At 71.3% G+C, this 230,686-nt stretch carries 166 protein-coding genes and 2 pseudogenes (2 of these 168 cut by a window edge); 75 read left to right on the top strand and 93 right to left on the bottom strand.

Annotation, left to right across the window (positions count from 1 at the left end):
- The 9 genes from WMF11_RS09230 to WMF11_RS09190 all read right to left on the bottom strand — a co-directional run.
- Positions 1 to 56, bottom strand: partial view of a GYF domain-containing protein gene (locus tag WMF11_RS09230; RefSeq protein ID WP_437977207.1) — the start only. It extends 2,101 nt beyond the left edge of the window; only the first 56 of its 2,157 coding nucleotides appear in the window; the start codon lies at positions 54 to 56; its stop codon lies off the left edge, out of view.
- Between the two features lie 70 nt (positions 57 to 126).
- A complete protein-coding gene (locus tag WMF11_RS09225) occupies positions 127 to 1,809 on the bottom strand; it encodes a response regulator (RefSeq protein ID WP_437977206.1) in 1,683 nt (560 codons plus the stop codon).
- Between the two features lie 325 nt (positions 1,810 to 2,134).
- A complete protein-coding gene (gene tgt / locus WMF11_RS09220; RefSeq protein WP_437977205.1) occupies positions 2,135 to 3,337 on the bottom strand; it encodes a tRNA guanosine(34) transglycosylase Tgt in 1,203 nt (400 codons plus the stop codon).
- The gene (queA, locus tag WMF11_RS09215; protein ID WP_437908080.1) at positions 3,334 to 4,458 is read right to left on the bottom strand and encodes a tRNA preQ1(34) S-adenosylmethionine ribosyltransferase-isomerase QueA; all 1,125 of its coding nucleotides are present in this window, start codon (positions 4,456 to 4,458) and stop codon (positions 3,334 to 3,336) included. Before queA ends, tgt begins: the two co-directional genes overlap by 4 nt.
- A 9-nt stretch (positions 4,459 to 4,467) precedes the next feature.
- Positions 4,468 to 4,875, bottom strand: coding sequence for a response regulator (locus tag WMF11_RS09210; protein WP_437908079.1), 408 nt, complete (start codon positions 4,873 to 4,875; stop codon positions 4,468 to 4,470).
- 396 nt (positions 4,876 to 5,271) lie between these two features.
- A complete protein-coding gene (locus WMF11_RS09205) occupies positions 5,272 to 6,627 on the bottom strand; it encodes a sigma-54-dependent transcriptional regulator (RefSeq protein WP_437551113.1) in 1,356 nt (451 codons plus the stop codon).
- 210 nt (positions 6,628 to 6,837) lie between these two features.
- On the bottom strand, positions 6,838 to 7,308 hold the full coding sequence (bfr, locus tag WMF11_RS09200; RefSeq protein ID WP_437908078.1) for a bacterioferritin: 471 nt from the start codon (positions 7,306 to 7,308) through the stop codon (positions 6,838 to 6,840).
- 198 nt (positions 7,309 to 7,506) lie between these two features.
- Positions 7,507 to 7,719, bottom strand: coding sequence for a (2Fe-2S)-binding protein (locus WMF11_RS09195; RefSeq protein WP_437328430.1), 213 nt, complete (start codon positions 7,717 to 7,719; stop codon positions 7,507 to 7,509).
- 352 nt (positions 7,720 to 8,071) lie between these two features.
- Positions 8,072 to 8,836, bottom strand: coding sequence for an SDR family oxidoreductase (locus WMF11_RS09190; RefSeq protein ID WP_437908077.1), 765 nt, complete (start codon positions 8,834 to 8,836; stop codon positions 8,072 to 8,074).
- A 260-nt stretch (positions 8,837 to 9,096) separates the two neighbouring features.
- On the opposite strand from WMF11_RS09190, the gene WMF11_RS09185 reads away from it, so the two are divergent.
- Positions 9,097 to 9,516: a hypothetical protein gene (locus tag WMF11_RS09185; protein ID WP_437551110.1), complete on the top strand. Its 420-nt coding sequence runs from the start codon at positions 9,097 to 9,099 to the stop codon at positions 9,514 to 9,516.
- A 36-nt stretch (positions 9,517 to 9,552) separates the two neighbouring features.
- Here the strand turns inward: WMF11_RS09185 and WMF11_RS09180 are convergent, their stop codons facing one another.
- From WMF11_RS09180 to WMF11_RS09170, 3 genes are all read right to left on the bottom strand, one after another.
- Positions 9,553 to 10,221 (bottom strand): sigma-70 family RNA polymerase sigma factor, encoded by a 669-nt coding sequence (locus WMF11_RS09180; protein WP_437908075.1) that lies wholly within the window; start codon positions 10,219 to 10,221, stop codon positions 9,553 to 9,555.
- Positions 10,222 to 10,223: 2 nt separating this feature from the next.
- Positions 10,224 to 10,466, bottom strand: coding sequence for a hypothetical protein (locus WMF11_RS09175; protein ID WP_272101334.1), 243 nt, complete (start codon positions 10,464 to 10,466; stop codon positions 10,224 to 10,226).
- Positions 10,467 to 10,531: 65 nt separating this feature from the next.
- Positions 10,532 to 11,032: a hypothetical protein gene (locus WMF11_RS09170; RefSeq protein ID WP_437551106.1), complete on the bottom strand. Its 501-nt coding sequence runs from the start codon at positions 11,030 to 11,032 to the stop codon at positions 10,532 to 10,534.
- A 226-nt stretch (positions 11,033 to 11,258) separates the two neighbouring features.
- Between WMF11_RS09170 and ftsH the strand changes: the two genes are divergently transcribed.
- The gene (gene ftsH / locus WMF11_RS09165) at positions 11,259 to 13,082 is read left to right on the top strand and encodes an ATP-dependent zinc metalloprotease FtsH (protein ID WP_437551104.1); all 1,824 of its coding nucleotides are present in this window, start codon (positions 11,259 to 11,261) and stop codon (positions 13,080 to 13,082) included.
- Between the two features lie 9 nt (positions 13,083 to 13,091).
- Here ftsH and lepB read toward each other — a convergent pair whose 3' ends face one another.
- Positions 13,092 to 13,826, bottom strand: coding sequence for a signal peptidase I (gene lepB / locus WMF11_RS09160; protein WP_437977204.1), 735 nt, complete (start codon positions 13,824 to 13,826; stop codon positions 13,092 to 13,094).
- Between the two features lie 149 nt (positions 13,827 to 13,975).
- On the opposite strand from lepB, the gene WMF11_RS09155 reads away from it, so the two are divergent.
- The 3 genes from WMF11_RS09155 to WMF11_RS09145 all read left to right on the top strand — a co-directional run bounded on the left by WMF11_RS09155 (position 13,976) and on the right by WMF11_RS09145 (position 18,228).
- Complete coding sequence (locus WMF11_RS09155) at positions 13,976 to 14,719, top strand: shikimate dehydrogenase (RefSeq protein ID WP_437977203.1); 744 nt, start codon at positions 13,976 to 13,978, stop codon at positions 14,717 to 14,719.
- A gap of 187 nt (positions 14,720 to 14,906) precedes the next feature.
- Positions 14,907 to 15,950, top strand: a complete 1,044-nt coding sequence (locus tag WMF11_RS09150; RefSeq protein WP_437551099.1) for an arginine N-succinyltransferase — start codon at positions 14,907 to 14,909, stop codon at positions 15,948 to 15,950.
- Between the two features lie 196 nt (positions 15,951 to 16,146).
- A complete protein-coding gene (locus WMF11_RS09145) occupies positions 16,147 to 18,228 on the top strand; it encodes an FAD-dependent oxidoreductase (RefSeq protein WP_437977202.1) in 2,082 nt (693 codons plus the stop codon).
- Here WMF11_RS09145 and WMF11_RS09140 read toward each other — a convergent pair.
- The 8 genes from WMF11_RS09140 to WMF11_RS09105 form a co-directional block, all read right to left on the bottom strand.
- On the bottom strand, positions 18,217 to 18,951 hold the full coding sequence (locus tag WMF11_RS09140) for an ABC transporter ATP-binding protein (protein WP_272101325.1): 735 nt from the start codon (positions 18,949 to 18,951) through the stop codon (positions 18,217 to 18,219). The genes WMF11_RS09145 and WMF11_RS09140 overlap by 12 nt on opposite strands.
- Positions 18,952 to 18,958: 7 nt before the next feature.
- Positions 18,959 to 21,121: an FtsX-like permease family protein gene (locus WMF11_RS09135; protein WP_437551095.1), complete on the bottom strand. Its 2,163-nt coding sequence runs from the start codon at positions 21,119 to 21,121 to the stop codon at positions 18,959 to 18,961.
- A complete protein-coding gene (gene lysS, locus WMF11_RS09130; RefSeq protein WP_437977201.1) occupies positions 21,118 to 22,839 on the bottom strand; it encodes a lysine--tRNA ligase in 1,722 nt (573 codons plus the stop codon). The genes WMF11_RS09135 and lysS overlap by 4 nt, the downstream gene beginning before the upstream one ends.
- Positions 22,836 to 23,979 (bottom strand): peptide chain release factor 2 gene (prfB, locus tag WMF11_RS09125; RefSeq protein ID WP_437555342.1). Its coding sequence is split into 2 segments (ribosomal slippage): positions 22,836 to 23,909 and positions 23,911 to 23,979, totalling 1,143 coding nucleotides; the frame shifts between segments, so codons are not numbered across the junction. The genes lysS and prfB overlap by 4 nt, the downstream gene beginning before the upstream one ends.
- A 261-nt stretch (positions 23,980 to 24,240) precedes the next feature.
- Complete coding sequence (locus WMF11_RS09120; RefSeq protein ID WP_437977200.1) at positions 24,241 to 24,714, bottom strand: hypothetical protein; 474 nt, start codon at positions 24,712 to 24,714, stop codon at positions 24,241 to 24,243.
- A gap of 260 nt (positions 24,715 to 24,974) precedes the next feature.
- Positions 24,975 to 25,502, bottom strand: a complete 528-nt coding sequence (locus tag WMF11_RS09115; RefSeq protein WP_437977199.1) for a hypothetical protein — start codon at positions 25,500 to 25,502, stop codon at positions 24,975 to 24,977.
- Between the two features lie 111 nt (positions 25,503 to 25,613).
- Entirely contained in the window at positions 25,614 to 27,326 is a 1,713-nt protein-coding gene (locus WMF11_RS09110; RefSeq protein WP_437977198.1) for a DUF885 domain-containing protein, read from the bottom strand.
- A 90-nt stretch (positions 27,327 to 27,416) separates the two neighbouring features.
- The gene (locus WMF11_RS09105) at positions 27,417 to 27,674 is read right to left on the bottom strand and encodes a hypothetical protein (RefSeq protein ID WP_437977197.1); all 258 of its coding nucleotides are present in this window, start codon (positions 27,672 to 27,674) and stop codon (positions 27,417 to 27,419) included.
- On the opposite strand from WMF11_RS09105, the gene WMF11_RS09100 reads away from it, so the two are divergent.
- The gene (locus WMF11_RS09100; RefSeq protein ID WP_437977196.1) at positions 27,673 to 28,596 is read left to right on the top strand and encodes a S1C family serine protease; all 924 of its coding nucleotides are present in this window, start codon (positions 27,673 to 27,675) and stop codon (positions 28,594 to 28,596) included. The genes WMF11_RS09105 and WMF11_RS09100 overlap by 2 nt on opposite strands.
- Positions 28,597 to 28,666: 70 nt before the next feature.
- Here WMF11_RS09100 and WMF11_RS09095 read toward each other — a convergent pair whose 3' ends face one another.
- The 13 genes from WMF11_RS09095 to WMF11_RS09035 form a co-directional block, all read right to left on the bottom strand.
- The gene (locus WMF11_RS09095; protein ID WP_437977195.1) at positions 28,667 to 31,894 is read right to left on the bottom strand and encodes an efflux RND transporter permease subunit; all 3,228 of its coding nucleotides are present in this window, start codon (positions 31,892 to 31,894) and stop codon (positions 28,667 to 28,669) included.
- 44 nt (positions 31,895 to 31,938) lie between these two features.
- Positions 31,939 to 33,120: an efflux RND transporter periplasmic adaptor subunit gene (locus WMF11_RS09090; RefSeq protein WP_437977194.1), complete on the bottom strand. Its 1,182-nt coding sequence runs from the start codon at positions 33,118 to 33,120 to the stop codon at positions 31,939 to 31,941.
- A gap of 552 nt (positions 33,121 to 33,672) precedes the next feature.
- Positions 33,673 to 35,271: a glycoside hydrolase family 57 protein gene (locus WMF11_RS09085; RefSeq protein WP_437977193.1), complete on the bottom strand. Its 1,599-nt coding sequence runs from the start codon at positions 35,269 to 35,271 to the stop codon at positions 33,673 to 33,675.
- 248 nt (positions 35,272 to 35,519) lie between these two features.
- Positions 35,520 to 36,425 (bottom strand): hydroxymethylbilane synthase, encoded by a 906-nt coding sequence (gene hemC / locus WMF11_RS09080; protein WP_437977192.1) that lies wholly within the window; start codon positions 36,423 to 36,425, stop codon positions 35,520 to 35,522.
- A complete protein-coding gene (gene hemA, locus WMF11_RS09075) occupies positions 36,422 to 38,011 on the bottom strand; it encodes a glutamyl-tRNA reductase (protein ID WP_437908061.1) in 1,590 nt (529 codons plus the stop codon). Before hemA ends, hemC begins: the two co-directional genes overlap by 4 nt.
- A 5-nt stretch (positions 38,012 to 38,016) precedes the next feature.
- Positions 38,017 to 38,928, bottom strand: coding sequence for a cytochrome C assembly family protein (locus tag WMF11_RS09070; protein ID WP_437908059.1), 912 nt, complete (start codon positions 38,926 to 38,928; stop codon positions 38,017 to 38,019).
- Positions 38,929 to 39,106: 178 nt separating this feature from the next.
- Complete coding sequence (locus WMF11_RS09065; protein ID WP_012234257.1) at positions 39,107 to 39,508, bottom strand: hypothetical protein; 402 nt, start codon at positions 39,506 to 39,508, stop codon at positions 39,107 to 39,109.
- 208 nt (positions 39,509 to 39,716) lie between these two features.
- Positions 39,717 to 40,535 carry a CDP-diacylglycerol--serine O-phosphatidyltransferase gene (gene pssA / locus WMF11_RS09060; RefSeq protein ID WP_437551069.1) on the bottom strand — a complete coding sequence of 273 codons (819 nt, stop codon included), beginning with the start codon at positions 40,533 to 40,535 and terminating at the stop codon, positions 39,717 to 39,719.
- A 166-nt stretch (positions 40,536 to 40,701) separates the two neighbouring features.
- Entirely contained in the window at positions 40,702 to 44,235 is a 3,534-nt protein-coding gene (locus WMF11_RS09055; protein WP_437977191.1) for a hypothetical protein, read from the bottom strand.
- Positions 44,232 to 45,404 carry a TolB family protein gene (locus WMF11_RS09050; protein ID WP_437977190.1) on the bottom strand — a complete coding sequence of 391 codons (1,173 nt, stop codon included), beginning with the start codon at positions 45,402 to 45,404 and terminating at the stop codon, positions 44,232 to 44,234. The genes WMF11_RS09055 and WMF11_RS09050 overlap by 4 nt, the downstream gene beginning before the upstream one ends.
- Positions 45,405 to 45,492: 88 nt before the next feature.
- Complete coding sequence (locus WMF11_RS09045; protein WP_437551064.1) at positions 45,493 to 46,041, bottom strand: hypothetical protein; 549 nt, start codon at positions 46,039 to 46,041, stop codon at positions 45,493 to 45,495.
- Positions 46,042 to 46,476: 435 nt separating this feature from the next.
- Positions 46,477 to 50,511, bottom strand: a complete 4,035-nt coding sequence (locus tag WMF11_RS09040; RefSeq protein ID WP_437977189.1) for a protein kinase domain-containing protein — start codon at positions 50,509 to 50,511, stop codon at positions 46,477 to 46,479.
- Between the two features lie 236 nt (positions 50,512 to 50,747).
- Positions 50,748 to 51,083, bottom strand: coding sequence for a PD-(D/E)XK nuclease domain-containing protein (locus WMF11_RS09035; protein ID WP_437910967.1), 336 nt, complete (start codon positions 51,081 to 51,083; stop codon positions 50,748 to 50,750).
- Positions 51,084 to 51,409: 326 nt separating this feature from the next.
- On the opposite strand from WMF11_RS09035, the gene WMF11_RS09030 reads away from it, so the two are divergent.
- From WMF11_RS09030 to WMF11_RS08955, 16 genes are all read left to right on the top strand, one after another.
- Positions 51,410 to 55,681: a HEAT repeat domain-containing protein gene (locus tag WMF11_RS09030; RefSeq protein ID WP_437977188.1), complete on the top strand. Its 4,272-nt coding sequence runs from the start codon at positions 51,410 to 51,412 to the stop codon at positions 55,679 to 55,681.
- Positions 55,678 to 56,268, top strand: a complete 591-nt coding sequence (locus WMF11_RS09025; RefSeq protein WP_437977187.1) for a hypothetical protein — start codon at positions 55,678 to 55,680, stop codon at positions 56,266 to 56,268. The genes WMF11_RS09030 and WMF11_RS09025 overlap by 4 nt, the downstream gene beginning before the upstream one ends.
- Positions 56,256 to 57,326, top strand: a complete 1,071-nt coding sequence (gene tsaD, locus WMF11_RS09020) for a tRNA (adenosine(37)-N6)-threonylcarbamoyltransferase complex transferase subunit TsaD (RefSeq protein ID WP_437977186.1) — start codon at positions 56,256 to 56,258, stop codon at positions 57,324 to 57,326. Before WMF11_RS09025 ends, tsaD begins: the two co-directional genes overlap by 13 nt.
- A 266-nt stretch (positions 57,327 to 57,592) precedes the next feature.
- Positions 57,593 to 58,612, top strand: a complete 1,020-nt coding sequence (locus WMF11_RS09015; RefSeq protein WP_437551052.1) for a hypothetical protein — start codon at positions 57,593 to 57,595, stop codon at positions 58,610 to 58,612.
- Positions 58,602 to 60,383: a hypothetical protein gene (locus WMF11_RS09010; RefSeq protein ID WP_437977185.1), complete on the top strand. Its 1,782-nt coding sequence runs from the start codon at positions 58,602 to 58,604 to the stop codon at positions 60,381 to 60,383. The genes WMF11_RS09015 and WMF11_RS09010 overlap by 11 nt, the downstream gene beginning before the upstream one ends.
- 44 nt (positions 60,384 to 60,427) lie before the next feature.
- A complete protein-coding gene (locus tag WMF11_RS09005) occupies positions 60,428 to 61,441 on the top strand; it encodes a PEGA domain-containing protein (protein ID WP_437977184.1) in 1,014 nt (337 codons plus the stop codon).
- Positions 61,438 to 63,066, top strand: a complete 1,629-nt coding sequence (locus WMF11_RS09000; protein ID WP_437977183.1) for a hypothetical protein — start codon at positions 61,438 to 61,440, stop codon at positions 63,064 to 63,066. Before WMF11_RS09005 ends, WMF11_RS09000 begins: the two co-directional genes overlap by 4 nt.
- Positions 63,067 to 63,154: 88 nt before the next feature.
- The gene (locus tag WMF11_RS08995; RefSeq protein ID WP_437977182.1) at positions 63,155 to 64,234 is read left to right on the top strand and encodes a tetratricopeptide repeat protein; all 1,080 of its coding nucleotides are present in this window, start codon (positions 63,155 to 63,157) and stop codon (positions 64,232 to 64,234) included.
- A gap of 33 nt (positions 64,235 to 64,267) precedes the next feature.
- Entirely contained in the window at positions 64,268 to 65,854 is a 1,587-nt protein-coding gene (locus tag WMF11_RS08990; protein WP_437977181.1) for a PGRS family protein, read from the top strand.
- Positions 65,855 to 66,116: 262 nt separating this feature from the next.
- Complete coding sequence (locus WMF11_RS08985) at positions 66,117 to 67,712, top strand: protein kinase domain-containing protein (protein ID WP_437977180.1); 1,596 nt, start codon at positions 66,117 to 66,119, stop codon at positions 67,710 to 67,712.
- 270 nt (positions 67,713 to 67,982) lie between these two features.
- Positions 67,983 to 69,014, top strand: coding sequence for a PEGA domain-containing protein (locus WMF11_RS08980; RefSeq protein WP_437977179.1), 1,032 nt, complete (start codon positions 67,983 to 67,985; stop codon positions 69,012 to 69,014).
- A gap of 305 nt (positions 69,015 to 69,319) precedes the next feature.
- Positions 69,320 to 70,732 carry a hypothetical protein gene (locus WMF11_RS08975; protein ID WP_437977178.1) on the top strand — a complete coding sequence of 471 codons (1,413 nt, stop codon included), beginning with the start codon at positions 69,320 to 69,322 and terminating at the stop codon, positions 70,730 to 70,732.
- A 702-nt stretch (positions 70,733 to 71,434) separates the two neighbouring features.
- Positions 71,435 to 73,402, top strand: coding sequence for a DUF2169 domain-containing protein (locus tag WMF11_RS08970; protein ID WP_437977177.1), 1,968 nt, complete (start codon positions 71,435 to 71,437; stop codon positions 73,400 to 73,402).
- Positions 73,403 to 73,420: 18 nt separating this feature from the next.
- The gene (locus WMF11_RS08965) at positions 73,421 to 77,371 is read left to right on the top strand and encodes a DUF6531 domain-containing protein (protein ID WP_437977176.1); all 3,951 of its coding nucleotides are present in this window, start codon (positions 73,421 to 73,423) and stop codon (positions 77,369 to 77,371) included.
- Positions 77,372 to 77,750: 379 nt separating this feature from the next.
- The gene (locus tag WMF11_RS08960; RefSeq protein ID WP_437977175.1) at positions 77,751 to 80,165 is read left to right on the top strand and encodes a type VI secretion system Vgr family protein; all 2,415 of its coding nucleotides are present in this window, start codon (positions 77,751 to 77,753) and stop codon (positions 80,163 to 80,165) included.
- 8 nt (positions 80,166 to 80,173) lie between these two features.
- The gene (locus WMF11_RS08955; protein WP_437977174.1) at positions 80,174 to 81,502 is read left to right on the top strand and encodes a hypothetical protein; all 1,329 of its coding nucleotides are present in this window, start codon (positions 80,174 to 80,176) and stop codon (positions 81,500 to 81,502) included.
- An 82-nt stretch (positions 81,503 to 81,584) separates the two neighbouring features.
- On the opposite strand, the gene WMF11_RS08950 is transcribed toward WMF11_RS08955, so the two are convergent.
- The 3 genes from WMF11_RS08950 to WMF11_RS08940 form a co-directional block, all read right to left on the bottom strand.
- Positions 81,585 to 83,504 carry a protein kinase domain-containing protein gene (locus WMF11_RS08950; protein ID WP_437977173.1) on the bottom strand — a complete coding sequence of 640 codons (1,920 nt, stop codon included), beginning with the start codon at positions 83,502 to 83,504 and terminating at the stop codon, positions 81,585 to 81,587.
- 5 nt (positions 83,505 to 83,509) lie between these two features.
- Complete coding sequence (locus tag WMF11_RS08945) at positions 83,510 to 85,108, bottom strand: protein kinase domain-containing protein (RefSeq protein WP_437977172.1); 1,599 nt, start codon at positions 85,106 to 85,108, stop codon at positions 83,510 to 83,512.
- A gap of 251 nt (positions 85,109 to 85,359) precedes the next feature.
- Positions 85,360 to 87,834 carry a protein kinase domain-containing protein gene (locus tag WMF11_RS08940; RefSeq protein ID WP_437977171.1) on the bottom strand — a complete coding sequence of 825 codons (2,475 nt, stop codon included), beginning with the start codon at positions 87,832 to 87,834 and terminating at the stop codon, positions 85,360 to 85,362.
- A 361-nt stretch (positions 87,835 to 88,195) separates the two neighbouring features.
- Between WMF11_RS08940 and WMF11_RS08935 the strand changes: the two genes are divergently transcribed.
- Positions 88,196 to 88,561 carry a cupin domain-containing protein gene (locus tag WMF11_RS08935; protein ID WP_437551027.1) on the top strand — a complete coding sequence of 122 codons (366 nt, stop codon included), beginning with the start codon at positions 88,196 to 88,198 and terminating at the stop codon, positions 88,559 to 88,561.
- A 50-nt stretch (positions 88,562 to 88,611) separates the two neighbouring features.
- On the opposite strand, the gene WMF11_RS08930 is transcribed toward WMF11_RS08935, so the two are convergent.
- The 8 genes from WMF11_RS08930 to WMF11_RS08895 all read right to left on the bottom strand — a co-directional run bounded on the left by WMF11_RS08930 (position 88,612) and on the right by WMF11_RS08895 (position 99,407).
- Complete coding sequence (locus WMF11_RS08930; RefSeq protein WP_437908034.1) at positions 88,612 to 90,996, bottom strand: transglycosylase SLT domain-containing protein; 2,385 nt, start codon at positions 90,994 to 90,996, stop codon at positions 88,612 to 88,614.
- 329 nt (positions 90,997 to 91,325) lie between these two features.
- Entirely contained in the window at positions 91,326 to 92,408 is a 1,083-nt protein-coding gene (cheB, locus tag WMF11_RS08925) for a chemotaxis-specific protein-glutamate methyltransferase CheB (protein WP_012234234.1), read from the bottom strand.
- 93 nt (positions 92,409 to 92,501) lie between these two features.
- Complete coding sequence (locus tag WMF11_RS08920) at positions 92,502 to 93,428, bottom strand: CheR family methyltransferase (protein ID WP_437977170.1); 927 nt, start codon at positions 93,426 to 93,428, stop codon at positions 92,502 to 92,504.
- A complete protein-coding gene (locus WMF11_RS08915; RefSeq protein WP_437977169.1) occupies positions 93,425 to 95,542 on the bottom strand; it encodes a HEAT repeat domain-containing protein in 2,118 nt (705 codons plus the stop codon). Before WMF11_RS08915 ends, WMF11_RS08920 begins: the two co-directional genes overlap by 4 nt.
- Complete coding sequence (locus tag WMF11_RS08910; protein ID WP_012234231.1) at positions 95,539 to 96,030, bottom strand: chemotaxis protein CheW; 492 nt, start codon at positions 96,028 to 96,030, stop codon at positions 95,539 to 95,541. The genes WMF11_RS08915 and WMF11_RS08910 overlap by 4 nt, the downstream gene beginning before the upstream one ends.
- A gap of 56 nt (positions 96,031 to 96,086) precedes the next feature.
- The gene (locus tag WMF11_RS08905; RefSeq protein ID WP_012234230.1) at positions 96,087 to 96,623 is read right to left on the bottom strand and encodes a chemotaxis protein CheW; all 537 of its coding nucleotides are present in this window, start codon (positions 96,621 to 96,623) and stop codon (positions 96,087 to 96,089) included.
- Entirely contained in the window at positions 96,616 to 98,880 is a 2,265-nt protein-coding gene (locus WMF11_RS08900; protein ID WP_437977168.1) for a chemotaxis protein CheA, read from the bottom strand. Before WMF11_RS08900 ends, WMF11_RS08905 begins: the two co-directional genes overlap by 8 nt.
- Positions 98,880 to 99,407, bottom strand: coding sequence for a response regulator (locus WMF11_RS08895; RefSeq protein ID WP_437977167.1), 528 nt, complete (start codon positions 99,405 to 99,407; stop codon positions 98,880 to 98,882). Before WMF11_RS08895 ends, WMF11_RS08900 begins: the two co-directional genes overlap by 1 nt.
- Before the next feature lie 356 nt (positions 99,408 to 99,763).
- Between WMF11_RS08895 and WMF11_RS08890 the strand changes: the two genes are divergently transcribed.
- Complete coding sequence (locus tag WMF11_RS08890; RefSeq protein WP_437977166.1) at positions 99,764 to 100,873, top strand: VWA domain-containing protein; 1,110 nt, start codon at positions 99,764 to 99,766, stop codon at positions 100,871 to 100,873.
- 150 nt (positions 100,874 to 101,023) lie between these two features.
- On the opposite strand, the gene WMF11_RS08885 is transcribed toward WMF11_RS08890, so the two are convergent.
- Positions 101,024 to 101,878: a DMT family transporter gene (locus tag WMF11_RS08885; protein WP_437977165.1), complete on the bottom strand. Its 855-nt coding sequence runs from the start codon at positions 101,876 to 101,878 to the stop codon at positions 101,024 to 101,026.
- A gap of 70 nt (positions 101,879 to 101,948) precedes the next feature.
- On the opposite strand from WMF11_RS08885, the gene WMF11_RS08880 reads away from it, so the two are divergent.
- From WMF11_RS08880 to WMF11_RS08870, 3 genes are all read left to right on the top strand, one after another.
- Positions 101,949 to 104,792, top strand: a complete 2,844-nt coding sequence (locus WMF11_RS08880) for a CHAT domain-containing protein (protein WP_437977164.1) — start codon at positions 101,949 to 101,951, stop codon at positions 104,790 to 104,792.
- Between the two features lie 45 nt (positions 104,793 to 104,837).
- Entirely contained in the window at positions 104,838 to 105,083 is a 246-nt protein-coding gene (locus WMF11_RS08875) for a hypothetical protein (protein ID WP_437977163.1), read from the top strand.
- A gap of 413 nt (positions 105,084 to 105,496) precedes the next feature.
- Complete coding sequence (locus tag WMF11_RS08870) at positions 105,497 to 105,937, top strand: hypothetical protein (protein ID WP_437977162.1); 441 nt, start codon at positions 105,497 to 105,499, stop codon at positions 105,935 to 105,937.
- A 156-nt stretch (positions 105,938 to 106,093) separates the two neighbouring features.
- Here WMF11_RS08870 and WMF11_RS08865 read toward each other — a convergent pair.
- The 9 genes and pseudogenes from WMF11_RS08865 to WMF11_RS08825 form a co-directional block, all read right to left on the bottom strand.
- Positions 106,094 to 106,285 (bottom strand): annotated as a pseudogene (locus tag WMF11_RS08865) (type II toxin-antitoxin system RelE/ParE family toxin); the annotation flags it as partial.
- Positions 106,286 to 106,400: 115 nt separating this feature from the next.
- Entirely contained in the window at positions 106,401 to 106,631 is a 231-nt protein-coding gene (locus tag WMF11_RS08860) for an addiction module protein (RefSeq protein WP_437977161.1), read from the bottom strand.
- Positions 106,624 to 107,265, bottom strand: coding sequence for a DNA alkylation repair protein (locus WMF11_RS08855; protein ID WP_437977160.1), 642 nt, complete (start codon positions 107,263 to 107,265; stop codon positions 106,624 to 106,626). Before WMF11_RS08855 ends, WMF11_RS08860 begins: the two co-directional genes overlap by 8 nt.
- Before the next feature lie 903 nt (positions 107,266 to 108,168).
- Positions 108,169 to 108,759 carry a Uma2 family endonuclease gene (locus WMF11_RS08850; protein ID WP_437977159.1) on the bottom strand — a complete coding sequence of 197 codons (591 nt, stop codon included), beginning with the start codon at positions 108,757 to 108,759 and terminating at the stop codon, positions 108,169 to 108,171.
- 57 nt (positions 108,760 to 108,816) lie between these two features.
- Entirely contained in the window at positions 108,817 to 109,440 is a 624-nt protein-coding gene (locus WMF11_RS08845; protein ID WP_437977158.1) for an RNA polymerase sigma factor, read from the bottom strand.
- On the bottom strand, positions 109,416 to 110,069 hold the full coding sequence (locus tag WMF11_RS08840; protein WP_437977157.1) for a hypothetical protein: 654 nt from the start codon (positions 110,067 to 110,069) through the stop codon (positions 109,416 to 109,418). Before WMF11_RS08840 ends, WMF11_RS08845 begins: the two co-directional genes overlap by 25 nt.
- Positions 110,070 to 111,226: 1,157 nt before the next feature.
- The gene (locus WMF11_RS08835; protein ID WP_437977156.1) at positions 111,227 to 112,276 is read right to left on the bottom strand and encodes an MBL fold metallo-hydrolase; all 1,050 of its coding nucleotides are present in this window, start codon (positions 112,274 to 112,276) and stop codon (positions 111,227 to 111,229) included.
- 239 nt (positions 112,277 to 112,515) lie between these two features.
- Entirely contained in the window at positions 112,516 to 116,172 is a 3,657-nt protein-coding gene (locus tag WMF11_RS08830) for a protein kinase domain-containing protein (protein ID WP_437977155.1), read from the bottom strand.
- Positions 116,173 to 116,260: 88 nt separating this feature from the next.
- A complete protein-coding gene (locus tag WMF11_RS08825) occupies positions 116,261 to 117,322 on the bottom strand; it encodes a hypothetical protein (RefSeq protein WP_437977154.1) in 1,062 nt (353 codons plus the stop codon).
- A gap of 263 nt (positions 117,323 to 117,585) precedes the next feature.
- On the opposite strand from WMF11_RS08825, the gene WMF11_RS08820 reads away from it, so the two are divergent.
- Positions 117,586 to 118,482 (top strand): hypothetical protein, encoded by an 897-nt coding sequence (locus WMF11_RS08820; RefSeq protein ID WP_437977153.1) that lies wholly within the window; start codon positions 117,586 to 117,588, stop codon positions 118,480 to 118,482.
- A gap of 19 nt (positions 118,483 to 118,501) precedes the next feature.
- Here the strand turns inward: WMF11_RS08820 and WMF11_RS08815 are convergent, their stop codons facing one another.
- On the bottom strand, positions 118,502 to 119,389 hold the full coding sequence (locus WMF11_RS08815) for a GNAT family N-acetyltransferase (RefSeq protein ID WP_437977152.1): 888 nt from the start codon (positions 119,387 to 119,389) through the stop codon (positions 118,502 to 118,504).
- Between the two features lie 332 nt (positions 119,390 to 119,721).
- Between WMF11_RS08815 and WMF11_RS08810 the strand changes: the two genes are divergently transcribed.
- Positions 119,722 to 119,982 carry a hypothetical protein gene (locus tag WMF11_RS08810; RefSeq protein WP_437977151.1) on the top strand — a complete coding sequence of 87 codons (261 nt, stop codon included), beginning with the start codon at positions 119,722 to 119,724 and terminating at the stop codon, positions 119,980 to 119,982.
- A 36-nt stretch (positions 119,983 to 120,018) separates the two neighbouring features.
- Here the strand turns inward: WMF11_RS08810 and WMF11_RS08805 are convergent, their stop codons facing one another.
- Entirely contained in the window at positions 120,019 to 123,492 is a 3,474-nt protein-coding gene (locus WMF11_RS08805) for a nitric oxide synthase oxygenase (protein WP_437977150.1), read from the bottom strand.
- Between the two features lie 704 nt (positions 123,493 to 124,196).
- Between WMF11_RS08805 and WMF11_RS08800 the strand changes: the two genes are divergently transcribed.
- Positions 124,197 to 124,982, top strand: coding sequence for a DUF5995 family protein (locus tag WMF11_RS08800; RefSeq protein WP_437977149.1), 786 nt, complete (start codon positions 124,197 to 124,199; stop codon positions 124,980 to 124,982).
- Here WMF11_RS08800 and rlmN read toward each other — a convergent pair.
- Positions 124,960 to 126,162, bottom strand: coding sequence for a 23S rRNA (adenine(2503)-C(2))-methyltransferase RlmN (gene rlmN / locus WMF11_RS08795; protein ID WP_437908005.1), 1,203 nt, complete (start codon positions 126,160 to 126,162; stop codon positions 124,960 to 124,962). The two genes, WMF11_RS08800 and rlmN, sit on opposite strands and share 23 nt — an antisense overlap.
- Positions 126,163 to 126,898: 736 nt before the next feature.
- Between rlmN and WMF11_RS08790 the strand changes: the two genes are divergently transcribed.
- Both WMF11_RS08790 and WMF11_RS08785 read left to right on the top strand, forming a co-directional pair.
- Positions 126,899 to 128,563 (top strand): hypothetical protein, encoded by a 1,665-nt coding sequence (locus WMF11_RS08790; RefSeq protein ID WP_437977148.1) that lies wholly within the window; start codon positions 126,899 to 126,901, stop codon positions 128,561 to 128,563.
- On the top strand, positions 128,564 to 129,550 hold the full coding sequence (locus WMF11_RS08785) for a hypothetical protein (protein ID WP_437977147.1): 987 nt from the start codon (positions 128,564 to 128,566) through the stop codon (positions 129,548 to 129,550).
- A gap of 50 nt (positions 129,551 to 129,600) precedes the next feature.
- Here the strand turns inward: WMF11_RS08785 and WMF11_RS08780 are convergent, their stop codons facing one another.
- Together WMF11_RS08780 and WMF11_RS08775 are read right to left on the bottom strand one after the other, a co-directional pair.
- Entirely contained in the window at positions 129,601 to 130,431 is an 831-nt protein-coding gene (locus WMF11_RS08780) for an alpha/beta hydrolase (protein ID WP_437977146.1), read from the bottom strand.
- 172 nt (positions 130,432 to 130,603) lie between these two features.
- Positions 130,604 to 131,662: a CAP domain-containing protein gene (locus tag WMF11_RS08775; protein ID WP_437977145.1), complete on the bottom strand. Its 1,059-nt coding sequence runs from the start codon at positions 131,660 to 131,662 to the stop codon at positions 130,604 to 130,606.
- 836 nt (positions 131,663 to 132,498) lie between these two features.
- Between WMF11_RS08775 and WMF11_RS08770 the strand changes: the two genes are divergently transcribed.
- The 13 genes from WMF11_RS08770 to WMF11_RS08710 all read left to right on the top strand — a co-directional run bounded on the left by WMF11_RS08770 (position 132,499) and on the right by WMF11_RS08710 (position 147,646).
- On the top strand, positions 132,499 to 133,338 hold the full coding sequence (locus WMF11_RS08770) for an SDR family oxidoreductase (RefSeq protein ID WP_437977144.1): 840 nt from the start codon (positions 132,499 to 132,501) through the stop codon (positions 133,336 to 133,338).
- A gap of 10 nt (positions 133,339 to 133,348) precedes the next feature.
- Entirely contained in the window at positions 133,349 to 133,681 is a 333-nt protein-coding gene (locus WMF11_RS08765) for a hypothetical protein (protein WP_437550964.1), read from the top strand.
- Positions 133,682 to 134,827, top strand: a complete 1,146-nt coding sequence (gene mtnA, locus WMF11_RS08760) for an S-methyl-5-thioribose-1-phosphate isomerase (RefSeq protein WP_437908000.1) — start codon at positions 133,682 to 133,684, stop codon at positions 134,825 to 134,827.
- A 105-nt stretch (positions 134,828 to 134,932) separates the two neighbouring features.
- Positions 134,933 to 136,060 carry a lipoyl synthase gene (gene lipA / locus WMF11_RS08755; RefSeq protein ID WP_437977143.1) on the top strand — a complete coding sequence of 376 codons (1,128 nt, stop codon included), beginning with the start codon at positions 134,933 to 134,935 and terminating at the stop codon, positions 136,058 to 136,060.
- Positions 136,061 to 136,326: 266 nt separating this feature from the next.
- Positions 136,327 to 136,896, top strand: a complete 570-nt coding sequence (locus WMF11_RS08750; RefSeq protein ID WP_437977142.1) for a tellurite resistance TerB family protein — start codon at positions 136,327 to 136,329, stop codon at positions 136,894 to 136,896.
- A gap of 201 nt (positions 136,897 to 137,097) precedes the next feature.
- Positions 137,098 to 138,288 carry a thiamine pyrophosphate-dependent dehydrogenase E1 component subunit alpha gene (locus WMF11_RS08745; protein WP_437977141.1) on the top strand — a complete coding sequence of 397 codons (1,191 nt, stop codon included), beginning with the start codon at positions 137,098 to 137,100 and terminating at the stop codon, positions 138,286 to 138,288.
- A 153-nt stretch (positions 138,289 to 138,441) separates the two neighbouring features.
- Positions 138,442 to 139,416: an alpha-ketoacid dehydrogenase subunit beta gene (locus WMF11_RS08740; protein ID WP_012234205.1), complete on the top strand. Its 975-nt coding sequence runs from the start codon at positions 138,442 to 138,444 to the stop codon at positions 139,414 to 139,416.
- Positions 139,417 to 139,419: 3 nt separating this feature from the next.
- Positions 139,420 to 140,895, top strand: a complete 1,476-nt coding sequence (locus WMF11_RS08735) for a dihydrolipoamide acetyltransferase family protein (protein WP_437977140.1) — start codon at positions 139,420 to 139,422, stop codon at positions 140,893 to 140,895.
- A gap of 88 nt (positions 140,896 to 140,983) precedes the next feature.
- Positions 140,984 to 142,693 carry an SIR2 family NAD-dependent protein deacylase gene (locus WMF11_RS08730; RefSeq protein ID WP_437977139.1) on the top strand — a complete coding sequence of 570 codons (1,710 nt, stop codon included), beginning with the start codon at positions 140,984 to 140,986 and terminating at the stop codon, positions 142,691 to 142,693.
- A gap of 60 nt (positions 142,694 to 142,753) precedes the next feature.
- Complete coding sequence (locus WMF11_RS08725) at positions 142,754 to 143,308, top strand: hypothetical protein (RefSeq protein WP_437977138.1); 555 nt, start codon at positions 142,754 to 142,756, stop codon at positions 143,306 to 143,308.
- A gap of 534 nt (positions 143,309 to 143,842) precedes the next feature.
- Entirely contained in the window at positions 143,843 to 145,231 is a 1,389-nt protein-coding gene (locus WMF11_RS08720; RefSeq protein ID WP_437977137.1) for an RNA polymerase sigma factor, read from the top strand.
- Positions 145,228 to 146,364 carry a hypothetical protein gene (locus WMF11_RS08715; protein ID WP_437977136.1) on the top strand — a complete coding sequence of 379 codons (1,137 nt, stop codon included), beginning with the start codon at positions 145,228 to 145,230 and terminating at the stop codon, positions 146,362 to 146,364. The genes WMF11_RS08720 and WMF11_RS08715 overlap by 4 nt, the downstream gene beginning before the upstream one ends.
- 139 nt (positions 146,365 to 146,503) lie before the next feature.
- Positions 146,504 to 147,646 carry a hypothetical protein gene (locus tag WMF11_RS08710; RefSeq protein WP_437977135.1) on the top strand — a complete coding sequence of 381 codons (1,143 nt, stop codon included), beginning with the start codon at positions 146,504 to 146,506 and terminating at the stop codon, positions 147,644 to 147,646.
- A 22-nt stretch (positions 147,647 to 147,668) separates the two neighbouring features.
- On the opposite strand, the gene WMF11_RS08705 is transcribed toward WMF11_RS08710, so the two are convergent.
- Complete coding sequence (locus WMF11_RS08705) at positions 147,669 to 147,944, bottom strand: hypothetical protein (RefSeq protein ID WP_437977134.1); 276 nt, start codon at positions 147,942 to 147,944, stop codon at positions 147,669 to 147,671.
- Positions 147,945 to 148,620: 676 nt separating this feature from the next.
- Here WMF11_RS08705 and WMF11_RS08700 point away from each other — a divergent pair.
- The 3 genes from WMF11_RS08700 to WMF11_RS08690 all read left to right on the top strand — a co-directional run bounded on the left by WMF11_RS08700 (position 148,621) and on the right by WMF11_RS08690 (position 151,847).
- The gene (locus tag WMF11_RS08700) at positions 148,621 to 149,262 is read left to right on the top strand and encodes a hypothetical protein (RefSeq protein ID WP_437977133.1); all 642 of its coding nucleotides are present in this window, start codon (positions 148,621 to 148,623) and stop codon (positions 149,260 to 149,262) included.
- Positions 149,259 to 150,053, top strand: coding sequence for a hypothetical protein (locus tag WMF11_RS08695; protein WP_437977132.1), 795 nt, complete (start codon positions 149,259 to 149,261; stop codon positions 150,051 to 150,053). The genes WMF11_RS08700 and WMF11_RS08695 overlap by 4 nt, the downstream gene beginning before the upstream one ends.
- Positions 150,054 to 150,434: 381 nt before the next feature.
- Positions 150,435 to 151,847, top strand: a complete 1,413-nt coding sequence (locus WMF11_RS08690; RefSeq protein ID WP_437977131.1) for a spondin domain-containing protein — start codon at positions 150,435 to 150,437, stop codon at positions 151,845 to 151,847.
- A gap of 115 nt (positions 151,848 to 151,962) precedes the next feature.
- Here WMF11_RS08690 and WMF11_RS08685 read toward each other — a convergent pair whose 3' ends face one another.
- From WMF11_RS08685 to WMF11_RS08670, 4 genes are all read right to left on the bottom strand, one after another.
- Positions 151,963 to 152,694 carry a tetratricopeptide repeat protein gene (locus WMF11_RS08685; protein ID WP_437977130.1) on the bottom strand — a complete coding sequence of 244 codons (732 nt, stop codon included), beginning with the start codon at positions 152,692 to 152,694 and terminating at the stop codon, positions 151,963 to 151,965.
- Entirely contained in the window at positions 152,691 to 154,949 is a 2,259-nt protein-coding gene (locus WMF11_RS08680) for a 5'-nucleotidase C-terminal domain-containing protein (protein ID WP_437977129.1), read from the bottom strand. Before WMF11_RS08680 ends, WMF11_RS08685 begins: the two co-directional genes overlap by 4 nt.
- A 323-nt stretch (positions 154,950 to 155,272) precedes the next feature.
- Positions 155,273 to 156,307 carry a DUF2278 family protein gene (locus WMF11_RS08675; protein WP_437977128.1) on the bottom strand — a complete coding sequence of 345 codons (1,035 nt, stop codon included), beginning with the start codon at positions 156,305 to 156,307 and terminating at the stop codon, positions 155,273 to 155,275.
- A gap of 606 nt (positions 156,308 to 156,913) precedes the next feature.
- Positions 156,914 to 157,852 carry a LysR substrate-binding domain-containing protein gene (locus WMF11_RS08670; RefSeq protein WP_437977127.1) on the bottom strand — a complete coding sequence of 313 codons (939 nt, stop codon included), beginning with the start codon at positions 157,850 to 157,852 and terminating at the stop codon, positions 156,914 to 156,916.
- Between the two features lie 173 nt (positions 157,853 to 158,025).
- Here WMF11_RS08670 and WMF11_RS08665 point away from each other — a divergent pair, with 173 nt between their 5' ends.
- Positions 158,026 to 158,886, top strand: a complete 861-nt coding sequence (locus WMF11_RS08665) for an NAD(P)H-binding protein (RefSeq protein WP_437977126.1) — start codon at positions 158,026 to 158,028, stop codon at positions 158,884 to 158,886.
- A 181-nt stretch (positions 158,887 to 159,067) separates the two neighbouring features.
- Here WMF11_RS08665 and WMF11_RS08660 read toward each other — a convergent pair whose 3' ends face one another.
- Both WMF11_RS08660 and WMF11_RS08655 read right to left on the bottom strand, forming a co-directional pair.
- Positions 159,068 to 159,439: a VOC family protein gene (locus WMF11_RS08660; protein ID WP_437977125.1), complete on the bottom strand. Its 372-nt coding sequence runs from the start codon at positions 159,437 to 159,439 to the stop codon at positions 159,068 to 159,070.
- Positions 159,440 to 159,719: 280 nt separating this feature from the next.
- Entirely contained in the window at positions 159,720 to 160,208 is a 489-nt protein-coding gene (locus WMF11_RS08655) for a hypothetical protein (protein ID WP_437977124.1), read from the bottom strand.
- Between the two features lie 525 nt (positions 160,209 to 160,733).
- Here WMF11_RS08655 and WMF11_RS08650 point away from each other — a divergent pair.
- Entirely contained in the window at positions 160,734 to 162,134 is a 1,401-nt protein-coding gene (locus tag WMF11_RS08650) for a hypothetical protein (RefSeq protein ID WP_437977123.1), read from the top strand.
- Complete coding sequence (locus WMF11_RS08645; protein ID WP_437977122.1) at positions 162,131 to 163,825, top strand: prolipoprotein diacylglyceryl transferase; 1,695 nt, start codon at positions 162,131 to 162,133, stop codon at positions 163,823 to 163,825. Before WMF11_RS08650 ends, WMF11_RS08645 begins: the two co-directional genes overlap by 4 nt.
- A 47-nt stretch (positions 163,826 to 163,872) precedes the next feature.
- On the opposite strand, the gene WMF11_RS08640 is transcribed toward WMF11_RS08645, so the two are convergent.
- The 6 genes from WMF11_RS08640 to WMF11_RS08615 all read right to left on the bottom strand — a co-directional run bounded on the left by WMF11_RS08640 (position 163,873) and on the right by WMF11_RS08615 (position 171,766).
- Positions 163,873 to 164,457 (bottom strand): O-methyltransferase, encoded by a 585-nt coding sequence (locus WMF11_RS08640; protein WP_437977121.1) that lies wholly within the window; start codon positions 164,455 to 164,457, stop codon positions 163,873 to 163,875.
- 285 nt (positions 164,458 to 164,742) lie between these two features.
- Positions 164,743 to 168,645, bottom strand: coding sequence for a protein kinase domain-containing protein (locus tag WMF11_RS08635; protein WP_437977120.1), 3,903 nt, complete (start codon positions 168,643 to 168,645; stop codon positions 164,743 to 164,745).
- 63 nt (positions 168,646 to 168,708) lie between these two features.
- On the bottom strand, positions 168,709 to 169,407 hold the full coding sequence (gene mtnC, locus WMF11_RS08630) for an acireductone synthase (protein ID WP_437977119.1): 699 nt from the start codon (positions 169,405 to 169,407) through the stop codon (positions 168,709 to 168,711).
- A gap of 2 nt (positions 169,408 to 169,409) precedes the next feature.
- Positions 169,410 to 169,952, bottom strand: a complete 543-nt coding sequence (locus WMF11_RS08625) for a 1,2-dihydroxy-3-keto-5-methylthiopentene dioxygenase (protein WP_437550902.1) — start codon at positions 169,950 to 169,952, stop codon at positions 169,410 to 169,412.
- Positions 169,949 to 170,587 (bottom strand): methylthioribulose 1-phosphate dehydratase, encoded by a 639-nt coding sequence (locus tag WMF11_RS08620; protein WP_437550900.1) that lies wholly within the window; start codon positions 170,585 to 170,587, stop codon positions 169,949 to 169,951. The genes WMF11_RS08625 and WMF11_RS08620 overlap by 4 nt, the downstream gene beginning before the upstream one ends.
- A gap of 102 nt (positions 170,588 to 170,689) precedes the next feature.
- A complete protein-coding gene (locus tag WMF11_RS08615) occupies positions 170,690 to 171,766 on the bottom strand; it encodes a glycosyltransferase family 2 protein (RefSeq protein ID WP_437977118.1) in 1,077 nt (358 codons plus the stop codon).
- A 404-nt stretch (positions 171,767 to 172,170) separates the two neighbouring features.
- Between WMF11_RS08615 and WMF11_RS08610 the strand changes: the two genes are divergently transcribed.
- Positions 172,171 to 173,799 (top strand): N-acyl-D-amino-acid deacylase family protein, encoded by a 1,629-nt coding sequence (locus WMF11_RS08610; RefSeq protein ID WP_437977117.1) that lies wholly within the window; start codon positions 172,171 to 172,173, stop codon positions 173,797 to 173,799.
- Between the two features lie 302 nt (positions 173,800 to 174,101).
- On the opposite strand, the gene WMF11_RS08605 is transcribed toward WMF11_RS08610, so the two are convergent.
- From WMF11_RS08605 to WMF11_RS08575, 7 genes are all read right to left on the bottom strand, one after another.
- Positions 174,102 to 175,955, bottom strand: a complete 1,854-nt coding sequence (locus WMF11_RS08605) for a CotH kinase family protein (protein WP_437977116.1) — start codon at positions 175,953 to 175,955, stop codon at positions 174,102 to 174,104.
- A 101-nt stretch (positions 175,956 to 176,056) separates the two neighbouring features.
- Positions 176,057 to 176,503, bottom strand: a complete 447-nt coding sequence (locus WMF11_RS08600; RefSeq protein ID WP_437977115.1) for a hypothetical protein — start codon at positions 176,501 to 176,503, stop codon at positions 176,057 to 176,059.
- An 857-nt stretch (positions 176,504 to 177,360) separates the two neighbouring features.
- Complete coding sequence (locus tag WMF11_RS08595) at positions 177,361 to 177,813, bottom strand: hypothetical protein (protein WP_437977114.1); 453 nt, start codon at positions 177,811 to 177,813, stop codon at positions 177,361 to 177,363.
- Between the two features lie 209 nt (positions 177,814 to 178,022).
- Positions 178,023 to 178,442 carry an outer membrane protein assembly factor BamB family protein gene (locus WMF11_RS08590; protein WP_437977113.1) on the bottom strand — a complete coding sequence of 140 codons (420 nt, stop codon included), beginning with the start codon at positions 178,440 to 178,442 and terminating at the stop codon, positions 178,023 to 178,025.
- A 271-nt stretch (positions 178,443 to 178,713) separates the two neighbouring features.
- Complete coding sequence (locus WMF11_RS08585; protein ID WP_437977112.1) at positions 178,714 to 179,490, bottom strand: hypothetical protein; 777 nt, start codon at positions 179,488 to 179,490, stop codon at positions 178,714 to 178,716.
- Positions 179,491 to 179,693: 203 nt separating this feature from the next.
- The gene (locus WMF11_RS08580) at positions 179,694 to 180,212 is read right to left on the bottom strand and encodes an RCC1 domain-containing protein (protein ID WP_437977111.1); all 519 of its coding nucleotides are present in this window, start codon (positions 180,210 to 180,212) and stop codon (positions 179,694 to 179,696) included.
- 85 nt (positions 180,213 to 180,297) lie between these two features.
- A complete protein-coding gene (locus WMF11_RS08575) occupies positions 180,298 to 181,428 on the bottom strand; it encodes a hypothetical protein (RefSeq protein WP_437977110.1) in 1,131 nt (376 codons plus the stop codon).
- Between the two features lie 360 nt (positions 181,429 to 181,788).
- Between WMF11_RS08575 and WMF11_RS08570 the strand changes: the two genes are divergently transcribed.
- From WMF11_RS08570 to WMF11_RS08545, 6 genes and pseudogenes are all read left to right on the top strand, one after another.
- Complete coding sequence (locus WMF11_RS08570; protein ID WP_437977109.1) at positions 181,789 to 182,022, top strand: hypothetical protein; 234 nt, start codon at positions 181,789 to 181,791, stop codon at positions 182,020 to 182,022.
- Positions 182,023 to 182,039: 17 nt separating this feature from the next.
- Complete coding sequence (locus tag WMF11_RS08565) at positions 182,040 to 182,477, top strand: cupin domain-containing protein (protein WP_437550859.1); 438 nt, start codon at positions 182,040 to 182,042, stop codon at positions 182,475 to 182,477.
- A gap of 255 nt (positions 182,478 to 182,732) precedes the next feature.
- Positions 182,733 to 183,872, top strand: a complete 1,140-nt coding sequence (locus WMF11_RS08560) for a glucose 1-dehydrogenase (protein ID WP_437977108.1) — start codon at positions 182,733 to 182,735, stop codon at positions 183,870 to 183,872.
- 16 nt (positions 183,873 to 183,888) lie between these two features.
- Positions 183,889 to 184,452: pseudogene (locus tag WMF11_RS08555) on the top strand (dihydroxy-acid dehydratase); the annotation flags it as partial.
- A gap of 26 nt (positions 184,453 to 184,478) precedes the next feature.
- Positions 184,479 to 185,474, top strand: a complete 996-nt coding sequence (locus WMF11_RS08550; protein WP_437977107.1) for a C-terminal binding protein — start codon at positions 184,479 to 184,481, stop codon at positions 185,472 to 185,474.
- Between the two features lie 191 nt (positions 185,475 to 185,665).
- The gene (locus WMF11_RS08545; protein WP_437977106.1) at positions 185,666 to 186,556 is read left to right on the top strand and encodes a hypothetical protein; all 891 of its coding nucleotides are present in this window, start codon (positions 185,666 to 185,668) and stop codon (positions 186,554 to 186,556) included.
- A gap of 37 nt (positions 186,557 to 186,593) precedes the next feature.
- Here WMF11_RS08545 and WMF11_RS08540 read toward each other — a convergent pair whose 3' ends face one another.
- The 5 genes from WMF11_RS08540 to WMF11_RS08520 form a co-directional block, all read right to left on the bottom strand.
- Positions 186,594 to 188,648: an amylo-alpha-1,6-glucosidase gene (locus WMF11_RS08540; RefSeq protein ID WP_437977105.1), complete on the bottom strand. Its 2,055-nt coding sequence runs from the start codon at positions 188,646 to 188,648 to the stop codon at positions 186,594 to 186,596.
- Between the two features lie 23 nt (positions 188,649 to 188,671).
- Positions 188,672 to 189,013, bottom strand: a complete 342-nt coding sequence (locus tag WMF11_RS08535) for an SCP2 sterol-binding domain-containing protein (protein WP_437550848.1) — start codon at positions 189,011 to 189,013, stop codon at positions 188,672 to 188,674.
- A 35-nt stretch (positions 189,014 to 189,048) separates the two neighbouring features.
- Positions 189,049 to 189,642 (bottom strand): HdeD family acid-resistance protein, encoded by a 594-nt coding sequence (locus tag WMF11_RS08530; RefSeq protein WP_437977104.1) that lies wholly within the window; start codon positions 189,640 to 189,642, stop codon positions 189,049 to 189,051.
- A 180-nt stretch (positions 189,643 to 189,822) separates the two neighbouring features.
- Positions 189,823 to 190,560 (bottom strand): hypothetical protein, encoded by a 738-nt coding sequence (locus WMF11_RS08525; RefSeq protein ID WP_437550844.1) that lies wholly within the window; start codon positions 190,558 to 190,560, stop codon positions 189,823 to 189,825.
- A 300-nt stretch (positions 190,561 to 190,860) separates the two neighbouring features.
- Positions 190,861 to 192,366 (bottom strand): trypsin-like peptidase domain-containing protein, encoded by a 1,506-nt coding sequence (locus WMF11_RS08520; RefSeq protein ID WP_437977103.1) that lies wholly within the window; start codon positions 192,364 to 192,366, stop codon positions 190,861 to 190,863.
- 368 nt (positions 192,367 to 192,734) lie between these two features.
- On the opposite strand from WMF11_RS08520, the gene WMF11_RS08515 reads away from it, so the two are divergent.
- From WMF11_RS08515 to WMF11_RS08500, 4 genes are all read left to right on the top strand, one after another.
- Positions 192,735 to 193,316, top strand: coding sequence for an NADPH-dependent FMN reductase (locus WMF11_RS08515; RefSeq protein WP_437977102.1), 582 nt, complete (start codon positions 192,735 to 192,737; stop codon positions 193,314 to 193,316).
- 258 nt (positions 193,317 to 193,574) lie between these two features.
- The gene (locus tag WMF11_RS08510; protein WP_437977101.1) at positions 193,575 to 194,159 is read left to right on the top strand and encodes a hypothetical protein; all 585 of its coding nucleotides are present in this window, start codon (positions 193,575 to 193,577) and stop codon (positions 194,157 to 194,159) included.
- 655 nt (positions 194,160 to 194,814) lie between these two features.
- The gene (locus WMF11_RS08505) at positions 194,815 to 195,033 is read left to right on the top strand and encodes a hypothetical protein (protein ID WP_437907956.1); all 219 of its coding nucleotides are present in this window, start codon (positions 194,815 to 194,817) and stop codon (positions 195,031 to 195,033) included.
- Positions 195,034 to 195,150: 117 nt separating this feature from the next.
- The gene (locus WMF11_RS08500) at positions 195,151 to 196,254 is read left to right on the top strand and encodes a poly(ethylene terephthalate) hydrolase family protein (protein ID WP_437977100.1); all 1,104 of its coding nucleotides are present in this window, start codon (positions 195,151 to 195,153) and stop codon (positions 196,252 to 196,254) included.
- 188 nt (positions 196,255 to 196,442) lie between these two features.
- Here WMF11_RS08500 and WMF11_RS08495 read toward each other — a convergent pair whose 3' ends face one another.
- The 3 genes from WMF11_RS08495 to WMF11_RS08485 form a co-directional block, all read right to left on the bottom strand.
- On the bottom strand, positions 196,443 to 197,984 hold the full coding sequence (locus tag WMF11_RS08495) for a spermidine synthase (protein ID WP_437977099.1): 1,542 nt from the start codon (positions 197,982 to 197,984) through the stop codon (positions 196,443 to 196,445).
- On the bottom strand, positions 197,981 to 198,577 hold the full coding sequence (locus WMF11_RS08490) for a hypothetical protein (RefSeq protein ID WP_437977098.1): 597 nt from the start codon (positions 198,575 to 198,577) through the stop codon (positions 197,981 to 197,983). Before WMF11_RS08490 ends, WMF11_RS08495 begins: the two co-directional genes overlap by 4 nt.
- 95 nt (positions 198,578 to 198,672) lie before the next feature.
- Entirely contained in the window at positions 198,673 to 198,885 is a 213-nt protein-coding gene (locus WMF11_RS08485) for a hypothetical protein (RefSeq protein ID WP_437979433.1), read from the bottom strand.
- Between WMF11_RS08485 and WMF11_RS08480 the strand changes: the two genes are divergently transcribed.
- Positions 198,787 to 199,332, top strand: coding sequence for a glutathione S-transferase N-terminal domain-containing protein (locus WMF11_RS08480; protein WP_437979293.1), 546 nt, complete (start codon positions 198,787 to 198,789; stop codon positions 199,330 to 199,332). The genes WMF11_RS08485 and WMF11_RS08480 overlap by 99 nt on opposite strands.
- A gap of 138 nt (positions 199,333 to 199,470) precedes the next feature.
- A complete protein-coding gene (locus WMF11_RS08475) occupies positions 199,471 to 200,121 on the top strand; it encodes a glutathione S-transferase family protein (RefSeq protein WP_437977097.1) in 651 nt (216 codons plus the stop codon).
- A 153-nt stretch (positions 200,122 to 200,274) separates the two neighbouring features.
- Here WMF11_RS08475 and WMF11_RS08470 read toward each other — a convergent pair whose 3' ends face one another.
- Both WMF11_RS08470 and WMF11_RS08465 read right to left on the bottom strand, forming a co-directional pair.
- Positions 200,275 to 201,786, bottom strand: coding sequence for a serine/threonine-protein kinase (locus WMF11_RS08470; protein WP_437977096.1), 1,512 nt, complete (start codon positions 201,784 to 201,786; stop codon positions 200,275 to 200,277).
- Positions 201,783 to 204,266, bottom strand: coding sequence for a FecR domain-containing protein (locus tag WMF11_RS08465; protein ID WP_437977095.1), 2,484 nt, complete (start codon positions 204,264 to 204,266; stop codon positions 201,783 to 201,785). Before WMF11_RS08465 ends, WMF11_RS08470 begins: the two co-directional genes overlap by 4 nt.
- Positions 204,267 to 204,334: 68 nt before the next feature.
- On the opposite strand from WMF11_RS08465, the gene WMF11_RS08460 reads away from it, so the two are divergent.
- From WMF11_RS08460 to WMF11_RS08440, 5 genes are all read left to right on the top strand, one after another.
- Positions 204,335 to 206,140, top strand: a complete 1,806-nt coding sequence (locus WMF11_RS08460) for an OmpA family protein (protein WP_437977094.1) — start codon at positions 204,335 to 204,337, stop codon at positions 206,138 to 206,140.
- A 24-nt stretch (positions 206,141 to 206,164) separates the two neighbouring features.
- Positions 206,165 to 207,952 carry an adenylate/guanylate cyclase domain-containing protein gene (locus tag WMF11_RS08455; RefSeq protein ID WP_437977093.1) on the top strand — a complete coding sequence of 596 codons (1,788 nt, stop codon included), beginning with the start codon at positions 206,165 to 206,167 and terminating at the stop codon, positions 207,950 to 207,952.
- A 757-nt stretch (positions 207,953 to 208,709) separates the two neighbouring features.
- Positions 208,710 to 210,440: a DUF1592 domain-containing protein gene (locus WMF11_RS08450; RefSeq protein ID WP_437977092.1), complete on the top strand. Its 1,731-nt coding sequence runs from the start codon at positions 208,710 to 208,712 to the stop codon at positions 210,438 to 210,440.
- A gap of 15 nt (positions 210,441 to 210,455) precedes the next feature.
- Positions 210,456 to 211,832 (top strand): DUF1552 domain-containing protein, encoded by a 1,377-nt coding sequence (locus tag WMF11_RS08445; protein WP_437977091.1) that lies wholly within the window; start codon positions 210,456 to 210,458, stop codon positions 211,830 to 211,832.
- 52 nt (positions 211,833 to 211,884) lie between these two features.
- Positions 211,885 to 213,696, top strand: coding sequence for a glycoside hydrolase family 44 protein (locus WMF11_RS08440; protein WP_437977090.1), 1,812 nt, complete (start codon positions 211,885 to 211,887; stop codon positions 213,694 to 213,696).
- A gap of 117 nt (positions 213,697 to 213,813) precedes the next feature.
- On the opposite strand, the gene WMF11_RS08435 is transcribed toward WMF11_RS08440, so the two are convergent.
- Positions 213,814 to 215,355, bottom strand: coding sequence for an amidase (locus WMF11_RS08435; RefSeq protein WP_437977089.1), 1,542 nt, complete (start codon positions 215,353 to 215,355; stop codon positions 213,814 to 213,816).
- Positions 215,356 to 215,961: 606 nt separating this feature from the next.
- On the opposite strand from WMF11_RS08435, the gene WMF11_RS08430 reads away from it, so the two are divergent.
- Entirely contained in the window at positions 215,962 to 217,263 is a 1,302-nt protein-coding gene (locus tag WMF11_RS08430; RefSeq protein ID WP_437977088.1) for a cation:proton antiporter, read from the top strand.
- Positions 217,264 to 217,331: 68 nt separating this feature from the next.
- Here the strand turns inward: WMF11_RS08430 and WMF11_RS08425 are convergent, their stop codons facing one another.
- Complete coding sequence (locus tag WMF11_RS08425; protein ID WP_437977087.1) at positions 217,332 to 218,609, bottom strand: serine hydrolase domain-containing protein; 1,278 nt, start codon at positions 218,607 to 218,609, stop codon at positions 217,332 to 217,334.
- 683 nt (positions 218,610 to 219,292) lie between these two features.
- On the opposite strand from WMF11_RS08425, the gene WMF11_RS08420 reads away from it, so the two are divergent.
- The 5 genes from WMF11_RS08420 to WMF11_RS08400 all read left to right on the top strand — a co-directional run bounded on the left by WMF11_RS08420 (position 219,293) and on the right by WMF11_RS08400 (position 229,956).
- Positions 219,293 to 225,223 (top strand): PAS domain-containing protein, encoded by a 5,931-nt coding sequence (locus WMF11_RS08420; RefSeq protein WP_437977086.1) that lies wholly within the window; start codon positions 219,293 to 219,295, stop codon positions 225,221 to 225,223.
- Positions 225,224 to 225,396: 173 nt separating this feature from the next.
- Positions 225,397 to 226,644, top strand: coding sequence for a hypothetical protein (locus WMF11_RS08415; RefSeq protein WP_437977085.1), 1,248 nt, complete (start codon positions 225,397 to 225,399; stop codon positions 226,642 to 226,644).
- A gap of 325 nt (positions 226,645 to 226,969) precedes the next feature.
- Positions 226,970 to 227,560: a GTP-binding protein gene (locus WMF11_RS08410; protein ID WP_437907916.1), complete on the top strand. Its 591-nt coding sequence runs from the start codon at positions 226,970 to 226,972 to the stop codon at positions 227,558 to 227,560.
- 70 nt (positions 227,561 to 227,630) lie between these two features.
- On the top strand, positions 227,631 to 227,855 hold the full coding sequence (locus WMF11_RS08405) for a DUF2188 domain-containing protein (protein ID WP_437716428.1): 225 nt from the start codon (positions 227,631 to 227,633) through the stop codon (positions 227,853 to 227,855).
- 298 nt (positions 227,856 to 228,153) lie between these two features.
- On the top strand, positions 228,154 to 229,956 hold the full coding sequence (locus tag WMF11_RS08400; protein WP_437977084.1) for a hypothetical protein: 1,803 nt from the start codon (positions 228,154 to 228,156) through the stop codon (positions 229,954 to 229,956).
- A 216-nt stretch (positions 229,957 to 230,172) separates the two neighbouring features.
- On the opposite strand, the gene WMF11_RS08395 is transcribed toward WMF11_RS08400, so the two are convergent.
- On the bottom strand, positions 230,173 to 230,686 hold the 3' portion of the coding sequence (locus WMF11_RS08395; RefSeq protein ID WP_437977083.1) for a rhamnogalacturonan acetylesterase. It continues 491 nt past the right edge of the window; 514 of the gene's 1,005 nt are visible here — the last part of the coding sequence; its start codon lies beyond the right edge, outside the window — the gene reads right to left on this strand; the stop codon is at positions 230,173 to 230,175.

Below are 230,686 nucleotides of genomic sequence, written 5' to 3'. Positions count from 1 at the left end.
ACCTTCTCGTCACCGATCTGGTACTTGGCCTTGCAGTTATCGCAGATGAATTTCATCCAAGGACGCGCCTGCCGGTGGAATGGCGCAGTCTACGACAGCTTGGCCCCAGACGACATGGGGTAGGCGTCAGAGCAGCCCGAGCAAGTGCTCCTTGATCGATTGCCGCGTCGGGTCATCGGGGGCGACGCCCAGCGCGCGCTCCCAGGTCTCGATGGCTTTGTTGCGGAACCCAGCCTTCTGATAGAGCACGGCCAGGTTCTTCAGCGCGGGGAAGTGCTTGCCGTTGATGTGCAGCGCCGTCTCCAGCTCCTGGATGGCGTCGTAGAGCTGCCCCTGCTTGCCGTAGAGCAGGCCGAGGTGGAAGTGCAGCCGGTACGCGAGCGGGTCGATCGCCGTGCCCTCGCGCAGGTGCCGCACGGCCTTGTCGAAATCGCCCGCGCGGTACGCCGCGATCCCCGCGGCGAGGAGGCGCTCCGCCTCCGCCGAGATCCGGTCCTGATCGCCGCGGATCGAGCGCGCCTGGAGCGCGTTCTCCACGGCGGCGACGACGTCGGCGACGCGGAAGGGCTTCTCGATGTAGGCCTCCACGCCGTAGCTCGACTTCAGGTCCTCCGCGAACCGCCACCCGCGGTAGACGGCCGAGATCATGATGATCGGGATGTGGCCGTAGCGCTGGGTGCCCTTCATGCGGCGGGCGATGTCGAAGCCGTGCACCTCCGGCAGCATGGCGTCGAGGATCATCACGTCGGGCGGATTCTCCTTGACCATGCGCAGCGCGAGGAGCCCGCGATCGGCCTCCTCCACGCGGTACCCGCGCTCCTCGAAGATGCGACGGAGCAGCTTCCGGATCTCCGGCTCGTCGTCGACGACCAGGATCGTCGTCTGATCGCCCTGCGGCGCCTTGCCTGCGCCCGGGAGCGACTCGACGACGGAGAGATCGCGGTCTGCGGTGCCGAAATCCGTGTCCGTGAGCTCGTCGGCCGCCGCCGCCCTCCGCATGGCGTCGTCGACGACGAGCGGCGGCCCCGCCGACGAGAGGCGGGCCGGCGACGCGGCAGCGGGCGGGCTCGGATCGTCGGTGAGATCGGCGAACGAGATCTCCGCGTCGTCGCGCGGGCGCTCCGGCGCGGGCCGCGGCGGCGGCGGGGCGGCGCTGGGAGCGGGCGCCGCAGGGGCCTGGGCCACCGGGGCCTGGGCCGCCGTCGCCGGGGGCACGGCGGACGCGGGCCGGCGCGGCGCGGGCTGCGCAGGGGCTGGCGGGGGCGCGGGCGGCGCATCGGAGGCGGACGACGCCGTGGAGCCGAGCCCGGCCCGCTTCAGCACCTCGGGCGGGCACTTGGCGCCCACGTAGAACGGCTCGCCCTGCTCCTTCATGTCGTAGGCGGCCGCGATGGTCCGCACGAGGGGACCCGCGAGCGCGATGTACGGGAAGACGCGCTTGCCGGTCACGAACTCGAGCTCGTCGATCACCTTCTTGTCGGCGGGCGCGGCCATGGCCACGAGGATGCGATCCTCGCGCACGAGCACGGGAAGGAGCTTGTGTTTGGCGGCGATCTCGCGGGGGAGGATGGAGAGGTCGCTCAGCTTGATGCAGACCTGGTTGAGATCGATGCCAGGAACGCCGCTCTGCTCGGAGAGGGCCTTCAGCGCAGCGACCTCGGAGACGGTGCCGCTCTCGATGAGGTTCGTGGCGAGGGGCACCCCCTTCGCGCGCGCCTCGAGGAGCGCCTGTTCGAGCTGGGGCTGGGTGACCGCCCGTTGCTGCAGGAGGATGCGTCCGAGCGGCTTCTTGTTGGCGTCTTGCGTCATTCCGCGGGCCGAGTTCGAAGGCTAATGGACCAGGAATGCGCGGGCAAGCACGCGACCCGCGCGCGAAGGCCGCCATCCGACCGACACGACCGGCTCGGGCTCGTGCGCCAGCGGCTCGGGCATACGGCCGGGTCGAGCGCGGCCAGGACGCCGCCCGAGGCGCGCGGATCCGAGCGCGCGTCCCGACGCCAGAGGCGAGAGCTCACCATCCGCCCATGTTACTCCGGAACCCTCCGGGCAGCGCAGGCGATGCGCCGGCGGCGCGACGGCGCCCGCTGCCCCCGCTCCGCGAACGCATCGAAGAGGCCATGGCGACGATGTAGGGTCACTCGGTCGACTCGGTCGCGCCCACCGTCTCGTTCGCGTCGTTCGCGTCGTTCGCGTCGTTCGCGTCGTTCGCGTCGTTGGCATTACCGGCGCCGCTCGCGCCGAGCCACGCACGAGCGAACGCCGCGTACCTCCCCTCGGCGATCGCCGCGCGCGCTTCTCGCATCAGGCGGCCATAGAGGTGGAGGTTGTGCTCCGTCAGCAGGCGCAGCACCAGGATCTCGCCGGCCATGAAGAGGTGCCTCAGGTACGCGCGGCTGTATCCGCCGGCGCAGGTCGGGCAAGCGCAGGTCGGATCGAGCGGCGAACGATCTTCTTTGTAGCGGGCCTGCTTGATGACGATCTTGCCGTGCTGCGTGAGCGCCTGCCCGTTCCGCGCGTTCCGGGTGGGGAGCACGCAGTCGAACATGTCGACCCCGGCGCCGATGGCGTGCACGAGGTCGATCGGCGTTCCCACGCCCATGAGGTAGCGGGGGCGCGTCGGGTCGAGGTGCGGCCCGATCTGGGCGACGACCTCGTGCATCATCGCGATCGGCTCGCCCACGGAGAAGCCGCCCAGGGCGAGCCCGTCGAACGGCAAGGCGCCGAGCTCATCGGCGTGCGCCATGCGCAGCGCGACCGAGGTGCCGCCCTGCACGATGCCGAAGAGCGCCTGGCTCGGGCGCTTCGCGGCGAGGCAGCGCTTCCCCCAGCGCGTCGTCAGGCGGCACGCCTCCTCGACCTCTGGGCGCGGCGCGCCGCCTGGCGGGCACACGTCGAGCTGCATCGCGATGTCGGCCCCGAGCAGCCCCTGCACCTCCATCGCGACCTCGGGCGTGAGCGCCTTGCGGGCGCCGTCGAGGTGCGATCGGAACACGAAGCCGTCCTCGACGAGGGTGCGCCGCTCGGCGAGCGAGAAGGCCTGGAAGCCCCCGGAGTCCGTGAGCATCGCGTGCGGCCAGCGGGTGAACGCGTGCAGGCCGCCGAGCTGCGCGACGAGCTCGGGGCCAGGGCGGAGCCACAGGTGGTAGGTGTTGCCGAGGACGATCCTCGCGCCGGTCGCGGCCACCTCGGCGGGGGTCAACGTCTTCACGCTGCCCTGGGTGCCGACCGGCATGAACGTCGGGGTCAGCACGTCGCCGTGCGGCGTGGAGAGCACGCCCGTCCGGGCATGCCCGTCCCTCGCGAGCTCGGAGAAGGAGAAGCCAGGCGTCCGGCTCATGGCGCGTCCACCCCACGGATCAACATGGCGTCACCATACGAGTAGAAGCGGTAGCCGGCGTCGATCGCCGCGCGGTACGCGAGGAGCGTGCGCTCGCGGCCGGCGAAGGCGAACACCAGCGCGAGCAGCGTCGAGCGCGGCAGGTGGAAGTTGGTCAGCAGGGCGTCGACGACGCGGAACCGATAGCCCGGCTGGATGAGGAGGCGCGTCTCCCCGGACTGCGCCCGCACGAGGCCTGCGCGGGCGGGATCGGCGGCCGACTCCAGCGCGCGAACCACGGTGGTGCCGATCGCGATCACCGGCGCGCCGCGCTCGCGCGCCCCCGCGATCGCGCCCGCGGTCGCGTCCGGGATCGAGTAGACCTCCGCGTGCATCGGGTGCAGGTCGAGATCGTCGACCGTGACCGGCTGGAAGGTGCCGAGGCCGACGTGCAGCGTGACGCTCGCGATCTCGACCCCGTTCGCGCGGAGCCGCTCGACGAGGCCAGGCGAGAGGTGGAGGCCCGCCGTCGGCGCGGCGACCGCTCCTGGGACCCGGGCGAAGATGGTCTGGTACCGCTCGCGATCGGACGCGTCGTCACCGCGACCGAGGTAGGGCGGGAGCGGTACGTGCCCGTACGCGTCGATCGCAGCGGCGACGGACAGCCCCGCGGGCGAGGAGAGCTGCACCGTGAGCACGCCGTCCTCGGCGCGCTCCAGCACCTCCGCGACCAGCGCGCCATCGCGCTCGATATCGAGCACCGATCCCGGGCGTATCGGCTTGGAGGCGCGCCCCATCGCCCGCCAGCGCTCGGACCGCGGCGCGCTCTCCTGGGGCCCACCGCCGAGGTCCTCCGCGCCGGCCGGCGCCCCGTCCAGCCGCTGCAGCAGGAAGAGCTCGATCTGCCCGCCTGTGCCGCGCTTCCTCCCGAACAGACGAGCGGGGACGACCTTCGTGTCGTTGACGATGACGAGCGCGCCGCGCTCGATGTACCGATCGAGATCGCGGATCGCCGCGTGCTCCACCTCGCCCGCCCTGCGGCCGCGATCGACCAGGAGGAGCCTCGCTCCGTCGCGCTCCTCGGGGGGCCGCGAAGCGATCAGCGCTTCAGGGAGTTCGTAGTCGAGCAGCTCGCAGCGCACGCCGCGCTACTAGCACGACGCGGGCGTGAGCACGTTCGTCTTGGCGCGGAGGAAGCGACAGATCTCGCCCACCTGGTAAGGCTTGGGGACGAAGGCCACCGCGCCGCAGTCGGCGCGCTCGACCTGGCGCGCGGAGAGGTGATACGCGCTGGAGAGCACGACCCGCACCCTCGGGAACGCATGCCGGATGTGCCGCGCGAGCTCGAGGCCGTTCAGGTCAGGCATCATCAGATCGATCATCGCCACATCGACCGGGGACGAGCCGAGGGTGAGCAGCGCATCCTGGAACGAGGCGGCGAACACGACCTCGAACCCCTCGACGCTTAGCCCTGCCGAAAGAGCGCGACGCTGGGAATTCTCACCGTCCACGATCAGCATGCGGGCCATTAAGCGTCCTCCTGCGGCGATCGCCGCCATCCAATACGCCTACCTGTCTAGCAATCACCGGGCCAAGTTCCCGAATCGACGCGTTGCAGTTGCCGACGCTAAAGTGAAACAGAAGAGCACAGTCTACATCAGGCGCCTCATTGCACTAAGGCAAATCCCGACGCTGCATCATTGCAAAGATGCAATCTCGCGTAGGCTAGCTCCCTCGATTTACGGCTGAGTCAGGTGGTTTGCTCGGATCGAGCGGCCGCATCCATACGACCCGAACGGAGGAATGCAGGCTGAGCTCGATGGGCAGCAGGTCGAGGTGCAGGGGGAGCATGGCCCGTCGAGCACGGTCCGCCTGAGGTCGCTGTGTGCCGTGGGAGCGAGCTGCTGAGCCCGGCCGGTGAGCGATGGCAAGGCGCTCGACAGACCGGCGCCGTTTCAGCCGGGGGGATACGTGATCGCCAGGCGGGTCATCTTGCGCCACAGCGTGGTCGCGCTGATCCCGAGCACCTCGGCGGCGCGCTCCCGGCTGCCGTCGCACTCCCGCAGCGCGGCCTCGATCGCCTGGCGCTCGGCGCAGTCGACGACGTCGGCGAGCAGCCTGCCGCCGGCCTCGGGCGCGCGCTTCGGCTGCACCGCGGCGGGCAGCACGTCATCGACGCTGATGAGGCCGCCGCCGGAGAGGGCCACCGCTTGCTCGACCATGTTCTCGAGCTCGCGGATGTTGCCGGGGAAGTCGTACTGCGTCAGCGCCTCGACGACGCCGTCGGCGGCGCGGGCGCGGCAGCTCATCTTGCGGTTGTACTTCTCCAGGAAGAACTCCCAGAGGATCGGGATGTCCTCGCGACGCGAGCGGAGCGGCGGGAGCACGAAGCGCGCGACGTTCAGCCGGTAGTAGAGGTCCTGGCGGAACCGCTTCTCCGACACCGCGGTCAGGAGCTCCTGGTTCGTCGCGGCGATGATGCGCACGTCGACGTTGATGGGTTTGTTCTCGCCTACCCTGCGGATCTCGTTCTCCTGGATCGCGCGGAGCAGCTTCGCCTGGAAGGTGAGCGGGGTCTCGGCGATCTCGTCGAAGAAGAACGTGCCCCCGTCGGCCTCCTCGAAGAGCCCTTTCCTCGCCGAGATCGCGCCCGTGAACGAGCCTCGCGCGTGGCCGAACAGCTCGCTCTCGAGGAGCGTCTCGCTGATGGCGGCGCAGTTCACCGGCACGAACGGGCGGTCGGCGCGCTTGCTGTTGGCGTGGATGGCCTTGGCGACGAGCTCCTTGCCGGTGCCGCTCTCGCCGGTGATGAGCACCGTCGCGTCGGTCGGCGCGACCTTGACGATCCGGCCGAGCACCTCGCGGACCGCCTGCGAGCGGCCGACGATGTTCTCGAACCGGTAGCGCTCCTTGAACTCGCTGGCGAGCAGCTGCACCTCGCCGGTGAGCTTCCGGTTCTGGATCGCGCGCTCGACCTTCACGAGGAGCTCCTGCTCCGAGAACGGCTTCTGGATGTAGTCGAACGCGCCGAGCCGCATCGCCTCCACCGCGCTCTCGATGGTGCCGTACGCGGTCATCACGATGACCTCCGTGTTCGCGTTCGACTCCTTCACCGCGCGCAGGACGCCGATCCCGTCGAAGCCGCCCATCCGGAGGTCGGTGAGCACGACGTCGTACGCCCCCTTGGCGCCCAGATCGGCGCCCTGGCTGCCGTCCGCGGCTTCATCGACCTCGTATCCGGCGCCACGCAGCATCATCGCGAGCGTGGTCCGCATGTTCCGCTGGTCATCGACGACAAGAATCTTCGACATGGATTTCCCCCGCCGCGCTCATCCTCCTCCGGGAAACGAGCGCGGCGCGACGATCACGACCGACGTGCCGCGCTGGCGCGTAAGCGCGCGAGCACGGTCGTCCGCGGCGCCTTGGACATGCGTCCAGAGCATCGTACGTCAAGCACGACCTCCGCCGCCAGAAGGTGCACGGGGGACGCTCCCTGCGCGAGGGACGGCCCTCACCCTACCCTACTCGCGGATCTGCTGGGCGAGGTAGGCGGTCTCGCCGAGCTTCTCGATCAGCCCGATTTGCGTCTCGAGCCAGTCGATGTGCTCCTCCTCGGACTCGAGGATCTTGGCCAGGAGATCCTCGCTGGTGCGATCCCCCTTGTCGCGGCAGAGGGCGATCGCCGTGTTGAGCCGCTTGACCGCGTGGTACTCGAGATCGAGGTCGCTCTTGAGCTGCTCCGGCACGCTCTGCCCGATGTGCAGGGTGTCCAGGCGCTGCAGGTTGGGGAGCCCATCGAGGAAGAGGATGCGATCGATGATCGCATCGGCGTGCTTCATCTCGTCGATCGACTCGGCGCGCCCGTGCGCAGCGAGCGTGACGAAGCCCCAGTGCGAACACATCTTCGCGTGCAGAAAATACTGGTTGATCGCAACGAGCTCTCCGGCAAGCACCTCGTTCAACGCATCAACGATGTCTTTTGCACCCTTCATCGGACCCCTCTCGCGCTCATGCCTGTCGTGCGGACCCCGCCCCTGTCAGGCGGGGGACGCTGGCTAGAGCGCCAGCGCCCCGCACAAATGCGCGAGGTCCGTGGAGGTGCGCAAGAAGTTTCTAAGGAAATAGGTGCCACCGCCGTCGCTTCCGACGGAAACCAGGGCATCGAGGCTGTTGCCGGTCAATCCGGAGGATCAAGCTGCGCTGGAGACCGGCGCCATCACCAGGCGACGCGGCGTCGAGGCGCCATCGCGCTCGCCGACAAGCTCGGCGATCGTCGACCGACAGGAGCCACAGCGCGTACCGGCGCCCGTGCACTCCATGACCTGCGAAACAGAGCAGGCGCCCTCGCTCATCGCTTCACGAATCTCTCGATCACAGACGCCCATGCAGAGGCAGACGTACATGCAGACCCCCCGGCTACGTAACGGGTTGGATTGATATTGAACATAGCTTTCAATATCGGAGCGTCAAGGGGAATGTCGCCTGGGCGGATCGCCGCCTTGGCTCGTGGTCCGAGATCCCCTTGGATCGAGCCAGCAGCGCTCGATCAAACAAACGCGCCGAGCAGCGCTCGATCGAACGCGCCGAGCAGCGCTCGGTCGGTCGAGCGCCACAGGAGCGTCGAAGGAAGAGGGATCGGGCAGGGATGCAGCCGGTCAGACCGGCGGAAGACGACGCCGCGCGAGCGCGGGCTAGCGGCGAGGCGGCGAGGCGCGAACGCACGCCCACCGCGGAGCGGTCGGCCGCGTGCCGGCGTCACATCGTGAGGCCGCCGTCGACGTCGATGCAGCGACCGTTGAAGTACTCGCACTCGATCACGAAGCGCACGGCCTGCCAGATGTCCTCGGGCACGCCGATGCGGCCCACAGGGATCATGGCGACCAAGGCGTCGCGCGCCTTCTGGTGCATGCCCTGCGTCATGGGCGTCTCGATCATGCCGGGCGCAACGGCGCCGACGCGGATGCCGAACGGCGCGAACTCGAGCGCCCAGGTCTTCGTGTTCGCCGCGAGCGCGCTCTTCGCAGCGGTGTAGCTCGACTGGCCGCGGTTGCCGTGGCGCGCGATGGAGCTGATGTTGACGATGACGCCCTTCTGCTCGGTCTCGATCATCTTCGCGACGACCTCGCGGACCATGAGCGTGGCCCCCGTCAGGTTGACGTCGATGACGGCCTGCCACTGCGCCGCGCTCAGCTTGACGACGGCGCCCGTCTGGCGGTCCTTCTTGACGAGCAGGCCGTCCCGCAGGATGCCCGCGTTGTTCACGAGGCCGTTCAGGCCGCCCATCGCCTCATGCGCGAAGCGGACGAACGCCTCCACCTCGGCCTCCACCGCCACGTTGACCGCCCGCGCGTGGACCTTGCCGGCGAGCCCCTTGCTCGCCTCGACGAGCGACGCGAGCCCCTCCTCGTTCATGTCGCCGGCGGCGACCTGGCCCCCGAGCTCCGCGAGCCGCAGCGTATAGTGGCGACCCAGCCCCTGGGCAGCACCTGTGACGACGAACTTCGTGTCCTCGAGTCGCATGATCGCACTCCTCCAGGGATCGCCCCCGCTCTCCGTGTCGAACGCGCCGTCTACCACGACACCACCGCGAGGCGGCGGACGACGTGGCAGCGCGCCGCCAACGCCCGCAACCCGCGCCCGGCCTGCAGGCCCCCGCGCAATCCGTGTAACCGCGCAACCCGCGTACCCCGCGTACCCCGCGTACCCCGCGTACCCCGCGTACCCCGCGTAACAGCGCGGTCGCCGCTTGCGCCGGGTGGCATCGATGTTATTCAGCGCCCATGAGGTCGATCGCGCTCGCCGCCGTGTGCGCCGGCATCCTGACGCTCGCGCCTGCATGTGACCGCGCCCCCCCGGTGCCCGAGACCTCCGATCCGACGGGCAAGGATCTGGTGATCGGCGCCGTGGTCGCAGCCGCCGAGCAGAGCGGAGGGATCCGCATCTACAAGATCGTCGAGGTGGAAGAGCTGCCCAAGCCGTTCGGGTCCGATCTGCACATGATCGCCTACGATCCGAAGGCGCAGAGCTTCGAGGAGGCCGCGGAGCTCCGTCGCAAGGGGAAGCTGACCGTCGCGAAGGACCACATGACGGTCCGGCTCGTGTACTTCCTGCCGCGCGACCACCGGGTGATCAGCAACGAGCCGGTCAGCGACGACGAGCGGGCCCCGTACCTCCGCTCGTTCCAGAGCCGGCAGCGCTGACCGGCATCCGCCGGCGGGCGGCGAGGCGCCCGCGCCTCAGCGCGCTGCGCGGAGCAGCTCGCCCAGCCGCTCGATCGCCTGGCTGTGCAGCCGGCTCGCCCAGCTCTTGCTGATCCCGAGATCCTGCGCGATCTGATCGAAGCGCTCGTCGTCGAAGTAGTGGCGCTCCACGAGGGCGCGCTCGCGCTCCGGGAGCTCGCGCACGGCGTGACGCACGGCCTGCGCGAGCTCGGCGCGAGAGGCGCGCTCCTCCGGGTCGTCCGCGGCGTCGGGGACGGCGGCGACGTCCCCGTGACCCGAGAGCAGGCCGAGCGCCATCGCGGCCGCGTGCCCGGCGAGCAGATCACCGAGCCGCGCGGCGTAGGCCTCCTGCGTGGCAGGCGCGTCGGCGTCGTCGTCCGCCCCGCGTCCCTCGGCGAAGCGCGCCGACGCAGCGAGCGCGCTGGCCCGCGCGGCCGCGGAACGCCAGCGCGTCTCCCTCCGGACGCCGTCGAAGATGGCCCACCGGAGCTTCCGCTTGGCGAAGGCCTCGAAGGTGGATCGGCTCGGATCGTGCGTCCGCACGATCTCGAGCAGCGCCGGGTGCCCCAGCGCGACGAGGTCCTCCACCGGGATGCGGCGGCCCAGACGGCGCGCGATGCGCTTCGCGACCAGCTGAAGCAGGTCGAGCCCCTCGGCGAGGAGCCGGTCTTCCGGAGTGCGCACCGCTATCCCGCCTTGGCGCGCCCCGCTGCGCCGAGCACCCCGAACGCCCGCTCGCCGCTCTCGTCGACCTCGCGCGGATGCGCGCGCCGCAGGAGGCGGCTCGCCTCCTCGTCGTGCAGCAAGACCTCCGCGAGCTGCTCGCGCATCCACGCGATCTCGTGCGCGGGCAGGCGCCCAACGTAAGGCGCCACGGCGGCGTCGACCTGAGCGGCGATCCAGGGGTCATCGAGGAGCGAAGCGTCCATGGGCGACGCCCATTATATCTCCACCGAGCGCGCCGTCATCCGCCGCCCGCCGCGTCGCCGATGCGTCATTTGGACGGCGGCGGCTCGTTGAGGCAGGCCTCGAACGCCCTGACGGTCCGCGCGTCGAACGCGCACTTGAGCGACCTCGGATCCACGCTCTTGCCGACGTTCTGCTCGCACGACTGCGCGTACTGCTCCCCCAGCGTGGCCGCGACGGCGTCGATCTTCTTCTCGGTCTCGCCCCGCTGCTCCGCCGTGAGCTTGGCGCTGAGCGCCGCGACCTGCTCCGAGCGCGTGAGCACTGTGAGCCGCTTGCCCAGATCCACGCAGTCGCCATGCATGAGCGCGTAGTCGTCGGGCACCGAGTCGTCGCGACGCGGCGGCGCCGGCGCCGCCGCGGCGGGCTCGGCGTCTGCCTCCCGCGCCTCGGCGCCCTGGGCGGCATCGCTCGTGGGCTCGGCCGGCAGCGACGGCTCCTCCGACCGCGCGGGCTCGGGCTGCTCGATCGGAGGCGGCGAGGCCCCTCCGCACCCGAGCAGCAACGTCGACAACGGACCCGTGACCATGATCAAGAAAAGAGCTCTCCCCATACAGCGAGGGTTGATCGGCTCGCGCCGGGCGTCCATGCCGCGCCGGGCGCGCTCGGCGCTGCGCGGCGGATCGAGCGACGCCTCGGCTCGCCGCACCTGCCGCGAGGGTGCGCGGGCCGCCTTGGCAGGCTCCGTGCAGGGCGCACCGTGACGACAGGTCGGCCTCGCCGGCCATGTCGCTCGTCCGTGCGGAGGCGGGAGCATGCGGTCGCTCTGGATTGTTCTCGTCCTGGTGCTCGGCTCGGCGTTGCTGCTTCAGGTGATGGCGGCGTCCGACGGGCGGATCCCCTACGCGCGCTTCCGCTCGCTCGCGGAGAGCGGAGAGCTCGCCGAGATCGAGATCCGGGACGACATGTACATCGGACGCGCGGTGCCCGGCCTGAGCGCGCGCGCGCCGCAGAGTTATCGCACGGGGCGCATCGAGCAGACCGAGAAGGATCTGCTCGCCGATCTCGACCGGCGAGGGATCCCGTACACGCGCGTCGCGGACGAGCTGGGGCTGCCGCCGTACCTCTGGCTGCTGCTGCCGCTCGCCGGTCTGGCGGCGATGGGCCACCTCGCGTCGCGCCGCGCGACGACGGCAGGGACCATCTCGGGCGCCGCGACCGCCTTCGGCAAGCACAAGGCGCGGCTCTACGAGGAGCGGGGCGCGATCGCGACCTTCCGCGATGTCGCGGGCAACGCCGAGGCGAAGACGGAGCTCGGCGAGATCGTCGACTTCCTCAAAGCGCCCGAGCGCTACGAGAAGCTCGGCGGGCGGATGCCCAGAGGGGTGCTCCTCGTGGGGCCGCCCGGCACGGGCAAGACGTTGCTCGCTCGGGCGATCGCGGGAGAGGCGAGCGTACCCTTCTTCAGCGCAAGCGGGTCGGAGTTCGTGGAGATGTTCGTCGGCGTCGGCGCCGCGCGCGTGCGCGACCTCTTCTCCCAGGCGCGCGAGAAGGGGCCATGCCTCGTGTTCATCGACGAGCTCGATGCGGTCGGCAAGGTGCGCGGCCTCGGCGGATCCGTCGGCGGCCACGACGAGCGGGAGCAGACGCTCAACCAGCTCCTCACCGAGATGGATGGGTTCGACGCGCACACGGCCATGGTCGTGATCGCCGCGACGAACCGCGCCGAGATCCTCGATCCTGCGCTGCTCAGGCCGGGGCGGTTCGACCGCCGGGTGCACATCGATCGGCCCGACCTCGCCGAACGGAAGGAGATCCTCGCGGTGCACGCGAGGAAGGTGGCGCTCGATCCTGGCGCGGATCTCGACGCCGTGGCCGCGCAGACCGCGGGGCTCGTCGGCGCCGACCTCGCGAACATCGTCAACGAGGCCGCGCTGCTCGCGGCGCGGCGCGGCGCGGAGGCGGTGGGACAGAGCGACCTGGAGGCGGCGATCGAGCGCGGGCTCGCCGGGCTCGAGCGCCGCGGCAGGCGGCTCGGAGCGCGCGAGAAGCTCGTCGTCGCCTACCACGAGGTGGGGCATGCGCTGACCGCCTCGCTGCTGCCGACGCAGGATCCGGTGCGCAAGGTGTCCATCGTGCCGCGGGGACCGGGCGCCCTCGGGTACACGATCCAGCAGCCGCGCGAGGATCGTTACCTGTGGAGCCGGCAGGAGATCCTCGATCGGCTGGTCGTGCTGCTGGGGGGCCGCGTCGCCGAGGAGGAGGCCGTCGGAGACCTCTCGACCGGCGCGCAGGACGATCTGCTCAACGCGACCGAGCTCGCGCGTCGCATGGTCCGCGAGCTCGGGATGGGCCAAGGGCTCGGGCTCTCGGCGCTCGATCCGCGCCGGCCGCTGTCGTTCCTCGGCGAAGCGCAGGGCGCGATGCCGTCCGGCGCAGGGCCGCGGGAGTGCAGCGACGCGACCGCGCGCGCGATCGACGCGGAGGTCGCGCGGATCCTCGCGGACGCGGAGGCGCGGGCGCGCGCTTTGATCCAGGGGCACCGGCCGACGCTCGAGCGCGTCGCCGCCCGGCTCTACGAGGTCGAGACCCTGAGCGGCGATGAGCTCAGGGAGATGGTGGCAAGAGGGGAAGCCTAGAGCTGCCGCTCAGTCGACGCTCCGCAGCGCGCGGGACAGATCGAAGCCCGTGGCGTCATGGTGATAGACGACACGGAGCACGCGGCCGCGCAGGAGCTCTCTCGGCACCGCCCCCATCGCCCGGCTGTCGAGCGACGCGGCGCGGTTGTCGCCCATCACGAAGAGGTGGTCCGGCGGGACGACGACCGGACCGAACGCGTCGAAGTCGGGCTCGCCGGCCGCGTGGGTGACCTCGCCGAGGTGCTCCACCCTCGTGCCGTCCACGAGCTGCTCGAGGGCTTGCGCCGCGCCGTCGACGTACAGCACGCCTTGCCGGAGCATCACCGTCTGGCCCGAGAGCGCGATCACCCGCTTGACGAGGAGGGTGGGCCCGCCGCGCGGATCCGCGAAGAGCACCACGTCGCCGGCGCTCGGCCCGCTGCGCTCGAACAGGTAGTGATCCGTGAGCGGGACGCGGAGCCCGTAGGCGACCTTGTCGACGAGGATGCGATCGCCGGGGGTGATCGTCGGCCACATCGAGCCGGTGGGCACGTGGTACTGGTCCGCGAGGGTCGAGCGACCCAGCGTGAGGATCGCGAGCGCCGCGAGGATCTTGAGCAGGCTCCGCCCGAACGGCGCGACCGTCTGGTAGGCGCGCCGCGCGAGCGCGCGATCGGATCGAAGCATGAAAAGTCCGGCCTTGTCGGGCTGGAGGCACACCGCCGCGGCCTCCACCGCCGGCCGGGGAACGCTGGGCTCGCTCATCTCTGGCGGGGCTAGCATCCGCGCTCGAGACAAGCCAGCTTCGCTGCATGCACGGCTGCACTTCATCGACTGCACCACTCTCCCAAGCTCTGGGCCGCCTCACACTCTGCGGATCAATGTCGCGTCATCCGGTAACGACAGGGGCCGCCATGCACCTCGCCGGCTACCGCGCGCTGGGACTCGATTTTACCTATATCCCTTTTGCGGTGACCGATGTTGAAGGCGCGACGCGCGGGATGCGCGCGCTCGGGATCCGCGGCCTCGGCGTGTCGATGCCCTACAAGCAGGCGGTAATTCCATGGCTCGACGAGCTCGATCCCGTCGCCGAGCGGATCGGCGCGGTCAACACGATCGTGAACAATGACGGGCGCCTCAGGGGCTACAATACCGACTGGATCGGCGCGGTGCGGGCGCTCGAGGAGGTGACGCGGCTCGTGGGCGCGCGGGTGCTGCTCCTCGGCGCCGGCGGCGCGGCGCGCGCTGTCGCGTTCGGGCTCGCGGAGCGCGGCGCCAGCGTCACGGTGGCGAACCGCGATCTCGAGAAGGCGCGGCGGCTCGCGGCGGCGGTCGGCGGGGCGGCCGTGCCCCTCGACGCAGCGGCGCTCTCGCCCGACCACGGCGTCCTCGTGAACGCCACGTCGCTCGGCATGGCCGAGGTCGATCCGCGAAGCCCTGTCCCGGAGGAGTGGTTGCGGGAAGGTCTCCTGGTGATGGATATCGTGTACAAACCGATGATCACGGAGCTCGTGGCGGCGGCGCGTCGGCGCGGAGCGACCGCCGTTCACGGCGGGAGGATGCTCCTCCACCAGGCTGCCGAGCAGTTCCGGCTGTACACCGGGCAGGAGCCGCCGCTCGATGCCATGGACGACGCGCTGCGCGCTCAGCTCGGCTGACGCGCGGAGCCGCCGCTCGACGCCACGGACGAAGCGTCGCGCGCTGAGCTCGGCTGACGCGCGCGACGTCCTGCGGCAGGCTCGCGCTGTCCGGCCGGCCAGGGTGCGCGGCGATCGCCGCTCTGCGCCGTGCGCGCGGCCTCCGGAGCAATGGCGAAGGACGGGCGCCACGCGTAGGCTTCCGGCGATGATCTCGTTCGAGATACGCGCAGCCGTGACCGGCGACGAGGAACAGCTCCTCTATGTCGCGCGCCACCTGAACTCGGTCAACCTGCCGAACAACCGTGACGCAATCCACGAGATCGTCGCCGAGAGCCACAAGAGCTTCAACGGGGCGATCCAGGATCCCCGCCTCCGCCAATACGTCTTCGTGCTCGTCGACCTGACGAAGGGCGACAAGGGCATGATCGTCGGGACGTCGATGATCATCGCGCAGCTCGGCCGGCGCGGCATCCCCTACATCTTCTTCGACGTGCTCGACGAGGAGAAGTACTCGGCCACGATCGACAAGCACTTCCATCATACCGTGCTGCGCATCGGCTACTCGTACAACGGCCCCACGGAGATCGGCGGGCTCGTGCTCATGCCGGAGTACCGGCAAGGGCCCGAGCGGCTCGGCACGATGATCTCCTATGTTCGCTTCCTCTACATGGCCGCGCGATCCGCGCTGTTCCAGGACGAGATCCTCGCGGAGCTGATGCCCCCGCTCGAGCCGGACGGGACAAGCCACCTCTGGGAAGCGCTCGGGCGCAAGTTCACCGACATGAGCTATGCCGACGCGGATCTCCTCTCCAAGAAGAACAAGGAGTTCATCAAGGGGCTCTTCCCGGAGGGGACCATCTACGCCTCGCTGCTGCCCGAGGACGCGCAGCGCGTGATCGGGAAGGTCGGGGCGCAGACCCGGGGGGTGGAGAAGCTGCTCCGCCGCGTCGGCTTCCGCTACGCTCACAGGGTCGATCCGTTCGACGGAGGGCCGCACTTCACCGCCCGCATGGACGAAATCTCGCTCGTGAGCGATACGCGCCGGGCGAAGGCGGGCCGCCCGTTCACCCCGAGCCCGTCGGATCCGAAGGGCATCCTCGCGATCGAGCGCCCAGACGCCCCTTATTTTCGCGCGGTCGCCGCGAGCCTCCGGGATGAGGGAGAGCTCGGCATGGCGATCGCCGAGGACGCCTGGAAGCACCTGGAGCTCCAGCCTCGCTCGCCGATCTGGGTCCTGCCGATGCCGTGACAGGGCGTCTGCGCGCCGCGTCCGGCACGCGCAAGACCAGCGGATCAGCCCGCCTGTGCGACACGTCCCGCACGCGCGAGAGCAGCGGATCAGCCCGCCTGCGCGCCGCGCCCACCAGCGGATCAGCCCGCCTTGCATCGCGACGATTCTGTTGCTACAGAATTAACAGAAGCTTTCACGAGCGATTCGGAGGACCATGACCCTTGGATTGGACCTCGATTTCGGGCGCTTGCCCGCGCTGGAGCGGAGGGAACGCTGGCCCGGGACACCGAGGGAGGATGCCGGCGCGGAGAGCGCCCCCGAGGCAAAGGACGGCACGGCACCCAGGCTCTCTGGGCGGGAGATGCGTATTGCCGCCGCGCTCGCCGAGGCGGCGATGCCGCCCGGCCGCTTCCTCGACGGCGCGGGCGCCGCGACCGCCAGCCGACTCGCGGCCTGGCTCGGCTCGATCCCGCCGCACCTGGCGCAGGGGGTGCGCGCGGCGCTGTGGGCGATAGAGCTCGCTCCCCTTCCGTTCCGGCTCAGGCCGCTGTCGGCGCTGCCGCTCGAGGAGCGGATGGAGGTGCTCCGCGGCTTCGAGCAGAGCCGGGCGCGGACGCTGCGCTCGGTGCTCCGCGCCGCGCTCACGCCGCTCAGGTTCGTCCACTACGACCGGCCCGAGATGTTCAAGCACGTCGGCTGCCGTTACGAGCTGCCCACGGTGCGCGACGAGGCGCCGCGCTGGCTCGCGCAGGTGACCGACGGGCGCGAGGTCGAGGAGGACCTGGAGCTCGAGTGCGAGGTCCTCGTGATCGGCACCGGCGCCGGCGGAGCGGCCGCGGCCTACGAGCTCGCGTCGCGCGGACACGCGGTGCTCATGCTCGAGGAGGGCGACTTCCACCGCCGCTCGAGCTTCACCGGCCGGCCCGCGCGCGCCTACCGGGAGATGTACCGCGACCACGGGCTCGACATGACGCTCGGCAACGTGAATATCCCCGTGTTCGCGGGGCGCGCCGTCGGAGGGAGCACCGTGATCAACTCCGGTACTTGCTACCGGGCTCCGGAGAGCACCTTCGCGTCGTGGCGCGACGGCATGAGGCTCCCTGCGGAGTTCTCGTCCGGCGGGCTCGCTCCCTATTACGAGCGCGTCGAGCGCATGCTCCAGGTCGCCCCCGCCGACCCGCTTCACCTCGGGGCGATCGGGCCGATCGTCCGGCGCGGGGCGGAGCGGCTCGGGCTGCGGCACGGGCCGCTCCAGCGCAACGCGCCGGACTGCGATGGGCAGGGGATCTGCTGCTTCGGCTGCCCCACGGGGGCCAAGCGCTCGACCGACGTGAGCTACGTGCCCGAGGCGCTCAAGCGGGGCGCGCAGCTGATCACCGCGGCGCGGGTCAGGACGATCGACATCGTGGCGGGCCGCGCGCGGGGGGCGACTGCAGTGCTCGGCGGCGACACGAGGGCCGGAGGCAACGACGACCGCGCGGCGAGCGGCGCAAGGCGGCAGCCTCGGCTCGTGGTCAGGGCGGAGGCCGTCGTCGTGGCCGGCGGCGCGCTGATGACGCCGCTGCTCCTGCGCCGGAGCGGAGCATGCCTGTCGAGCGGCGCGCTGGGAAAGAACCTCTCGATCCACCCGGCCTCGAAGGTGATGGCGCTCTTCGATGAGCGGATCGATCAGTGGCAAGGCATCCCGCAGGGCTACCAGATCGACCACTTCGCCGATGAAGGGCTGATGTTCGAGGGAGGCTCGCTCCCGTTCGACGTCGCCGCGCTGGCCGTGCCCTGGACGGGACACCGCTACACGGAGCTGATGGAGCGGTACCCGCACCTCGCGACGTTCGGGTTCATGATCAAGGACACGAGCCGCGGCGAGGTGAAGCCGGGGATCGGCGGCACGCCGCTCGTGCTCTACACGATGAACGGGGAGGACCTCGCGAAGATGAAGCGCGGGGTCGAGCTGCTCTGCGAGGTGTTCCTGGCCGCGGGGGCGCGGCGCGTCCTGCCGCTCGTCGCCGGCTGCGACGAGGTGAACGGCCCCGCGGACCTGGAGCGGCTCAAGGCGCGGCAGATCAAGGCCGGGGACCTCGACGTGGCCGCGTTCCACCCGCTCGGGACATGCCGTATCGGGGTGGATCCGCGGTCATCGTGCCTCGGACCGGACCACCAGGCGCACGACGTCGCCGGGCTCTACGTGTGCGATGGAAGCGCGATCCCCTCGTCGCTCGGCGTGAACCCGCAGATGACCATCATGGCCATGTCGCTGCGCGCGGCCGAGCTGCTGAGCGAGCGGCTATCCGGCTGAGCCGTCGCGGTACCCGAGGGCCGCGGCGCGCTCGCTGCCGATGCGATCGCTCTCGATCGTCCCGTCGCGCATCGTCACCACGCGCGGCATCGACTCGGCGAAGCTGAGGTTGTGCGTGACAACCACGATCGTGGTGCCGTGCTTGCGGTTCATCTCGAAGAACAGCTGGTGGATCGAGTCGCTCGTCGCGGTGTCGAGGTTCCCGGTCGGCTCGTCGGCGAGGAGGAGCTTCGGCGACAGGACGAGCGCCCGCGCCAGGGCCACGCGCTGCTGCTCGCCGCCCGACAGCTCCCCCGGCCGGTGCGTCGCGCGCGCTGCGAGCCCGACCTCGGCGAGCAGCGAGCGCGCGAGCGGCTCCATCTCGCGGCGGGTCTTCCCCTGGATGAGGCCCGGCATCATCACGTTCTCGACCGCGTTGAACTCGGGGAGCAGGTGGTGGAACTGGAAGACGAAGCCGATCGTCCGGTTCCGGATCGCCGCGAGCCGCGAGCCCGGGAGGCCGGTGAGCTCGTCGTTGCCGAGGCGGATACGGCCGCTCGTCGGGAGGTCCAGCGTGCCGATGCAGTGGAGGAACGTGCTCTTGCCGGCGCCGGAGGGGCCCACGAACGCCACGACCTCGCCCTGGTTGATGACGATGTCGATGCCGCAGAGCACGTGGAGCTCGCGGCCCATGTGAACGAAGGTCTTGCGGAGGTCTTCGACGACGACGAGCGGAGTGGACATGGAGTGATTACTCGTAGCGGAGCCCGTCGACCGGAGAGAGCCTCGAGGCGGCGCGGGCCGGGTAGATGGTGGCGATGGTGCAGATGAGCAGCGACGCGACCGCGACCATCGCGTAGTCGGAGAGGTTCACGTTCACGGGCAACCGGTCGATGTAATAGACGTCCGGATCGAGCCGGACACCGAACCAGTACAGGCCCGTGCAGACCGCGAGCGCGGTGCCGACACCGTAGATCGTGCCGATGGCGCCGATGATCACGCCCTCGAGCATGAACACGCGCATCACCGCGTTGTCCGAGGCGCCCAGCGCCTTCAGGACGGCGATCTCCTTGCCCTTCTCGGTCACCATGAGGAGCAGCGTGCAGACGATGCAGAAGCTCGCGACCGCGATGGCGATGGACAGGATGATGAACGTCGCGATCTTCTCCAGCTTGAGCGCGCTGAAGAGGTTCTTGTTCATCTCCATCCAGTCGCGGACGCGGAGCTGAGGCGGCGGCTTTCCTCCCTCCGGCGCCTCGTCGAGCGCGGCGCTCGCGGCGACGGCCGCCTCCACGGCCGGGCGGACCTCCTGCACCCGCTCGGGATCCGGGACCCGGATGTCGATATGGGTGATCTTGTCGTCGAGGCTGAAGAACTTCTGCGCCTCTTCCATCAAGACGTACGCGTGCGTGACGTCGTACTCGTACATGCCGCTATAGAAGATCGCCGCGACGCGGAACCTGCGGGAGCGCGGCATCACGCCGGTGGGGCCGAGCTCGCCCATCGGCGACAGGAGGGTCACCTCGTCCCCGACGAGCACGTGGAGCGATTTCGCGAGCTCGCGGCCGATGATGACGCCCGGGTACACGCGCGTCTGCAGCTTCAGGTAGTCGCGCACCGACGGGTCGACGTCCGTTGGCTGGCGGAAGTCCGGCCCCTTGAAGTACGGCTCCCCGCCAGGACCTCGGCCGATGATCTCCTCGGGAGGCAGGCTCGTCAGCTTCTCGGGCTCGCGCAGGTAGTCGAAGCTGCCGACCTCGATGTTCTTGGCGAGGTCGATGACCTGCCCGATGGTGTCCGGATCGATGCCGCGGACGAGCGCGCCCGCGGTGTTCGAGGCGCTGGAGCCCATCGCCTCGCCGGCCGCGACCGGGGTCGCGGCGCCTCCGTAGGGCGCGAGCGCGACGCGCACCTGGGTGAGCTTGTCGTCCCAGTTGCCGAAGCCGCCAGGGCGGGAGGCGTCGACGACCATGTGCGCGTTGTTGCCGAGGATCTTGCGCTTCAGATCGGCGCCGAAGCCGCCCATGATGCTCGTCACCGAGCACAGGGCGCACGAGCTGACGGCGACGCCGGCCATCGACAGGACCGAGATGACCGTGAGAAAGCCGCTCTTCGAGGCGCGCACATGGCGCGCGGCCACGTGGGGCACGAAGCTCCGGCGCTCGAGCGCGTCGAGGGCGAGCGGCAGGAGCGCCGACAGCACGAAGAACAGGAAGACGACGCTCGAGACGAGCGCGGTGAAGCGGATGATCTGATCCGTCGAATTGAACGACGCGCCCTTCCCGACGGGCATCCTGGCCGTGAGCGTCGCGGTGACGCCGAACGCAACGCCCACGAGCGCGCCCCACCACCAGCCGAGCGCGCGATAGAGCCCCCTGCGGACGGGGCGGCTCCCGGCGACCAGATAGCCCGCGCCCGCGCCGAAAAGGATGCCTCCAAGGATCCACCTGAAGGTCGGCTGGATGGGCAGGACCGCGACCCAGAGGACGACGATCGCGAGCGCGGCGATCAGGGACATCGCGCCGAGCACGCGGAGCCCCACGCGGGCCTTGGACCCCCACCTGCCGGAGAGCCACCGGGCGTTGTCCGCAGCCATCCTGGCCCGGAACAGCCGAAGGGCACCCCCCACGATCAGCGTGGCGACGAGCTGGGCGATCAGCTGGGTATTGCCCGCGAAGAAGGCGCCGATGGGCGCGAGGCTCTTCGCGCGCCCGCTGGACGCGATGAGCGTGAGCGCGAGCAGGCTGGCGCCCGTGAGAGCGACCACGACCCCGACGCGCACGACGCCGGGACGCCGCGGCTCCAGCTCGCCCTTCTTGTCGAAGCGGGTGTAGCCCCGCCAGGCGAGCAGGACGATGCCAAGAGCAACGGCGGCGAGGAGCGCCGCCTGCAACGACCTGGAGAGCTCGATCACGCGTCGGTCTCGGGACGGAGGAGCGGGAACAGGATGACGTCGCGGATGGAGGTCGCGCCGGTGAGGAGCATCGTCAGGCGATCGACCCCCATGCCGAAGCCCGCCGTCGGCGGGAGGCCGTGCTCCAGGGCGCGGACGTAGTCGGCGTCGTAATCCATCGCCTCCTCCTCGCCCCGGGACTTCTTCTCGACCTGCGCGCGGAAGCGCGCGTCCTGGTCCTCGGGGTCGTTGAGCTCGCTGAAGGCGTTGCAGAGCTCGCGGCCGTCGATGAAGAGCTCGAAGCGGTCGACCAGCGAAGGATCGCTGTCCTTCTTGCGCGCGAGCGGGGAGACCTCGAAGGGATAGTCGATGATGAAGACAGGCACGCTCTTGTCGCCCGCCTCCGTGCGGTAGTCCCTCGTGAGGAACGGCTCGACAACGTACTCGTAGGCGCAGAAGACGAGCTCACCCGGGGACTCGCACTTCTTCGCGCCCGCGCGGAAGTTCGTCCAGTCGATCTCGCGCCCGCTCGCCTTCGCCGCCTTCGCCCACTCCTTGATCGGGGCGTCGTCCGCGGCGACGCGCTGCGGGACGTCGGCCGGCAAGCCCGACTTCGCCAGGGCGCGGGCGATCCCCTCGGCCATGGGGACGCGCTCGAAGCGCTCGAGCGAGTACGTGCGCTGCGCCGCCCAGGCCGCGTGCTCGGCCGGGAGCCGCTCGGCGAGGCGGGCGTCGACGTGGCAGAGCATCGCCTCGGTCGCGTCCATCAGCGTCTCGTACGTCGCGTACGCCTGGTAGTACTCGAGCATCGTGAACTCGGGGTTGTGCCGCGTCGACAGCCCCTCGTTCCGGTAGCAGCGCGCGATCTCGTAGACGCGCTCGAAGCCGCCGACCACGAGCCGCTTCAGGAAGAGCTCCGGCGCGATGCGCATGAAGAGCTCGAGGTCGAGCGCGTTGTGGTGGGTCTTGAACGGCTTCGCGGCAGCGCCGCCGACGAGCGTGTGCATCGTCGGGGTCTCGACCTCGAGGAAGCCGCGCGCGTCGAGGAACTCGCGCAGCGCGGCGACGATCGCGGTGCGGGCGCGGAAGACCCCCGCGACGTGCGGGTTGGCCACGAGATCGACGTACCGCATGCGGTAGCGCGACTCGACGTCCTTGAAGCTCGTCTTGGTCGGCAGCGGGCGGTAGGCCTTCGTGAGCAGCCGGAGGCGCCCTGCGCGGATCGAGAGCTCGCCCTTCTGCGTCGCCATCGCGACGCCGTGGGCCTCGACGAAGTCGCCGAGATCGATGTCCTCCAGCCGCTCGAAATCGGCGAGGATCCCCTGCTCGCAGTAGAGCTGGAGCTCGCCGGTTCGGTCGCGCAGCCGGACGAAGGTGACGCCGCCGAACGAGCGCACGAAGAGGACCCGGCCCGCGACGCGGAGCGGGACCGGCTCGACGCGCGCCGGATCGTAGCGATCCGCCGCGGAGGAGGCGGATCGCTCGGGCGCGGCGCCCTCGGGCCTCGGCTCGGCCGCGGCCCGCGCCCCGTCGAAGCGGGCGCGGACGGCCGCGAGCTCGACGAGCGGCTCGCCCTCCGTGACGTCGTTGGCGAACGGGTTGTCGCCGCGGGCGCGGAGGCGGGCCGCCTTCGCCTTGCGGGTGGCGATCAGCGTCTCCTCGGCGCGCGCGGCCTCGGCGGCCTCCTTCACGAGCCGCTCGGTCTTCTTGTCGTTCGGTCTGTCTTTTTGCTGGCTCACGGAGCGTCGTCCTCCGCGACGGAGCCGCCCTTCCTGAGCGAACCGCCGGCCGCGGCGAGCAAATAGGCCTCGATGAAGCCCTCGAGATCGCCGTCGAGGACGGCGTCCACGTCGGTGGCCTCGGTGGAGGTGCGCACGTCCTTGACGAGCCGGTAGGGCGCGAGGACGTAGTTCCTGATCTGGCTGCCGAAGTTGATGGCGCTCTTCGCGGCGTTGTAGGCCTGGACCTCCGCATCCCGCTTCTGGAGCTCCATCTCGTACAGCTTCGCCTTGAGGACCTTCATCGCCATCGCGCGGTTCTGGTGCTGGCTGCGCTCGGCGCGGCACACGATGTTCAGGCCGGTCGGGAGGTGCCGCAGGCGAACGGCGGTCTCGACCTTGTTCACGTTCTGCCCGCCCTTGCCGCCGGCGCGCATCGTCGTGATCTCGATGTCCTTCTCGTTCACCTGGATGTTGATCTCGTCGTCGCTGTCCGGGGTGACCTCGACGGCGGCGAACGCGGTCTGGCGCGTGTGATCGGCGTTGAACGGGCTCATCCGGACGAGGCGGTGGACCCCGGCCTCGGAGCGCAGATAGCCGTAGGCGGCGTCGCCGCTCACCGTGAGGGTGACGGCGTCGATGCCGGCCTCGTCGCCGTCCTGGTAGTCGATGATCTCCGTCTTGTACCCACGGCGCTCGCAGAAGCGCAGGTACATGCGGAGGAGCATGGACGCCCAGTCCTTCGCGTCGGTGCCGCCGGCGCCCGGGTGGATGCTGACGATGGCGTTGCCGCGGTCGGCGGGGCCGGACAGCATGCGATCGAGCTCGACCTTGCGCAGGCGCCCGGCGATGGCGCCGGCCTGCGCGTCGGCGTCGGCGATGACGCCCTCGTCGCCCTCGGCAGCGCCGAGCTCGAGGTACTCCGCGAGATCCTCGATCTCGCGGCCGAGCCGCTGCGCCACCTCGAGCTTCGACTCGACCTGGGCGCGCTTGCGGAGGACGGCTTGGGCCTTTTCCTGATCGTTCCAGAACCCCGGCGACAGCGTCGTCTGGGTCAGATCCTGGAGCATCCGTTCGAGCTTGGGGACGTCAAAGATGCCCCCTTAGCGCCTCAAAGCGCCGTTTGATGTCGAGGACTTTCTCGCGGGTCTCGGAGAGCATGGCCGGGGATCTATTCGATCTGGGCGGCGATCGCCAGGAGAGACGCAGGCGAGACCGCCGCGCGCGGGCGGACCGAGGCGGCTCCACGTCGGGTCCACGTCGGGCGCGCCGACGACGCGCTCGTCAACGCGGCGCGCAGGCGGGAGAGCGTGCGGCGGATGACCCGGCGCCGCGGATTCCTTCCGTGGGCCCCCGTCACGACTGCGGGGCGCCCCGAGGCCGCGCGAGCTCCGAGCTTCCCGTCCAGCGGGACAAGGCGCCTCAACCAGGAGTCGGCGCAGGGGCGGATTCCCGGACGGCGCGGCGGATCCTGGACCACAACCGCTGAGCGCTCCGCGCTTGCCTTGGGTTCCGCAGGGCATCCCTGATGGCCCTGATGGAGACCGCGGGAGGCGGCGCCTCGCTGCTCAGCGCGGCGTCGAGGTAGCGGCCCAGGAACTCCGTCAAGGCGACGGCGGTGACCGCATTGGAGAAGAGACCGGCGACCGGGACGAGGCCGAGCGTGAAGTTGGCGAAGAGCCTTACGCCCGCTCCACCCCAGATGATCTTGCTCACCTGCAGCCACGGAGCCCTGCGGAGCGACACGCCCCGGCGCCGGGTCAGCGACACGGAGAAGGAGTAATGAATGGGAACCACGATCAACTCATCTGCCCCGGGAATGGGCTGAGTGACGAAGCTGATCACTGCAGCGATGGCAGAATACTTGTTGGTCATCCGGCGGATCGTCGGTTCCATGGGTCGTATATACGGCCTGGAGCCTGCCGCCGGGAGGCCGAGACAAGCATGTTGACGAGGGCATGGCCCGCGCAGCCGAGGGCGGATCACGCTCGGCCTGGACGAAGCATGGGAGTCTCCGCGCTCGTCGGTGTCCCGGGGGGCCTGGAGATCTTTGCAGGACAGAGAGAGGGAGGTCTCCAAAGCACGCTGGAGCGCCCCGCGGATTGGACCCCGGCATGGGAAAGACCATTTCCCGCGTCCCTCGCGAGGCGCCGGCGCTACGGATCGAGCCCTTCCCTGCACGCGACCCGGAGCTCACCGAGCGCGGCGACGAGCGCGCCGCGCTCGCCCTGCCACGCCGGCGACGGGTCCTCGGCGTCACGCCGGCGGATGTGCTCGCGGGCCTCGTCCCAGAGCGGACGCGGCGGCACGAGCGGCGGCACCCGCGCGCGCACGTCGTCCGCCAGGCGCAGCACGCGCTCGACGCGGGACAGCGCCTCGCCGAGCGGCACCTCGCCCGCCTTGCAGCGCCGGAGCAGGCCGCACTCGTAGCTGCTGCACACGGAGAAGCGCATCTCGTAGACGGTGCACTTCCGGTCGAGGTGGCAGGGGCACGGCAGGCTGAAGGCGTCGTGGTACCGATTGCAAGCGAGGGGCAGGCGCAGCTTCTCGGCCCGCGGGATCTCGTGCTCCTCGAGCGGCGCGACGTCGAAGAGCAGCCCCGTGCAGCAGAGGCCGCACGCGGTGCAGAGGTCCGAGCCGTCCGGCCGCGCCTCGAGGACTTCATTCGCTGGGGGAGCGCTCACCCGCGTCGATTGGCACGCGCGTGGCCGCGCGTCGAGGCGCGAAGCGGGCGGGCGGGCGGCACGCGCGTGTCTGACGCGCGCGTGTCTGACGCGCGCGTGTCTGACGCGCGATCAGTGCGCGGCGTCGTCGAGCACGATCTCGCGCAGATGGTCGAGCCCGACGGACCCGGAGCCGATCACCCTGGCGTGAAACGCCTTCAGATCGAAGGCCTCGCCGTGGCGGCGCCGCAGCGTGTCGCGCAGCTCCAGGACGACGCGCTCGCCGACCTTGTAGGAGATCGCCTGCCCCGGCCAGCCCAGATAGCGCGTCGCCTCGCTGTGCGCGTGATCCGGCGGGAGGAAGGCCCGGCGCTGGAGGTACTCGACGGCGATCTCGTAGCGCCAGGGCTCGCCGGCGTGGAGCGGCGCGTCCCGGGGGATCGGCAGCTCCAGGTGCATGCCGATGTCGAGGACGACGCGGTAGGCGCGCGTCAGCTTGCCCGCGAGCATCCCGAGCACGTAATCGGGGCGCTCGAAATAACCGAGCTCGTACATCAGCTGCTCGGCGTAGAGGGCCCACCCCTCGGCGTGGCCGGAGTTCGTCACCAGGAAGCGGTGGAGCCGGCTCAGCCGGTCATCGAGGTGCACCTGGAGCGCGCACTGCAGGTGATGGCCAGGAAAGCCCTCGTGGTACGCCGTGGTGATCTCCTCGTAGAGCGGGAACGCCTGCTTCGTGCCGGGCGCATACCAGACGGTGCCGGGCCGCTTGAAGCCGTCGCTCGGGGGCACGTAGTAGGCGCCGAGCGCGCCGCCCGGCGGAGCGAGCTTCACCTCGATGTGACGGATGGGCGCCGGGATGTCGAAATGGACGCCGTCGAGATCGGCGAGCGCCTTTCGCTGGCGCTCGGACATGATGCGGAGGAACTCGTCGGAGCCCTGCGCGCACCGGGCGGGGTCGGTCATGAGCAGATCGATCACCTCGGACAGCGACGCGCCGGGGAGGATCTCGCCGGCGAGGCGCGCCATCTGGGCCTCGATGGCGTGCACCTCGGACCACCCCCAGGCGTAGGTCTCGATCGGGTCGATGCTCGCGCCGAGGAAGCGGCGCGCGAGGCGCAGGTAGCGCTCCTCTCCCACGGCGTCCGCGGCGCGCGCGCTCGGCAAGTACGTCTGCTCCAGGTAGCCGGCGAGCGCGCCGAACGCGGCGCGCGCCCGCTCGACGCCGTCGACGACGCGCGCGCGGACGGCGCCCGCGCCGCGACCCGACGCCTCGTGAGCGGCCGGCAGCGTGAGGAAGAACGACGCGTCGCCCGCCTGGTAGCGCGCCTGCTCGATCACGGCGAACACCTGGCGACGCGCGACGAGCTGGCCCGTCCGGCGCCCCTCCTCGAGCGAAGCGCGGTAGCTGTCGCACGCGCGCGGCAGCCCCTCCAGGCGCGACGCGATGGCCTCCCAGCCGGCGGCGCTGTGGACATCCATGAGGTCGAAGACCATCCGGAGGTGCTGGAACGCCGACTCGATGTTGTTGAGATCGCGCAGGTGCTCGCCGTGACGGAAATCGTCGAGCCGCTCCTCCAGGTGATCCGCCATGACACGGCGTGCGAGGCGACCCCACCGCGCCTCCACCCCGGGGCGCGGCGGCGGCAGCGAGCGGAGCCGCTCCTGGAAGGACGCGACCGTGGAGGCCCAGGACGCGGCGCCGCTCGGGCTCCAGTCGTTCCAGGCGCCTTCGTCGCAGGGGATGCCCGCGAGGGTGGCATGGGCAGGACAGCGGGCAGCGAAGGCTTCGACGAACTCGTCGCTGAGGGCGAAGATAGGATCGCGCGCGTCGTGGTCTTGGCTCACCGCGACAGCATATGCGGGCACGACCGGATTTTCTCCGGGCGCGCGAGACGATCCGTCGGGTCTTCGTTACGCTTGCTGGAGGGAGGTCGCTCACGCGGCGGCCTCGGGGAGCGACATGAACCACCGCAGCCTGCCAGGCGAGCTCCATGACGACGACCGGCCCTCCTGCGCCGCTCCTCCATCGCGCCCCCGTCCCCCGCTGCGGCGCGCCTGGCCGCGCGTCTCGGCGCTCGTCGCCGCGGCGGCGATCGCGGCGCTCGGCTGCACCGCGAGCTCGGCGAGCCAGCCGGCGACCTCCGCGTCACGGCCCGCGGCGATGACGCCAGCGCAGATCGCGGCGCGCGCCATGCCGGCGGTCGTCACGATCCGCGGCGACGGCTCGCTCGGGGCGGGCTTCCTCGTGCGCGAGGACGGCTGGATCGCGACGAATTTCCACGTCGTCGCCGGGATGCCGGACCTCAAGGTCGTCCTCTCGGATCAGAGCGAGCACCCGGTGCTCGAGGTGCTCGCGTTCGACGAGGCTCGAGATCTGGCGATCGTCCGGATCCACGCGCCTCGGAGGCTCCCGCTGCTCTCCCTCGGCAACAGCGGCGCGGTCCGCCCGGGCGATCCGGTCGTCGCGATCGGCCATCCGCTCGGCCTCGCGGACACCGTGTCGAACGGCCTCGTGAGCGCGGTCCGCGTCGTGGATCCGGAGCTGACGCTGCTGCAGATCTCCGCGCCGATCGCGCCAGGCTCCTCGGGCGGCCCGCTGTTCAACGATCACGGCGAGGTGATCGGCGTCGCCGCGGCGGTCTCGACGCAGGGGCAGAACCTCAACTTCGGCGTGCCCGCCGACTACCTCAAGCGGCTGCTCGTGCGCCCCGATCCCGTCCCGCTCTCGACGTTCGCGGCCGAGACGGCCGACGAAGAGCAAGGGCTGCCGGCGGTCAAGCGATCGGTGCCTCACCACGCGCTCGCGATCCTCCGCGGCTGCACCGAGGGTGACCTGCTCGTCTTGGCGCGCACGATGGACGGCGCGATCCAGGTCGGCTCGCCCCTCTACAACCAGGGGGATTTCGCGTCCTGCTATCACGTCTACGCAGGCGCCTCGCTCGACATGGAGCGCCGGCTCGGCCCCGCGTGCAGGGGCCCGAAGAACGCGCTCGTCGAGGGGCGGCGCAAGGCGGCTGGCCTCGACGACGAGGCCGCCCAGGCCTGGGCGATGCGCGACGCGTTCGACGGGCTGCTCGAGGTGATCCTGCGCAAGGTCCACGGCGAAGCGCAGTGAGCGCCTCGCCGCGGTAGCGAAGGGGGCCGGGCGCGGCGCGCCGCGGCCCCGGAGCGCGGTCTGGGTGCCGCTAGTCGAGCTGCGCCGACGCCGGCCGGCCCGCGTCGTGCGCGACGGCGGCGCGCGCCGCGGCGCCGCGGTGCCCCGCCGCGGCGACCCCATCCCCCGCCGGAGCGACGCCGCCCTCCCCCGCCCCGCGCGGATCGCCCTGGTCGTCGTTGCCCCGCATGAAGGGCAGCATCCGCTTGAGCCACGAGGAGACGTCGTCGAACAGCGAGTAGGCGACCGGGGTCGCGAGCAGCGTCAGGAGGAGCGCCAGCGTCTGCCCGCCGATGATCACGAAGCCGGTCGCGCGGTTCGTGCCCGAGCCCGCGCCGCTCGAGACGACGAGCGGGATCATGCCGGCGACGAACGCGAGCGTGGTCATCAGGATCGGCCGGAGCCTGTCGCGGTTCGCCTCCAGGATGGCCTGCGCCCGCGGCAAGCCGTGCTCGCGCAGCTTGATCGTGTGATCGATCTGGAGGATCGAGTTCTTCTTCACGACGCCGAACAGCACGACGATGCCGAGCAGCGAGAAGATGTTGAGCGACTGCCGGAAGATGATGACCGCGATGAACGCGAACGGCACCGTCAGCGGCAGCGACAGGAGGATCGTGATCGGGTGCAGCCACGACTCGAACTGCGCCGCGAGCACGAGGTACATGAAGACCAGCGACAGGAGGAGGGCGACGAGGAAGCTCTTCATCATCTTGATGAGCTCCTTCGACGCGCCGACCGGGCCCGCGGAGTAGCCGGACGCGAGGTTCATCTCCGCGGCGGCCTTGTCGAGCTCCTGGATGACCGTCTGCTGCGAGTAGCCCGCCTCGAGGTTGGCGGTCAGCATGACCTGCCGCTGCCGGTTGTACCGCTCGATGCGCGACGGGCCCGTCCCCTCGGCGAACGACACCACGTTGTCGAGCGTCACGGCGCCGAGCTTGGTCGACGGCACCGTGATCTTCGCGAGGCCTTCCTTGTCGGAGCGGAAGCTCGACAGCGCGCGCGCGCGCACCTCGTACTGCTCCCCGCCTTCGTTGTAGGTCGACACCTTGTACCCGCCGACCAGGAGCCGCAGGGTGCTGGCCACGTCGCCGACCTGAACGCCGAGATCGGCGGCCTTCTTGCGGTCGATGACCACGCGGATCTCCGGCTTGCCCACGAGCAGCGAGGTGTCCGGATCGACGACACCCGGGATGGCCTTGAGCTTCTGCAGCAGCGCGTCGGAGTAGACGCCGATCTTCTGGAGGTCGGGGCCCTGCACCTGATAGGCGATCTGGGTGCTCTGACCGCCGGAGAAGGCGGGCACGACGCCGATGTTCGCACGGAGCTTCTCCGCGTCGAACTGCGGCGTGAGCTCGCGGCGAGCGCGATCGATGAGGTCCTGCTGCGACAGCGCGCGCTGATCCGCCGGCTTGAGCTTCACGTAGATGGTGGCGAGGTTCGGCGTCTTCTGCGGATCGTCGCCGATCGTCGTCAGCGTGTAGAGCACGCCGGGGAGCTTCTCGATGTCCGACGCGATCCGCGTGGCGATGACGCGCGTCCCGTCGAGGCTCACGCCCTCGGGCGCGCGCATGCTGACCTGGAACTGCGACTCGTCCTCGACCGGGAGGAAGTTGAACTTGGCCATCTTCCCCAGCACCGGGATCGAGAACAGCGCCAGGAGCGAGGCGAGCACGATCACCCAGCGGTGCGCCATCGACCAGCGGAGGATCGCCATGTAGCCGCGCTCGATCGGCCCGTAGAAGCGCGACTCCTTGGAGCTACCGGCGTCGTGCTTCTCCGGCTTCTTCAGCCATCGCGCGGACAGCATGGGCGTGAGCGTGAAGCTCACGATCAGCGAGACCAGGATCGAGAACGCCATGGTGAGGCCGAACGAGTTCAGGAAGCGGCCGACGATGCCGCTCATGAACGCGACCGGGAGGAAGACGGCGACCAGCGAGAGCGTCGTCGCGAGCACCGCGGGGCCGATCTCCTTCGTGCCCTGGAGCGCCGCCTCCCACGGGCTCGCGCCCTTCTCCTCGATCCAGCGGTAGCAGTTCTCGAGGACGACGATCGCGTCGTCGATCACGATGCCGACCGCCAGCGTCAGCGCGAGGAGCGTGATCCCGTTGAGCGTGAAGCCCGCCACCTTCATCAGGGCGAACGTGGAGATGATGCTCGTCGGGATGGCGATCGCCGAGATGAGCGTGCTGCGGGCGTTCGCGAGGAAGAGCGCGACGATGATCGCGGCGAGCACCGCGCCGAGCACGAGGTGCTCCTTGACCGCGTGGACCGAGTTCTTGATGAACTCCGACTGATCGCGGGCGACGGCGATGCTGTACCCCTCGGGGAGGCGCTTCTCCACCTCGCTGATCCGCGCCTTCAGCCCGTCGATGACCTCGACGGTGTTCGTCCCGCTCTGCTTGCGGATGCTGAGGAGCACGGCAGGATCGAGGCCGCGGAAGCCGGCGGACTCCGGCTCCGCCATGCCGTCCTGGACCTCCGCGACGTCGCCGAGCCGGACGGAGTAGCCGTCGCGGTTCGCGAGCACGATGTCCGCCATCTGCTGGACCGACTGCACCCGGCCGCGCGTCCGCAGGGTGAGCGCCCTGCCCCCTTGCTCGATCCGGCCGGCCGGGATCTCGACGTTCTGGCTCGCCAGCGCCTGGGCCACCACGCCGCCGGTCAGGGCGTACTTCTCGAGCTTCTCCGGATCGATCCAGATGTTGATCTGCCGGCTCCGGCCGCCGATGAGCAGCACCTGTCCGACGCCCGCGAGCGACTCCAGCTCGCGCCGGAGCGTCTTGTCGGCGAACTCGGTCACCGAGCGGACGTCCGCCTTCGGCGACGAGACGGCGAGCGTGAGGATCGGCGCGGCGTCCGGATCGAGCTTGCCGACCACCGGCGGTTCGATCCCTTCCGGCAGATCCGCGAGGATGCCTTCGACCTTGTCGCGCACCTCCTGCGCGGCGACGTCGACGTCCTTCTCGAGCTGGAAGGAGATCATGACCTGGCTGAGCCCCTCGACCGAGGCCGAGCGCAGCTCGTCGATGCCGCTGATCGTGTTGACCGCCGACTCGATCTTGTCGGAGAGCTCCGTCTCGACCTCCTCGGGCGCGGCGCCGGGGAGGACGGTCGTCACGACGATGAACGGGAACTCGACCTTGGGGAACCGGTCCACGCCGAGGCCGAAGTAGGAGAACGCCCCGAGCACCGTCAGGAGCAGGACGATCACCGAGGCGAATACCGGCCTACGGATGCAGATTGCCGCGAGCCATTGCATGGTCGCTACCTTTCTTCAGTAATGAGGCGCGCGGTGCGCTCGGCTCACTGCGCCGCCGCGACCTCGATGCCGTCCGCCAGCTCGCTCACCTTGTCGATCGCGACCTCATCCCCCTCGGCGAGCGGACCGACGACCTCGATGAGGCCTTCGATCTTGCGGCCGGGCTTGACGAGCCGCTCCGTCACGCGATCGCCCGACTTCACGAACACGCGCGCGCTCGTCCCGGAGGTGCCGACCGCCGACTCGGGGACGAGGATCGCCGTTCTTGACTCGCCGGTCAGCGTCAGCTGCCCCTGCGCGAAGAGGCCGGGGCGGAGCTTGCCCTCGCTGTTGTCGAACTCGGCCTCCACGGGCAGGGTGCGCGACGAGGCCTTCAGGCTCGCGCCGATCCGCTTCACGACGCCCGGGAACAGGCGATCGGGGAAGGAGGCGACCGAGACGCTGACCGGCTTGCCCACCTCGATGTGCGCGATGTCCGCCTCGGGCACGTCGATGCGCAGCCGCAGCGGGTTGTCGCGGACCACGACCGCCACGACGCGGCCCGGGCTGGCGTACTCGCCGACGCTGATCCGCTTCTCGGCGATCGCGCCGTCGAAAGGCGCCCGCACCGTCGTGTCGGACACCGCCTTGGAGGCGAGCCCCGCCTGCGCCTGCGCGGACGTGAGCGCCGCGACGGTCGCGCGGATGCCGTTGACCGCGGCCTCGTACTGCGCGGCCGCGTTCTGGGCCTGCGTGCGCGCCGAGTCCCAGGTCGACTGGGGGACGGCGCCCTGGTCGTAGAGCTGCTTCACGCGCTCGGCCTCGGACTTCGCGAGCTCCATGCTCTGCTTCGCGGCCCGGACCTCCGGCACCTGGTCGGGATCGATGCCCTTCGGCGACGCGCCGTCCTGCAGCGCGAGCTTGGCCCGCGCCTGCGCGACGGCCGCGGACGCGGCCTGCGACTGGAGCGCGACGTTGCGCGCGTCGAGCACGACGAGCGGATCGCCCTTCTTGACCCGGGAGCCCACGTCGACCGCGACGCTCACGACCAAGCCGCCGACCTGCGTCGCCGCCTCGCTCGTCTCGTCGGCGACCAGGGTGCCGCTGATGTCCAGCGTCTGCGCGAGCGGGCGCGCGGTCACCTTCCCGAAGCGCACCGCGGGCTTCTGGCGTGGCGCAGCGGTGTCGCGCGCCGGCGACGGCTGCGCGTCCGCCTCGGGGCGGCGGCAACCGGTCAACGTGGGCACCGCGAGCGCAGCGAGCAGCGCCGCGACGACGGCGGCGCGGGAGTGATTCGATGAGGCGCTACGAGCGCCGAGAGCCCATCGAGCGAAACGGCGCTCGGGTCCGCAAGGAGGATGTGTCATGGGGAGTCCGCCCGGTTCTTTGCCAGCGCCTGCCGGTGCGGTCCAGGAGCAAAGCTGGCGGGCATCACACTAGGGTGCTGACCGGCCGGTCATCAAGGGGGTGTTCCGGACAAGGTCTCCGTCCCTCTCGCACTTCATGCCGCCATGACCGCGAAAAACGTGCTGGGAGATGGGCGCCGGGTCGCGCGGCCGGCGGCCGGCGATGAAACGGGCGGGTGAATCGCGGGTCACCCTCCCGAAAAGAGGCGCCGAGGGCACCGCCACGGGGCGCACACGCCCTCCCACAGAGTCGACCGCCGTGGCGAGGACGGTCGGCGATCATGCGAAGTACCTTCGCACAATATTTTAACACAACTTAATCCTTCTTTACCGGAAAGAGATCTGCCCCTGGAGCGGGAGATCCGGACGCGAGCGGCGCGGAGGAACGCCGGCTCAGCGCCACGGGTCGAAGGCGCCTCGGAGCACAGGGCTCGAGAGCTCGACGAGGAAAGGGTCGAGCGCGCACAGCGCGTCGAGCCACGCCACGTCCGAGGGCGAGGCCGTGGGCTGCTGGGCCAGGGACGCGAGGCCGCGGGCGCGGGTCGCGTGGGCGTGGGCGCGCGCCTCGGCATAGGAAGCCATCTCCCCGGCCGACATCATGAAGGCCCAGTCGCTCGATTGAAGGAGGAGGAGCTCGCGGATCGCCTGGTCCAGCGCGCGGCCGGGCAGGCCGCCCGCGAGGCGGCAACGCGAGAGCGCGCCCAGCACGGCGCGCTCGGCGTGGTGCGCGTGGCGCCACAGGGAGGACGCGCTCGGGCCCGTCCAGAAGGCGCCGAACCCACCTTCGCCCCACGTCGAGGCGGCAGGCTCCACGACCTCGACGGGCGGATGGCGCTCCAGGTACGCGCCGAGCGCGATCGGAGCGGCGCGATCAGAGGCCGCGAGGCGGCGCAGGGCGTGCTCGAGGAACTCGGGCCCTTCGAGCCACCAGTGGCCGAAGAGCTCGGCGTCGTAGGGGGCCACGAGGATAGGCGGGGCGTTCACGCCGCGGATCGACGCGAGCGCGGCCTCGCGGCGGGCAACGAAGTCCGCGGCGTGCGCCCGCGCCTGCGCGGAGGCGCGGGCCGGGTCGTACGGCGCCTTGTCGGGGCCGGGCCCGGTCACCCGATGGAGCTTGAGGCCGGTCATGAGCCGCGTGCCGTTGGGACCGACCTCCCCTTCGAGCTCGCGCTCGGGCAGGTCGAGCCCGACGTCGCGGTAGAACTCGCGGTAAACCGGGTGACCCGGATAGCCGGCGTCGCGCGACCAGACCTCGCGCGCGCTGTCGCGATCGCGCCCGAAGCACGCGAGGCCGGCAGGCGAGAGCACCGGGACGGACGCGCCCGCGGACGCAGGCGGCGCGGCGAGCGTGAGCGCGTGGGCGTCGAGCACGGTGAAGCGGACGCCCGCCGCCGCGAGATCGGCGTCGAGGCCGGGCGCGTAAGCGCACTCGGGCAGCCAGAGGCCCCGAGGCTCGGGCGCGCCGGTGAAGGCCGCGAAGGCTTGGCGGCCGAGCCGCAGCTGCGCCCGGATCGACGCCGGCGTGGCGAGCAGTCCGGGCAGGTACGCGTGCGTCGCGGCCGTGGTGAGGAGCTCGACGCGGCCCGCCCCAGCGTGGCGCACCAGGGCGCCCGGGACATCGCCGCCGAGCGCCTCCCAGGAGCTCGCCGCGTCCGCGAGCCGCGCGCGGTAGAACGCGGCGGCCTCGGCGAAGCCGCTCCCGGCGAAGCGGGCCTCGACCCGGGCCGCCAGCGCGGTGAGCCGGCGGAGGTGGTCCTCGAACCGGCGAAGGAGCAGCTCGTCGCGCAGCATCGCGAGGAGCGACGGCGAGACGGAGAAGGTCAGCGGGGCGACGACGCGGTCGGCGGCGAGGCGATCGAGGACCCCGAGCAGGGGGAGATAACACTCCCAGAGCGCCTCGAAGAGCCAGCGCTCCTCCAGGGAGCGGACGTGCTCGGGGTGACGCACGTACGGCAGGTGAGCGTGGAGGACGAGGGCGACGTAGCCCGGCATGGAGCGCTGGGCGGCGGGAAACCGCCGGCAGGCTGTCGTCTCGCACGGTCGCGCCCGCGCGGGAAGCGCACCGGCCATGGGCGGCGCGCGAGGCGCGGACCCGGGCTCCGCCTGGAGGCGCCGGCGCGCCGAGCGCTGGCGATCCCATCGCCAGGTGACCGTTCATCCCGGCGTGGTACGGAGAGCCCTTATCAATTCCACACCAGAAATGTTCTGGACGAGGCAGCCTTCCAGTCGAGTTACACGCCTCAACCCTTCTTGAGCTCCGCCCCGAGGTCCGCTCCGAGGCGCTCGGCTTCGTGCGTGTTGCCGGGCCACGACAGGCGCCTTTCCGCCCTTCGCAACCGGGAGCCGTCGGGCTCGGCGAGGAGCGCCCGAAGCCATATCGCGTCGCCGTCCCGCACCGCATAGGCGGCCACCGGCGTCCGGCAACTGCCTTCCACCGCGGCCATCACGGCTCGCTCGGCAGAGACGCAGATCGTGGTCACGGCGTCCGCGAGCGTCCCGAGGACGTCACGCACGCTGTCGTCCGCCGTGCGGCACTCGATGCCGAGCGCGCCCTGTCCGATGGCGGGCAACGACACCTCGGGCGACAGCACCTCCGTGGCGCGGCCCTCGAGGCCGAGCCGCTTCAGGCCGGCGAGCGCCAGCACCACGGCGTCGAACGCGCCGTCGACCACCTTGCGGAGCCGGGTGTCGACGTTGCCACGGACCGGCTCGATCACGAGATCCGGGCGCGCCTCGCGCAGCGCGACCGCCCGGCGGAGGCTCGAGGTCCCGACCCGGGCGCCCGCCGGAAGCTCCGCAAGCAAAGCGCCGCTCCGGGTGACGAGCGCGTCGCGAGGGTCCTCCCGCGCGGGGATGCAGGCGAGGCACAGCGCCGGGGCGATCTCGGCGGGGACGTCCTTGATCGAGTGGACAGCGAAGTCGGCGCGCCGGTCCAGGAGCGCCTCTTCGAGCTCCTTGATGAACAGCCCTTTGCCGCCGATGTCCTGGAGCGAGCGATCCTGCGTCTTGTCGCCCGAGGTCACCACCTCGAGCTCGCGCAGGGAGAGATCGGGCACCGCCGCTTCGAGGGACCGAGCGAAGGCGCGGGACTGGGCGAGGGCGAGCGCCGACCGGCGCGTGGCGAGGGTGAGCTCCGTGGGCATCACGCTCCCTTTAGCCCAGCTGCGCTCACGGCCGCGGCAGGATTCGCGACGGCCATGACGCCCGCCTCGGCGGGGCGCCCGCTGGGCTGCCGCGCATACACCCCGTTGTCCTCGGCAGCCTGGGGGCGCGGATCGGCGTGCCGGGGCGAGGCACCGCCTCGAGCGCCGGAGGCGGGAGGCGCTGCCCCGCGGGCGGAGCGAGGCGTGGGAGGCCCGTCCACCGCGACGCGGAGCTCCCCCTCGGCGAGCGCCGAGGCGGCGGCGTTTTCGGGCGGCGCGCCGTCGATGTCGAACAGCTCCCGGAGCGAGTCGACGTGCTCGGCGACCCGTGGATCGCTGGCCATCGCGCGGAGCCGGGTGGTGGGCACGTGGAGCAGCTTGTTCGTGGCGGCGTCGATCATCATCGCGAGGGCCTGGCGCTCGGCCGCGCCGAGGTGCCGGAGCTTGCCGGAGAGGCTGCGCTCGACCTCGGCCGCGAGGATGGATCGCGTGCGGGACCGCAAGCCGACGATCGTGGGCGTCAGGGCGCGCTCGAGCGTCCACGCCTCGAAGGCCTGCGCCTCGTCCGCGACGATCGCCTCGGCCCGCGCCGCCTCGGCGGCCCGCCCCTCGACGGACTGCGCCACGATCTGCGAGAGATCGTCGACATCGTAGAGGTACACGCTGTCGAGCTTGTTGACGGCGGGGTCGATGTCACGCGGGACCGCGATGTCGATGAGAAACAGGCTCCTGCCCTTCCTGGCCTTGCGGGCTCGGCGGACGAGGTCGGGCGTGACCACGTAATTGGGGCTCGAGGTCGACGAGATCACGATGTCGGCGTCGATGACGGAGCGCTCGAGGTCGGCCCAGGGGCGAGGCTCGCCGCCGACCTCGCGGGCGAGCGCGGCGGCGCGGTCCGGGCTCCGGTTGACCACGATGAGGCGGGCGCCGGCGCGGACGAGGAGCTTCGAGGCGGCCTCGGCCATGTCGCCGGCGCCGATGAGCAGCGCGGTGTGACCGGCGAGATCCGCGAAGATCTGGCGGGCGAGATCGATGGCGACGCTGGAGACCGAGACCTGCCCGGCGCCTATCGCCGTCTCCGTGCGCACGCGCTTGCCGACCTTGATGGCGCGGTGGGCCGCGCGGCCGAGCCGCGCGCCGAGGGTCTTCGCCCCGCGGGCCACCTCGATGGCCTCCTTCATCTGTCCGAGGATCTGCGGCTCGCCGACGACCATCGAGTCGAGCGACGCGGCGACGCGGAAGAGGTGGAGGACGGCATCGCTCCCGACGCGGCCCGCGAGGTGAGCCCGGACGGCGTCTCCGCCGAGGCCGACGAGGGTCGCGACGGCGGCGCGCAGCGCCTCGTTGTCGCGCGAGAGCTCCTCGTCGGACGGCGGCGGAGCGCTCCCGGGGCGGGGCGGCGCGGGCGCCTGCTGCCGGGGTGAGGCGTAGATCTCGACGCGGTTGCAGGTGGAGAGGACGAGCGCCTCGCCGATGGCAGGGTGGGACGTGAGGCGCGCGAGCACCTCGGGCAGCCGATCCCGCCCGATCGCGAGCCGCTCGCGCACCTCGATGGGCGCGGTCTTGTGGGAGAGCCCGACAAAGATCACCTGCGCTAGCCTCCGAGCCCCGAGGCGGGACGGATGAGGTAGATGATGAGCACCGCCCCGGCGCAGGCGAGCCCCGCGATGGTGCCGTACGCCGCGCGGCGGCCGCGCCAGCCAGCGGCGGCGCGCAAGAGCAGCACGAGCGCGATGAGGAGCCATGTGGCGTAGCCGAAGATGGCGCGCATCACCTCCTCGGCGTTGCCCATCTCGAGCTGGTGCGCCCAGTACGTCCCCGTGACGATGCCGAGCGTCAGCAAGGGGAAGCCGGCGCTCAGGAAGCGATGGATGGCGCGGTCGAGCGTGTCGAGCGGCGGGAGGTTGCCCATGCGCTCCAGATGCCGCTTCCGCTTGAGCCGCTTCTCCTGGACGAGGTAGAGCGCCGCAGAGGCGCCGGCGAGCAGAAACAGGGCGATCCCGAGCAGGTTCGCCATGACATGCGCCGCGATGAACAGCGGGCTGAGCTTCGGCTCGGGGTGCGGCTTTCCGAGGAAGAACGTGCCGAGCAGGAAGGCGAGCCCGAGCGGCCCGATGAGGAGCCCGAGCGCGTCGATGCGAAAGCGATGGCGGGCGACGAGGTAAACGGCGATCGCGAGGAGGGACGCGACCGAGAGCATGAAATGAACAGAGTGCACCGGACAGACCCGCGCGACGAAGCTGGCGAGCGTGACGTAGGTCGCGTGCCCGAGGGCGCCAAGGCCGAGCAGCAAGGGCGCGTGCCGCGAGGCGGAGGCGGCGACCGCAGCGCTCGGCCGAGCGCCGGGGTCGTGGACGCGCGCCCCCGCGCCGAAGAGGCCCGCGAGGTCCCCCGTGGAGGGGAGCCGGGCGCGGCTGCGGGCGACGTCGAGGAAGAAGAGCGCGCTCGCAGCGCTGTAGAACAGCAGGGCGAGAGCGAAGCTGATCCCGGAGATGACCTCGGGCATGGCCCCGTTATAGCCTGCCTCACCGGGGATGGCCCGCCGGCCGCAGAGGCGGGAGCGTACTCTCGTAGGCCGAGGCCTGACAGCGCGGATGCGCCGGAAGGGGCGGGCGCGAGAGACCGTATCGGCAGCGCCTCGCCACCGCGGGTGTGGCGCGCGGAAGCGACCGGGCGCGGCGCCGCTACATCTTGCTGGTGAGGAACGCGGCCAGGAGCTCCTCGTCGCTCGTCGGGCTGCTGCTGGTCGCTGTCCCCGCCGGGGCGGCCTTGCGGTGCTCGGCGAACGTGCCCACCGGGGCGCCGATGAACCCCGGGATCACGTCGTAGGCGTTGTCGCCGATGATCATGGACCCCTCGAGGATCTCCGCCCCGAGCTCCCGCAGGAACGCCCGCGTCTTGACCCTGCCGAGGACCTCGTGGATGTCCGCCGAGCCCGTCACCTCGCGGAGCACGCGGATCGCCTCGATGATCTTGTAGCGGCGGCCCTCGGTCTTGATCAGAAGCTCGTCGTTGTTCAGATCGACGCGGTCGCTCGCGATCCAGTCGTCGAGCGCGGCCTGCGGAAAGAACACGCGGTTCTTCATCTCACGCAGTCTACTCAAAAATGAGCCGGAGCGGTTGGGTCGCGATGCCGGCCACCAGGGGTGAGCCCGAGCCGACGCGCATCATCAGGCCGCAGGCGCATCGGCCGCAGGCGCATCGGCCGCAGGCGCATCGGCCGCAGGCGCATCGGCCGCAGGCGCTTCAGGCCGCAGGCGCTTCAGGCCGCAGGCGCTTCAGGCCGCAGGCGCTTCAGGCCGCAGGGGGTACCGTGGGCGGAGGCACCGAGTCCCGACGCAGGCCGCGGAGCCGCGCAGGCAGGTGCCAGAGCGACTCGAAGATCCCGAGCAGCACGTAGAAACCCAGCAACCACACGAGCACGAACGCAGGCTGGAGCTGCGTCGAGATCACCGCGCTCGACCCGACAGCGAACGCCACGAAGAGCACCGTCCGGACGTTGAGCCGGAGATCCTTGAAAGAGCGGAACCGGATGGTCGAGACCATCAGCAGCGACAGGATCGTCGTGGTGACGAGGATCGCCGACGCGTAGCGCTCGCCGCCGATCTCGCCCGCGGCCGCGTGGTTCGCGACCACGATCGAGACGAGGATGCCCGCCGCGCCCGGGATCGGGAGGCCGACGATGTACTTCGAAGGCTTCGTGGGCTTGCCCGCCTCCCCCATGGAGAGGACGTTGAAGCGCGCCAGCCGGACCGCGCCGCAGGCCGTGAAGATGAACGACACGAGCAGCCCCGCGAGATCGAAGCGGTGCAGCGTCCACTGATACACGAGCATCGACGGCGCCACGCCGAACGAAACGATATCGGCCAGCGAGTCGATCTGCAGGCCGAAGGCGCTCTGGGTCTTCGTCATCCGCGCGACACGCCCGTCGAGGGTGTCGAAGAACATCGCGAAGACGATCAGCAGCGCGGCGCGGTAGAAATCATCCTCCGACTGCGCGGTCGCGGAGCGCCGGATCGAGTCGAAACCACAGAAGATCGATGAGAGGGTGATCAGGTTCGGAAGCAGGAACAGCGTCTTCCTGAGCTCGAACCGCCGTCGCTTCCGGATCATGCCGCCTCCCGTTTAGGCAGGCCAGGCTATCGCCGCAGGGACCGCGAACGCAAGCGCCGAAGCGCACACGCGAGTCGCTAGAAGGTTACCGCGAGCCAGGATCCGGGATCGTTTCATCTCACCGTCAGCTTCGTTTCATTCGTCGTTTTTGCTTTTCCGCCGTCGCTCAACGCGCGGGCTGCGCCATGCCCGGCTCGCTCCATACCGCCTCCGGGATCTCCGCGCTGGGATCGAAGCGGCACACCATCGGGCGGAGCTCGACGGCCGGGCCGCTCGATCCGCCCACAGCGACCGCCGAGCCCGCCGCGGGCCGGAACAACCACGCCTGGGCGAGATCGCCCGGGATGATCGCAGAGCGGGGCGCCCGCCCGATCGCTCGCGCCTCCCAGCCAGCAACACACGGCGCGGCAGGCGTACCGTGGAGCACCGTGGTGGAGGTCAGGAGCACGGTGAACTCGGGCGGGCTGGAGGGACCAGCGGCGTCCACGACGAGCACAGGGTGGCGTGTGCCCGGGAACAAGGCCGTGCTCCCGAGGAAGAGCGGCGCCTCCTGGCGCGCGGTCGCCGCGCGTTCGGCGGCAGAGCACGGGCGCGGCGCGTCTCCGAGGTCGAACGGCGTCGGCAGCGGCAGCGCGGGGCCGAGCGTGCCATCCCCGCGGAACGGCTGGAAGATCGACCACGCCGCCGCGTGCCCGGGGTGGGCGACCAGCGTCGCCACGCCGATCGACCGTCCAGCGTAGGTCCAGTCGGTGTGCACGATCCGATCGCGGTCCGCCGGCGGAGCGACCGAGACGGCATCGATCGCCCACGCGGCACCCGAGCCCGGCGCGGCGGACGCGCCGGTGGGAGGCGCCGGGCGGTGGGCGAGCAGCATCCCGATCGTCGGGCCGTTCGACGCCTGCCGGACCATCCCCACGCCGACGGGCTGGCCGTCCGCCAGGACCGCGTCGGCGCGCACGTCGAGGCTGCCGTGAAGGCCCGACGCGGGCCAGGACGGGAAGTCGAAGCGCTGGAGCTTCCCCGGCGGTTCGTAGAAGAACGTGAGCGCCGACTGAGCGCTGCCGGAGTGCGGCCTGATGAAGAGCCCGCGCAGCGAGACCGACAGGAGCGCGGGATCGAAGAAGTCGTCGGGGGGCGGCGCGCGGCGCGAGGCCGCGCCTCCCGGGCCGGCCTGCGGCCGGGCGCCCGCGCGCGGCTTTCGCGCGGCGTCGGGGACGACCTTCACGTCGCCGAGCTCGAACGGGCCGGCGTCGGGGATCGTGCCGCGGCCCGAGGTGCCATCCATCCAGTTCTCCCAGGCGACCTCGACGTTGCGCATCGGGGCCCCCGGCGCCGCCGCGCCGCCCGGGATCCGCAGGCGCGCCACGGCGTAACCCTCCATCTGGGAGGTGACGTTGGTCGCGACCCGCGCTCGCCCGAGCCCCGCCGGCACCGCGGGCAGCAGCGATCGCGTGACGACCCGCGCCTCCCCGGCGCCGGACTCGGGGAGCATCGCGGAGACGACGTCGACGGCGCCGTTCGGGGCGCGCGTGAGCAACGACCACACCGACCGCCCGCGCAAGAGCTCGTCGCCGTCGGGCAGGCCGAGGCCGCTCGAGTCGACATGGTCGACGCGCGTCCACTTCGAGGACGACAGCGTCTCGCAGATGATGGGCGTGCGCGCGGAAGGCTGCCCGCGCGGGGCCGGATCCGGCGCGCGCGACAGCGCGCCGTCGGCCTGGCCGCCCCAGCCGACGCGGGTCGCCACGTCGCCGAAGAGGCAGCCGCTGGCGCCGCACGTGATGGTGAGCTGGGCCTCGGAGACCTCGCGCGAGAGCGCCGGCATCTCCGGGAGCTCCGCCCAGCTCACGCCGCCGTCGAGCGACTCCCAGAGCGCCGCGACGTCATCGCCGCCCGGGCGCGCGCGCGACGCGAGCGCGAGCACGCGCCGCCCGAAGCCGGCGAGCGCCGCGCTCTCCGGCGGGGTCGTCGCCGTGAGCACCCGGCCGTCCTCGTCGGCGGTCAGGTACGTGAGCGAGCCGCGCTCCGAGAGCAGCAGGCCGACGGCGCCGTCTTCCGCCGGGCGCAGCGCGCTCTCCTCGACGACCTCGAACCCCTCCGGCGAGGGACCGTCGCCCGGCCCGCCCTCCTCGTCCTCGTCCTCGGCGCCGTCAGCCTGCGGGGCGGGCAGCGCGGCGGTCGCGTCGAGCGGCCGCGGCGCGAAGGTCTCGCCCCCGTCGTGCGAGACGAACAGCGCGAGGCGCTCGTCCTTGCCGCGGAAGCCGAGGAAATACGCGGAGCGCCCGTCCGCCGAGAACGCTGGCAGCACGGCGGGCGCGCCGAGCGTGGGGGCCGCCGCGAGGGCGACCGCGGCGCGATCCTCGTCGTGGGCGCCGTCGTGGGACAGGAGGAGCGGCGCGGTCGGCTTGCAGCTGTCCGCGCCGTCGCTCGGCTTGCAGACGCCGGTCAGGAGCGCCGCGCCATCGGGCGCCACCGCGACGCCGACCTGGTCGATGTCGGGCGTCTCCAGCGTGGCGGCCGGCGACCACGCGCCGCCGCCATCGTCGCTGCGGAGCACCCGCGCCACGACGCGATCGCCGTCCGGCTCGGCGCACACCGCGACGACGCGCCGGCCGTTCGCGCCGAGCTTGATGCTCCCGCAGTCGCCCGTGCCCGGCATGGCCGCCTCCTTGAGCGGCCCCTCGATGGGGCCGCTCGCGAAGAGCCACGGCGCGCCGGCGTCTTCCGGGCGGACCGCCTCGACGTAGCGATCGCCGCTCATCGCGGCCCGCCCGATCGACACGGCGGAGGCGGACGGGACGCGCGGGGTCGTCACGTCGAGCTCGACGTCGGCCGGCGGGAGCGTCGCCGCGCTGCGGGAGAACGCGGGCGTGCGCCGCGGATCCCAGGTCGCCGACGCGAGGAGCCCCTCGGCGAGGAGCTCGCCCCCGAGGGCGCCGACCCGCGAGAGGCCCATCGTCGGGAGCGGCGCGCGCGACCAGGTGCCCCCGCCGTCCTCGCTGGCGAACAGCGCCTCCGGCAGCGCGAGCACGAGCGCGCGGCCGCCGTCGGCCATGGCGACGCCGAAGGCGCGCGCCGGGGCCCCGCCCTGCCCCGCGGCGCCGTCGAGCAGCACCGGCTTCCAGCCGAGCTCCTCGCGCCACCGGAGCACCCCGCCGCCCCGGGTCACCCCGATCAGCGAGCCGCCGGCGCCCGCGACCTGCAGGAGCGGCTCGGGCGGAGAGAGCGCCCGCGTGAGCTGGCCGAGCGGCGAGGAGGCCTCGTAGATCGCGCCGCTCGCGCCGACGAACATCCAGGAGGCCGGCGAGCGCCGCACGATCGCGGTGAGCTCCTCGGGCGCGGGCGAGGCGCTCGTCCTGCCCTGGCCGGCGCAGCGCGCGGCCTGCGCAGCGGGCCCGGCGGCGCTCGGCGGCGGCGTGGACGTCCGTGGATCGGGCGTCACCGTCCACCGCTGCCCTCCCTGGGCGACGACGACGCAGCCGGCGCCGGCGAACGGCGCCCACGCGACCGCGGCGTCGGGCGCCGCCGGATGGTAGCTCCAGCGCGCGGGCGAGGTGTAGGCCGCGCCCGCGGCGTCCGGCGAAGGGAGGGTGGCCTCGGCAGGGCGGGGCGGCTGCGCCGGGGCGCCCGAGCAGCCCGCGAGCGCGCACGCCGACGCGAGCGCGAGCGGCGCGCGGGTCCGCGACGGCGGCGCGGTCATTCGACCCAGCGGGCGACGAACAGGTTGGTCTCGCCAGGCTTCGCGCCGTACCGGTTCGAGGCGAAGACGACGTGCTCGCCGGTCGGCGAGAACATCGGGAAGCTGTCGAAGCCCTCGTAGAAGGTCACGCGCTCGACGGGCGGCACGCCGTCCGCCGCCGGGGGCGCGTCGGAGTCGACGAGGTAGAGGTCGAAGTTGGGCATGCCCCGGGCGCCCTGCGGGGTGCTGAAATCGGAGGCGAAGAGGATCCGCCGCGAGTCCGGGAGGAAGTAGGGCGCGAAGTTGGCGCGGCCGTTCCTCGTCACCGGGCGCGGGTTCTGCCCGTCGGCGCCCCCGACGAAGATCTCGAGCGCGCTGGGCCGCACGAGCCCCTTGGCGAGCAACGCGCGGTAGTCGTCGAGCGCCGGTCCGGTGGGGCGGCTCGCCCGCCAGACCAGCTTGGTCGCGTCGGGGGAGAAGAAGGCGCCGCCGTCATAGCCGGGCGTGCTCGTGATGCGCTTGACGTCCGAACCGTCGAGCTTCGCCGTGTAGAGCTCGATGTCCCCGTCGCGCGTGCTCGTGAACACGAGGCGCGAGCCGTCGAACGCGACGGTCGCCTCGGCGTCATAGCCCTTGCCCTGGATGAGGGGGCGGAGCTCCGAGCCGTCGGCGTTCGCGGTGTAGATGTCGAACTCGTCGAGCGGCCAGACGTACCCCTGCGCGTGGTCGGGCTTCGGGGGGCACGCCTCGCCGGCGGCGTGCGTGGAGGCGAAGAGGACGCGCGCCTGGGCTGAGGCCGCGGGCGCGGGGAAGAGGAAGTAGCCGCAGGTGGTCTTGCCCTGGCCGTTCGAGACCCGGCGGACCTCGCCGCTCTCCAGATCCAGGATGTACTGCTGGTCACATTTGCTCCCGTCGCGGGTCGACTGGAACACGAGCTTCCTGCCGTCGGGCGACCAGTAGGCCTCGGCGTTCTCGCCGCCGAAGGTGAGCTGCCGGAGCTCGGCGAAGTGCTTCTCGCGCGGATCGGCGGCGACGCTCTTGCCGGCGCGGATGCGGAAGGGAAGCCACTCGGGCTTCGCCGTGGTCGTCGCCTCCGGGATCTGGCCGAGCGGCTCCTTCGGTCGGGGTTCCGAGGAGGCGCAGGCGGCGAGCAGCAGGCAGGCGAGCGGGGCGGGCAGCCTTCGTTTCATGGCGGCGCGACCATAGTACGAAAGCGGCGAGCCGTCGCGGGGAGGCGCCCGCAGCGGGTCAGCCCGAGGCGACGGAACCCCGGACCGGCTACTCCCGGAAGACGGTCACCGTCGTCGGCGTCGTATGGCCACCGCCAACGCAGTTCGGGAAGCTGCCGTCCGACGTCGGAGCGCCGCAGATGTCGTCGCAGTCGCCGAGGACGTCGACGATGCAGCCCTGCGTGTCGACGCCCGTCCCGCCGCACACGCGGCTGATGAGCGTCGAGCCGGGCGACTTGCACGCGAACCGGCGCTGCTCCGGCGCGAAGAGGTCGCCGAAATAGGCCCCCTCCCGTTGAGGGAAGGCATCCCGCTCCGCTTGATCCGAGTCAAGGGCCTTGTGCTTGCCACGCATCGAGAGGGGCACGCTTTGCCCGACATCGTTGATCCTGGCCAGCATGCAGGCCGAGACCCAGCCTTGGCAGTGAGCGTTGCACTTCCCATGAGCTCGCCCCCACTCGAGCGCAAGACCGATGCTCCCCTCGAAGGTATAGGTCTCGCCGTCCAGGGAGACCTGCACGGATTGCCCCGCCGGGAGCGCGCAGCTCGCCACGTACGTCAAGAACTCGCGGGCCAGGGGATCGCGCAGCGCCCTCATGACATCACTGCTGCTCGCGACTGCGTCGCTCGTCAGCGGGTTGCCAGTGAGCGCTTCCGTAGCAAGCGAGTCTGTCGCGAACGCACTCTCCACGAGCGCTTCCTTCGTGAACGCATTCCGCGTCACCATCTCTTGCTCCGCCGTGCCGCCGGCTGCCTCCAGGGGGTCAGCCTCGCCGATACAGGCCGGGAGAACGCACGATAGGCCCAGGAACGAGATTGCGAGTTTGAAACGGTATTGCATAGCCCCCTCCTCACAAATGAAACACGCATCAGGAATTTCCTCAACGACTTTTACGGAGGAACCCTAAAATTCCGCGCCTGCGGTGACGTCGTGAGAACGGCGAGGAAACGGTCGTTCAGGCGCGCTCGTGGGCAGCGCACGGCTCCTGGAAGAGCCGCGAGCAGGGAATCCCACGTGCGCCGGAGCGCGAGTTCATGGAGCGTCTCGGTCGCCGAGCCAGCGCGCCGCGAGCGCGAGCGTCTCGCCGTTGTCGAGCGCAGACAGAAACCGTTCCCGGTAGCGAGGATTCGAGATCTGCCCGGCACGGGACATCACGCTGTCGCGTGCCCGCGCGATCGCGTCGAGCGCCTCGGCCTGCCGGCCGCTCGCGAAGAGCGCCTCGGCCCGCACGAGCCGGATCAGCGACTCGCCCTCCTCGACCGCGCCGAGCGACTCCAGGAGGGAGAGCGCGTCGCCGGAGAGGGCGAGCGCCTCCTCGGCGCAGCCCTTCCGGAGCAGGACCCGCGCGGAGAGGGCCCACGCCGCCGCGCGCATCGGGGGCGCGCTTCGCAGGAGCTCCGCAGCCGCGCGGGCCTCGGCCTCGGCGGCGCCGAGATCGCCGCCGAGCAGCGCCGCCTTCCCCAGGTAGGCGCGGGCGATCCCCTCGGCTCGCGGATCGCCCAGCCGCTGGAACGTCGCGATCGCCTCGGCCTGGACCCGCCGGGCCTCGTCGAGATTGCCGCGGGCGCTCATCACGTTGCCCAGGTTGGTGCGGGCGACCGCGGCCAGATCCGTGAGCTCCATCTGCTCCGCCGCGCGCAGCGCGGCGCGCAGCGCGGCCTCGGCCCCCTCGTAGTCCCCGAGCTCCATGGTGATGGCGCCCAGGTTCACCCGCAGCGAGCACGCGTTGCGGCGATCGCCGCTCCGCTCGAACACCTCGAGCGCCGCCTCGATGCCGTCGAGGCAGGCGCCGAGATCGCCGGAGGTCATGGTGCGGATGGCGCGCGCCTCGTAGAGCCTGGCGAGCACCTCGACGTCGAGCGGCCGCTCCTCCTCCCCGCTGCGCTCGAGGGCCTCGATGATCCCGTCCGCCACCGCGTAGCGGCCGCCGAAGGCGAGCCAGTTGGCCCCCTCGACGAGGCAGACGTCCCTCCCGGTCAGCGCGCCCTCACGGGGCGACGCGCCCCGCGCCGTCGCTACCCAGGACTCCACGCGATCGAAGGCCCCCTGCTTGCCAGCGGCCGTGACCACCCAGGTCACGGCGGAGTACCAGGACGGCGAGCCCGGCTCGAACAGCGCGACGGCGTCGAGCGCGCGCTGCTCGGCAACGGCGAAATCGCCACGCCACACGCGGGCCTCCGCGTCGACGAGGAGCAGCCCGCCCGCCTCTGCCTCGGTCGCGCCGCACGCGAGGCCGCGCTCAGCGCGGCGGATCGCGGCGAGGAGATCGTTGCCGCGCAGCGCCTGCTCCGCCGCGCGCCGGTACCACGCCGCCGCGCGCCCCGGCTCGGCGCCGCGCTCGAAGTGCTCCGCGAGCTGCGCCGCGTCGCCCTTCCCCTCCCCTTCGAGCCACTCGCCCGCCAGCCGGTGGCCGAGCCGCCGGTCGTACTCCGTCAGCGCCCCGTACGCCGCCTCCCGCACGAGGCCGTGCCGGAAGCTGTACTCGGCGTCGTCGGCGCCCGCGTCGATCGGAGGGCCAGGCTCGGGCGCCCCGGCACGGCGCGCCGGCGGGGCCTCGCGCGCGGGCCCGCCCCCGGGCCCGCGCGCGGATGACGCGGACGACGCGGACGACGCGGACGACGTGGAGGACAGGCTTTCACCAGGCGCGCCGCCCCGGCCAGGCGGCCGCCTCGGGGTGATCACCTCGCGCTCGACGAGCTCGGCGAGCCGGACCGCCACCTCGGCGTCGGCGCCGCCGAGCAGCGCGGCGACGCCGGCGGGCCGGAAGCTCTGGCCGAAGACGCTCGCCGCCCGGAGGACACGCCGCGCCTCGGGATCGAGCGCCTCGAGCCGCGCCTGCACCATCGCCAGCACCGTCTCCGGCAGCGCGGCCCCTCGCCCCTCGGCGGCAGCGCGGATCTGCTCTTCCAGGAAGAAGGCGTTGCCGTCGGCCCGCTCGATCAGCGTGCCGATGATCTCCTCCGTGACGGCGCCGCCGAGCGCCTGGCGAGCGAGCCGCTCGCTGGCGCGGCGCGAGAGCCCCGTGAGCTCGATCTCCTGCACGCCGCGGCCGGCCCACAGCTTCGGGAACATCTCGCGCACCTCGGGCCGGCCGAGCGCCAGCACCATGAGCGGCGCGTCGCGCAGGTTGCGGAGGGCGCTGTTGATCATGCCGACCGTGGGCAGGTCGCCCCAGTGCATGTCCTCGAGGACGAGCAGCACCGGCTGCGCCGCGCACTCGGCGCGCAGGAACTCCTCCCACGCGAGGTGCAGCTGATCGCCCATGAGCACGGAGCTCCGCCGCGCTGCCCTGAGCGCCTCGCTGGCCTCGTCCGGGAAGGGCGTCCCCACGAGCTCGCCAAGGAAGGGCGCGACGTGGGCGCCGCGCTCGCCGTGGTGACCGACGCGCTCGCGGATCCTGCGGTGCACCGCCGCGGCCGGCGCGCCGTCGGCGACGCCGAGCGCGCGGCGGAGCACCTGCGCCAGGAGGCCGAAGGCAGAGCCGGCGCTCATGGGGTCGCCGCGCGCGATCCAGACCGCCATCGGCTCGTCCCGCGCCCGGAGGCGCCGGAGCAGCTCGACGCGCAAGCGCGATTTGCCCATGCCGGCGGGGGCCGTCACCAGCACCGCGGACGGGGTCTGCTCCTCGATGCACTGGGCGAAGGTCGCCTCCAGGAGCGACAGCTCGCGGTCACGGCCCACGCACGGCGTCGGCTTGCCGAGGAGGCGCGGCACCGCCTCGAGGTCGTCGCACTCGCCGCGCAGGAGATGGCCCGCGTGATCCGACCCGAGATCGAACCGCGCGCCGAGCAGGCCGGCCGTGACCTCGTCGATGCGGACCACGCCGAGCCGCGCCTCGTCGCCGGCGAGCAGCGCGGCGGCCTGATCGATGAGCTTGCCGATGGGAGAGCGGGCGGTGATCTCGGCGCGCCCCGAGACGAGCGCGACGGGCGCGCCGCCGAGCAGCACCTGCATCGCGAGCGCGCACCGCGCCCCCCGGGCGGCGAGATCGGTCGGCGCGACGAGGCCGGACAGCACAACGACGGGAGAGCGCGCCTCGATGATCTCGAGGCGGCCCTGGTGGCGCTCGGCCAGGGCGCTGAGCGCGCGCACGCGGAGCGCGTCCTCGCCCTCGGACCGGGTAGCGTCGCTGTCGAGCGCGCCGTCGCGGGCGAGGAGGAGGCAGATCATCCGGCGCTCGCCGGTCGTCAGCTCGGGCGTCGGGCCGCCCATGGGCACGGGGAGGCCGCGCCGCGAGGCCGGCGCGAGATCGCCGAGCGACCCGAGCTCGGCGGCCACGGCCGCGCCGTCGCGGGGGCGGTCGCGCGGGGCCTTGGCGAGCATGCGCGTCACGAGGTCGTCGAGCGCGGCCGGGACCTCGCCGCGGAGCTCCCTGAGCCGCGGCGGATCCTCGAGGAGGACCTTCACGAGCACGGAGAGGCCGTCGTTGCCGACGAACGGGGGCCGGCCGGTGAGGCAGCGGTAGAGGATGCAGCCGAGGGCGAAGACGTCGGCGCGGGCGTCGATGGCGACCTCGCCGCGCGCCTGCTCGGGGGCCATGTAGCCGGGGGTGCCGAGCATCACGCCGGGCATGGTGAGCTCCTGGCCGGCGTCCGCGACGCGCACGACGCCGAAGTCGAGCAGGGTGACCTCGTCGACGGAGCCGCCGACGAGCAGGAGGTTGCTCGGCTTGAGGTCGCGGTGGACGATGCCGAGCCGGTGGAGGGCGCCGAGCGTGGAGGCGACGCGCACGCCCAGCGAGCGGCTCTCGGGGACCGTGAGCGGCTCGCGGAGCAAGCGCTCGGCGAGGGTCTCGCCGGAGAGCCACTGCATGGCGAGGTAGAGCTCGCCGCCCTCGGTCGTGCCGTGGGCGACGTACCCGACGACCCCGGGGTGACGGAGCGCGGCGAGCGCGTGAGCCTCCCGGCGGAAGCGGTGCGACTCCTGCGGGCCCGTGCGCTGGAGGATCTTCAGCGCGACCGGCTCGCCCGTGAGCCGATCGCGGGCGCGGAAGATCTGCGCCATGCCGCCGGAGGTCGCGTGCCCTTCGATCTCGAAGCGGTCGGCGACGATGTCACCAGCGCGCATCAGCGGTACCCCCGAGACGACTCAGAGAGCCGCAGCGCTCGCCTGTGGGGTGCTTCGGACGAGCTCATCGCAGCGACCGAGGATATCCAGAACTGCAGCGCTCCCCGTCAGCAAATTGTGCTGTAAGCAAGGCAACGTCAGGAACCGCAGCGCGGTGAGCTCGCGGCGAGGGCGGATCCGAGGTAGTGCGCCTCACCACAACGAACAGCGATGTGCCCGACGTCTGCCCGAGTCGATCAGCCCTGCGGGTGTCCGTCCTTGGCGCCGGAGAGGACCTCATCGACCAGCCTCACCCAGGCGCGCTTTCCGTCGAAGACCGCGACCAGCTCATGCACGGGGGCGGCGCCGGCGGCGACCAGCTCGACCGCATAACGGCGATCACGGACTTGCCGCGCCGCGGCGAGGAGCGCCTGCTCCGGGGTCTCGCCTCGCTGTGGCACCTTGAGCTCCAGCACGATGCCTGGACGGCCCGGCGCGCGCGGCCGCACGAGCAGGTCCGCGCGGCCGAGGCCGGACTCACGGTTCGAGCGAACGTCGTAATCACCCTCGAGCTGCACGAGGAGGCCAAGGATGAAGCCGTGATAGAGAGAGGTTGTCCTTCAGGGCGGCAGAGAAGAAGTTCCGGAAGAACAGCGTCACCTCGTCGAGAAAGCCGTTCAAATAACCGGACTGGGTGGGGGTGTCATCGTCGTTGATCAGGGCTTCCCGAGGAAATACGCGAGGGTATAGATGTTAAGTGTCCTTTCGAAGCGGCGCCGCCGCAGGAGCGCTTGGAAAGTCGTCTGCTGAGCTCAGCGGCCTCGCATGTCCGGCGTCCGCGCCGGCCCGATCGCGCCCGTTCCCGGCGCCGCCGCTGCTCCGCGTGGCCGGCCGCGCACCGTCGATCTACCCTACCCAGGTGCGATCCCACGTTCTGGCCGGCTGCCTCGCGGTCCTGATCCCCGCGGCCGCGACGCTCGCGATCCCGCGCGCCGAGGCCGCGGATTTCGATCCGTCCGGCCGCGGCAAGCGGCCCAGACCGAAGGCCCCGAAGCCCGGCGGCGGCAGGCCCGGCCCCGCCGCGCGGCCGCAGCCCGCGAAGCCGCCGCAGGCGAAGCCGGAGCCGGCAGAGACCGGCGACGGGAAGCGGGGCGGCCCGTCGAGCGACGCGCTGATCGCGCGCTACACGGCCATCGTCATGAGCCAGCCGAGCGCGCCCTTCCCGCTCCAGCGCCTCGCCCAGCTCTACCGCGAGCGCGACGGGAACCTGAAGAAGCTCGTCGAGGAGTTCGAGCGCCGCGCCGCGCAGCCGGGGGCCGACGCCTGGGCCTCGAAGGTCGTGCTCGCCGGCGTCTACAAGCAGGACGGGCGCTACGACGACGCCATCAAGACGTACGAGGCCGCCATCGCGGACCGGCCCGGGGAACCGGCGGCGATGATGGCGCTCGCCCAGCTCGAGGCGGATCGCGGCGACAAGGCGCGCGCGCGCGGGCACTACGAGAAGGCGCTGCCGCTGCTCAAGGTCCCCGCGGACGTCGAGCAGACCCGGCGCACGCTGCTCGCGCTCTGCCTCGACCTCTCCGATTTCGAGGCGGCCAAGGCGCAGCACGACGCGCTCGTGAAGAACGCGCAGGGCTCGCTCTTCGTGAAGGCCGAGCTCGGGCGCGAGCTCTCCGCGCGCGGGCACCACGCGCGCGCCGAGGCCGAGTTCCGCGAGCTCGTGAAGGCCGCGGCCGGCGACAACAGGGCGCTCGCGCCGGCGCTGCGCGATCTCGGGCAGGCGCTCGCCAAGCAGAAGAAGATGGACGAGGCGCTCGCCGTGCTGAAGCGGGCGCTCGCCATCGCCGGCAGCGCCGCCGGGGTGCGGGCCGAGATCCTGCTCATCATGACCGACGCGTTCCGCGCCGAGGGCAAGCTCGCGGAGCTCATCGCGATCCTCGAGGCCGAGAGGGGGCAGGACTTCCAGCGGCTCGCGACCCTGGGCGCCCTGTACGAGGAGACCGGCGACGTCGACAAGGCGATCGGGATCTACAGGAAGGCCCTCGCGCTCGACGGCAAGCACATCGACACGCGGCTCCGGCTCGTCCACCTGCTCCAGACCGCCGGCGAGCTCGACGCCGCGATCCGCGAGTACGAGCTCCTGATCAAGGCGGCCCCGGGCAACGCGGACTTCGTCTTCGAGCTGTGCGAGACGCTCATCCAGCGGGGCGACCGGCCCAAGGCGCTCGCGCTGCTCACCCAGCTCGAGGGGCGCGTCGCGGACGAGGCCGAGACGCTCGCGGCCGTCGCCGATTTCTACGAGCGGGTGGAGGAGAAGGACCGGGCCCTCAAGGTGCTCCAGCGGCTCGCCGCGGCCGCGGGCGGCGATCCGAGCCACCTCGTCGACCTGGGCGACAGGTACTTCCAGGCCGGCGACAAGAAGAAGGCGCTGGAGACGTGGGCGCGCATCAAGCAGGTCGTGCCGAGCCGGGCGCGCGCCGCGGCCACGCTCGGGGAGGTGTACCTCGACCACGACATGGTGGCGGAGGCGCTCGCCGCGCTCCGGGAGGCGGCGCAGCTCGAGCCCGCGAACAGCCGCTACAAGAAGGCGCTCGCGATCGCGCTGGAGCGCACCGCGAGCGCGCTCGGCAACGCGGGGCCGCGCTACACGGAGGCGCGCGAGCTCTGGGAGCAGCTGCTCGCCGGGGCGGGCAACGACAAGCTGCTCGCGCGCGAGGCGCGCACCCACATCGTCAGCCTCTGGTCGCTCACCCACGAGCTGCCGAGCCGCGTCGCGCCGCTCGCCGCGCGCTTCAACGCGACCCCGCCCGACCTGGAGGCGGGGCGGCTGCTCGCGGAGGTGCAGCGCAAGCTGCACCGGCTGCCCGACGCCGAGGCCACGCTCCGGCGGCTGGTCCAGGCCGCGCCGGGCGACGAGGACTCGCTCCTCGCGCTGGAGCGCGTGCTCGTGCTCCAGCAGAACCTCCTCGGCGCGATCGACGTGCTGGGCAAGCTCGTCGAGGTGAACCCGAAGCGGGCCCGCGAGTTCTACCAGCGCATGGCGCAGTACGCCGCGGAGCTGTACCGCGACGACGACGCGATCCGGTACGCCGCGCGGGCCGTCGAGCTGTCGCCCGAGGACGCGAGCGGCCACCAGAAGCTCGGCGACATGTACCGCCGGCGGCAGGACTTCCAGCGCGCGATCGCCGAGTACCGGCAGGCGCTCGCGAAGAACGACCGGCTGTTCCCCGTGTACTTCGACCTCGCCGAGCTGCTGCTCACCGCGGGGCAGGCCGAGGAGGCCGACCGGCTCTTCCGCCGGGTGGTGAGGGCGTCGAACGACGAGGAGCTCGTCGCGCGCGCGGCGCGGATGTCGATGCAGGTGAACCTCGGCAGGGGCTCGCTCGAGGTGCTCGAGCGCGAGCTCCTGCCGGTCGCGGTCGGCAACCCGCAGAAGCCGCTCTACCGGCGGCTGCTCGTGGAGCTCTACGGCGCGATGACCTTCCCGCTGATGCAGAAGGTCCGCGGCGAGGGGCGCGCGGCGAGCGCGGCGGCGCGCGCGGAGCTCGCGAAGATCGGCGCCCGCGCGGTGAAGCCGCTGCTCGACGCGCTCGCGGACGAGAAGGAGTCGCAGCAGAAGGTCGCGATCGAGGTGCTGGCCTACGTCGAGAACAAGGGCGCCGGGCCGGCGCTCTACAACTTCGCGGTAGGCCAGGCCGACAAGGGCCTGCGCGCCCGCGCGATGATCGCGTGCGGCGCGCTGCGCGACCCGGCCATGCTGGAGCGCTACGAGCAGATGCTCGCGCCGCGGGACGCGGCGGCGAGCGTGCTGCCGAACGACGCGGTCGCGGTCGCCGCGACGTGGGGCGTGGCGCGGCTCGCGGCGGGCGGCGGGCGGCCGGCGGCCAAGGCGGTGGCGCTGCTCGCGCGGCTCCTGTCGTCGCCGGCGCCGGAGGTGCGGGCGCTCGCGGCGGTCGGCCTCGGGCTGACGCACGACCGGAAGCACGCGGCGGCGCTGTCCGCGGTCGCGAGGGCGCCCGAGGCCGGCTCCGTGCCGCGCGCCGCCGCGGTCCGCGCGCTGGGCGAGCTCGCGGGCGGGGGCGAGGGGCCCGCGCTGTTCATGTCGCTCGCCGACTCGAGCGAGCCGGAGCTCCGCCGCGCGGCGCTGATCACGCTCGCGCGGCTCGGCGGCGGCGGCGGCGCGGGACCCGGGGGCGGCGGCGCCGGCGAGGCCGAGGCGGTCGCCGCGGGCGGGGCCGCCCAGGCGATCGCGGCCGGCGCGTTCTCGTCGGACGAGGGGCTGCGCGCCGCCGCGGTGTCGGCGGCGGTCGCGCTCACGCGGCGCGCGTACCCGCGCGCGCGCGAGCCGCTGCCGGTGCCGGACGGCGCGCTGACGGTGAAGGACGTGCTCGCGGGGCTCGACCCCGATCCGCCCGGCCCGGAGGATCGCGCGGCGGCGCTCGTGGCGCTCGGCCCGGCGCTGCAGAAGGCCGCGGTCGCCGCGGTCGCGACGTCGCCCGAGCGGGCCCTGGTCGTCGCCGACGCGATCCTGTCGCGCGGCGCGGCCGTGTCGGGCGGGGCAGGCGGCGATCCCGGCGCCGGCGGGGGCGTCGCGGCGCTCGGGCTCGCGCCGTTCACGGACGGGCGCGCGGCGCTCGCCCCGGAGCCGAGGCGGCAGGTGGAGGCCGCCGTGGAGGGGATCGCGGCGGCGGTCGTGAGCGGGTTCGTGGCGCTCGTGCGGCACCCGGCGATCGAGGTGCGCACGCGCGCGGTCGAGCTGCTCGCGACCCGGCCCGAGCCGGAGGCGCAGGCCGCGGTGGTCGACGCGCTCGGCGATCCCGAGGAGAGCGTGCGGCGCGCGGCGCTCGCGGCGCTCGGCGCGGTCCGGCACGCGCCGACGATCGCGGCCGTCTCGGAGCTCCTGCGGACCTCGTCGAGCTGGCCGCTGCGCGTGCGCGCGGCGGAGGCGCTGGGCCGGCTCGGCGCGCCGGGCGGGGGCGCGGGCGGCGGCAGGCCGAGCCAGGTGGCCGAGACGCTCGGCGGGGCGGCCCGCGCCGACGCGTACGCCCTGGTGCGCGAGGCGGCGGCCCGCGCCCTCGCCTCCGCGGACCGCGCGGCGGCGGCGCCGGTGCTCCGGCAGCTCGCTGCGAGCGATCCCGAGCCGCGCGTCCGCCAGACCGCGGTCGAGCTGATGCGGAGCGCCGCGCCTTGAGCCGCGCTTCTCCGCCCGGGCCGCGGCGCCGCGCGCCGCGGCTCGCGCCGCTCGCCCTCGCCGGCGCGATAGGCGCCGGCGGGGCGGCCGGCTGCGACGACCTGAGCCGGTTCTCGACGGCCGACGGGGAGGCGTACTGCGGCGCGATCACGCTGGGCGGCGCGTTCCGCGCCGGCCTGAGCCCGCGGGTGCAGATGCGGCTCACGCTCGACGCGGACGCGCTCGACGGGGCGGAGCCGCCCGGCGCGCTGTGGACCTACGAGGCGCCCGACGGGGCCACGGCCGAGCGGCGCCTCCTCGACGGCGCGCCGCTGCGGCCGATCGGCGCGCTCGCCCACGACCCGCTGTCGCGGCTGGAGTTCGGGGAGGGCCGGGAGCGCAACGCGATCTACGCGGTCGACGCGTCGGAGCCGGAGACGGAGCCGATGCTCGCGGTGCTGTCGCTGCGCACGGACGCGTCGGTCGAGGTGCGCCTGCTCCGGCCTGGCCGGGCGCCGCTCGCGCCGGGCGAGGCGGATGCGGCGGGGCAGCGGCAGGTGTTTGGCAATTTCAGGCTGACGCGGCGGACAGGGACATGCGGGTTCTAGGGATCGAGACATCGTGTGATGAGACGGCGGCGGCGGTGGTCACCGAGGGAGGCGACGTCCTCTCCGACGTCGTGCGCAGCCAGGTGGCGCTGCACGCGCCTTACGGGGGCGTCGTGCCCGAGGTCGCGGCGCGCGATCACGCGCGCGCGGTGGTCCCGGTGGTGCGCGAGGCGCTCTCGCGCGCGGGCGTCTCGGTGGCGGATCTCGACGGCGTCGCGGTGACGTCGCGGCCGGGGCTCGCCGGGGCGCTGCTCGTCGGCCTGCAGGCCGCGAAGGGGCTCGCGTGGGCCGCGGGCAAGCCGCTCGTGGGCGTCGATCACCTCGTGGGGCACCTGCTCGCGGTGTTCCTGCGGCGCGGCGGCGCGCCGCTCTCCGACGAGCGCGAGCGGCCGTCGTTCCCGTACGTGGCGCTGCTCGCCTCGGGCGGGCACACGGCGATCTACCGGGTGGATGGCCCGGCGATCGGGGCGATCCGGGAGCTCGGCGCGACGCGCGACGACGCGGCGGGCGAGGCGTTCGACAAGGTGGCGAAGCTGCTCGGCCTCGGGTATCCGGGCGGGCCGGTGGTCGATCGGCTCGCGGCCGGGGGCGACGCGGCCGCAGCGGCGGACGCGGTGCCAGCGCTGATGGCGCGCAAGGAGTCGCTGGAGTTCAGCTTCTCGGGCATCAAGAGCTCGGTCGCGCGGCACGTGGCGAAGCGGGGGCGGCCGGAGGGGCAGGCGCTCCGCGACCTGTGCGCGGCCTTCCAGGGGGCCGTGGTCGACGCGCTCGTGCAGAAGACCGTGCGGGCCGCGCGGGCCGAGGGGATCGGGCGGGTGGTCCTCGGCGGCGGGGTCGCGGCGAACCAGGGGCTCCGCGCGAAGATGACCGCGGCGTGCGAGCGGCGGGGCCTCGCGCTGTTCGTGCCGCCGCTCGCGAGCTGCACGGACAACGGGGCGATGATCGCGTATGCGGGCGCGCTGCGGCTCGCGGCCGGGGAGCGTGACACGCTGGATCTCGCGCCCGAGACGAGGACGGCGCTGCCGCGGGTGACCCGCAAGGGCGGTGGCGCGAGGTGATCGGGACAGGCCGGTAGCGGGAGCGGCGCGCGGGCGCGGAGGACGCGGGTCCTGTGTGCGTAGGGACATGGCGTCCGATGGCGGACGATGGCGGACGATGAAGTAATGGCTCGTGCTGGGGATTACCTCGGACTTGTACGCTGCGGCGAGCCGTGGTCTGATGCGTTTCTCAGGATTCAGGCCGGTCCGCGCTCGCCGTTCTTCCGGCCGCGCGGGACAGGACAGGGCGGGATAGCCCGCCCGGCGGGTCGCGAGGATTGTAAGCCATGCAGGTTGTTCTACCGATAGTGCTCGGGTTGATCGCGGTGGCGTGCGGCGCAGGCGCCGTGTTCCTGCTGATGCAGGCCACGCAGCTGAAGCGGAAGCTTCAGGACGCGAACCAGCACATCGAGGCGCTCCGGCAGGCCAAGGGCCAGCTGGATCAGCTGCGGGCGCAGTACGGGCAGCTCCAGCAGGCGCTTGAGATCTCGCGGGGCGAGGACCGGCAGAAGGTCGACTGGCTCGACGCCCAGCAGAAGGAGATCGACTGGTACAAGAGCGAGCTCGAGAGCCGGCCGAAGATCACGCAGAAGCGGTACAAGATCCTGACGCTGGGCATCAAGTGGACCGGCAAGACGTCGCTGACGCTCAAGTGGGCGAATCCCCTCGTGGATCTGGGCACGCTGCAGGGGACGAAGATCGAGCGTTACGAGCGGACCGTCAGCCACGTCCTCACGAAAGAGGTGTTGACGGAGCATGTGTTCGAGGTCGGCGACTGGGGCGGCGAGCACATCGTGGATGCGCAGCAGGAGCTCATCATGGAGGAGGTCCATGGGCTCTTGATGGTCGTGGATCTGGCGGGCAAGGACGGTCAGAAGGTCGAGCCGTCGCGGATCCAGGAGCAGCTCCGGGAGTTTCAGCCGCAGTCGCTGCAGTTCTTCTTCAGCCCGAAGACGCTGGCCTCGTGCAAGGCGGTTGTGCTCTTCATCAACAAGTCGGATGTCCTGTCCGGGACGCCGGCCGAGGTGGAGCGGGAGGCGCGCGGGTATTACAAGACGCTCATCGACAGCCTGGAGCGGTACAAGAACAACATCGACATTCGCGTGCTCGTCGGGTCGGCGAGCTACGGGCACAGCACGCATCACCTGTTCTCGCACTTCGTGGAGAAGATCCTCCCGAAGAACGCGTATGATCCGCAGCTCCTGCAGCGGATGAAGCAGGACATCAGCGGGCATTCGGCGCTGTCGCGGACCGCGGCGCTCCCTGCCCCGCCGGTGCCGCAGCAGGTCAGGCCCAATGTACGGTAACGAGGGCGCTTCGGGGTATGTGATCCCGCGGTACCGCGCGCCGGCGGACGCGGCGTGGTATCACGTGCTGCACGGGAACATCCCGGGGCACCAGATCGACTTCATGTACTGCCCGGAGGTGCCGCAAGGGCCCCTCACGACGACGCAGTTCAGCCACCTGGCGCGGCTGATGAAGTACATCGAGCCTGCGATGGGGGCGACGCACGCGTTCGCGATTGGCAATCTGTCGAGGGATGACACGCAGCACGAGCCTGGCCACGGGGCGGTGGGGCTCATCTTCGGCTTCCGGATCGGCGGGGCGGTCGACCACGCCGGGCGGGGGAACCCGCCCTTCGCGCACGGGATCGTCGCGGTGGATCGGGACCTCGGGTATACGACGCTGCTCGAGGCAGCGGCGACGTTTTACCGGCACGTGATGAACGCGACGGAGGTCAACTCGTCGGCGGGCATGTTCTACCGCGAGTACGTGAGCGCGGTGCGGGAGGCGCCGGAGCGGGTGGCGCACGTGCTGGAGCGGTATGTCGAGGAGTTCGGGGATCTGCCATATCTCCGGCGGAGCGGCGCGACCTGGGACTGGGTGGCCGACGAGGGGGCGCAGCCGAAGCGGGTGGTGATCGTCCACAAGCCCGACGAGCCCTTCGGGTCGATCGCGCTTGCGGCGGCGAAGATCGCGACGGTGCTGTACCGATCGAACATCAAGTGGACGTCGATCACGAGCGGGCGGGAGGCGGATATCCCGGGCGGCGTATCGGTGCGGTTCGTGCGGGAGCGCGATGTCACGATGGAGGACCGGCACGGGATGCTGATCCGGATCGAGGAGGTCGCGGAGGACGAGGGGGAGATCGCGCGGGGGATGTTCGGGGCGCGGCCGCTGGCCGAGGTGGAGGAGAAGCCGCAGTTCGGCGGCGGGTGGCGCGAGCGGTTCGCGGCGCAGCAGGGCGGGACGGGGCCGGTGGGCGTGGCGGGCGCGATGCCGGGGGTGGCGCTGCAGGACCGGCGGGCGCCGGGGTCGATGCCGCCGTCGCAGAAGGGCGTGGCGGGGCCGGCGGGGCCGGTATCGCAGCAGGTCGGGCCGAAGGGGACGCTGGTCATCGATTCGGAGAAGCTGCTGGGGAGCGCGGCGCTGACGGCAGGGGTCGAGGCCGGAGGCACGGGGCCCGTGCGGATGGGACAGGCGGCGGCGGGGAACGCCGTGGCGGCGCAGGCGGCGAGCGGTGGGGCCGGGCGGGCGGCGAGCGGCGGGGCGTGGAGCGCGCCGGCGGGGCCGATGCCGCCGGTGCCGAGCGTCGGGGGGGAGGAGCGCGACGAGATCCCGGTCATCGTGGAGAAGCCGGCCTCGTCGCGGACGTGGATCTGGGCCGTCGCGGGGCTCGGCTTCGTGGCCGTGGCGGGGATGGTCGCGGTGCTGGTATCGCAAGGGGCGCCCGGAGGGGGGACGGCAACGCCGGAGGCAACGGGGCCGGGCGTGGCGCCGCCTGCCGGGAGCGCGGCGGCGCCGGGGCCGAGCAACGAGGCTGGCGTGGCGGCGGCGACGACGACAGGTTCGCCCTCCACGGCGGCGCCGCCGGAGGCCACGGCGAAGCCGCAGGCGGGGCAGGAGCAGCCGCAGCAGGGTGAGCCGCAGCCGAAGACGCAGCCAGCGGGGCGGACGAGGAACACCAAGGCAGGTGGGGCTGCGCCGGGGCGCTTGGACCCGAAGCCCAGAGGGGGTAAGGTGCCGCCCTCGAGCACTGCCGTCCCGCCTCTCCCCGAAGGGAAGCCTGAGTTCTGATGACTCCGACGATGAGAAAGCGACCGCTTCTGTGGAGTTGGAGCGTGGCGGTGGCGTTGACGGCGCAGGTTGCGGGCGCGCAGCAGCCGTCCACCGCGGCCGCCGCCGGGGAGACCGACGCGCTGACGGACAAGGCGCGACAGCTCTACGAAGAGGGGAGACAGGCGGCAGCGGCGGGAAAATGGGCCGACGCGCACGCGTCGTTCCTCGCGGCGTGGGCGATCAAGCCACATTACCAGATCGCGTCGAATCTGGGGGTCGCGTGCCTCAAGCTGGGCAAGTACCGCGACGCGGCAGAGTACCTGGCGCGGTATCTGCGCGAGGCGCCGGCCACCAAGGTGAACGAGCGGCAGAACGCCGAGGCGTCGCTAAAGGAGGCTCTTGCGAAGGTCGCATCCGTGACGGTGCAGGTGACGCCGGCAGGGGCGGAGGTGACGGTCGACGGGGCGGTCGTGGGCAAGGCGCCGCTCGCGGATCGGGTGTTCTTGGCACCGGGCGAGCACGAGATCGGGGCGAAGCTCGAGGGGTACGCGCCTGCGACGCGTCCTATCGCGGCGGTGGCGGGCGGTGCGGAGACGGTGGTGGTGCAGCTGGAGCGCGCGCCGGTCGCTGGCGTTGGAGCGCGTCCCTTCGTGATGGATCCGGCGGTGCCGATGGCGAAGCGCGCTGAGTTGCGGACGCCGTTGCTCGTCACGGGCGGGGTCGTGGCGGGCGCCGGCATCGTGACGGGCGTGGTCTTCGCGGTGCTCGCCGGCAATCGAGCCGATCACGCGGAAGAGGTCCGGAACGAGCTGAAAGCCCAATGGGGCGACGAGAAGAGATGCCCCGACGGGGACGTTCCCAGGTGTAGCGACCTTAAAGACGCAGTCTATGACGAGATCGACCTGGGCAACGTCGCATTCTGGAGTCTCGTGGCGGGGGGAACGGTCGGGGTTGGCACGCTGGTCTATGGGCTGGTGACGATGAACGCTGAGCCTCAGAAGACGGTCCCGGGCACACGCGTAGCGCCGCTCCTCGGACCGGGCACTGCCGGGCTTTCGTTCAGCGGAAGGTTTTGAGCTTACGTACTTCGAAGGGAGAAGGCCGTACTATGCGTCGTCGTGCCCATCTTGCTGCTGCGATCTTCCTGGGGACGATGGCCATGGGAGCGATAGGGCCTCAATGCAGCGACCCCCCGTGCCTTGACTTGAGTGGTGAGCTGCTGGATGACTGCCAGTCGGACGGAACGGCAGGAGGGCCGCCGGATCCGCCGCCGAACTGTGTGCCAGGAGAGGGCGAAGGGTGGAAGGCCGACGCGTTGTGTGGTGGGATCTTCGTGAGGCTCGACGGAGACGATGAGAACGCCGGGACGCCGGACGCGCCGGTGAAGTCGTTGGGGAAAGCCATCGCCCTCGCGACTGCCCTCCCCGATGCCACGAAGAAGAACGTGTATGCGTGCGCCGAGACGTTCGAAGAGAAGGTCGAGATCAAGGCGAATGTGACGCTGTTCGGTGGACTCGACTGCGAGAACGGCTGGCGATGGGTCGGCGAACAGAAGCGGACGACGCTGACGGCCGAGGCTGGGACCATCCCGCTCACAATGCACGGGGGCGGATCAGTTCGGATGGAGGACGTGCATGTCCTTGCTGAATCGGTTCTGACATCCGGAGCGTCGTCCATCGCGGCCGTGGCCGATGGTGTCACCGTATCGCTGGCGCGCTGCACGATTGAGGCAAGTGATGCTGCGCCTGGCGCCGATCAAAGCCAGGACTCGAACAGCGCCACGCGCGGTGACGATGGGAACCCAGGTGAAGCTGGGTGCATGGCCGCTGTTACCAACGGCGGTGCCGAGCAACCCAACGACTGCGAAGATGGAGTCGAAGACTCCCTCGGCGGCGCCGGCGGAGTAGGACAGACGAGCAACGGTGGCAACGGCGGCGATGGCTTACCAGATGGCCCGGCCAATGGCGGCCCCGGGCAGACGTCAGGAGGAACTTCCTGCATGAACGGCCGGGATGGCGACCCTGGCGCCTCCGGCGATCCAGGCGCTGGGGCCGCGGCTCTCGGCACCCTCTCACAAGATGGCTATATCGGCGAAGCCGGCGAGATCGGCCGGTCCGGAACCACGGCGCGGGGAGGCGGCGGCGGTGGCGGCGCTCGCGGTGTTCCGACCAGTCCCACGGCCCCGCCACGCTCCTGCCCCGACCCCAATGCCAAGGGAGTCGGCGGCGCCAGCGGCGGCTCGGGCGGCGCGGGCGGCTGCGGTGGCAAGGGCGGCCTCGGAGGCGGCGCCGGCGGCGCGAGCATCGCGCTCATCAGCCTCGACTCCACCCTCCAGCTCCACGACGTCACCCTGAAGACAGGCAGCGGAGGCAAGGGCGGCAACGGCGCTCTAGGACAGCCCGGCGGCGCCGGCGGCACCGGCGGCATGGGCGGCAAGGCGCTATCGGGCGGCTCCGCATCCGGCCTTGACAACGCCTGCAACGGCGGCCGCGGCGGTCAGGGTGGTCAGGGCGGCCGCGGCGGCGGCGGCCGCGGCGGTCACTCCATCGGCATCGCCTTTCGCGACAAGCCGCCGCCCATGGGCGCGAACCGCCTCCATTTCGAGCTCGGCGAGCCCGGCCTCGGCGGCGAGGGGGACGGGACCAGCGGCGACGGCACCCCCGGAGCTAAAGCGCCGACGCTCGATTTCGCCTCCCCGTGACGCCACCGTGCCCCGCGGTGGCCAGGTCTCATGTACTTGCCCGCACGCGTTCTTTCCCTGATGACAAATCGAGAGCAAGAGTGCGGCGATGAACCACCGTTCTGCAGCGGCCAGCCTGCTTCTCCTCGGCGTCCTATGCACGTCGCCTGCGGCGGCGCAGGATGGTCCTGTGTTGGCACAGAACAAAGCAGCCGCCGTCGCGCTCGCCGAGCAGGGATGGACCCACTACGAAGCGCAACGATACGCCGAGGCGCTCCTCGCGTTTCGTCAGGCCGAGGCGAAAGCGCACGCGCCCCCGTTCCTGCTCATGGTGGCGCGCTGTTACGTCAAGCTCGGCCGCTTCCTCGAGGCGCGCGATGTGTATCGGCTCGTCGTGGACGAAAAGCTTACACCCGGCGCTCCGCCTGCGTTCGCGGAGTCGAAAGCCAGCGCAACGAAGGAGCTTGCCGAGCTCGAAGCACGCACCCCGACCGTGGAAGTCAATGTCACTGGTACCGTTCCTGCCGGGCTGGACATGACGCTTGATGGCCTGCCCATCCAGCGTTCGACGCCGGTGCAGCGCGATCCCGGTGCCCACACCTTGGTCGTTCGCTGGCCTGGGGGTCGTCCCTTGACCCGAGCTGTCCAGTTGGCCGAGGGAGCGAGGGAACGGGTCGAGATCGATCAGGCGGCGATCGATGCGCTGTCGACCGTTGAACGGCCGGCATTTGAAAGCATTCCATCCCCAAGCGTGAGTGTTCGCGCTGCCCCATCGATCTCCTCAGCACCGATAACGCCGCGCGATGACGTCCGGACGGTAGTGCTCGTCGGGGGCGGGATTGCGGCCAGCGCTGGCGTAGCGGCAGGCGTGGTGCTCACGGTGCTGGCCAATGGGCGAGCCAGCGACGCAAGACAGCTGAGAGCTCAGCTAATCGCGGAAGATCAGGAACAGAGAAAATGCCCAACGGTGAATCCGCAGAAATGCGCAGATCTGAGCGATGCGGTGGACGCCAGGGTAACTCTCAGCAACTCGGCCCTCTGGAGCTTCGTGGCAGGCGGGGCGGTTGGGGTTGGCACGCTTGTCTATGGACTCGTCACGATGGAATCCGCGGCGTCAAGCAGGAGCTTGCAGGTGACACCTCTTTGGGAGCCGCAAACTGCTGGGATTTCTGCCAGCGGTTCTTTTTGACCTGAACAGAGTCGAAAGGGAGAAGACTGCACCATGCGCCGTCGTGTCCACTTCGCGTCCATGGCCCTTCTCGCAGTGACGGCCGTCGGCGTCAGTCACGCTGGATGCATCACCTCACTAGAATACACCGACGAGAAGCTCGACGTGCCTCGTGATGCTCTCAATCCGACTCCTTCAGGGTGTGTACCCAGCGAACGCGACACCTGGACCGCAGCAAAGGCCTGCGGCGTATTCGTATCGAACACTCAGGGGCACGATGACAACGAGGGCACGCCCGACAAGCCAGTCAAATCTCTCAAGCAAGCGCTTATCCTCGCCAAGTCCAACTCGAAGCACGTATATGCGTGCGCCGAGGAGTTTGATGAGGCTGAGACCTTTGAACTTTCAGCCAGCACAAATCTCTACGGCGGGCTCACTTGCGACAACGTTGAAAATGGCCTTGATTGGCACTGGGTAGATAACACAACGCGAACAAAGATATCGGCTCCATCGGGAAAGATACCGCTGAAGATCACAGGAAAGAACGGCCTGGAAGTCGTGCACCTGGAGAATGTGCACGTGATCGCCAAATCGATCCTGCAAGGCGGTTCCGCAGAGCCAAGGCTGTCATCAATCGCCGCAGTGGCCTCAACCGTGCGCTTGGTGGAGCTGAGGCACAGCGTGCTCGAAGCCGGGGATGCCGCCCCTGGGCTCGATGGGGAGCCGTACGAAAAAACTGCCAACGCGGGGGCGAACGGCAATTCAGGAAAGGGTGCGTGCTCAGATGGCACCATCGACGGCGGCGAGCCTCAGTTCAACTATTGCAGCACACCGGACGAAACCGATGACTCCTTCGGCGGCGCCGGCGGGGCGGGGCGGCCTAATAACGGCGATCCTGGCGTAGCAGGATACCCTGACCGCCCGATGAACGGCGGCCTCGGGCAAACAGGAACGAGCGCTTGTACGTCCGGCATGACCGGTAAAGATGGCACCAGCGGCGAGCCGGGCAACGGTGCCACAGGCGATGGCAGCATCACGCGCGAGGGTTACATCGGCGCTTCCGGCGCTCCCGGCGCTCCCGGCACCGCAGCCCAAGGTGGTGGTGGCGGGGGCGGCGCTCGCGGCGTTCCGACGACAACAACCAGTCCACTGCGTTCGTGCCCAGATGGCACGCCGCCGCTCGGGGGCGCCAGCGGCGGTTCAGGCGGCGCGGGCGGCTGTGGCGGGGCCGGCGGCAGAGGTGGCGGTCCAGGCGGAGCAAGCATTGCCCTCATCAGCATCAACACCGAGCTTTCATTCGATAACGTCACAATCAAGACCGGCAACGGGGGCAAGGGCGGCAACGGCGGCCCTGGACAGGACGGCGGAATGGGGGGAACGGGCGGCCCGCGGGGCGAAGCCCCTGAAGGATCGAGCAATCTGCTGCACGGATGTGACGGGGGCCCAGGTGGGACTGGCGGCAACGGCGGTGCAGGCGGTGGAGGACGCGGTGGTCACTCCATCGGAATCGCTTTCCAAGGTAAGTCCCCCGCTCTCGAGGGCGTGACATTCGAGCTTGGCACAGCTGGCGATGGCGGCGCCGGCAGCGATGCCGATTACAACGGTGAGAACGGTCGGCAGGCTGACCGATTCGGATTTTAGATCCTGCGCCCGCGTTCCCGCTCAAGGTAGCACACTGCAACGTCAACCCAGGACGCCTGCTCGGCGCACAAACAGCGATCACCTCATCGTGGACGCTAAGAATGCGCCCGCACCCGGCGTTCGCAGCAGCAAATCCAATCAGCCCACGGCCAGGCTCGATCACCGCAGCCCCACCCGACCGTCCCAGCCAAAATCGCCCCTCGGTACCCCCGCACCGCTCCACCCCCGCCCTCAACTCCGCTAGGCTGCTTCCGCCTTCTCCATGCACCTCGGCGCCGGCTCCGTCCTCATCGACAAGTACCGCCTCGAGCGCCCGCTCTCCCGCGGCGGCATGGGCTCGGTCTGGGTCGCGCACCACCTGCAGCTCGGCACGCCGGTCGCCGTCAAGTTCATGGACCCGGCCTACGCCAGCTCTCCCGCGTTCCGCACTCGCTTCGAGCGCGAGGCGCGCGCGGCCGCCCAGCTCAGGACCCCGCACGTCGTCAAGGTGCAGGACTTCGGCATTCACGAGGGCGTCCCGTACCTCGTCATGGAGCTCCTCCAGGGCGAGGACCTCAACGCGCGCCTCCTGCGGCGCGGCCGCCTCCCGCTGCTGGAGACGCATCGCATCCTCGCCCAGACCGGCAAGGCCCTGCGCAGCGCGCACGATGCCGGCCTCGTCCATCGCGACCTCAAGCCCGCCAACCTCTTCCTCGCGCGCGTCGACGGCGAGGACGAGGACATGGTGAAGCTCCTCGACTTCGGCATCGCCAAGGAGACCACCTCGAAGCTCGTCGCCGACGCCTCCACGACCGGCGAGGTCATGGGCTCGCCCCACTACATGAGCCCGGAGCAGCTCCGCGCCGAGCGCGACGTCGACGCGCGCAGCGACCTCTGGGCGCTCGGGGTCATCCTGTTCCGCATGGTCACGGGATACCTCCCCTTCCCCGGCGATGTGCTCGCGCAGGTCATGACCAGGATCCTCGTCGACCCGATCCCCTCCGCGACCCAGCTCGCCCCCGGCCTGCCCCCGACCATCGACGCCTTCTTCCACCGGGCGCTGGCGCGCGATCGGGCCCACCGGTTCCAGACCGTCCGCGAGCTGGTCGACGAGTTCGCGCGCATCGCGGGCGCGCCGAGGTTCGCGTCGTCCGTCTCGGATGCGCACGGACCGTTCCCCCTGGCCCCCACCGGCTTCGTTCCAGGGGCGGCGACGCCCCTGCCCGGAATGCCACTGGGGCCGGGCGGCACGACCCCCGGCGGGCCGCTCGCCTCTTCCCCGGCACCGCTGGCGGGCTCTGTCTCGGCGGGCACGCTGACTGGTACGATCGATCCCGCCAGACCGTCCGGTGGACGGCGCTCGGTCGCGTGGACGACGTGGCTCATCGCCGCGGGCGCCGCGGCTGCCGTCAGCGGGCTCGGCGTGACGCTCGGAGCGTACTATGGCGGACAGGCCGAGGCTCCGTCTCCCGCAGACGCCCCGGCGACCGCCGAGCTCGCGGCCTCCGGCCCGGAGATCACCACCCGCGACGCCCCGTCCGCGCCCCCTGCGAGTCGCCTTGCTGCAGAGACGTCGACCGCTGCACCTCTCGTCGTGCCGTCTGCGCCGGCGACGGATGCGGGTTTGGACACCGCCTTAGAGCCATCAGCGCAGGACCCCACGCCGCCCAGCGAACCGGCGGCCGTTCGCGCCGGCGCGCCGGCAGCGGGTCGCACGGGCGCGCCGAGCGACGATCGCGGCCCTGTTGCGCCAGCCGCCGGGACACAGTCCCCGAGCGGCCCCGCCCCCCACAGCACATCCCCTCGGCGGCCGTCTCCGCCGACAACCCCCAGCCCACCGCCGACGTCGAAGCAAGCGAAGCCGCGCTGGGGGATCTGAAGGAAGTCGAAGGGAGGGGAGCAGCGGTCTCCGGCGCTCCGAGAGCACGCTTCTCCCTCCAGGAAGCCCCTGGGCCGAGGCCGTCGCCGCGCAGCACGGCGGCAGGGCGGCGTGCGGCGGAGCCGCTGCACCATCACGCCCTGCGTGGAACGGGTGGACAAAAGCTTCCGTCACGGCGCGGAAGAGGTACGGTTCGCGCTCCAGGGTGGGTAAAGTACGGCTGTACGCGTCTTCCGAACCGCAGCTCCCTGGAGCACCGCTGGACTCCTCATGACGACGAACCGCCCGCTGCTGTGGACCTTGAGCATCGCCGTCGCCTTGCTGGCACCTGCCGCGGGAGCACAGCCGGCGCCCCCTCGGGCCGAGGCGCAGGAGAGCGACGCGCTGACGGACAGGGCGCGCCAGCTCTTCGAAGACGGGGTGAAGGCGGCCAACGCGGGGAAGTGGGCCGACGCGCACGCGGCGTTCCTCGCGGCGTGGGTGCTCAAGCCGCACTACCAGATCGCCTCGAACCTGGGCGTGGCCTGCCTCCGGGTGGGCAAGCCCCGCGATGCGGCCGAGTACCTCACGCGCTACCTCCGCGAGGCCCCCGCGACGAAGGTCCAGGAGCGGCAGCGCGCGGAGGCGTCGCTGCAGGAGGCACGGGCGCAGGTCGCGGCGGTCACGGTCCGCGTCGCGCCGGACGGGGCCGAGGTGACCGTCGACGGAGCCAGCGTCGGGCGAGCGCCGCTCGCGGATCCCGTGTTCCTCGACCCGGGCCGGCACGACGTCGGCGCGAAGCTCGACGGGTACGCCCCGCAGGCGCGCTCGGTCGAGGCGACCGCGGGTGGGACGGAGGCGGTGGTCCTCGATCTGCAGCGCACCCCGGCGCCCGATGCGACGCGCGCCGGCGCGGAACAGAGCGGCTTGCCGGCTCCCGAGGTGCCGCGGGGCGGCGGGAGGACGGCGGTGCTCGTCACGGGTGGGGTCGCGACCGGCGTTGGCGCCGCGGCGGGCGTGCTCTTCACGGTGCTCGCGAACAACAGGGCCGGAGATGCGGAGACCCAGAAGACCGCGCTGCTCGCCGGAAATCGGAACCCGTGCACCGCCCGGCCCACCCCAGCGGCGTGTACAAAGCAAAGCCAAGCGGTCGACGAGAGCGCGCTCTACAGCAACGTGGCGTTCTGGAGCTTCGCAGGGGCCGGCACGGTCGGCCTCGGAACGCTGCTCTATGCCCTCGTGAGCGGCCCCGAGGCGCGCGTGCAGGTGACGCCCAGGGTGGGAATCAACGACGTGGGTCTCTCGGTGGGCGGGGCGTTCTGACGATCGGGATCTGAACTCAAGACGATGGAGAATGGCTGATGCCTCGGACTGCCCGTACCGCCGCGCTGCTCGTCCTCGGAACGACGGCCGCCGGCCTCGATCTGGCTGGCTGCTTCCCGTACTCGAATCAGGATGATTGCAAGCACAAGCCCATGTTCTGCAGCGAGAACGGGGGTGACGCAGGGGGAGCGGGAGGCGTGGGCGCCGGAGGGACCGGGGGTGCCGCGGGGAGCGGGGGCGCGGGCGGGAGCGCAGGTGCAGGGGGGAGCGGAGGTGCTGGGGGAGGGCCGCCGCCCCTGGTGTGCGTGCCCAGCGAGCAGGGCTGGACCGCGGACGCGCGCTGCGGCGTGTTCGTGTCGGCCACGGCGAGCGACGGCGGGAACGGGACGCCCGAGACACCGGTGAAGACGCTCGCCGAAGCCCTCACGCTCGCCGCGCAGAGCGAGGACGAGAGCGGGCGACGCGTGTACGCGTGCGCCCAGACGTTCGAGGAATCGCTCACCGTGACGGTGGGGGTGACCCTCTACGGTGGCCTCGATTGCGATGCACACTGGCAGTGGGGGGAGGCGAACAAGACCACCCTCACCGCGGCGGCCGGGGTTGTGCCCCTGACCATGCGCGCCGAAGACGAGACGGTGCGCCTGGAAGATCTTCATGTCATCGCTCCGTCGATCAATCCGGCCGACGCGGGAACCTCCGCCATCGCAGCGATCGCCGAGAGCTGCGCCGTCGACCTGGTTCGGTCCATCTTCGAGGCGGGAGATGCGGCGTCCGGTGCCCCAGGGGCGTCCCCTCCGCCGCAGCCCGCGCGCCCCCCCCAGGGCAGCCAGGGGAACGCTGCGTGCTCGGCGTACAGTGTAATGACCGTTGCACCGCTGCCCAACGCGTGCGGCACAGAGGACACCTCCGACGACTCGATCGGGGGGCGGGGCGGGAATGGCTTCGAGACGCGCGGAAGCGATGGCAATAGCGGTTCTCCCGGCGCGGAGAACTATCCCAACGATGGCAAATACGTTGTCGTAAACGAGAGGTGTACCGGGGGCCAGGAAGGCAGAGCGGGTGGTCCGGGCGCAGCAGGTGCAGGGGCAGACGGCATCGGCCAGCTCTCCAGCGCCGGCTACACCGGGTTGCCCGGCCGCGATGGCCAACGCGGAGCGACTGCCCAGGGTGGCGGGGGTGGCGCCGGCATCCAGGGAAGCACCGATTGCCCTGATGTGAACCGCCGTGGCGGCGCCAGCGGCGGCAACGGTGGCGCTGGCGGCTGCGGCGGTGCTGGCGGCAGGGGCGGCTCTCCCGGTGGATCGAGCATCGCCCTGGTGAGCATCAACGCAACGCTCACGTTCCGTGAGGGCGTCCAGATGATCGCCGGTAATGGCGGCAGGGGCGGCGACGGTGCCGCCGGCCAGGACGGCGGACCTGGCGCGTATGGCGGGCCGGGCGGGATGGGTTCGAGCACGTACCACGCGCGCGAAGGCTGCAACGGCGGACCGGGAGGCCAGGGAGGCTCCGGCGGCCGGGGCGGCGGCGGTCAGGGCGGCCATTCCCTCGCCATCGCCTTCCAGGGCGCGCCGGGCAGCGCCCCATCCCTCGAGGGCGTGGAGGTCCAATTGGGCCGGGCCGGCGATGGCGGTGCTGGCAGCGATGGCGACCATGTCGGCGATGCCGGTGAGGCCAGCATGCTTCTGGATTTCTCGTCTCAGCAATCGCCGGCGCCATGACGTCCTGCCGGCGTCGCCGCCTCGCTCCGCACCGCGCCCGCGCTCGGCGTTCCGAGCGCATTCCGTGGTGGTCGCCCGGCAACGCTGGCTCCGGTGGTCAGGGCATGACCCTCGCCCACGTCGGCACCAAGGCGGATCGCGAGTAATCCGCTGGAGCTCAACTGGAGCTTCTACCGCTCCCATACGACCCCTTTCTCGAAACCTTCGACCGCTTCTCGACCGGTTCGCACCGGGCGTTCCCCGCCCCCTCGGCGTCCCGCCGCAGCAGCACGCCCGACGGGGGAGCCGCCCGAGAGATCCGCCCCCCAAACGCTCCACCGGCGCCGTACGCAAAAATCGTTCCCTACCGCCCGAACCCGATCCATCTGGTGAACTGGCTTCCATTCACCGTCGCACGCGGTGTATCATTCCAGGTCACGAGGGGGAATGAGCGTGGTTCCGGCCGATGACGCGGAATCAAGTCGAGGGGGCGTCGCTCCTCGCGGTGTTCCGCGCTCGAATGATCGCCTTGGGATGCCGCCACGAAAGTCGGAGCCACGGTCGCGCCCGCCATTCCATCGAGCCGAGGCCCTTCCTCGGCAGCGGCTCCGCTGTCGCGAGCGCGCTGGCCGGATCTCGCACTTGAACAACGACTTCGGATCCGCAGCCGCCGCTCCTCGCTCGTAGACCGTCCGACAATCCCGCCCCCACGCAATGACTCCTATGCGACAAGGATCTATTGAATCCCTACCGATCACCTCGCATTGCCCTTTACAGGCGACCTCGTTCGTATGGCAGACAGCCGACAGACGCCGTTCGCTGACCCTCCTCTGCAAAGCGACTTACGAGCTGTCCCCGGGGCTGTCGCCCCTCGCGCAGGATCAGGACGAGATCTGCGCCGAGGATGTCCCCTGGGAAGGCGACGAGCGGAACAGCCTGCGAGCTCCCAGCGATCTGGTCCCCTTCAAGCGTCGCGCGGACGTCCTGGTCACCGGGCACGTCTATGCACCGCACGGACAACCTGTCCGCTCGCTGATCGCGCGCCTCTCCGCAGGCACGGTGAACAAGGCCATCGCCGTCTACGGTGAGCGCAGCGTGCAGCCGAGCGGAGAGCTCTCCCAACCCGCCGAGTTCACCCGGTTACCGCTCTGCTGGGAGCGCGCCGCGGGTGGCCGCGGCACGAGCAACCCTGCGGGCATCGCGCCCGCTCCGTTCGGGCCCGCCGGCGGTCCGAGTTGGGCGCCCAACTTCCAGCAGCCCGGGATCTACGTCGCCAGCGCGCACGTTCCCATCCCTCCCTCGGGGATGGGCCCCATCGCTCCTGGGTGGCCTGACCGATCGGAGCGGCTCGGTCGCTCCGCGGCCCTGTGGGATCATCGCAACTGGCACGCTCACCCGCTGCCGGACGACATCGACGCGGCCTACTTCAACAGCGCGCCGCCCGACCAGCAGGTGGACAGGCTCGCGCCGGACGAGCGCATCGCGCTGGAGAACCTCCACCCCGAGCACCCGCGCCTCGTCACGCGCCTCGACGGCGTCGTCCCGCGCGTCGTCCTCCGGGCGCCGCACCAACCCGAACGATGGCTGGATCTCCGCTGCGATACGCTGTGGATCGACACGGACCGCGGGGTCTGTTGCGTCACGTGGCGCGGCTCGGTCCCGTACGAGGTCGCGCGGAAAGCGGAGATCCACGTCACCGCCGACGGCGGTCGCCTCGCCCCTTCCGCCGCGGAGAGCACGGTCTTTCTCGGCAAGAGGGACCTCGATGCGGCCCTGGATCGCGATGAGGGCGCCTCCCCGGGCGGCGTGCCGGAAGCCGCGGTCGAGACGACCGCGATCGGCAGCGCCGCCTCGATGGGGGCGTCGCCCCTCCCCTTCGCGCCTGCCGCTCCTGGGATGCTCGCGGGGATCGCCTCATCGGTCGAACATCGCGAACACCGCGCGGCCGAAGCTGACCCGACAGGTACCGTGCTGGCGCCGCTCTTCGTCAGCACCAGGGAGTTGCCTATCGGGTGGACCGGCGGTCAGGGAGCGCCATCGCCCGCGTGGACGGCCGTGGCGCCTGAACCGACCATGGAGGGTCCGATCGATGCGGCGCCCGAGCAGGAACCGCCGTCCGAGAGCGACGCACCGACGGAACGCCCACCTCCGCCGGCGATGCTGGCGGCGATCGCGCTCGCCGACGAGCAGGCGCCAGCGCCGGGCGACGTCGCAGAGCCGGCCGGGCTCGACGCCGAGCCGGAGGTGTTCGCGATCGAGCGATGGGCCGAGATCTCGGCCGAGATCGACAAGGCGCATCGCTCTCGGGCCGAGGTGCTCGGAGCCCACCAGCTGACAGAGCGCGACTTCACCGCCGTCGAGCGGCACTGGAAGGCCGCCCTCGAGGCCGAGGCGGCGAGCGCCGGCTTCTCGCTGCGGTTCAAGCACGACGAAGCGTATGTGGGCGCGCTGGAGCGCCTCCGGGAGCGACCGCTCTCGGTACCGGAGTACGCGCGGATCCTTGCTGCCGGCGGCCGCCGTCAGGTGGTCGAGACGCTCCACGATCTCGAGATGCCCGAGGCGGCTCACCTGCCCATCGTCCGGCTATGGACCGCGAGGCTGGCGCGCGATCCGAAGCTGTCGATCGAGATGATCCAGGCCGTCGCAGCCCTCCGCGAACGAGCGGCGAGCCCGGCGACAACCACGCCCTGAGCAACTGCGGAAGGTACCATGTCCCAGGCCGCCAAGTTCTTCGATCCCGTCCTCGGCATCGACATCCACCTCGTCATCGTGCCGCCCTCGCCGGCACCGGTGCCGCTGCCTCACCCGTTCATCGGGATCGTGTTCGATCCGATCGGGCTGTTGATCTCGGCCGGAATGACCGCCGTCTTCGGCGGCGGCGGGCCCGTCTTCGTGAACAGCGTCCGTATCGGGAACACCGGCACGGACTGCATCGCCATCCCGCACTTTCCGATGCCGCCAGGAGTCTCGTTCCACCCGACGGATGTTCCCGACAACGAGGGGACCCTCGTCACGGGCGCGAAGACCGTCACCTTCGAGGGCTCGTCCGAGGGGCGGATGGGCTCGATGGTCGCGAGCTGCAACTTCCCTCTCAACTTGCCGACGTCGCTGTGCCTCGCCATCCCGCTGGGCGCGCCCGTGGACGTCGGGGGCCCCGAGGCTGTGGACTGGTTCGCGGCGGTGACGCGCGGGATCCGCACCAAGTGGTTCTCCGGCGCGCTCCACAAGGCACTGAACGCCGCCCCGAACTCCAGGTTGAGCAAGCTCATCTGCTTCCTCACCGGCCACCCTGTCGACGTCATGACAGGCGAGGTCCTGACGGATGCCGTGGATTTCGAGCTGCCTGGTCCGCTGCCGCTGAGGTTCGAGCGCAACTACTACAGCCGTGACCGGTATTGCGGCTCGCTCGGTCAGGGTTGGCACCATCCCCTCGACGCGCATGTGACCGAGGACGGCCTCGAGGTCCGGGTGCGCCTCGCGGACGGCCGCGAGCGCGCCCACGACCGCCTGCTGCCAGGACAATCGCTGTGGGACGACCTGGACCGGTACACCCTCGCTCGCCATGAAGACGGCTATCGCCTGACCACGTGGGATGGGATCGCGCATGACTTCCGTGCCGTGCCCGGCGGCGCTCCTCGCGGGCAGGCTGGCGATCGTACCTTCCTGCTCGTGCGCATGTCGGACCGCTGCGACAACGCGATCCAGCTCTACTACGAGCGGGGCCTGCTGCGGCAGATCATGGACAGCGCCGGCCGCAGGATCGAGATCGAGCACACCCGGGATGGGCGCCTGTCGCGGATCTCCTGCGACGGCGTACCGCTCGTGCGTTACGCATACGATGGCTCCTGCTTGGTCGGCGCGACCGACGCGCTTGGCCACTCGTTGCGGTACAGCTACCGGGGCGGCGTGCTCGTCCGTGAGACCAACAAGAACGGGCTCTCGTTTTACTTCGAGTACGACTGGGAACATCCCGAGGGTTGGTGCCTACGCACCTGGGGCGATGGCGGCATCTACGATCGGCGCATCACCTACGACAAGGCGCGCCACACGACGATCGTGGACGACGGGCGCGGCGGCCGCACGCACTATTTCGGCAACGGCGCGGGACTCGTGGAGCGCGAGATCGACCCGACCGGCGTCGAGAAGCGCTACGAATGGGACCACCATTGCCGAAAGGTGGCGGAGGTCGACGGCCTGGGCCACCGGACCGAGTGGGCGTACGACGACCGCGGCAACACCATCCTGGAGACGAACGCGCTTGGGGAGGAGACGAAGCTTACCTTCAATGCATTCGGCCTCCCAGAGGCCGTCGTCGATGCGGCCGGAAGCCGCTGGACCATCGGCTACGATGACCGGGGAAAGCCGATCAAGCTCACCGACCCTCTTGGCCATACGTGCCGCTACCACCACGATCGTCGTGGCCGGCTGAGGAAGAGCGAGAACGCGCTGGGACAGGTGTTCGAGCTCTTGTACGACGATCGAGGCGATCTACTGGAGACCGAGGATCACGAGGGCGGACGAGCCCGCTATGCATGGGACGGATTCGACCGACTCATGGCGTACACCGATCCTGTCGGCAAGAGAACCGCGCTGTCGTGGGATGCGTGCGGTCGGCTGGTCGAGATCCGGTTCCCGGACGGTGGCGTCGAACGGCGAGCCTACGATCCGGAGGGCAACCTCGTCGAGCGAACCGACACGCTCGGCGACACCACCCGCTACCGGTACGCCGGATTCAACAAGCTGGTGGAGCAGATCGACCCCGAGGGGCACTCGGTCCGCTACCATTACGACGTGGAGGAGGACCTCGTCGGCCTCATCAACGAGCTCGGTGAGACGTACCGCATCGACGTCGACCTGGCCGGTCGCGTGGTGCGCGAGATCGGGTTCGACGGCCGCACCCTGGTATTCCGGTACGACCGCGCGGGCCGATGCGTCGAGATGATGAATGGACAGCAGAAGACCACCAGGCTGGAGCGTGACGCCCTGGGCCGCATCACCCGCCAGCTCCTGCCCGGCCGCCCCACGCTCGAGCAGCCGCTGCCGCCGCCCGAGGAGGTGCTGTTCGTCTATGATGCGCGCGGCGACCTCGTGCGAGCGAGGAACCGCGACGCCGACGTGCACATCGAACGAGACGAGCTCGGCCGCGTCGTGGTGGAGCGGGTTGGCAACATGGCCATCGAGAGCCGGTACGACGCCGCGGGGAGGCGCGTGCTGCGGCGCACAAGCAGCGGTCACGTCACGGGCTACGATTTCGACGGCAACGGGCTCTTGCGCGGGCTCGCGGTCCTACCCGACGAGGCCTGGATGGACTTCAATCCGGCGGCACTTCACGCTGACGTGCTGCCCCAACGTGCTCCCTGGTCGGTGCGCTTCGCGCGCGACGCGAGCGGTGCCGAGATCAGGCGAACGCTCCCCGGAGGCGTCGTGGCGCAGTGGGGGCACGATCGCTCAGGTCGGCCTGCATTGCAGCAGGTCTTGCACACGGACACGCCGGTCCTCCGTCGCGAATACACGTGGCGCTCGGACGATCAGATCGCGACCATCGCGGACGAGCACAAGGGCATCACACGGTACGAGCACGATCGACGTTCGTATCTGATAGCGGCCCTCCGGCCTGATGGAACAACGCAATATCGGACGCCGGACGCGGCTGGCAATCTCTACCGGACACCGAATCGCTCGGATCGCATTTATGACCGCGGAGGGGTGCTCAAGAACGCCGACGGGGTAAGCTACGTCCACGATGCCGACGGAAACATAACGGAGAAGGTTCTGCCTGATGGGCGAGCGTGGAAGTACCTCTGGGACGGCGCTGGCCAGCTCCGGGACGTGGTCCGGCCGGACGGGGAGGTCGTCTCATTCGCGTACGATGCGCTGGGGCGGCGGGTGCGCAAGACATTCGGCGAACAAACGACGACGTATGTTTGGGACGGCGACGACGTCGTCCATGAGGTGCGGCCAGGCTCAGATTTAACGACGTGGGAGTTCGAGCCGGAGACGTTCGCGCCGATCGCCAGGTTCGAAGGGAACCGGTGCCACGGCATCGTCAATGATCACCTCGGCACACCGATCGCGCTCTTCGATCAAGCGGGCCAGATCGCATGGAAGGCGCACATTGACATCCACGGAACAACGCAGAGCGACGCGACGCAAACGCCATGTCTCTGGCGCTGGCCGGGACAATATGAGGACAGCGAAACCGGGCTTCGATACAGCCGATTTCGATACTACGACCCCAAGACAGATCGCTTCATCTCGCAAGACCCGATTGGTCTACGCGGCGGCCTCGGGCTCTACACATATGTCTCCAATGTTCTCACATGGACAGATCCATTCGGCCTAGCCTCTTGCAAATCCGCAGCGAAGGCCAAACTAAGAGAGCTAGGTCTCGACGGCGTGAATCTGGCTGGAAAATCGTTCAACTCCGGCAAAAAAGCGCTAGAAAAAGCTGGATTCGAGCTAGTGGAGATCACCAAGACCGGCCGAAAAACATTCTTAAACACCAAAACCGGCACAAAGGTCCATTTTGACTCAGGCAGAGCACTAACACCATTCCAAAGCAATCACTGGCACATCTACGACAAAGCGGGGAATTCAATCAGTCGCTCAGGACGGATTGTCGCGGACGGGAAATACGCCGGACACATCCCCGCCAACTAGCCATGAATTACCGACGAGAACCCCAAGAGATCGATACATCGAGACGGTGGCGCAAGTTCGTCGCAAGCAGAAGGGAGCTTTTCCAAGCAGTTGGAATCCCCCTATTCTTACAAGACAACAAGGACCGGTTCGACCATTGGCTAATGCATGGACTTCACCCAGAGGATCAATCTAGATTTTCATCAAACCAACTAACATCCGACGCAAGAAAGCTTTTATTTGAGCTCGTGGACGCATACTTCGCCGAAGGCTTCGAAGATCCCGGCATCGTGATCTTCAGCAATGAAGAGCTAGCTGCTCTATCGAATCCGCCTCCACTCGTCAGACACTTTCATTCTCCAAACCCGGAGTCGAATATACAAGGACGAAGGAGAAAAAGATGAACAGCACCGACTTCGCCTTCGCCTTCGAGTCCGCCGCCGGCCCCGCCGGCCCCTTCTCCCACCTCCGCGTGGTGGCCTTCTCCGGCCGCGAGGCGATCTCGGCGCTCTATCGCTACACGCTCGTCCTCTACGCCCGCGAGCCCGCCGATCCGGTGGATCCCGACGACATCGTGGGCCAGCGCGCCACCCTCCGGATCCTCACCCAGACCGAACCGCTCGTCCGGTACGTGCACGGCGTGATCACCGAGGCGGAGGAGATCGGCCCGGTACCGCACGGCATGCTCTACCAGGTCACGCTGGAGCCGCCGCTCGTGCGCATGGCGCACCGGACGCGCAGCCGCATCTTCCTCGAAAAGACGACCCGTCAGATCCTGGAAGCCGTCCTCCTCGGCGAGCCCCTGATGTCCGCGGGCGACACTCCGCTCCAGCCGGGCGACTCTCTCGACGCTCCCTTCGCCCCCGCGGCGGAGCAGTTCGCCTTCCGCGTCCAGGACCTCCGCCGCATCACGGACGTCTCGACCCGGCCCTACTGCGTCCAGTACAACGAGAGCGACCTGGCGTTCCTGTCTCGCCTGCTCGAAGAAGAGGGCCTCCGCTACCACTTCGAGAACAGCGAGTCGACCTGCCTGCTCGTCCTCTCCGACACCGACGGCGGCGCCCTGCGACCAACCCCACCTCTGCGGCTCGGCCCCGACCTGCTCGGCCGCGCGCTCACCTCCATCCAGCTCGGCCGCCGACTGCGCGCGTCCAAGGTATCGCACACCGATTACAACTGGAAGAAGCCGGTCCTCGCCATGAACGTCGACATCCCCTCCAAAGGCGCCGGGAGCGACCTCTTCGAATCGACATACCCCGGCCTCTATCCGGACGCCCCGGACCAGGGCAAACCGCTCGCCGGCGCGCGCCTCGGCCGACTGCAGAGCGAGGCGCGGTATGCGCTGCTCTCGTCCACCAGCCGCGTGCTCTCCGCGGGCGCCGTGCTCGGCGTGGAGCACCCCGAGAACCGCTACGACGGCGAGTACCTCGCCACCTCGGTCGACGTCCGCGGCGAGTCGCTCGGCGAGCTGCCGCCAGGCTCGCCGGTGGCCCTCTCGGGTGTCCCGTACTCCGCCCGGATCGAGTGCGCGCGCCGCGGCAAGAGCGGCTCCCCCGCCGAATCGGGCTTCCGGCCGGCACGCACCACGCCCAAGCCGCGCATCGTCGGCTCGCAAACGGCGTTCGTCACCGCGGAGCCGTCCACGAAGGGGGCCGAGATCCACGTCGGCGGCCCTCCAGGCGCCGAGATCGGGTGCGTGCGCGTCAAGTTCCACTGGGACCTCGAGGCCGAGCGCCACACCAAGGAGCCCTCGTCGTGCTGGCTGCGCGTCAGCCAGATGTTCGCCGGCGCCGGCGAGGGCGGCGTATGGCACCCCCGCGTCGGGACCGAAGTGGTCGTCGAGTTCCTCGACGGCGACCCCGATCGGCCCATGGTGACCGGGCGCGTATACAACGGCAAGAACCGGCCGCCCGCCTCAGGCAGCGGCGCGCCCACCGTCAGCACCTTCAAGTCGACGTCCAGCCCGGGCGGCGGCGTTCACAACGAGCTCTCATTTGACGACGCGGCCGGGCATGAGCAGGTCAAGCTGCACGCCGGCAAGGACTACAACGCCGAGGTCGGCCACGATCGGAGCGAGGCCATCACCAACAACAGCACGTCGAGCGTCGGCGTCGACCGCGCCGAGTCCACCGGCAACAATCGCACGAGCTCCGTCGGGCTGAACAACACGGAGACCGTCGGCATCACGGAGAGCGTCTCCATCGGCCAGATCCAGAACGTCTCCGTGGGCACGCTCCAGACGATCGGGGTGGGCGTCCATCAGAGCCTCTCGGTGGGAGTGAGCCAGATGGTCAACGTGGGCATCGCGCAGACCGAGAGCATCGGCGTGGCACGCTCCGTGACGGTCGGCGTCAGCGACTCGCTGACCGTCGGCGCCAACCAGTCCATTCACGTCACCGGCCATCGGGGCGACACGGTGATGGGCACCGTGGAGGAAAACGTCATCGGCGCGAAGACGGTCAACATCGTCGGTCCCAGCGTCGAGACGGTCACGGGGCCCCGCTCCCTCACGGTCACCGGCCCGATGAGCCACACCGTGACCGGGCCGGTGTCGCGGATCGGCGCACTGACGATGGACGAGAACGTCGGCGTCAACGCGACCGTGAGCGCCGGTGTCAACCTCACCCTCGCCGGCGGCGCGCAGGCCGCCCTCAGCGCGCCCGTCATCTACGTCACCGCCGCGGGCGAGGTCATCATCTCGGGAGGCGGCGCCTCCATCAAGCTCAGCGGCGCGGGCGTGGAGATCTCGGGCGCGGCGGTCAAGATCTCCGGCGGCAGCGTCGACGTCACCGGCGGCGTCATCAAGCTGAACTGAGGCGGACCATGGACCCGATCACCGTGGCGACGAGGCGCTTCCTGCGCGATCTCGATCGCCTCTGGAAGCAACGCCCGGACCGCATCGCGAGGCTCGTCGCCAGCTCCGGCGACCGGGGCCACGTGGTCAAGGCGATGCGCCTCGCCGAATACGACCCGTCCAGCCGGAGACCTCTCTTCGTGTACGACGCTGCGTTCGAAGCCGTCGAGCCCTACTTCGCGGGGCTGTGCGATCGCATCTCGACCGACTACGAGCTCGTCCGCAGAGGTGTCGCCGACGAGGGCGTCACGCTCGCCCGCTTCTCGCTGCCCGCCCGCGCACCCGCGCTCTCACCCGAGGCGCACGCGGTCACGGTGCTCACCGCTGCATCCGAGCGACTGTCATCCCATCTGGACGGCGCGCTCGTCGCCCTGCTCCCGAGATCGATCGCCAACACACCCGCATGGCGCGGGTCGCTCGAGCGGTTGTCTCGGTCGGCGCGGCCGCCCTCCTTGCGCATCGCCGTGCTCGATGCCGAAGAGGGCCCGCTCTCGAGCGTGCTCGGGCCGGAGGGCGCGCGATTCTCGTTCGACCTCGATGAGCTCTTGGATTTCGTCGAGCAGCAGTCAGACCGGAAGTCGGAAGGCCCCCCGGTCCCTCCCGGGCCAGCCCTGACTCCGCAGCAGCGCGCGGACTTCGAGCAGGCGACGGGCCGCACGATGCCCGTGCCCGAGACGGCTGCCGCCATCCAGGCGTGCTTCCTGGAGGGCGCGCGCGCCGCCGCAAAGAACGACTTCAAGGCGACGGCCGAGGCGTATCGCCGCGCTCGCGACCTGTGCCACAGCGAGGGCCTCGCGGCCCAGGAGGCCGGGGCGACGTTCGCTCTCGGCGGCGCCTACCTGGCCGCGGGCGCCCGCCCCATGGCCCAGGCCACCTACGGCCAGGCGGCGTTGCTCGCCGCGCATCAGCAGCTGTGGAGCATTGCATGCCAGGCCAAGCTCGGCGAGGCGGGCGTGGGATGGATGGCAAGCGACTTCGTACGCGCGGCCCGCGCATACGCCGAGGCGGCCTCGCTTGCCGAGCGCGGGGACATCGCCCAGCTCCGCATCGAGGCGCTGCGGATGGAGGGCCTATGCCATCAGCACCGCGGCGCCGAAGCCGAAGCAATTCAGGCATGGCGCAAAGCCGTCGACGCGGGCACGGCCGCGGATGAACCAGCGCGCCGCGCGAGCACCTTTCGCGAGGTGGTGACGACGCTCGCGGACCTGATCGAGCGGCGCGGCCTCCGGCCGCAGGCGATGCACCTCCGTGCCCTTCTGGGCGCCATGGACGTCCAGGAGCCGAAGGGACACGCCTGATCAGGCAAGCACCAGCGGTGCGTCGAAGGCGACATGCGCCCTCAGTTCCTCGGATGCCTGGCTCCCCCGCGCGCAACACCGCTCAGGGAGCGTAGGGATCCTTCTTCTTCGCCTGGTCCCGCAGGCAGTTCGTCCGCATGAACCCTGTCTTGCCCGCGCACGGATCCACGGGTTGCCGCCGGGCGGCCGGTTGCTGCGCAGACCGCGACGGCGCGGGCGCGGGCTGCGCCGGAGGCTGACTCCTGGGCTGCGCCGCGACGACCGCCCGCGCCGACGCAGGCGCCGCAGCAGGCGGCGACGCCGCGACCACCGGCGCCGCCGCCTCCACCGCCGGCTGGCTCCGCTCCACCGACGCCGGCTCCACGCCCGCCGGCCCCGCGTCCGCCGGCCCCGCGTCCGGCGCGCTGTTCGCGCCGCCGGCATCCACCGGCTCATCCACCCTGGGCGGCTCAGCCGCCACCGAAGCCTGAGGCGCAGCGGTCGCCGGCGGGGGCGGCGGGTCCGGCGGCCTTGCGGCGCTCGCGGCGCTCTCGATCCCGGCCTCCGGCAGCGCATCGATCCCGGCTGCGCTCTCCGTGGGCGCTGGCGCGCGCAACGCGACGAAGAGCGCTGCGCCCACCAGGCCAGCCGCGCCGGCGGCGAGCGCCGCGATGGCCGGGCCTGGAAGGCGCTTCCAGCCTGCCTGCCGCCGCGGCGGCGTCCGCGGCGCCTGCAGAGGCACCGGCGTTGCGCGCGCTGCCCAGGGCGACGGCTGCGGGCCTCGTCCTGCCTCCGGGCCGGGCACGAGCGGCGCGGTCGTCGATTTCCCCGGCTCACCGTGGCCCCATGCGGGCGACGCGCCCAGCGCCGCCTCGGCGCTCGCCATGGCCTCCGGCTCGAGCCTCTGGGTCAGCTCGGCGTTCCACTCCCGCTCCGGCGCCCCGCTCGCCATCGGCGACACCGGCGCCCCGCTCGCCATCGGCGACACCGGCGCCCCGCTCGCCATCGGCGACACCGACGCCCCGCTCGCCATCGGCGACACCGGCGCCCCGCTCGCCATCGGCGACACCGGCGCTCCTGCCGGCGCCGCGCCGGGAAACGCGGGCGCCGCCATCGCCGCCCCCTGCGCACCGCCCCCGCCCCCGACGGCGACGCCCGCCCTCGCGCCCGCCGCCGTGTACCCATCGAGGAGGTCCGCGATCTCCGCGGCCGACCCGATCCGCTCGTCCCGGTGACGCGCCATGCACCGCGCCACGAGCTCCACGAGCCCCGGGTCCACCCGCCGCACGTACCGGGAGATCTTCGGTATCTCGCCCGTCAGGATGCCGGTGAAGACCGCCCTCGCGTCCCCCTGGAACGGCCGCATGCCCGTCAGCATCTCGAACAGCACCACGCCGAGCGACCAGATATCGGCCCGGTGGTCGACGTTCGGCTCGGCCCTCACCTGCTCCGGGCTCATGTAGAGCGGCGATCCCACCGCGCCGCCCGTCGCCGTGCGGATGCCGTCGTTCACGGAGAGGTTCTTCGCGACCCCGAAATCGAGCACCTTCACCACCGGCTCGTCCGCGTCCGCCTCGCGGTGCAGGAAGATGTTCGCCGGCTTCAGATCGCGGTGGACGATGTGCAGCGCGTGCACCGCCGCGAGCCCCCTCGCCACGTCTCGCCCGATCGACGCCGCCACGTCCGCGTCGAGCCGCCGCCTGCGCACGAGCAGCTCCGCGAGCGTCTCTCCGGTGAGCAGCTGCATCACCAGGAAGGGCTCGCCGAACTCGGTCTCCCCCATGTCATACATGTCGATGACGTTGCGGTGCCGCAGCGCCCCGCCATTGCGCCCTTCGCGCTGCAGCCGCCGGCGGAGCTCGGCGTCCGGGCGGTGAATCAGCTTCAACGCCACCTCGCGCGACGTGGACAGGTTGAGCGCCGCCCACACGACGCCCATGGACCCCTCTCCCAGCCGCCGCACCAGCTTGTACTTCTCGGCGATCACCAGTCCGGCAGCGATCTGCGTGAAAGAGGTGGACATCGAGCTCAGCAGGGTGGGTCGAGGCGCTTCGCCGCGGCGGGCGAGGTCGCTTTACCTAGCGCAAACGAGAGGGCGACGCGGAAGGTAGCACGCTCTCCGCCGGGGTTCCTCGGGCGCTCCACCTCGCTGCGCCGCAAGAGATACCCCGCGGCCATCCCGATCCCCAGGAGGAGCGCCGCCGCGACCACGGCCATCGCGATCCACACGACAGGCGAGCGGGCGGGCGCAGGCGGCGGCCTCTTCGGCTCGGGGAGCGGATCGAGCGGCACCGTGCCGCCGAACGACAGCGCCTTTCCGAGGGGAGCGGCCGGACGCGCGAGCGACGCGCTGGACGCGCTGGCCGCTGATCGATAGGCGGCCGCCTGCTCCGGTGACATCTTGAGGGTCCCGCGGTCCCCCAGCAGAGGATTGCTCGCCATCCGCTCCCGATGCCCCGGTGTCGCCGCCCCGCCCGCCGCCGGCTGCTCCGGCCACGCGCCCGCCGCCGGCTGCCCCGGCCACGCGCCCGCCGCCGGCTGCTGCGGCGACGCGACCGCCCCGCGCGGCCCCGACACAGGCGTGATCGGGTGCCCCTGCGGGGACTGCAGATGCGCCATCGACGCCGGGAGCGGCGTCCCGGTCGCCGGCGTCGGCGACCGCCCGGGAGCGGCCCCACCCCACGACCCTCGCCCGAGCTGCTGCGGGATCTCGTGCCGCAGCTCCGGCGACGACCCCGACCTGGAGGGCACGCGCTGCGGCGCCGACGGCGTGACGAACGGCTCGAGCGCCGCCGCGACATCGGCCGCCGAGCGCGGTCGCTTCTCGCGATCGCGCTGGAGACACTGCGTCACGAGCGCATCGAGGCCGGGATCGATCTGCCAGACAGACTGGGACACCGCCGGGATGTCGCCGTGCAGCACGTTTCTCAGGAGCTCATGCGCCTTGCCCTCGATGGGCCGCCTGCTCGTGAGCATCTCGAACATCACCACGCCGAGCGCCCAGAGGTCCGCGCGAGTATCGATATCGCTCTGCGCCCGCACCTGCTCCGGGCTCATGTACGCCGGCGAGCCGATGAGGATGCCTGTCGCGGTCTTCACCTGTTGAGGACCCGCGAGGAACTTGCTCACGCCGAAGTCGAGTATCTTGACGATGGCATCGCCGTCGCCAGGCTCGGTGTGGAGAAAGATGTTGGACGGCTTCAGGTCGCGGTGGATGATGCCCCGCTCGTGCGCGGCGGAGAGGCCACGCGCGATGTCCCGAGCGATGCGCGAGGCATCGTGGATCTCCAGCTTGCGCTTGCGCTTGAGCAAGGACGAGAGCGTCTCGCCGGAGAGCAGCGGCATGACGAGGAACGGATCGCCGTTCTCCGTCTCGGCAGCATCGTAGATATCGACGATGTTCCGATGGCTCACGGCGCCGCAAGCGCGCGCCTCCCGCAGCAGCCGGACGCGGAGCTCCGGGTCGGGCCGCACCAGCAGCTTGAGCGCGACCTCCCGGGAGGTAGCCTCGTTGTGCGCTGCCCAGACGACGCCCATCGCCCCTTCGCCGATCCGCCGAAGAAGGCGGTATTTGCCGCCAATGAGCGCACCTGGCGGCGGCGCGGCAAGAGCCGAAGGGGACTGCATGGGGTGGTCTCGCTGGAGGACGGACGTGGCAGCAGGTCGACGGAGCTTCGAAGAAGTGTCGCAGGTGAGGCAGCGCACCGTCAAGAAAAGCTGCTGGCCGGGCTCGCAGAGCGCGAAGCCGGCTCCGGCGCTTCCGGTGTGGGCACGCGCTCATCGCACGTGATCGCGGCCACGTCGTCGCTGCCCGGGAATCGCGGCGCTACCGTGACGTCATCTCGGGAGGGGCGGCCCGAGCCGCGGAGAGGCCGAGTCTATTTCTTGAGCTTCGCCTCGCACTGCTTCTTCGCCAAGAACCGGAGATGAGCGCACGAGGCCGCGGATGGCGCAGGAGCAGCCTTCGCGGGCTGCGATGTCGCGGGAGGCGCCCCGAGCGTCGAGCTGCCCGGCTTCGCGCCGCTCGCCGTCCCCGGCGCCGTGCCCGCGCCGCCGCCCGGCGCCGACGCGCCGGCCGCGCTGCTCGCCGGAAGGGCGCTCGGCGCCGAGGGCACGGGCGGCGCCAGCGCCGAGGAGCCAGGCGGCGCCAGCGCCGAGGAGCCAGGCGGCGCCAGCGCCGAGGAGCCAGGCGGCGCCTCCGCGGGTGGCGCCGAGGGGTCCTGCGCCGGGAGCTCCTCGGTCCGCGGCGGGGCTCCCCCGCGCTCCGGCGGGGCGACCGTGTCTCCTCCGGCGCGGTCCAGCGACGGCATCGCGCTCCCGGACACTTCCGGCGCGGCGGAGGACGTCTCCGGCGACCTCAGCGAGATGAGCATCCCCACGACGATCAGCGACAGCGCAGCAGCCACGATCGCGAGCGTCGCGGCCGTACGCTTGCGCCTCGGTTCGCCGCCGTGCGGGGCCCGCCCCTGAGCGTCCTGGGCCTGGTGCGCCCCGACCTGATGGACCGACGGGTGGTTCGAGACGAGCGGGGTCGTCGACGAGCTCCCGGCCTGGCGCGGCGCGCCCGTCGCCGTGGACGCGCCCGACCTGGAGTCCGAGGCGCTCGCGCCCGGTTCCGGGCCGAGCCTCGCGGCCGCTGCCGAGCTCCAGTTCGACGGCGCCGCGAGGCCTCCGGGCGGCAGCGCGCCAGCAGGGCCGAGGCCGCCCGGCCCCGCCCCTGGCTCGGGCATCGGCGGCGCGTTCATGCGCACCGTCATCGCCCACGAGCCCTGCTGCGGCGCCGCCACGGGCGCAGGCTGCACCGGAGCGGCTGGCGCCGCGCTCGCCTGGGACGGCTCCGGCGCTGCAAACGCCGCCACCGACGCCGACGGCGGCCGAGGCGCAGCGGCGGCAGGCCCCGCCGCCGGATAGGCCCCCGACCCGGCGCGCGGCCCCGCGGCCCCGGCCGCATCCGCGTTCCGCCGCGTGAGGGGCAAGGTCGCCACGTCCTCTTCCCGCAGCGCGCGCACCACGGACGCCGCGGCCAGGTGCTGGCCCGAGCTGCCCGGACGCCGAGGGACCGCGCCCGCCGCATGGCCGGCGCCCGACGCTGGCCCCCCATCCGCCACGCGGCTCATGCCCGACGCTGGCCCCGCAGCCCCCTGCCCCAGCGACCTGTGCACCTCTGGCGACTCCTGCACCGGAACCGGGGCCCGCGGCCCCCCACCGAGCAGCGCCAGCGGCAGCGCTCCCGCGCCCCCCTCGACGCTCCCCGACCGGTTCACCACCGACGCGGGTTGCGCCACCGACGCAGGCGGCGCCGCGAGCGCCGACCCGGGGTGCGCCACCGACGCAGGCGGCGCCGCGAGCGCCGACCCGGGGTGCGCCGCGAGCGCCACCGTGCCGCCTTGCGACTCCTCCCAGCCGCCGTCCACGTCCTCGTCCGGGGGCGCCCCCCGCCCCTCCGGCGACGACTGCCGCAGCGCCGCGTCCCTGCCCGGACCCGCGCCGCGCTCCGCGTACCGATCGAGCAGCGCCGCGACCTCCGCCGCAGAGCCGATCCGGTCCGCGCGCTCCCTGCGCATGCAGCGGGCGATCAGGTCGACGAGCCCCTGGTCCACCCGCCTCAGGTACTTGGACACGGTGGGGATCTCGCCGGTCAAGATCCCCATGAACACCGCCTGCGCGTCCCCCTGGAACGGGCGCATGCCCGTCAGCATCTCGAACAGCACGACGCCGAGCGCCCAGATGTCGGCCCGGTGATCGACGTTCGGCTCGGCCCTCACCTGCTCCGGGCTCATGTAGAGCGGCGACCCGACCGCGCCGCCCTGCACCGTGTGCAGGCCGTCGTTGACCGAGAGGTTCTTGGCGACCCCGAAATCGAGCACCTTCACCACCGGCTCGTCCATGTCCGGCTCGCGGTGCAGGAAGATGTTCGCCGGCTTCAGATCGCGGTGGATGATGTGCATCGCGTGCGCCGCCGCGAGCCCCCTCGCCACGTCTCGCCCGATCGACGCCGCCACGGGCGGGTCGAGCCGGCGCCGCCGCGCGAGCAGCTCGGCCACGGTCTCCCCCGTGAGCAGCTGCATCACCAGGAACGGCTCCCCGGCCTCGGTCTCCCCCATGTCGTAGATGTCGATGACGTTCCGGTGCCGCAGCGCCCCGCAGTTGCGCGCCTCGCGCTGCAGCCGCAGCCGGAACTCGGTCTCCGGCCGGTGGATCAGCTTCAGCGCCACCTCGCGGGCCGTCGCCACGTTCACCGCCGCCCAGACCACGCCCATCGCCCCCTCGCCGATCTGGCGCAGGAGCCGGTACTTCCTGTCGATCAGCACACCGGACGCGAGCAATGTCGAGCTCTTCGGCGAGGGCATCATCGGCTTTCCGGAAGCGCGGCGCGCCCCGCCGTCACGGAGCGCGCACGGACGGCCGCGACCGGCAGAGCGAGGCGAGCCACGGCGCACCCGCGACGCCCCCGCCGCCCAGCGCTCGCGCCGCGCGATCCGTCAACCCCCCGCGCCCGTGCGACATGACATCCGGTCCCCAGGTCCACGGGACAGCCTCCTGTGCGGGCATCCTACAGCAGATCTCCCTGGCGCGATACGTTCCCTGCAAGGACGAACGCACGAAGAAAACCGACGAGGAAAGAGGGAGAAGCCCGATTCGATCCATCCAGGACCGGACCCACGCTCGTCGCCCGATCCGACGGATCACTCCGAGGAGGAAAGCGAGGCGCACATGAGCGACACAACCGTCATGAAGGTCTCCTCCGGCCGCTCTCCGACAGGCCAGATGGGACAAAAATACCTGGCCTCCGGGATCCAGGTCTCGATGCGGCTCTGGGAACGCGAGCCGCCAGGCGACGCCAAACAGCCGACCACGCGGGATTACGAGACCGTGGGGTTCGTCATCGCTGGGCGGGCCGAGCTGCTCATCGAGGGGCAGATGGTGCGCCTCGAGCCGGGCGATTCCTGGACGGTGCCCAAGGGGGCGTCGCACGTCTACAAGATCATCGAACCGTTCACCGCCGTGGAGGCGACGAGCCCGCCCGCCGGCGTCCACGGGCGAGACGAGACCGGGGCGACGCCCTCTGGCAAGACCTGAGACCACGAGGCGGGGGTCTCGCCCCCTGGAAGCCCGAGCTCACCCGGACCTCACAGCGCGGTGCCAGCGCCAGACGCGGGCTTCTCCTTGTCCTGCGCCCCCTTGGCGCGCCCCGCCGGCTGCGGCTCGGCGGCGCCACGCGCCGCGGGCTTCTTGTCGTCCCCTCCGCCCGCCGCCGGCTTCTTCTCGCCCTCGGCGGCCTTCTTCTCCTCCGGCCTCGCTCCGGCCAGGTCGCCCGCGCCCGCCGCCCCCGCGCCGCCGGGCTTCCCCTCGGCCGCGCCCGCCTCGACGGGCGCCACCGGCGTCAGCAGCACCGCCGGCTTCACCGGCTCGGCCGCCGCCTTGTCGCCGTCGTCCACCGCGCCCGCGGCCTGAGCCGACGCCACGCGGACCTCATCCTCGCGCGGCTCGACCGGCGCCGGGTCGTCCGGTCGCGAGGTCGGCACGTACACCACCAGCCGATCCCCGGGCATCAGCGGGCTCCGCCGCGAGCGCTGGTTGATCCGCTCCAGGCTGCCGACGCTGAGGCCGTACCGGCTCGCGATCTTGCTGAACGAATCCCCCTCTCGCACCGCGATCTCGATGCGCTTCCGCCCCTTCAGCCCCTCGAAGTGCGCGAAGAACTCCTCCGAGCCGACCTCGATGACGCGCGCGCCGCCCTCGTCGAGCAAGAACACGCCGTCGTGGCGCTGCGACCTCGGGACGAACAGCTGGAGCGTCATCCCCTCATGGAGCGACGCCCCGGGCGCCAGGGTGTTCCAGCGGCAGATCTCGTCGGGCGTCACCGAGAGCACCGCCGCCAGATCCCGCAGCGCGTCGCCCGCGACCACCCGATAGAACACCCGCCGGCGCCCCTCGTAGGAGAAGCGCTGCGCCGGGACCACCACGACCGGCTTCCCCTCCGACGACAGCGGCGCGCCGCTCGCGAGCAGGTGCTCGGCCGCTGCCGCCCCGACGCCCTCCGCCGCCGGGACGAACAGCAGCGCCCCGGGACGCACCGGCTCGCCGGCCCGCAGGCCGTTCAACGTCTGCAGCGTCCACCGCGTCGTCCCCCGGAACGTCGCGATGTCGTCGAGCGACTCGCCCCAGCGGACCAGGTAACGCTCGAGCTTCGGCTCGCGCTCCAGGAGCTTCGGCATCGACTTCGCCGCGCGCGCCCCCGCCCCCGCGGGCACCCGGACCTCCCAGCGCGCCTGCTCCTTCGCGTCCACCGGCGACGGCGGCGTGCGCTTCGCCACGAGCTGCGGGTTGAGCGCCTCGATCTCCGGCGCCGCCGCGCCCGAGGCCGCCGCCACCGCCTGCAGCGACACCCCGGAGCCCAGCGAGATCTTGTCGAACGTCACCGCCGGATCGAGCTCCACGTCGTCGCAGCCAAACACCGCCGGGTTCCGCGCCACGATCGCGATCGCGAGGATCTTCGGCACATAGAGCGCCGTCTCGAGCGGCATCCCCGCCTCGAGCCGCGACAGCTCCCAGAAGTCGTTCGTGTTGTACTTCCGGATCGACGCGAGCAGCCCCCCGTACCCCATGTTGTACGCCGCGAACGCGAGCTCCCAGCCGCCGAAACGCCGCCGTAGATCCGAGAGGTACCGCGCCGCCGCCAAGGTGGATCGCTCTGGATCCAGGCGCTCGTCGACCCAGCGGTCGACGGTGAGGCCATAGATGCGCGCGCCCTCCGGCATGAACTGCCAGAGGCCTGCCGCGCCGGCCGGGGAGTGGATGGTCGGGTCGAAGCCGCTCTCGACGAGCGAGAGCCAGAGGAGATCCTCCGGCAGCCCCTGCTCGCGGAGGACGCGGCGGATGGCGGCGCCGTAGCGGCCGCTCTTCTTGATCCACGTGACCACGGCGGAGCGGCCGCGCGGGTCGTCCTTGTAGTACTCGAGGTAGCGCACCACCCGGCCGTCCCAGCGGACAGGGATCTCGGGCAGCTCGAGCTGACGCAGCCAGGAGATGTCGCGGGTCTCCTCCGCTTCCGCGAGCGGGGCGGGCAAGCCCGCGGGCGGCAGGCCGGAGACCTCGAGGCGCGGCTCGCCCGCGCCGAGCAGGAGCGTGCCGTCGACAGGCCACGCGGGCCCGGCGCTCGGGGCCGCGCCGGGAAACAGCGCCAGGTCGATCGCGCGCAGCGTGCGGAGCTCGGGCGACTCGCCGGTGCTCGCCCCCGCCGGCGTCGCTGTGCCGGCGATGACCCGCCGCGCCGCCTCGTCCGGCGCGCCCGGCTCCCCGGGCTTGCGCGTGTTCTTCGCCGCGCCCTTCTTCGACGGCTTCGATCGCGCGGCGGCCTTCGCCGGCGCCTTGGCCGCGCTCTTCGCGCCGCCCTTCCCGCCCGACACGGCCGCCACCCTGACCGGCGCCGGCTTCTCCGCCTTGCCCTCGGCCGGTCCGTCCTTCTTCGCGTCGGCCTTCGCCGGCTCCGCCTTCGCGGGCTCAGCTTTCACCGCATCGGCCTTCGCAGGCTCCGCCTTCGCCGGCTCAGCCTTCGCCGGCTCAGCTTTCACCGCATCGGCCTTCGCCGGTTCAGCCTTCGCCGGTTCCGCCTTCTTCGCGTCGGCCTTCGCCGGCTCTGCCTTCTTCGCGTCGGCCGCAGGCGCCGCTACCTCCGAAGGAGGCGCCGCAAGGCCGTCGAAAGCGACGCCCGAGAGGGCGGCCAACCAGCCAAGACATACAAGCCTGCGTGCGGCGCGTCGGATCCGCATGTCAGGGACCGACCTGTCTCACGATGCGCCCGAGGGGTCAACTTTGGCAGCCCGCTGAAACCCAGCCCACCTCAGGAGAGCAAGGCGATGAAGTCGCCGATCGCCGTGAAGGGCAGGCTCTCGTTCACGACGCCGGCCCGCACCGCAGCCCCGGGCATGCCGTAGACCACCGCCGAGTCCTCGCTCTCGGCCACCACCGTGCCCCCGGCCGCGCGGACCGCCCGCGCGCCGTTCACCCCGTCGTCGCCCATCCCCGTCAAGATGATGCCCACCGCGCGGCTGCCGCCCACCTGCGCCACGCTCCGGAACAGCCGGTCCGCGCTCGGAACGTACCGATCCCCAGGCGCCGGCGCCCCCACCCGGATCCGGATGTCGCCGCTCAACCCGACCCCGCTGCCCGGCGTCACCGCGATCTCCATGCACATCCTACCCGGGCACACATAGGCCTTGCGGGCCACCACCTGCTCGCCGTTCTGCGCCTCGACCACCCGGAGGCCGCCCTTCCGATCGAGCCGCTCCGCGAACGTGCGGGTGAACTTGTCCGGCATGTGCTGCGCGATGAAGATCGCGCCGGGGAAACGATCCGGGATCCGGTTGAAGATCTCGAGGAGCGCCGTGGGCCCGCCCGTCGACGAGCCGACCGCCACGAGGTGGCGCAGCGAGACGCCGAGCCGCGACGACTCCTGCACCGCGCGCGGCGACGCAGGCTGCGCCGGCCGCGCCGGGGCCGGCGCGGCGGGCATCGGAGACCGGGGGCGGAGGTAGCGCACCAGCAGGACCTTCTGGATGATCTCCCGCCGGATCTGCGCGTCCGCCGTGAACTGCCGGTCCGGCTTCGCCACGAAGTCGACGGCGCCCAGCTCGAGCGCCTTGAAGACGTTCTCCTTGTGGCTGTAGCTCGAGACGATGATGACGGGCGTCGGCTGCCTCGCCATCAGGATGCGGAGGAAGGTGAAGCCGTCCATGCGCGGCATCTCGAGATCCAGCGTGATCGCGTCCGGCCGGAGCTGCGCGGCTTGACGGAGCGCGTCGTCGCCGTCACCGGCCTTGCCCACGACCTCGATCTCGTCGCTTCCGCTCAAGATTTCGGCGATGTTGCGCCGGTTGTACGCGGAGTCGTCGACGACGAGCACGCGCAGGGGAGCGAATGTCATGAGCGCAAAACCTTCCGCCGGAGGTTCATTCTACCCCACCCGGAGCGCCATGGGACCAACCGTCGCCTGCGCAGCCTCGACTTCGTCGGCGCCTCATCCGCCCTCCTCCCCGCCGCCCCGCTCCGGGCCGCCCCGCTCGGGCGAGATCTCCGGGATCCCCAGACGCAGCGTGGCCGCCGGCTTGCGGTACACGAGATCCTCCCGAAGGTGCACGAGCTCGAACGCGGTCGTGACGTTCAGGAGCGACTCGGAGTGGCCCAGCAGGAGGAACCCGCCGGACGAGAGGCGCTCGTAGAAGATGTCGATCACGCGGCGCCGCGACTCCTCGTCCAGATAGATGAGGACGTTGCGGCAAAAGATGACGTCCACGCGCCCGACCACCGCCGCGCGCGACGAGTCGAGCAGGTTCAGGTGGCCGAACTGGCAGAGCGTCCGCAGCTCGTCCGCCACGTGGAACCCGTCCGGCCGCTCCACGAAGTAGCGCCGCTTGAGCTCGGGCGGCGTCACGCGGAACGACGAGGCGCCGTACACCCCCCTGCGCGCCGCGATCACGCAGCGGCGGGAGATGTCGCTGCCGAAGATGCGGACCTCACGGCGCTCCGCGGCGCCCGACTCCCGCGCGGCGATCGCGATCGAGTAGACCTCCTCGCCCGTCGAGCAGCCCGCGCTCCAGATGGACAGCCGGCCCCTGGCGCCCCCCGCCTTGACGATCATGGGCACGAGCTCGGTCATGAGCGCGCGCAGCTGGTAGTCCTCGCGGAAGAAATACGTCTCGTTGACCGTGATGAGCTCGAGCGCCTCGTCGAGCTCGGCGCGCCCGCGGCTGTGGAAGCGCAGGTACTCGTAGTACTGCGCGAACGACGAGAGCCCGAGCTCGACCACCCGCTCGCGCAGCCGGCGCTCCATCGACGTGCGCGCCTCGGGCCCGAACTGGAGCCCGCAGTGCTTGTTGAACAGGTCACGCAGCCTCTGGAACTCGTCAGGCAAGAGGCGGATCTCGTCGTCCCGCCGCCGGTTCACAGCACCTTCCCCGACGGCGGCCCGCCGGTCATCCCCGAGGGGGACGCCGGGGCCTCACCGCCGTCGATCGCCCCGGGCGCGCTCAGCCGCTCCGCGGCGTCGCCCCAGGGAGGATCCGAGCGGAACGGCGCGCCCCCCTGCGCCGCGGCCGCGATGAGATCGGGCTCCCCCGACGCGCGCACCAGCCCGAGCAGCTCGCGCGCGCGCGCCCGCTCGTCGCTCGCGCGGTCCGGGAGCGACGCGTACAGGCGGCCCAGCGCGCGCGCCGCGGCGAGCCGGACCTCGCGCTCCTCGTCGGCCAGGGAGACGCTCAGCACGTCGAGCGCAGAGACGCCCGCCGCCGCCGCGATCGCGGTCACGGCCGCGCGGCGCGCGCGCACGTCCCCCGCCGACGCGGCGCTCGTGAGGAACGCGATCTCCTCCGGCTCCGCGTCGCCGAGCGCCTCGATCACGATCGCCGCCGCGAGGTGGGTCTCCTCCGTCAGCGCGAGCCCGCGCGCGAGCTCGCGCGCCGTCCCGGGGTAGCGCTCCGTGAGCCCCGCGAGCGCGCTCTCCGCCGCGCGCGCCACCGGCAGCGAGATCGCGCGCGTCTGCGACACGATGAGCGGGAAGTCGACAGCGGCCCCGATCTTCGCGAGCCCGTAGAGCGCGCTGGTCGCCACGAGCGTCGAGGGGCTCCGGACCGACCGCCGCACCGCGCCGAGCAGCTCGGCGAGCGTCGCGTCGATCGCGGGCCGCTCGCCCGAGAGCGCGCCCTCGCGCCCGCCCTGCTCCGCGATCGCCACGGCGCCGTCGAGGAGCGCGGCCGTCGCGTCGTCGACGCCCTCCCAGAGATCCGGGTCGGGATCGATGTGGCGCTCGAGGTAGGACAGCACCGCGGGCAGCGCCTCCGCGCCGAGCAGCCCCAGCGCGCGCTGCGCCGTCTCGACGAGCGCGGGCTCGATCATGGCCTGCACCGCGGCGTCGGCCGCGCCCGGGGCGCGCGCCATCGCCGCGAGCAAGAGCGCCTGGGCGCGCCCGCTCACCGGATCCGCGCCTCCGCCGCGCCACGACGGGGGCTCCGCGCCGCCCGAGCCCGGCGCGGCGGAGGCGGCCTGCACGAGGCGGGCGCCCACCTCGGGCGGCGCCGCCCGGAGCGCGTCCACCGCGTGCGACGCGAGCGGCCCCTCGGCGAGCCGCGCGAGCGCCCGGACGAGCTGCGCGAACGCGCCGCCCCGCGCCGTCGCGAGCGCCGCGCAGAGCGCACGCGGCGCCTCCGGGCTCTCCGCGAGCGCCGCGGCGACCAGCGCCGCCGGCCGGAGGATCGGGTCGTCGATGAGCGACGAGAGCACCCGCCACGGCACCGGCGCCTCGAGCCCGTTCAGCCCGTTCAGCGAGGTCAGCCGCACGAAGCGATCCCGATCGGAGAGCCGCTCGTACAGGATGTCCGTCACCCGCTCGCGCGCGATGAGCCCCATCCCGGCGATCGCCTCGATCGCGCTCTGCCGCAGGTTGTCGTCCTGCTCGGCGAGCGCGGCGTAGAGCGGGTCGAGCGCCGCCGGGTCGCGCGTGCGGCCGAGCGCGTCGACGACGAGCTTGCGCTCGTCCCCCGCGAGCGCGCCGAGCGCGTCGACGAGCGCCGGCGTGGCGTCGCGGCCGCAGTAGCCGAGCACCTCGATGGCCGCGTTCCTGAGGCCGACGTCCTCGCTCTTCTGAAGCGCGTCGAGGAGCGCCTCGACGAGGAGCTGCGGGGCCGACGGCCGCTCGCCCTCCACGCCGGCGCCGGGCGACGCCGGCCGCTCCCCCTCGGCGGCCTGCGCCGGCGCAGAGGCGGGCGCGGCCTGGATCAGCCGGTGGCAGGCGTAGGTCGCCTCCTTGCGGACGCGCCAGTCGGGATCGCCGAGCGCGCGGAGCAGCAGCGGCAACGCCTCGACGACGTCGGCCCTGCCGAGCCGCGCGGCCGCCTGGCGGCGCTCCTCGGCGTCGTCCGCGGAGAGCGCCGCGGCGATGACGGCGATCGGCATCGGCGTGCTCCGCACGCTGGGCGAGATGGACTCGGGCTCGGCCGGCCAGGAGCCCGCGTCGCCCGCGCGCGGGCCCTCGAACGGACCCAGATCGTCGAACGCGCGGCTCACGGGGCCTCCAGGAGGGCGCCCGACGCGGCGAGCGCGAGGGCGAGCTCGATGAAGCGCCCGACGTCGAGCACGAAGATCATCCGCTCGTCGTGGGTCGTCACCCCCGTGATGCCGCGCAGATCGCTGCTGCCGCCCACCGGCGGCGTCGGCCGGTAATCGCCGCTCGTCCCGAAGACCTCCGTCACCGCGTCGACCACGAGCCCCACCGTATGCGTCCCCACGTCGACAAGGATCCACTTGGTGCTGCGGGTCGGATCGACCGGGGGCAGCCCGAAGCGCACGCGGAGCTCGATGACCGGCACCACCTCGCCGCGGTGGTTCGCGACGCCGGCGACCTCGGGGGGCGTGTGCGGCAGCGTGGTCACCTCGAGCGGATTCACGATTTCGCGGACCCGCGTGATGTCGATCGCGTAGTGGACGTCGCCGACCACAAAGCCGACGAGGCTCTTCTGCGGGTCGGGACGGCTGCGCTCTCCAGTCAACGGCATCTGAGCCTCCGAGCGCCCGGGCTCTACGAGCCGCCCGGGCGCGGACGAATCGTCCGTTAGGACGCGAGTATGGCCTGCAGGTCGAGCAGGATGATGACGCGCGGCTGCGCCTCGCCCTGGGTGCCATCCGACGCGCTCGCCCCGTGCATGGGCCGGGCGATGCCGGCGATGTAGCCCGCCACGTCCCCCCCGAGCGCCGTCGCGGCGTGCTCGATCTCGGCGTCGGCGAGCCGGTAGACCTGCTGGACCTCGTCGACGAAGAGGCCGAGCGTCTCGCCGTTCGCCGCGTCGACGAGCAGGATGCGCGCCCGCCGCTGCGCCGCGCTCTCGTGCAGCCGCATCCGCCGCCGCAGATCGATGACGGTGACGAGCTGCCCGCGCACGCTGACGATGCCCATCGTCGAGTCCGGCGCGCGCGGCACCGGGGTGAGCGGGGGCGGCTTCAGGATCTCGCGCACGAGCGAGACGGGCGCGGCGTAGGTGTCGCCCGCGAGCGTGAACGCGAGGTACTCGGTCCGCGGGCCGCTCGCCTGCGCGCGCGAGTTCCGCTTCGAGACCGGTATCCGGGCGGGCCTTCGGGTGAGGTTAGCCATGGGTGCTCCGCGGATCGCTGCGCTGCCGGTCCCCGCCGTGGAGGATCTCCTCGATGAGCGCGGGGGCGTCGAGGACGAGCGCGATGCGCTGGTCGCCGAGCTCGGTGGCGCCGGAGAAGCCGCGCACCGAGGAGAGCGACGGGCCGAGCGCCTTGATCACGACGTCCTGCTGCCCGATGAGCGTGCTCACGACGAGGCCCAGCCTCCGCGCGCCGACCGACGCGACGACGATGTACTTGCGCTTGCTGCCCCCCTGGAGCCCGAGCGTCGCGCGGCCGCCGTCGCCCCGGCGCCCGCCGCCCACCGCGGCGCGCGCCGCCGATCCGCCGCGCGCGCCGCCGAGCAGGCCGGCGATGCGCGCGCTGAGCTCCTCCTCCTCGTTCAGGCCGAAGAGCCGCGCCAGGTAGCAGAGCTGGAGCGTGCTGTTGCGCAGCGTGATCATCTCGCGGCCGTCGATCTGGCGCACCGTGGCCTCGTCGAGCGCGACCGCCTCCTGCACGTTGGTCAGCGGGATCGCGAACAGCCGGTCGGCGACCCGGACGATGAGCGCGCTGATGATCGCGAGCGTGATCGGCAGCGTGACCGTCATCTTGGTGCCGATGCCGGGCTCGCTGTGCACGTCGATGACGCCGCCGAGCTTGCTGATGTTCGTCTTCACGACGTCCATCCCGACGCCGCGCCCCGAGATCTCGCTGACGTCGGTCTTGGTCGAGATGCCCGGCTGGAAGATGAGGTTCAGCACCTCGCGGTAGCTCGTCGTCCGCGCGTCCTCCGGCGTCATGACGCCGCGGCGCAGGGCGGCGTCGAGCAGCTTGTCGACGTCGATGCCCTTGCCGTCGTCCTCGATCTCGATGACGACGTGGTTGCCCTTCTGGAAGGCGTTCAGCGCGATCGTGCCGACCGCCGGCTTGCCCACCGCCTCGCGCATGCTCTTCGACTCGATGCCGTGGTCGATGGCGTTGCGCATCATGTGCATGAGCGGGTCGCTGAGCTCCTCGACGATGAGCTTGTCGACCTCGGTCTCGGCGCCCGTGATGACGAGGTTCACGAGCTTGTCGGCGTCGCGGCTGATCTGGCGGACGACGCGCGCGAGCTTGTCGAAGACCTGCCCGAGCGGGACCATCCGGACCTCGAGGATGCCCGCCTGCATCTGGGCGAGGTGCCGGTCGAACGTGCGCTGGAGCCTGTGGAGGTCGAGGGAGAGCTCGCGCTCGGTGGGCGCCGCGCGGAGCCGCTCGACGAGGCGGCCGAGCGCGGAGCGGACGAGGGCGAGCTCGCCGACGATGTTCATCAGCCGGTCGAGCTTGTGGATGTCGACCCGCACCGTCTGCGCGACGGAGCGGATGGAGCTGAGCTCCCCCTTGCGGTTGCCGCGCGCGCTCGACGGCGGGCTCGCCGCCGACATCGAGCCGGTCAGGTCGACGGCCCGCGACACGCCGGTCGGCGCGCCGCCCCGGAGCGCCGCGGACATCGACGGCATGCCCGGCGGGGCGACCCGGCCGTGGCCGTTGTTGTTGCGCCGCGGGATCTCCTCGACGGCGGCGCCGGCCTGGTGCAGCGCGCGCTGGAGCTCCTCGAGCGGCGCGCGCGAGGCCATCAGGATGTCGAGCTCGATCGAGTCCTGGTCCGCGCCCGCGCCGGTCGGCAGGTAGGTGATGATCTCGCCGTACGGCTTCGCGGTGATCTTCAGGTCGTCGAGGGCCTGATCGATCGTGGCGAGGTGGAACTGCACGCGGAGCCGGAACAGGGTCATCCCGCTCGCGATGTTCGTGCGCAGCCGGTGCTCTTCGTACTCGGTGAGCACGGAGAGCAGCCCCGGATCGAGATCGTAGTTGTCGTCGGGGAGGCCGGCCGCGCTCGGGCCCGCGTCCTGGTGCAGCTGGCGCAGGAGGTCGTCGACCTCGGGCATCGGCGCGTCGCGCCCGTCCTTCTCGTTCTGGAGGATGCGCCCGTAGAGCTCGACGCTGCGGAACAGGAGGTCGAGGACCGACGCGCTGATCTCGATGCGCCCGAGGCGGAGGTTGTCGAGCAGCTCCTCGAGCTCGTGCGACAGGGTGGCCATCCGGGTCGCGCCGAAGAGCCCGGCGAGCCCCTTCAGGGTGTGCACGGCGCGGAAGACGTCGTTGATGACGTCGGGGTCGACCTTGTTGGTCCGCACCGCCTCGTCGAGCGCGAGGAGGTCGCGCCCGAGCCCCTCGACGATCTCCTGCGCTTCCGAGAAGAACTCTTCGCGCGCCCGATCGCCGCTGTCGACCATCAGCCGCCGCCTCCCTGGCCGGAGCCGGGCTGCTTGGTGCGGGCCGCGGGCTCCTCCGCGCGCGGGGAGGCAGCGGAGGCGCGATCGTCGGCGCCGTGGGCGCCGTCAGCGGACGGGGAGGCGCCGGCCTGCGGCGCGTCGGCCCGCGCCTCGAGGCTCGCGACCACCGCGTCGCGCAGGGCCTCCGGCGTGAACGGCTTCGGGAGGAAGCGGTCGGCGCCGAGGCGGAGCCCGCGCTGGATGTCTCGCTCGGTCGCCTGCGTGGAGATGATGAGGATCGCGACGTGCCGGTAGCGGTCGCTCTGCCGGACGAAGCGGATCACCTCGAGCCCGTTGATGTCGGGCATGTTGATGTCGGTGATCACGAGGTCGAACGCGCCGCGCGGCAGGAGCCGGAGCGCGTCGAAGCCGTTCACGGCCTCCACGATGTCGACGTCGCCCGCGAGCCCCAGCACGCGGTCCTCCAGCGTCGAGCGGATGTACGCTCGCATTGCCGGCGAGTCCTCGACGATCAGGATGCGTGCCATGCGGCGACAGGGTAACGGAAATCCGCCCGGGGAGACCAACTCGCTGAGCGCCCGGGGGCGACGCGCGCGGTTTTCGACGCGCACGGGGCTATGTACGGCGGTCTCCCTCCCGGAGTAAACCAGCGCGAGCGCCTCCCTGCACGATCGGCGAGGCGACCGCGCGGACGGCGCGTCTGGCGAGGCCGCGCGGGGCCGCCGCGCGCGGCGCGGCCGGCGCCTCGGGGTGTGGGGTGCCGCCCTCCCCCCCCGCGGGCGCGGCCGCGCGGCCGCGCCCGCCCGGCGGGGCGGCCGCGGGAGAGGGGCCGCCTGCGGCAGCGAATTGACATCGCGGCGTCCGATGCGCGCTAATCGCGCGCGTGAAAATCCTCCTTTGTTCTCCAGCGTTCCGGATCCTGCTCGCCGCCCTGTTCGCTCTGTCGAGCGTGGCGTGCGGCGGCGGGCTGCGGGTGACCCGGATCAACTCCGCCCAGAAGAAGCCGAACAACGTCTGGGTGTTCTTCAGCGTCGATGCCGGCGAGGACGAGCCGGTGGGCGGCCTCACGGCCGAGGACTTCGAGATCTACGAGGACGGCGAGATCGTCTCGAAGTTCGAGAGCAAGCAGACCATCCAGAACCCCGAGGTCGCGGCGGTCATGTACACGATGCTGCTCGTCGACATGAGCGGCAGCATCACCGAGTCGGGTCAGGCCGACGCCCTCGTCGACGCCGCGCAGTCGTTCAGCGATCGGGTGGGCAAGAGCCAGAAGGTCGGCGTCTATGCGTTCGACGGCGAGGTAAAAATCCACTCGGTGGTGCCGTTCACCGAGGCGCAGGGCTCGGTCGAGGGCGGGCTCGAGGGGCTCCGGAGCTACAAGCCGAAGGACACGTCGACGAACCTCCACGGCGGCGTGGTGGAGGGCATCCGGGAGCTCAAGAAGCAGCTCGACAAGGACCGGCGCCCCCTCAAGTTCGGCACGCTCGTCGTCTTCTCGGACGGCACCGATCGCGCGAACCGCGTGAGCCGCGAGGACATGCTGAACGAGCTCAAGAAGGAAGAGTACGAGAACTACCAGATCTTCGTCGTCGGCGTCGGCGCCGAGATCGAGAAGGCGCGCCTCGACGAGATCGGGCGCGACGGGACCGAGCTCGCGGCGGATCAGGCGAAGGTCAAGGAGTCGTTCGACAAGATCGCGGCGAAGATCGAGGCGCACATGAAGCGCTTCTACCTGCTCTCGTACTGCACGCCGGCGCGCGCGGGGGAGCACGAGGTGGAGATCAAGGCGATCCGGAAGGATCCGTCGGCCTCGGGGTCGCTCGCGTGGAAGTTCAACGCCGACGGGTTCGGGCCGCCGCCGGAGTGCGATCCCAACACCCCGCCGTCGTTCGAGCTGAAGGCGACCGTGCCCGCGGACGACGACAGCGGCGGCGGCGCGGGCGGGAAGGCGAGCTTCAAGGCGAACGCCAACGTGAAGGTCGAGGCGAAGTGAGGCGCGCCGCGGCCGCGCGAGGCGGCCGCGACGCCGTCCCAGCGGCTCGCCGCGCCCCGCGGCGGGCCTGATCCAGCCAGGATCGAGCCTCCTCTCTCCCGTCGACGTTCACGCGTCGGCGTTCACGCGTCGGCGTTCACGCCTCGACGTTCATCCTCCTCTGCTCGGCGCCGGCGCTCGCTGCGGCGTGGCGCGCGCTGCCATCAGGACCCGCCAGGCGGTGGCGCCGAGGAGGACAGCGCCGCCCACCGTCGACCAGATCCCGGGGCGCTCCCCGACGAGGAGGAGCGCCCAGACCGGGTTGAGCACCGGCTCCAGGAGCACCAGCAGCGAGGCCTCGACGGCCGGCGTGTGGCGCATGCCGCGGCTGAACAGGGCGGTCGCCACGCCGATCTGCACCGCGCCGAGGAACACGAGGAGCCCGAGGTCGACGAGCCCCGGGCGGGCCGCGCCGCCCAGGGCCATCGGCAGCGCGCCGAGCCACGCGAGGACGTTGCCCCAGACGAGCACCGCGGGGTTGTCGTCCGGAGCGGCGCGGAACCTCATGATGCACAGCGCGAACGCGAGCCCGGAGAGGAGCGCCAGGGCGTTGCCGAGGAGCTGCCCCGCGGAGAGCTGATCCAGAAAGAAGAGCGCGAGTCCCAGGATGAAGATGGGGGCCGCGATCCTCTCGCCGCGCGAGGGCCGCTCGCCCAGCAGCCAGGGGCTGAGCAAGAGGACGTACACGGGCGAGGTCGACTGAAGGAAGATCGCGTTCGCCGCCGTCGTCAGCTTGGTGGCCTGCACGAACAGCACCATGACGGCGGCGTAGATCGCCGCGACGCCGAGCGTGCGCCACGAGGGGAGGCGGCGCGCGCCCGGCATGGCCAGGCCCAGCGCGAGCGCCGCGATGAACGCGCGGGCCGAGGCGACCTGCCACCCGTCGAGGGAGATCAGCTTGATGGCCGCCCCTCCGGTGGACCAGAGGACCGCGGCGGCGAGGATCATCAGTCGAGAGCGGAGCATGGGCGACGAGGGCGGCGAGCCTAGCCGAACGGTCGACGAGGCGCGCAGGGGCAGATTACGCTGCTCCGCGATGCCACCCCGCCGCCCCGAGCGCGCCGACCGCGACATCGATCCTCGCTCCCGCCGCTCGGTAGAACGCGCCTCGCCCGGGTCGCCGACGTCGCGCGGCGCACGCCGCCGCGCGCGGCTCCTCGCGCTCGCCGTGGCGGCGCTCGTCTCGGCGGCCCGGCCCGCGCCGATCGCCGCGCAGCCGAGCCCCGCCGAGCCGGCGAGCGAGGATGTCGCCGCGGCCCACGGGCGCTGGAGAGCGGCCGTGGAGAGAGACGATCTGGCCGAGGGCGCCGCCCTCGCCGACAGGTACTTCGCGCTGCTGGAGGGCACCTCCGGGGTCGATAGCGAGCTCGCGCATTTCTACCTCGGCTACGGCGACTACGCGCGCGCCGAGGCGCTGCTGGTGCGGGGGCTGACGCGCGAGCAGCCCTCCTTCAACGACGAAGGGATGCTCTATGCCCGGCTCGGCAACGTCTACCTGGACCTCGGGGACCTCCAGAGCGCCGAGGAGCTCCTGAAGCGAGCCCAGCCGCTCCTCCAGGGCTGGGGTGAGTTCTATGCCGTCGATTCGCTCGCGCGGCTGTACCTGGAGCGGCGCGCGCTGCGCTCCTTCGCGGAGGCGCTCGACAGGATGCGCGTGATCCTCAGGGAGGCCACCGGCGGCTCGGGGTGGGCCTACGCGATCCCGGATCTGCGCGCGGCGCAGCTCTCCTTGCGGCGCGGGCAGGTCGAGGAGGCCGAGCGGCGCCTCCTCGACCTGCGCCCGCGGCTCGATCCCGCGCTCCCGGCGCAGAGCGCGGTGCGCGCCGATCTGCTGGAGGAGCTCGGCGTGCTCTTCACCCGCAAAGGCGATCCCGGGGCGGAGGCGCTGCTCCTCCAGGCGCTTGTGATCCGCGAGCGGCTCTTCGCGCCGGATCACCCGGCCATCGTCCGCGCGCTGGGGCACCTCGCGAACCTGCACGTCGCGCAGGGCCGGACCGCCGTCGCCGTGCGGACGCGCGAGCGGGCCGCCGGCCTCCAGGACCGGAGCGCCCGGGCCAACCTGGCGAGGGGCTCCGAGCGGCAGAAGCGCCTGTACATGGGCCTCGTCCAGCGCGACACCGACGCGACCCTCTCGCTGCACCTCCAGGGTGCCCCGCGCGACCAGGCCGCGGCGCGGCTCGCCCTGCGGTCGATCCTCCGGCGCAAGGGGCTCGCGCTCGACGCCATCGCCGAGAGCTTCGCGTCGCTGCGGCGGAGCCTCGACGCCGAGGGCCGGGCGCTCCTCGGCGCCCTCACGCAGCTCGACGCGAAGCTGTCCACCGCGATCACGCGCGGCCCGATCGACCTCCCCGCCGAGGAGCACCAGCGCGAGGTGGAGCAGCTCGAGGCCGAGCGCCAGCGGCTCGAGTTCCAGCTCGCCGCGCGGACGCGCGCCGCGCGCCCGGCGGACGCGAAGGAGCCGCCGATCACCGTCGAGGCCGTGCAGGCGGCGATCCCGGACGGGGCGGCGCTCGTCGAGATCGTCCAGTACCGGCCCCACGACCCGTTCGGGCCGCCGGTGCGGCCCACGTGGGGCAAGCCTCGCTACGCGGCGTATGTCGTCGGGCGGCGCGGGGACGTCACGGGGGTGGATCTCGGCGACGCCGCCGCCATCGACGCGGCGGCCGCGGAGCTCTCGCGGGACCTCTCGAACCCGGAGCGAGACCCCCGGGAGCGCGCGCGCCGCCTCGACGCGCTCGTGATGCAGCCGATCCGGGGCGCCCTCGGACCCGCGCGCTGGCTGCTCCTCAGCCCGGACGGCGCGCTGAACCTCGTGCCGTTCGCCGCGCTCGTCGACGAGGAGGGCGGCTATCTCATCGAGCGCGCCTCGTTCACCTACCTGACCAGCGGGCGAGATCTGCTGCGCGCCGCGGGCGCCGTGGCGCCGCAGGCCGGAGCGCCGCAGGCCGGAGCGCCGCGTGGAGGCGTGCTGGTCATCGCCGATCCCGCGTTCGGCAGCCCCTCGGAGCTCGCGCCGGACGACGACGCCACGCGCGGGCTGCGCTCCGCCGAGCTGGCCGGGGCGCGCTTCCCGCCTCTGCCGGGCACGGAGCGCGAGGCGGAGGCGGTGCGGAGCGCGCTGGCCAGCGCGACGGTCCTGACAGGCCCGTCAGCCACCGAGGAGGCCCTCAAGCGGGCGCAGCGGCCGCGCGTGCTGCACATCGCGACGCACGGCTTCTTCCTCCCGGACCAGGGCTCCCCGGCCGATCCGGCGGGCACCCGCGGCGCCGCGATCGAGGGCCCCGCCTTTCGCGAGAACCCGCTCCTGCGCTCGGGCCTGGCGCTGGCCGGCGCGAACGCGCGGCGGAGCAGCTCGGACGAGGACGACGGCATCCTGACCGCGCTCGAGATCTCCTCGCTGGACCTCCACGGGACCCAGCTCGTGGTGCTCTCGGCCTGCGAGACCGGCCTCGGCGAGGTGCCGCGCGGCGACGGGGTCTACGGGCTCCGCCGCGCGCTGCTCCTCGCCGGGGCGGAGACGCAGGTGATGAGCCTGTGGAAGGTCGGCGACATGGCAACGCGGGATCTCATGACGTCGTACTACGCGGCGCTCGCGCGCGGCGGAGGGCGCAGCGAGGCGCTGCGGTCGGCGCAGCTCGAGATCCGGCGTGAGCGCCCGCACCCGCACGCGTGGGCTGGCTTCATCACCTCCGGCGAGGGCGCCGCGCTCGACGGCAGGCAGGTCGCGCCGGCCTTCGCGCGCGTGGCCGCAAGCCCGCGCGGGTGCGCCTGCGCGGCCGGCGAGGGCGGCCCGAGCGCTCCGCCGGCGCTCGCCGCGCTCGCCGCGGCGCTCGTCCTGGCCGCGCGGAAGCGCTGGCCCCGCAGGCCCGGGAATTGGTAGACGTCGACGCCGGAGCCCACGCATCGCGGGCTCGTGGAGGTCTGCATGCGTCGATCGGCGATCGTTCTGGTGCTCCCCGTCCTGAGCTGGATGCTCTCTGCCTGCGGAGGCGCGCAGGCGCCCGAGCAGCCCGCCGCCAAGGAAGGCGAGGCCGAGATCTGCCCCACGGGCGATCCCAGCGTGCAGCCCTGCCCGGAGGGCTGCGTGTGGGACGAGAAGGTCCAGAAGTGCAACAAGGACCGCGGCATCATCGTTCACTACAACCCGGGCACGACGGCCCCCAAGCCGTGAACTGATCACCCCCGTCGAGCCACGCCGCCATCTCCGGCAGGAGGCCGATGACGCGCGGGCTCGACGCGCGCACCTCCCCGACGAGCCGCCGGCGCTCCGCCTCGAGCTTGCCGAGGACATTCTCCACGCTCGGCGAGGCCCGCAACCTCGGTGTGCCGCGCCACACTTCCTCGCGCTGCGATCCGGCTTCCTTTACCTGCGCGCTCAAGCCGCCTTGACGGAGGCGACCCGTCGCTCTCTTCTTCTGCTGTGTCCGCCAGATTTTCCACGAGAGCGCATGTATGCAAGAACCGATGACCCGGGGCTCTCTGATTCTCAATGCAGCAGCCTACTCGGACGTGCTGTGTGACGAGGCTGGGGTCCGCCGGGTTCGTCACGGGCTCTCGCAGGAGCTCAGGAGGGCGCTGGCCACCATGTCCAGCACGGCGTGGTACCCTCGCGCTTACTACGTCGAGGTGCTGCGCGGCATCGTCCAGGTCCACAACGAGCCATCGCAGAGCTACCTGGACGTCGTGAGGTGCGGCCGGACGGTCTTCGAGAAGGAAGCGAACACCTTGATGAAGCTGCTTCTCAGGGTGATGAACGTTCGGCTCTTCCTCCGGAAGTTCCCCGACTTCTGGGCGCAGGATATGGTCGGCGGGACGCTCCGGGTGGATTGCTCGCAGATCGAGCGGAACGAGGCGACGCTGCTCGTGACCGAGGTCGCAGGGTTCGAGCACCTCGGACCGCTGTGCGCCGGCTTCGCCGGCCGCGCGCTGGAGCAGGTGACGGGCAAGCAGGTCGACGCGACCCAGACGGGCTGGTCGTTCGACGAGCCAGACGCGGATGAGGTCACGTTGCGCTTCTCGTGGTGAGCGCGCCGACGCGCCGGTGTGCGCGAGCGGTGACTGCCAGGCTGAGGCGACAATCGCCCTGAGACATAGGGGGAGCGCCGCTCGCTTCGTGATCGCCTCTCCGCCGCCGCGAAAACGCCATTTCGTTGGATGCGTGGCCGCCATTCCGGAATTCGCTCACGTTCGGCGCTTCCACTCGGGAGGATGTCGGCGGCCGTGGATCACTCCAACAACCACGATGGCGGCGGGCAGAATCCGGCAGAAGACCGCGTACGGGAAACGTTCGACGAGTACGCGCCGGACGCCCCGGTACAGCGGCGGGTACGCGAGCGGTGCGCTCCGGATGTGTTGGATGGCGTCGTCCAGCTCTCGTCGGAAGACGGCGCCAAGCCCAGACCGCTGCTCCTGGTATCAGCGGAAGGTCCCGAGGGCTTCGGCGCGAGCTTCGGCGAGGAGGACAACGCGGCTCACGGCTCGTCGGTGGTCATCTCGGCACGGACGTCGTCCCAGGGGACACCGATGGGGCCTTCGAGCTCGAGGCGATCAAGGCGGCGGTCAAGCTCAGCGCGGAGCTCGGAGGAAGGTCGTCCGAAGAAAGGCTTCGCCAGAGGTCATCGACCAGATCCAGCTTCTCGTCCGCGGTGAGCTTGGAGAGGTCGAGCGCTGGCTTGCCCATGGGCGTGTCCTGCGCCCTGTCCCTTTCGGTGTCATTCACGCTTGGCCACTTCGATTCTGATAAACTCGGGCAAGTATGACGGCGTACAGTTTTTGGCAACATGGTCGTCCTTGTAGAGCCCTAATGCTTCCCCGAGCTTGATACATCTGGATCGAAATTCAGGCTCGTGAACACCAATCTGGCAAGCGCAGAAATTCATCGCCCATTGAACCGCGGGCTCAGCATCGGCCATATCGTTTTCCAGGGAGTCAAGCAGCTCTGCACTATTACCGGGAGGAGCTTGCCCGACCCAGCGCAAGCGCGCTTGGTGATACCAGAACCAGCGACGCAGAATCGGGGAAGGACTCTTCTCCCACGTCGCTATGAGGGAGACCAGCTTCTTGTCTTTGGCGAGCTGGTTTGCCAACAGCCAGTCAGCCAATTGGTTGCTTTCTTCCGCGTCATACCGAAGCACATCCGATGCAAGCTGATCGATGACGTTTTCCGTGAGGAGCTTCTTATCGAAGATGAGGGTCGCGAGTAGACGAGGATAGTATTCGCCCGTTGACCAAAGCTCCATGGCCAGGTCGTGGTCTTTCTTGATCTCTTTGCCACGCGTTCGCAGGTCGCCCAACATCACGTTTCCGTTCGTGATCTCGGCGACAAGTTTCTTTGCTTTTGCCGATAACACCATTTTGTCTACATCTCCTCTATTCGCCGAACGCCCTAGCAATCAGCCCGCGCGTGCGCCGCCGAGCGGAGCGAGGCTGCGCACGCGTCGGCTGCATTGCCTTGTTGGGCGGCACCTTCGCCCCCAGCACCTCGTCGACGGACGAGGCCGTGACCACCAAGCCGGCCCAGACGTCCAGCTCGGCGGCTCCCGCCTTGTCGATCCGTGTAAGGGTTGCCACGGGGAGGCGGCGCGTCGTGGGGCGTGGTCGTCACAGCGCCCACCATGCCCGCGGTCGGGTCGCGTCGCTACGGAGATCGACAGGCTCCACCCCGTGCCGGCCGCCAACGAGCGGCACCGCATCGCTGCACATCCATGGCGGCTCCCGGGGTTCGGTCATCTCGGGTCGACGCCCGCCCAACGTCGCAATCAGCTGTGATGCGCGACATATCTACCCATTTCCCCATGCAGGCCGCGAACCATGGCCCCCTATCTCCATGTTCCCGAGGATACGTCGCGGCTCGTCATGGCCTATCTCCATGATCCCGCAGATAGGCTGTGACCTTCCGCGGCCTATCCCCGTCATCCCGCAGATCGGCCGCCGCTGCGTAACTACGTATTCCCGTTGCCAGGTCTCGGAGGGCGACGGCGTGTCGTGTCGTCGCGCAAGATTCGCGCCGACGGCCGGGTACCCCGGGCGACCAGAGCCCGGTCGACCGTGGCGCGGAGGCACGAGAAGGAGCTCGCGGCTGGTCGCGGCGAGGTCGACCTGCCCCACGCTCTTCGAGGGAAAATGCCAGGAGCAGTCACCAGCCTCGCCTGGCAATACCACCTCCCCGCCTCTCGCCCTTGCACCGATCCAGCGACTGGCCGACAGCGCCAGCGGTCGCTCTGCGGCCTAAGCGCCCGCGTCAGCGCGGCTGCAGGTCACCTCGCCCAGAGCACCGAGAGCTCGAGCTCGACGGCGTCGAACGGCTCGACGCGGACGCGGGCGGCGTCGCGGTGGACCACCGCAGGTCCAAAGCGGCGATCCGCGCCGAGCACGTACACCTCCAGCGTCCGCTGGATGGGGTCGACAAGCCACGCGTGCCGCACGCCCTCGCGCGCGTAGATCGGCATCTTCTCGTCGCGGTCGACGTCCTCGGTGGAGGCGCTCAGGACCTCGCAGATCCAGTCCGGGGCGAGCGCGAAGTACGCCGTCTCGGGCAGCTCGGGCATGCGCTCGCGGCGCCAGCCGGCGATGTCCGGCACGAGCGCGTCGATCTCACCAGGCGCGTGCGGGTCGGGGAAGTGCAGCTCGGGCCCGTGCAGGATCCGCCAGCCGCCGGGGCCCCCTCGCCCGCGCTGGAAGGCACCGTGCAGGTCGGCCCCGAGCGACGACGCGGCGTTCGCATGTCGCGGCGCCGGCCGGGGCATGACGTGGAGCACGCCCCGGATGAGCTCCGCCACCTTGTGCGGCGGGACGGCCTCGAGGTCGGCGTACGTGGCGCGGCGCTGCTTCTCGGCGGACTGGCCCACGACGGAAGCCTGCCCGTGGGCAGGCGGCGGGGCAAGGCGTCCAGGTGCGCCCGTCGCTCACCCTCGCCGCGGCCGCAGCGCCCTGATCAGCGCATCGATCCCGCGGGAGCGCCACCTGTAAGCCGTGCTGACCGGCGCGTCTTGCTGCTCGGCCACGTCCTCGATCGACATCTCGAAGATGTCGTGGGCAATGATCACGTCGCCCTCGTGCACGGGTAGCTGGTGCAGCGCCTCGAGGAGGGCAAGACGCCGCTCCTCGCGCTCGATGGCCTGATCAGGAGTTGGTGCCTCGTGCTCGGCGTGGGGCGGGGTCGCGACGATCTCCTCGCGTTGCACCCGGGCACTTTCGAGGTGATGGCGGACGCGGTGATAGGCCAGCGCCCGTATCCAGACACGAAGTGCTTCTGCGGGCTGTACGTCCGGGTCGGGGCGGAAGCGGTCCTCTTCGCTGGCCTCCCATGCGGCGAGGAGCACGTCTTGCGCGAGGTCTTTGACGTCCTCGCGTGTCGCCCGGCGACCTCGGAGGTAGCGCGCGACGAGAGCGCTGACGACGCCTGCTTGCGCGACGAGCTCGGCAGACGTGAGGCGCCTTGCGGCGAAGTCCCGCCCCGCGCGGTAGATCGCCGCAAACGCGAAGAGGACAAGATGGCACAGCGCTACGTCGAATCCCGAGATCGCCATATGCTCGCCGCGTGGACCGCGATAAGGGCCATGAACATCACGATGAGGATCTGCTGGGCTCTCTGCCAGGTCAGGAAGATGTTGCCGCGGTAGGGACCGCCCGTGACCATCGCGAGCTCGACAGAGACGATGATGCCGGTCGCAAGCGCCTTGAGCGTCAGCGGCTCACGCGACCGGAACCAGACCAGAAGGCAGCCGAGCGACGCGCACAGCGCGGCGAGCTCGACGGCCAGATAGAGACGCTGGAGGTCAGCTCCGCGCGGGTAGGTCGCCACCATAAACGCCATGGCGGCTGCGTAGGCGATCAGGACGCCCCATGGTCGGCGCTTCGTGAAGACCCAGATCGCGAGCGCGGCGACGCCGGCGGGCCAGGAGATGAACAACGCACCGTCGATGTCGACCGCTACACGTTCCCAGCCGGTGAACGGGATGGCCGCTGGATCAAGGCCCTGCGCCCGGATAGCGTCGCGCGCAGGCGCGATGACGAGCTCCCGCAGCGCGCGCCGACCGAGGTTCGCGAGCAGGTAGAGGGTGAGGAGCCAGGCGATCGGCCGGTGATCGGGCTTCCGACGCGCCATGGCCCACGCGAGCGCCGCCGCCCCCGCGGTCGCCGCGTAGGCCAGGAGCACCAAGTTCATGGCCCGAACACCCGCCCCGCCGCCGGCGAAGGGCCGGACACGTGGAGCAACATGCGGGCGAGGCTACTTGGCTACACCGAGGAGGCCAAAAACCCTGGGCAGATCGGCGGGGGTCGAAGGGGGGCACGTCGGGGGCGCCGGCGGGCAGCCGGCGGAGAGGCGCGTCAGGAGCGCGGGCGGCGGTGGCGGCGTACGAAGCCCAACCCGAAGCCGAACACGGCCAGGAACTGCGCGAACCAATGGGAGACGATGTGGGGATCCGGCGGTTCGATGGAGAGCATGGCCGGAAGCCTACCAGCGCCGGCTCGTGGACGTCGTCCGCTTTCTTGGCCCGGCGAGTCGACCTGTGGCACGCGCGTGCGCGCGCGATGAGCCCGTGCAGGGTCAAGAGGAACGTCGCGCCCGAGCGCCGCCCTCGCCGCACGATCCCTCGACGTCGCTGCAGGACGAGCAGCGCGCTGGAGGCTACCAGGGCTTCCGGTCGGTGGGTGTCGATTTCGTGAGAAAAGATCCGTGGCATCCGTAAGTGGCATCGGCGCGTCACGCGGCGAGCGCCGCCGCGACAGCGACAGGAGCTGGCCGTCGACCTCTCCTCGCCTCGCTCCAGCGGGCGGCCTCAGGGCCGCTGACCCGCTTGGTACCCGTCGCGCCACGAGGGTGAGCGCGTGGAGGAATGCATGCGCCCGCGGGCTGTTGCCCATCGCACTCCGCCGGCCTTGGCGTGCTCGCGCTCCGGCGCTCCACGTCGAGGGACACGTACCCGGCGATCAACAGGCCCAGGGCGCTCTCTGGGTCCACGACGGCGCGGGCCCGTTGAGCATCGGGGCGAAGCTCGCGACGAGCGCCGAACGGGCGCCCACGTTGGCGCGTCGCGAATCGAGCGCGCGCTCTCTCAGTCCAGCCCCGCCCTTGCGGGAATCCAGTAGGTCTTCGTCTTGATGTTCCGAACGCCGGCGCGGCGCAGAGCGTCCCGTACGCCAACGACGAGCTCCGAGCCCCCCGTCAGCGCAACGACGGCGTCGGGGAGAGCCGACAGCCTGGCGGCTACCGCGTCGACGGTCGAGGCGGTCTCCCCGCGCGCCACGACGTCCACTCCGTGGAGGCCGACCGACGCGCCTCGCTCCTGGTCCCAGTCCTGGTCCTCGTCCCTAATTCGGCCCTGCCATGCCGAACAGAAAGCTCTCGCCATTCTCTGCCGCGACGAAGTTCGCCTCCGGCACGCGCGCTCTCCGCAGCGCCATCATCAGCTCCCCCGCAGGCTGGAACCTGCCCTCGTCGGAGAGATCGAATGTCCCCCAGTGGATGCCGACCGAGCGTTCCGCGCCGAGCGCCTGGTGGGCGCTCACGGCGTCGGCCGGATCCAGGTGGACGTTCTGCATGAACCAGCGCGGCCGGTAGGCGCCGATCGGAAGGAGCGCGACCGTGGGGGCGCCGAGTCTTCGCCTGATCTCGGCGAAGTGCGGGGCGAATGCGGTGTCGCCCGCGAAGAACACCGACCCGGACGGGCCCTTCAGCACGAAGCCGCCCCAGAGCACGACATTTCGGTCGCCGAGGCCACGCTGCGACCCGTGGCGCGCCGGCGTCATGGTCACGGTCACGCCGCTCTCGCCCACGGGCGCCGATTGCCACCAGTCGAGGTCCTCGCCGCCGCCGACGTCGTGCGCTGCGAGCATGGCCGCAGAGCCGAGGCCGGCGAAGACGGGCATGCCGAACCGCTCCTCGAGCGCGTCCAACGTCGCGACGTCGCAATGGTCGTAGTGCGAGTGGCTGAGCACCACGGCGTCGATCCTCGGAAGATCGTCGAAGCGGACCCCAGGGTCGGCCTGGCGCGATTGGCCGACGAACGAGGCGGGGCCGACGCGCTCCGACCAGACCGGATCGGTGAGGACCGAGATGCCGTCCATCTGCACGAGGACCGTCGCATGGTTGACGAAGGTGACACGGATGCCCTCGTCGACCCGGGCGGGCGGCTGGGTGGGCACGACCGGGGGCGCCTCACACCAGCGAACCTCCTCGCTCGAGGACATCCAGCGGAAGACGTCCCCCACGCCTGGCTGCGACACCCTGGGATCGTTGTGGAACTCGTGACCGTCGAAATGCCCCGTTCGCGGACCGCTATAGCCCGGCGCCCCGAAGCAGCCGGTGAGCGCCGCGGTGACGCAAAGCGCGACGGTTGAAGCAAGCCGGCACATCCCCATGGCGTCAGCGACCTCCTCGACACTCGTGTTCGCGACGGATCATCGTGCGCTCCTTCATGAGCAGCCGCGCTCGGTTCGCCTCCAGGAGCGCGGATCGCCTCGGCAACAGGCAGTTTTCACTCGATGCCCGCCATGGCCGCGCTCTCGCGCCACGGCCGATCCTGTGCTTCCCGGTCTCGCGCCAGCTCGCGCGACCTGGGCGCGATCCGCTGGATGGGCGGATTGTGCAAAGCGCTAGATCACCCCTCATCGAGCCACGCCGCCATCTCCGGCAGGAGGCCCCGCAGGAGGCCGATGACGCGCGGGCTCGACGCGCGCACCTCCCCGACGAGCCGCCGGCGCTCCGCCTCGATCTTGCCGAGCTGCGCGCGGCGCAGCGCCGCCCACAGGCGCGCGCCGGCGGCGATGCTGTCGTCGCCGTGCTCCTCGGCCACGCGCCGGGCCTCCACCGCGTCCTCGAGGGCCTCCCCCACCCGCTCCAGCTCCCAGTGAATCTCGGCGCGCCGGAGCAGCGTCAGCGCGTGGTATCGGTCCCCCCGCGCCCGCTGGAGCTGCTCGGCCTGATCTGCGCTCTCCAGCGCGGCGGCGGGCCGGCCCGCCCGCGTGAGCGCCGCCGCCAGGAGCGAGAGCGCCGCCGCGCGGAGCGCGGGGTCGCCGTCCTGCGCCGCGAGCTCCGCGGTCCGCCGCGCGACCTCCGCCGCCTCGGCGGCGCGCCCCTCGCGCATCAGGAAGGCCGAGAGGTTCTGCAGGAGCAGCCGGAGCTGGCCCCGCATCCCCTGCTGCTCGGCCTCGGCGACGAGCCTGCGCAGCCGGTCGATCGCCACGCCGGTCCGCCCGAGCTCGGCCTCGAGCACCGCGAGATCGCCCCCGATGTGGACCCTGTGCCACGCCGAGGCCAGCGGCGCCGCGATGGCGAGCGCGCGCTGGAGATCGCGCTCCAGCAGCTCGTGATCGCGGCGGTTCTGCGCGTAGTTCAGCTCGCACCGGAGCACGCGGGCCGCGAGCTCGGCCGCGGGTCCCGCGCCCGCCGCGAGCTCCACCGCCTCGCCCGCGAGCTCCATCGCGCGATCCCCGGCGGCGACCCCCGCGAGCGCCATCCGCGCCTCGCAGCGGAGCGCCGCCTCGCCGAGCGCGTCCGCGTCGGCGAGCAGCCCCGGATCGTCGGCCCCCGCCTCGCTGAGCCCGCGCGCCACCTCGAGCCGGTGGATGCGCCGGCGCACGTCGAGCGGCCCTCCGCGCGCCACGACGGCGTGCTCCGAGAGGCGCGCGAGCCGCCGGCTCGCCTCCTCGAGCTTCCGCCCCTGGATGAGCGCCCGGACCGCGTCGATCTCGAGGCCGGCGCGCGCCTCGGGATCCGCCGCGAGCGCGGCCAGCCGATCCGCAAACGCCGCCGCCTCCTCGAAGAGCCCCGCGGCGGCCGCCTCGGCCATCGCGCGGCCGAGCCAGCGGCGCGCCTCGGCCACGGCGCCGAGCCGCTCGTAGCCCGCGCCGAGGAGCCCCGCGTCCACGCGCCCCTGCGCGCCCTCCGCGAGCGCGTCGAGCAGCGCCCGGTGCAGCCGCTGGAACCACGGCCGCCGCTGCGTCAGGTGGAGCGCCGCCTGCCGCAGCATCTCCTGCGGGAAGCTGTATTCCTGCGCGTCGCCGGAGGCCGTCAGCACGCCCGACCCGCCGAGCGCCTCGAGCGCCGCCTCGGCGCGCTCGTCGTCCCCCACGACGCGCAGGAGCACGTCGACGCCGAGCCCGCCGCCGCAGAGCGCCACCGCGGCGAGGGTCCGCAGGGCGCTGCGCTCGGCGGCGCTGTCGGCGGCGAACGAGGCCACCCGGGCCTCGAGCAGATCGGCCACGCCGGGGACCTCTCCCCGCAGGGCCCGGTCGTCGGCGGCGCAGAGGGTCCCGTCGCGGAGCGCCAGGGCGCCGCTCTCGTGCCACGCCATGATCGCGTGCACGATGTAGAAGGGCACGCCTCCGGACGTCGCGACCACGGCCCGCTCCAGCGCGGGCGCAAGCGGGGCAAGCGGGGCAACGAGCGCCGCGGCCCCGCCCTGCGTGGCCTCTGGATGCAGGCCGCGGCCCACCGCCTGCGCGAGCTCGGCGGAGGCCTCGGGGTCGAGCGGCGCGAGGCCGAGGTAGGTCACCCCGGGACACACCCGCGCGCGCACCTCGCCCAGCAGGGCGCGCAGGGGCGCGGGCCGGCTCGGCTCGCTGCGCGCGGCCGCCATCACGAGCAGCCGGCCCTGCGCCTCCGCGGCGGCGCGCCGCAGGAGCAGCTTGATCAGCTCCAGCGTCGCCGCGTCGGCCCACTGAAGATCGTCGACGAGGAGCAGCAGCGGCTCGCGGGCGCTCGCCCGCAGCAGAGCGTCCTCGATGGCCTCGACCGTGTGCGCTACCTCGTCCGCGGAGGGGAGCAGCGCCGGCGACAGCGCCCGCTCCAGCGCCGCGGGGAGCGCGCGGAGCTCGGGGAGGTCGCTCTCGCCGAGCTCCTCGGCGGCGCGGCGCAGCGGATAGAACGGGCTCCGCCGCTCGGGCAGGCACCGGAGCCGGACGACGTGGCGCAGGTCCCATCCGGTGCGCTCGACCGCCGCATCGAGCAGCCGGCTGCGACCGATCCCCTGGTGGCCGCCCACCACGATCCCGCGCACGCGGCCCTCCTGCGCGGCCTGCGCAGCGCGCGCGATCGCGTCGAGCTCGGCTCGCCGCCCGAGGAGCGGCGGCCGGCCGTCGGGCGGGGGCCGCGCGGGACGATCGTCGGGCGCCGGCCGCGCGGGACGATCGTCGGGCGCCGGCCGCGCGGACCGATCGGACCCGCGAAGTGGAGGCTGCGACCCTTCCTTGCTCCCTGGCGGGGCGAGTTCGGGATCGAGCGCGGCGAGGATGCGATCGAGCTCGCGCGCGACCTGATCGGCGTGCCGGGGGCGGCTCTGAGGATCCAGGGCGACCAGCGTCGCCGTGAGGCGAGAGAGGAGGCCGGTCGCCGTCGTCGGATCGGGCACGAGCGCCTCGAGCGGGGGAGCCGGTCGCCGCGGCACGAGGAGCCAGTGCGCGGGCTCCCCGCTGCGCTGCTCGAGCTCGGCGGGGAGGCTGCCGGTCCTCAGGCGGAAGATCAGGACGCCGAGCGCGTAGAGATCGCTGGCGGGCGTGGCGGACTGGCCGACGGCACACTCTGGAGCGATGTAGCCGGGTGTGCCCGCGAGCACGGAGCCCAGCTCCCGGACGGGGCCGGCGACCGCGGGCACGCTCAAGGTCATGGTCGCGCCCGCCGGCTCCTCGGCCAGCACCGTGCCGGAGTACCCGTCGACCGCCACGGTGGGCGGCGGCCCGGTGGGGGCGGCGAGCCCCCGCTCGACCCAGCTCCGCGCGTTTCCCCCGGAGATCCCGAAATCGATCAGCTTGTAGACGCCCGACCCGCGGACGACGTTGGCGGGCTTGACGTCCCGATGGACGAGCCCGGCGGTGTGCACCGCGGAGAGCGCCCAGGCGACGGCGGACGCCGCTTCGAGGACGGCGCGCTCGGGGAGGCGGCCTGCCTCGCGAGAGAGCTCATCGAGGCTCGTGCCGGCCACATACTCCATCACCAGGCCGACAACGCCGAGGGCGTCGTCGCGCTGGAACGAATAGAACCGCACGACGTTCGGGTGCTCGACCCGGCAGAGCGCCTGCGCTTCGTCGAGAATCGTGTCTCGCCACGCGGCCGTCGCGTCGGGGGAGCCCGAGAGCTGCTCGGGTACGAAGAAGAGCTTGATGGCGACGTCGCGGAGCTTCCTGCCTTCGTAGATCTCCTCGGCGAGCCAGACCGGCGCGAACCCGCCGCTGCCGAGCTGCCGGACGAGCCGGAAGGGACCGAGGCGGGCGCCCTGCCCGAGCGGGGTTCCGGAGGGATTCGGCGACGAGCTGGGCATCCGCCGCCGAGCATATCCTAGCCACCCCGGCGCTCCCGCAGGAACCGGTCGTACATGCTCTCCCTCGTCCGCTCGTGCGCGGGCGCCGTCAGGGCACGATCTCGCGGACGCTGCCCTTCTTGTACAGGAGCCCGTCGGAGCCCACCCCATCGCTCCGGAAATAGACGCTGATGTTGGGCTTGCCGGTCTCCGAGCCCTCCCGTGTCGGCTCCCGCGTGAGCTTCATTGCGGGATCGATGCCCGGCCGACAGGGCTCGCCTCCCACACCGAAGTCGGTCCCCTTGTCGACGTGCTCGTGGATCTTCACCCAGGTGCCTCCGCTCGCGCCGTCGGTCTCGTCGATCCAGAGCTCCTGCTTCACATCGCCGTTCGGCAGGTCGTAGACGAGCTGCTTGTACCCGATCCATACCTGCTCCGGCATGCCGCCTTCCCAGTACGTCTTGCCGAGGATGGCCGAGGAGGCGGGGTGATTCGTCTCCTTCTCGAAATCGATCTTGCCGTCGTAGCGCATGCGGGCGGCGATCCCGCGCGTGTCGCACTTGTCGACGTCCTCGTCGCCGATCGTGCCGTGGTTGGTGCGCGTCATGGCGACGAGGCCGCCATAAGGTGTCCCGTCATCAGCGGCCCGCAGGAAATACATCGTGACCTCGACGTCGCGCCACGGGTCGGCGAGCGCAGGGTCGTGCACGTACATCCGCGGGACGCGGCCGCTGATCTTGAGAATGCCCTGGCCGTCGGTGTCATAGGACGCATCGCCGTGGTCGGCGTCGAACCAGGCGTCGGCCGGATCGATCCCCGAAAACGTGCGCGCGACGCCGTTGTCCCAGGTCGAGAACCACGCTTTGCCCGAAGGCAGCGTGGGCCGCAGCATCGCTATCCCGAACCTGTCGAGCCGCCCCTCCTCCCCTCCCCCGGCGCCGGCCGAGCTGGACGCCTCTGCGCTGCTGGATGCGGACGACGCCTCCGCGCCGCCGCCGGGGCCGCTGCCACCGGGGCCGTTGCCGCCGAGACCCCCGCCGCCGAGGCCCCCACCGCCGCCGGTGCCGTTGCCGCCGAGACCCCCGCCGCCGGATTGGCTTCCTGAGGCCGGGACGTGATCGTCCGCGCAACCGGCGCTGCTCAAGCCGACGGCGGCCGATGTGACGGACATCGCGATCGTGAAGCAGACCCGCACGCCCTCCTGCATAACATGCTCTCAGCCGGTCCGCGAGGCCATTGACGGCGAGACACCGGCGGCAACGTACCTGCCAGGTGCTTTACGGAGACAGCTCGGTTTGAGTTCAAGAATTGCACATTTCATCGCGCTTGGAGCGGCGACATCGCGAGATTTGCCCTCAGACGGCGATCCGTGAGATTGCCGCCTGCATAGGACGTTGGCTGCAGCGCTCCGTGTCTGCTACCTCCCGCAACACCATGGGTCAGCCGGACCTGTTCGCGAAGCGGACGTTTGCCGAAGAGACAGAGCGGGTCACGGCCGGTGCGGTAATGTGGCGGGATCCACCCGAGATCAGGCTGGAGAAGGTGCAGGCCGACGGGCTGCTCGTGATTCACCGCCCCGGCATCCTTGCGCATCTGCCGGCTCCGTGGCCGGCCGCGCAGATGTACGAAGAGATCGTGGTGGAGCTGAAGCTCGCGGGGGACCATCTGGACATGAGCGCGGTGGAGCGGGCCCTGCTTCGCCGGCAGGCCAGGCAGGTGCAACGGGTCGAGGAGAGCGCTCCGTCCTGGCCGGGCGAGACACCGCTCTGGTTGGCGGCGCCGCACGTACCGGAGTGGCTGAGGCAGACGCGCCATCCCGTTCGCTTCGCTCCTGGCTGCTACGCGGTGGAGCCGCTGGGGCGCTGCTTCGTGTGGGTGGCGGCGAACGAGCTCCCGCTGAGCGACGAGCTGGTGCCGTTCCTTGTCGCCCGTTCGGGGCAGCCGCTCGACGAGTTCGCCCGCTGGGTGGCGCCGCGCCGGCCGCTTGAATGGGTGCTGTCCATGCTACCCAAGTACCTGCCCATGTCGACGACGGCCCGTGAGGAGCTCTTGTGGCGGTTCGCCAGGACCGGCGATCCCGAGATCGACGCGCGCCAGGACCGCATCCTGGAAGTCCTGCTCACGGCCAATCCTAAGATGAAGCAGCGTCTGGTCGACGAAGGTCGCCTCGACGAGGCGCGCGCGGCCCTGCGCCGCGTGCTCGCGCACCGGCAGCTCGCGCTCACCCCGGAGGATGCGGCGCGCATCGAGGCGTGCACCGACCTCGCGACGCTGGAGCGGTGGCACGGTCAGGCGCTCGCGGCGTCCAGCGCAGAGCAGGCCCTGCGCTGAGCGCCGCCGCGGGCGCTCCTCAGCACCGGAACGGCCGCGGCAGGATCAGTGGCCCTTCCGGAAAGGGCCCGCGCACCATCAGCCGCACCGCCCCCGCGCCGCCCACGGCGTCGTCCCCGTCCACGAAGACGTGCGGCTCCGCCGTCCCCGCCATGCCGAGCGCGTCCGGGCACGCGAAGAGCTCCACGCGCCGCACCGGCGCCGGCAGCCGGTGGAGGATCTCGTCGAGCGGCGGCAGCTCCGCGGCCACGACGTCGTAAAGGCACAGGACGTCGCCGGCGATCTCCAGGGAGACGATGGCACCGAGATCCTCGGCGTAGAACAGCGGCCGATCCAGCTCGTTGACCACGAACACCGCGGCCGGACCGGTGACCCCCAGCCTCGTCGAGGCAGGCGCGCGGCGCGACGCGAGCCGCTGGAAGATCGCACAATCCTCCTCGTCGGCGAGCCGGAAAGGCCGCATCGGCCGCCGGTCGAGCCGCGGCGCGGCCCCGGCGACCACCTTGTGCTCGTCGACGACCCGGAAGCCGAACGGCTCGTAGAGCTCCGGCTGCGCCGTGCAGAGCAGCGCCGCCGGGTACCGCTCGTCACAGAACACGAGCGCCGCCCGCATGGCGGACGCGAAATGCCCCTGCCGGCGGTGCGCCGGATGCGTGCAGACCGCGTGGATGCAGCCCACGTCCGTCGGTCGCCCGTCCAGCACCGTGGCGAGGCACAGCACGCTGACCTGGCTCACCGGCGCGCCGTCCGCCGAGGCGACGAACGGCGTGGTCACGTCCTCCCAGGCGGCGCCGAGCGCGCGCGCCCGCTCGATGACCCGCGCCAGACCGGGGAACACCGTGTCCATGAGCGCCATGAGCTGCGCGCGGAGGCCAGGCTCCGACCAGGATCTGCGCGATGTCGTCATTCCGTGCCCCTTCTGGCCAACTCCCCATATCACATGCCAGCGCGGTAGACGCGCCATCTGCGTGCGCCGCCCGCGAGCCAGGGCAGGAGTAGGCCGACATTCGCTGAAAGACGCAGAGCGCTCGATCCATGGCGACACAGAGGATCAGCGCTTCGAGAGAACAGAAAGACCAGCGTTCCGGCGCTCCGCTCCCCTATGCAACCGCGGTGTCTCTGCGGCTCGAACGCTCGGGCCCAAGTCCCCAGTTCCAGCAGGATTGCGCCTCCGGGGCGCGCGCCCTGAAAAATCCTCAACTGCATCGCTCTGCGGGGCGGTGTGCCAAGGGGGGAACCATGAAGAATACGCTCGGCGCGCTCTCGCTGTCCGCCGTGCTGTCCAGCAGCGATGTGGCGCAAGCCCAGGACAGGGGTCGTCCGCCGCGCGGCTCCTCTCTCCAGACGTGCAGGAACGTCCGGACGGAGCGAGGCACGCTGTTCGCCCGCTGCGAGGATCGGAGGGGCAACTTCCACAATACACGGATGGTGGACTGGAGGAGGTGCAGAGGAGACATCGAGAACGACAACGGCCGGCTCCGCTGCGGCCGCGGCCGCTGACGCGCGCAGCCGCCGGAGCAGGGCGCCTTCCGCACCCTAGTCCTTCGACGGCTTCCACGGATCGTCCTGATACAGGTAGTTCGGCTTCAGGATCTTGTTCTCCATGTTGGTGTGGAACACCGCCATGGTCGACGCCGACATCGGCGGGACGATCCACGTCCAGTCCGCGTACACCGGGCGCTCGCACTGCCGCTCCTGCTGCTCGAACTTCTTGAAGTACTCCGAGAGCGTGTGGTGGTCCATCATCCGCACCTTGGCCTGCCGGAACGAGTGCAGCACCGCGACGTTCAGCTCGACCAGCGCGGCGTCCTGCCACAGCGTGTCGCTGCGCGTCCGGTCCAGCCCGAGGCGATCCGCGATGAGCGGCAGCTGGTCGTACCGCGTCACGTCGCTCAGGTTGCGCGCGCCGATCTCGGTGCCCATGTAAAAGCCGTTGAACGGCGCCGCCGTGTACTGGATCCCGCCGAGATCGAGGGCCAGGTTGGAGACCGCCGGCAGCGCGTGCCACTTCAGCCCGAGCTCGGCGAACCACGCATACCTCGGGTGCTCGATCGGCACCTCGAGCACCTTCTCCCGCGGCAGCTCGAACCACTTCGGCCGGCCGTCGCCGATCTGGATGATCAGCGGCAGCAGATCGAAGCGCGTCCGCTCCCCGCCCGGCCAGCCCAGCGCGAGCGCCTGGTCCGTCAGCTCCACGTTCCCCGGATCGCCGAGGACGCCGCCCTCCGGGAGCCGGTAGCCCGCATAGCGGACCAGCTGGCCGTTCCAGATGCGGATCCGCGGCTCACCCGGCCTGAACACCGTCATGGTCGCCCGGACGTCGCCCCCGTTGGTCGCCAGATCGAGGTGCTCCACCAGCGCCTGGAAGATCTCCTCCTCCGTCTTCAGGTGGCGCAGATCGCGCACGTGGAGCGTCGACCAGAAGAAGCGCCCGATGCAGCGCGAGCTGTTGCGCCACGCGAGCCGGGCGCCATAGGCGAGCTCGTCGGGCAGGTGCGTGTACGTCCCGTGCTTCTCCAGGCTCGCCCGCACCTCCTGCCAGCGCTCGTCCGCCGCCGAGGGCACCCCGAGCTCCGCGTAGCACTGGCGCAGGAACGCCTCGGCCTCGGTCGGCACCGCCTCGGGCGCGGTGGGGGTCACGTGAAACGACCCGTGCTCGACCGGACACACGCCGCCAGCCGCCGGCGCCGCCCGCGCCGCGCCGGCGCGCCGGAGCGGCGTCGGGCGGACCTCGCCGGCGGTGTCGACGTTCGAGCTGAACAGCTCCCGCTGGATGGCGTCCGGCGGCCAGCCCGCCGCGCGCAGGTGCTCCTGCGCGTCGCGCATGAAGGCATCGGGACCGCACACGAGCGCCCGCGATCCCGGCCGGTAAGGATACAGCTCGGCCACCTGCTCCCTGGACAGGCGCCCCTCCGCCTTCGTCGCGCGCAAGCGGAACGCGACGCCGGGCGTGCGGCCGGCGATCGCGCGCAGATCCTCCTCGAAATAGGCGAAATCCGGGGCGCGCGACGCCGACCAGTCGAGGAGGAAGGCCCGCGCGTCGGGGCGGCCGGCCCTGCCGTCGAGCGCCCGCAGCATCGCCATCGCCGGCGTGACGCCGATGCCGCCCGCGAGGAACACCACCCGCTCCACGGGCGGCGCCGGGAGGACGAAGCTTCCCTTCGGCGCCGACGCGCGCAGCAGCGAGGCCGCGGCGCGCTCGCACAGCCACCGCGAGAACACCCCGAGCTCCTCGCGCTTCACCGTGATCTCGTAGTCGCCGCCGGGGCGCGCCGGCGCCGAGAGCGTGTACGCGCGCGCCACCCAGCGCCGATCGAGGTAGCCCTGCACGAGCACGTGCTGCCCGGGCACCGACGCCGCCGGCGCGCCGCCGACCGGCGAGAGCGTGATCTGGAAGATCCCGGGGGAGAGCTCCCGCGCGGCCTTCACCTCGGCCTGCTGGAGGCTCGATCCGCCGAACATCTCGGCGACCGCCGGGGCGCAGCCGCCGCAGATCTGGCCCGCCCGCGTCCGCTCCGACAGCTCGGCGGGCGTCGCGCACCCGGCCTCGATGAGGCTCGTGATCTGCCCGCGCTTGACCCCGGCGCAGTTGCACACGATCTCGTTCGGCTCGAACAGCGCCGCGGGTTGATCGATCTTCAGCTCGCCGAGCTCCCGGAACGTCGTGAGCTGCCAGCCGGGCAGCGGGCCGCGCGCCATGAGCAGCCGCATCGCCGAGGGGAGGTCGTTCCATTCCCCCTCGACGTGCAGCCCCGTGAGCTGCCCGCTCGACAGGAGCAGCGCGCGGCGCTTGTCGCGATCCCCGCACGGCACCCACCGGAGGCTCTCCGTGGGCGCGTCGAGCCACCGCGCCGAGACGCCGCTCCCGTCGAGCGCGCGCGAGAGCGACAGGACGCGGCCAGCGCCGTCCACGATCTTCGAGATCGCGGCCTCCTTGCCCGCCAGCGCGCCCATCGCGGCGCCGCTCTCGACGACCCCCTCGCGCCGGGAGAGCAGCCCCTGCCCGGGCAGCAGATGGACGTTGACGAAATCGAGCGCGTGCCGCTCGGCCCAGGCGTCGACGCTCGCGGGCGGCAGCTCGAGCCAGGCCTCGTCGGACCCGCGGACGTCCGCGGGGATCCCCTCCCTGGCCAGGCTCGCCCAGCCCTCGATCAGCGCCTCGGCCGCCGCCTTCCGCAGGCCCGCCTGGACGAGCGCCGCCACGGCGTGATCGGCCGGCGTGTCCACGTACCGGAGCTCGAACGAGTCCTCGCGCAGCAGCTGCTGGACCAGGTTGTCGAGCCGCCCCCGCAGCCCGGCGGTGAACTCCTCGAAGTCGACGGTCCCGTCCCCGGTCGTGTCCGCGGCCAGGAGCAGCGCCTTCGCCTCGTCGGCCCCCATCCCGAGGCCGGTGAGGTACGGCAGGAGCTCATCCTCGCTGAGCTTGCGGTTGTGGTCGCGATCGATCTCCTCGAACCGGCGCCAGGCGAAGCGCTCGCTCGTCAGGCCGGCGCGGAGGCCGCGCGAGAGCGCGGCCGCCACCTCGGCGCCGGAGCACGCGGCGGGGCCGCAGACGACGGGCGCCGGCGCGCCGGGCTGCTCGAGCGCGCGGATCGCCCTGCGGGCCACGTCCGCGGGCGCCACCCAGGGCAACGCGCCGCCGCCCAGCGGCAGCGGCAGCGTGCGACGGAGCCGGATGTCCTCGCGCCACAGGTTGAGCGCGCTCAGCAGCGGTCCGTGCCAGACCGTGGTCACCGACTGGCCGGAGGCGCGCACGGACGCCTCAGCGTCGCGGATCTGCTGCCCCACCCGGCTCGAGGGAGGGAAGTAGGGCGCCACCCAGAGGAGGTGCGACGCGCCCACCTCCCTCGCCGACGCGAGGAAGGTCCGCGCGGCCACGAGCGGATAGGCGAGATCCGCGGTGCCCATCACGAGCGCGATGGCCGGCTTTGCGGGCTCGATCGGCAGCGACTGGAGGAAGGAGGCGAGGTCGTTTCTGGGCTCGGAACAGACGATCTTGAGGAAGCTCATGGTGCTCGACAGGGGCAGCCGCGGAGGAGCGCAACCGCCGTCGCGGCCGCCAGGCGGGCAACGATGGCTGATGGCTGATGGCTGATGGCTGCGCGCAGGCGCGGAGCGCTCCGCGCCAGGATACGGCGCATCACCCGGCTGGCCGAAACCCGAAAACGCCCGCGCGCTCCAGCACACACCACCGCACCGAGGGCACCAAGGTGTGTGCGGCGTCGGGGGATCCCTTGTTTTGCCTGGAGGAGATCCGTCTGCGCGTCACAATCTGCCTCATGGGGCACTTTGGTGCGCCGGCCTGCGCTGTCACCGCGTCCGGACACGACGCTGACGGGTCCGCCGCTCGACGTTCCCGCCGCTGGTAGCCGCGTGGCGCCACCGAGACCTCACCCGCTCGCCCCAGACCGGCGGGCGAGCGCGCTCCGCTGTATTCGCGGGAAATCCGACATGAAGGGAGAGCAGGCGAACGAGCATGCGAGCGACGATCGCGCGCTCGAGCTCCGCGCTGCGTGCGCTCGTACATCCTGTGGCTGTGTACGACTGCGGACCGGACATACGGGCACGATCCTTGAATTCGCTCGCTCAGCGCAGCCATGAAGACCCTTACTTCGGATCAACCCCTGGCGATGAGGAGCAAGCAGACGCGGTCATTGGCTGCGTCCCGTCCCGCGGCGTCCACTGCGCGTCATCCCGTCCTGCAGGGCGTGACGATGACGCCGGCGAACGTCTCCGAGGCGCTGATCGCGCTGGAGACGGTCGCCGCGCGGCTGCGCGAGAGGAACGACCCGAGGGCGGTGTTCCCCGACGTCTACGCCGTGATCACGCGCCGCGTGAAAGAGGCGGTCGAGGGCGCGGACGGCCGGTTCCTCGAGCCGGCGTGGATCTCGCGCCTGGCGGGGATCTTCTGCGAGTACTACCTGACGGCGCTCGCGGCGTCGCTCGACGGGCGGTCGACGGGCGTCGAGGCGTGGGACGTCGCGTTCCAGTGCGCCAGCGCGGGCGGGGCGGCGGCGGCGGTGCACGGGCTGCTCGGCATCAACGCGCACATCAACTACGACCTGGCCCTCGGGCTCTACCGGAACATCGTCCAGCACGGCGCGGCGCAGGACGCCCGGCTTCTCGACCGCTACCGTCACGACCACGACCTTGTGAATGAAATTCTCGCGGCGGCGATGCCGGAGATCTTCGCGATCCTGCGCGTTCGTTATGGCTGCCCGCTCGCCCGGATCGCGACCTTCAGCCGGGACGTGGAGCGCGCCGTCTCGAGCGTCGTGATGTACCTGCTGAAGTGCTGGCGCGACCGGGTCTGGACCGACCTGCTCTCCATGCTCGCGACGCTCGGGCACACCGGCGAGACGGGCAAGCGCGCGGTGCTCGCCCGGATGAACCAGCGTTCGGGGAAGATCGCCCGCACGTTCGCCGCGGGCCACGGGGCGCTCCGCGTCGGGGCCCCGCTCGCCCGCGGCGCCGCCCTCACGCTGGCTCTGGCTGCCTGACGCGGGCCATCCCCGCGAGCTGACCGCAGGCGCCGCCCACGTCGCGCCCCCGCGGCCGTCGCACAAGCGTCGTCACGCCGTGGCCGGACAGCCGCGCCACGAAGGCGTCGAGCCGCGCGGGCGACGGCGGGCGCAGCGCCGGATCCGGGCCGGGGTTGCAGGGGATGACGTTCACCCTGCACCGGAGCCCGGCGACGTAGGCCGCGAGCAGATCCGCGTCCTCCGGGGCGTCGTTGACTTGATCGAAGAGCACGTACTCGAAGAGCACGCGCCGCCCCTGCGGCAACGCCCGCGCGATCGCCTCCTTCAGCGCCGCCATCGAGAAGCGCGCGTTCACGGGCATGATCGCCTGCCTGCGGGCGTCGTCCGGGGCGTTGAGGCTGACGGCGAGCTCCGCCCGCGCCTCGCGGAAGAACGGCTCGATCTTGTCCGCCACCCCGACGGTGCTGACGGTGACGTGCGACGGCGCGAACCGGAAGGCCCGCGGGTCGGTGAGCAGCCGGATGGCCTTCAGCACCTCGCCGAGGTTATCGAACGGCTCGCCCATCCCCATGAAGACGAGGTTCCTGAGGGGCGCGCCGCCGCGCTCGGCCGCGAGCGCCCGGGCGATCCGGACCTGATCGACGATCTCGCCGGCGGCGAGCTGGCGCTCGAGCCCGAGGCGCCCCGTCTCGCAGAACGAGCAGGCCCGGGCGCAGCCGACCTGGCTCGAGACGCAGAGCGTGGTGCGGGCGGGCCCGGGGATGAGCACCGACTCGATGAGCGCGCCGTCGTGCGCGCGCAGGACGAGCCGGAGCGTGTCGTCCGGCGCCGGCGCCCGCTCGGCGATCTCGAGCGACGGCGCCGGATCGAGCGCGAGCAGCGCCTCGTGCGCCCAGGCCCCCACGCCCAGGGCGGCGAGCGCGCGCGCGTCCCAGGCCGGCGCAGGCGCGGGCGCGCCCGGCTCGGCGCCGAAGGCGTGGCGCACCACCTTGCCGGCGACCGAGCGCGCCGCCGACGCCGTGCCGCCGGCCCGGCGGAGCAGCTCAGCGAGCGAGGCCGCGTCGTGGTCGGCGAGCCGCGCGCGCCAGCGTGGGACACGCGCGCTCTTCCGGATCAGCGGGCGCCCTGCGACCTGCGCCGGCGGGTCGCCGGCGCGCAGGGGCGACGCCATCTCTTCGGGGATCTCCGGAACGCGCATGCGCACCCGCTAGCACGCCGGGCGCGGCGCCGCGCGGCCCAGCGACGCCGCGCGCAGCGAGCCGAGCCGGCCGCCTCGCCCGGACGGCCTCCGGATGGACCGCTCGCCGGGCGCTCCGGCCGGCCGAGCCCCGACGCCCGCGCATCCGCCGGATGAACGCTCGCCGGGCGCTCCGGCCGGGCCCCGGCTCCCGCCGTTTCCCCCACCCAGGTCATCGCGAGCTTGTCAATCGCATGTCGATCGCCACGCGAAAGACAAGCGAGAACTCGCCCGGCGCCCCGCATCCGACACGAAACCTGCGCGCCGTCTGGGGCCATCAGGTGGCCAATCTGTGGACAAGCATGTGGACTGTCAAACCGGTCTCGGGAACGTGATTTTTGGGTTGCAGATTGGTTCCGAAGGAGGGAGTTTAGCGCCCGGAAGTTGGGAGGCGCGCCGGGTCACGGAGCGCCAGAAATCGCAGAAAAATCAGTTGTATCGGTGTGGGCGGCGCGTCCATGCCCGGGCTGGCTTCGGCTGGCGCCGGGGCTTGGAGGGGCTGCCGCCCCGCGATCGGCGCAGGACGGGCAGCTCCGCGGAGTTGCCAGGGTCCCACGGGGTTTCCACAACCTGGGAACAACCTGTGGATTATTTGTCCCTCCTGCGCGTGGCGTGTTCCAGGATCGGGTGAGCGGGGTTCCCGTTCCCAAGCTTTTCTGGCGCTCTCGGACACACCGGTGGGCTACGTTGCGCGCCGATGTCCGCACGCAACGGCCCTGTTTCCTGCGCGCCGCGCGCGTCCCTCGCGATCGCGGGGGGGCTCGCCGGGTGGCTCGCTGCGGGCGCCGCGGCCGCGCAGGCTCCGCCGCGGAACGCGCAGGCGGAGGCGGCCTTGAAAGAGGCGATGGGGACCGACTACCTCGAGACGCGGTTCGCCGACGCGGAGCGCAAGCTCCGGGCTGCGCTGGACGCCTGCGGCGAGTCGGGCTGCTCGCCCGCGGTCAAGGCGAGGCTGCTGGTCGCGCTGGGCACCGTGCTCGCTCAGAGCAGAAAGGGGCTGGAGGACGCGCGGGGCGCCTTCGCGGACGCGCTCCGCGTCGATCCCTCGGCGAATCTGGACCCGGATCTGACAACCCCGGAGGTCTCCTCCGCGTTCGAGCAGGCGCGCGCGGCCACCGGCGCCGGGGCGACCGGGGCGCCCGCGGCGGCCGGGACGGGCGGAGCGCCTGCGGCAGCCGGAGCGGCGGAAGCGCAGCTCCAGATCGCGCCGATGCCCGAGCAGCGCGTCCGCACGCCCGTCCCGCTGTATGGCGAGGTCTCCGCCGAGCTGCTGCCCAGCGTGAAGCAGGTGACCGTCTGGTACCTGGCGCCCGGGGAGCGCGAGGTCCGCTCTCTCGTCATGAAGAAGCTGCGCGGCCAGGGGTTCGGCATCAACGTGCCCTGCGCCGCGGTGGGAAGGACGGGGAAGCTCCTCTATCACGTCGCGGCCGTCGACGAGGACGGCGCGATCCTCGCGAGCGCGGGCACGCGCGACGCCCCGCTGGTCACGCAGATCAGGGAGAGCATCACCTCGGCGCCGCCCCGCTGGCCCGGCCACGCTCCGCCGGCGGAATGCGCGGCCCCGGAGCAGGAGCGCCCGCGGCAGTGCCTCGACGACCGGCAGTGCGACAGCGGGCTCGCCTGTGTCGGCGGCGCGTGCGTCACGCGAGCCGCAGCGGAGGCTGCGCCGGATGTCCGGAGGAGCTGGGTGGCCCTCACCTTCTCACCCGACGTCGCGCTGCTCTCCGGCCGGGACGTGTGCACCGTCGGGTCGCAGCGGAGCGACCATTTCGTGTGCCTGCGCGGCGACGGGACCCGGTACGACGGCACGCCGACGCCGGACGTCGCGAACGACGTGAACCTCGGCTTCGCGCTCGCGACGTTGCGGGTGACGATCGCCTACGATCGGCTGGTCCTCGACGACCTCACGGTCGGCGGCCGCGTCGGCTTCGCGGCCGGCGGCACGACGGAGGGCGGCGCCTCGTTCCTGCCGCTGCACCTCGAGGCGCGCGCGCAGTACTTCCTGGGCGCGCGGCCCTTCGAGCAGCTCGGCGCGCGCCCGTTCGTGCTCGCCGCGGCCGGGGTCGCGCAGGTCGACACCGAGGTCGACGTGGAGGTCCTCGAGGACGCGACCGCTTGCGGGGCCGACCCGGACACCACGAGCCCTTGCACGAGGCCGGGAGCGAGCGGCAGAGTCGAGGCTCGGCGACAGACGCTCACCGCGACCCGGCAAGCGGGCCAGGGGTTCGCGTCGGTCGGCGCGGGCGTTGCCTATGCGCCGATCGAGGCCCTCTCGCTGAACCTCGCGCTCCGCGCGAGCCTCACCTTTCCTGCCGTGACCACCGTCCTCTCCCCGGAGGTCGGTCTTTCCCTGGGGTTCTGAATGGCTGACACCTCGGATATGCGCCGCGGGGCGACTCCCCCGGGCGCGCTGCGCAACCCGAAGATCGACGCGGCGATCGAGCGCGCCGTGCAGCTCGGCGATCCGGCCGAGCTGCTCGCGCTGCTCGACCGCAGCTCCGGGCTGCCCGCCCGGCGCGGCGGGGTGCGCGCCCCCGGCCCCGACCTCGGGCCGAACGCCCCCTTGCCGCGCGTGAACCTGGATCTCGCGCGGGCGGTCGGCGCGGCGATCGCGGACCGCGGCGCGCCGGCCGAGCGGCTCGTGCGGGCGCTCTGCGCGACCACCGAGGAGTACGCGCTCATCGTGGCGGCGCAGGCGCTCGCGTCGCTCGCGGTGCAGGGCGCGGCGCCGGCGGGCGGAGCTGGGCAGGCGCCGCGCGCGGGCGGCGCGCGCCGCGGGAAGGGCGGGCTCGATCCGCTCGAGGCGCTCGAGGAGCTGGCCGAGGACCCGCGGCGCGTCGTGCGCGACGGGGTGGTGGCGGCGCTCCGCGCGGTCATCGCGGCGCGCGGCGACGCGGTGGTCGGCGAGCTCTCGTCCTGGACCGACGGCTACCTGCAGGCGTACGTCGCGCTCGAGGCGCTCGCCGAGCGCACGCTGCTCGCCAGGCTCTCGGCGGGCGCGGAGGTGGTCGAGCGCCTCGAGGAGGCGTTCGTGCTGTCGGATCGCTCCCCGCGCGCGGACGAGCGGCTGCAGGGCCTGCGCGTCCTCCGGCAGGGGATGCCCGCGCAGATCGCGGCCCTCGCCGGCCGCTTCCCCGAGGTCGTGCGCTGGCTCGAGGAGAAGACCCGGGCGGAGCGCCCCGAGTCGCGCGACGTCGTGGCGGACGCGATCGCCGCGCTCCGGAAGACGTCGTTCTCGGATGCGGAGGTCGACCGCCTGTCGGCGGCGCTCGGCGCGACCGCACCGATACCGCGCTACGCGGCGCGCATCGTCCAGGGGACGCGCAAGCGGAGCAAGGGGCGGCGGTAGGGACGGTCGGTCCTGGGCCGCCGGCGCGACGAGCGCCGAAACACAGGAGATCACGCGGCCTGCTGCGACCCCTCCGGCGCTCCGGCGCCGCCCTGCTGCTCCCTGGCGGCCCCGGTGAACAGGAATTGCAACGCCCCCGGGGCGCGCCGGCGCCACGCGTCCTCGGAGTGGGTCCCGTCCTCGTCCAGGCAGAACAGCAGGTTGTCCTCCCTGTAGCCCTGCTGGCGAAGTTGCTCGACCAGCCGCGCGGCGTCGCGCAGCACCGAGCCCCCGTCCTCCTGAGCGCCGGCGTCGACGTACAGCCTCGAGCTCGCGGGGACGGCCAGAGACGCGAGGACGTCGAAGATCTTGCGCTCGGCGAACCAGAGCGATGGCGACATGCAGAGCGCGGCCCCGAACACCTCGGGGCAACGCCGATGAGCGTAGAGCGCCGCGAGGCCCCCCATGGATGAGCCGCCGATCGCCGTGCTGGCCGGGTCGCGCCTCACCGCGAAGCGCTCCTGTACGGCCGGCACGATCTCGGAGGTGAGCCAGCCCAGAACATCGTCGAGCTTCCCTTCGCTTCCGTCGCCCGGGAACGGCGACAGCTCCGTCAACCGCTCGGGCCCGCCGTGATCGAGCCCCACCAGGACCGGCGCTTCGAGACCTCGATTGGCGAGATCGTGGACGGCCTCGTGAAGGTGCCACCCTCCGCTGTAGGAGGGGTCGTCGTGAAAGACGTTCTGCCCATCGAACAGGAAGAGCACAGGCGATGGCCGCCCCTCACGCGCCCCCTCGTCGGGCAGGTAGACACGCACGTTGCGCTCCCCGTGGAAGCCGGGAATTCGGTATGGACCGAGAAGATAGATGACATGTGTTTTCGCGGAGGTCTGCTGTTCCACCGTCCCGGTCTGAAGCAATCACCGGGCCGCCACTAAGCCGCTGCTCTCCTGCTGCTGAGCGCGGCGCGGCCCGGGCCATCTCGGCTCCCGGGTCGCGCCGCTCCGCCATGGCAGAACGCCTCACGCGTGGCAGGCTGCTGCGAGCAGGCGGCCGCCGCCGCGGGTGCCTGGCCTAATTGCAGCTCGCCTCGGAGCTGCCGCCGAACACCGTGGTCCAGTAGGACCCGTACGTCCCGCCTCCGGTCGCCCGCCCGATGCCGATGACCTTGAAGGCGGAGCCGAGCATGTTCTTGTTGTGGCCGTCCGAGTTCTTCCACTGGGTGAACGTCGCCTGCGCTGCCGAGTAGCCAGCGGCGATGTTCTCGGCCATGGCGTTGCCCCCGCAGCCGAGCTCGTAACAGGCGTTGCACATGCGGGTCCAGGGCGACCGGCCGTCGAGGCTCGTGTGCGAGAAATAGTTCTGATCGCGCATGTCCTCGCTGTGCCCCTGTGCAGCGCGGTTCATCGAGGTGCAGGCCGAGAGCGCCCCGAGGCCGTTCTGCGCGCGATACTGGTTGATGATGGTGAGGAACGCCTGCTCCTCGGTGTCGAGCGGAGTCGTGCTGGGCCCGGCGCCGCTGCACATCTGGCATGCGCCGCAGTCGCTCGAGCAGCTCGAGCAGTCCTCGCCCGCGCCGCAAACCCCATTGCCGCAGACCTCACCGCCCGTCGAGCCGCCCGCGCCTCCGGTGCTGCTCGTCGAGCCGCCCGCGCCGCCCTCGCCGCCCGTGCCGCCCGTGCCGCTCGTCGAGCCGCTCGCGCCGCTGCCCGGCGTCGCGGGGCCGCACGCCGCCTGCACGTAGAGCCGCTTCGCTGTCCTCCTGCACGGATCACCGGAGAAGGTCGCGTTGCTCGCCCGCACGGTACAGCTCGCCTTTCCGACGCACGCGCGCTCCACGACGGCCTTCGACGTCGGCGCGTTGCACGTGGTGGCCGAGTAGCCGCCGCAGACCCCGCGCGGCCTGCCATAACTCGCGAACTGGATCGCCGTGATGACCTCGCCGGCAGGACAGGAGAGCTCCACATCCGAGCCCTCCGACGCGGTATCGCAGACCGCCCCCGCGAGCGGCGAGGACTGGTCCTCCGACAGCTCCGCCGACGGCTCCTCGCCGACCTCGGTCGAGGCGAGGCAGCCGACGGCAGAACAGCCAGCGATGAAGGCGAGGACAAGCGTCCTGTGCAAAGCGCTCATATGCATGCTCCTTGGTTCTCTGGGCCCGTCCGAGCTCGGCCCGCCCCTGCGTCGCGGCTCGCGCCAGCACGTACGCCGGGGCACACGACACCTCGACGGGCCACCCCAGTACAGCGTTGTTCAGGGGGCGGAGTAGCGCACAGCGCGATCCCACGCAGCGCAGCGCCTCCCTTCGATTCGCTCACGACACGGTGTCACCTGACCGCTGGCATGTCCAGATACGAAACACCCTGACAGGCATGATTTGCCGCCGGATCACTGGATCTTTTCAAGGCCCATGAAACCGAGCTTCCCGGAGCTCGACGACACAGGATTTCTTCACGCGAAGACGGTGTGAGACATGGAGCCATCAGGACACAACATCTCCCCTGGTCCGAAGGGTGGGTGTCCGTGTCCGACGACAGACCGCGATCAGAAGCCCGTGGGCGCGACGACACCCTGCGAGCCTCCGCCGCCGCCCGCCGTGGATCGCGCGTCGATCCGCGCCGCGGCGAGCCACAGGCCGCATGTCAGCAGCAGGTCAATCGAACGCCCATGAAATCCGCGCGACTCCCCCGCTCCTCGCCACACCGCCACGCCGCTCGCCCGCTCACGTCCGCGGCAGAGCTCGTCCCTGCGTCACGCGCGGGGTGGCGGTGGATGTGGCCTCTTGCCGCACGCGCGCGCCATCTCCTCCGCGCGGCATGCCGGCTGCCGCGCTGCGCTGGTGGAGAAGGTGGAAAGGCGGCCTGACGGCCTGACGCCCCGATGACCGCGCGGCGACCCCGCAGCACGGCCGCTCGACGGCGAACCGCGAGGCCGCACCCGCGGCGGCTCCTGTGCTATGACCGCCGACCATGCGCCTCAAGGACCGCGTTGTCTTCATCACAGGAGCTTCCCGCGGGATCGGACGGGCCGTCGCCCTCGCCTGCGCGCGAGAAGGCGCCGATATCGTCGTCGCCGCGAAGACGGAGGTCGCCGAGAACCCGCGCCTCCCGGGCACGATCCACGACGTCGCCCGCGAGATCGAGCAGCTCGGCCGCCGCGCGCTGCCCATCAAGCTCGATGTCCGCGACGACGAGGCCTGCAGGGGCGCCGTCGCCACGGCCGTCGAGCGCCTCGGGCGCATCGACGCGCTCATCAACAACGCGGGCGCGCTCTGGTGGGCCGACGTCGTGGACACACCCATGAAGAAGTTCGACCTCATCATGGGCATCAACGTGCGCGCGTCGTTCGCCCTCTCGCAGGCCGTCCTCCCCCAGATGATCGCGCAGAAATACGGCCACATCATCATGATGTCGCCCCCCGTCGACGCCGAGGCCTGCGCCCACCACGGGGCCTATGCGGTCTCCAAATTCGGCATGACGATGATCGCCGACGCCATCGCCGGCGAGTACGCGGAGCACAACGTCACGGCCCACGCCCTCTGGCCCGCGACCGCGATCGAGAGCTTTGCCACGATCAACTTCGGCCTGGGCGGCCCGGAGCTCTGGCGCAAGGCGGATATCCTCGCCGACGCGACGCTCGCGCTGCTCTCGCGCGAGCCGTCGGCGCGGCGGGGCAAGGCGTGGATCGACGAGGCCCTGCTCCGCGAGGAGGGCGTCACCGACTTCTCGAAGTACCAGTGCGTGCCCGGCGTGGAGCCGCCGCACTTCCCCTTCACCGCGATCCCCAAGGCGACCAGCACGAAACCATGAGGCGCGACCCGTGACCCGCGAGGACGACAAGAAGACGCGCCCCGCCGCCGGCGGCGGCATCGATCCCGGGCCAGAGCTCGCCGCGGTCTTCGACGACCTGGAGACGCTGCTCAAGAACGGCGACGTGATCGAGGCGCTCACGGCGCGCGGGATCAACGCGAGCCTCGCGCTGCTCGCCGCCGACGCGCTCCGCGCCTACCTTGCGGGCCGCAAGGCCGACGCGGCGGAGGACTTCGCGACCGTCGCGGAGGAGATCCGCGGCCGGCTCGCCGCGAGCGCCGAGGCGCAGGGGCCGGACGACGGATCGCCAGGGGAGCCGTCACGCTCGAACGGGAGGGGCTGAATGGGCACGAGCTTCGAAGCAGAGCAGACACCGAGGCCAGGCGAGGGCGCGCGGCCGGCGCCGCCCTGGGAGCCGGCCGCGGCCCTCTCCGGCGCCGACTACTCGGCCGTCGAGCTGGCGCAGGGCGACGACCGCGTGTTCCTCCTCGAGCAGCGCGAGCTGCCCGAGCGCGAGCGCTACCTCACCGTGACCGACTCCGCCGGCGTCGCCGAGGCCATCCGGACCATGGTGGTCCGCGGCGCCCCGGCCATCGGCATCGCCGCCGCGTACGGGATGGCGCTCGCCGCGCGCGCCGCCCGCGACGAGGGCGCCTCCAGCTACGTCGCCGCCATGCGGGCGGCGGGGGAGCACCTCGCCTCGGCCCGGCCCACCGCCGTGAACCTCGGGTGGGCGGTGCGGCGCGCGATCGCCGCGGCCCTGCAGAACGCCGGGCGCCGCGGCGAGGAGCGCGCGCGGGAGCTCGCCGAGCTCGCCCGCGAGATCCACCGGGAAGACGTCGCCGCCTGCCACCAGATGGGCCGCGCGGGCGCCGCGCGCCTGCCGGAGTCGGGCACCGTCCTCACCCACTGCAACGCGGGCGCGCTCGCGACCGGCGGCTACGGCACGGCGCTCGGCGTGATCCGCGCCGCCATCGAGGAGGGCAAGGCGCTCCGCGTGCTCGCGTGCGAGACCCGCCCGTACCTCCAGGGCGCCCGCCTCACCGCCTGGGAGCTCCAGCGGGACGGCATCCCCGTCGAGGTGATCTCCGACTCGATGGCCGCGTGGTTCATGCAGAAGGGCGAGATCGGCGCCGTCGTCGTCGGGGCCGACCGCATCGCGCGGAACGGCGACGTCGCGAACAAGATCGGGACCTACGGCCTCGCCTGCCTCGCGCGCCACCACGGCATCCCGTTCTACGTGGCCGCCCCGTGGAGCACGATCGACCTCGCCACCGACAGCGGCGCGTCGATCCCGATCGAGGAGCGCAGCCGCGACGAGCTCGCCGTCGTCGGCGGCCGCCGCGTCGTCCCGCCCGGCGTGCCCGTCCGGCACCCGGCCTTCGACGTCACCCCCGCGGAGCTCGTCACGGCCGTCTTCACCGAGCGCGGCAAGCTGACGACGCGCGAGATCAGCCGCTCCGTGCCGCCTGCGCCGCCGGCAGGTTAGCGCCGGCCGCGCGAGGGCCGCGGCGCCCAGCCGCGCGAGGGCCGCGGCGCCGGCGCGCGCCCTCCCCCTCGCGCTCCCCCGCCGCATGGGCTAAGGACACCCCTGATGGCGCAGTTCTCGCCCAAACCTGAATGGCTCAAGGTCCGCGCTCCCGGGGGTGACACGTACCACCACCTCAAGGAGACGTTCCGCAAGCTCGATCTCCACACGGTCTGCGAGGAGGCGCGCTGCCCGAACGTCGGCGAGTGCTGGCGCGAGGGGACCGCGACGGTGATGCTCCTCGGCGACGTGTGCACGCGCGGCTGCCGCTTCTGCGCGGTCACGACGGGCGATCCGCGCGGCGCTGTCGACGTGCGCGAGCCGGAGCACGTGGCCCGCGCCATCGCCCGGCTCTCGCTCCAGTACGTCGTGATGACGATGGTCAACCGCGACGACCTGCTCGACGGCGGCGCCGAGCACGTCGCCCGCACGGTGAGCCGCCTGCACGCGCTCCGGCCCGACCTGCTCATCGAGACGCTGGTCGGCGACTTCCAGGGCCACATGAGCGCCGTCGACATGGTGGTCGACGCCGGGCCCGACGTCTTCGCCCACAACGTCGAGGTCGTCCGCCGCATCACGCGCGTCATCCGCGACGTCCGGTCGAGCTACGACCAGTCGCTCGCCGTGCTCCGGCGCGCGAAGGAGCGCCAGCGGCGCCTCGCCGCCGACGCCGCGGAGGCCGGCGCGCCCGCGCCGCGGCGGCTCACCAAGAGCTCGATCATGGTCGGCATCGGCGAGACCGACGACGAGGTCCTGGAGGCGCTCCGCGACCTGCGCGAGGCCGGGGTCGACATCGTGACGATCGGCCAGTACCTCCGCCCCTCCTCGAAGCACGCGCCCGTGCAGCGCTTCGTCGAGCCCGAGACCTTCGCCGCGTTCGAGCGCGCGGCGCTCGAGATGGGCTTCCTCTACGCCGCCAGCGCGCCGCTCGTTCGGTCGAGCTACAAGGCGGCCGAGGTCTTCGTCCGCAGCCTGATGGACCGAGGCGGCGCGGAGCAGCCCGCCGGCGCCTCCCCGGGCGGCGCCCCGGCCGTCGAGGCGCTCCTCGAGGAGCGCCTCGCCGTGGCGCGCCGCGAGGCCGCCCGCCTCACCGCAGAGCTCGACCCGGACGAGCCCCGCCCGCCCGTCGCCCCGGCGACGGCGTCAGCGAGCCCCGCGGGCCTCGTCCCTGCCGCCTCCCTCGTCCGCCGCTAGAGCGGCGCTCACCCGCTTCGGATACGGGCCCATCTCGACGTTTTCGGTGCTCAGCGCACTGGAGTGCGCTTGCGCGCCGAAAACGCCGATCTGGGCCCGTCTCCTGTGCGGGTGAGCACCGCTCTGGGACGGGCTCGGCAGACTGGATGGCAGACTGAACGCATTCACCACGGGGACCGCAGCCCTCGGGCTGGCAGACGCAAGCGCCTTGACGCTCCCTGGCGTTTGGCCGAGCGTGTTGGACGGCAGGAGGGTCCAACACCACGATGTCCGCTCCCATCAACAGGCGCCCCGGCGGCATCGCTCCAGGGGCCTCGCGCCTCGGCTCGGAGGCGCCCCGCGTGCGCGTGGCGTCGATCCTGGCCCAGGCCGCGAGGGCCTACAGCGCGCGCCCTCCCATCGAAGACATCACGATGCCCACCGGCTTCGATCCGGCCGCGGTGGCGCTCTTCGAGACGATCATCGAGGCCGCGTTCCTCGTCGCGAACGCCGACGGCCACTTCGACGACGAGGAGCGCGGGCGCTTCCAGGCGATCGTCTCCGGCGCCTGCCAGAACCTCGTCCACGAGAAGCAGATCGAGGCGCTCGTCGCCGATCTCGGCGAGATGCTGGCCGAGGACGGGCTGGAGAAGCGCATCAGCATGGTCGCCCGCACGATCGCGCGGACCGAGCATCAGCGCGAGGTGCTCCGCGTGGCGGCCTCCATGGCGCACGCCTCCGGCGGCGTGAGCGCGCAGGAGCACGGCGTGCTCGAGCAGCTCGCGCGCGGCTTCAAGCTCGACGTGGCCGCCGTCGACGAAGCCCTCGCGCAGGCAGCCGAGCCCGTGAACGTCTAGCGTGGACATCAGCGCCGCCGCGTACGGCGGGAGACGCGCATCAGGGCGCGCGCGGGTTCGAGCTCGCCGCGGCGAGTCAAACCCCGCGCGATCGCTGCGACGAGTCAACGTCACGTCAACGTCACGCGTAAAGCGAATGAGCGTACGCCGCGTCTGGGCACTGGTCTCGGGCAGCGCCTTTGGTTAGTGTCCCGCGAACCGATGAGCACCGCGACGTACTCCACCGACCGCCCGCCGAACGTCTCCGGGGCAAGCCTCGAGCCGCAGGCTGCCGTCGCGCGGCACCCGCTCGATACGTGTGCCGACGACGTGATCAAGGTCCTGCGCGACGACGGCTCGCTCGACCCCGCGCACGATCCGAAGCTCGAGCCATCGGAGGTGATCGCCCTCTACAAGGCCATGATGCGCACGCGCCTGCTCGACGAGCGGCTCGTGGCGCTGCAGCGCCAGGGGCGCATCGGGTTCCACATCGGCTCGCTGGGTGAGGAGGCGACGGTCCTCGGCAGCGTGTCCGCGACGCGGCCCCAGGACTGGGTGTTCCCGTGCTACCGCGAGTTCGGCGCGGCGCTCTGGCGAGGGCTGCCGCTCCAGCGGTACATCGACAACATGTTCGGCAACGCGAACGACACGGTGAAGGGGCGGCAGATGCCGGACCACTACACCTACCGCGAGGGCCACTTCGGCTCGGTGAGCTCGCCCATCGGCACGCAGATCACCCAGGCTGTCGGCTTCGCGTGGGCCGCCAAGCTGAAGCGCGACGAGCTCGTCACGCTGGCCTACTTCGGCGACGGCGCGACGAGCTCGTCGGATTTCCACAGCGGCCTGAACTTCGCTGGCGTGTTCAAGGTGCCGGTCATCTTCCTCTGCCGGAACAACGGCTGGGCGATCAGCGTGCCGACCGAGCGCCAGACGTCGAGCAACACGTTCGCGAGCAAGGGCGTCGCCTACGGCGTCCCCGGGGTGCGGGTCGACGGCAACGACGTGTTCGCCGTCGTGAAGGTGATGCGCGACGCGATCGCGCGCGCCTCGCGCGGCGAGGGCGCGACGCTCATCGAGGCGATGACGTACCGCCTGTCGGGCCATTCGACGAGCGACGACCCGAAGGCGTACCGCCCCGACGCGTGGCTCGACCCGTGGCGCCGGCTCGATCCGATCGCGCGGCTCCGGCGGCACGTCGAGCGCACCCAGGGCTGGACGGAGGCGCAGGATCGCGAGATCGAGGCGGCGGTCGACGCGGAGGTCAAGGCGTGCATCGCGGCCTCGGAGAAGGTCGCGCCGCCGCCGCTCGACTCGATGTTCGAGGACGTCTATGCGGAGCCGCCGTGGCACCTCGTGGAGCAGCGGGAGCAGCTCAAGGCGGGCCCGAGGCCCAAGGGCCACGGCGGCCACTAGGCTGCGCGGACGGCGGCGTCGGCGTGGCGGCTCGCCGGACGGCGGCGCGGCGGGGGTGGCGCCGCTGCCCGCGATCGGCGGGGAGCCTCGGGGGGCCGGGGCGCCGGTGAGGTTGTACCCCCACCTGTTGGCCGAGAGACGGAGACGAAGAGCATGCCTCAGATGAACATGGTCCAGGCGATCAACGACGCGCTACGCCACGAGATGCGGCGGGACGCGCGGGTCGTCGTGCTCGGCGAGGATGTCGGCAAGGTCGGCGGCGTGTTCCGCGTGACCCAGGGCCTGTTCGACGAGTTCGGGGACGACCGGGTCATCGACACGCCGCTCTCGGAGAACGGGATCGTGGGGACGGCCATCGGGATGGCGCTCTACGGGCTCGTGCCGATCCCGGAGATCCAGTTCGCCGATTTCATCTATCCCGCGTACGACCAGATCGTGTCCGAGCTGGCGAAGTACCGCTACCGCTCGGGGGGCGAGTACCCGTCCAAGCTGGTCATCCGGACGCCGTTCGGCGGCGGCATCCGCGGCGGGCACTACCACTCGCAGTCGCCCGAGGCGCAGTTCATCCACGTGGCGGGCCTGAAGGTCGTGTGCCCGTCGAACCCGGCCGACGCGAAGGGGCTCTTGCTCTCGTCGATCCGGGATCCGGATCCGGTGCTGTTCTTCGAGCCGAAGCGCATCTACCGCGCCGCGAAGGGCGACGTCCCCGAGGGCGAGTACACGGTCCCGCTCGGCCAGGCGAAGGTGGTCCGGCCGGGCTGGCACGTGACGCTCGTGGTCTGGGGCGCGATGCTCTACGAGGCGCTCGACGCGGCGAACCAGGCGGCCGCCCAGGGCGTCGAGTGCGAGGTGATCGACCTGCGCACGCTGTGGCCGCTCGACATCGACACGGTGATCGAGTCGGTGAAGCGGACGGGCCGGTTCATCGTCGTGCACGAGGCGCCGAAGACCTGCGGCCTCGGGGGCGAGCTCGTCGCGCTGGTCAACGAGAAGGCGTTCCTCCACCTGGAGGCGCCCCCGGTCCGGGTCACGGGCTTCGACACCCCGTTCCCGTACACCCTCGAGAACGAGTATCTCCCTCTGTCCCATCGTATCCTTCCGGCGATCCTGGAGACGGCGAGGTACTGACGCATGGGCAAGTACGAGTTCAGGCTTCCGGACATCGGCGAGGGCGTCACCGAGGGCGAGATCGTGACCTGGCTGGTGTCGCCGGGCGACATGGTCGCCGAGGACCAGCCGATGGTCGAGGTGATGACCGACAAGGCGACGGTGACGATCACGTCGCCGCGCACGGGCCGGATCGTGGAGACGCGGGGCAAGGTGGGCGGGGTCGTCCCGGTCCACTCGGTGCTCGTCGTGTTCGACCTCGACGACCGACCTGAGGCGGCGGCGGCGCCGCCCGCGTCGGGGGCGGGGGTGCGACAGGCGGCCGCGAAGGCTGGGGCTGCGGAGCCACCCGCGAAGGCTGGGGCCGCGGAGCCCGCGGCGACGGCGGTCGGCGACATCCGGGAGGACCTCCCGGGGATGAACCTGGTGGCGCCGGCGCGGTCGGCGTGGGCGAACGGCAGCATCGGCGCGGGGGGGCGTGCAGCGGCCTACTTCAACGAGAAGCCGCTCGCGACGCCCGCGACCCGCAAGCTGGCGCGCGACCTCGGGGTCGACCTGCGGCGCGTGCCGCCGACCGGCCCGGCGGGCCGCGTGACGAAGGACGACGTGCGGGCGCTCGAGGCGCCCGAGGACGCGGCCCCGGCGCTGCCCGATGCGGCGCCCAGGCGGGCGGCCCCGGCGCTGCTCGAGGCGGCGCCGAGGCCGGCGGCGGCGGGGCCCGGCCAGCTGGACGACGAGCCGGGGCACGGGGCGGCGCGGCCCGAGGGGGAGCGCGGCCGGGGGTTGCCGTCGGGGCCGGGCGACGAGCGCATCCCGCTGCGGGGGGTGCGCAAGCGGATCTTCGAGGCGATGTCGCGGTCGAAGCACACGGCGGCGCACTTCACCTTCGTCGAGGAGTGCGACGTCTCCGCGCTGAAGGAGCGCCGCGCGCGCCTGCGCCCGCTGGCCGAGAAGGCGGACGTGAAGCTGACCTTCCTGCCCTTCTTCGTGAAGGCCGTCGTCGCGGCGCTCAAGAAGCACCCGATGTTGAACAGCGCGTTCGACGAGGCGACGCAGGAGATCGTCGTCAAGAAGAGCTATCATATCGGCATCGCGTCCGCGACCGAGGCGGGGCTCATCGTGCCTGTCGTGCGCGACGCGGATCGGCGGAGCGTGCTGGAGATCGCGCAGGAGATCGCGCGGCTCGGCGAGGACACGAAGTCGGGGCGGGTGAAGCCGGAGGATCTCGGTGGATCGACGTTCACGATCACGTCGCTCGGCCAGCAAGGGGGGTTGTTCGCGACGCCGATACTGAACTTCCCCGAGGTCGCGATCCTGGGGATCCACCAGATGAAGCAGAAGCCGGTGGTGCGCGACGGGCAGATCGTGATCGGCGAGGTGATGCTGGTGTCGCTGTCGTTCGACCACCGGATCATCGATGGGCACGTGGGGGCGGCGTTCGCCTACGAGATCATCGGGTACCTGGAGGATCCGGATCGGCTGTTCCTGGAGATGAGCTGAGCCGCTGATGTGCGCGGCAGCGGCCGCGCGCGGCAGCGATGCGCCCACCGCTTGTCGCGCGGGGCCGGAACCGGCAACATCGCGCGCCGTGATCGCGATTCCCAAGACGCTCGAGGACGCGCTGCGCGACAGGTTCGTCGTGCCCTTCGTCGGCGCCGGCGTGTCCATGGCCGCGCTGGACCGGAACGGGAAGCGGATGTTCCCCAGCTGGGGAGACCTGCTCCTTGGAGCAGCCGCGCGCCTCCGCGAGGACGGCAAGCGGCCCGAGGCCAACGTCGTGGAAGGGCTGCTGGAGAAGCGGGCGCCCGACTACTTCGAGGCGGCCCGGTACGCGCGCGAGGGCATGGGGGCGGGCTGGTACCGCTACCTCCGCCAGGTGCTGGATCCGCCGGGCAATCGCATCGATACTGGATCACTGTCGCTCGCGCGTGCCGTCTGGCAGCTGCCGAGCAGGCTGGTGATCACGACCAACTATGACCAGATCCTCCGTTACGCTCTCGACGATCCCAACGATCTCGTGCAGATCAGCGTCGACGCAACGGCGGAGCTGTCCGCCATGCTGCGCGACGAGATCGATCGCCCGACGGTCTGGCACCTGCACGGCTTCATCCAGCAGCCGCAGCGGCTGATCCTGACGCCGGACGGCTACCGCGAGCTGTACCCGAGCCAGGAGGACGAGGTGCGCTACCGCGGCGCGCTCCAGGCGCTGCGCCACCTGCTCGCGGCGCGCACCTTCCTGTTCGTCGGCTTCAGCCTCGACGACGCGATGTTCGGCAACCAGATCGCGTGGGTCCACGAGGCCTTCGGCGGCGCCGCGGGGCCGCACTACATGCTCGTTCGGGCGCGCGAGCTGCGCGACACCCAGCGGCGCCTGAAGGACCTGAGCTGCATCGAGTTCCTGACGTTCGAGGAGTTCGGTGATCCCCTGGTGGCGCTGGTCAACGCGCTCGGTTCCGCCGGGAACCGGGAGCCCACCACGCCGCCGCCGCTCATGGCGGGCGCCCCCCGGCCCACCGCGCGCCTCGAGGTGGCAGCCGCCCCGTCCCCCGCCCCCGCTGGGCCCCTCGCATTCCTCGCCGACGAGGTCGAGGTGATGGTCCCTCCCGTCACCCGGGTCGCACACCGCGGGCTCCTCCCTGAGGCGGCGCCCGCCCCGCCCGCCGCCGCCGCCGCGACGCCTCGAAGTCTCGAGACGACCGCGGGGGACGGCGGCATGGATATGGCGCTCGTGAGGCAGAGCTATCGGCTCGTCCACCAGTATCAGCGCCGCGTCTTCGATCGGCTGGCAGAACTGTCCGACGCGCTCGCGGGCATCGGGCTCGCGTTCGAGCGCTGGGATCCGTCCCTGTTCTCGCGTCACCCGAAATCGACCACCGAGTTCTTTCGCCGCAAGTACTGGGCCTGGGATTTCCTGCCTGCGTATCGCCTCCAGCTCGTCTGGCAGTCATCGACCAGCACCTCGCGGAGCGTGGTCGTCGACGTGGTGTCGGACACGGGCTTCACGCGCAGCGGAGGTGATGAGCCGGATCCGACGCGCTTCGGCGGCGCGCGCGCGGCGGGCTCCGAGCTGCAGATCAGCCTGATGCGCTCCTCCGTTCGGAACCTGCCGTGGAACCAGATCTGGTCGTCCTTGAGCGAACAGGAGGACACCATCTACGACGGAAACGATCACGATCTCGACGCCGGTGGGCGCCCGTGCACCTACCGCTATCTCCGCGTCGATCTCGGCGCCGCGCTGGACAAGGAGGCGTTCAGCGAGCGCGTCATCGCGCCTGTCAGCGCCTGGCTCAATCGCTGACCGAGATCCTCGGACGAGCGCGCCCCGCGCGAGCGCGGGGCGGCAGGAGGCTGAGTCGATATGTTGTTCGGGGATCGGCAGGACTTCGCCATCGAAGCGGACGTGGAGCCCAACCTGGAGCCCCCGAGCGCAGTGTGGGGACGCATGTGCATCTGGTGCCGCGGGGTGGCCCTCGGAGACCTCGGGGAGTCGCACTGCGCGCTGTACCCGGCTTACCGCTCCTTTCGCTGGCTGCCCTCCAACCTCGACCGCCTGTGGTCCGAGAAGCTGACCGGGCTGGACGACATCGCTGCCTGGAACTTCCTCGACGGGCTATTGTATGGCCATCCTGGAGACGTCGAAGTGCCCGATACCCGAACGGCCGAGGAGCGCCGCCGGGACTGGACGTTCTGGAGCGCCCACGATTTCCTGACCAACTGGGGCGAGCAGTTCGCCGGGTGCAAAGCATTCGTCCTCTGTCCGCCCGGCGGCTCGGTTCGCATCCTCTCTCGCGAGCTACCCGAGCACATGGGCCGCGGCGTGGAGGTGTCGCGAGCCGGGCTCGTTGCAGCCGCCGAGGGGTTCGCACGCTGGTTCGAGCAACAGGCGCGGCGTCTGGAAGGCGGTCGGGTCTAACGCATGCGCATGCCAGAAAGGTAGCGCCGGCCCGCGACAGTCGCGCCGCGTCTCGGCGGGGTATCCCGGCGCTCGACCCAGCGCGACAGCGGGCTGCGATGCGAGCGCCCCGGAGGTGACGTGGACCGGGACGCCGCAGGCCACCAGAGGATAGGCGGCGCGCCGTTGGGCGAAGCGCCGGACACCGCCGCGCCCGGCGCTCCCCCGGGCGGTGCGGCACCGGGCGATGAGGGCGCCGTCAGGCCGGGCGGGCCAGCGTCCTGGGGCGCCGCGCCGGCGTCGCTCGATGATGCCGTGCGACCACCGCGGCCCTTGTAGAGCGACGGCGCGATCGTGTCGGCATCCCGCTCGTTCCAGCGGAGAGAGGCGATCGCCCGGCGTGTCTGATCGTAGGCGTGCACGAGCAGCGCGATGCTCAGCGGATCGCAGGCGGCTGCAGGCACGGTGGCCAGGCGCGTCACCGCCGTCGCCGCCCCACGCACCGAGCCGTGCATTTTCTCAAACGGAACCGGAAATCCCGCCGCAATTCTGGATATGAGCACCCTTCTCTCGCCCGCCGACGACACCCCCCGCAACGCGACATGGAATTCCGTTCACGCTGCCGCACTGCACGTCCTCCCCAGTACGCTCCGGCTCCTGGGGGTCGCCGAGCCCGATATCGACGACCTGTCCCAGGAGATCTTGCTCGCAGCGTACGAGAGCCTGGATCGGTTCGATCCCGCCTACCCCGCCTCCACCTCGTCGCCGCTGGACGAGGCCGACTCCGCGGGTGATCCGCCGCAGCGGGATGGCAGGCGCCAGCAAGGCGCCGAGGCCCGGTGGGTGTTCGGGATCGCCTGGCGGAAGGTCAGCCGCTACCTGGACCGCGCTTACCGCCGCCGCGAGGTGCCGACGGGCTTGCACCCCACGCCGCACGGCCAGGCCGTCGATCCCGCGCCGAGCAGCGAGCAGCGCATCGCTGACCGAGAGCGGCTGGAGCTCGCGATCTCGGTGCTCGGAACGATCGCCCCGGAGAGGCGGATCCTCCTCGTCCTGCACGAGGCGTTCGATGTGCCGATCGTGGAGATCGCGCGCGAGCTCGGCATCAACTACAACACCGCCTGCAACCGGCTGCGCCTCGCCCGCGAGGACTACCGCGCCGCCGTCGCGCGGTTGCGCCCGGAGCAGCGACAGGCGCTGCGCGCGTGCTGGCTCCTGTTCCCGCTGGCGTCCAGCTCCCTCGCACACGAGGACGGCACGGGCGCCTCGACGTCGCCGGGCGCACCGCCGACGCCGTCTCAGACCGCTCTGTCTGTGCTGCCTGCTTCTCTGGCTGCAGCGCCGACCACCCCGCCGCTTGCTCCACCCATACCGCCTGCGTCCCTGCCGCCTGCGCCTCCTCCGCCTGTGCCTCCGGCGCCGCTGCCGGGGACGCCGGCGGCCCCGAGCCAGCGGCGGATGCTCGCCCGTGTCGGCCTTGCCCTCGGCTCGACCGCGGCGGGCGTCGCCGGCACGATCGCCGTGCAGGTCGCCATCGCGTCACCGCCGGCCCAGTGGGCTCGCCGTTTCGGGGCGCTGCTGCCCGAGCTGCCGCCCGTGAGCGCCGCCTGCCTTGCAGCGACCCCGCCGCTGCAGGCGCTGGAGCCGGGGCCCGTCGCTCCCGCGCCCGAGGCACCCCACCGGCCGTGCCCTGCTGCTCCGCGGGCGGCGCCACGGGCCAGCGAGCGCGATGACACGTTCGCGGAGGAGCTGCGGCTGCTCACCGCGGCGCGAGAACGCCTCACCGCCGGTGACCCCGCCGGGGCGCTCCGGCAGATCGCCGTGCACGAGCAGCGGTTCCCCGGGGGCCAGCTGAAGAACGTGCGGGAGCGGCTCCGCACGATCGCCCGGGCGCGCCTCTCTCCTCCGGAGCAGCGTGCGCCGGGAGGAGCGCAGTCGCGATGAGCAGCGCCTGGGCCAGACACGGGCTCGGCGCGCGCCAGGCCCGGCGCGCTATCGGATCGATCCGGAACGCAGGGCGCCCGGCGCGCGCCGCCGTGGCGGCGGCCACGGCCGCCTGGGTCCTGCTGTGCGTCGCGGCGGCGCGCGCCGCGCCGGATCTGCCGCGGGCCGCGATGCGGCTGGAGGTGTTGCGGGGCCCCGGCGCCGAAGCCTGCCCCGACGCGGCGCTCCTGCGCGCGGAGGTGACACGCGGGCTCGGCGCCGATCCGTTCCAGGACGACGCGCCGCGGGTGCTCACGGTCACCATCGCGCAGGCGGGGCCGGAGCTCACGGCCTCGATGGCCCTGCGCGAGAGCGAGAACGCGGACGAGACAACCTGGGCCGAGGGGTTCAGCACCCGGCGCGGCTGCGAGGCGCTGCTCTCCGGCGCAGCCCTCGCGATCGTGGCGCAGATCCTGAACGCGCCGGAGCGGGCGTCACCGCCCTCCGAAGCCTCACCGCCGCCCGAGCCCTCAGCACCGCCTTCGCCGCCACTTCCGCAGACGCGCCGGGCCGCGCCCGAGCCAGTGCGCCGGACCGACCATCCGAAGGCACCAACACCGCCAGAGGCAGCCCCATCCCCGTCGGAGCCGCTGCGGCTCGAAGCGGGGCTCGGCGCGACCCTGGGCCTGGGGATCACGCCGGGGGCCGCAGCTGGCATCACGTTGTCCTTCGGCGTTCGCCGGCCCGCCTGGTCGATCGCGGTGGAGGGGCGAGGGCTCGTCTCCCTGGGAGAGGAGGTGAAAGACATGATCATCAGCACGAGAGCCCTCACGTCGGCTGGTGTGGGCTGTCTGCGCGGCAGCCATCTGTTCGGCTGCGGGGTCGCGACCGTCGGCTTCGTCCGGTTCGTACCCGGGCATCCGTGGGACATGACGGTACGCGACGACGCGCTGTTCAGCGTTGGAGCGCGGCTCGGCAGCGCCTGGGCCCTCTCGGACAGGTGGAGCGCGCATGGATACGCCGAGGCCAACGCGATCGTTGCGGAGGCGGTGATCCGGCGCCGTAGCCAGCGGCGCGAGACAGCTGGATCCATCACATGGTCCTCACCTCCGGTCGGCGCGGCGCTCGGACTCGGTGTCACGGCGACGTACTGAACGATTTCGTGGAGGCCCCGGCTTTCTTCGCCATCGAGATAAGAATTTTCAGAAGGAATCCTCAATGCTCAGTGCAATCGACTGTCTCGTGAAGGCTGCCCATTGTGAGCGCGGGCCATCTCTACGTATCTTGTCCGGCATGCGAACCCCCTTCCTCCTGCTCGTGGGCTCTCTGTTCTTGCCTGGCTGTCCCGGAGATCCGACCGTGATCGGTCCCTGTCAGCCGCAGGAGTACGGCAATCCAGGTTGCCCGTGGCCCGAGGAAGGCGGCGGCGGGGCTGGCGGCGAAGGTGGGGGCGGCGGGGCCGGCGGCAGCGGCGGGACCGGCGGCGGCGACGAGACCGCCTGCGCCGGCGATTGCGTCCCACCGGCGCCGCTCGGCTGGTTCGGCCCGGCGCTCCTCTGGTACGGCCCGCGGGACCAGGTGCCGGACTGCCCCGCCGCCGCGCCGAACGTCGGCTACGAGGGGTTCGCCGACCTGGCGCCCGCGCCGCTCGCCTGCGCGTCCTGCCTGTGCGATCCGCCGGAGGCGGCCGCAGCCTCGTGCCAGCTCCCGCTGGGCTGGTCGGCGCACACCTCGACGACGTGTTCCGGCGACCCCGGCAGCGTCGAGACCACCTTCGCGGCGCCCGGCGGCTGGGACGGCGCCTGCGACGCCGCGACCGCGATCCCCGCGGGCCAGGACTGCGGCGGGCAGCCGTGTGTGCAGTCGATCTCGATCGACGCGCCTGCCGTGCTGGTCACCGCCACCGCCGCCTGCACGCCGAGGGTCGATGAGCCCCCGCCGTCGGCGCTCCTCGATCCCTGGCTGACCCGGGCGCTCGCCTGCGTGCCCGGCGCCTACACCGAGTGCCTGGGCGACCGGAGCACCTGCATGCCGTCGCCGGAGCAGCCCGGAGTCCCGCCGCCCGGCGGCTTCCTGACATGCATCTTCCACGAGGGCGATGTGACGTGCGAAGAGCCCTACCTGGACAGGCATGTCTTCTACGGCGGCGCCGATGACACGCGCGGCTGCTCCGAGTGCGGCTGCGGGGAGCCGGAGGGCGCGTCGTGCACCATCATGGCCTCGGTCTACAGCGACGGGGCGTGCACGCAGACGCTCGTTTCGGCCGTCGTGAGCTCGACGACCCCGTTCTGCGGGGTCACCCCGCCAGGCGTCGCCCTCGGCAGCAAGTCGGCGAAGGTCGTCGACGTCGATCCCGGCGGCTGTGCCCCGAGCGGCGGCGAGCCGATCGGCGAATTGCTGCCGGCCGAGCCGTCGACCTTCTGCTGCCAGGCATAGGGTCCGCGAGAAGGACAGGCGCTCACCGCCTCACGCTTGGCAGCAGTTCACCTGCTCCGAGCTCTCCGCGGTCCTCGCTGCGGAGGGCCGCGACCCGGGCGCCAGCGCGCGGCCCCGAGCCGACCATCGGCCCGACCAGCTCACGCACCCAGAACGCCATGATCGACCCCGCGAGCGTGCCGCGTCCCTCGGCCCGAAGCCGCTTCATGGCCGCGTAGGCCCGGACGTCCGAGGGGCGGATGCGCGGCAGGGAATGGGTGCGCTGCCAGCAAGCGTTCGCGGCGTGGACCGCGCGCATCGTTCTGGCCCTTGTCGATCCCCTGCAAGCGAAGCGAGATCGTCCGCGACCGACCGCGCGTGTCATCGCTTGCTCGCGACGCCCTGGACATTGCGCATGCCTCGGCGAGCTCGACGCGCTCGCTCGCGACGCCCGGGCGCGACCATGCGCACGAATACATCAAAGAACGACGGCTTTTCCTGTATCCTCGTGCCTGGTTCTCGAGGCAAACGTGAACCACCACCAGATACCCCTGAGAGCAAGAACCCATGACCGCAGCACTTCATCGTTCAAGGACGATCCGTCCCAGCCTCGCCCAGTTCATTTCCGCGACAGTACTATCCCAAGCAGGATGCACGATCTTCGACGAAAGGCCGAAACCGACGTGCATGGATCCATCCCCTGAGTGCGTGGCACTGTGTGTACAGGGGCCCGGATTCCCTCAACCAATCTACTGCGGGAGAACGACACCACGACAGAACCAATTCCTGGACATCCTGGGCACAAAGAGCTGCGACGAATGGCGCGAGTCACTTCCCCCCAGCAGCGACCCCAGTCTGACCATCACCCCTCAAATGGTTGGAATAACGCCAACCAAGAAGGACCCCTGCTACTACTAGATCACATTACCCTGGAGACCCATTTCACCACACCAACCACCTCCCAGGCGATCATTGTCGCCCGCGACATTCAACAGATGGGAACCTCACCGACGCCGACAACCTGGATTAGACTGGGATCCATCGCGCTCGCCGCGCTCGCGGCGGGATACATTCTGGGGAGAATCTCGGCAGATAGCGACAACCGACCTCCCCCGCACCAGGACGTCGCCAGCAAGGACGATCCCGAGCTTCGGTCGACTCTGAGCGCCACTCAGAAACGCTTGGCCAGCTGTGAAAAGACCCTCCAGCGTCGCGATCACCATCTTCAGACCAGAGAGGGAAAGCCCCACACCAACGAAGACAAGCCCACTCCTTCACCGGAGCCAGAGCTTCCGAAGCAATGCATCATCTCATCGGCGGCGACGCAGGTACACACACTGTCCGCCAACTGCACGAACTTCAGGAGACATTTCGACGCATACAAGGCAATACTCGGCAGCAGCACAATTGACTGCGAATCCGTCTTGAGCATTCGAGACCTGGCCCGGAACCAGCACTCGATCTGCGCCGCCATCGCAAAAACCTTCGAGGATGGGTCACACTCAGATCTCATGAGCGATATTCGGGGCATCGACGCAATGGAGAATTCCCATATGCTCAGAAACGAATACGGCGACATCGACATCAATGATCTTGTAAAAAACCCGGAGTGCATAGCCCGCATTCAGGCCGAATGAATCGAACACATTTCACGCCGCCGTTCAACTTGCGGGAGGCATCGGCCCGCCGTTCGAGCAGGCCAGGGCAGCCATTCCTGCGCGCGCTATCAGGGCTTGCAGTGTTCTCCCTCGCCGCTCTGGCATCAGCGCAAGAGCCACGGCCCCCAGAGAAATTCCATTGGGGCGGCCTCTACCTCAACGGTGTCGTTCAGACGAAGCTCCCCCATCTGGCGAGGCTCGGAGCCACCTATGGCGGCGGAACGGCTCCGGGGGCCGTCCATACGGTCATGGTGAGCTTCGGGCAGACCGGGAGTCCTACCCAGGAGCTCAACATCGGGTATTTCATAGGCGTTGGAGTGGGCAAGGAGAACATGTCGACGATCGAAGACAAGCAACTGGGGATCCATGCCACGTTCGAAGCCGGACCGTTCCGGGCGAGCGCGACCACGAGCCTGCAACTCTACAAATTGATTGGAGCCGTTCTTCCCATGTTCACCACGACCTTGAGGCCGCAGGGGACCCTTGTCCGGACCGCGCACGTCGATCTCTTCCTCGGCGGGGACGTGTATTCGCTCAACCTTGACTTCCAGATCGGCATCACGTGCGGATTACGATTCCGGGACATAAGAATCTTCGATCGAAGCATGGATGGGCTCCTGTCGATATCGGAGATGAATGCTTGGACCAGCGTTCCAACGCATGGAACCATCTGGGCGGCCTACGTCGAGTCGCGCCTCGGGATTGTGGTCGACCTGGAGTCCGACAAGGAAGAAAAACGCGATCGAGTTCGCGAGTATGGGCAGCTCTGATCGGTCGCCGCAGGGACGCCGCTCGCCTCGTTGCTCTCGCTCAGGCTGATTGCGATGCAGGTGAGAACCGGTTCACCAGCGCGTCCCACCGGCGCCGCTCGGCTGCGCGAGCGCGCCGGAGACCGCCGGCAGCGCTGAAAAATTCCTCCCGAGCACGATCGAACAGGCGCGGTCGAAAGCCGCGAAACCGACCCGCCCTCCGTCGCGTAGCACCGTCGAACGACGCGCCACGAGCCATCGCAGATGGAGGCGGGCGCCATGCGGCCCCGCGGTCGCTCCGATCTCAGGGGTGCGCCGGAGGACCGATCGCCGCCACGCGGCTCGCCGCGGCGGAGGCGATCCAGGTCGCGTCATCTCAATCACCGCTTCTGGAGGATGCTTATGAAGATTCGGAATCGCGCGCTGTCGGCTCTGCCCCTCGTCCTCACCCTCGCCGCCGCTTGCGGCGACGGCGAAGGCGGCGATACCACCGGCGCCGGTGGCATGGGCGGGGGAGGCGCGAGCGGGCCCGGCGGCGGGGACGCGGCCACGAGCTTCGACGTGACCCTCGAGAACGTGACGCCCGCGCGGGATTACCGGGTGGCCAGCGTGTTCAACACGCCCGTGGGCGAGAGCATGCCCGGGCCGCTCTTCCCCGGGAAGAGCTTCGAATTCCGCGTCGGCGCCCTGCCGGGCGACAGGCTGTCGTTCACGACCATGTTCGGGCAGTCGAACGATCTGTTCTATGCGCCCGATGGCGCCGGGATCGCGCTCTACGACGCGTCGGGCAAGCCGGTGAGCGGGGACGTGACCGACCAGGTCCTGCTGTGGGACGCGGGCACCGAGGCCAACGAGGAGCCGGGCGCGGGGCCGAACCAGGCGCCCCGGCAGAGCGGCGCGAACACGGGCGCTCCGGACCCGGACAACACGGTGCGGCTGGTCCAGGATGACTATACCTACCCGGCGGTCGAGGAGGTCATCCAGGTGATGGTGACGCCGGAGCCGGGCAATGAGTTCACGATCCGGATCACCAACATGTCGGAGGTGGGGACGCTGATGCCCGAGGGCGGGGAGCCGGCCGCCGTGCCGCTGTCGCCGGGGCTCTTCGTGGTGCACACGATGGACAACCCGCTGTTCACGGTCGGGCAGGCGTACCCCGACAACGGGCTGGAGGCGCAGGCCGAGGACGGGAACCCGATGATGCTGCACGAGGGGGCCATTCCCCGCGCGGGGCTGACCTCGCCGGTGGCGCCGGGCGTCGCGGTGGTGCACGGGTCCGGAGCGCCCCTGTTCAGGACGGGCGAGGCGGACCGGGGCAAGGGCCTCGAAATGCTAGCCGAGGACGGGAATCCGACCACGCTCGCGGGGTCGCTGGAGGCCGAGATCGGGGGCGAGAGCGGGATCTCGTCGGTGCTGGTCTACAACACGCCCGTCGACGCCTCGACGCCGGGGCCGCTGCTGCCCGGCGCGAAGTTCAGCTTCACGGTGACCGCGCGGCCCGGCGAGCGGCTGAGCTTCGCGTCGATGCTGGGGCAATCGAACGATCTGTTCTTCGGGCCGAGCGATGCGGGGATCGCGCTGTTCGACGCGAGCGGCGAGCCGGTGAGCGGCGATGTCTCCGACCAGGTCACGATCTGGGACGCGGGCACCGAGGCCAACCAGTGGCCCGGCGTGGGCCCCGACCAGGCGCCGCGCCAGGCCGGGCCGCAGATGGGCGCCGACGATCCCAAGGACCAGGTGCGCAACGTCGATGACGGCTATCTGTATCCTGCGTCGAACCAGATGCTGAAGGTGACCATCACCCCGGCGCGGTAGCGGGGGCGCGAGCGGCAGCGCTGGCCGCTGGACCACGGCCCGGGGGTGCCTGGCGGCCGCGCAGCGCGTCTCCGCCCAGCACTGCCACGGTGGCGCCTCCTCAGGGGCCTGCCGCCTACGGAGGAGCCTGCCGGTGCTGGATGGCGTGCTCGGCCTCCATCGTGTACCGGCGGCTCTCGGCCTCATCGGGGTCGAGCCCCAGCTCACCATAACGATAGGCCATCGCCAGCGCCTGGAGCGCCGCAGGGTGCTCCCGCTCGCCAGCGCTCTCGTAGAGCTCCACGGCTCTTCTGTCATTCCTCGGCACGCCGGCGCCCGCGCGGTACGCATTGGCGAGCAGGAACATCGCGTCCGGCGACCCTCCGCGCGCCGCGATCTCGAACCAGCGCGCAGCCTCCGTGGGGTCGGCCGTCACGCCATCTCCGTTCTGGCTCATCACGCCGAGGAAATACGCGGCGCTCGGGTGCTGCGAGAGGGCGGCTCGCAGCAGCCAGGCGCGGGCGCGCGCCGCGTCCTTTGAGACCGATGGAAGCCCCTTCAGGTAGATCCTTCCGAGCGAGACCTGCGCCTCGACGTCTCCCTGCTCGGCCGCCCGCACGAGTGAATCCATCCCGGCGAGGACCTCCCCGGGATCCGCGACCGTGAGCAGGCGAAAGCCGAGCGCCCGCGCCTCCATGCCGCCCGCGGGCGGCGCCCCAGGGCGCGACGGCGCCGCGGCGGCCGTGGGGCGGTCCGGCGCGGGACGATCACCCTCGCGCAGCCCTCCAAGGGACAGGGCGGCGGCGCTGCCCAGCACGAGGGCGCCGCCGGCCAGCACAGCGAGCCGCACGGGAGGCGGGACGCTCACCGGCTCAGGTCGATGGAGTAAACCGAGAGCATCTTGCCGCTGCCGTCATCCTGCGCGACGAGCGAGAGGTTGGTCAGCCCGGCGGCCTCCGCCTTCGGGAGCGCGTTCTGGGCCGAGGTGAAGGTCACGGGGCCCGCCGTCGTGACCCGGGCGAAGCGCCAGCTGCGGGCAGAGCCGTTCTGGGCCCGCGTGAGGTTCTCGACCTTCTTGATGTACAGGATGAGCACGTCGCGGTTCGTGTCCGGCGCGGCGTAGATCGTCTTCGAGCCGTCGAGGCCAGGGAAGCTGCCGCCGCCGCTCGCGCGGTAGTTGTTCGTGGCCACGATGAACTCCGCGGCCAGATCCATGGGCTCGCCGTTCCACTGGAGGTTCTTGATCCGGCCGCTGGCCTTCATCCCCGTGGGCGGGAGCGGCTGCGTCACGTCGATCTCGTACGTGATCCTGCTGTCCGTGAAGATGTCGAAGTTGTATCCGGGCATCGCGCTGTTGATGAGCGGCTGCGCCTCCGTCTTGCTCGAATCGATCTGATTGAAGCGCGTCGCGGCCCTCTCCAGCCAGTCGAGGATGTCCGCGCCGGTGACCTTCACCGCCTGGACCGTGTTCGCGTACAGGTAGAGATCGGCCGCGTTGTTGATCGCGATGCTCCCCGCCGGCACGTCGGTGTAGTCGTTGCCGCCCTGAAAGCCGGACTTGAACGGCGCGCTCACCGAGAGCACGGGCAGCGACGCGTACTGCGGCAGGTTCTCCTCGATGTAGCGGGCGACGTAGTCGGCCTGGGCCTGATTCACGATCTGGATCGCGCTGGCGTCCCCCACGTCGGCGAACATCGACGACATCGCGAAATCGCTCGTGCCGATGGGCGTCTTGACGTAGGCGACCGTCGCCTGGTGCTCGGCGTCGAGGAGCGGCGCGAAGGAAGCGTCGGCCGCGACGAGGACCTTCGTCTTGTCCGGCTGCGCGTCGCAGAGCGTCGCGAACGCGCAGGACGCCCCCGTCCGCCAGCGCTCCATCGCATCACACGCCTCGGGGAGCCCGCCCTTGCAGGTCGTGGCGATCGGCCGGGCCTCGACGACCGTCTTCGCCTTGTCGACCGTCCAGCCCTCTCCGTCGTGGGTGAGCCCCAGCTTGATGACACCGAGGTGCTGGCCCCAGAAATTCGCCATGACCGCGGGGACGCCGTCGACCGTGCCCTTGTCCTTGTCGACCTCCGGCAGGCTGAACTGCGCCACGGTGCTGCTCGGGTTGGGGAAGATCTGGTGCGAGTGGCCCATGAGCATCGCGTCGATGCCGGGCACCTGGGCGAGGTGCCACGCCTGGTTCTCGAGGGTGGGCGTATACGGCGAGTCGTCGAGGCCGCCGTGGACGATGGCGACGACCAGCTCGGCCCCCCTGGCGCGGAGCTCGTCCACCAGCGGGGCCGCGACCTCCTTCACCCCCTTCGTGAAGACCTTGCCCTCGAGCCATTTCTTGTCCCAGCTCAGGATCGTCGGCGGCGTGACGTCGATGAAGCCGACCTTGACCGTGCTCTCGATGGCGCCGCCGCCTGGCGCCGTCGCGGTGATGGTCTTCTCGACGAGGACGGTCTTCGGGAAGAGCGTCTCGCTCGTCTTCAGGCTGAAGACGTTGGAGTTCACAAGCGGGAACCGAGGGCCCTCGCAGCCCGCCGATGCAGCGAGATCGAGCCCGTCGACGTCGAACGGGGTGTGGGTCACCTGCGAGAGAAAGGCGAGGCCGAAGTTGAACTCGTGATTGCCGATCCCGCCGACGTCGAACCCCACGTGGTTCATCGCCTTGTACATGGCCAGCGTCTCACCGCACGCGATCGGCGCGACGAGCGCCTGATAGTCGGCGAGGACGGTGCCTTGGATCGTGTCGCCGTTATCGATCAGGAGCGTGTTCGCGAACTCGTCTCGCGCCTGGTTGATCAGGGTCGCGGTGCGCTCGAGGCCGATCGATGGCTCAGCGACCAGCTTGAAGTAATCGAAGCCGAGGATGTTGGAATGGAGATCGGTGGTCTCGAGCAGCGCGAGGTCGGCCGTGGCGCCGCTCGGCGTCGCGGGCGCCCCTCCCTCGCCGCCTCCTCCCTGGTCGCCTCCGCCCTCGCCGCCTCCCGCCTGGTCGCCTCCTCCCCTGCCGCCTCCTCCCTCGCCGCCTGAGCCTGCGGAGCTGGAGGAGCTTGAGGTGCTCGCGGAGGAGCTGGAGGTCGATGCGCCTGTGCCGCTCTGGTCATCGCCGCACGCGGTCAGCGCGGTCATGGCCAGAATCAGCGAGGAAATCGACGCTACCCGTCCGACTCGACCTGTCATCGTGAACACCTTTCCGAGCGCCGCTTCGGCCGACGCCTCTCCGCGCGCAACCACCCAGTTCGAGTCGAGGCGGCCGAGTTTTCGCACCGATGCGCGCTCGGATCAAGGGCTACGATGAGCTGCTCGGCATGTCAACCGCACCGGAGAGGCGATGCGGCGGAAGAACGCTTGAACGGCGCGCCGTCGACCTCCCGCGCGCCGTTGCGTCAATCCGATGGACGGCTGGTAACGGTCTCGTTAACGCTCGCCGCGCGCGAAGGACGCGCGTGGCATCAAAACACGATCGTCCAACCCGGATTGCTCACTTGCTGCTTCGTGTAAGACACGCCGTCGACCTTCAGCCCTTCCGCGTTGAGCAGCGTGATGAGCCCGCCCTTGTTGGAGAGGACCATCGGAGCCTGGACGACGATCGTCGTCAGCCCACCGGGCTGAAGCTCTCCGGTGAGCGCCATCTTCGATTTGGCCTTGTCGGCCAGCGACCAGCCAGCGAGGTTGATCTTCTGGTTCGACGTATTCACCAGTGTAACGGTCTCCCGTTCGGGCGTACGCGTGTCGTTCACGAGGGCGGCGACGATCCGCACGATCCCGTCGGGCTGCTCCACCGTGGGGAGCCCGCCGCCTCCACCGGCCACGTCCGACGGCGGTCCGGAGACCGGGATGTCGAGCGTGTGCCCTGTCCGGTCGTCGGTGTGCCACGCCTGCGTCTGAAACTTCAGGAAGATCGCGACCCACTGGTCCCCACGCGGGAAGTGGAGGAGGAGGCCGCCGTCCTGCCAGACACCATCATCCTTCTTGAAGCGGGCGTCGTTGCCCTGGTTCATGTGGATATCGTGGATGCCGTTGCCGGGCAGGAAGCCGAAGATCTTGTCCTTCTTCCCGTTCTCGGGGCCCCAGCGCTCCCCGAAGGCGTACAGGATCGCCGTCTCGTCGGCCATCGCCCGCTGCACGTAGTGATCGAGCTTCTCGTTGAGGTCGTTGTCAGGGCCCGGGGCGGAGAATGGCAGCGGGACGAACTCCGTCCGATCCACGAGGTTCCCCCGGATGAGGTCGAGCCCGCCCCCGCCCGGCTTGCTCTCCAGCGGATGGAAGCCCGGCTTCAGCTCGTGGATATCTTGAAGCAGCGGGTGCGCAAAATGTGACTTGACGACATATTCGACCTGGGAGCCGTCCTGCGACTGCACATTCACCGCGATGCGATAGTCTATCGTGTCGTCCACGATGTGGATCTGATAGTGCGGGTTCGCTCCCGACGCGAAACGCCTATCGATCACTGTCCCCTTCAGTACGCCATAGCTCTTCAGCGGCATGTCGCCTCCCGCATCCATCGGCTGAGCACGGCCGGTGCCCGCCTGTGAGATTGCATCAAACCCCTATTTCACTCTTTCGAATGGTCATGGACCATCCGGCACGAATCAAACGCTGTCGCCATCAGGCTCATTGCCCAGGGTCAGGAGCCGGACCTTCGAACAGCTTGGATGTCACCTTTCCCTCTTGGCGGGGTCCCGGCGGACGCCGACGGTGGGATTCTCGTGGCCTGGGCCTACTCCCCGCAATGCAAGACCCCACGCGCAACACGTGCCCTCCCCTTGGCGCCGGTGACCGGCGGGTGTTGGATGGAACGCGCGATAGCGCGCTCTTCACCATTGCAGCCGCCTTCCTTTTCGAAGTCAAGACCGAGCTGACCGTGGACTCGCAAATTTCGCCGCCCTGTCACGCAGCGGTTTGTTTGCGGAAAGCCAGCGGAAAGCCACGGAGCTGGCGCTGGAACCCCATCCTCTCTTGAGCGGCCAATGCCGAGCCGAGGCACGCCCTTTACAGGCACATCAAATTCATCATGGATTCGCTCGCGCTGCGCAAGGCGCGCTTCGAGCGGTGTGCGACCATCGGGTGGATTTTGGCCGAGACGGATCTCGCTACGCGCGGCGGCCGCGGCCGGCGCGCGCCGGGTCGGTCGCCGGCAGCTCGCCGAGGAGGTGGTCGATGCAGGTCCGGACGGCGGCCGTCAGGGCGCGATGCGCGCGATAGAGGAGGCTGACGCCGCCGGCCTCGGCCTCGTAGCCCTTGAGGACGCGGACGAGGCGCTTCGCGGCCACGTCCTCTGCGCAGAACACCTCCGGAAGCATCGCGATGCCCACGCCCGCGAGCGTCGCGCGGTAGGCGGCGGAGGACTCGCTCACATAGAAGCGGGGCTCGAAGGCAATCCGTCGTCTCCGGCGCCCCTGCCCGAGCGTCCACGTGGCCATTCCGTCCGTCGCGTGCACCGCGATGCAATCGTGACGTGCCAGGTCCTCGACCCGGTGGGGAACGCCGCGCGCCTCGAGGTAACGCGGGCTCGCATACAGCAGCTTCCGCGTCGCCCGCCAGAGCTCTCGCGCCACGAAGTCGGTTGTGTCGTCCACGTGGCCCGGGACGATCGCGATGTCGAAGCCCCCGGCGAGCAGGTCGACCCGCCGCGAATCGATCTCGAGGTCGACCGACACGCGGGGGTGCTTCGCGAGATAGGTGCAGACGACGCTCGACACCGCGGCGCCGAGGGCGATCGGCGCCACGATCCGCACGCGTCCGCGCGGCTCGCTCTGGAGCTCGCGGACGTGATGCGTGCCTCTCGTGAGGTCGTCGATCGCCCGCTCGGCGTGGCTGAAGTAGGCGCGCCCGGCCTCGGTCAGGTCCAGCCGCCGGGTGGTTCGCTCGAGGAGCCGGACACCGAGCGCGGACTCGAGCCGCGCGATGCGCCGGCTCACCGTGGAGACCGGCACGCCGCGCTCGCGGGCTGCGGCCGAGAAGCTGCGCGTCCGGACGACGCGCACGAGGAGCGCGGCGTCGTTCAGGTCCAGATCGATTCGTGCGTCCACGGCAACAGTCCCTTCCCTCCAGGCACACTAATGCGCTCCGGCGGCCGGCGCTAGGCTCGGTGACGTGAAGAAGCCCATCGTCACCGGGCCACGCGGGGCACGGAGCGCCGCGCCCGCGTGATCCCTGGGATGACCGCGCAGGGTCGCTGCGCCAAACGCAGCAGGAGGTTGTCATGATCATCGTCACTGGAGCCAACGGTCAGCTCGGCCGAGCCATCATGGAGCGGCTCCTTCAGCGCGTGCCCGCCGCTCGGCTCGGCGTCAGCGTCCGCGACCCGGAGCAGGCCAGCGCGCTCGCCGAGCGCGGCGTCCGCGTGCGCCGGGGGGTTTTCGACGACGCCGCGAGCCTGCGCCACGCATTCGAGGGCGCCTCGCATGTGCTGATCGTCTCCATCAACAGCACGGGTGAGGCCGCGGTGCGCCAGCATGAAGCCGCGCTCGGAGCGGCGCGCGCGGCGGGCGCCCGGCGCGTCCTCTACACGAGCCACATGGGCTCGAACCCGGCGTCCCGCTTCGAGCCCATGCGCGACCACGCGGCCACCGAGGCCTCGCTGCAAAGATCGGGGGGCGCGTTCACCTCGCTTCGCAACGGGTTCTATGCGGCGTCCGCGCTCATGCTCCTCGAGCGGGCGCTCGAGACGGGCAAGCTCGTCGCGCCGGAAGACGGCCCGGTCTCGTGGACAGAGCACGGCGACCTGGCCGACGCGGCGGCGATCGCGCTGACCGACGAGGCGCGCCTCGACGGGTTGACACCGCCGCTCACCGCCTCCGCGGCCCTCGATCTCGCGGACATCGCGGCGATCGCCTCGGAGCTCCTCGGGCGCTCGATCGCGCGGGTGACCGTCAGCGATCGAGCGTTCAGGGCAGACATGGTGTCTCACGGCGCCCCGGAACACCGGGCGGACCTCTTCCTGGGCATGTTCGCGGCGAGCCGGGAGCGCGAGTTCGCCGCGGTGGATCCGACGCTGGAGCGCATGCTCGGCCGAGCGCCGATGTCCATGCGCCACTACCTGACGACGCGCCTGTCACGCTGAGGCACGGGGCGCACCTCGAAGCGCCGGTCGGCGCAGCGAAAGCCCTCGGAAAGGCGACGCTGCGTCAATGATTTATTCTCCCGCCACTTCATCACGCCACCGGGTGGCGCCGTGCGCGTGCGCGACGGCCGCCTCGCGGCGCTGCGCGGGGCCGATTGCGGACGAGGGGCGGGCGGTGAGCTCAGCGCACCATGGTGAAGAAGTTGAGCTTGTTGCCGTCCAAATCGCGGAAATATCCTCCGTAGAAGCCCTGTCCGCGCGGCCCCGGCGCGCCCTCGTCCTTGCCGCCCAGCTCCAGGGCCTTCCTGTGGAGCGCGTCCACCTTGGCCGGGCTATCGACGACGAGCGCGACCATCACCCCGTTGCCAACCGTGGCCGGCTGGCGGTCAAAGGGCAGGGCGACGGCGAGCGCAGGCGCGTTCGGCTTCACCGCCCAGATGATCATCCGCTCGAGCTGCCAGAGCCGCGTCGCGCCCAGCTCGCCCAGCAAGGCGTCGTAGAAACGGGCGGCGCGCTCCAGATCGTTCGTGCCCAGCGTGACATATCCGATCATCGATCTCTCCGTTCGTTGGAATGGTTCGTCGTCGTTGCCTGATCAGGGTCGGGTGCCCCGAGCGCCATGCAGACCTGCCTCGATCGCGCGTGGCACGCTCGAAAAGCAACCCGAGCCGGCGGAGAGCCGTGTACCATGGCGACTGCCCGCGAGGTGAGGTTTCCGCGCTTCAGCGGGGTGGTCATGTTCTTCCACGAGGTGGGTGCGGCGCGGCGATTGCAGGACGGGACTCGCCATGAGCACGAGGACGACCTGCGCGGCCGCAGAGGTGGCGGCCGCGTCAGCCCGCGACGGCGTGGGCGCTACCGCGCCGCGCTCCCGTGATCACGAACACGATCGCCGAAAGGACGTACGGACTCGCGATCACGAGCGCGTCGAAGGGCTGGTGAACCCGGGTGAGGCCATAGCTCGCGCCGCCGATGGCGAGGAGGCCGGTGATCCAGATGGCTTGATTCCAGGTCCTTGTGGCGAGGCACAGGCCGGCTCCAGCGCCCATGATCGTGATGAAGGCGCTCATCAGCGAGAGATGTCGATAGCGAATCACCTCGGCGAGGTAGCCGACCCCAGCGATCGCGAGCCCGACGATCACGAAGTAAAGCGTGATGCTGCCGAAGTGCCTGCCGACATTCGGACCGAGCGCGAACGACAGCACGAGGACGAGCACCGCTCCGGCGTCGATGCCCGCGATCTCCGCGACGGCGACGCCATCGGAGAACAGCGCGAAGTGCACGACCCAGCGCAGAACGAAGAGGCCGAGCAGCAACAGCAAACCCCGTCTCTCAGCGGACGCTCTCATTCGGTCTCCAGCTCTTACCACGGCGGCCGAAGGCCGTCATTCCCGAGCGCCAGGTGCAGCAGCGCGCTCACGACCGCAGCAGTTCCGGCGGATTCGATTCGGCATCTTCGCCCACGTCAACGTCGCGGGCCGTGAGACCGATGGTGTCTGCCCCCTGATTCCAGATGCGCACGATCCTCTCCCAGGGCCCCGGCGCGAGCGGTGTTCCAGTCGACATTACGCCCGCGCGGTGAGTGAACCGGCGGGCCGAGCGCGGCCGGTCGCGTCGACGGGTCGAGCGCTGAGCCCCCTTCCCGCGGGACGGACGCCATGGCGGGAACACCGAGCACCGGCTCGCACACAGGGCTCCATCGGTCACCCGTCGATCGCGGCGCTCTTCGCGGGGAGATCTTTGGTACCGTGGTCGCAGGCGCCTCGCCTGCCTGATGCGCGCTCGCTCGATCGAGCAGGGTGCACCGTGTCGGGCGTCGCGCGCCTGACGGGGTTCGAGGGAGGAGCATGCGAACCAAGGCCTTCATCGAGAGAGCGAACTTCCGTGCTGTCGCGCTGCTGGCGCTCCCGGCGCTCGGCGCGTGCGGCGCGGAGACACCGCCGTACGACGACCTGCCGCTGCGCGACGCGCTGAGCGCCGCGCCGGAGGTCCTCGCCGCCTTGCCGGACGAGGTCCTGCACGACGTGGCGGTGCGGCTGGAAGAAGCGCACGGCGAGCAGGGGGACGAGACGGCGATCGACGGCGCGGAGATCGCGAGCGTCCCCGCGCTGGTCCGCGGCGCGGACGCGGCGCGCGACGAGATGGGGAAGGACGCGATCGTCCTCGGCGCGCTCGAGCCGTCCGACGACGGGTTCGTGCTCCGTTCGGTCACGCCCATCGCGGGGGCGCGCGAGCCCGAGGCGCCGCTCGATCGACCTGTGCCCGCCCTCGCAGGGCCACCGGCGTCGCCGGAGACGGCGCCGCTGGAGGACGCGGCGCTCGGCGGCCGGGCGGGCGAGATCCTGGCGGAGCTCGCGCGGCGCGCGGACGCGCAGGGCCTCGTCCGCGTCACCGGCCTGCCCGCGGGCGTCATCGCCCAGGATCACACGGTGTACGTCAATGCCGCGTGGCTCGTCGCGCTGAGCGCCCTCTCGCCCAAGGACGCGCCCGCGCTCCCCACCCCCTCGGGCGGCGCCGCGATGCCCGCGTGGCCCCGGAGCGAGCCGCGATCCGTGCGCGTGAACCCCTATCACCTCCCCTCGTCCGTCGCGGAGTGCGCCGCCGAGGTGCGGGACGTATGCACCTGCGCCGTGGCCGGGCAGTGCGAGCACGACCGCACCGACCCGGCGTTCGCGGACGCCCAGGCGGAGTGTTCCTGGGTCAACGCCGGGGCGCTGAACGCCGAGGCGCTCTGCATCCTCGCGCTGCTGAGCATCGACGGGGTCAAGGAGTGCGTCCTCTCCGCGGGCAGCGGCGCGTGCGCCGCGCTGCCGATCGCGGGGCGCGACGGCGCGCTGGCGTTCGCCGGGGACGAGGGCTGCGTGGCCTTGCTCGACCGCTGCCTCCAGTACGGCAGCCCGACGGTCCCGGCCGTCACCCCGAGCGCGCCCAGCGGCACGTCGGGCGGGGACGACTGCGGCAGCTGCGGCGGCGGCTGCGACAGCTGCAACGAGGACGTCGCGGGTTGCAACCAGAACTGCAGCGATTGCAACCAGAACTGCAGCGATTGCAACCAGAACTGCCGCGACTGCAACCAGAACTGCAAGGACGGCGATCCATCCACCGGCAGCAACTCGAGCTGCAAGCTGAGCGCCGGCCGGCGCGATCCCGGAGGAGGCCGCCCGGGCGCGCCCGTGCCGCTCGGCGCCGCGTTCTGGCTGCTCCTGCCCGCGGGTTACATGCTGCTGCACATCCGGAGGCGGGCGTGAACCGGGCGGTGATGCTCTGGCTGGAGCGCCACGGCCTGCCGCCGTGGCTCGCGCCGACCTACACCGTGATGGTCGCCCTCGCGGGGCTCCTCGGGGCGGCGGCGTTCTTCTGGCTCGTGCGCAGGGATCGGGGCGACGTGGCCGTGGAGGGCCGGGCGCTCCTCTCGGGCTACGTCGCGGCGCTCCTGGGCGGCTACGTCTTCGAGGCGCTGCGCGCCGCGCCCGAGGCGCTCGCGGGGGGCTCGTGGGGTCCGGTGCTCCACGCCGGCCGCGCCGCCTACGGGGGCCTCATCGCCGGCGTCGCCGTGGCCGGCCTGGTCCTCTACCGCCGCGGCGCGGCCGTGCTCCCGTTCCTCGACCGGCTCGTGCCCGGGCTCGGGATCACCTACGCCTGCGTGCGCACCGGGTGCTTCCTCGCGGGGTGCGACTACGGCCGCGTCACCGGGGGCGCGCTGGGCGTCCGGTTCCCCGCCGGCAGCCCCGCGGCGACGGACCACGCGGCGGCCGGCTGGGTGCCCCTCGGCGCGCCGAGCCTGCCCGTGCACCCCACGCAGCTCTACGAGGCGGCGCTCGGGGCAATGGCGAGCGCGCTCGCCGCCCTCTGGCTCGTCCGGGGGCACCGGGACGGGCGCACGTTCGGGACATGGCTCGCGCTCTACGCGGCGGGCCGGTTCTTCATCGAGCTCCTCCGCGGGGACGCCGGGCGCGGCGTGTACGGGGGCCTCAGCACCGGCCAGCTCGTCTCGCTGGCGCTCCTGCTGGGGCTCGCGGCGGCCGTCGCGCTCGCGCGCCGCGCTCGCAGCGCGCGGCGCGCCGCCGCCGTGGCGCCCGCGCTGGTGGCGCTCGCCTCCCTGAGCCTCGCCGCGGGCGAGGCCGCGGCCCAGCCATACGCGCCGCCGCCCTCGGGCGGGTATCCCGCGCCCTACCCCTACCCGCCGCCCTCGGGCGGGTACCCCGCGCCCTACCCCTACCCCTACCCGCCGCCCGCGGGCGGGTACCCCGCGCCCTACCCCTACCCGCCGCCCGCGGGCGGGTATCCCACGCCCTACCCCTACCCGCCGCCCGCGGGCGGGTATCCCACGCCCTACCCCTACCCGCCGCCGGCGGGCGGATACCCCGCGGCCCCCCCTCCCTCGCCGGCGGCTGCCGCGCAGCCGCAGAGGCGCACCCCGGATACGTCGCCGGAGCCCGCCGCAGAGCAGCCCGCGACGGGTCATCAGGCCGAGGCCAACGCGCGGCGGATGGCGCTCTCGCTCGGGATCTCCGGCTACTTCGTGCCGGGGCGCTTCGCGGTGAAGGACGGGATGTCCGTGGATCTCGACGTCCTCGCGCGCCTCCGTCTGAGCGAGGCGCGCCGCTTCGAGGTCGGCGTCGAGCTCCGGACCGTCTCGACCACCGACGTCAACCAGCTCGCGGTCGGCGTGCCGCTCCGGCTCGTGATGGGGGTCGGGTCGCACGTCGAGATGTCGGTCGGGATCACGCCGGGCTACCACCGCATCTTCTTCGACTCTCCCTACTTCGAGAGCGTGGGCGCCTTCGGCGCTCGCTTCGGGTGGGGGATCCAGCTCCCGATCACCTCGCACCTGTTCCTCGGCTTCTCGCCGCTGAGCTTCCTCGTGCTCGCCTCGGACGACGTGGACGCGCTCGTGGCGTACGAGCCCGGGCTCTGGGCCGGCGCAGGATTGCTGTGACCGCCGTCGCTGACGGCAGCTCCTCGACCTCGAGGCGCGGCCGTGCTCTAGCCGCGACCGATCCTTGTCGCGATGATGAGCCCTGACGACCAGCAGAGCTTGGTCAGCACGAGATCCTGGCGTCGCTCGAGAGCGGCGATCAGCTCTGCCACCTTGGGAGCGTGGTCATCAGGCCAGTTGGGCTGAGGGAGCATGTCGTCGATGACGTAGAGCCCGCCGGGCTTGATCAGGCTCAGCGCCTCGTCGAGGGCGTAGTACTTGCCCGGCCATGTATCGGCAAAAACGAGCTCGAATTGCTGCCCCCGGACCGACCGCAAGAAGGCTTCGCCATCCATGTTCTTGAGCGTGAGGCGGGGGTCGCCTCCGAGGTGCTGCCGCGCCACGTCCTGGACCTTCTCGTCGTGCTCCACGGAGACGAGCGTGGAGCTGGCATTCATGCCATCGAGGATCCAGCACGTAGAGATGCCCGTGCCGGTCCCGAGCTCGAGGAGAGCGCCCGACTTGGCGGCGGCGAGCGTACGCAGCATCGAGCCCGTCTGCCTGTCACTCGCCATGGCAAACCCGATCTCCGCGGTGGTCCGCTCGATCTCCTCGAGCGCCGCAGGCGGTCTCAAATTCTCCAGCTCCTTCATGACCCGATCCCTCTTCACGCGGCCAGTCGCGCGTCACTCTACAGCACCTCGATCTGGCGGCCCCCTGGAAAGAGCCAGCGGTGGAGGGCGTGCTGCGCGGGGGGGCGGCGGGGCAGGCCCCCACAAACCCCGAGCGCCGGCCCGCAGCGCAGCCGCTCGCCCCCCGATCTCGCCTCCCGCACAGCGGGCAATAGCCCCCCAAAAGGCGCGAGTTTGTGGGACAGCCCCGCCGCCCCCCCGCGCAGCACGCCCTCCACCGCTGGCTCCGCTGCAGCCGTCCGAGCCTCACTCCCCGAGCAACACCCGCGCGAGCGTCAGAGTCCGTGCGTTCGCGGAGACATTCTCGAGAAAGCTCTTCCGGAACGCAGGCTCCTCGATCCTGGCCGCTCGAGCGAGCAACGCGCCGCGCTCCTCTCGGACGACCGCGCGCGCCGCCTCCGCGTCGCCCTTCGCGTGCAGCGCCTCGGCGTACAGCGCAGGGATCACCTCCTGCCGCAGCAGGAAGACCGTGCCCGCCTGCCGCTGGAGCGCGAGCGCCTCGCCGGCCATCGCGCAGGCCTCCTCCGTCCGCCCTTGCCGCAGCCGGATCTCGGCGAACAACGAGAGATGCACGGCCCCGGCGAAGGGCGCCATCACCGCCGGATCCCCCGCCGCGCAGAGCTCCTCCTCCGCCCGGGCGAGATCGCCGAGGAGCAGCCGCCCCTCGGCGAGGAGCTGCCGCGGGATCACGCTCCGGCTGCGATGGCCGCGCGCGAGCATGTGCTGGAGCAGGCTGCTGGACATCTCCACCGCCTCGGTGAGCCTGCGCCGCTGGAGGAGCGAGACGATCCGGCACGTCACCGAGGTCGTGAACACGTAGTCGAGCAGGCCCTCGGTCGCGAGCACGCGATCGAGGCACTCCTCTGCGGCGGCCATGTCGCCGAGCCTCGTGTAATCGATCGCCACCAGCATCCACGCCCAGGCGACGAACAGCCCGCTGCCGAGGGACTCGGCGCGCCGCGCGGCGGCGAGGTTCGCCTGGAGCGCTCCCCACAGGTCCCGCGCCGCATGGCAGCGCCAGAAGCCGCGGGTGAGCTCGATCCAGAGGGCCGCATGGAGATCGCCCTCGACGGCCGGCGCGATGACGTGCTCGAGCCGGCGCACGATCCGCTCCGCCAGCGCCGTCCTCCCGTCCCAGAGCAGGCTGAAGACGATCCGGGTCGCGAGCTCCGGGCTCAGGACGTCGACGGGGAGCTCCTCGGCCAGGAGGCGCGGGATCAGCACCTCCACGGCCCGCCGGTCGTCGCAGAGCGCGACGCAGTACATCGCGCCGCTCAGGGCGCGCCAGGAAGCGAGGCTCCCGGGCGCGGCGAGCTCGAGCGCCTGGAGCGCGCTGGCGTGGGCGCGCGCGGCGTCGTCGGTCCAGATGAGGGCGTTCATCCGGAGCAGGTGGAGCTCGGCCAGCCGCTCGCCCTCGGCCCCGCAAGCGATCCCCTTCTCCACCCGCGCGAGCGCCGCCTGCACGTCCGCCCCGTGGAGCGCCAGGGTGGCGGCGCGCAGGTAGAACCCCCCCGCGCGCGGCCCATCCCCGCCCCGCGCGAAGTGCTCGGCCAGCACCATCGGATCCTGCTCGCCGGCCGAGAGTAGCCACTCCCCGGCGAGCCTGTGCCCGACCGCCCGGTCGCGCTCGGTGAGCATCGCGTAAGCCCCCTCCCGCAGGAGCGCGTGACGGAACGCGATCTCCTCCTGCCCCGCGAGGCGCGAGCTCGGGCGGCGCTCGAGGATCTCGCGATCGAAGAGCTCCGCCCAGGCGTCCGCGTCTCTCGCCCCCGACGCCGGGGTGCGCGCGCCGACGAGCGCGCTCACGCCGCCGAGCCACGACACATCCCCGAAGACGCTCGCCGCCCGGAGCAGCCGCCGCACCTCGGGATCGAGCGCCGCGAGGCGCGCCTCGACCATGCCCAGCACCGTCTCCGGCAACGCACCGCCGCGCCCCTCGGCCACGGCCCGTACGAGCTCCTCCAGGTAGAAGGCGTTTCCCGCCGCCCGATCGACGATCGCCGCCACCGTCTCCGGCGCGACCGACGCGCCCAGCGCGCCGCGCACGAGCTGCTCGGCGGCCCGCGCGGACAGCTCGCGCAGCCGGATCTGCGTGAGCCCTCGCTCGATCCAGAGCCGGGGGAAGAGCTCGTGGACCTCGGGCCTCGCGAACGCGAGCACCCCATAGGGGCGCTCGCCGAGGGCCCGCAGCGCGTGATCGAAGATTTTCACCGAAGGCGCATCTCCCCAGTGCAGATCCTCGAGGACGACGAGCATGGGCCGCGCGCTCGTCACGGCGCGCGCGTAGTCCAGGTAGGCCTCCTGGATCCGGTCGGCCATGTGCGCCGGGTCCTGCCGCGCGGCCCGCAGCAGCGGCCCGCCGTCGGCGAGAGGAACGCCGAGCAGCTCGCCGAGGAAGCAGGCCACGCGCTGCTGCTGCTCCCCCGCGAACAGCTGGCCCACGGCCCGGGCGAGCTTCTCCCGCTGCGCCTCGGGGGCCTCGCCGGCCGCGATCCCGAGCGCGCCCCGGAGCGACCCGGCGAGCATCGCGAACGCGGAGCCCGCGCCGATGGAGTCCCCGCTGCCGACGCCCAGCACGAGCTCGGGATGGCGCGGCCGCAGCGCCTGGACCAGCTCGTGACGCAGGCGCGATTTGCCCACCCCCGCGGCCGCGGTCACGAGCGCCACCGCGGCGCGCGGCTCGGTGAAGCTCTCCTCGACGAGATCGAGCAGGCTGCGCAGCTCCCGAGCGCGACCGACATAGGGGCTCGGCTTGCCCAGCAGCCTGCGCGCGCCGTCGGCGACCTCGCGCTCCGCCTCCACCCAGGAGAGCCCGTCCTGCTCCGCGACCTCGAAGCGCGCGTCGAGCAGGGCCCGCGTCACGGCGTCGACAGCGACGCGGAGGCGGCCCGGACGGCCCCGGGCGGCCGCGTCGTCGAGCAGCACGGCCGCCCTGTCCAGGACCTCGCCGAGCAGCGATCGTCCCGTCGACTCGCCGCGCCCCGTCACCAGCACGACGCTGGCTCCGGGGACCGACGCGCCGATCCGCAGCGCGCAGCGGGCCGCGAGCGCCGCCTGGTCGGTGGCGCTGCCCGCGCCCGCCCCCGCCGCCAGGATCGCCACGACCGCCCCGCTGGCCAGCTCCTGCACGACCGCGCCGAGGGGCGAGGTCTCGCGCCGGACGGCGGCGACCGCGCTCCGCTGCGCTCGACCGGCGGGCACGATCGCCGTCGACGCCGGCGCGCTGACGTCCGCCGGCCCGACGGCCACGACCGAGCAGAGCCACACCTCCGCGGCGGTCACGAGCTCGACGGCGGCCAGGCTGGAGCGAGCGCCGCCCGCCGTCGAGGCGCCGAGCGCGTCGAGGCAGCGCACGACGGCCGCGCCGTCGGCCGGGCGCCCCTCCGGGCGCTTGGCCAGCATCTGCGCCAGGAGCTCGTCGAGCGCCTGCGGCACCTCGGGCCGCAGCGCGCTCGCCCGCGGCGGCTCCTCCTGGAGGAGCTTGGTCAGGATGGTCATGAAGTGCCGCCCGTGAAACGCCGGACGACCCGTCAGGCACTCGAAGAGCACGCACCCGAGCGAGAAGACGTCCGCGCGCGCGTCGAGCTGCGCGCGCTCCCCGCTGGCCTGCTCGGGGGCCATGTAGCCGATGGTGCCCACGAGGGCCCCTGTCCGCGTCAGCCGCGCCGAGGCGCCCGAGAGCTGGGCAATGCCGAAGTCGAGCACCTTCACCCGGTCGGCGGCCCCGCCCGGGAGGAACAGGTTGCTCGGCTTGATGTCGCGGTGGACGATCCCGCGCGCGTGCGCCGCGCCGAGCGCGTCCGCCACCGCGCGCACGAGCGCGACGCTCTCCTCCACGTCCAGCGGTCGCCGCGACAGCCGGGCCGAGAGGCTCTCGCCGGAGAGCCACTCCATCGCCAGATAAGGCTCCCCGGTGGGCGCCACCCCGTGCGTCACGTAACGCACGACGTGCGGGTGATCGAGCGTGGCGAGCGCCCGCGCCTCGTGACCGAAGCGCGCCGCCGCCTGCGCGTCGAGATCGCCGAGCAGCTTCACGGCGACGACATCGCCGCTCGCGCGGTCCACGGTCCGGTAGACAGCGCCCATCCCGCCCGTTCCCGCGAGCTCGACCACCTCGAACCGGCCGGCGAGCAGTCTGCCGTGAAGCATGCGCGCCAAGGATGTCAGCGCGGTCACTCACGCGCCAAGCGGAACGAGCCGCCGCCTGGCGAGCTACGGCGCGATGTCGTCGAAGCGCTCCGCGACGGCGTGGCGGCTCTCCGCGTCCCGCGCCGTCCCCGGCCGGAGCAGCTGCGCCGTGCGCATGCCGGCGGCCGCCGCGGCGTCGAGCTCGGCCACGATGTCGGACAGGAACAGCACCTCTCCCGGCTGCAGCCCGAGCGCCTCCGCGATCCGCTGGTAAGCGCCCGCCTCTCGCTTCGGCCCGGTCGTCGTATCGAAGAACGCCGTGAACAGGCCGGTGAGATCGCCGGCCGTCGTGTGCCGGAAGAGGAGCTGCTGCGCCTCGACGGACCCGGAGCTGAACACGGCGAGCGTCACCCCGAGGTCTCGCCATCTCCGCAGCGCCGGCTCCACGTCTGCGTAGATGTGGCTCCGGAGCCCCCCCGACTCGTAGGCGCTGCGCCAGATCTTGCCCTGGAGCGCCTTCAGCGTCGTCTCCTTGCGATCCTGGTCGATCCACGCGAGCAGCGCCGCCGCGAGCTCGCCGTCGCTCACCGCCTGCTCGCCCTCGCCCCGCTCGCGCGCGACCGCGCGCCGGGCGGCCTCGACCTCCGGGCTCCCGGCGTGCGCCGCGACGTACGCGGCCAGATCCCGGCGCGCCACGGAGAACAGCGTGTCGTGCACGAAGCGCACGTCGGTCGTCGTCCCCTCGATGTCGACGAGCACCGCGCGGGCAGGGAGCGGCGCCATGCTCACGCCTCGAGCCGCGGGAAGCGCGACGCGATGTCCGACCCGGTGTGCTCGGCGACCCATCCCCTCGGGTCGGAGAACCACCGGATGCAGGTGAACGAGGGCTCAGGCCCCATGTCGAACCAGTGCCGCGTCCCGGCCGGTACGCTGATGAGATCGCCCTTCTCGACGAGGAACGAGAGCACGCGCTCGCCGTGATGAATGCAGAACAGCCCTCGCCCCTCGACAAAGAAGCGCGCCTCGTCCTCGGTGTGAATGTGCTCGTCCAGGAACTTCCGCCTGAGCTCGGCGTGGTTGGGGGTGCCCGGCGACACCGACACGACATCCGCCGTCACGAACCCGCACGCCTCGGAGAGCTGCTTCACCGGCCCCGCGTACGCCTCGAGCACCCGCTCCTGCGCCGTGCCCGGCGGCAGCGGGCGCTCGGCGGACCAGCGCTCGAAGCGGATCTGCGCCTCTGCGGCGACGCGGGTGATGTCCTCGAGCGTCGTGTATTCGTCGGCCCTCGTCGGGTCGCTCTCCCGGTAAACCCGCAATCGGCTCATGATAGCCCTCCTTCCAGCAGCGCGCAGTCCAGCATGAACTCGATCGCCTCGATGTGGCGGATGGTGCTCGGGATGTCCGAGCCCCATGTGTACAGGCCGTGACCTGCGATGAGGTAGCCATACACGGGCGGATGCGCCGACATGAACGCATCGACGTCCTCCGCCAGCTTCCGGATGTCCTGCGTGTTGACGAAGACCGGGAGCAGCACCGTGGCGGAGTGCGTCGTCATCCCGGAGAGCGCCTTCGCCACCTCGTAGCCCGAGAGGGTCACGTACCCCTCCTGCGCGCACCGGCGCGACAGCACCGTCGCCGCCCGCGAGTGGGTGTGCGCGACGGCGCCGATCTCGCTGGAGTGCCGGTAAAGCTGGCAGTGCAGCGCCGTCTCGGCCGACGGGCGGGCCGGCGAGGGCCCGGTCAGGCGGCCGTCCGCATTGACGACGACGATGTCCGACACGCCGAGCGCGCCCTTGGGCCGCCCGGACGCCGTGATCGCGAGGGTGTCGTCGCCGAGCCGGGCGGAGAAATTGCCGCTCGTGGCCGGCGTCCAGCCGCGCTCATGGCAAAAGCGGGACAGCTCGATGAGCTCGGCCGCGACCGAGGAGAACGATGCAAACGACGTCCCGCGTACGCTCACGGCGCCAACATACCAAAGCGAACGCGGGCGATCAACGCGCCGCGCCGCCGCTCGCGCCGCGTCCGAGCCGCTGAACCCTGGGATCACCCGCGCTGCTCGCGCTCACGGCGCCGGAAGGCGCTCGGCCTCGCGCCGGCCAGCGCCGTCCCGCGCGCCGCCGAGCAGGCCGGCCCAGAACCCGAGCCCGTGCGCGGCGTGCACCGCGGGGAAGATGGCGCAGAGCAGGGGGAAATCGCGCGGCGAGGCGCGCCGCGCGAGCCGGAGCGACTCCGCGATCACGAGCGCGGCATAAGCGAGCGAGGCGAGCGCCAGCGCCGGGCGGACCGCCGGCGCGAGCGCCGACGCGAGCGCGAGCAGCGCTCCGGCCGTCACCATGAAGAACGGCAGCGCCGGCCGGAGCGACAGGAACCTGCGGCGGCACAGCAGCGTGCGCGCGCGCCCCTTGCCATACGCAAAATACTGCCGGAAGAGCGCGGCGAACGACGACCGCGGGTAGTAATAGGCGACGATCTCCCGGGACAGGTAGACCGCGCCGCCAGCCTCGATGATGCGCTGGTTCAGCTCGGCGTCCTCGTTGGTGATGGCGGCCGGGTCGTAGAGGCCGGCGATCTCGAACGCCTCGCGCCGGAAAGCCCCGTTGAACACCGACTCGACGAACCCCTCGCGCGACGGGTCCCGGTACGCCGAGCCGCCCACGCCGAGGGGGCTCGAGAGCGCGACGCAGAGCGCCCGCTGAAAGCCGTTCCGGTGGCGCGGCCGCGCCGCGCCGCCCGCGTTGAGGGCGCCGGTCCTCCGGAGCGCCGCGACCGACGCAGCCACGTAGTCGCCGGCGTAGTCGGCGTGGGCGTCCATCCGGACGATCACCTCACCTCGCGCCCGGCGAATGCCGATGTTCATCGCGGCGGCCTGGATCCGGTCGGGGTTGTGGAGGAGCGTCACCCGTGGATCCTCCGCCGCGACGCGGCCGGCGAGCTCCCGTGTCCTGTCGGTCGAGCCGCCGTCGACGACGAAGATCTCGAGGAGCTCTGGAGGATAACGCTGCTCGAGGGCGCAGCGGAGGACGTCCTCGATGTAGCGCTCCTCGTTGTAACAGGGAATGACGATGCTGCACCGCGGCCGCTCGGCGAGCGGGCGCAGAGAGAGACGCCCGCGTCGAGGCGCGCTCGCTGTTCGATCCATGGACTCCCCCGGTCCCTCGCGGGTCGAGTCGACCCGCAGCAGGACTGCGACAGCCGCGGATACAATCGCGGGGCCAGGCGATATCGCGGGGTCGAGCGGAGCGAATTGCACTGCGCGGCGCGGCCTGGGCCCGGCCGGGGCAGATCGCTGGGCTCGGGCTGCACACCGGCGGGCTCATGCGGAGGGCGCGCGGCGCGAGCGTGAACGGGCGAGCGCCCGGGCTCATGCTGTCGGGGCAGCGGCTCGAAGGGCGCGGCCGCCGGGGCGCGAGCGCGACGGAGCCCGGATCGGGGGGCGCGCGGCCCGCGCGGAGCTCATGCTCCGCTCCACGGCGATGCCCCGGTCCGGTGGGCTTTCCACGGTTCGGCGTGGTCCGCGAACCAGCTTCTCGAGGAGGTATGCAGATGGACTTCGATCTCGTCATCTCGCGGGGAACGATCCTCGATGGCAGCGGCCAGCCTCGCTACGTGGCGGACCTCGGGATCCAGAAGGGCAAGGTCGCCGCGATCGCCGGGCCAGGCGCGCTCGCGGGAGGGCGGACGCTCGACGCCGGCGGGCTCGCCGTCGCGCCCGGCTTCATCGACATCCACTCGCACGTCGACTGGCTGCTCGCGCTGCCCGACCACGAGGACGTCCTCGCGCCGATGGTCGCCCAGGGCATCACGACCGTTGTCGCGGGCAATTGCGGTCATTCCCCTGCCCCGGTCACCGAGGCGTCGATTCCGCTGGTGGAGCACTCCGCGGAGATCCTGAAGGACGGAGCGCTCGCCTACCGGTGGCGCTCGATGGGCGAGCTGCTGGCGGCCCTCGAGGCCGGCGGGCTGCTCGTCAATGCGGCGCTCCTGGTCGGCCACGGCACGCTCCGCCAGGCGGTCATGGGCAACAGCGCCGCTCCCCCGAGCCCGGAGCAGATGGACGCGCTCTGCGCGCTCGCGCGCGCGTCGCTCCGCGAGGGAGCGTTCGGGCTCTCGGCCGGGCTGGCCTACACGCCCGGGGTCTTCGCGCGAAGGCACGAGCTCCTGACGCTGCTCCGGGCGGTGGCCGACGAAGGGGGCGTGTTCACGGTCCACGGCCGGGCCTACACGTGGATATCGCCGTTCTACAGGCCGCTGCTCCTCGGCCCGCCGCACAACCTCCGCTCCGTCCGCGAGCTGCTCGGCCTGGCCGAGGAGAGCGGCGCGAAGATCCAGCTCTCGCACCAGATCTTCATCGGCCGGCGGACGTGGCCCACGGTGCCCTGGGTGCTCCGCGCGATCGAGCGGGCCGTGGACAGGGGGGTCGACGCCGCCTTCGACGCGTTCCCCTACACGGTCGGCAACACCACGGTGAACGCCCTCTTCCCCGCCTGGGTGCTCGACGACTTCCGGGCCCGCATCGGGGACCCGGCCGTCCTCCGCCGGCTCCGGCGGGAGTTCGCGATGTTCCGGCGGCTCCTCGGGCTCTCGTATGCCGACATCCGGCTGCTCTGGGGCGGAGCGCCGGAGCTCGCGGCGCTGGAGGGGCTCGATTTCGAGGCGATCGCGGGGCGCCTCGGCGGGAGCGAGTTCGACGCCTACGTGCATGTCGCCCGCGTGAGCGACGGCAAGGCGCGCGTCCTCCTGAACACGTACTCGGGCGTCGATGCGCACGACGAGCCGCTCCGGGCCGTGCTCTCGCACCCGCTCTGCGCGTTCGAGACCGACGCGATCCTCACCCGGCGCGGCCAGCACAACCCGGCGTCATTTGGCACGTTCCCGCGGGTGCTCGGCCACTACAGCCGCGACGCCGGCCTGTTCCGGCTCGAGGAGGCCGTGCGCCGGATGACCTCGCTGCCCGCCGAGCGGATCGGGCTCCGCGACGTGGGGCGCATCTTGCCCGGGCACTGGGCGGATCTCGTCGTGTTCGATCCGGCCACGGTGGCGGACAACACGACGCCGCGGCGGGCCGACGCGCCGCCGACGGGGATCCGCGCCGTCCTGATCACCGGCGAGGTGGTGGCGCAGGACGGCGCGCTGACGAGCAAGACCCGGCAGGGGCGCCTCCTGCGCAGGTAGGCGGGGCGGCCATCGCCTTCGCTGACGCTCAGGGACGTTCGGTTCCGACCGCTTCAACAGGATCGCGCCGGAGCGCGAGATGAGCGATGGATCCATCGTTCCGCATGTCAGAAATCCCGCCAGAGAAGCCGGGCGATGACGAGCGGCCAGCGCCTCGTCCACCGGGCCCCTCGCGCTCCCGCGACGCGAGACCACCACCCCCGCGGCCACAGCGCGAACAGGCTCCCGCCGAGCATCACGACCCCGAGGCCGAGCGCGACGACCAGCGCCGTCCTGCCGGGCGGAGCAGAATCGGCGTCACGTCAGAATAGACCGCCTCCGAGGACGGTCGCCTCGAAGGAGCCCGTGACCGGCGCTCCCGACTCCGTCGAGGCCTCGTCGAAGTGGATCTTGCCGTCGCCGAAAAAGCCCGTGAGCGCCGGCTCCGACTGCGTGAAATCAAGCGCGAACGCCAGGACCGATTGCCAGTCGTACGGGCCCTCTTTTCCGGCGGCGAAGACCTCCGGGTCCACGACAAACACGAGGGCGCGCACCGTCCCGTCGGGGAAGCTCCCGACGACCGTCACCTGGGCGCGGCCGCTCGTGATGGACTCGACCCCTGGCTCGGAGCCTTCATAGCCCGCCGCGGAGCCGACGGTCCGGGCCGATTGCGGGTCATCCGCAGGGAACGCGGCGTCGAACGTCCCCGTCCCCGCGGCGAAGGGATCCGGCTCGGTGAGCGACCCCCACGTCGTCGAGAACGTGCCCTTCACGGTCCCGACCGTCGTCAGGCACGCGATGGCGGGCTGCGGGAACGTCCACGCGGGGGGCGTCGGCGCGATCTCGGCGGTGATCGTGGCGCGGCGCCCGCTCACGAAGCTCCGTATCGCGTCGGTCGCCCCCCTCACGGCCGCCGCGTCCGCGCGCACGTACGGCGCCAGGAGCTCCTCCATCCGGTCGATCTCGAGGAGCAGCGCGTCCTCATTCCAGGCCGTCTCGAGGAGGTCCATCATCGCCTCGGCATAGGCAGCGCGGAGCTCCGGGGTCTGGTAGAGCCGGTTCGCGATGGCGCCCTTTGCCGAGACCGACTGCGGCCGCCCTGGCGGGCCGAGCGGGTCCTCCGCGTCGAATGACATGTCGGGGCCCCACGGCAAGAAGGACATCTTCCCGGACGCCGGGTCGAAATACACGAAGTGGTTGTTCGTGTTGCCCGCGTAGCCGTCCCACGCGCCGAGCAGCGACTCGGTGGCCCAGTACCGCCGGAAGGTCTCGATATCCAGGACCGCGCCGAGCGTCGCGTCGAGCTCGGCGTCGCTGGCCAGGAGCGCGGCGGAGACCGCGTCGAGCTCGCTCAGGTCGGGGTCGTCCTCGTTGGTCTTCTTTTCGTACGTGGCGGTCCATCCGTCGCGGAAGTCGCTGACCTGGCCCTCGTAGAGGTCGCCGCTCGCGTCCGTGAAATGGCGCTCGAGAAGGCGCTTCCCGACCGGCTCCACGTGCGCGTAGATGCCGAGGTCCTGCCCGTTGACGGTCACGTGGGCGAAGTTGCAGCGCGAGGCGGGCAGGCCGGCGTCGCGGAAGACCTTGAACGCGAGGCACGTCTTGATCAGCGAGGGATCCTGACGGGCGTTGTTGAGGGTCATCCCTTCGAGGCCGGCGTACTCGCGCCCGTCCACGTATTCGTCGAAGCTCACCTTGAGCGACGGCTTCGACAGGCTGGCGGAACCGAGGAAGCCCTTCTTGCGGACGGACGACATCTCGAGCGTGGTGCCGTCGACGGTGACGGTCGCGGGGAACTGGGTGTAAGGGCTCCTCTTGGGGCCCTCCATGCAGCCCTCGCCAAACACCTCCGAGACGTCGCGGGACTGGCGGCGGAGCGTCTCCCAGTCCTCGGGCGCCAGGGTGATTCCCACCTCGATGACGTGGTCGGGATCGAACATGGCGTCGCTCGGGTCGGGATCGGGTGTGTCGGGGCCGCCGCCGTCGCCGGGCGGGCCGCCGCCGCCGGAGGGGCCGCCGCCGTCGCCGGGGGGGCCACCGCCGGAGGAGGCGTCGGGGGTTTCGCCGGGCGTCTGCGGCGGGTCGGAGCCGCACGCGGACGCGCCGAGGGCCAGCGCCAACGCCATCACCGAGAGCATGCTGCCTGCACGAACGAGCGTGTTTGTGTGTTTCCGTACCATGAGACGAGTGTCTAGCACGTCCGGCCGCCTCCGCGGGGCCGCCTGACACGCTATCTTGCGCCAGCCCAACGGGGCGCCCTCCGCCGCGGCATCGCCCGCGGTCACCTGCTTCGCATAAGACGCACGAAACGTCTCCACCAATTGCCACCACGGCCATCAGGTGGTGGTGAGTCGTGTGGCGATCCGTGCCGTTCCTGGGAGCGGCGCCGGACCGCGGCCTCGACGACATCCGGGAGCCTGTAATGATGCGCTTCGATGTAGTGGAGCACCATGTTCGGCAGGACGAAGCGTACGGCTTGGTCTTCGACGAAGAACTCGCCCTTGTCATGGTTCTCGCCGCAGATCTCACAGGTATGCAACCCGCGGTAGTCATCGGGGAGTTGATTGACGTTCCACAAGAACCGAAGCGTGGCGACGATGGTGGGGTCGGTGTCCCCCGGGTGCGTGACCGCGCCGCCGAGCCAGCCCACCGAGCGGTACTGGTACCCGTCGTTGCCGTGCGTGTTGTAAGTCCACTCTGAAAGATCAGGGATGTGCATCGGGTTCACTCTTCAGGGATGACCTTCACAGGACCCCGGGTACATGACGGCAAGTTCGGAGTGACAGCTGCTGGGCGAGGTGGTCCCCCAAGCCCTGGCTCGACGCTCGACCTCCGCTGGCTGATCGGTCCCAATTTGGCAAAACACTGCGCAGCAGGTCTGTGAGCGGACTGGAGCACGGTGGGCGGAGCCGCGTGAGCAGCTCTCCCGCGTACTGCTGCGCGAGGTACCCATTGGCAGGCGGCGCAACGAATGCTCGGAGCAGGACGTATGAGCGGTCATCGGGAGGAAGGTCGGCTACCAGCCGCTCGAGATGCCGGAGCTCCTGCGGGTTCATTCTCGCCCAGCGATCAGGTGCGCGATACAACCGAGCAAGCAACCCGGCCCTCTTGTCCGCTGCGCTCGTAGGCTCCTGGTCGGTTCGTTCGTGGTCGCGCCGGCCCACCGTTTACCCCTCCCGCATCCTTCGAAAGCCTCAATGGGATCGAGGCGGTCGCGCTCCTCTGCTCGCCCAGTCTTCTTTCATCTGGCTAACTATCCGTCGATTGGTCAACCGAAGCCGCCGGACCAGGTCTGTCTAGCCCGTCGCCTTTTGTGACCTCCCCCACGGAGAATCTCACGAATCGGCTCTGCGCCGCAAGGCCCAAATGCTGTCCAGCGCCATAGCGTAGATCCATCGAACACCGGCGGTGCTGGCGGCGGGCCGAGCAGCCGACCCATCGCCTCGTGAATGACCCGGGCCGCCACCTCATCTCCGAGGGAGACGGCGCGGCTCAGGGCATCGCCGGTCCCACCGTAGGCGAGAGGTCAGCCATGTCGCTTGCGGCTCCGAGCGGCATACGGGCCTTATGGCCCTCCGCCGGCCGTCAGTAGATGACGGAAATGTAGTTGATGTAGTGGCTCCACGCGGCCGGGACGAGCGGGCCGGCGGTGAGCAGCGCGGCAGCGAGCGCCACGGCGTCGAGGCGCACGAGCTCGGCGCGCGCCTCGGCCATCAGCTCATCCCGCTCGCCGTGGACGACCTCGACCGCGCCGAGCTGCACCGCGCTGCGGTAGGTCGCGGGACGGGCCGCAGCGCCGGAGACGACGAGCACCCGTCCGGCGGGGGAGTCGTCGTCGGGCGGGAGGCGCATGCCCGGGAGCGGCTCATCGAACGTGATGCAGCCGCTCTCGTCGAGGGTGCCCGCCAGGGCGCCGGCGAGCCGCGGGAAGCGATCCCGCGCGCGCTGGCGGCGTCGCTGGACGAAGCACGCGAAGAGCAGGCTCGCGGCGCCGACAGCGAACCAGCTGATCGGAGGGCCGGAGATGGGGAGGACCATACGAGGCGGGGAGGAAGAAACAATGAATTTCTTTCTCTTGCCGTCTCTCGCTCCCCGCCTCCCCGTCTCCCTGTGAAATTCCTGCTTTTTCTCGTGGTTTCAACCCGTTTGTCGCCCTAGTGCCGCCGCGGCTCGGCGCGGCGGTGCAGGCGCGCGTGCACGCGTACCAGATCGACTGGGAGGCGCGGGCGGCGTAGCGCCGGGGGGCGTCAGTCCTTGTCGTCCGGCTGCGCCACATTGTCCGGCACGCCCAGGGCGACCGGGCCCATCCCCTTGCTCTTGAACTGGTTGTGCCAGAGCCTCTTGCCGGTGAGCGAGAAACACTCCACCTCGCCCTGCTTGGCGACGAAGAGCCGGTCTCCCTCCAGGAGGAGCGTGGCGCGGCCCTGCGTGGCGGCCTTCACCTCCCAGAGCAGCTCGCCCGTCGGGTAATGCAGACAGGCGACGCTGCTGAAGCTCGCCGCGTAGATCGCCGCAGGCGTGATCAGGAGCGCTGTGGAAGAGAAACCGACCCCGGCCTGCTTGTACTCCCAGAGCACGCGCCCGGTGGCCGGGTCGACGCCGAAGATCTGATCCTGGAACGCCGCCACCAGCACCGGCGCCGCCGCGATTGTTCGGTATTCGCTCATACGTCCCCTCGCTTCCTGATTGCGTCCAGCGAGCTATCAGCGGGGGGGCGGCGCGGCAAGCTGCGAGCACGTGCGGGGTCGCGAGCCGCGCGCACGGCGAAGATGGGAGCTCGCATGGGCTCCTGGCGGAAAGGTGATGCGGGGAGTGAGCTCATCTCAAGCGGCTCCTCGCTAGCGCCGTTGCCCGTGGGGGACACGTGGCACGTGCGCGTCCCGAGCCGCATCGGCGATGCCGTGAGCCTTCCGGACGCCGAGCCGCAGACCCCCCGCGTCAGACCCCCGTCGCCAGCACGGTGACGGGGGTGGTCGGGAAGACGCGCTTGCGAGCGCCATCGAAGCGCACGCGGACGACGTTGCCCGGCGAGAGCTTCCGGAGAGACTCCTCGCCGGCGAGGAGGGTCTCCTGGTCGACGAAGGCCGGACTGCCGTCGTCGGGGACGACCTCGAAGACGACCACGACGAGGAAGCCATCTTGCTTCACGAACTCCCGCACCACCGAGCAACGGAGGACGCGCCCGCGGCCGAGGGAGCCGAACGATGCGACCAGGGTGGAGGCGAGGTGCCGCAGGAACCGCGCGAGCTGTAGAATCGCGAAGAGGCCCCCCGCCGCGACGAGCGCCAGGTACGCCGGCGACTCGACGGCCTGTGTTGCGGCCCACGCGGCGATCCCGGCGCCCCCGAAGACGAAGACCGCGTGGAGGAAGAAACCGAAGCCGTTGATCGGCAAGTGACGGACGAGCGTCCAGTAGGCCGAGAGCAACACGCTCTCCACGGCCCGCTCGGCTTCGTCTCTGGACACGGACGCTGCCCGCGCATAGTGGGCAATGGCCTCGTCGCGCTTGCCGTCGACGAGCAGCTGCTTGACGCGCTCGATGTCGTCCTTCGAGACGCGCTGCGCCCTGATTTGCGCGAGGGCGCCGCCGGTGGCGGGCCGCTCGACGAAGAGACTCGTGTTGCAGAAGATGCAGATGACGTTGCGCAGCCCCGGCTCGACGGAGAGCGGCGCGCCGCAGTTGGGGCAAGAGGTCATCGAGAGCAGCAGGCTCATGGGCGGGGAAGCCTACCTCAGACCTCGCCTGGGCTCGAGCGTGGCGCGAACCATCGTGACCCTCGACACGGCGCGGCTCGGGGTGCCGGCGAGCGATGACGGCCGCGACCAGGTACGCCGGGCGCTGCTCCGAGGCGAGGCGCGCGCGCTCGTGCTCCACTGCGACGACGGTGTCCGGACGACCCCGTACGAGAGCACCGAGGCTACAGCCCGAACACGTAGACATCTCTGTTGTTCGTGGGCCAGCAGGCGATCTCGCCGCTCGCGAGGGCGGCGCAGGCTTCCTTGTAGCCGGCAGTGACGTGAACGGCCTCCGGGATGTCGATCGCCTCCAGCGCCATCCTCGCGGAGAACCGCCAGCAGACGACCCTGCCGCCCTGCCGGAGCGCGCAGTACCGGGAGTACCCGGCGCTCACCTGGATCGCATCGTCGAGCCCGGGCACCTCGACCGGCTCGGCGTGCGAGGAGGAGCCATCGCTGCCCCAGCAGACGACCTTGCCCGTCGCGAGGCGGGCGCAGTCGTTGGACCAGCCGGCCGCGATCTCGACGGCGCCCTCGACGCCCTCGACGCGCACGGCCGTGTCCGTCGTCTCACCGGTGGTGAGCCGTCCCCAGCACACCACATCTCCGGTGCCCCGCAGCGCGCAAGTGTGCGTGTGGCTCGCCCCAACCTGCACCGCGTCGTCGACACCGGTGACCGTGACCGGGACCGGCGCCTCCATTTGCCCGGCGCCCTCGACGCCGAGCAACGGCGAACGCCCGCGCCGTTGCGCAGCCCCGCGCGCAACGGCGCGCCACGCCCCGTCGTCAGGGGCACGTCGCCGAGTCGTCGTTGTTGCTCACATACGCTTCTGGAACGCCGGTCCGCTCACGGAGCTCTTCCGCTTCACAGGTGGGGAGCTTCGGGTTCGTCGTGATCTCGAGACCGTAGTGGATCCGCTCGAGCGAAGAGAGTCCATCGATGCTGGTGAGCTCCGGGTTGTTTGAAATGGTGAGGTTTTGCTCGATCGCCCGGAGCGCAGAGAGTCCATCGATGGAAGTGAGCACGGCGTTGCTCGCGATGGTGAGATCTTGGTAGACAGTCTCGAGCGCCGAGAGCCCCCCGAGGCTCTCGAGCTTCGCGTTGCCGACGACGAGCAGGTTGGCGAGCTGACTCACGCCGTCGAGGCCCTGCAAGTTCCTGAGAGCCGGGTTGGACTTGAGCGCCACCGCGCCCGTGCCGGTCAGGTTGCGCAGCCCGGCGAGGCTCGCCAGGACCGGGTTGTTCTCGATCTGGATGCCATGGCGCACCGTCGTCAGACTCTCGAGTCCGCCCAGGTCAGCGAGGCGGAGGTTCGAATGGATGTTCAATGAGCCCTCCACGACCTTCAGGCCATGAAGCCCCGTCATGCTCGCGAGCGTATCGTTGTTCACGATCGTCAACCCCGCCGCGACGGACTCGAGCCGCTCGAGCCCCTCGAGCGTGGGCAGGTTACGCGTGTACCGGATGGTGATCGTGCCCGTGACGTGCCGCAGACAGCCAAGGCGGTGCAGCCGGTTCACCCCTTCGCTGAGCGTCAGGTCCCCCTGGACCTCCGAGATGAGCGGCAAATCGTCGATATCGACCTGGTGCTTCACGTCGAGCGAGCTCGAGATGGGCCGCGCCGTGGCGCAGTCCAGCTCCGCGGGCGCCCCCGCGCTCCCGCCGGTTCCCTCCGGAACCCCGCCGCTCGTGCTGCCCGCGCCCACGCCGACCGAGCTCGCTGCCGCGCCGCCATCGCTCGACCCAGCCGATCCGAAGAGGCCACCCGTGCCGGAGCCGTTGCCCGTGGCTCCGCCCGCGCCACTTCCTCCAACACCTCCTCCTGACGCCGTGTTCCCGGCCTCCCCGGAGCCGTCGACCTCGGAGGAGCTTCCCCCTTCCCTGTCGCCCGCGGCGCCCGGATCGTCAAGGAGCACCCTACCGCAAGCCAATGGGCCTCCTGCTGCGACGAGCCCTGCCGCCGCGATCGGCGCCCAGCACCAAACCCGCCTGCTTCGCACCGGCATGACCGAACCTCCGCCACCCAGTATATGCTCAGGCGATGCCCTGGGGTGAGGGGCGGCGCCCGGCGAAGCCGCGCGGATCGAGCCCACACCGTCACGCGCGCCGAAGGTTGCGCCACCATTGATGTAAATGTGCCATGAGCCCGAAGCGCCGGAGCACCGGGCACCCGCGGCGCATCCATGGCTCGGGCGCGCGACGAGCCCGTCATGAATCGACGGCATCGTTCTCCGGTGCCTGGCGGCGCAGGTGAAGCTCTTTCACATGCGCGGCGCGTGCTCACGCGCCGATCGTTCCCCGACACGCGGCTCCTCGGCGACGGCACGCCGCGTGCTCGCGACGAGGTGATGCGCTGGGCAGCGTTCCTCAACGCCGGTAGGCACAGGGCCTTCAAGCCGATCTTCACGCCGCGTCGGTTCCTCGCTGCCCTCAAGCTTCTCCGCTTCAGCGAACGCATGCGCGCCGACCGGGCCGCGCAGAAGGCGCTCGCGCTCGACGCGTCTCCCTGACCGACCACGAGGATCCCATGCTCCAGAATCTCCGTTGCGCCTCTCGCACTTCGCGGTTCGTGAAGAGCGCCGCCACCTTGGCGATCGTCGCGGTGAGCCTGCTCGCCCGCCCCGCTGTCGCCGCGCCCGAGCCGGTCGTCACGACGCTCCTGACGAAGGAGCTCGCGAACATCCCCGGCAAGGAGGTGATGATGCTCCTCGTCGACTACCCCCCCGGCGGCGCCGATCCGGTGCACCGTCACGACGCCCACGGCTTCATCTATGTCCTCGAGGGCTCGATCGTGATGGGCGTGAAAGGCGGCAAGGAGGTGACGCTCACCCCTGGCCAGACCTTCTACGAGGGGCCCAACGACATCCACACCGTCGGCCGGAACGCGAGCACCAAGAAGCCCGCGAAGTTCCTGGTCGTGCTCGTGAAGAACCGGGGCGTGGCCCCGTTGCTGCCCGTCCACTGATGCATCTCGTGGAGAGCCGGCAGCAAGCGGCCAGTCGAGTCAGGTCCAATCCGGTCAAACGCGATCCCACGGGATAGCTCACCGCCCCCGCGCCCGCCGGGACGCGGCCGCCCTCTCCAGAGCGGTGGGTCACCGGCGAGTGCTCGCCACGGGCTTGCCGCATCCGGACGAACGACCCATGGGACCCGGCGCCGGCGTGCCCTGCCTGGCACGCACGACGACGAGCGAGCAGGTGCTCGCAGGAAGAGGGGACGCGTGAAGTCGGTCGCTGCCTTGATGGCCGAGAGGGTGGTGTGTCTCGTCGAGGAGGAAGACCGACCGGAGGCTCGGCGGCTGGCGAACGGGCACGCGCTGCTCCGCACCCTCGCGGTCGGGCTGTGCGGGACCGACCGAGAGATTGCCTCGTTCACGTACGGGTCCGCCCCGGCAGGGACGGACCGGCTCGTGCTGGGACACGAGGCGCTCGCCGAGGTCATGCAGACGGGTGAGGGCATGGTTCGCCTTCGTCCCGGAGATCTCGTGGTGCCGACCGTGCGTCGGCCCTGTGCCAGAATCGAGTGCCCGGCCTGCCGCGTCGGGCACCAGGACTTCTGCGCGACGGGCGAGTTCATCGAGCGCGGTATCTCCGGGGCGGGCGGCTTCATGACCGAGCTCTTCGTCGAGGAGGAGCGCTACCTCGTCCCCGTCCCTCCGGGGGTCGGCGAGCTCGGCGTCCTCGTCGAGCCGCTGAGCGTCGTGGCCAAAGCGTTCGCCCAGCTCGACGCCGCCCTGACGCGCCTGCCCTGGGAGAACGACGCACCGCGGGGCCTGGTCCTCGGCGCCGGACCGATCGGCGTGCTCACGGCGATGGGGCTGGTCGCGAACGGTTATCGGGCGGTCGTGTATTCGAGGGAGCCGACGGACGGCGCTCAGGCGCTCTTCGTGCGCAGCATCGGCGCCGACTACGTATCGAGCGAGTCCACCGACGTCGCGGGGCTGGTGAGGCGCCACGGGCGGTTCGACGTGATCATCGAAGCGGTCGGCGTGCCGGCGTTCGCGTTCAAGACCCTCCCCGCGCTGGCGGCGAACGGCGCGTTCATCCTCACCGGCATCCCTGCGCCGGGGCCCGCGATCGACTTCGACACATCCGGTCTGATGCGCGATCTCGTCCTCCAGAACCAGCTGATGTTCGGGACCGTGAACGCCGGCCGCAAGTCCTACGAGGCAGCCGTCCGGATGCTCGAGCAGTTCCTGATCCTGTTTCCCGACGCCGCGCGCCGGGTGATCGCGCGGCGGATCCCGCTCGACGAGGCGCCGGCCTTGCTGCGCGCAGGGGGTGGTGGAGCGAAGACCGTGATCCACATCGCAGAGGCCGCAATGGCGACGCGCGATGAAGGGCTTCGCGCTGCTGGGTAGGCCGTGGCGCCCCCTCGTCCAGGAACCGGGAACCGGGAAGGAGAGCGAAGAACCCGTGGCGCGGGCCATCGTCTTCGAGGGGCCGGAGGACTACCACGCTCGCATCAACGATCCGTCGCTCGGGATCGACGAGCGCTGCATCCTCGTCATGCGCAACGCGGGGCCCATCGCCTATCCGGGCTCCGCGGAGGTCGTGAACATGGATCCGCCCGACGCGCTGGTTCGAGAGGGGATATCCCTGCCGACGCTCGGCGATGGCCGCCAGAGCGGCACCTCGGACAGCCCCTCGATCCTGAACGCGTCGCCCGAGTCCGCGGTGGGCGGCGGCCTCGCGCTGATCCGGACGGGGGATCGCATCCAGGTCGATCTGCGCCGGCGTCGCGTGGACGTGTTGCTCTCCGACGACGAGATCGAGCAGCGCCGCAGGTCCCTGAAGCTGCCGGAGCTCGAGAACCAGACGCCATGGCAGGAGATCTACCGGAACGCGGTCGGTCCCCTGTCCACGGGCGCGTGCTTCGAGCCGGCCGTTCGGTACCAGCACCTCGTTCAGCTTCGCGGGCTGCCTCGCCACTCACACTGAACGGCACGGGAACGGAGGTAAGGACCATGAGCATGGAACGGACGGGGAAGGTCGTCGTGCTGGACTACGATTTCGGCGACGTCGACATCGAGCGCTCTCTCGTGGAGCCGGCCGGCTTCGAGCTGGTCGCCGCGCAGTGCAAGACCGAAGAGGACGTCGTGGCCGTCGCGCGCGACGCCGTCGGCGTGCTCACGCAGTACGCCGAGGTCAAGGGGCGAGCCATCTCGGGGCTCCGGCGCTGCCAGGTGATCGCTCGGTACGGCACCGGGGTCGACACCGTCGACGTCGCGGCGGCGACCGGCCGTGGCATCCGCGTCACCAACGCGCCGAACGACTGGTGCGCCGACGAGGTCGCCGACCACGCCGTGGCGCTCTTGCTCACGCTCGCCCGCAAGCTGCCCGCATACGATCGCGCCACGCGCGGCGGATCCTGGTCCTGGCAGGATGGCCGGCCGATCCACCGGATGCGGGGCGCGACCCTGGGGCTCCTGTCGTTCGGCGCGATCGCCCGAAACGTCGCCGCGAGGATGGCGAGCTTCGGTGTGCGCGTCACGGCGCACGACCCCTTTCTCGACGCGGACGAGATCCGCGCCGCCGGCGCTGCCCCCGTGTCCTTCGACGAGCTCCTGGAGCGCTCCGACTACCTCGTCATCCAGGCGCCGCTGACCCAGGGGACCCATGGTCTCTTCGGGGAACGCGAGCTCCGGCGCATGAAGCCGACATCGATACTCGTCAACACCGCCCGTGGCCCGATCATCGACGACGATGCTCTGTACCGGGCGCTCGAGGAGGGATGGATCGCGGGGGCCGGGCTCGACGACCTCGCCGAGGAGCCGGCGAAGCGCCGGGACTGGAGGCCGACGAGCCCGCTCTTCTCGCTCGAGAACGTCGTCATCTCGCCTCACGCGGCCTACTATTCGGAAGAGTCGATCGAGTTCGTCCGACGATTCGCGGCGAGCGAGGTCGTTCGCGTCCTGTCCGGACAGGAGCCGATGTCGCCCGTGAACCTCATGGCCGCTTGATCGCAACGTCCTGGTCTTCGTCGGATGCTCTGAGCGGGACATGCGAGCGGATCGCCGATGTGCCCGCGATGCAAGACTGGCGTGGGGCGCGCCTCATGAGGGCGACGAGCGAGGCCCGAGCGTTCGGCGCATCACGAGAGGCCACGTTTCCGCTGCTGCAAGGCAACTCGCAAGGGTGTACGGTGGAACCCATGAGCCTACACTGGGGAAACCTCGCCCTCGCCGCCATCCTCGCCTCTTGTTCCGCGACGCCTCCGGCACCCGCACCGCCGCCCCCGAGCGCTGCCGCGACCGAGGTCCCACCGCCGGCACCCACCGCCTCCGCGTCCGCGTCCGCGTCCGCGTCCGCGTCCGCGTCTGCGGCTGCGGCTGCGGCTGCGAAGCCGCCGCCCGACACCCGCGTTCGCGATGCGTGCGCGAAGCTTTGCGAACGTGTAAATACCTCCTGCGCGGAAGGGCGCGGAGAGGCATGCCTCGCGCAGTGTGCGAGCTACGAGGTCAAGTCGGCGGGTTGCGAGGCGGTGACCGCGGCAGCTTTCACCTGCCAGCTGAATGCCCCGGAAGGCTTCTGCCACAGCGTCGTCGCGCCGAGGTGCGTCGACGCGTTCGCCGGCATGATGCGCTGCCACCGCGGCGAAGCTCCGGTGCAGGAGAGCGCCCCGAAGGCGCAGGAGCTCCCGGCCGGCTGGGAGCGCGTCTCCGACACGACGTGGGGATTGGCGTTTCCCCTGCCCAAGGGAGCGGCGCTCGATAGCGCGGCGAAGTCTCGCACGTGGCGAGCAACCGCTGAGGGTGCGTCGTACGAGGTGATCGAGTTGCCGATGCCAGCCGGGAAGCTCGACGACAGGGCCTTCATCAAGCTCGTGATCGCCCACGTCGGCGCTGCCTGCCAGCGACAGATGAAGTTGGGGGGCCGCGTTGACGACGCAACGCACACGTTCATTCGATTCGAAACCGGGTGCACTGGCAAAGAGCGGCTGTACGGCAAGATCTACGTCGACCAGAAGCACGCGATCTCGATGCTGGTGCGGGGCGAGCAGAACAGCGAACGGCGCGAGGTGTTCCTCGAAAGCGTGCAATGAGTCATCGCCCGATCGCCCCCGCCGTCGCCATGGCGATTCACGCCGCCCGGAGCCCCGACTCCGGGCGCGCTCGACCGAAGGCGTCGCACCTGCCCCAGCGCCCGGGGATGTCGAGCAGTCGGATCTCCCCGAGCTCGGCAGGGACCGCCGGGTCGACGAACAGGCGATTGCCCATCGGCTCCAGCCCGAGCACGACGCGCAGAAAGAGCAAGGGAGCCGCCGTGGCCCAGGCCTGCGGGCTGCACGCGGTCGGATACTCGACAGGGAAGCTGGTGAGCTCTCGTGGATACCCGGCGAACGCCTCCGGCAAGCGGTAGTGGAAGAAGGGCGCCGCGGCCAGGTTGCCCGTCGCGACGCGCCCGGCCTCCACGCTGAAGCCGTAACGCCGGAGCCCGAGCGCGATCAGCGAGTTCTCGTGCGGCCAGACCGTGCCCACGTGATACCCGATGGGGTTGTACCCGCCCTCGTCGTCGGCCATGGTGCGCACCCCCCAGCCGCTGAACAGATGCGGTCCGAGGAGGTGCTCCACCACGCGTTCCGCCTTGGAGGTCTCGACGATACCGCTCCAGAGCAGATGGCCGATGTTCGAGGTCAACGAGTCGACCCGGCGCTTCTGGCCATCCAGCGCGAGCGCGAAGAACCCGCGATCGTCGAGCCAGAAGTCCTGATTGAACCGACGTTTCAGCTCGGCCGCGTCTCGCTCCAGGCGCGCCGCCAGCTCGGGGTCCCGCCAGAACTCGCGCGCGAGCCGGGCGCCGCGCACCTTCGCGTCGTAGACGTAGCCCTGAATCTCGCAGCACGCGAGGGGCCGCCGCGCGAGCGATCCGTCATGAAAGACGATGGAGTCCCACGAGTCTTTCCAGCACTGGTTCTCCAGGCCGGTCTCGGGGTTGCGCGTGTCGTACTCGACATACCCGTCCCCGTCCCGGTCGCCCCACTCATCGATCCATCGAAGCGCGGCGCGCGCTGTGTGCTCCATCGACAGGACGAGCTCCGCGTCACCGGTCCAGCGCTCGTACTCGTCCAGCAGGATCAGGAAGAGCGGCGTCGCGTCGGCAGAGCCGAAGTAGGGAGAGTGCGGCCGCTCCTCGAAGGCGGTCAGCTCGCCCCAGCGCACCTCGTGGAGGATCTTTCCCGGCTCCTCGTCGCGGAAGTCGTCCCGGCGGCTGCCCTGGCGGCGCGCGAGATAGCGGAGCGTGGAGCGCGAGAGCTCGGGGACGAACGGCAAGGCTTGCAGGCTCGTGATGATGCTGTCGCGCCCGAAGGCGGCCATGAACCACGGTAGACCGGCGGCCGGAATGGCGGCGTCCGGCATCAGCTTGGAGAAGAAGCGCAGCGCGGCCAGGTCGACGAGGCTCCGCTCGTACGTCCGCGCGAGCGTCTCGTTCGCGGTGAGGAGCCGCGGCGCGTGGTCGATCCAGCTCTCGAGGCTGATGCCGATGTTCGGGCGCGCGTGGCTCTCGCCGTGGGCGTACTTCACCCGGGTGTGCCGCTCCTCGAGGCCGTCGATCGCCGCCACGACGTCGAGGCACGTGCTCCAGCGGCCGTGCGGCGCGATGCTCGCCCGGAACGTCAAGCCGCTCGGATCGATCTGGGCGGGCTGCGAGGCGGAGATCCACGTCTCGCGCACGAAGCGCTCGCGTCGATAGCCGAGGACGAGCCGATTGTCCTCGATGCGGTGATAGCGCTCCCCTTTCTTCGGGAGCATGTCCTTGACCTCGAACAGGTCGGCGAAATCGGCGCCGGCCTGGATGCGGACCTCGAGCTCGACGGGGAGCTTGCCGTGGTTCATGAGCAGGAGGTCCTCGTGGAAGCCGTCGCCGGCGAACCGGCTCCGGACGATCGAGAGCGTCGATTCGACGTACATCGCGGCGGGCCTCGGGACGAGGAAGAACTGGGCCTGGAAGTACTGCACGTCGTCGGTGGACAGCGCGGCCGGGACGACGCCGTCGATCGTCAGGATCCACTCGGAGAGAAAGCGTGTATCGAGGTGAAAGAGGCCGAGCGGCCGGCTGACGGAGTGCTCGATGTTGCCGCGCAGATCGCTGACGACGAACGTGCCGCCGTCCAGAATGCTCACTTGCCGTTCCATGGGCCCCCTCCGAGTACGGTGGCTCAGCGCGTCGCTTCCGGAGCCTGTTGATCTCCCGGGGAGAAGACGCTCTGAAACATCTGGGCGACGCCCAGGTCTCCTCGCACGCCGACGCGGCCCTGCATGATCGCCGTGATCAGGTTCTGTTCACCGCGAAAGATCCGCATGAAATCGTCGAGCGAGCACGAGAGCTGGCAGTCCTCGCTCGCGCCTTCGGGCGCGATTCCGAAGGACCCGTCGGCGATCTCCACGACGACGCGCTCGTCGTCGCTGAGCTGCACGGCGCACACCTTCCGTGTTCCTCGCAGGCGGGCGTCGTAGCGTCCTGCCGCGAGATCCTGGATGAGCTTTCTTGCTTGCGACATGGTGTGCCCTTCTGCACGGCGCGGAGATCGCCTCTTCACGGTCGCGTGTGGAGCACGCGAGCGCCGCCCAGCGCGATCAGGACCATCGACATACCGCCGGTCAGGAGGCTGATTCCGACGAGCAAGCCGAGCACCCTCACGGCCGTTGTGACGCCGCCCGTGAGGATCAGCATCCCGAGCCCAAACGCCAGGATGCCGTCGAACACGAGCCATCCCGAGCCCCGCAGCCCGCGGTGCTGATAGGCGCGGATGAGCTTGAGCGCGCCCTCGGAGACGAAGTACGCCGCGGCGATCACCATCAGCGCGACCTTGCCGGTCATCGGGGCGACCACAAGGAGGAGCCCGAACGCCACCTGCACAAGGGCGCTCACGAGCTCCCAGCCGGAGCCGGCCCAGCCGCGGCTCTGGATGGCGTGACAGCCCTCGGCCACGCCGGCGAGCACGATCAACCAGCCGAGGGCGATGGCGGTGACCCGGGAGGCGACGAAGGGCATGACGAACGCGAGCACCCCGAGCACCATCGAAACCACGCCGAGCGCGAGGAACCAACCGCGGTTCTCCCGCACGGTGTGAAAGTCGACCTGCGCAAAGCGAAGCGACCTCGGGGACTCTCCGAGCGGAGCAACCATGGGAGACCTCTCTACTTCGTGGAGCACGCGTGTCCCGTCGGTCACCCGCCGCGCGAGGGCGAGGTGGCCGGGACCGCGTCGGCTTCGAGCATCGTCCGTGCCAGTACGCCGGCGGGAACATTGTGCCTGGCGCTCGCCGGAGGCGTCACGGCCGAGGACGACCCAAAGCACACCGCCTGATCAGCGGGCGGCGGCCTTCGCGGCCCTGGTGCTCGGACTGGCCGCCTGCCGGACCGCGCGCCGCTGGAGCTTCGAGCCCTGCTTTGCGCGATTGGCGCTCTTGCGCGTCGACTTGCGCGACGGGCGGTCCTTCGCCGAGTCTTCAAGCGTCGCCGTGGCCTTCCGTGTCCTCCGCATCGTGTTGCGCCGCGCCGTCGAGCCGCCGCCCGCCTTCCGGTCGGTCGCGCTCCGCCCCGGAGCGGCCGTGTCGACGGGAACGTCACGCCGCGACTTCTCGGGCCGCTCCAGCGCGCGCTCGAGGTTCTCCTTGCCGCGCCCCACGCGCCGCCCGATGAAGCTGCCCTCGGGCGATGGATGACCGGGCCGCGCCGGAGCCGCCGCGCTGCGCTTCGCCGCTCGCGCCGTGGGCTTCGGGCTGCGCGCCGCCGCGCGTGATGCGGCGCGCGGCGCGCGCTCGAGGGCGCTCTGCACGGCCCGCACGATCCCCGGGACGGCTCTGTCGATCGTCTCGCGCGGCTCGTGACCTCGCATCTGGTAGACGACGCTCGGGTGCCCGCTCAGGACGACCTTCACGTCACACGCGACGTCGACGCCGCCGCGCGGCCCGTTCACGTCCGTGAAGCGCACCGTGAGCCGCTCGATGTCGGGCGCGAACCGCCCGAGCTTCGCCCCGAGGGTCTGGCGCACGTGCGCCCTCGTCGCCTCGTCGACGCCGACGCCGAAGGTCCGCACCGCCAACGGCGTCCGCTCCGTCGGTGTGCGCCCGGCGCGCGCCCGGACCGGTCGCGGCACGGTGGAAGGGAACTGCGGACGTCGCCCGGTGGATGGTCGCCCCATGCGCGCAACATCGAGACCGGCCCCCCGTCGTCAAGCGCCGCGGCCACCGGCGAGGACGTGTTCCTCTTCCCTCCTCCGCACCTCGGCCGGCTGCCCATCCTCGCCGCCCGGTCACCCGCGCGTCCGCCGCTGGCGCCGGAGTCCCTCGGCCAGGAGCTCGCGCTCGCAGAGCTCGAACGCCGCGACCCTTGGCCGAGGCGGTCAGTTGGCGGGCGGGATGAAGAGGCCCGGGCAGGGCTCGTCGCCGAAGACCCTGGAGCCGAGCCGGTACATCGTGATCTTCGGGTTCGGCGCCCAGTTCCAGCTGCCCCCGGCGTGGGAGTAATCGTTCGACTGGTTGAACGCCTGCCAGCTCGACGCGTGGAACGCGATGTTGAACCGGTCGGTGGTGGACGAGGGATCGACCGAGAGGAACGGCAAGCGCACGTCGAGGTAATGCGTCGCGCCCGCGCAGCCGCCCCCGGGCACCTCGTGGAAGCTCATCTCGAGCTCGCTCGAGCAACCCCAGCACGTCGCCTCGAGCGAGCCGGGCGGCTCCTGGCTGAAGTAGTACCGCACGGTCGAGCCCGCGAGGTACACGCTCTCGCTCCCCGTGTTGCGCACCTGGATCCCGGGCGTCACCCAGCTCGGCTGCGGCGCGTGGGAGTCGTACAGCACCTCCAGCTGGCAGTCCGCCGGGCACGACGTGGTGCTCTCGCCGCTGCTGCAGATGCCGTCGCCGCAGGAGCAGTCGCTCGCGCACGACGCCGGGCTCTCGAGCGGGCCGCAGGCGCCGTCGCCGCAGGAGCACAGGTCCGAGGCCGTGCGCTCGCACATGGCCTGGATGGCCCGGAAGGCATAGGTCACGTCCTCGCCGCGGCAAGCGTCGTCGGCGCAGGTGAACGGACGCACGCAGTCGCCGTCCTGCACGAAGTCGCGCTCGCCGCGCACCAGGATGCCCACGAGCTCCTTCGTATTCAGATCGAACACCCCGGACCCGGAGTTGCCCACGAACGTGTCCAGGTTGCCGACGAAGAAGTCGAGGCTCGGCGCGTTGCTCCGGATCGCCGCCCCGTCGGCCAGCTTGAGCGGCAACCCGCGGGGGAAGCCGTGCACGACGAGCGGCGTGCCGATCGCCAGGGGATCGCTCGACACGCGCACCGCGGCGGGCGTCCGCCCCACGACCGGCCGATCGAGCCGCACGACCGTGTAGTCCGCGCCCCGCCGGTCCTGGTAATAGCTGACGAAATTCACGCAGCTGTAGACGTCATCGCTCGTGATCTGGCCGAGCTGGCCGGACGGCGTCATCGCATAATCGAAGACGAAGCGGCTATTATTGCAGTTGTTGATGCAGTGCGCGGCCGTGAGCACCAGGTCGTCGTCGATCAGCGTCCCGCTGCAGTCGGCGAGCGCCGGCTGGGACGCGAAGCGCTCGTCGAGGCACACGCCGTCGCGCCCCGCCCAGGTGGGCCCGGCGATCTGGATGTCGTTCGGGTCCGAGTCGTCGACGGCCGACGCGGGGACGAGCGCCACGGTGAAGTCGAGCGCCCGCGCGGCCCAGGCGGGATCCGCGTACGTGAAGGGATCCTCGCGGTCATCCTGGCCATAGATGACCTCGGAGCGGGCCTCGCCGGCGGCCTCCTCCCCGGCGGGCGCGGGCGCCGCGCACCCCGCGGCGGCCCCCACGGACAACAAGCCAGCAGCAATGATGAAGTGGTTCGCTCTCATGACAAGCTCCCAAGTGTTCGAGGCAGAGCGAGGATCACCGCGCGGGCCCGATGACGACGTGTCGATGCCTGGCCGGCGTCGAGCAAGGATCTGACGCCCGACAGGCGAGGACCCCCGAGTGGCACGCTCTTCCCGTTCTCAGCGAGGGGGATCTACTTCCTCGCGAGGCGCGCACCAATTCATATGCGCCATGGACCTCATGCACACGCTGCATCGAGCCGGCGCGGCCCGGGGCGCGAGCGCCCGCGGGGGCGCGCCCCTGACGACGCATTGACCATTGTCCAATGGATTGGCGCCGCCTCCAGCAGGCGGACATCCCGGGCTTACCCTCGTCGCATCGGGAGAACGTCCTCCTGGGGAGCGCCACAATGAAGGTAGCCATCTTGACCGGCAGCGTGAGGAGCGGGAGACAGTCGCACAAGATCGCCCATCACCTGGAGCGGAAGCTCCGGGAGCGGGGCGCCGAGGCCGATCGGATCGATCTGGCGGAGACGCCGTTGCCGATCCTGGAGGACCGGTCGGGTCGTCCCCCGCAGCTCCAGGCGACGGTTCAGGGGCTGAGCGCGCGCCTCCGCGGGGCGGACGCGCTCGTGTTCGTGACGCCGGAATACCACGGGAGCTTCTCGGGCGTGCTGAAGAACGCCCTCGATTATTTCTGGGAGGAGTTCAACAAGAAGCCGATCGGCGTGGTCGCGGTCTCCGCGGGGAAGCTCGGGGGCATCAACGCCTCGACGCAGCTCCAGCACGTGATCCTGAGCCTCGGAGCATTCCCCCTGCCCCTCAAGCTGCTCGTCCCGGAGGTCCAGAGCGTCTTCGACGAGTCGCTCCAGCTCAGGAGCGAGCAGGTCGCGAAGGCGGCCGACAGGTTCCTCGACGAGTACCTGTGGTTCGCTCAGGCCATCGTCCAGGCGAAGCAGGCCGGCGAGATGTCCCGGCCCCTGGTCGCATGAGATCGTCCTCCTACATCGACCTCCACGTCCACGCCGACGACAGGAGCGCGAACGCGCGTGCGGGCAAGCGGGCGAGCGACATGGGAACATGGGAAACTGACGGCCTGACGCGTCCAAGCCTGAGGCTCACGAACATCGCGTGGCTCGCCGTCGAGGCAGCCAGGGCTCCGGCTCTCGGGAGCAGGGCGTCTTGCGGTGTCGCGCGATGTTCGATATCGTCGGTCGTCGGCGGAAAGAGCGCCTCAACCACCATCGGATATGGCTCAATACCTTTCTCCACATCCCGGGCTCGAGGGCTCCGGGAGCGCCTTCGCGTCGGTCGCCGCAGCTCTCGGGGCGCACGGAGACATCGGGAAGAAGGTGCTCTCGACGCTGGGCGTGTCTGAGCTGGTCGCGGGCGAGTGGTACCCTCTTCAGATGCTCCTCGACCTGCTGAAGGGCGTGGCCCGGGCGACCGGGGACCATACGCTGCTCGCCATCGGGAAGGCGCTCGTGGATCACGCCGTGTGGCCGGTCATGCCGCCGACCCTGGTGGACGCCCTCCTGATGATCGACGTGGCATACCACATGAATCACAGGCTTGACGGAGAGGTGATGTTCGATCCGGCGACCGGCGTCATGCAGGAGGGGATCGGCCACTATCGCTGTCATCCGGAGAAGCACCAGATCATCATGGTCTGCGATACGCCTTATCCCTCGGAGCTCGATCGTGGGGTCCTGCTCGGCACGGCGCGGCGAGCGGCGTCGCGCGGGGTCAGGCCGCGCGTCGACGTCGTGCTCGACGAGTCCCGCCCGTCGCGGAAACGCGGCGCCGACTCCTGCACCTACCGCGTCACATGGTGAACCTGGGATGTTGATCATCGGCGGGCAGCGCACCTCGACCCTTCGCTGATCATCGAGGCCCGCACGAGCAGCGCGCGTCTCCTTCGTGGCTCCGCGCGCAGCGGGCAGCAGAGCCTCCGCCTCGTCGCGTCGCCTCGTTGGCCGGGCGCGGTCGACCTCGAGACCTCCGGCGGGCAGGAACTCCAAGCGCCTTTGCGGATGTCAAGAAATTTTAGCCTCTCCCGCCTCCGGGTCGGTCGAGTGGACATGATCTGCCCTGTGAATCTCGCCCATGTAATAATCCAATAAAATTAACATGTCAGCTGACTTGCTGTGAGCGAAATCACCACCGTGAGCTACCGTCGAGATGTCCCCGCGCGCCAGCTGCGCCGCACGCCCTCCGAACGCGGCGCTCCGAACGAGCCCTGACCCGGCGCGGCGCCTCGAGGGAGGCCCGCCCGCCTCGTCCTCCCTCGGCATCGAGCACAGCCGCGGCCGGTCGATTGGAATTGACATCGGGAATGTGAACGTTCACTTTCCCTCCTCGAGGGGCATCCTTTTGCTTCGACGATCGACGGCGTGCCGCCTGGGTCCGTGGGCGCCTGAAGACCCGTGTACACGTGCCCCGTCAGCACCGCGGGAGGATCGCAAGGTCAGATAAACATCGAATTGTTCCATGACACCGGCCGATGGCGTGCACGACCTTTGCCTGCGGTTCGCGGGGAACCGGTCCCATCGGCTGTTCAACCTGGACCATTTCGACTTCAAGCTGGGTATTCTGCCGTCGGCTCAGGCAGCCCTGCGCTCGCCCCGCGTCGTGATTGCATCTCGCAACCTCGCCCGGCCGGCGCCGGGCCGGGCGCTGCCGCATCCGGGCTGTGATAAAGATTTATAGCGTGGGTCGAGTCGAGGGCGACGCCTCGGGGGCACACCAGGCTACCAGCGACTCGAACCGCGGAGAGACGCGAATGGAGTCCATTTCTTCGATCGCTCGAGGGAATACGGTGTTGTTATGAAAAATAGATCGAGTTTGGCTTTCACCTTGGCCGCGCTGGGCATGATCGTCGGCGCTTGCGGCGGCTCGAATGACGACGGCGACGTTGGGGGGAGCGGCGGAGCCCCTGCGGGCGCTGGAGGGAGCGTGAGCGGCTCGGGCGGCGCGCAGGCGAGCACCACCGGAGGGCCTCTGCCTTCGGGCTCGAGTAGCTCGCAGAGCACGGCCGGAGGATCTGACGCCTCCGGCTCGGCCACGAGCGGAGGAGCGCCTGCCGGCGGCGGCGGGGAGACGTCTGGCGGGAACGGAGGCTCGGGCGGCGACGGCGGCGGCGGCGGCGGCCAGGTCAATCGGCCCGAAGTGGTGCTGGCGGGTGACAACGTGAACGCTAACGGACCGCTCGAGACGACGGTTCAGGACCTCTCGTTCAGCGGCGGTGGCCACATTCTCGTCAGGCCGACGACGCTCACCACCGAGCCCAACAAGAAGCACCCGGTGGCCATTTGGGGTCCGGGCGGAGGTACCCCTCCTCGCGACTACCTACAGCTGCTGACGCGCATGGCCTCGCACGGCTTCGTCCTCGTCGGTATTCGAGAGTCGACGGGCGACGCCGTGCTCATGTCGGCGGCGATCGATTGGCTGGAGGCTCAGGACGCCGATAAGAACAGCCCCATGTACGGCCGCTTGATCCTCGACCGCGTTGGTGTGTTCGGGCACTCGATGGGCGGGCTGTCGTCGGAAGCGGCTGCTCAAACCGATAAGCGCGTCTCCACCGCGTTGCTCGACAACAGCGGCTCCTTCGAGCACAACGCCCTCGTCAATCTCAAGATCCCTGTCGGCATCATCTACGGTGAAACGGGTCAAGAGGCGCCCAACGCCGAGGGTGACTTCAACAACCCCGGCAACAAGGGGCCAGTCTGGCTCGGCAAGATGAAGGGCGGTGGTCACGGCTCGGGGCCTTGGGACGGCGCCGGAGCGAACGTTGCTTGGATGCGTTGGCACCTCGGCGGGGAGAACTCCCGCAAGGACGCGTTCCTCAAAGACGGTGGCGACTACAACAACAAGGGCGTGTGGCAGACTCAGTCCAAGAATTGGAACGAGTGGAAGAACTGGAACGAGTGACAGGCGGTACACCGAGCAGACCTTCGTGCTCGGCAGCATCACCTTTCAGGAGGGGCTCGTGACATGAGCCCGGCTGGCTGCGTCTGGCGCGCCCTGTTCTTCGAGGATGTCGCAACCTAGTACTACAGCCGCGGTTAGGGAGCCCGGGCGCGGGCGCGCGGCCGGGCTCCCTAACCGCGGCTGTAGTACTAGGGGTACGTGCCGAACGCCCACCATTCGGTCGCCATGTTGTCGTCGGTGATGATCGGGTCGTCCTGCGTCCGCAGCAGGATCGACTCCCGGTCTTCCCAGGTGGGCCCGCCGCGCCAGTCCTGTTCTTTCAGCAGATCGAGCTGCGCGGCGCCGATGCCGGCGGGCAGCACGGGACGGCCGTCGATACGCCAGGCGTCGAGCTTCCTCTCGAAGCGTGCGCGGTCGATGGCAATCGGACCGTCGCTCACGATCAGCATGTTCTGGTAGCGGAGGGCGTGGGGGAATACGGTCGCCCCGGTCTTCTGAGCCGCGGTGGACATCGTGGTGTTGTAGTAGAGCGCACCCCCCAGCTTCAGGTGCCGGCGGCACAGATCCATCATCTCTCGGGAGAGCAACATCGAGGCATACGAGCGCCAGTACACGATCGTGTTCTCGACGATGACGTCGAAGCGCCGCGAGGTCCGCCCCAGGTAGCGCCGGCCATCGTCGATGAGGAGCTCCACCTTGGGGTTGTCCAGCGCGCTCGCGACGACAGGCGCGCGCCGCGCCGCCTCGACGAACCCGGGGTTGATCTCGACCACGGTGAGGTGCTCGACGTCGGGGTCGTTCGCCAGCACCTGAAGCCAGGAGCCGGACCCGAGGCCGATCATGAGGATGTCGCGCGGCCGGGGATGGAACGCGGACACCAGATAGGCCCGCAGCACCCGGTTCTCGTCCTTTTCGGGCAGCGGGCTGACGTTGGTAATGCCCTCGTAGGATCCGCCGCCGTACACCGCGCCCGACCGGGAGACCGTGACGATACCTTCGCGACGCTCGATGACGTGGGCGAAGCGACCGTGTTCGCGGTGTTCCTCCCCGTAAAGGAGCTTCTCGTAGAGGTCGCCGTAGAGCGTTGGCGCCGACCCCACGAAGGACGCGATGGCGACGGCCAGGATGGCGCCGCTGAACGCGCGCGAGCGCGCCGTCGTCGACGCGGAGAGCATGAGCATCACGCCGATCGCGGCGCCCGCGATCGCGAGGGCCACGTTCAGCTCGCGCAGAGTCAAGACATCCAGCAGCACGAGGCCGGTGACCAGGCTGCCCAGCGTCGAGCCCACGATGTTGCCGACATAGACGTAGGAAAGCCGCGCGCCGGCCAGCTCGTCCGCGGAGATCCCGAAGTGGCACAGGAGCGGGAACCCCGCGCCGAGGCAGGCGCTGGCGAGCGCGAAGACAGGCAGCGTCGAAGCCGGCTCCACACCGCGGCCGACGAGGTGGGCGACGGCGGGGGCCACGAGGAAGGCCGCGAGCGCCCCGGCGAAGATCACCCCGCCTACCCGGTAGAGCTGTCCGGAGCGCTGCGCCGCCGCGCTCCGGCAGTAGCGACCGGCGAGGAGCGATCCGCCGGCCAGACCGGCGAGGTAGGCCGCGAGCAGAAAGCCGAAGGCGTCCGGAGCGCCTTCGGTCGTGAAGCCGTAGACCCGGACCCAGAGGACCTCGTGCGAGAGCGCGAGATAACCGCCGAGCGTGGCGACGAGGACGGCAACGAGGAGCCTCATGGCTCGCCGCGACGCCCCCGGCGCAGAACCATCACGAGCACACCGAGAAATACGTTGAGCGCCGCGGCGACCTCCGCTGTGGCCCGGAGGCCCAGCCCGCCCAGCAGGTAGCGCGCCGCCAGAAAGGCACCGAACGCAGCGCCCAGCGTGTTGGTGAAGTACAGGGTACCTAGCGAGCGACCGACGTTGCGCGATCGCGACGTGGCGTGCGCGACCAGGAGGGGAAGTGTGGCTCCCATCAGCATGACCGGGAGCGCCACGAGCAGGAAGGCCGCCCCACCCGTCGCGACATGACCCATGCCGTGCGTGACCTCTGCGACGAGGGCGAAGAGGTGAAGGCTGAGGGCGCCGTAGAGGCCTATCCCGAGCTCGGAGAGCGCAAACAGCGTCACCGCAGCTCGCGGGTACCGGCGCGAAAGCGCCCCACCCGCGAGGCTCCCGAGGCCGAGACCAAGCATGAACGCGGTGACGACGATCGTGACCGACAGGATGTCGATGCCATAGATCGCGTAGAGCGCGCGCTGCCAGACGACCTGATACACCAGCGCTGCGGAGCCCGAGAGGAAGAACACCGGGAAGAGCCAGGGCTCCATGGCTTGTGCCTTCGGCTGCTCACCGGCCGGCGGGCGAGCTTGGTCGAGAGGGTCTGCGAAGGCATGCTTGCGGCCCTCGGGGCGAATCCGGGGGATCAGGTGGCCATGATGCCCTCACAGATCGGCCTGGCAAGCGCATTCTTCGGTGCCCGGAGCACCAGCGGGGGTCTCGCTTCACCCGCGCCCCGCAGGCTGTGATTACCATGAAACTGTACGATTTCGCGTTTCCTCCCAACTGCCGCAAGGTCCGCGCCGTCGCCTATGAGCTCGGCGTCTCGTTCGAGCCGGTCCACGTCGACCTGTTTCAACGAGCTCCCTCAGAAGCGCAGGCCCAGATCGAGCGCTGCCGTCGCGTAGACGTTGCTCTCGTCGACGGGCTCGTGAAACTGCGCAGAGCTGCCCCCCGGCAGATCCTCGATGTGGGACGCGAGCTGGAAGGCGTAACCGGCGCCCGCGCTGCCGTCGACGTAGAAGCTGCCGAAAGGCAAGCGGTACCCCACCTCGATGTGCGGCACGCCGTAGAACGAGCGCGTCACCATGCGCTCCGCGGCGTGCTCGACATTGCTGCCCAGGAGCTCGACCGCGACGCCGAGCCGAGCACCGCGCGATCGGGTTCGTCGCGCGGCGTCCTCATCCGTCGCTACGCCGTTGTGCTCGTCGGACATGAAGCAGAAGGGGATGCGATCTGTGCGACGGTAGCCCGCGCAAAGCCATTCCGATCTGTCAAGATTTTTCTGCCAACGACCGGCGATTGACACGACGTACAAAAAGTACGATCCACTGACCCGCCCATAAAAACCAACAGATCCAACGAGTGCACTCGGCCGTGCAATACTGCTCACACCACGTTGAGGGGCATTCCCAGCCGACCGAACCAGGAAAGGCTTGCTGCGATGAGCGAACTGACCATCTGGACCTACGACTGGGTGCCTGAAGGCCCTCGTGGTTTTGTGCGTGACCTGAGGCTGAGATGGGCGTGCGAGGAAGCCGGCCTCATCTACGTGGTCAAGACGATCCCGTTCGATGGTCGCGAGACCAATCATCTCGCGCGCCAGCCGTTTGGCCAAGCTCCGTTCCTGACCGACGGAGAGCTGGAGATATTCGAAAGCGGCGCGGGGCTGCTGCATCTGGCCCGGAAAAGCGACAAGCTGATGCCGCCTGATCCGGCCGGAGAGGCGGAAACATTGCAATGGACGATCGCCGCGCTCAACTCGATCGAGATGGTCACCGTACCATGGTGGTTCCTGGAAATATGCGGCGATGAGGACAATCAACTCGCCGGATGGATGGGCAAGCGCCTCGACCAGCTCGAAAAGGTACTGAGCGAGCGAGAGTGGCTCGCGGCCGGCCGCTTCACCGTCGCAGACCTGCTGATGGCGGATGTGCTACGGGTCCCGAAGGTTCGCGCTTTCGGCGATCGGCCGGCGACCGAGGCCTATGTAACCCGTGTGACGGATCGTCCCTCATTCAAGAAAGCCCAGGCCGACCAGATTCGTCTTTTCGAAGCGGCCGACGAGAAGAGAACAGAAAAAGGGGCCAACTGACGAGCGGCTTCGCCTCTGCCCTTCACGCACCGCGCTCGAGCCGTTCGCGCCCGGTCGTGTGAACGAGCTGAGCCCCCGGGTCGCCGCGTCTCCGACCGGCGACAGAGCGCGGAGTCGGCAAAGGTGCCAAGGAACGCGGCGCGGCGAGGGTGACTAGCGCCCCCGGCGCACCACCCGCGCGATCTTGCGAGACAGCGCGTCCGGCGCGACCGGATAACGCGCCACGTCCGCGGCGCCCGCCGCCACGAGCGCGTTCATCCGGTCCGAGGAGAGCCCGGACGCACACACGACGGCGCGCACGCCGGGCGCCGAGCGGCCGAGCGCCTCCAGCAGCGCGCACGCGCCTTCCACGTCGGCGCCGGCGTCGATCACCGCCACGCCCAGCCCCGCATCGAGCAGCGCGGCGGCGTCCGGCACCTCGGCGAGGTGGATCCCCTGCGCGTCGAGCCCGATCTCGCACGCCTCGCTGAGCCCCTGCCCCGCCGGCGCGAGCCGGAGCAGCGCGACCGTGCGCTCCGGCACGGGCGCGAGCTCCGCCGTCTCGCCGTCCGGCCAGGCCTGCGCCCGCTCCGCCCGGTCGCCGCGCGGCGCGTCCGCCTTGCGCGCGGGCAGCCGCCGCGCCTCGGCCTCCCGCGACATCGCCTCGTCGAGCCGCGACCGCGCCGCCGCGGCGCTCTCCGGCCGCTTCTCGGGCAGCTTCGCCAGCAGATCCAGCCGGAGCCGCTCCAGGAGCGGCGGGACCGGCGGAGCCCCCGGCGGCCGGCGCAGCGGCGGCGGGATCGAGAACATGTGCATCGCCATGAGCTCCACCGCGGGGAGGCCGACGAACGGCGGCGTTCCCTGCAACAGCGCCGTCAGGATGCAGCCGCACGCGTACAGATCGGTGCTCGGGCCCACCGCGAGCGAGCGGCACTGCTCCGGGCTCATGTACTCCGGCGTGCCCGCGACCATGTCCTGCGAGGTGAGCGTCGGCCCGGCGTCGAGCGGGTCGTCGAGGTGCGCCAGCCCGAAGTCGACGACCTTGGCGATGCGCTCGCCGTCCTGCTCGGCGAGCAGCACGTTCTCCGGCTTCAGGTCGCGGTGGACGATGCCGCTCGCGTGCGCGGCGCCCACGCCGTCGAGGATGTCCGCGAACAGGGCCGCGACCTCCGCGAGCGGCAGCAGCTCGCGCGACGCCCGGAGCAGCGCGCCGAGCGACTGCCCCTTGAGCAGCTCCATCACGAGGTAGATCGAGCCGTCGCCGTCGTCCTCGTCGCCCCCGAGGTCGAGCACCTTGACCACGTTCCGGTGCACGAGCCGCGACGCGGCGCGCGCCTCGCGGAAGAACCTCCGCCGGCTCTCCGGGAGCATCGCGACGTGCGGGTGCATCGTCTTCACCGCGACCGGAACGCCGAGGAGCACGTGCTCCGCCTCGTAGACCTCCCCCATCCCGCCCGCGCCGAGCAACCGCACGAGGTTGTACTTCCCGCCGAGGACCCGCCCGGCGCGCGCCCGCTGCGCCGCGCCCGCGCCGGGCTCCTCCGAGGGGAGCGTCTCCGCGGCCGCGAAGCGGTCGGCGCGCGGTCGAGGCGCCGGCGCCCGCCCGTCCGTCGCCCGCTGGCCCTTCAGCACGGTGCGGTCGGGGTCCCCGTCCGGCGGCGGGCGCTCGCCGTCGCCCGCGCTCACGGCGACGCCTCGCGGAAGCCCACCGCGATCTGCGCCGTCACCGGGCCCTCGCCCTCGTCGCGCCACGGGCTCACCCGCACCGACAGCGCCCCGAAGAGCGCGCCGCCCGCCTCCACGCCCGCCGACAGCCCCCCGAGCACGTCGTCCGCCCTGACCTCCCGGTCGACGAGGTGCAGATCCAGCGCGCCGTGCAGCCGCAGCCACGGCGCCGGATCCGCCGTCGCCCCCGCCAGCAGGAAGCCCTGCACGGCCGGCGTGGCCGGCTCGCCGCCCGCCGTCGCGCCCTCCCCCCCCGCCGCGCCGCCGCCCGCGCCGACAGCCGCGCCGTCGCCCGAGGCGCGGATGCGGGCCCCGGCGTCGGCCACCCAGGTGAACCGGCCCGCGGCGCCGCCGAGCGCGATCCCGGGCTCGATGCGGAGCGGCGGGCTCCCGTCGGCCATGGGCACGCCCAGGCGGAGCGTGGGGCCGAGCTCGAGCTCCGAGCGCCCGAGGCGCAGGACGCGCGCGCGCGCGCCGAACCAGCCGGTGCTGCCCACGCCCGCGCCATCCCCCTCGCCGGCCGGGTTCGAGCGGAGCGCGACGTCGAGGCCCAGCGGGCCGATCGCGCCGCTCGCGCGCACCTGCCCCGCGGCGACCCAGCCGCCCCCGGAGCGCGCCGCGGCCGCGCCGACGGCGGCGACCGAGGGCGGCGTCGGCGCGAGCCAGAGCCCGTCGGCCACCCCGGACATCGGCAGGAGCGGGAGGTACGCGCCCAGCACGGGCGCGGCCGGGGGCGCGGGCGGAGGCGCGGCGCGCGGCGCCTCGGGCGCGGCGGGCAGCTCGGCGTCGCTCGTCCCGATCACGCCGCCGCGGCCGTCGGCGACGTCGAGCCGGACGCGCAGCGGCTCGCCGGGGCGCAGCGCCTCCCGGGGCAGCGGGATCCGCGCCGTCAGGGCGCCGCCGCGATCGCCGCCGGCGAGCGCGACGGAGCGCACCCCCCCCGGCAGGTGGGCGAAGAGCCGCGGCGCCACCCGCCGCGCGACGTCGACCCCGGCGAGCCCCTCCAGCTCGACCCGGGCCTCGATCGCCGGCCCGCCCGGCCCGCCCGACCCGCCCGGCGCCGGCGTCACCTCGCGCGCGGCCGAGACCACCGCGCCCACCTTCGTGTACCGGACCGGGAGCGACGTCGCCGCGTCGTGCCCCCGCTCCGCCGCCGCGCTGCCCCGCTCGCGCAGCCGGAGCGCGCGCGGCGCGCGCTGGAGCAGATCGATGCGCTCGGGGACGGGGCCGAACGGGCCGTCGTCGAGCGAGAGCTCGAGCGCGGGAGACGGCGTGAGCTCGATGATCCCGTAGGGGTTCGCGGTGATCTCCTGCGCCGCCGGGACGACGCCCCCGGCGGCCCGCGCGGCGACGAGGTGGAACCTGCGCACCGCGCCCACCCCCAGGTACTCCTCGCGATCGACGACCCGGACCCGGAGGAAATAGGCGCCCGCCGGCATCTTCTCCGCGCGGAACGACAGCACGTCCGGCTTCACCTCCTCGCGGGCGATGAGATCGTTGAACTCCGGGTCGCGCGCGATCTCGACGCGGTAGCCGGCCGCGGCCGGCGCCGGCTTCCACGACGCCGACAGGACGCCGAGCCCCTCCGGGGCGAGCGCGATCTGCGCGGCGTCCGCGGTCGTCCATTCGACCGGCGCCGGCAGCGGGCGCGGACGCGCGGGCGGCGCTCTGCCCACGAACCGGGTGCCGTGGTCCTTCGGGACCACGACGGAGAGGCCGCCCGACGTGACGCCCGCCTTGCCGTCGAACACCGCGACCGTCGTCCGCTCCCCGCGCCGCTGCACCACCGTGTCCCGCGACGACGCGCTCACGCGGCCGCCCCCGCTCGCGGCGACCTCGACCGACTGTCCCCGCAGCGCGGCGAGCGCCGCCTTCACCTCGCCGTCCGCGAGCTCGACGGCCGCGGGCGGCGTCTTCGATACCCGCGCTCGGCTCGCCGTGCCGTAGATGACGACGAGCGTATTCGGCGCGAGGAGCACCCGAGTCCGATCCACAAACTCGATATCTGCCCTCCCCTCATCCAGCGTGTTGACGCTCGAGTTCGTGAGCAGGGGCATCCCCTGAGCCGCGGGCGACCAGGCGCCGCCGGCCGGGCGCGCGCGCACGTCCGGGTGCATCGACCGGAGCTTCGCGTCGGGGATCGACGTCACCTCGGCCGGGAGGACCAGCGTGAGCCCCTCGGCGAGCGTCGTGCCCGGGCCGCAGGCGACGCGGTTGTACCGCTGGATCAGCGCTGCATGCTTGGACGAGCCGTAGAGGACCGCCGCGATGTCGTCGCAGGTCTCTCCCGCCTGCACGCCCCATTGAATGACCGCCTCCGGATATCCGGGCGTCGGCTCTCTGGCGCTCGCCGAGCCGACGTATCCAGCGTGGATCGCAGCGTGGGTGGCGCAGCCGAGGAGCACCGAGATAGCGACGGACTGGCCATTTGACGGTGCCACGGCAGCGGCACGCTACCGGATCGAGATCGGCGTTGCAAGGGACCAGGCAATAGGATACGAGCAGACCGATGGCGTATTGGTCGGCGCGCGTCATCGCGCCCCTCCTGGCCTCCCCGCTGCTCTTCGCGGCGGCCACGGCTTCCATGCCGGCCGCAGCGCAGGAGGCCACAGCGCTCGACAGGCTCGCTCCCGCGCCCGCGGGCGACGGGCTATCCACTGTCCCTTCTGCCGGCGTATCGGGGGAGCTCCGGCCCGCGGTCGGACTTCTGTTCTCCTATGCTCATCAACCCCTCAGCCTGCGCGGGACTGCGCCTGCCGGGTCGGTAACGTGGGTGGGCCGGCAGGCGATCCTCCACGCGCTCGCGAGCGTCGAGCTCCTGCGCCGGATCAAGCTCGATCTCGACGCGCCGCTCGTGCTGGACCAGGGCGGCGCGTCCGGCGCGCTCGGGACCATCCGCGTCACGGCGCCCGCCGGCGGCGCCACGCTCGGCGATCTCCAGGCGGGCGGGAGGGTGACGCTCCTGCCCCAGGAGGGCCTCCGGCCGGCGGCGGCGCTCGGGCTCTCCGTCTGGCTGCCGACGGGAGACGAGGCGGCGTTCGCCGGCGCGGGCGCCGTGCGCTACGCGCCGCGGTTGATCGTCGGGGCCGAGCACCCGGGCTTCCGCTGGTCGGCCTCGGCGGGGGGCCGGTTCCAGAGGGCCTCTGCGGACAGCCTGACGGGCAGCGAGGTCCTCTTCACGGCGGGCGCGGGCGTGCGCAAAGGCCCGCTGCAGCTCGGGTCGGAGCTCTCCGTCTGGGCCGCCGCCGGCGAGGGCTCGGCGCTCCAGGTCCCGGGCCGCGCGGGCGGCGAGCTCCTGCTCACCGCGCGCTGGTCGCTCGGCCCCCTCACGCTCGACGCGGGCGCGGGCCCTGGCTTCGGGCGGCTTCCCGGCACACCGAAGGCGCGCTTCTTCGCGGGGATAGCCATCGCCGCGGACGTCGTTCCGTCGGCGCCCCCTGCCGCCGCCCCCTCGGCCGTCGCCGGCGCGCCCGCCGGGACGAAGGGCGCTCGCGGCGCGACGCCGGCCGCGCCTCCGGCCGCCGACTTCGACGGGGATTCGGTCCCCGACGCGGAGGACGCCTGCCCCCGGGTCATCGGCGAGGCGCGCCCGCCCGCGGCGGCGGCGGGCGCCCGACCGGCGTTCCGCCGCGGTTGCCCGCCGGACCGGGACGACGACGGGATCTACGATGTCGACGATCGCTGCCCGGACGTGCCGGGGGTCAGCAGCGCGGCCGCCGACGCGGGACCGGGCGGCGCGGGGTCCGGGGTCACGGCCGAGGCCGCCGCAAACGCCGGGTCCCAGCCTGCGTCGAAGCACGGGTGCCCCGCGGACACGGACGGCGACGGCATCCCCAACGCCGCGGACGCCTGCCCCTACGAGCGCGGCAAGCCGAGCGAGGATCGCGCGACGCACGGCTGCCCGTTCGCTGTGCGCATCGAGGGCTCGCAGATCGTGATCCTGCAGCAGGTCCAGTTCCGGACGGGCCGGGCCGAGATCGAGCCGGAGAGCTTCGAGCTGCTCTCCGAGGTCGCGGCCGTCCTCGAGGAGCACCCCGAGATCGCCCGGGTCGCGGTCGACGGCCACACGGACAACCAGGGCGCCGCCCAGGCGAACCTGAGCCTCTCGCAGCGCCGCGCGCTCGCCGTCGTCGCGTGGCTGACCGCGCACGGCATCGACGCCCGCCGCCTCGAAGCGCGCGGCTTCGGCGCGCGCCGCCCCCTCGCCGACAACCGCACCCGGGACGGCCGGGCCAAGAACCGCAGGGTGGAGTTCCAGATCCGCAAGCGCACCGACGAGGGCGCGGCCGGCTGGAAGGACGGCCCTCTTGAGTGACGTATCGCCCGCGGAGGCCTCCACGTGAGGGAATTCTCGCTCAAGACGAAGGCGATCGCGCTCTTCACGGCGATGGGCCTCGTCCCGGTCGCCGTCGCCGTGACGCTCCTCATCGACGTGAACCGGCGCGCCGTGCGGACCTCCGAGGAGAGACTGCAGACGGCGATCCTCTCCGAGGTGGCCTCGGCCTCGATCCAGCTCGTCCGCGACGTCGAGAGCGATGCCGTCGCGGCGGCGGCCATCTTCGGCCACGCCGCGGGCGGCGCCATCCGGGACGAGGACGCTGTCGCGTCGGTGCGCGCCCTCGTCGCGACGCGCGGGCTCGTCGACGCGGTGCGGCTCGAGGTGCCCGACGCGGGGATCAGCACCGTGATCCGCAAGGCGTCGTCCGACGCCGACGTCCCCGCCGCGCCGGCAGCGCTGCGAAAGCTCGCGGACGAGCGCGGCGTCGGCTTCGGCGTGATCGGGCCGGCCCGCGGCCTCCTCGTCGCCCGCGTGCGGCCCGCCGGCGACGCGGGCGCCGGGGCCGCGGCGCCGCCTCCTCCGGGCGGCCCGGCAGGCTACGTGGTCGCCGAGGTGCCGCTCGACATGCTCGGGCTCAACCTCGAGGTGATCGCCGGGCGCCGCCTCGGGAGCCGCGCGGTGCGCCTGCTCATCGCGGGCCACGACCGCCAGGCGATCGCGGCGCTCGGGGTGCCGGGCGTCGCGCCGGGCAGCGACGTCTCGTCCTTGCCGATCTGGCGCAACCTCCCCTCGGGCGCGGGGTTGAACGACAGGATCGGCGTGCTCGCCCCGCACGACGAGGGCGGCCAGCGGATGATCGGCGCCATCGAGACGGTGCCCGACCTCGGATGGGCGGTCGCGATCTGGCGCCCCGAGCCGGAGGCCTTCGCCGCGCTCGACGAGATGCGGCGCCGCGGCGTCGCCGTCGCCGCGGGCGCGCTCGTCCTCGCGCTCGCCCTCGCGCTCGTCACCGCCCGCCACGTGACGCGCCCCATCCTCCACCTCGTCGCGCAGGCGCGGCTCATCGGCGCCCGGCGCTGGCGCGAGATCGCGCTCGGCGACGCGCTCCGGGGGCGGCGCGACGAGATCGGCGAGCTCACGACCTCCCTCGGCCGCATGGCCCAGGACCTCGAGCAGGGCGAGGCGGACATCGCCCGGGAAGCGAAGCTCCGCGGCGATCTCGGCCGGTTCATGGACAAGGCGGTCGTCGACGCGATCGTGCGGGGCGAGCACCCGCTCGCCCTCGGCGGCAAGCGGGCGGCCGTGTCGGTGCTCTTCGCCGACGTCGTCGGCTTCACGCCGCTCGCCGAGTCGCGCGACGCCGAGCGGATGGTCGCCCTCCTCAACGAGCTCTTCTCGATGCTCACCGAGATCGTGTTCCGGCACGGGGGCACGGTCGACAAGTTCATCGGCGATTGCGTCATGGCCGTCTGGGGCGCCCCGATCGCGCAGGAGGATCACGCGCGGCGCGCGCTCGCGGCCGCGGAGGACATGATGCGCTTCCTCGAGACGGCGAACGAGGAGTGGCGCGAGCGGTACGACGTCGAGGTCCGCCTCGGCGTGGGCGTGAACTCCGGAGAGGCCATCGTCGGCAACATCGGCTCTGACAAGCGGATGGAGTACACGGTGATAGGCGACGTGGTGAACGTGGCCTCGCGGCTCGAGGCGATCGCGGCGCCGAACCAGGTGCTGGTCTCCGCGGCGACGAGGGACCTCGCCGGCGACGCCTTCCCGCTGCGCGCGCTGGGCGAGCGCAACCTCACGGGGCGAAAGACGACCACGGCCGTGTACGCGCTCGATCCGGACTGAAGCGCGCCCGCGCGCGCGCCCATCAACGCGTGGTGGTGAGTTCCCCCGCCCTGCCGAAGGAACGGCCCTGCCAGGGCGCCCCAGGACGCCGAGATTTCTGTCGGTGTCTCATGACGTCTTGGCGGCTCAAGAAGCCCCGCCTTCAGCCAAAGTACCGATCCATCGGTGTTCACCAAGCTCGTTCGGCCGCGCGAAGGGCCCTGAACGCGCTTGGTTGACGCCGATGCCCCCTCGGTCGAGCGCGCCGGCGGAGGGGATATTGCTCCTCCGGACACCCGAACGACGTGCACATCCCATTCAGGTCAGAGCAAAAAGATACCGTTTCGCCAATTTGTGAACGATCACAACCCCGGCGCAGGCGCACCTCGCGCGATCGCGGCGGCCGGCGCCCGCCCTCTTGACGCAGCGATCCGATCCGGAGGAGCTCGCCAGCCCTGCCCTCCCCTCGCCTCACGGAGTTGCGCGGGCCGGTCGATTGGCGTTGACCTCGGCCATGTGATCGTTCACATTTGGATCAAGGGGTATCCTTTTGCTTCGCGCATGAGCGGGTCGCCCTGTGCGCCGCCCCCTTCGTCATCCAATCGAGTCCTTGTCGATTCCAGAGCTCCGTTCGCCCGACCGCCGCGAGAGCGATGGCCGAGCGATGGTGCTTGGTGTTCTTACCGAGGGTGAGCCGCCGGAGGACACCACGGACCTCGTCGATTCGACGGGGGTCGATCAATCCTCGGTATGGTCCGTCGCATCATCGGAGAGCAAGATGAAGAAGCCGTCCTGGCACGAGCTCCGTTTCTCAAGAGAAGCCGCCTGCGTTTGCGCGCTCGCCTTCGCGGCCGCGTGCACTGGCGCGCTGGGTGACAACACGACGGAGGGCGCCGGGTCATCCTCTGTCGGCGGCGACGGAACACCGACGGACTCGGGTGTCGGCGGCGACGGCGACGGCTCACCGGCGGGCTCGGAGCCGCCGCAGTTCCAACCCGCGGCCGGGATGCTGCGCCGTTTGACGAGAACGCAATTTCGCAACGCCGTGCGCGACGTCTTCGGCGTGGACGTCAATCTCAATGACCTCGACGCCGACAGCTGGAACGGGAACTTTGCGGTCATCGGCGCCGCGACCGTCGTGACCTCGGAGCGAGGCGTCGAGCAGTACCACGCGGCCATCGAGGGCGCCGTCGACGCGGTGTTCGCGGATCCCGCGAGGCGAGGCCAGTTCATCGGCTGCACGCCCAGCGGCGCGGAGAACGACGCGTGCGTGCGCGGCTTCATCGAGGCGCTGGGGCTCCGTGCGTGGCGCCGCCCGCTCGAGGCCGCCGAGGTCGACCGGCTCGCGGCCGTCGCGACGAAGGCCGCGAGCGAGCTCGAGAGCGCCGTCGAGGGGGCCCGCTGGGCGACGGTGGCCCTCTTCACGTCTCCGAACTTCCTGTATCGCCCGGAGCTCGGCGCTCCGAGCGCCGACGGCTCGCTTCGCTTGACGGGCTACGAGATGGCGTCCCGGCTCGCGTTCTTGTTGTGGAACAGCCTGCCAGACCAGGAGCTGCTCGACCAGGCCGCGAGCGGGGGGCTCGCAACGGTGGAGGGGCTCCGCGCCGCGGCGACGCGGCTGCTCGAGGCGCCTGCCGGGCGCGAGGCGGTCGGGGCCTTCGCCGAGGAGTACATGCGGCTCGATCGGCTCGGCACGCAGGCAAAAGACACGGGGCTCTTTCCGGAGTACAGCCCCGCGCTGCAAGCGGCGATGGTCCGCGACATGCGGGGCACGTGGGAGGCGCTCGCGTTCGACGATCAAGCGAGCGCGCTCGACCTGTTCTCGACGACGAAGGTCGTCGTCAACACCGAGCTCGCCCAGCTCTATGGTCTCGACACGGCCGGCCTCGGCTCGGGCGCCTTCGAGGTCCGCTCGTTGCCCGCGGACGGCCCGCGCGTCGGCATCCTCAGCAAAGCGGGCTTCCTCTCGCAGTTCGCGAACCAGAAGGAGGGCTCTCCCACGTTGCGCGGCAAGTTCATGCGTGACGCCCTCATGTGCACGCCCATCCCGCCGCCCCCCGGCGACGTCGCCCTCGAGCTCCCGGAGCCGCCCGCGGACAGGCCCCTCACGAAGCGTCAGCGCCTCGAGATCCACCGGACCGAGCCCGCCTGCGCCGGCTGCCACTCGTACATGGACCCGCTGGGCCTGCCGCTCGAGACGTTCGACGCGATCGGCCGCTTCCGCACGACCGACCACGGCCTGCCGATCGACCCGAGCGGCGAGTTCGACGGGGTGCCGGTCGCCGACGCGCGCGCGCTCGGCGTGACCCTCAGCTCGGACGCCTCGGTCGCGGAGTGCCTCGTCCGCAAGTACTACACGTATGCAGCGGGTCACGAGGAGAGAAAGGTGGACAAGCGCGTGCTGAACGCGCTGACCGCCTCGTTCGAAGGGTCGGGGTACAGGCTGCGCGAGCTGGTCCTCGACGTCGTGACCAACGATGCTTTCTCGTCCGTCGCCCCCCAACCCTGATCGCAGGTACCCCCCATGACGAACAAAGTGTTGAGCCGACGAACTGTTCTCCGGGGCATGCTGGCGACGGGCGCCGCCGTCACCATCCCGCTCCCCTTGCTGGAGATCATGCTGAACGAGAGCGGCACGGCGCACGCTCAGACGAAGACGCCGGTGTCGCCGCTCTACGTCACGTGGTTCTTCGGGAACGGCACGCTGCCCGGTCGCTGGAAGCCGACGCGCACGGGCTCCGGTCAGGCCTGGGAGCTCAGCCCCGAGCTCCAGCCGCTCGCGGACCTCAAGTCGTACCTCACGGTGATCAGCGGCCTCGAGAACAAGCTCGTGGTCTCCGGCGTCGAGCACCCCACGGGGTCGGCGGGGGCCACGACGGGCGCGCCGCTCAGCGGGAACGCCGTGCGGGCCCCGTCCATCGATCAGGTCGTCGCGAACGCCATCTCGGAGGGGGCGCCGTACCGCTCTCTCGAGGTGGGGGTGACGCCGGCGACGCCGAACGGCCCTCAGGACTCGCTGCACACGGTCTCGCACAGGGGGCCAAACGCGCGCAACAACGCGGAGTTCGATCCGAAGGCCGTGTTCAATCGATTGTTCATGAGCGGCTTGCCCGAGCCCAGCGATGACGGCGCGGATCGGGCCGCGAAGCTCGCGAACGTCCGGAAGAGCGTGCTCGACTCCGTCCAGCAGGACGGCGCGAGCCTGAAGCAGCGCCTCGGGGCGGCCGACAGGCATCGTATCGAGGAGCACCTCGAGTCGATCCGGGCCATCGAGCAGCGCCTCGATACGATGTCGTCCGGCGGCGGCACGACGTCGGCGTGCAAGAGTCCGACGGCCCCCACCGCCGGCAAGGACTCGAAGAGCGAGGCGCCCCCTGCGGTGAACACCGCCATGGTCGAGCTCTCGGCGCTCGCGCTCGCCTGCGAGAGGACCCGCGTGCTCTCGTTCATGTTCTCGCTGCCCGCCGCGCACGTCTACTATCGGCACCTCGCGCAGGACATGAACGACGACTTCCACGACACCATCTGCCACGGAGATGCCGGGGATCAATCGAGTCAGCCTCGCGTCGACAAGGGCGTGATGTACACGATGCGCTGCCTGAGCGAGTTCTTGACGAAGCTCAAGAACACGCCGCACGGCAGCTCGAACCTGCTCGACAGCTCGCTCGTGTACGTCACGTCCGACACCGCGTGGGGCAAGGTGCACACGAGGACGGAATGGCCGGTGCTCTTCGCCGGGAAGGCCGGAGGGCGGCTGCGCGGCGACGAGCACCGCAACTTCCCCGGCGACAACCTGAGCAAGGCGCTCCTGACGGTCGCTCAGGTCATGGGCGTGAACGTGACGGAGTTCGGCGCCGACGCGGGGCGGGTCACGTCGCCGCTCGCGGGCATCCAGGTCTAAGCGCGCCAGCACGCGCCGCGATCCCGCGGAGGGATGGAATACAATGCATCGCATGCTTTCTCGACATGCTCCCTTCTTGAACGCCACGCTGGTCCTCCTCGCATCTGCCGCCTTCCTCGCCTGCGGCGACGACGCCGACACCTCCTCTGCTGGCAGCGGCGGCGCGGGCGCTTCGGGCGGCGGCGCGGGCGCTTCGGGCGGCGGCGCGGGCGCTTCGGGGGGCGGCACCAGCACGGCCAGCGGCGGCGCCGGCGCTGCTGGCGGCGGCACCGGCACGGCCAGCAGCGGTCAGGGCGGGTCCGGCGGCCATCCTCCCGCGGACCTCGTCGAGCCCGGCGATCCCGGGCCAGGTGATGTCACCTTCACCGTGCGCGCCGATCGGGATGTGCGCCCCATCAGCCGGCTCATCTACGGCGCCAACTGGGCCGAAGACCTGGACGGCGAGCAGCGCGGCACCACCGTCGTGCGCATGGGCGGCAACCGCATGACGGCGTACAACTGGGAGAACAACGCCTCCAACGCCGGCTCGGACTACATGTACCAGAACGACGGGTACCTCGCCGGGAACAGCCCGAACGGCGATGTCCCCGGGGCGGCGGTGCGCATGCACGCCGAGGGCGCGCTGGCGCACGGCGCCGCCTTCATCGCGACCATCCCCATCTGCGGATATGTCGCGGCGGACAAGGACGGCGGCGGCGACGTCAATCAGACCCGGAATTACCTCGAGACCCGCTTTCACCCGACGATCGCGCGCAAGGGTTCTCCCTTCTCCTCGTCGCCCAATCTCAACGACAACGCCGTGTACCAGGACGAGTTCGTCGCCTGGATGAAGCAGGCCTTCCCCGACGCCTTCGAAGGCGACGTCGCGAGCGTGCTGTTCTCGCTCGACAACGAGCCCGACCTCTGGAATCACACCCACGAGCGCATCCACCCGGAGCCGGTGCGCTACGCCGAGCTCGTCGACAAGAACATCGAGTTCGCTTCCGCGATCAAGGACGTCGCGCCGAACGCGCTCGTCACCGGCTTCGTCTCCTACGGGTATTCGGGCTATGTCAGCCTCCAGGACGCGCCCGACGCGGACGGCAACTTCATCGAGCACTGGCTCGACGCCATGAAGGCCGCCGAGATGAGCGAGGGGCGCCGCCTGGTCGACGTGCTCGACCTGCACTGGTACACGGAGATCTACGCGAACGGCGAGCGCCTCACGGGCTCCGACGCCTCCCCCGCGTCGGTCGAGGCCCGCGTCCAGGCGCCGCGCTCGCTCTGGGACCCGACCTTCGTCGAGGACAGCTGGATCGCGAACGACGTCGTGCGCGGCCCCATCAAGCTCATCCCCTGGCTCCAGGGCCTCATCGACGCCCATTACCCGGGCACCGCCCTCGGCATCACCGAGTACAATTACGGCGGCGGCAACCACATCTCCGGCGCGATCGCGCAGGCCGACGCCCTCGGCGTCTTCGGCCGCGAGGGCGTGTTCCTCGCGACGATCTGGGATCCCGGCGAAGAGGTCTCGATGCTCCGGGCCGGCGTGCGCGCCTTCACGAGCTACGACGGGCAGGGCGCGCGCTTCGGCGATACGTCCGTCCGCGCCGAGACGAGCGATGTCGCCAAGGCCACCGTGTACGCGAGCATCGACGAGGCCGATCCGAGCCGAATGGTCCTCGTCGCCATCAACAAGACCGCGGCCCCGCTCACGGCCGCGGTGACCCTCGCCGCCCACGAGAGCTACACGGCCATCGACGCGTGGCAACTCACGTCCACCAAGGCCGATCTCGTGCGTGCCGATCCGATCGCGCCGCGCGCCACGAACGCCTTCGCCTACGCGATGCCGGCCCACAGCGTGTCGGTGCTGGTCCCCCGATAGCCGCGTCCCCCTCGTCCGGAGCGTCGTCCAGACAAGCCTGCGGAAGCCCGACACGGGTTGGGCCAGAGCCCGCGAAGGCCACCCCGGCCCGCCACGGCAGCGTGGACCGCGCTCCCGTCAGATCGCCGGCGCTCTGTAGCCGCCGAGCTCCCGCTCGATGTGAGCGGCCAGGGCGAGGACGACATCCTCGCGGAAGGGGCGGCCGATGATCTGGACGCCGACCGGCGTTCCTCGCGACGAGGTGCCCGCGCGCACGACGACCGCCGGCCACCCTGTCATGTTGTAAGCGAACGAGTAGCTGAACCCTGCGTAGACCCCGTGCTCGACCCACGCATCGTGGGGCAGCGCCTCGAGGACACACGGCGGGCAGACGATGGCGTCGACATCCTTCATGAAGCCGAGCATCCGCCCCCGCCACGCGTCCAGGCGCTCGACCGCCGCGGTCAGCTCACCGCTCGACAGCGGCTCGCTTACGAGCGAGGCCGCCACCTCGGCGCCGGGATCCGTGGTCCCGGCCAGGTCGAGGAGCCGCCTTAACCAGGCGCCGCCGTCCGCCCGGAAGATATCCGCGTCGATCGTGAGCACGTCGCTCAGCGCGTCGGGCTTCTTCGACTCCACCCGCGCGCCGCCCGCCTCCAGCGCCGCCGCCGCGTCCACCACCGCCTGGCGCACCGCCGCGTCCGGCGCCGCGATCCCGTTGTCTGTGTGCATCGCGATCCGCAGCTCCCTGAGCTGCACGTGCTTCGGGTCGCCGAGCGGCGCCGGGATCAGCGCCGCGTCGCGCCAGTCGGGCCCCGCCAGGACGCTGAAGAGCAGCCAGAGATCGTCGACCGAGCGGGCCATCGGCCCGAGCACGGTGAACGATTGGAGCAGCCCCTCCGCCGGGACGATATGGCCCGTCCGCGAGATGCGGCCGGCGGTCGGCTTGAGCCCGGCGATCCCGCAAAAATGCGACGGGACGCGGATGCTCCCGCCGGTGTCGCTCCCCACGTCGAACGGCGAGCCGCCCGCGGCCACGATGGCGCCCGCCCCCCCGCTGGAGCCGCCCGGCGACAGGTCGAGGCCATACGGATTGCTGGTGCGCCCATATACTGCGTTGTTCGTCTCGTAAGACCACGTCATCTCGGGCGTATTGCTCTTGCCCAGCAGGATCGCCCCCGCTTCCTTGAGGCGCCGGACCACGGTGGCGTCCTCCACCGGAACGAAATTGGTTCGCCCGCTCGTCCCGCCGGTCGTCACGACGCCCGCGGTATCGATCGAATCCTTGATCGTCATCGGCACGCCGTGCAGCGGGCCGAGCGGCTTGCCTCTCGCCAGGGCCTTGTCCGCCGCCCGCGCCTCGGCTCTCGCCTCGTCGGCGCGGAGCTTCACGACGGCGTTCAGGCGCGGATTGATCTTTGCGATGCGCGCCAGGTGCGCCTCCACGACCTCGAGCGACGACACCCGCTTCCGGCGGATGAGATCCGCCAGCTGCCCCCCCGTCGCCCGCGTGAGCTCCGACCGCGCCTCCGCTGTAGGCGCATCGATCGGCGTCATCCCATCGCACGCGCCCGACAGGGCCGCCACCCCCCCGGCGAACGCCCGCAAGAAGAAGCGGCGCGAGATCTCCCCTGGTTGCGCGGCAGCGCCCGGGTCATTGACGTTTGCTGATTCGCTCATGCTCTCCTCCCCACGGGAGCGTCGTGAGCCAGTGTCGTACTGCTCGCGAGACGCACACCGCGATTCTTCAGGTCCAGATGATTCCTTTACAGGAAACGAGCTATTGCACAGCAGGATACCGGCAATAGCGAAGGGGCCGCCGTCGCCCCGCGGCCCACGGCCCATGCCCATCTACGGCGCTCACCGCGCGCGGTTGCGGCGCCGACCACAGATTCGACCGGAAGCGCGAAGGGCGCCGCAGGCGCCGACGAGGCGCACGTCGCATCACCAGGCTGGAGGCGAAGCTGCCGCAGACACACGCACATCTCGCCGCTCGGTAGGACGGTGTACAGCGTCCACGCGAGGTCCACACACGTCGTCAGACGTCCGGGAAGGACGAGGCGCGCTCACCGACGGACGAATACGTGGTGAGCGCCCTGCGCGTCGGTAAACCAAGCCGGATCGCCGCGCGAAGGAGCAGCACGGCGCAGGCCCCGCAATCGAGGCTTGACATTTTGAGTCGGCTTGGATTTTCTTCCCTCGAGAAAACTTTGACGTGCAACTTTTTATCCAGACGTCGCCGCGCCTCGCCCGCGCCGGCGCGCGTCCGTCTGTAAGCCTGGAAGCATGGATCTATTCCAAGTCTCGGCAGCGCTGCTCTCGCTCGCTGCGATCTTCAGCTTCTTCAACCATCGGCTCCTCAAGCTGCCGACCACGATCGGGTTGATGCTGATCGCGATGGCGACGTCCCTCGTCATGGTGGCCATCGGAGAGCTGTTTCCGGAGGTGGAGGCCGAGGCGAAGGAGCACCTCCATGGCATCGACTTCAACAAGACGTTGATGCAGGGGATGCTCGGTTTTCTCCTGTTCGCCGCCGCGTTGCACGTCAACCTGGCCGATCTGAAGAAGCAGCGGGTCGTCATCGGCGTCCTGGCCACCGGGGGAGTGCTCATGTCCACCGTGCTGGTGGGCGGCATGACCTACGCCCTGATGACGCTGATGGGCGTGCACATCCGGCCTGTCTACTGCTTGCTCTTCGGCGCGCTCATCTCCCCCACCGATCCCATCGCGGTGCTCGGGGTCCTCAAGCACGTGGGGGCGCCCAAGGAGCTCGAGATGAAGATAGCCGGAGAGTCGCTCTTCAACGACGGCGTGGCGGTCGTGGCGTTCATCGGGCTCCTGGAGATCGCGTCGGGGACGTCGGGCCTCGATCTGCAGCGGCTCTCGCTGCTGTTCGTCCAGGAGGCGATCGGCGGCGTGCTGTACGGCCTCGCGCTCGGCTTCGTGACGCTCGCCATGCTCCGGCAGGTCGACGACTACAAGGTAGAGGTCTTGCTCTCGCTGGCGGCCGCGGCGGGCGGCTATGCCCTGGCGTACGCGATCCATGTCTCCGGCCCCATCGCCATGGTGGTGGCCGGGCTCTTCATCGGGAACGAGGCGCGCGCCGGCGCCATGAGCGAGAAGACCCGCGAGCACCTGGACGACTTCTGGGAGCTGATGGACGAGATCCTGAACGCGGTGCTGTTCGTCTTGATCGGCCTCGAGCTCCTGATCGTCGCCTTCGACGCCCAGTCGCTGCTCGCAGGGCTCCTCGCGTTTCCGGTCGTGCTGCTCGCGCGGTTCATCGCGGTCGCGCTGCCGGTGAGCCTCATGAAGAGGCGCAGGGTCTTCACCCCGGGGGCGATCCGCATCCTCACCTGGGGCGGCCTGCGCGGCGGCGTCTCGGTGGCCCTCGCGCTCTCCATCCCCGGAAAGCTCGCGGACGGCACGCTCGTTCCGGAGCGCGAGATGGTGCTGACCATCACCTATGTCGTGGTGGTCGTCTCCATCGTGGTGCAGGGCCTGACCATCGGCCCCTTGCTGCGCCGGACGCTCGCCGCCGCCGCCGCCGTCGAGCCGGAGGAGCCGCTCCCCGTGGAAGCCGCCTGAACGACCTGGAGAAGCGGCGTTCTCCCGAGATCCTCGCCTGTCGCGGCGCCGCTCGCCCGCGACGGCGCTCAGCGGTGCACGGCGTTGATGATGCCGTCGAAGAACTCGGTGCAACCGACGTTGTCGAGCATGCGGTTCCAGCCGAGCTCGTCGAAGGGCTGCGGCAGCCCGTGGTTGGTCAGGAGGACGCCGATGATCTCGAGATCCGGATCGACCCACATGAACGTGCCGGCGCCGCCCGCCTTGCCGAAGGCGCGCGGCGACAGGCGCATGCCGCCGTTCGAGAAGCGCCGCGTCCGCATCTCCCACCCGAGGCCCTTCGGGGCGAGGAGCAGGTTGTTGATGGGCGATGTATCGGTCTCCGCCTCCGTCACGTAAGGCGTGTTGTTCTTCTTCATCTGCCGGACCAGATCGGGCCGCAGGACCTCGGCGCCGCCGTAGGCGCCGCCGTTCAAGATCATCTGGCAGAAGACGGCGACATCGAGCGCGGTGGTGAACACGCCGTCACAGCCGGCGATGCCGCCCAGCGCGAAGTCCTGCTCGTCCTGCACCTGCCCCCGCACCAGGCAGCCCCGGCGGGCGGAGTACCCCGTGGCCGCGACGCGCTCGACGAGCTCCGGGGGCGGGTTGTACATCGTGTCGCTCATGCCGAGAGGACGCCAGACGCACTCTCTCGCGATGGCGTCGAGATCTTCCCCCGCGGCGGCCTCCATCATGCGGCCGAGGAGGCGGTAGGTGAGATCGCTGTACAGGGCCGATCTGCCCGTCGCGTATTCGAGCGGCGTCTCGGCCATGATGCACCAGGCCGTCTCGACGTCCTCATCCAAGCACTGGTTGTCCAGCGGCAGACCGGACGAGTAACGGAGCATGTCGTAGACGGTGACGGCGCCCTTTCCGTTGGCGGCGAAGTCCGGCAGGTACCTGGCGACCGGCGCGTCCAGCCGAATCACGCGCTCCTGCACGAGCGCGAGGGCCGCCGCCGCCGTCGAGAGCACCTTGCTCATCGACTGGACGTCGAAGATCGTGTCGAGCGTCACCGGCTCGTCGGCGCCGGCGACCTTGCTGCCGAAGGCCCGGTGACCCACGATGACCCCGCGCCGCGCGACCAGCGCCGTGGCGCCGGGAAACAGGGCGTCGTTCACGCGGCGCTGGATCCGCGCGAAGACGTCCTCCAGCCGCTCCGAGCTCATGCTCACGTCCTCGGGCCGCCCCGTCGTGAGCGTCGTCGAGCAGGCGCCTCTCCATGGGTCCGAACCGAGCGCAGGCGCCGCGGCGGCCACCGAGGCGATCTGGGTCATCCCTTGCAAGAACATCCTGCGGTTGACCGCTCGTCGTTGATCGATCATGGCTCTTCCCAACCTTGCTTTCATCAAGAACGAATCCTTCCACGGCGTTTGCCCCCCGGAGGGCCGGAGGCGCATTCAGCGTGGGCGTCTGGCGTGAAGGCTCGCAATTTGTACGCCAGCGTGACCTGCCGTCTCCCCTTCGAGCTGCACCGCCAAAAAGAGCTGCTACCTGGCCGCTGGTTTCAGCCGAGAGGTCCGGCGCGTCCCCTTCAATGGAGTTGGCACGACTGGAATGGAAGCGCAATCGATTGCGGGATGACGCAAGCAGATGACATCCTGGACGACCGCGGACGACCGCGGACGAATGAACGCGCTGCTCCCGAGTTCCCGAGTTCCCGAGGGGCCACGGGCCCTCGTGGCCTGACGTCTCCCCCGCTGCCTCTCCCGTCGTCTCTCCCCCCATCACTCGCGCTCTCGCGCGCCAGCGGACGATACCGTGAGGGTCCCGCTCAAGGCCGAGCTCGGCGGACAGCGTCCGACGGCGCTGCGATCGACGCGGCTCGCCCTGATCGGCCGTCACGCGGCAGCCGGCGCGTCGAGCCGATCATCGGACGCCTGGACCGCCGCGGCGAAGACCGCTCACCGCTGGTATCGATCCTGCCTGTCGATCGACAGCGCAGCGCAGGCGCTTTCGAGCGCAGCCGCGCCCTGGAGAGGTGCGTAACGCCCAGCACGCCAGAGCCATGCAGACAGCGACCGAATACCTCGCGGAGGCCGTGCTGGACGAAGGACCAGATTTCGCGCTCTACCGGGCGCGCGAGCCGGCGGGGCGGAGCGTCCTCGTCAAGGCCCTGAAGGTCGCTCACCCCTCGACGGCCGAGTACGAGGCGCTGCGGCGCGAGCTGGAGGCGACCCGGCTGGTCGGCTGCGACGTGGCCATGGAGGCGGCGCGGATCTGCACGTTCCATGGCCAGCCCGCGCTCGTGCTCCACGACGACGGAGCGACGCCGCTCGCCCGCCTCATGGGCACCCCCATGGATCTCGGCCGGTTCCTCGGGCTCTCCATCGGCATCGCCGGGGCGCTGGCGACGATCCACGGGCGGCAGATCGTCCACCTCGGCCTCACCCCGCACCGCGTGATGCTCCTGCCGGGCGACGACATCAAGCTGACCGGGTTCAGCCCCTGGTCGCTCTCGCCGGGCCGGTGTAGCCCCCGATCGGCCCGTCCGCCCCCCTGCACCTGGCCGTACCTGTCGCTCGAGCAGGGCGGGCGCCTCGGCGTGGTGATCGATCACCGGTCGGACCTCTACTCCCTCGGGGTGATCCTGTTCGAGCTCCTCACCGGACGGCTGCCGTTCTCCGCGAACGATCTGCTGGGATGGCTCTACTGCCACGCCGCGGTCGTCCCCCCGTCGCCGCTCGTGTCCGTGCCCGGGCTGCCCTCGACCGTCGGCGAGCTCGTCCTGAAGCTGCTCGCGAAGCTCCCCGAGGACAGGTACCAGAGCGCCGCCGGCCTCCAGCACGATCTCGTCCGGTGCCGGGAGGCGCTCCGGACAGATGGGCGGATCGCGCCGTTCCAGCCGGGCCTCGCCGACGTGCCGCCGCCTCTCCGGCTGGCCCCCGGGCTCTACGGCCGCGCCGGCGAGGTCGCGCGGCTGGAGAGCGCGGCGGCGCGCGTCGGGCGCGATGGCCGGACGGAGCTCGTCCTGATCTCGGGCCCGCCGGGCGTGGGCAAGACGCGCCTGGTCCATCACCTGGGCGAGTCCGTCCGCGCGCCCGCGGCGCGCTTCACCGGCAGCAGGTGCGAGGCGGCCCCGCGCCATGCCCCGTGCGAGGCGCTCCTCGCGGCGCTGGACGGCGCGCTCGTCCAGGCCCTCGAAGAGGGCGAGGCGCCGCACGCGGAGCTGCAGCGCGGCCTCGCAGCGACGCTGGGCGCGAACGCGCCGCTGCTGGCCGGCATGCTCCCGGCGCTCGCCCGGATCCTCGGCCAGCGGAGCCCGCCACCCGAGATCCCGCCTCCCGAGGCCGAGGCGCGGTTCCAGCTGGCGCTCAGCCAGCTCCTCGGCGCGCTCGCGCGGCCGGGGAAGCCGCTCATCGTCTTCCTCGACGACCTCCAGTGGACAGACGCCGAGACGCTGAAGGTCGTCGAGCGCTGGGCGACCGACCCCGGCGTCCGCGACACGCTGATCCTCGGCGCGTACCGGAGCAACGAGGTCCCCGACGCCCACGCGGTGCGCCGGATGATCCGCCGGCTCCGCGAGCAGGACGTCGCCGTGACCGAGATCGCGATCGCCCCCCTGTCCGCCGACGCCGTGACCTCGTGGGTGGCCGACTCGCTGCGCGCCCCCCGGGAGGAGGTCGCCCCGCTCGCGGCGAGCCTCCACGAGAAGACAGGGGGAAATCCGCTGTTCATCGCGCAGCTCGCGGGCACGCTGCACCAGGAAGGGCTGATCCGCTTCTCGACCACCGCCCGAGCGTTCCGGTGGGATCTCGAGAAGATCCGGGCCAAGAGGTGCTCGGACGACGTCGCCGAGATCATCGCCGCGAACCTCCGCAGCCTCGACGCGGGCACGCAGGACGCTTTGCGGCGGTTCGCCGTGTTCGGCGACGCCGCGGATCTGACGACCCTGGCGCTCCTCCTCGGCTGCCCGGAAGACGCCGTCATCGAGCGCCTGCAGGCGGCCTTCGCGCTGCGGCTCATCGTCCGGATCGACCGCGAGATCCGCTTCCTGCACGACCGCATCCATCAGGTCGCGTACGAGCTCACCCCCGCCGAGCAGCGGCCCGAGGCGCACCTCGCCGCCGCGCGCGCCCTGCTCGACGGCCTCCCGCCCGAGCGCATCGAGGCCCAGCTCTTCGAGATCGTGCGCCAGATCACCCGCGCCGCGCCGCGGATCACGTCCCCGGAGGAGCGGACGCGGGCCGCCGAGCTCAACCTGCGCGCGGGCCGGAAGGCCCAGGCCGCGACCCACCACGCCGCGGCCATCGGGTTCTTCCTGCTGGGCGCCGAGCTGCTCGCGGGCGCGCGCCGCCTCCCCGCGCGCGCCGAGCTCGCGTTCGAGCTCGACTTCGCGCTGGCCCAGTGCCGGTTCGCGACCGGCGAGCTCGCGGCCGCGGAGCGCCTCTGCGCGTCGCTGTGCGAGCGCGCCCCCGGGCGGTGCGTGGCCGCGACCGTGTACGCCCTGCTCGCCGAGATCCAGGTCGCGCAAGGCGCGATGGACGCCGCCGTCGAGAGCTGTGTCGCGGGCTTCGGCAACTGCGGGCTCCCCCTGCCGCGCCACCCGGAGGCCGCCGCGGTGGACGCCGCCGTCGCGGCGGTCCTGGGTCGCCTCGAGGGCGGCGCCCTCGCCATCGCCGCCCTCGCGGACCTGCCGCCCATGACCGACCCGCGCGCCCGGGCCGTCTGCGATCTCGCCGCCACGCTGTACCAGCCCGCTTACCACGCGAGCTGGGACGTCATGGCGGCCGCCGCCAGCGCCGCGGTGGAGCTCTCGCTGACGCACGGGAACACGAGCAGCTCCGCGGCCGCCTACGCGACCTTCGGGCTCGTCCTTGCCGAGCGGCGCGGGCGCCCCGCGGACGCGTTCGCCTTCGGCGAGGCGGGCTATCGGCTCGCCCAGCGCGAGGAGCACTCGCCCTACAGGCCCAGGGCGAGCTTCACGTTCATCGTCTTGCTCGGGTACCTGAAGATGCCTGTCCGACGCTGTCTGGAGCTCGCGCGGCGCGAGCTGGACGCGGCGCTCTCCGCCGGCAACTACCCCTTCTCGTGCTACTTCGGCCACCAGGTCATCGCGTTTCAGCTGTTCGTCGGCGACTCCCTCGACGACGTCGCCGAGGAGGCTTCGCGGCGCCTCGCGCTCGCCGAGCGCACCTGCGGGCCGGTGGACCAGGACATCTTCCGCGATCAGCTGCGGCTGCTCGCGCGGCTGCGCGACCCATCCGCGCCCGGCCGCCCTCTGGAGCGCTCCGCGGAGGAGCTCGCGCGGAGGGCGCCGATCAGGGCCTTCTATGGCCATCTCCTCGACCTGCAGGCGCGCGTGCTCCTCGGCGATCTGGGCGAGGCCGCCGGAGCGGCGGAGCGCGCGGGCGCCTTGCTGCACGCCGCGCCCCGCTTCCTCGGGGCCGCCCAGCATCACTTCTACGCCGCGCTCGCGCGCTCCGCCGGCCACGCCCGCGCGCCCCCGCCGGGCTGCCTCGAGGCCGTGCGCGCGCACCTCGCCCACCTGGCGGCGCTGGCGGACGCGTCCCCGGAGAACTTCGCACACCAGGCGGCCCTGGTCTCGGCCGAGCTCGCGCGCCTCTCGGGCGATGAGCTCGCCGCGGAGCGCGCGTACGAGCAGGCCCTCAAGGGCGCCCGCGCGGGCGGGTTCGTCGAGGTCGAGGGGCTCGCCAGCGAGCTCTGCGCGCGCTTCTACGAGCAGCGCGGGCTCGACACGGCGGCGAGCGCCTACCTCGCGCGCGCCCGCGACAGCTACGAGGCCTGGGGCGCGCGGGCGAAGGTCGGCGCCCTGCTCCAGCAGCACCCCGAGCTCGCGCGGCGGCCCGCGTCCGGGGGTGGCGACGTCAAATACCTGGATATGCTCGGCATTCTGAAGGCCTCGCAGGAGATCTCGAGCGCGCTGGTCCTGCCCCAGCTGCACGCCCGGCTCCTGCTCGTGGCCATGGAGCACGTGGGCGCGCAGCGCGGCTGCCTGCTCCTCTCGTCGCCGGAGGGCCTCGTCCTGGCGGAGGCGAGCGGCGACGGAGAGCGCGTCTTCGGCCCCACCGGCCACCTCGCGGCGCCGTCGCAGGTGCCCCTGTCGCTCTGCGCGGCCGTCGTCCGCAGCCGCAAGCCCATCGCGATCGCCGACGCGGCCGCGCCCCACCGGTTCGCCATGGATCCGTATTTCGGCGAGGCGTCGTGCCGCCGCCGCTCGGCCCTCGGCGTGCCCATCGTGCGCCAGGACGAGGCGGTGGGCCTGCTCTATCTGGAGAACAACCTGGTCCCGGGCGCCTTCTCCACGGCGGAGCTGGGCGTCCTCGATGTCCTCGCGTCGCAGGCGGCCATCTCGCTCGAGAACGCGCGCCTCTACGGCGAGCTCCAGCAGGAGAACGCGCAGCGCCGGCGCGCGGAGGCGTCCCTGCACGACAGCAGCTCGCTCCTGCAGGGCATCCTCGACAACACGCCCGCCGTCGTGTTCGTCAAGGCCCCGGACGGGCGATACCTGCTCATCAACCGCCGTTACGAGGACGTCGTTCACGTGACCCGCGAGGACATCCTCGGCAAGACCGATCACGAGCTGTTCCCGACCGAGATCGCCGACGCGGTGCGCGCCAACGACCTCGCCGCGCTGCGGGAGGACCACCCCATCGAGAGGGACGAGTACGTCGCGGCCCCCGACGGCATCCACACGTTCCTCTCCCTCAAGTTCCCGCTGCGCCATCCGGACGGGACGTCGTACGCGGTGTGCGGGATCGCGACGGACGTCACCGAGCGCAAGCGCGCCGAGGAGATGCTGCGCCACTCGCACGCGCTGCTCGAGGCCACGCTCGACTCGACGGCGGACGGCATCCTGGTCGTCGACGACGCGGGCCGCCCCGTGCGGCACAACCGCAGGTTCAGGGAGATGTGGGGGATCCCCGAGCAGGTGCTCCTCTCGCAGGACGACCGCCTGGCGCTCTGCCTCGATCAGCTCGCGGACTCCGAGCAGCTCCTCCAGCAAGCGAGGAGGACGAGGAGCGTCGACGACCCCCGCGAGGCGAGCGGCGTCGACACCCTGATGTTCGACGACGGCAGGGTCTTCGAGCGCTACTCCCAGCCTCAGCGCGTGAGCGGGCGCATCGTCGGGCGGGTCTGGAGCTTCCGCGACGTGACCACGCGCGTGCAGGCCGAGCAGCAGCGGGACCGCCTGCTCGCGGACGAGCAGCGGGCGCGCGCCCGCGCGGAGGAGGCCGTCCGCGCGCGGGACGAGTTCCTCTCCGTCGCCTCGCACGAGCTCCGGACCCCGCTGACCAGCCTGCAGCTCGCCGTCCACTCGATGGAGAAGAAGCTCTCGCGCGGCGCGGAGGGCATCGAGCGGGCGCGCGCGTCGGTCGATCTCTCGCTGCGGCAGATCAAGCGCCTCGTCGCCCTCGTCGACATGCTCCTCGACGTCTCCCGCATCCACGCGGGGCGCCTGGAGCTCGACCCGATCGAGATCGATCTCCGCGCGATCGTGGGAGAGGTCACGACGTACCTGGACGACCAGCTCGCGCGGGCGGGCTGCGCGCTCGACGTGCGCGCCGCCGGGCCGGTCGTCGGCCGCTGGGACGCGCAGCGCATCGAGCAGGTCGTGACCAACCTGCTGAGCAACGCGATCAAGTTCGGCGGGGGCAAGCCGCTCGAGCTCACCATCGCGTCGGACGGAGAGACCGCCCGGCTCTCGGTCACCGATCATGGCATCGGCATCCCCGCCGACGTGCGAGAGCAGGTCTTCGAGCGGTATCGCCGGGGCGTCTCGTCGCGCCATTACGGCGGGCTCGGGCTGGGCCTCTACATCACGCGCACCATCGTCGAGGCGCACGGAGGGCGGGTGAGCGTCGCGAGCGAGATCGGCGAGGGCTCTACCTTCTCCGTCGAGCTGCCGCTCTCGCGCGACGTCGACCCGCCCGCGAGCGCCCGGGAGCCGCGGCGGCGGCGGCAGCGGATCGAGTAGCGACGAGCGCGTTGACAGCGAGCGCGCCGGCGCTACCCTGGGCATACCGGTCAGGAACAGGATCCGTCATTCCACCGACCGACGAGTCATGACGGGCCGCGCTCGCGCCTGGCGACGATGGACCTGAGAGAGTCCCTGATCCCACATGGGGTCTCGGGTGATGAGGTCGCGCCATGCGAAAGGCGGAGATTGAGGCCCTGGTGCGCGCGCACCGGGGCCGTGCCCGTCCCGTCGCGTTCTTTCATGTGCTCCGTCAGCCGTCGCTGGAGCCAGACGATCATGCCTTCCTGTCCGAGCACATCGACGAGCTCGGGACATCCGATCTCCTGCGCTGGCGGGCGCGCTGCGAGAGCGGCTTCAGCGGGCCGGTGATCCGGCAGCTCGCGCGGCTCGCGATCCAGGATCCCGCGCACTTCCAGCACGAGGTGCTGGGCGTGCCGCGCCTCGTGCTCGACGAGGAGGAGTGGATCGAGCTGTCGGATCTCGTGCGCGGCAAGGTCCCGGCGGGGATCTACGAGCGCGTGCTCGAGCGTTGCCGGCGCGAGCCTGTCCAGTGGCCCTCGGAGTACGTCCTCGCGCCCAAGGTCCACAAGGGGCTGCCGCCGCTGCTCGACGGGGACGAGCTCGACGGCCTGAACGGGGAGCGCCCCGCGCTGCGCGATCTGCCGGTCCCGAAGATCCTCGCGGCGAGGCGGGCCGGGGCGCTGTCGCTCGACGACGACGCGCTGGCCGCGCTGGCGATGGAGCGCGCGCGCGGCTCGGACGAGGACTGGAGCGTCGATATCCTCCATTTTCCCCCGGCGCTCCGGGACGCGATCCTCGAGAAGGCGCGCCGGACGCCGCGGGGCGCGGAGCGGGCGAACCTGCTCGGCTGGCTCGAGGCGCACGGCGTGGCGCGAGCCGCGCTGATGGACATCGCGCTCGGCGCGATCCGGGCGGGGGACGACGCCTATACCGTGCTCTCCTGGCTCGCGCGCCAGCTGACGACGCGGGCGGCGTGGGACAGACACGGCCTGGAGACGCTCTCCACGCTGATGTCGGCGCGCGCCTTCTCGGAGATAGGCGAGCTCGTGACCCTCGCGTGGAGCGAGGCCAGCCACGGCGGCAAGGAGGTCTCCCGCGGCTTCCTCGAGGCGATCCAGGTCGCCTTCGCGCTGGTGCTGCTCGGGATGGCGCGGGAGGCGCTCGCGGCGGGCCGCGAGGCGGGCGCGACGGCGGCGCTGTCGGCGCTCGCGTGCCTCGACCCGCCGTCGCGGGTGAGCCGCGCCGTGCACGAGCTCCGGCGGGTCCCGGGCGCGAGCCCGGACGTGGTGGAGCTCATCGCCGTGAACGAGCGGCTGGTGAAGCACAGCGACGCGCGCGACGCCTCCCTGGAGGGCTTCGTGGCGGCCCTCCACGCGATCGCCGACGCGTCTTCGTGACCGCCGCCGGCCGCGCGTGACGTAGCGCCGGGGAGCAAGCAGCGCCGCGCGCCGTGCTGGGCGCGCAGCTCGCGGCGCGCGGGGCGCCCCCGGCGCGACGCAGGACGCCGGGACGCGTGGGGGGAGCGGCCAGCGCCTCGCCTCCCGGCGCGGGATCGACCACGGACGCCGCTTCCAGCGCGGGCACCGGTGGCCGCCTTCGTTTCCATTGCGCTGGACGACCGCAGCCATCGCTTCCAATGCGACGGCCTCCGGCCGATTTCAATTTCAATGCGGGGACCGGCCTTGCCTCCCCGTCGAACGTCGACTCTGGAGGAGCACGCCGATGGCGTTCATCAACTATGCGAGCCGGGAGATCTACTGCAAGATCGTCTATTACGGACCAGGCCTCTGCGGCAAGACGACGAACCTTCAATACGTGTACGACCGGACGGTGCCGGCCGCCAAGGGGCGGCTCATCTCGCTCAAGACCGAGAGCGATCGCACGCTGTTCTTCGACTTCCTTCCGCTCGATCTCGGGGGCCTGTCGGGCTTCCGGACGCGCCTTCAGCTCTACACGGTGCCGGGCCAGATCTTCTACAGGGCGAGCCGGAAGCTCATCCTGAAAGGGCTGGATGGCGTCGTGTTCGTGGCGGACTCCCAGCGCGCCCGGGTCGACGCGAACGTCGAGTCGATGGCCGATCTGTGGGACAACCTCGCCGAGGAGGGCCGCTCGCCCGGGCGGCTGCCGTTCGTCGTCCAGTACAACAAGCGGGATCTCGAGGGGATCGCCGACATCGCGGAGCTCCGGGAGCTCCTCAATCCGGGCGGAGCGCCCGAGTTCGAGGCCGCCGCGGCGAGCGGGCGCGGCGTGTTCGATACCCTGCGGGCGATCTCGAAGCTCGCGCTCAAGGAGGTGCAGCGCCGCCAGCGTTAGGGCCTCCGCGGGCGCCGATCGGTTGCGGCTGGCGCGCGACGGGCTCACCCTGCCGGAGGGAGGACACGCCATGACACAGAGACTCGCCTACCACGTCATGCCGGACCCCGACGGCTGGGGCTGGGTGGTCGCGGCCGAGGGATACGTCACCCGCTCGCTCCCGTACGGCACGGTGCAGGAAGCGATCGAGTCCACGGAGGACCTCGTCCGCCAGCACCCGGGGAGCACGCTCGTCGTCGACGAGCAGCCGCCGCGGCTCACGCCGATCGAGATAGAGCACCGGCTCGCGGCGTGACCGCGGCCAGACAGGTCGCCTCATCCAGGCGATGAACCGGGCCGTCGCGCTGCTCGCCGCCGCGGGGCTGCACCCGAGCCCGATCCCTTGAGCGAGCTCTGCCCAGCTTGAGCAAGCCCTCGCGCAACGCGCCGGCGGACGCCCGCAGGCCGCGCAGCGCTGGCCTCGATCTCCCGCCCTTTTCGCCGGTGCACCGCCCCCGAGGGGCCGGGCACATCGATTGCGATGAGCCCGGCACGCTCGCCCGAACGCCCCGCTCCGGGGACGGCTCGGGCAGGGCCAACTCGAGGGAACGACCATGAACAGGGTAGAGACGAAGTCGCTTTTTCTTGGTATCGCCGCCGTGCTGGCCGGGTGCAGGGCCGGCGCGATCGAGGAGCCCGCGGGCCCGGAGATCGCCGAGGCGCAAGAGGCGCTGTACGGAGACCTGAACACGAGCTCGTGCACGCTCGCGCAGCGCGACGTGCTCGTGGAGGCCCACCAGGCCGGCCGGCAGATCGCGATGACCAAGGAGTTCGACGCCTGCCTGCGGTACCGGATGATGGAGTGGTACAAGCCCTGTTACCAGGGCAGCGACGACCCGTTCGCGAACGAGCCGAGGAGCACCCAGCACACCAAGGTCCGCAACGTCATGCGCAGCGGCAACATGGCCGACGTGACCGCCACGTGCGCCGACCTGACCGACGCCCTCGGCCACGCGCAGTACGACGGGTACGGCGACTCCCATGAGCGGATGGAGATCGACAGGGGTTACCTCGACGGCGTCGCCGCCGCCGGGATGAGCGACTTCGAGCGCGCCGGCGTCGCGGGCGTCATCTGGCACGAGGCGATGCACCAGCAGGACTATCGCCATGACAGCTGCGGTTATCCTGAAGGCGAGTACGACCAAGGGCTCCACAGCGTCCCCCACATGGCCAATCGCTGCATGCTCTCGGCCGGCATCCTCGGCCGGGCGATCGTCTTCACGGAGGACAGCCGCGCCCAGGAGCTCGGGATCGGCCGCCATCGAGCGAGCTTCGGTCACCTCGGCGGCGTGGGCGACAACAGCATCACGCGCGTGCGCCTGCCGCCCGCGAGCCGGATGCGCTACTGCATCGACGAGGGCGTGAGCGGGACAGGCGGGAGCTGCGCGACGATCGAGAACCCGACCATCGAGTACGGGGCCGCGCACAACGTGCCTGCCGCCTACAGGAACGCGATCTCGTTCGTCGAGATCGAGCCGATGGTGCTGCTCTTCAGCCAGCAGGATTACCGGGGCAGCGCGTCGGCCTTCGGCTACGGGGAGCACCGCGCCAGCGCCGGGGGTTTTTCCGGGGTCGGCAACGACCAGACGCGCTCCCTCTACGTCCCGCCGGGCGCGCGCGTGCGCGTGTGCACGGACGAGGGCGGGACGAGCGGGCACGGCGTCGGGACCTGCCGTTTCTACGATGAGCCGACGCCCACGACCGTGCTCGCGGGCACCTCGTACGCGGAGGTCGTGCGCGTGGTGACGGCCTTCACCGAGAAGGACCTCTATGGCACCCGCGTGAGCTTCGGGGCCGGCCGCTGGGCCGGCGCGGCGCTCAACGCGATCGGCGACAACCGGATCGTGTCGCTCGTCGTGCCTCCGACCCTCACGGCGCGCGTATGCAGCGACGCCGGCAGCGGCAACACCGGCACGGGCGCGTGCCAGAGCCACACGCGCACCACGTTCGACCTCGGGGCCGGCCTGGCGAGCGCGGTGTCGTTCCTGGAGGTCACCCCTCCGCAGCTGGGCACATCGACGCTCAGCGTGGTCCGCGCGGCGGGCAGCGGCGCGGGCCGCGTGGTGAGCACGCCGCTGAACCTCGATTGCACCTCGAGCTGCTCTGCCGCGTTCCCGACGCGCAGCGAGGTGATGCTCCTGGCCTCGTCGACGGGGCACGACGTGGTGTTCACCGGGTGCGACAGCGTCCTGGGCAACGGCTGCTTCGTGACGATGTCGGCGGCGAAGACCGTGACCGTGAACTTCGTACGGAACAACTCGGATGCGTGTTACGACTCGTGCATGGATCTGTGCCGCGAGGACGGCCGGCTCACGCCGAGCCAGTGCGCGCAGTCGTGCAACGCCGAATGCCTGTAGCCTCGCTGGCAAGGTAGGTTTCGCGGATACCGCCTGCACCAGGCCCCCGCGGAACGATCACCACTTTTATCAAAAGAAGAGATTGAACAGGGAGGCGGGGAGACGGGGAGGTTCATGGGATTTTACTCCCCGTCTCCCCGCCTCCTGTGAATTTTTCCGAGATTGGAGAGGATGCTTCAGGTCGATGCCGCGAGCTCGACAGGCGCGCCGGTCCCGTCACTTCCGGTACTGCGCGAGGGTCAGGCCGGCGTCCTCGGTGCCGTCGGCCACCAGGCCCGCCATGACCCGGGCGCCGGTCTCGTTGAAATGGGTGCCGTCGACCGAGCCGTCCGCCCGGACGAGGAAGAAGTCCTCGCCCGCCGCCACGCACCCGATCGAGTTCAGGTGGGCGAGCGTCTTCGCGTTGAGATCGATGACGGCCACGTCCAGCTCGTCTCCGAGCTCGCGCATCGCCTGCGAATGGGCGGCCAGGCCGTTGCCGAATTCGTGGCTGTCCCCGGAGCACGATCGCCGCGGGGGCGGGGTGACCAGCACCGGCGTCGCGGCGCGCGCCTGCGCGCCCGTGATGTACTGCTCGAGGTACGATTTGAAGTCCGTCGCGGGGTCCAGGTAATAGGGAATGGTCTTGCCGTCGAGCTCGTACGTCGCGGTCTTGTTGCTGTCGTTCGTGCCGAACTGCACGAGGAAGTAGTCTCCGCTCCGGATGTCCTCGAGGACGTCGTCGAGGCGG

Source organism: Sorangium sp. So ce295 (assembly GCF_051527405.1).
GTDB classification, from domain to species: Bacteria; Myxococcota_A; Polyangia; order Polyangiales; family Polyangiaceae; genus Sorangium; species Sorangium cellulosum_B.
The sequence above is the reverse complement of the archived record's forward strand: the minus strand, read 5'-3'. Positions and strand labels throughout refer to the sequence as shown.

Excerpts from the sequence above, each read along its gene's own strand:
- WMF11_RS09225 (WP_437977206.1), bottom strand. The coding sequence starts at position 1,809 with ATGACGCAAGACGCCAACAAGAAGCCGCTCGGACGCATCCTCCTGCAG.
- tgt (WP_437977205.1), bottom strand. The coding sequence starts at position 3,337 with ATGAGCCGGACGCCTGGCTTCTCCTTCTCCGAGCTCGCGAGGGACGGG.
- WMF11_RS09210 (WP_437908079.1), bottom strand. The coding sequence starts at position 4,875 with ATGGCGGCGATCGCCGCAGGAGGACGCTTAATGGCCCGCATGCTGATC.
- WMF11_RS09205 (WP_437551113.1), bottom strand. The coding sequence starts at position 6,627 with ATGTCGAAGATTCTTGTCGTCGATGACCAGCGGAACATGCGGACCACG.
- bfr (WP_437908078.1), bottom strand. The coding sequence starts at position 7,308 with ATGAAGGGTGCAAAAGACATCGTTGATGCGTTGAACGAGGTGCTTGCC.
- WMF11_RS09195 (WP_437328430.1), bottom strand. The coding sequence starts at position 7,719 with ATGTACGTCTGCCTCTGCATGGGCGTCTGTGATCGAGAGATTCGTGAA.
- WMF11_RS09190 (WP_437908077.1), bottom strand. The coding sequence starts at position 8,836 with ATGCGACTCGAGGACACGAAGTTCGTCGTCACAGGTGCTGCCCAGGGG.
- WMF11_RS09185 (WP_437551110.1), top strand. The coding sequence starts at position 9,097 with ATGAGGTCGATCGCGCTCGCCGCCGTGTGCGCCGGCATCCTGACGCTC.
- WMF11_RS09175 (WP_272101334.1), bottom strand. The coding sequence starts at position 10,466 with ATGGACGCTTCGCTCCTCGATGACCCCTGGATCGCCGCTCAGGTCGAC.
- WMF11_RS09170 (WP_437551106.1), bottom strand. The coding sequence starts at position 11,032 with ATGGTCACGGGTCCGTTGTCGACGTTGCTGCTCGGGTGCGGAGGGGCC.
- ftsH (WP_437551104.1), top strand. The coding sequence starts at position 11,259 with ATGCGGTCGCTCTGGATTGTTCTCGTCCTGGTGCTCGGCTCGGCGTTG.
- lepB (WP_437977204.1), bottom strand. The coding sequence starts at position 13,826 with ATGAGCGAGCCCAGCGTTCCCCGGCCGGCGGTGGAGGCCGCGGCGGTG.
- WMF11_RS09155 (WP_437977203.1), top strand. The coding sequence starts at position 13,976 with ATGCACCTCGCCGGCTACCGCGCGCTGGGACTCGATTTTACCTATATC.
- WMF11_RS09150 (WP_437551099.1), top strand. The coding sequence starts at position 14,907 with ATGATCTCGTTCGAGATACGCGCAGCCGTGACCGGCGACGAGGAACAG.
- WMF11_RS09145 (WP_437977202.1), top strand. The coding sequence starts at position 16,147 with ATGACCCTTGGATTGGACCTCGATTTCGGGCGCTTGCCCGCGCTGGAG.
- WMF11_RS09140 (WP_272101325.1), bottom strand. The coding sequence starts at position 18,951 with ATGTCCACTCCGCTCGTCGTCGTCGAAGACCTCCGCAAGACCTTCGTT.
- WMF11_RS09120 (WP_437977200.1), bottom strand. The coding sequence starts at position 24,714 with ATGGAACCGACGATCCGCCGGATGACCAACAAGTATTCTGCCATCGCT.
- WMF11_RS09100 (WP_437977196.1), top strand. The coding sequence starts at position 27,673 with ATGCCGGCGGTCGTCACGATCCGCGGCGACGGCTCGCTCGGGGCGGGC.
- WMF11_RS09105 (WP_437977197.1), bottom strand. The coding sequence starts at position 27,674 with ATGGCGCGCGCCGCGATCTGCGCTGGCGTCATCGCCGCGGGCCGTGAC.
- WMF11_RS09095 (WP_437977195.1), bottom strand. The coding sequence starts at position 31,894 with ATGCAATGGCTCGCGGCAATCTGCATCCGTAGGCCGGTATTCGCCTCG.
- WMF11_RS09085 (WP_437977193.1), bottom strand. The coding sequence starts at position 35,271 with ATGCCGGGCTACGTCGCCCTCGTCCTCCACGCTCACCTGCCGTACGTG.
- WMF11_RS09070 (WP_437908059.1), bottom strand. The coding sequence starts at position 38,928 with ATGCCCGAGGTCATCTCCGGGATCAGCTTCGCTCTCGCCCTGCTGTTC.
- WMF11_RS09065 (WP_012234257.1), bottom strand. The coding sequence starts at position 39,508 with ATGAAGAACCGCGTGTTCTTTCCGCAGGCCGCGCTCGACGACTGGATC.
- pssA (WP_437551069.1), bottom strand. The coding sequence starts at position 40,535 with ATGATCCGGAAGCGACGGCGGTTCGAGCTCAGGAAGACGCTGTTCCTG.
- WMF11_RS09055 (WP_437977191.1), bottom strand. The coding sequence starts at position 44,235 with ATGACCGCGCCGCCGTCGCGGACCCGCGCGCCGCTCGCGCTCGCGTCG.
- WMF11_RS09050 (WP_437977190.1), bottom strand. The coding sequence starts at position 45,404 with ATGAAACGAAGGCTGCCCGCCCCGCTCGCCTGCCTGCTGCTCGCCGCC.
- WMF11_RS09045 (WP_437551064.1), bottom strand. The coding sequence starts at position 46,041 with ATGAGGGCGCTGCGCGATCCCCTGGCCCGCGAGTTCTTGACGTACGTG.
- WMF11_RS09040 (WP_437977189.1), bottom strand. The coding sequence starts at position 50,511 with ATGCGCGCTGGTGACATCGTCGCCGACCGCTTCGAGATCGAAGGGCAC.
- tsaD (WP_437977186.1), top strand. The coding sequence starts at position 56,256 with ATGCGGGTTCTAGGGATCGAGACATCGTGTGATGAGACGGCGGCGGCG.
- WMF11_RS09015 (WP_437551052.1), top strand. The coding sequence starts at position 57,593 with ATGCAGGTTGTTCTACCGATAGTGCTCGGGTTGATCGCGGTGGCGTGC.
- WMF11_RS09010 (WP_437977185.1), top strand. The coding sequence starts at position 58,602 with ATGTACGGTAACGAGGGCGCTTCGGGGTATGTGATCCCGCGGTACCGC.
- WMF11_RS08995 (WP_437977182.1), top strand. The coding sequence starts at position 63,155 with ATGAACCACCGTTCTGCAGCGGCCAGCCTGCTTCTCCTCGGCGTCCTA.
- WMF11_RS08990 (WP_437977181.1), top strand. The coding sequence starts at position 64,268 with ATGCGCCGTCGTGTCCACTTCGCGTCCATGGCCCTTCTCGCAGTGACG.
- WMF11_RS08985 (WP_437977180.1), top strand. The coding sequence starts at position 66,117 with ATGCACCTCGGCGCCGGCTCCGTCCTCATCGACAAGTACCGCCTCGAG.
- WMF11_RS08980 (WP_437977179.1), top strand. The coding sequence starts at position 67,983 with ATGACGACGAACCGCCCGCTGCTGTGGACCTTGAGCATCGCCGTCGCC.
- WMF11_RS08970 (WP_437977177.1), top strand. The coding sequence starts at position 71,435 with ATGCGACAAGGATCTATTGAATCCCTACCGATCACCTCGCATTGCCCT.
- WMF11_RS08965 (WP_437977176.1), top strand. The coding sequence starts at position 73,421 with ATGTCCCAGGCCGCCAAGTTCTTCGATCCCGTCCTCGGCATCGACATC.
- WMF11_RS08960 (WP_437977175.1), top strand. The coding sequence starts at position 77,751 with ATGAACAGCACCGACTTCGCCTTCGCCTTCGAGTCCGCCGCCGGCCCC.
- WMF11_RS08955 (WP_437977174.1), top strand. The coding sequence starts at position 80,174 with ATGGACCCGATCACCGTGGCGACGAGGCGCTTCCTGCGCGATCTCGAT.
- WMF11_RS08950 (WP_437977173.1), bottom strand. The coding sequence starts at position 83,504 with ATGTCCACCTCTTTCACGCAGATCGCTGCCGGACTGGTGATCGCCGAG.
- WMF11_RS08945 (WP_437977172.1), bottom strand. The coding sequence starts at position 85,108 with ATGCAGTCCCCTTCGGCTCTTGCCGCGCCGCCGCCAGGTGCGCTCATT.
- WMF11_RS08940 (WP_437977171.1), bottom strand. The coding sequence starts at position 87,834 with ATGATGCCCTCGCCGAAGAGCTCGACATTGCTCGCGTCCGGTGTGCTG.
- WMF11_RS08935 (WP_437551027.1), top strand. The coding sequence starts at position 88,196 with ATGAGCGACACAACCGTCATGAAGGTCTCCTCCGGCCGCTCTCCGACA.
- cheB (WP_012234234.1), bottom strand. The coding sequence starts at position 92,408 with ATGACATTCGCTCCCCTGCGCGTGCTCGTCGTCGACGACTCCGCGTAC.
- WMF11_RS08910 (WP_012234231.1), bottom strand. The coding sequence starts at position 96,030 with ATGCCGTTGACTGGAGAGCGCAGCCGTCCCGACCCGCAGAAGAGCCTC.
- WMF11_RS08905 (WP_012234230.1), bottom strand. The coding sequence starts at position 96,623 with ATGGCTAACCTCACCCGAAGGCCCGCCCGGATACCGGTCTCGAAGCGG.
- WMF11_RS08900 (WP_437977168.1), bottom strand. The coding sequence starts at position 98,880 with ATGGTCGACAGCGGCGATCGGGCGCGCGAAGAGTTCTTCTCGGAAGCG.
- WMF11_RS08895 (WP_437977167.1), bottom strand. The coding sequence starts at position 99,407 with ATGGCACGCATCCTGATCGTCGAGGACTCGCCGGCAATGCGAGCGTAC.
- WMF11_RS08885 (WP_437977165.1), bottom strand. The coding sequence starts at position 101,878 with ATGCTCCGCTCTCGACTGATGATCCTCGCCGCCGCGGTCCTCTGGTCC.
- WMF11_RS08880 (WP_437977164.1), top strand. The coding sequence starts at position 101,949 with ATGCCACCCCGCCGCCCCGAGCGCGCCGACCGCGACATCGATCCTCGC.
- WMF11_RS08875 (WP_437977163.1), top strand. The coding sequence starts at position 104,838 with ATGCGTCGATCGGCGATCGTTCTGGTGCTCCCCGTCCTGAGCTGGATG.
- WMF11_RS08870 (WP_437977162.1), top strand. The coding sequence starts at position 105,497 with ATGTCCAGCACGGCGTGGTACCCTCGCGCTTACTACGTCGAGGTGCTG.
- WMF11_RS08855 (WP_437977160.1), bottom strand. The coding sequence starts at position 107,265 with ATGGTGTTATCGGCAAAAGCAAAGAAACTTGTCGCCGAGATCACGAAC.
- WMF11_RS08845 (WP_437977158.1), bottom strand. The coding sequence starts at position 109,440 with ATGGCGATCTCGGGATTCGACGTAGCGCTGTGCCATCTTGTCCTCTTC.
- WMF11_RS08835 (WP_437977156.1), bottom strand. The coding sequence starts at position 112,276 with ATGGGGATGTGCCGGCTTGCTTCAACCGTCGCGCTTTGCGTCACCGCG.
- WMF11_RS08830 (WP_437977155.1), bottom strand. The coding sequence starts at position 116,172 with ATGCCCAGCTCGTCGCCGAATCCCTCCGGAACCCCGCTCGGGCAGGGC.
- WMF11_RS08825 (WP_437977154.1), bottom strand. The coding sequence starts at position 117,322 with ATGTCCGTCACATCGGCCGCCGTCGGCTTGAGCAGCGCCGGTTGCGCG.
- WMF11_RS08820 (WP_437977153.1), top strand. The coding sequence starts at position 117,586 with ATGGGTCAGCCGGACCTGTTCGCGAAGCGGACGTTTGCCGAAGAGACA.
- WMF11_RS08815 (WP_437977152.1), bottom strand. The coding sequence starts at position 119,389 with ATGACGACATCGCGCAGATCCTGGTCGGAGCCTGGCCTCCGCGCGCAG.
- WMF11_RS08810 (WP_437977151.1), top strand. The coding sequence starts at position 119,722 with ATGAAGAATACGCTCGGCGCGCTCTCGCTGTCCGCCGTGCTGTCCAGC.
- WMF11_RS08805 (WP_437977150.1), bottom strand. The coding sequence starts at position 123,492 with ATGAGCTTCCTCAAGATCGTCTGTTCCGAGCCCAGAAACGACCTCGCC.
- WMF11_RS08800 (WP_437977149.1), top strand. The coding sequence starts at position 124,197 with ATGACGCCGGCGAACGTCTCCGAGGCGCTGATCGCGCTGGAGACGGTC.
- rlmN (WP_437908005.1), bottom strand. The coding sequence starts at position 126,162 with ATGCGCGTTCCGGAGATCCCCGAAGAGATGGCGTCGCCCCTGCGCGCC.
- WMF11_RS08790 (WP_437977148.1), top strand. The coding sequence starts at position 126,899 with ATGTCCGCACGCAACGGCCCTGTTTCCTGCGCGCCGCGCGCGTCCCTC.
- WMF11_RS08785 (WP_437977147.1), top strand. The coding sequence starts at position 128,564 with ATGGCTGACACCTCGGATATGCGCCGCGGGGCGACTCCCCCGGGCGCG.
- WMF11_RS08775 (WP_437977145.1), bottom strand. The coding sequence starts at position 131,662 with ATGAGCGCTTTGCACAGGACGCTTGTCCTCGCCTTCATCGCTGGCTGT.
- WMF11_RS08770 (WP_437977144.1), top strand. The coding sequence starts at position 132,499 with ATGCGCCTCAAGGACCGCGTTGTCTTCATCACAGGAGCTTCCCGCGGG.
- mtnA (WP_437908000.1), top strand. The coding sequence starts at position 133,682 with ATGGGCACGAGCTTCGAAGCAGAGCAGACACCGAGGCCAGGCGAGGGC.
- lipA (WP_437977143.1), top strand. The coding sequence starts at position 134,933 with ATGGCGCAGTTCTCGCCCAAACCTGAATGGCTCAAGGTCCGCGCTCCC.
- WMF11_RS08750 (WP_437977142.1), top strand. The coding sequence starts at position 136,327 with ATGTCCGCTCCCATCAACAGGCGCCCCGGCGGCATCGCTCCAGGGGCC.
- WMF11_RS08745 (WP_437977141.1), top strand. The coding sequence starts at position 137,098 with ATGAGCACCGCGACGTACTCCACCGACCGCCCGCCGAACGTCTCCGGG.
- WMF11_RS08740 (WP_012234205.1), top strand. The coding sequence starts at position 138,442 with ATGCCTCAGATGAACATGGTCCAGGCGATCAACGACGCGCTACGCCAC.
- WMF11_RS08735 (WP_437977140.1), top strand. The coding sequence starts at position 139,420 with ATGGGCAAGTACGAGTTCAGGCTTCCGGACATCGGCGAGGGCGTCACC.
- WMF11_RS08725 (WP_437977138.1), top strand. The coding sequence starts at position 142,754 with ATGTTGTTCGGGGATCGGCAGGACTTCGCCATCGAAGCGGACGTGGAG.
- WMF11_RS08720 (WP_437977137.1), top strand. The coding sequence starts at position 143,843 with ATGAGCACCCTTCTCTCGCCCGCCGACGACACCCCCCGCAACGCGACA.
- WMF11_RS08715 (WP_437977136.1), top strand. The coding sequence starts at position 145,228 with ATGAGCAGCGCCTGGGCCAGACACGGGCTCGGCGCGCGCCAGGCCCGG.
- WMF11_RS08710 (WP_437977135.1), top strand. The coding sequence starts at position 146,504 with ATGCGAACCCCCTTCCTCCTGCTCGTGGGCTCTCTGTTCTTGCCTGGC.
- WMF11_RS08705 (WP_437977134.1), bottom strand. The coding sequence starts at position 147,944 with ATGCGCGCGGTCCACGCCGCGAACGCTTGCTGGCAGCGCACCCATTCC.
- WMF11_RS08700 (WP_437977133.1), top strand. The coding sequence starts at position 148,621 with ATGGGAACCTCACCGACGCCGACAACCTGGATTAGACTGGGATCCATC.
- WMF11_RS08695 (WP_437977132.1), top strand. The coding sequence starts at position 149,259 with ATGAATCGAACACATTTCACGCCGCCGTTCAACTTGCGGGAGGCATCG.
- WMF11_RS08690 (WP_437977131.1), top strand. The coding sequence starts at position 150,435 with ATGAAGATTCGGAATCGCGCGCTGTCGGCTCTGCCCCTCGTCCTCACC.
- WMF11_RS08680 (WP_437977129.1), bottom strand. The coding sequence starts at position 154,949 with ATGACCGCGCTGACCGCGTGCGGCGATGACCAGAGCGGCACAGGCGCA.
- WMF11_RS08675 (WP_437977128.1), bottom strand. The coding sequence starts at position 156,307 with ATGCCGCTGAAGAGCTATGGCGTACTGAAGGGGACAGTGATCGATAGG.
- WMF11_RS08665 (WP_437977126.1), top strand. The coding sequence starts at position 158,026 with ATGATCATCGTCACTGGAGCCAACGGTCAGCTCGGCCGAGCCATCATG.
- WMF11_RS08660 (WP_437977125.1), bottom strand. The coding sequence starts at position 159,439 with ATGATCGGATATGTCACGCTGGGCACGAACGATCTGGAGCGCGCCGCC.
- WMF11_RS08650 (WP_437977123.1), top strand. The coding sequence starts at position 160,734 with ATGCGAACCAAGGCCTTCATCGAGAGAGCGAACTTCCGTGCTGTCGCG.
- WMF11_RS08640 (WP_437977121.1), bottom strand. The coding sequence starts at position 164,457 with ATGAAGGAGCTGGAGAATTTGAGACCGCCTGCGGCGCTCGAGGAGATC.
- WMF11_RS08635 (WP_437977120.1), bottom strand. The coding sequence starts at position 168,645 with ATGCTTCACGGCAGACTGCTCGCCGGCCGGTTCGAGGTGGTCGAGCTC.
- mtnC (WP_437977119.1), bottom strand. The coding sequence starts at position 169,407 with ATGGCGCCGCTCCCTGCCCGCGCGGTGCTCGTCGACATCGAGGGGACG.
- WMF11_RS08625 (WP_437550902.1), bottom strand. The coding sequence starts at position 169,952 with ATGAGCCGATTGCGGGTTTACCGGGAGAGCGACCCGACGAGGGCCGAC.
- WMF11_RS08615 (WP_437977118.1), bottom strand. The coding sequence starts at position 171,766 with ATGGATCGAACAGCGAGCGCGCCTCGACGCGGGCGTCTCTCTCTGCGC.
- WMF11_RS08610 (WP_437977117.1), top strand. The coding sequence starts at position 172,171 with ATGGACTTCGATCTCGTCATCTCGCGGGGAACGATCCTCGATGGCAGC.
- WMF11_RS08605 (WP_437977116.1), bottom strand. The coding sequence starts at position 175,955 with ATGGTACGGAAACACACAAACACGCTCGTTCGTGCAGGCAGCATGCTC.
- WMF11_RS08595 (WP_437977114.1), bottom strand. The coding sequence starts at position 177,813 with ATGGTCCTCCCCATCTCCGGCCCTCCGATCAGCTGGTTCGCTGTCGGC.
- WMF11_RS08590 (WP_437977113.1), bottom strand. The coding sequence starts at position 178,442 with ATGAGCGAATACCGAACAATCGCGGCGGCGCCGGTGCTGGTGGCGGCG.
- WMF11_RS08585 (WP_437977112.1), bottom strand. The coding sequence starts at position 179,490 with ATGAGCCTGCTGCTCTCGATGACCTCTTGCCCCAACTGCGGCGCGCCG.
- WMF11_RS08580 (WP_437977111.1), bottom strand. The coding sequence starts at position 180,212 with ATGGAGGCGCCGGTCCCGGTCACGGTCACCGGTGTCGACGACGCGGTG.
- WMF11_RS08565 (WP_437550859.1), top strand. The coding sequence starts at position 182,040 with ATGCTCCAGAATCTCCGTTGCGCCTCTCGCACTTCGCGGTTCGTGAAG.
- WMF11_RS08550 (WP_437977107.1), top strand. The coding sequence starts at position 184,479 with ATGAGCATGGAACGGACGGGGAAGGTCGTCGTGCTGGACTACGATTTC.
- WMF11_RS08545 (WP_437977106.1), top strand. The coding sequence starts at position 185,666 with ATGAGCCTACACTGGGGAAACCTCGCCCTCGCCGCCATCCTCGCCTCT.
- WMF11_RS08540 (WP_437977105.1), bottom strand. The coding sequence starts at position 188,648 with ATGGAACGGCAAGTGAGCATTCTGGACGGCGGCACGTTCGTCGTCAGC.
- WMF11_RS08535 (WP_437550848.1), bottom strand. The coding sequence starts at position 189,013 with ATGTCGCAAGCAAGAAAGCTCATCCAGGATCTCGCGGCAGGACGCTAC.
- WMF11_RS08530 (WP_437977104.1), bottom strand. The coding sequence starts at position 189,642 with ATGGTTGCTCCGCTCGGAGAGTCCCCGAGGTCGCTTCGCTTTGCGCAG.
- WMF11_RS08520 (WP_437977103.1), bottom strand. The coding sequence starts at position 192,366 with ATGAGAGCGAACCACTTCATCATTGCTGCTGGCTTGTTGTCCGTGGGG.
- WMF11_RS08515 (WP_437977102.1), top strand. The coding sequence starts at position 192,735 with ATGAAGGTAGCCATCTTGACCGGCAGCGTGAGGAGCGGGAGACAGTCG.
- WMF11_RS08510 (WP_437977101.1), top strand. The coding sequence starts at position 193,575 with ATGGCTCAATACCTTTCTCCACATCCCGGGCTCGAGGGCTCCGGGAGC.
- WMF11_RS08505 (WP_437907956.1), top strand. The coding sequence starts at position 194,815 with ATGACACCGGCCGATGGCGTGCACGACCTTTGCCTGCGGTTCGCGGGG.
- WMF11_RS08500 (WP_437977100.1), top strand. The coding sequence starts at position 195,151 with ATGAAAAATAGATCGAGTTTGGCTTTCACCTTGGCCGCGCTGGGCATG.
- WMF11_RS08495 (WP_437977099.1), bottom strand. The coding sequence starts at position 197,984 with ATGAGGCTCCTCGTTGCCGTCCTCGTCGCCACGCTCGGCGGTTATCTC.
- WMF11_RS08490 (WP_437977098.1), bottom strand. The coding sequence starts at position 198,577 with ATGGAGCCCTGGCTCTTCCCGGTGTTCTTCCTCTCGGGCTCCGCAGCG.
- WMF11_RS08475 (WP_437977097.1), top strand. The coding sequence starts at position 199,471 with ATGAGCGAACTGACCATCTGGACCTACGACTGGGTGCCTGAAGGCCCT.
- WMF11_RS08460 (WP_437977094.1), top strand. The coding sequence starts at position 204,335 with ATGGCGTATTGGTCGGCGCGCGTCATCGCGCCCCTCCTGGCCTCCCCG.
- WMF11_RS08450 (WP_437977092.1), top strand. The coding sequence starts at position 208,710 with ATGAAGAAGCCGTCCTGGCACGAGCTCCGTTTCTCAAGAGAAGCCGCC.
- WMF11_RS08445 (WP_437977091.1), top strand. The coding sequence starts at position 210,456 with ATGACGAACAAAGTGTTGAGCCGACGAACTGTTCTCCGGGGCATGCTG.
- WMF11_RS08440 (WP_437977090.1), top strand. The coding sequence starts at position 211,885 with ATGCTTTCTCGACATGCTCCCTTCTTGAACGCCACGCTGGTCCTCCTC.
- WMF11_RS08435 (WP_437977089.1), bottom strand. The coding sequence starts at position 215,355 with ATGAGCGAATCAGCAAACGTCAATGACCCGGGCGCTGCCGCGCAACCA.
- WMF11_RS08430 (WP_437977088.1), top strand. The coding sequence starts at position 215,962 with ATGGATCTATTCCAAGTCTCGGCAGCGCTGCTCTCGCTCGCTGCGATC.
- WMF11_RS08425 (WP_437977087.1), bottom strand. The coding sequence starts at position 218,609 with ATGATCGATCAACGACGAGCGGTCAACCGCAGGATGTTCTTGCAAGGG.
- WMF11_RS08420 (WP_437977086.1), top strand. The coding sequence starts at position 219,293 with ATGCAGACAGCGACCGAATACCTCGCGGAGGCCGTGCTGGACGAAGGA.
- WMF11_RS08415 (WP_437977085.1), top strand. The coding sequence starts at position 225,397 with ATGCGAAAGGCGGAGATTGAGGCCCTGGTGCGCGCGCACCGGGGCCGT.
- WMF11_RS08410 (WP_437907916.1), top strand. The coding sequence starts at position 226,970 with ATGGCGTTCATCAACTATGCGAGCCGGGAGATCTACTGCAAGATCGTC.
- WMF11_RS08405 (WP_437716428.1), top strand. The coding sequence starts at position 227,631 with ATGACACAGAGACTCGCCTACCACGTCATGCCGGACCCCGACGGCTGG.
- WMF11_RS08400 (WP_437977084.1), top strand. The coding sequence starts at position 228,154 with ATGAACAGGGTAGAGACGAAGTCGCTTTTTCTTGGTATCGCCGCCGTG.